204 protein-coding genes, 1 tRNA gene, 1 other RNA gene, 5 pseudogenes and 1 riboswitch (2 of these 212 cut by a window edge) are annotated in these 229,572 nt (G+C 69.2%); of the genes and pseudogenes, 105 read left to right on the forward strand and 106 right to left on the reverse strand.

From position 1 onward, the window contains the following. The 8 genes from C8250_RS15275 to C8250_RS15310 form a co-directional block, all read left to right on the forward strand. Positions 1-9, forward strand: the 3' end of a protein-coding gene (locus C8250_RS15275; RefSeq protein WP_138357625.1) for an SCO6880 family protein. 1,461 nt of this gene lie to the left of the window's left edge; the window shows 9 of its 1,470 coding nt (coding positions 1,462-1,470); its start codon lies beyond the left edge, outside the window; it ends in the stop codon at positions 7-9. Positions 10-43: 34 nt separating this feature from the next. Further along, complete coding sequence (locus C8250_RS15280) at positions 44-496, forward strand: DUF6238 family protein (protein ID WP_138357626.1); 453 nt, start codon at positions 44-46, stop codon at positions 494-496. Between the two features lie 27 nt (positions 497-523). Then, positions 524-2,026: an ATP-binding protein gene (locus C8250_RS15285; protein ID WP_138357627.1), complete on the forward strand. Its 1,503-nt coding sequence runs from the start codon at positions 524-526 to the stop codon at positions 2,024-2,026. A 203-nt stretch (positions 2,027-2,229) separates the two neighbouring features. Next, positions 2,230-3,261: a hypothetical protein gene (locus tag C8250_RS43530; protein ID WP_239150221.1), complete on the forward strand. Its 1,032-nt coding sequence runs from the start codon at positions 2,230-2,232 to the stop codon at positions 3,259-3,261. 342 nt (positions 3,262-3,603) lie between these two features. Continuing rightward, positions 3,604-4,368, forward strand: coding sequence for a hypothetical protein (locus C8250_RS15295; RefSeq protein ID WP_138357628.1), 765 nt, complete (start codon positions 3,604-3,606; stop codon positions 4,366-4,368). A 28-nt stretch (positions 4,369-4,396) separates the two neighbouring features. After that, entirely contained in the window at positions 4,397-4,561 is a 165-nt protein-coding gene (locus C8250_RS15300) for a hypothetical protein (protein WP_187144851.1), read from the forward strand. A 24-nt stretch (positions 4,562-4,585) separates the two neighbouring features. Further along, positions 4,586-4,888, forward strand: coding sequence for a hypothetical protein (locus tag C8250_RS15305; RefSeq protein WP_239150219.1), 303 nt, complete (start codon positions 4,586-4,588; stop codon positions 4,886-4,888). Further along, positions 4,872-5,357 carry a hypothetical protein gene (locus C8250_RS15310; protein ID WP_239150217.1) on the forward strand — a complete coding sequence of 162 codons (486 nt, stop codon included), beginning with the start codon at positions 4,872-4,874 and terminating at the stop codon, positions 5,355-5,357. The genes C8250_RS15305 and C8250_RS15310 overlap by 17 nt, the downstream gene beginning before the upstream one ends. A gap of 28 nt (positions 5,358-5,385) precedes the next feature. Here C8250_RS15310 and C8250_RS15315 read toward each other — a convergent pair whose 3' ends face one another. Both C8250_RS15315 and C8250_RS15320 read right to left on the reverse strand, forming a co-directional pair. Further along, positions 5,386-5,889, reverse strand: a complete 504-nt coding sequence (locus C8250_RS15315; RefSeq protein ID WP_138357630.1) for a hypothetical protein — start codon at positions 5,887-5,889, stop codon at positions 5,386-5,388. A gap of 4 nt (positions 5,890-5,893) precedes the next feature. Further along, positions 5,894-7,138 carry a site-specific integrase gene (locus tag C8250_RS15320; RefSeq protein WP_244809150.1) on the reverse strand — a complete coding sequence of 415 codons (1,245 nt, stop codon included), beginning with the start codon at positions 7,136-7,138 and terminating at the stop codon, positions 5,894-5,896. 599 nt (positions 7,139-7,737) lie between these two features. On the opposite strand from C8250_RS15320, the gene C8250_RS15325 reads away from it, so the two are divergent. Next, positions 7,738-8,931: an IS110 family transposase gene (locus C8250_RS15325; protein WP_138357632.1), complete on the forward strand. Its 1,194-nt coding sequence runs from the start codon at positions 7,738-7,740 to the stop codon at positions 8,929-8,931. 245 nt (positions 8,932-9,176) lie between these two features. Further along, positions 9,177-9,659 (forward strand): hypothetical protein, encoded by a 483-nt coding sequence (locus tag C8250_RS15330; protein WP_138357633.1) that lies wholly within the window; start codon positions 9,177-9,179, stop codon positions 9,657-9,659. 208 nt (positions 9,660-9,867) lie between these two features. On the opposite strand, the gene C8250_RS15335 is transcribed toward C8250_RS15330, so the two are convergent. Genes C8250_RS15335 through C8250_RS15345 form a run of 3 tightly spaced genes read right to left on the reverse strand, consistent with a single transcriptional unit; the run spans position 9,868 to position 11,971 of the window. Then, entirely contained in the window at positions 9,868-10,467 is a 600-nt protein-coding gene (locus C8250_RS15335) for a TniQ family protein (protein WP_244809151.1), read from the reverse strand. Then, on the reverse strand, positions 10,464-11,519 hold the full coding sequence (locus C8250_RS15340; RefSeq protein ID WP_138357634.1) for an AAA family ATPase: 1,056 nt from the start codon (positions 11,517-11,519) through the stop codon (positions 10,464-10,466). The genes C8250_RS15335 and C8250_RS15340 overlap by 4 nt, the downstream gene beginning before the upstream one ends. Beyond that, on the reverse strand, positions 11,516-11,971 hold the full coding sequence (locus C8250_RS15345) for a hypothetical protein (RefSeq protein ID WP_187144852.1): 456 nt from the start codon (positions 11,969-11,971) through the stop codon (positions 11,516-11,518). The genes C8250_RS15340 and C8250_RS15345 overlap by 4 nt, the downstream gene beginning before the upstream one ends. A 63-nt stretch (positions 11,972-12,034) precedes the next feature. Between C8250_RS15345 and C8250_RS15350 the strand changes: the two genes are divergently transcribed. The 3 genes from C8250_RS15350 (at position 12,035) to C8250_RS15360 (ending at position 14,670) form a co-directional block, all read left to right on the forward strand. Beyond that, positions 12,035-12,406 carry a hypothetical protein gene (locus C8250_RS15350; protein WP_138359601.1) on the forward strand — a complete coding sequence of 124 codons (372 nt, stop codon included), beginning with the start codon at positions 12,035-12,037 and terminating at the stop codon, positions 12,404-12,406. A 121-nt stretch (positions 12,407-12,527) separates the two neighbouring features. Next, entirely contained in the window at positions 12,528-13,064 is a 537-nt protein-coding gene (locus C8250_RS15355) for a hypothetical protein (protein WP_138359603.1), read from the forward strand. A 73-nt stretch (positions 13,065-13,137) separates the two neighbouring features. Continuing rightward, positions 13,138-14,670 carry an ISKra4 family transposase gene (locus C8250_RS15360; RefSeq protein ID WP_138359605.1) on the forward strand — a complete coding sequence of 511 codons (1,533 nt, stop codon included), beginning with the start codon at positions 13,138-13,140 and terminating at the stop codon, positions 14,668-14,670. Here C8250_RS15360 and C8250_RS15365 read toward each other — a convergent pair. From C8250_RS15365 to C8250_RS15395, 7 genes are all read right to left on the reverse strand, one after another. Then, complete coding sequence (locus C8250_RS15365) at positions 14,582-15,793, reverse strand: DDE-type integrase/transposase/recombinase (RefSeq protein WP_187144853.1); 1,212 nt, start codon at positions 15,791-15,793, stop codon at positions 14,582-14,584. The two genes, C8250_RS15360 and C8250_RS15365, sit on opposite strands and share 89 nt — an antisense overlap. A gap of 134 nt (positions 15,794-15,927) precedes the next feature. After that, positions 15,928-16,296: a VOC family protein gene (locus tag C8250_RS15370; RefSeq protein WP_138359591.1), complete on the reverse strand. Its 369-nt coding sequence runs from the start codon at positions 16,294-16,296 to the stop codon at positions 15,928-15,930. A gap of 82 nt (positions 16,297-16,378) precedes the next feature. Further along, positions 16,379-17,149, reverse strand: coding sequence for an IS21-like element helper ATPase IstB (gene istB / locus C8250_RS15375; RefSeq protein ID WP_138359593.1), 771 nt, complete (start codon positions 17,147-17,149; stop codon positions 16,379-16,381). Further along, the gene (gene istA / locus C8250_RS15380) at positions 17,146-18,600 is read right to left on the reverse strand and encodes an IS21 family transposase (RefSeq protein ID WP_164299683.1); all 1,455 of its coding nucleotides are present in this window, start codon (positions 18,598-18,600) and stop codon (positions 17,146-17,148) included. Before istA ends, istB begins: the two co-directional genes overlap by 4 nt. A gap of 29 nt (positions 18,601-18,629) precedes the next feature. Then, positions 18,630-19,127 carry a hypothetical protein gene (locus C8250_RS15385; protein ID WP_187144854.1) on the reverse strand — a complete coding sequence of 166 codons (498 nt, stop codon included), beginning with the start codon at positions 19,125-19,127 and terminating at the stop codon, positions 18,630-18,632. Then, positions 19,124-19,882 (reverse strand): TnsA-like heteromeric transposase endonuclease subunit, encoded by a 759-nt coding sequence (locus tag C8250_RS15390; protein ID WP_187144855.1) that lies wholly within the window; start codon positions 19,880-19,882, stop codon positions 19,124-19,126. The genes C8250_RS15385 and C8250_RS15390 overlap by 4 nt, the downstream gene beginning before the upstream one ends. Positions 19,883-20,272: 390 nt before the next feature. Next, a complete protein-coding gene (locus tag C8250_RS15395; protein ID WP_138356424.1) occupies positions 20,273-20,464 on the reverse strand; it encodes a hypothetical protein in 192 nt (63 codons plus the stop codon). A 281-nt stretch (positions 20,465-20,745) separates the two neighbouring features. Between C8250_RS15395 and rpsC the strand changes: the two are divergent. From rpsC to C8250_RS15485, 20 genes and pseudogenes are all read left to right on the forward strand, one after another. After that, a pseudogene (gene rpsC, locus C8250_RS15400) lies at positions 20,746-21,501 on the forward strand (30S ribosomal protein S3); the annotation flags it as partial. Between the two features lie 659 nt (positions 21,502-22,160). After that, positions 22,161-23,294 carry a CHAT domain-containing protein gene (locus tag C8250_RS15405; protein WP_138356423.1) on the forward strand — a complete coding sequence of 378 codons (1,134 nt, stop codon included), beginning with the start codon at positions 22,161-22,163 and terminating at the stop codon, positions 23,292-23,294. A gap of 2,147 nt (positions 23,295-25,441) precedes the next feature. Beyond that, the gene (locus C8250_RS15410; RefSeq protein WP_138356421.1) at positions 25,442-26,191 is read left to right on the forward strand and encodes a hypothetical protein; all 750 of its coding nucleotides are present in this window, start codon (positions 25,442-25,444) and stop codon (positions 26,189-26,191) included. Between the two features lie 6 nt (positions 26,192-26,197). Then, positions 26,198-27,478 (forward strand): MFS transporter, encoded by a 1,281-nt coding sequence (locus C8250_RS15415; RefSeq protein ID WP_239150474.1) that lies wholly within the window; start codon positions 26,198-26,200, stop codon positions 27,476-27,478. Between the two features lie 73 nt (positions 27,479-27,551). Then, positions 27,552-28,781, forward strand: coding sequence for an ATP-grasp domain-containing protein (locus C8250_RS15420; RefSeq protein WP_138356420.1), 1,230 nt, complete (start codon positions 27,552-27,554; stop codon positions 28,779-28,781). Between the two features lie 161 nt (positions 28,782-28,942). Further along, positions 28,943-30,730, forward strand: a complete 1,788-nt coding sequence (locus C8250_RS15425; protein ID WP_164297197.1) for a type IV secretory system conjugative DNA transfer family protein — start codon at positions 28,943-28,945, stop codon at positions 30,728-30,730. Then, positions 30,727-31,650: a hypothetical protein gene (locus C8250_RS15430; protein ID WP_239150473.1), complete on the forward strand. Its 924-nt coding sequence runs from the start codon at positions 30,727-30,729 to the stop codon at positions 31,648-31,650. Before C8250_RS15425 ends, C8250_RS15430 begins: the two co-directional genes overlap by 4 nt. 34 nt (positions 31,651-31,684) lie before the next feature. Beyond that, on the forward strand, positions 31,685-31,921 hold the full coding sequence (locus C8250_RS15435) for a hypothetical protein (protein ID WP_138356419.1): 237 nt from the start codon (positions 31,685-31,687) through the stop codon (positions 31,919-31,921). Next, the gene (locus C8250_RS15440) at positions 31,918-33,108 is read left to right on the forward strand and encodes a DnaB-like helicase N-terminal domain-containing protein (protein WP_138356418.1); all 1,191 of its coding nucleotides are present in this window, start codon (positions 31,918-31,920) and stop codon (positions 33,106-33,108) included. The genes C8250_RS15435 and C8250_RS15440 overlap by 4 nt, the downstream gene beginning before the upstream one ends. Then, positions 33,105-33,695, forward strand: coding sequence for a hypothetical protein (locus C8250_RS42960; protein ID WP_164297195.1), 591 nt, complete (start codon positions 33,105-33,107; stop codon positions 33,693-33,695). Before C8250_RS15440 ends, C8250_RS42960 begins: the two co-directional genes overlap by 4 nt. Positions 33,696-33,777: 82 nt before the next feature. Continuing rightward, positions 33,778-33,873: pseudogene (locus tag C8250_RS44470) on the forward strand (DNA methyltransferase); the annotation flags it as partial. A 118-nt stretch (positions 33,874-33,991) separates the two neighbouring features. Next, entirely contained in the window at positions 33,992-34,894 is a 903-nt protein-coding gene (locus C8250_RS15445) for a DNA cytosine methyltransferase (RefSeq protein ID WP_138356428.1), read from the forward strand. Between the two features lie 154 nt (positions 34,895-35,048). Continuing rightward, positions 35,049-35,654, forward strand: coding sequence for a DUF4913 domain-containing protein (locus C8250_RS15450; RefSeq protein WP_138356417.1), 606 nt, complete (start codon positions 35,049-35,051; stop codon positions 35,652-35,654). Beyond that, positions 35,651-36,406 carry a glycosyl hydrolase gene (locus tag C8250_RS15455; protein WP_138356416.1) on the forward strand — a complete coding sequence of 252 codons (756 nt, stop codon included), beginning with the start codon at positions 35,651-35,653 and terminating at the stop codon, positions 36,404-36,406. Before C8250_RS15450 ends, C8250_RS15455 begins: the two co-directional genes overlap by 4 nt. Then, positions 36,403-36,891, forward strand: coding sequence for a hypothetical protein (locus C8250_RS15460; RefSeq protein WP_138356415.1), 489 nt, complete (start codon positions 36,403-36,405; stop codon positions 36,889-36,891). The genes C8250_RS15455 and C8250_RS15460 overlap by 4 nt, the downstream gene beginning before the upstream one ends. Next, complete coding sequence (locus tag C8250_RS15465) at positions 36,888-37,556, forward strand: hypothetical protein (protein WP_138356414.1); 669 nt, start codon at positions 36,888-36,890, stop codon at positions 37,554-37,556. Before C8250_RS15460 ends, C8250_RS15465 begins: the two co-directional genes overlap by 4 nt. Next, positions 37,553-38,371 carry a hypothetical protein gene (locus C8250_RS15470; protein ID WP_138356413.1) on the forward strand — a complete coding sequence of 273 codons (819 nt, stop codon included), beginning with the start codon at positions 37,553-37,555 and terminating at the stop codon, positions 38,369-38,371. The genes C8250_RS15465 and C8250_RS15470 overlap by 4 nt, the downstream gene beginning before the upstream one ends. Positions 38,372-38,572: 201 nt before the next feature. Further along, positions 38,573-39,430: a DUF317 domain-containing protein gene (locus C8250_RS15475; RefSeq protein WP_138356412.1), complete on the forward strand. Its 858-nt coding sequence runs from the start codon at positions 38,573-38,575 to the stop codon at positions 39,428-39,430. 22 nt (positions 39,431-39,452) lie between these two features. After that, a complete protein-coding gene (locus C8250_RS15480) occupies positions 39,453-40,316 on the forward strand; it encodes a DUF317 domain-containing protein (RefSeq protein WP_138356411.1) in 864 nt (287 codons plus the stop codon). A gap of 33 nt (positions 40,317-40,349) precedes the next feature. Beyond that, positions 40,350-40,838, forward strand: a complete 489-nt coding sequence (locus C8250_RS15485; RefSeq protein WP_138356410.1) for a hypothetical protein — start codon at positions 40,350-40,352, stop codon at positions 40,836-40,838. A 4-nt stretch (positions 40,839-40,842) separates the two neighbouring features. Here the strand turns inward: C8250_RS15485 and C8250_RS15490 are convergent, their stop codons facing one another. Then, complete coding sequence (locus C8250_RS15490) at positions 40,843-41,115, reverse strand: hypothetical protein (protein ID WP_138356409.1); 273 nt, start codon at positions 41,113-41,115, stop codon at positions 40,843-40,845. Positions 41,116-41,324: 209 nt separating this feature from the next. On the opposite strand from C8250_RS15490, the gene C8250_RS15495 reads away from it, so the two are divergent. The 5 genes from C8250_RS15495 (at position 41,325) to C8250_RS15515 (ending at position 43,245) form a co-directional block, all read left to right on the forward strand. Next, positions 41,325-41,672: a DUF317 domain-containing protein gene (locus tag C8250_RS15495; protein WP_138356408.1), complete on the forward strand. Its 348-nt coding sequence runs from the start codon at positions 41,325-41,327 to the stop codon at positions 41,670-41,672. Positions 41,673-41,687: 15 nt separating this feature from the next. Beyond that, on the forward strand, positions 41,688-41,951 hold the full coding sequence (locus C8250_RS15500; protein WP_138356407.1) for a hypothetical protein: 264 nt from the start codon (positions 41,688-41,690) through the stop codon (positions 41,949-41,951). A 43-nt stretch (positions 41,952-41,994) separates the two neighbouring features. After that, on the forward strand, positions 41,995-42,207 hold the full coding sequence (locus tag C8250_RS15505; RefSeq protein ID WP_138356406.1) for a hypothetical protein: 213 nt from the start codon (positions 41,995-41,997) through the stop codon (positions 42,205-42,207). An 88-nt stretch (positions 42,208-42,295) separates the two neighbouring features. Continuing rightward, positions 42,296-42,625: an esterase gene (locus tag C8250_RS15510; protein WP_138356405.1), complete on the forward strand. Its 330-nt coding sequence runs from the start codon at positions 42,296-42,298 to the stop codon at positions 42,623-42,625. A 389-nt stretch (positions 42,626-43,014) separates the two neighbouring features. After that, positions 43,015-43,245, forward strand: a complete 231-nt coding sequence (locus tag C8250_RS15515) for a hypothetical protein (RefSeq protein ID WP_138356404.1) — start codon at positions 43,015-43,017, stop codon at positions 43,243-43,245. A gap of 262 nt (positions 43,246-43,507) precedes the next feature. On the opposite strand, the gene C8250_RS15520 is transcribed toward C8250_RS15515, so the two are convergent. The 9 genes from C8250_RS15520 to C8250_RS15560 form a co-directional block, all read right to left on the reverse strand. Next, entirely contained in the window at positions 43,508-44,632 is a 1,125-nt protein-coding gene (locus C8250_RS15520; protein ID WP_138356403.1) for a hypothetical protein, read from the reverse strand. Positions 44,633-45,300: 668 nt separating this feature from the next. Continuing rightward, on the reverse strand, positions 45,301-47,055 hold the full coding sequence (locus C8250_RS15525) for a mobilization protein (protein ID WP_138356401.1): 1,755 nt from the start codon (positions 47,053-47,055) through the stop codon (positions 45,301-45,303). Beyond that, positions 47,052-47,483, reverse strand: a complete 432-nt coding sequence (locus C8250_RS15530) for a MobC family plasmid mobilization relaxosome protein (RefSeq protein ID WP_244809152.1) — start codon at positions 47,481-47,483, stop codon at positions 47,052-47,054. The genes C8250_RS15525 and C8250_RS15530 overlap by 4 nt, the downstream gene beginning before the upstream one ends. A gap of 179 nt (positions 47,484-47,662) precedes the next feature. Further along, the gene (locus tag C8250_RS15535; RefSeq protein WP_138356399.1) at positions 47,663-47,887 is read right to left on the reverse strand and encodes a hypothetical protein; all 225 of its coding nucleotides are present in this window, start codon (positions 47,885-47,887) and stop codon (positions 47,663-47,665) included. A 104-nt stretch (positions 47,888-47,991) separates the two neighbouring features. Next, positions 47,992-49,041: a DUF2637 domain-containing protein gene (locus tag C8250_RS15540; RefSeq protein ID WP_138356398.1), complete on the reverse strand. Its 1,050-nt coding sequence runs from the start codon at positions 49,039-49,041 to the stop codon at positions 47,992-47,994. Further along, on the reverse strand, positions 49,038-49,604 hold the full coding sequence (locus tag C8250_RS15545) for a WhiB family transcriptional regulator (protein WP_138356397.1): 567 nt from the start codon (positions 49,602-49,604) through the stop codon (positions 49,038-49,040). The genes C8250_RS15540 and C8250_RS15545 overlap by 4 nt, the downstream gene beginning before the upstream one ends. A 127-nt stretch (positions 49,605-49,731) precedes the next feature. Continuing rightward, positions 49,732-50,424 carry an ATP-binding protein gene (locus C8250_RS15550; protein WP_138356396.1) on the reverse strand — a complete coding sequence of 231 codons (693 nt, stop codon included), beginning with the start codon at positions 50,422-50,424 and terminating at the stop codon, positions 49,732-49,734. Further along, the gene (locus C8250_RS15555) at positions 50,424-51,443 is read right to left on the reverse strand and encodes a hypothetical protein (protein ID WP_138356395.1); all 1,020 of its coding nucleotides are present in this window, start codon (positions 51,441-51,443) and stop codon (positions 50,424-50,426) included. Before C8250_RS15555 ends, C8250_RS15550 begins: the two co-directional genes overlap by 1 nt. Before the next feature lies 1 nt (position 51,444). Further along, positions 51,445-51,678 carry a transcriptional regulator gene (locus C8250_RS15560; protein ID WP_343241790.1) on the reverse strand — a complete coding sequence of 78 codons (234 nt, stop codon included), beginning with the start codon at positions 51,676-51,678 and terminating at the stop codon, positions 51,445-51,447. Positions 51,679-52,191: 513 nt separating this feature from the next. On the opposite strand from C8250_RS15560, the gene C8250_RS15565 reads away from it, so the two are divergent. The 4 genes from C8250_RS15565 to C8250_RS15580 all read left to right on the forward strand — a co-directional run bounded on the left by C8250_RS15565 (position 52,192) and on the right by C8250_RS15580 (position 55,609). Continuing rightward, a complete protein-coding gene (locus C8250_RS15565) occupies positions 52,192-52,644 on the forward strand; it encodes a helix-turn-helix domain-containing protein (RefSeq protein ID WP_138356393.1) in 453 nt (150 codons plus the stop codon). A gap of 552 nt (positions 52,645-53,196) precedes the next feature. Further along, positions 53,197-53,721 (forward strand): ParH-like protein, encoded by a 525-nt coding sequence (locus tag C8250_RS15570; protein ID WP_138356392.1) that lies wholly within the window; start codon positions 53,197-53,199, stop codon positions 53,719-53,721. Next, on the forward strand, positions 53,718-54,974 hold the full coding sequence (locus tag C8250_RS15575; RefSeq protein WP_138356391.1) for an MAB_1171c family putative transporter: 1,257 nt from the start codon (positions 53,718-53,720) through the stop codon (positions 54,972-54,974). The genes C8250_RS15570 and C8250_RS15575 overlap by 4 nt, the downstream gene beginning before the upstream one ends. After that, positions 54,971-55,609 (forward strand): phosphoesterase PA-phosphatase, encoded by a 639-nt coding sequence (locus C8250_RS15580; RefSeq protein WP_138356390.1) that lies wholly within the window; start codon positions 54,971-54,973, stop codon positions 55,607-55,609. Before C8250_RS15575 ends, C8250_RS15580 begins: the two co-directional genes overlap by 4 nt. 157 nt (positions 55,610-55,766) lie before the next feature. On the opposite strand, the gene C8250_RS15585 is transcribed toward C8250_RS15580, so the two are convergent. The 10 genes from C8250_RS15585 to C8250_RS15630 form a co-directional block, all read right to left on the reverse strand. Continuing rightward, positions 55,767-56,210 (reverse strand): NUDIX domain-containing protein, encoded by a 444-nt coding sequence (locus C8250_RS15585; protein ID WP_138356389.1) that lies wholly within the window; start codon positions 56,208-56,210, stop codon positions 55,767-55,769. A gap of 231 nt (positions 56,211-56,441) precedes the next feature. Next, positions 56,442-58,418: an ABC transporter ATP-binding protein gene (locus C8250_RS15590; protein WP_244809154.1), complete on the reverse strand. Its 1,977-nt coding sequence runs from the start codon at positions 58,416-58,418 to the stop codon at positions 56,442-56,444. Next, a complete protein-coding gene (locus C8250_RS15595) occupies positions 58,415-58,897 on the reverse strand; it encodes an NUDIX domain-containing protein (RefSeq protein ID WP_138356388.1) in 483 nt (160 codons plus the stop codon). The genes C8250_RS15590 and C8250_RS15595 overlap by 4 nt, the downstream gene beginning before the upstream one ends. Before the next feature lie 348 nt (positions 58,898-59,245). Then, positions 59,246-60,037, reverse strand: coding sequence for an aldo/keto reductase (locus C8250_RS15600; protein WP_138356387.1), 792 nt, complete (start codon positions 60,035-60,037; stop codon positions 59,246-59,248). Further along, complete coding sequence (locus tag C8250_RS15605; RefSeq protein WP_138356386.1) at positions 60,034-60,633, reverse strand: AAA family ATPase; 600 nt, start codon at positions 60,631-60,633, stop codon at positions 60,034-60,036. Before C8250_RS15605 ends, C8250_RS15600 begins: the two co-directional genes overlap by 4 nt. Further along, on the reverse strand, positions 60,627-61,241 hold the full coding sequence (locus tag C8250_RS15610) for a 3'-5' exonuclease (protein WP_138356385.1): 615 nt from the start codon (positions 61,239-61,241) through the stop codon (positions 60,627-60,629). Before C8250_RS15610 ends, C8250_RS15605 begins: the two co-directional genes overlap by 7 nt. Continuing rightward, positions 61,238-62,422, reverse strand: coding sequence for a radical SAM protein (locus C8250_RS15615; protein ID WP_138356384.1), 1,185 nt, complete (start codon positions 62,420-62,422; stop codon positions 61,238-61,240). Before C8250_RS15615 ends, C8250_RS15610 begins: the two co-directional genes overlap by 4 nt. 363 nt (positions 62,423-62,785) lie before the next feature. After that, a complete protein-coding gene (locus tag C8250_RS15620; protein WP_187144856.1) occupies positions 62,786-63,589 on the reverse strand; it encodes a Scr1 family TA system antitoxin-like transcriptional regulator in 804 nt (267 codons plus the stop codon). A gap of 401 nt (positions 63,590-63,990) precedes the next feature. Continuing rightward, positions 63,991-64,584, reverse strand: coding sequence for a hypothetical protein (locus C8250_RS15625; RefSeq protein WP_138356382.1), 594 nt, complete (start codon positions 64,582-64,584; stop codon positions 63,991-63,993). Then, on the reverse strand, positions 64,581-65,072 hold the full coding sequence (locus C8250_RS15630) for an ATP-binding protein (protein ID WP_164297188.1): 492 nt from the start codon (positions 65,070-65,072) through the stop codon (positions 64,581-64,583). Before C8250_RS15630 ends, C8250_RS15625 begins: the two co-directional genes overlap by 4 nt. A gap of 570 nt (positions 65,073-65,642) precedes the next feature. Here C8250_RS15630 and C8250_RS15635 point away from each other — a divergent pair. Continuing rightward, a complete protein-coding gene (locus C8250_RS15635) occupies positions 65,643-66,665 on the forward strand; it encodes a DNA-binding protein (RefSeq protein ID WP_239150469.1) in 1,023 nt (340 codons plus the stop codon). Between the two features lie 6 nt (positions 66,666-66,671). Here C8250_RS15635 and C8250_RS15640 read toward each other — a convergent pair whose 3' ends face one another. The 6 genes from C8250_RS15640 to C8250_RS15665 form a co-directional block, all read right to left on the reverse strand. Next, the gene (locus C8250_RS15640; RefSeq protein ID WP_138356379.1) at positions 66,672-67,688 is read right to left on the reverse strand and encodes an NAD-dependent epimerase/dehydratase family protein; all 1,017 of its coding nucleotides are present in this window, start codon (positions 67,686-67,688) and stop codon (positions 66,672-66,674) included. A gap of 207 nt (positions 67,689-67,895) precedes the next feature. Then, the gene (locus C8250_RS15645) at positions 67,896-69,143 is read right to left on the reverse strand and encodes a hypothetical protein (protein WP_244809156.1); all 1,248 of its coding nucleotides are present in this window, start codon (positions 69,141-69,143) and stop codon (positions 67,896-67,898) included. A gap of 41 nt (positions 69,144-69,184) precedes the next feature. Next, positions 69,185-69,430 (reverse strand): hypothetical protein, encoded by a 246-nt coding sequence (locus tag C8250_RS15650; RefSeq protein WP_138356378.1) that lies wholly within the window; start codon positions 69,428-69,430, stop codon positions 69,185-69,187. A gap of 1,088 nt (positions 69,431-70,518) precedes the next feature. Then, positions 70,519-73,596, reverse strand: a complete 3,078-nt coding sequence (locus tag C8250_RS15655; protein WP_138356377.1) for an HsdR family type I site-specific deoxyribonuclease — start codon at positions 73,594-73,596, stop codon at positions 70,519-70,521. A gap of 3 nt (positions 73,597-73,599) precedes the next feature. After that, a complete protein-coding gene (locus C8250_RS15660; RefSeq protein WP_239150466.1) occupies positions 73,600-74,886 on the reverse strand; it encodes a restriction endonuclease subunit S in 1,287 nt (428 codons plus the stop codon). Next, positions 74,879-76,429, reverse strand: a complete 1,551-nt coding sequence (locus C8250_RS15665; RefSeq protein WP_138356376.1) for a type I restriction-modification system subunit M — start codon at positions 76,427-76,429, stop codon at positions 74,879-74,881. Before C8250_RS15665 ends, C8250_RS15660 begins: the two co-directional genes overlap by 8 nt. Positions 76,430-76,989: 560 nt before the next feature. Between C8250_RS15665 and C8250_RS15670 the strand changes: the two genes are divergently transcribed. The 4 genes from C8250_RS15670 to C8250_RS15685 all read left to right on the forward strand — a co-directional run bounded on the left by C8250_RS15670 (position 76,990) and on the right by C8250_RS15685 (position 85,883). Beyond that, positions 76,990-78,225 (forward strand): helix-turn-helix transcriptional regulator, encoded by a 1,236-nt coding sequence (locus C8250_RS15670; protein ID WP_164297184.1) that lies wholly within the window; start codon positions 76,990-76,992, stop codon positions 78,223-78,225. A 64-nt stretch (positions 78,226-78,289) separates the two neighbouring features. Then, a complete protein-coding gene (locus C8250_RS15675; RefSeq protein WP_138356374.1) occupies positions 78,290-79,561 on the forward strand; it encodes a hypothetical protein in 1,272 nt (423 codons plus the stop codon). Continuing rightward, complete coding sequence (locus C8250_RS15680) at positions 79,558-82,881, forward strand: hypothetical protein (protein ID WP_164297182.1); 3,324 nt, start codon at positions 79,558-79,560, stop codon at positions 82,879-82,881. Before C8250_RS15675 ends, C8250_RS15680 begins: the two co-directional genes overlap by 4 nt. Positions 82,882-82,913: 32 nt before the next feature. After that, on the forward strand, positions 82,914-85,883 hold the full coding sequence (locus C8250_RS15685; protein WP_187144857.1) for an RNaseH domain-containing protein: 2,970 nt from the start codon (positions 82,914-82,916) through the stop codon (positions 85,881-85,883). A 443-nt stretch (positions 85,884-86,326) separates the two neighbouring features. Here the strand turns inward: C8250_RS15685 and C8250_RS15690 are convergent, their stop codons facing one another. Beyond that, positions 86,327-87,067 carry a tyrosine-type recombinase/integrase gene (locus C8250_RS15690; protein ID WP_138356372.1) on the reverse strand — a complete coding sequence of 247 codons (741 nt, stop codon included), beginning with the start codon at positions 87,065-87,067 and terminating at the stop codon, positions 86,327-86,329. 54 nt (positions 87,068-87,121) lie between these two features. Here C8250_RS15690 and C8250_RS15695 point away from each other — a divergent pair, with 54 nt between their 5' ends. Further along, positions 87,122-87,262 (forward strand): hypothetical protein, encoded by a 141-nt coding sequence (locus C8250_RS15695; protein WP_187144858.1) that lies wholly within the window; start codon positions 87,122-87,124, stop codon positions 87,260-87,262. Positions 87,263-87,344: 82 nt separating this feature from the next. Beyond that, entirely contained in the window at positions 87,345-88,052 is a 708-nt protein-coding gene (locus C8250_RS15700; protein ID WP_138356371.1) for a restriction endonuclease, read from the forward strand. 113 nt (positions 88,053-88,165) lie between these two features. Here the strand turns inward: C8250_RS15700 and aspS are convergent, their stop codons facing one another. The 6 genes from aspS to C8250_RS15730 form a co-directional block, all read right to left on the reverse strand. Next, on the reverse strand, positions 88,166-89,482 hold the full coding sequence (aspS, locus tag C8250_RS15705; RefSeq protein WP_138356370.1) for an aspartate--tRNA(Asn) ligase: 1,317 nt from the start codon (positions 89,480-89,482) through the stop codon (positions 88,166-88,168). 920 nt (positions 89,483-90,402) lie between these two features. Then, positions 90,403-91,767: a group II intron reverse transcriptase/maturase gene (ltrA, locus tag C8250_RS15710; protein WP_138359627.1), complete on the reverse strand. Its 1,365-nt coding sequence runs from the start codon at positions 91,765-91,767 to the stop codon at positions 90,403-90,405. 591 nt (positions 91,768-92,358) lie between these two features. After that, complete coding sequence (locus C8250_RS15715; protein ID WP_138359647.1) at positions 92,359-93,804, reverse strand: NF041680 family putative transposase; 1,446 nt, start codon at positions 93,802-93,804, stop codon at positions 92,359-92,361. 344 nt (positions 93,805-94,148) lie between these two features. Continuing rightward, positions 94,149-95,510 (reverse strand): IS30 family transposase, encoded by a 1,362-nt coding sequence (locus C8250_RS15720; protein ID WP_203218467.1) that lies wholly within the window; start codon positions 95,508-95,510, stop codon positions 94,149-94,151. 87 nt (positions 95,511-95,597) lie between these two features. After that, positions 95,598-96,227, reverse strand: a complete 630-nt coding sequence (locus C8250_RS15725) for an IS3 family transposase (RefSeq protein ID WP_138357836.1) — start codon at positions 96,225-96,227, stop codon at positions 95,598-95,600. Continuing rightward, on the reverse strand, positions 96,224-96,532 hold the full coding sequence (locus tag C8250_RS15730; protein WP_164296745.1) for a transposase: 309 nt from the start codon (positions 96,530-96,532) through the stop codon (positions 96,224-96,226). The genes C8250_RS15725 and C8250_RS15730 overlap by 4 nt, the downstream gene beginning before the upstream one ends. A 184-nt stretch (positions 96,533-96,716) precedes the next feature. On the opposite strand from C8250_RS15730, the gene C8250_RS15735 reads away from it, so the two are divergent. Then, complete coding sequence (locus C8250_RS15735) at positions 96,717-97,418, forward strand: hypothetical protein (RefSeq protein ID WP_138357838.1); 702 nt, start codon at positions 96,717-96,719, stop codon at positions 97,416-97,418. A gap of 168 nt (positions 97,419-97,586) precedes the next feature. On the opposite strand, the gene C8250_RS15740 is transcribed toward C8250_RS15735, so the two are convergent. Then, positions 97,587-98,081 (reverse strand): DUF4265 domain-containing protein, encoded by a 495-nt coding sequence (locus tag C8250_RS15740; protein ID WP_138357839.1) that lies wholly within the window; start codon positions 98,079-98,081, stop codon positions 97,587-97,589. A 193-nt stretch (positions 98,082-98,274) separates the two neighbouring features. After that, positions 98,275-105,126, reverse strand: a complete 6,852-nt coding sequence (locus tag C8250_RS15745) for a polymorphic toxin-type HINT domain-containing protein (protein ID WP_138357840.1) — start codon at positions 105,124-105,126, stop codon at positions 98,275-98,277. A 432-nt stretch (positions 105,127-105,558) separates the two neighbouring features. Between C8250_RS15745 and C8250_RS15750 the strand changes: the two genes are divergently transcribed. Next, positions 105,559-110,019: an FG-GAP-like repeat-containing protein gene (locus C8250_RS15750; protein WP_138357841.1), complete on the forward strand. Its 4,461-nt coding sequence runs from the start codon at positions 105,559-105,561 to the stop codon at positions 110,017-110,019. A gap of 477 nt (positions 110,020-110,496) precedes the next feature. On the opposite strand, the gene rnpB is transcribed toward C8250_RS15750, so the two are convergent. Both rnpB and C8250_RS15760 read right to left on the reverse strand, forming a co-directional pair. Further along, an RNA gene (gene rnpB, locus C8250_RS15755) (RNase P RNA component class A) lies at positions 110,497-110,902 on the reverse strand. A gap of 18 nt (positions 110,903-110,920) precedes the next feature. Continuing rightward, positions 110,921-112,414, reverse strand: a complete 1,494-nt coding sequence (locus tag C8250_RS15760) for an RNB domain-containing ribonuclease (RefSeq protein ID WP_138357842.1) — start codon at positions 112,412-112,414, stop codon at positions 110,921-110,923. 67 nt (positions 112,415-112,481) lie between these two features. Here C8250_RS15760 and yaaA point away from each other — a divergent pair, with 67 nt between their 5' ends. Then, positions 112,482-113,270, forward strand: a complete 789-nt coding sequence (gene yaaA, locus C8250_RS15765; protein ID WP_138357843.1) for a peroxide stress protein YaaA — start codon at positions 112,482-112,484, stop codon at positions 113,268-113,270. Between the two features lie 83 nt (positions 113,271-113,353). Beyond that, positions 113,354-113,980, forward strand: coding sequence for a bifunctional 4-hydroxy-2-oxoglutarate aldolase/2-dehydro-3-deoxy-phosphogluconate aldolase (gene eda / locus C8250_RS15770; protein ID WP_187144859.1), 627 nt, complete (start codon positions 113,354-113,356; stop codon positions 113,978-113,980). 94 nt (positions 113,981-114,074) lie between these two features. Here the strand turns inward: eda and C8250_RS15775 are convergent, their stop codons facing one another. Genes C8250_RS15775 through C8250_RS15785 form a run of 3 tightly spaced genes read right to left on the reverse strand, consistent with a single transcriptional unit; the run spans position 114,075 to position 116,997 of the window. Further along, the gene (locus C8250_RS15775) at positions 114,075-115,310 is read right to left on the reverse strand and encodes a bifunctional RNase H/acid phosphatase (protein WP_138357845.1); all 1,236 of its coding nucleotides are present in this window, start codon (positions 115,308-115,310) and stop codon (positions 114,075-114,077) included. Beyond that, complete coding sequence (locus C8250_RS15780) at positions 115,310-116,053, reverse strand: C4-type zinc ribbon domain-containing protein (protein WP_138357857.1); 744 nt, start codon at positions 116,051-116,053, stop codon at positions 115,310-115,312. Before C8250_RS15780 ends, C8250_RS15775 begins: the two co-directional genes overlap by 1 nt. After that, positions 116,050-116,997, reverse strand: a complete 948-nt coding sequence (locus C8250_RS15785; protein ID WP_138357846.1) for a Nif3-like dinuclear metal center hexameric protein — start codon at positions 116,995-116,997, stop codon at positions 116,050-116,052. Before C8250_RS15785 ends, C8250_RS15780 begins: the two co-directional genes overlap by 4 nt. Positions 116,998-117,334: 337 nt before the next feature. Here C8250_RS15785 and C8250_RS15790 point away from each other — a divergent pair, with 337 nt between their 5' ends. Then, positions 117,335-118,564, forward strand: a complete 1,230-nt coding sequence (locus tag C8250_RS15790) for a hypothetical protein (RefSeq protein ID WP_138357847.1) — start codon at positions 117,335-117,337, stop codon at positions 118,562-118,564. A gap of 164 nt (positions 118,565-118,728) precedes the next feature. After that, positions 118,729-118,863, forward strand: coding sequence for a hypothetical protein (locus C8250_RS44475; RefSeq protein WP_269287941.1), 135 nt, complete (start codon positions 118,729-118,731; stop codon positions 118,861-118,863). 114 nt (positions 118,864-118,977) lie between these two features. On the opposite strand, the gene C8250_RS15795 is transcribed toward C8250_RS44475, so the two are convergent. The 3 genes from C8250_RS15795 to C8250_RS15805 all read right to left on the reverse strand — a co-directional run bounded on the left by C8250_RS15795 (position 118,978) and on the right by C8250_RS15805 (position 121,977). Further along, positions 118,978-119,925: a 3-oxoacyl-ACP reductase gene (locus tag C8250_RS15795; RefSeq protein ID WP_138357848.1), complete on the reverse strand. Its 948-nt coding sequence runs from the start codon at positions 119,923-119,925 to the stop codon at positions 118,978-118,980. Between the two features lie 49 nt (positions 119,926-119,974). Continuing rightward, the gene (locus C8250_RS15800) at positions 119,975-121,051 is read right to left on the reverse strand and encodes a Zn-dependent alcohol dehydrogenase (RefSeq protein WP_138357849.1); all 1,077 of its coding nucleotides are present in this window, start codon (positions 121,049-121,051) and stop codon (positions 119,975-119,977) included. Positions 121,052-121,122: 71 nt separating this feature from the next. Continuing rightward, a complete protein-coding gene (locus tag C8250_RS15805; RefSeq protein WP_138357850.1) occupies positions 121,123-121,977 on the reverse strand; it encodes a MaoC/PaaZ C-terminal domain-containing protein in 855 nt (284 codons plus the stop codon). A gap of 334 nt (positions 121,978-122,311) precedes the next feature. On the opposite strand from C8250_RS15805, the pseudogene C8250_RS15810 reads away from it, so the two are divergent. The 3 genes and pseudogenes from C8250_RS15810 to C8250_RS15820 all read left to right on the forward strand — a co-directional run. Beyond that, a pseudogene (locus C8250_RS15810) lies at positions 122,312-122,515 on the forward strand (ATP-binding cassette domain-containing protein); the annotation flags it as partial. 179 nt (positions 122,516-122,694) lie between these two features. Then, the gene (locus tag C8250_RS15815) at positions 122,695-123,813 is read left to right on the forward strand and encodes a sensor histidine kinase (RefSeq protein ID WP_232485472.1); all 1,119 of its coding nucleotides are present in this window, start codon (positions 122,695-122,697) and stop codon (positions 123,811-123,813) included. Next, on the forward strand, positions 123,810-124,424 hold the full coding sequence (locus C8250_RS15820) for a response regulator transcription factor (protein ID WP_138357852.1): 615 nt from the start codon (positions 123,810-123,812) through the stop codon (positions 124,422-124,424). Before C8250_RS15815 ends, C8250_RS15820 begins: the two co-directional genes overlap by 4 nt. A 15-nt stretch (positions 124,425-124,439) precedes the next feature. Here C8250_RS15820 and C8250_RS15825 read toward each other — a convergent pair whose 3' ends face one another. From C8250_RS15825 to C8250_RS15840, 4 genes are all read right to left on the reverse strand, one after another. Then, entirely contained in the window at positions 124,440-125,882 is a 1,443-nt protein-coding gene (locus tag C8250_RS15825) for an MFS transporter (protein WP_138357853.1), read from the reverse strand. Positions 125,883-125,963: 81 nt separating this feature from the next. Then, entirely contained in the window at positions 125,964-126,914 is a 951-nt protein-coding gene (locus tag C8250_RS15830) for a hydrolase (RefSeq protein ID WP_138357854.1), read from the reverse strand. A 196-nt stretch (positions 126,915-127,110) separates the two neighbouring features. After that, entirely contained in the window at positions 127,111-128,313 is a 1,203-nt protein-coding gene (locus C8250_RS15835; protein ID WP_138357855.1) for a lipid-transfer protein, read from the reverse strand. A 34-nt stretch (positions 128,314-128,347) separates the two neighbouring features. Continuing rightward, complete coding sequence (locus C8250_RS15840) at positions 128,348-130,474, reverse strand: acyl-CoA dehydrogenase (protein WP_138357856.1); 2,127 nt, start codon at positions 130,472-130,474, stop codon at positions 128,348-128,350. 617 nt (positions 130,475-131,091) lie between these two features. On the opposite strand from C8250_RS15840, the gene C8250_RS15845 reads away from it, so the two are divergent. The 4 genes from C8250_RS15845 (at position 131,092) to C8250_RS15860 (ending at position 135,082) form a co-directional block, all read left to right on the forward strand. After that, entirely contained in the window at positions 131,092-131,739 is a 648-nt protein-coding gene (locus C8250_RS15845; RefSeq protein ID WP_187144860.1) for a class I SAM-dependent methyltransferase, read from the forward strand. Positions 131,740-131,806: 67 nt separating this feature from the next. Then, complete coding sequence (locus tag C8250_RS15850) at positions 131,807-132,808, forward strand: N-acetylmuramoyl-L-alanine amidase (RefSeq protein ID WP_307811509.1); 1,002 nt, start codon at positions 131,807-131,809, stop codon at positions 132,806-132,808. 176 nt (positions 132,809-132,984) lie between these two features. Continuing rightward, complete coding sequence (locus tag C8250_RS15855; RefSeq protein WP_138357674.1) at positions 132,985-133,902, forward strand: DUF5336 domain-containing protein; 918 nt, start codon at positions 132,985-132,987, stop codon at positions 133,900-133,902. Between the two features lie 169 nt (positions 133,903-134,071). Beyond that, entirely contained in the window at positions 134,072-135,082 is a 1,011-nt protein-coding gene (locus tag C8250_RS15860) for an LLM class F420-dependent oxidoreductase (RefSeq protein ID WP_138357675.1), read from the forward strand. A gap of 6 nt (positions 135,083-135,088) precedes the next feature. Here the strand turns inward: C8250_RS15860 and C8250_RS15865 are convergent, their stop codons facing one another. Then, a complete protein-coding gene (locus C8250_RS15865) occupies positions 135,089-135,634 on the reverse strand; it encodes a hypothetical protein (protein WP_138357676.1) in 546 nt (181 codons plus the stop codon). A gap of 117 nt (positions 135,635-135,751) precedes the next feature. Continuing rightward, complete coding sequence (locus C8250_RS15870; protein ID WP_138357677.1) at positions 135,752-136,531, reverse strand: maleylpyruvate isomerase family mycothiol-dependent enzyme; 780 nt, start codon at positions 136,529-136,531, stop codon at positions 135,752-135,754. Positions 136,532-136,614: 83 nt separating this feature from the next. On the opposite strand from C8250_RS15870, the gene C8250_RS15875 reads away from it, so the two are divergent. Then, positions 136,615-136,902 (forward strand): hypothetical protein, encoded by a 288-nt coding sequence (locus C8250_RS15875; RefSeq protein WP_138357678.1) that lies wholly within the window; start codon positions 136,615-136,617, stop codon positions 136,900-136,902. A 94-nt stretch (positions 136,903-136,996) separates the two neighbouring features. On the opposite strand, the gene C8250_RS15880 is transcribed toward C8250_RS15875, so the two are convergent. From C8250_RS15880 to C8250_RS15890, 3 genes are read right to left on the reverse strand one after another with little or no spacing between them, the layout of a single operon-like run. After that, a complete protein-coding gene (locus C8250_RS15880) occupies positions 136,997-138,106 on the reverse strand; it encodes a prenyltransferase (protein WP_138357679.1) in 1,110 nt (369 codons plus the stop codon). After that, positions 138,103-138,846 carry a class I SAM-dependent methyltransferase gene (locus C8250_RS15885; protein ID WP_138357680.1) on the reverse strand — a complete coding sequence of 248 codons (744 nt, stop codon included), beginning with the start codon at positions 138,844-138,846 and terminating at the stop codon, positions 138,103-138,105. The genes C8250_RS15880 and C8250_RS15885 overlap by 4 nt, the downstream gene beginning before the upstream one ends. Beyond that, positions 138,840-140,129 (reverse strand): glycosyltransferase family 4 protein, encoded by a 1,290-nt coding sequence (locus C8250_RS15890; protein ID WP_138357681.1) that lies wholly within the window; start codon positions 140,127-140,129, stop codon positions 138,840-138,842. Before C8250_RS15890 ends, C8250_RS15885 begins: the two co-directional genes overlap by 7 nt. Before the next feature lie 234 nt (positions 140,130-140,363). Between C8250_RS15890 and C8250_RS15895 the strand changes: the two genes are divergently transcribed. Beyond that, entirely contained in the window at positions 140,364-140,987 is a 624-nt protein-coding gene (locus C8250_RS15895; protein WP_138357682.1) for a TetR family transcriptional regulator, read from the forward strand. Positions 140,988-141,265: 278 nt separating this feature from the next. Continuing rightward, entirely contained in the window at positions 141,266-141,841 is a 576-nt protein-coding gene (locus C8250_RS15900) for a response regulator transcription factor (protein WP_164296714.1), read from the forward strand. A 270-nt stretch (positions 141,842-142,111) separates the two neighbouring features. Here C8250_RS15900 and C8250_RS44840 read toward each other — a convergent pair. The 3 genes and pseudogenes from C8250_RS44840 to C8250_RS15915 form a co-directional block, all read right to left on the reverse strand. Beyond that, positions 142,112-143,170: pseudogene (locus C8250_RS44840) on the reverse strand (ABC transporter ATP-binding protein); the annotation flags it as partial. Positions 143,171-143,926: 756 nt separating this feature from the next. Then, positions 143,927-144,160, reverse strand: a complete 234-nt coding sequence (locus C8250_RS15910; RefSeq protein ID WP_138357684.1) for a ferredoxin — start codon at positions 144,158-144,160, stop codon at positions 143,927-143,929. Further along, positions 144,160-145,644: an aldehyde dehydrogenase gene (locus C8250_RS15915; protein ID WP_138357685.1), complete on the reverse strand. Its 1,485-nt coding sequence runs from the start codon at positions 145,642-145,644 to the stop codon at positions 144,160-144,162. The genes C8250_RS15910 and C8250_RS15915 overlap by 1 nt, the downstream gene beginning before the upstream one ends. 102 nt (positions 145,645-145,746) lie before the next feature. On the opposite strand from C8250_RS15915, the gene C8250_RS15920 reads away from it, so the two are divergent. From C8250_RS15920 to C8250_RS15945, 6 genes are all read left to right on the forward strand, one after another. Beyond that, entirely contained in the window at positions 145,747-146,763 is a 1,017-nt protein-coding gene (locus C8250_RS15920) for an MBL fold metallo-hydrolase (RefSeq protein ID WP_138357686.1), read from the forward strand. Between the two features lie 65 nt (positions 146,764-146,828). Beyond that, positions 146,829-146,956: riboswitch (cobalamin riboswitch) on the forward strand. A 303-nt stretch (positions 146,957-147,259) separates the two neighbouring features. Next, the gene (locus tag C8250_RS15925; protein ID WP_138357687.1) at positions 147,260-148,465 is read left to right on the forward strand and encodes a prenyltransferase/squalene oxidase repeat-containing protein; all 1,206 of its coding nucleotides are present in this window, start codon (positions 147,260-147,262) and stop codon (positions 148,463-148,465) included. Beyond that, entirely contained in the window at positions 148,465-149,154 is a 690-nt protein-coding gene (locus C8250_RS15930) for an SCO2322 family protein (protein ID WP_138357688.1), read from the forward strand. Before C8250_RS15925 ends, C8250_RS15930 begins: the two co-directional genes overlap by 1 nt. After that, positions 149,151-150,371 (forward strand): CbiQ family ECF transporter T component, encoded by a 1,221-nt coding sequence (locus C8250_RS15935; protein ID WP_138357689.1) that lies wholly within the window; start codon positions 149,151-149,153, stop codon positions 150,369-150,371. The genes C8250_RS15930 and C8250_RS15935 overlap by 4 nt, the downstream gene beginning before the upstream one ends. After that, a complete protein-coding gene (locus C8250_RS15940) occupies positions 150,368-151,984 on the forward strand; it encodes an ABC transporter ATP-binding protein (RefSeq protein ID WP_138357690.1) in 1,617 nt (538 codons plus the stop codon). The genes C8250_RS15935 and C8250_RS15940 overlap by 4 nt, the downstream gene beginning before the upstream one ends. Then, on the forward strand, positions 151,981-152,847 hold the full coding sequence (locus C8250_RS15945; protein ID WP_138357691.1) for an ECF transporter S component: 867 nt from the start codon (positions 151,981-151,983) through the stop codon (positions 152,845-152,847). Before C8250_RS15940 ends, C8250_RS15945 begins: the two co-directional genes overlap by 4 nt. A gap of 47 nt (positions 152,848-152,894) precedes the next feature. Here the strand turns inward: C8250_RS15945 and C8250_RS15950 are convergent, their stop codons facing one another. Further along, complete coding sequence (locus C8250_RS15950) at positions 152,895-154,064, reverse strand: steroid 3-ketoacyl-CoA thiolase (RefSeq protein WP_138357692.1); 1,170 nt, start codon at positions 154,062-154,064, stop codon at positions 152,895-152,897. A gap of 228 nt (positions 154,065-154,292) precedes the next feature. On the opposite strand from C8250_RS15950, the gene C8250_RS15955 reads away from it, so the two are divergent. Both C8250_RS15955 and C8250_RS15960 read left to right on the forward strand, forming a co-directional pair. Beyond that, positions 154,293-155,528 carry a cytochrome P450 gene (locus C8250_RS15955; RefSeq protein ID WP_138357693.1) on the forward strand — a complete coding sequence of 412 codons (1,236 nt, stop codon included), beginning with the start codon at positions 154,293-154,295 and terminating at the stop codon, positions 155,526-155,528. Between the two features lie 30 nt (positions 155,529-155,558). After that, positions 155,559-155,900, forward strand: coding sequence for an antibiotic biosynthesis monooxygenase (locus C8250_RS15960; RefSeq protein ID WP_138357694.1), 342 nt, complete (start codon positions 155,559-155,561; stop codon positions 155,898-155,900). A gap of 70 nt (positions 155,901-155,970) precedes the next feature. Here C8250_RS15960 and C8250_RS15965 read toward each other — a convergent pair whose 3' ends face one another. The 6 genes from C8250_RS15965 to C8250_RS15990 all read right to left on the reverse strand — a co-directional run bounded on the left by C8250_RS15965 (position 155,971) and on the right by C8250_RS15990 (position 162,441). Further along, the gene (locus C8250_RS15965; protein WP_244809158.1) at positions 155,971-157,155 is read right to left on the reverse strand and encodes a protein-L-isoaspartate(D-aspartate) O-methyltransferase; all 1,185 of its coding nucleotides are present in this window, start codon (positions 157,153-157,155) and stop codon (positions 155,971-155,973) included. Then, positions 157,152-157,295 (reverse strand): hypothetical protein, encoded by a 144-nt coding sequence (locus C8250_RS15970; RefSeq protein WP_187144861.1) that lies wholly within the window; start codon positions 157,293-157,295, stop codon positions 157,152-157,154. The genes C8250_RS15965 and C8250_RS15970 overlap by 4 nt, the downstream gene beginning before the upstream one ends. Before the next feature lie 186 nt (positions 157,296-157,481). Further along, the gene (locus tag C8250_RS15975) at positions 157,482-158,717 is read right to left on the reverse strand and encodes a helix-turn-helix transcriptional regulator (protein ID WP_138357695.1); all 1,236 of its coding nucleotides are present in this window, start codon (positions 158,715-158,717) and stop codon (positions 157,482-157,484) included. A gap of 155 nt (positions 158,718-158,872) precedes the next feature. After that, positions 158,873-159,460, reverse strand: a complete 588-nt coding sequence (locus tag C8250_RS15980; RefSeq protein ID WP_138357696.1) for a hypothetical protein — start codon at positions 159,458-159,460, stop codon at positions 158,873-158,875. 111 nt (positions 159,461-159,571) lie between these two features. Next, the gene (locus C8250_RS15985; RefSeq protein WP_138357697.1) at positions 159,572-160,231 is read right to left on the reverse strand and encodes a hypothetical protein; all 660 of its coding nucleotides are present in this window, start codon (positions 160,229-160,231) and stop codon (positions 159,572-159,574) included. A gap of 158 nt (positions 160,232-160,389) precedes the next feature. Then, positions 160,390-162,441 (reverse strand): MFS transporter, encoded by a 2,052-nt coding sequence (locus C8250_RS15990; protein ID WP_138357698.1) that lies wholly within the window; start codon positions 162,439-162,441, stop codon positions 160,390-160,392. 211 nt (positions 162,442-162,652) lie between these two features. On the opposite strand from C8250_RS15990, the gene C8250_RS15995 reads away from it, so the two are divergent. From C8250_RS15995 to C8250_RS16005, 3 genes are all read left to right on the forward strand, one after another. Then, the gene (locus C8250_RS15995) at positions 162,653-163,654 is read left to right on the forward strand and encodes a peptidoglycan-binding domain-containing protein (protein ID WP_138357699.1); all 1,002 of its coding nucleotides are present in this window, start codon (positions 162,653-162,655) and stop codon (positions 163,652-163,654) included. Positions 163,655-163,682: 28 nt separating this feature from the next. Further along, positions 163,683-164,243 (forward strand): hypothetical protein, encoded by a 561-nt coding sequence (locus tag C8250_RS16000; RefSeq protein WP_138357707.1) that lies wholly within the window; start codon positions 163,683-163,685, stop codon positions 164,241-164,243. Between the two features lie 143 nt (positions 164,244-164,386). Further along, positions 164,387-165,049, forward strand: coding sequence for an HAD-IA family hydrolase (locus tag C8250_RS16005; RefSeq protein ID WP_138357700.1), 663 nt, complete (start codon positions 164,387-164,389; stop codon positions 165,047-165,049). A 19-nt stretch (positions 165,050-165,068) separates the two neighbouring features. Here C8250_RS16005 and C8250_RS16010 read toward each other — a convergent pair whose 3' ends face one another. Together C8250_RS16010 and C8250_RS16015 are read right to left on the reverse strand one after the other, a co-directional pair. Continuing rightward, on the reverse strand, positions 165,069-165,650 hold the full coding sequence (locus tag C8250_RS16010; RefSeq protein WP_138357701.1) for a TMEM165/GDT1 family protein: 582 nt from the start codon (positions 165,648-165,650) through the stop codon (positions 165,069-165,071). A 202-nt stretch (positions 165,651-165,852) separates the two neighbouring features. Further along, positions 165,853-166,605 (reverse strand): ABC transporter permease, encoded by a 753-nt coding sequence (locus C8250_RS16015; RefSeq protein WP_232485469.1) that lies wholly within the window; start codon positions 166,603-166,605, stop codon positions 165,853-165,855. Positions 166,606-167,081: 476 nt separating this feature from the next. Here C8250_RS16015 and C8250_RS16020 point away from each other — a divergent pair, with 476 nt between their 5' ends. The 4 genes from C8250_RS16020 (at position 167,082) to C8250_RS16035 (ending at position 172,343) form a co-directional block, all read left to right on the forward strand. Continuing rightward, on the forward strand, positions 167,082-167,732 hold the full coding sequence (locus C8250_RS16020; protein ID WP_138357708.1) for an HNH endonuclease family protein: 651 nt from the start codon (positions 167,082-167,084) through the stop codon (positions 167,730-167,732). A 72-nt stretch (positions 167,733-167,804) separates the two neighbouring features. Next, entirely contained in the window at positions 167,805-169,412 is a 1,608-nt protein-coding gene (locus tag C8250_RS16025; protein WP_138357703.1) for an alkaline phosphatase D family protein, read from the forward strand. A 231-nt stretch (positions 169,413-169,643) separates the two neighbouring features. Beyond that, positions 169,644-170,252: a VTT domain-containing protein gene (locus tag C8250_RS16030; protein ID WP_187144862.1), complete on the forward strand. Its 609-nt coding sequence runs from the start codon at positions 169,644-169,646 to the stop codon at positions 170,250-170,252. Positions 170,253-170,909: 657 nt separating this feature from the next. Further along, entirely contained in the window at positions 170,910-172,343 is a 1,434-nt protein-coding gene (locus C8250_RS16035; RefSeq protein WP_187144863.1) for a family 2B encapsulin nanocompartment shell protein, read from the forward strand. Between the two features lie 80 nt (positions 172,344-172,423). Here the strand turns inward: C8250_RS16035 and C8250_RS16040 are convergent, their stop codons facing one another. From C8250_RS16040 to C8250_RS16050, 3 genes are all read right to left on the reverse strand, one after another. Further along, on the reverse strand, positions 172,424-173,185 hold the full coding sequence (locus C8250_RS16040) for a DUF4239 domain-containing protein (protein WP_138359651.1): 762 nt from the start codon (positions 173,183-173,185) through the stop codon (positions 172,424-172,426). A 914-nt stretch (positions 173,186-174,099) separates the two neighbouring features. Continuing rightward, positions 174,100-175,221: an aminopeptidase P family protein gene (locus C8250_RS16045; protein WP_138356792.1), complete on the reverse strand. Its 1,122-nt coding sequence runs from the start codon at positions 175,219-175,221 to the stop codon at positions 174,100-174,102. A 167-nt stretch (positions 175,222-175,388) separates the two neighbouring features. Next, positions 175,389-175,460: transfer RNA gene (locus tag C8250_RS16050), tRNA-Val, on the reverse strand. 189 nt (positions 175,461-175,649) lie between these two features. Between C8250_RS16050 and C8250_RS16055 the strand changes: the two genes are divergently transcribed. The 3 genes from C8250_RS16055 (at position 175,650) to C8250_RS16065 (ending at position 178,893) form a co-directional block, all read left to right on the forward strand. Further along, positions 175,650-176,891: a hypothetical protein gene (locus C8250_RS16055; protein WP_138356791.1), complete on the forward strand. Its 1,242-nt coding sequence runs from the start codon at positions 175,650-175,652 to the stop codon at positions 176,889-176,891. A gap of 42 nt (positions 176,892-176,933) precedes the next feature. Continuing rightward, positions 176,934-177,152, forward strand: coding sequence for a zinc ribbon domain-containing protein (locus C8250_RS16060; RefSeq protein ID WP_138356790.1), 219 nt, complete (start codon positions 176,934-176,936; stop codon positions 177,150-177,152). Positions 177,153-177,276: 124 nt separating this feature from the next. Beyond that, positions 177,277-178,893, forward strand: a complete 1,617-nt coding sequence (locus C8250_RS16065) for a TauD/TfdA family dioxygenase (protein ID WP_244809161.1) — start codon at positions 177,277-177,279, stop codon at positions 178,891-178,893. A gap of 63 nt (positions 178,894-178,956) precedes the next feature. Here C8250_RS16065 and C8250_RS16070 read toward each other — a convergent pair whose 3' ends face one another. Beyond that, positions 178,957-180,900, reverse strand: coding sequence for a phospholipase C, phosphocholine-specific (locus tag C8250_RS16070; RefSeq protein ID WP_244809163.1), 1,944 nt, complete (start codon positions 180,898-180,900; stop codon positions 178,957-178,959). Between the two features lie 103 nt (positions 180,901-181,003). Continuing rightward, positions 181,004-181,732 (reverse strand): GntR family transcriptional regulator, encoded by a 729-nt coding sequence (locus C8250_RS16075; RefSeq protein ID WP_138356798.1) that lies wholly within the window; start codon positions 181,730-181,732, stop codon positions 181,004-181,006. A gap of 277 nt (positions 181,733-182,009) precedes the next feature. On the opposite strand from C8250_RS16075, the gene C8250_RS16080 reads away from it, so the two are divergent. The 6 genes from C8250_RS16080 to C8250_RS16105 are packed head-to-tail and all read left to right on the forward strand — an operon-like array spanning position 182,010 to position 187,294. After that, the gene (locus C8250_RS16080; RefSeq protein WP_138356788.1) at positions 182,010-183,173 is read left to right on the forward strand and encodes an ABC transporter substrate-binding protein; all 1,164 of its coding nucleotides are present in this window, start codon (positions 182,010-182,012) and stop codon (positions 183,171-183,173) included. Beyond that, complete coding sequence (locus C8250_RS16085) at positions 183,173-184,027, forward strand: ABC transporter permease subunit (RefSeq protein WP_138356787.1); 855 nt, start codon at positions 183,173-183,175, stop codon at positions 184,025-184,027. Before C8250_RS16080 ends, C8250_RS16085 begins: the two co-directional genes overlap by 1 nt. Further along, a complete protein-coding gene (locus C8250_RS16090) occupies positions 184,015-184,899 on the forward strand; it encodes an ABC transporter permease subunit (RefSeq protein ID WP_138356786.1) in 885 nt (294 codons plus the stop codon). Before C8250_RS16085 ends, C8250_RS16090 begins: the two co-directional genes overlap by 13 nt. Further along, positions 184,896-185,999, forward strand: coding sequence for an ABC transporter ATP-binding protein (locus C8250_RS16095; protein WP_138356785.1), 1,104 nt, complete (start codon positions 184,896-184,898; stop codon positions 185,997-185,999). The genes C8250_RS16090 and C8250_RS16095 overlap by 4 nt, the downstream gene beginning before the upstream one ends. Then, entirely contained in the window at positions 185,996-186,697 is a 702-nt protein-coding gene (locus tag C8250_RS16100; RefSeq protein ID WP_307811581.1) for an HAD family phosphatase, read from the forward strand. The genes C8250_RS16095 and C8250_RS16100 overlap by 4 nt, the downstream gene beginning before the upstream one ends. A 54-nt stretch (positions 186,698-186,751) precedes the next feature. Continuing rightward, positions 186,752-187,294, forward strand: coding sequence for a DUF4383 domain-containing protein (locus C8250_RS16105; protein WP_138356784.1), 543 nt, complete (start codon positions 186,752-186,754; stop codon positions 187,292-187,294). Positions 187,295-187,487: 193 nt separating this feature from the next. Here the strand turns inward: C8250_RS16105 and C8250_RS16110 are convergent, their stop codons facing one another. Beyond that, entirely contained in the window at positions 187,488-188,147 is a 660-nt protein-coding gene (locus C8250_RS16110; protein WP_138356783.1) for an O-methyltransferase, read from the reverse strand. 35 nt (positions 188,148-188,182) lie between these two features. Between C8250_RS16110 and C8250_RS16115 the strand changes: the two genes are divergently transcribed. Then, on the forward strand, positions 188,183-188,809 hold the full coding sequence (locus tag C8250_RS16115; RefSeq protein WP_198359016.1) for a nucleoside/nucleotide kinase family protein: 627 nt from the start codon (positions 188,183-188,185) through the stop codon (positions 188,807-188,809). Between the two features lie 25 nt (positions 188,810-188,834). On the opposite strand, the gene C8250_RS16120 is transcribed toward C8250_RS16115, so the two are convergent. From C8250_RS16120 to C8250_RS16130, 3 genes are read right to left on the reverse strand one after another with little or no spacing between them, the layout of a single operon-like run. After that, positions 188,835-189,680: an HAD family hydrolase gene (locus tag C8250_RS16120; RefSeq protein ID WP_138356781.1), complete on the reverse strand. Its 846-nt coding sequence runs from the start codon at positions 189,678-189,680 to the stop codon at positions 188,835-188,837. Further along, positions 189,677-192,097 carry a phosphoribosyltransferase gene (locus C8250_RS16125; RefSeq protein WP_138356780.1) on the reverse strand — a complete coding sequence of 807 codons (2,421 nt, stop codon included), beginning with the start codon at positions 192,095-192,097 and terminating at the stop codon, positions 189,677-189,679. Before C8250_RS16125 ends, C8250_RS16120 begins: the two co-directional genes overlap by 4 nt. A gap of 44 nt (positions 192,098-192,141) precedes the next feature. Continuing rightward, the gene (locus C8250_RS16130) at positions 192,142-193,308 is read right to left on the reverse strand and encodes an HpcH/HpaI aldolase/citrate lyase family protein (protein WP_138356779.1); all 1,167 of its coding nucleotides are present in this window, start codon (positions 193,306-193,308) and stop codon (positions 192,142-192,144) included. 177 nt (positions 193,309-193,485) lie between these two features. Here C8250_RS16130 and C8250_RS16135 point away from each other — a divergent pair, with 177 nt between their 5' ends. After that, positions 193,486-194,328 (forward strand): TerD family protein, encoded by an 843-nt coding sequence (locus C8250_RS16135; RefSeq protein ID WP_138356778.1) that lies wholly within the window; start codon positions 193,486-193,488, stop codon positions 194,326-194,328. Positions 194,329-194,395: 67 nt separating this feature from the next. On the opposite strand, the gene C8250_RS16140 is transcribed toward C8250_RS16135, so the two are convergent. The 6 genes from C8250_RS16140 to C8250_RS16165 form a co-directional block, all read right to left on the reverse strand. Further along, entirely contained in the window at positions 194,396-195,130 is a 735-nt protein-coding gene (locus C8250_RS16140; RefSeq protein WP_138356777.1) for a Tellurium resistance, read from the reverse strand. An 88-nt stretch (positions 195,131-195,218) separates the two neighbouring features. Further along, entirely contained in the window at positions 195,219-196,361 is a 1,143-nt protein-coding gene (locus tag C8250_RS16145; protein ID WP_138356776.1) for a DUF475 domain-containing protein, read from the reverse strand. A 49-nt stretch (positions 196,362-196,410) separates the two neighbouring features. Then, a complete protein-coding gene (locus tag C8250_RS16150) occupies positions 196,411-196,986 on the reverse strand; it encodes a TerD family protein (RefSeq protein WP_138356775.1) in 576 nt (191 codons plus the stop codon). An 85-nt stretch (positions 196,987-197,071) separates the two neighbouring features. After that, a complete protein-coding gene (locus C8250_RS16155; RefSeq protein WP_138356774.1) occupies positions 197,072-197,647 on the reverse strand; it encodes a TerD family protein in 576 nt (191 codons plus the stop codon). Positions 197,648-197,745: 98 nt separating this feature from the next. Beyond that, positions 197,746-198,204: a peroxiredoxin gene (locus C8250_RS16160; protein ID WP_138356773.1), complete on the reverse strand. Its 459-nt coding sequence runs from the start codon at positions 198,202-198,204 to the stop codon at positions 197,746-197,748. A 124-nt stretch (positions 198,205-198,328) separates the two neighbouring features. Beyond that, positions 198,329-198,769 carry a DUF3052 domain-containing protein gene (locus C8250_RS16165; protein WP_138356772.1) on the reverse strand — a complete coding sequence of 147 codons (441 nt, stop codon included), beginning with the start codon at positions 198,767-198,769 and terminating at the stop codon, positions 198,329-198,331. A 381-nt stretch (positions 198,770-199,150) separates the two neighbouring features. Here C8250_RS16165 and aceE point away from each other — a divergent pair, with 381 nt between their 5' ends. After that, positions 199,151-201,883 carry a pyruvate dehydrogenase (acetyl-transferring), homodimeric type gene (gene aceE / locus C8250_RS16170; protein WP_138356771.1) on the forward strand — a complete coding sequence of 911 codons (2,733 nt, stop codon included), beginning with the start codon at positions 199,151-199,153 and terminating at the stop codon, positions 201,881-201,883. Between the two features lie 96 nt (positions 201,884-201,979). Here the strand turns inward: aceE and C8250_RS16175 are convergent, their stop codons facing one another. Then, positions 201,980-202,237 (reverse strand): small hydrophobic protein, encoded by a 258-nt coding sequence (locus C8250_RS16175; RefSeq protein ID WP_138356770.1) that lies wholly within the window; start codon positions 202,235-202,237, stop codon positions 201,980-201,982. 64 nt (positions 202,238-202,301) lie between these two features. Beyond that, the gene (locus C8250_RS16180) at positions 202,302-202,661 is read right to left on the reverse strand and encodes a peptidase inhibitor family I36 protein (RefSeq protein WP_138356769.1); all 360 of its coding nucleotides are present in this window, start codon (positions 202,659-202,661) and stop codon (positions 202,302-202,304) included. A 295-nt stretch (positions 202,662-202,956) separates the two neighbouring features. Here C8250_RS16180 and C8250_RS16185 point away from each other — a divergent pair, with 295 nt between their 5' ends. Together C8250_RS16185 and C8250_RS16190 are read left to right on the forward strand one after the other, a co-directional pair. Then, positions 202,957-204,162: an alpha/beta hydrolase gene (locus tag C8250_RS16185; RefSeq protein WP_244809164.1), complete on the forward strand. Its 1,206-nt coding sequence runs from the start codon at positions 202,957-202,959 to the stop codon at positions 204,160-204,162. Positions 204,163-204,269: 107 nt separating this feature from the next. Further along, positions 204,270-204,995 (forward strand): DUF4429 domain-containing protein, encoded by a 726-nt coding sequence (locus tag C8250_RS16190; RefSeq protein ID WP_138356768.1) that lies wholly within the window; start codon positions 204,270-204,272, stop codon positions 204,993-204,995. Here the strand turns inward: C8250_RS16190 and C8250_RS16195 are convergent. Next, positions 204,973-205,977: an aldo/keto reductase gene (locus C8250_RS16195; protein WP_232486049.1), complete on the reverse strand. Its 1,005-nt coding sequence runs from the start codon at positions 205,975-205,977 to the stop codon at positions 204,973-204,975. The genes C8250_RS16190 and C8250_RS16195 overlap by 23 nt on opposite strands. Positions 205,978-206,030: 53 nt before the next feature. After that, on the reverse strand, positions 206,031-206,507 hold the full coding sequence (locus C8250_RS16200) for a MerR family transcriptional regulator (protein WP_138356766.1): 477 nt from the start codon (positions 206,505-206,507) through the stop codon (positions 206,031-206,033). Positions 206,508-206,585: 78 nt separating this feature from the next. Here C8250_RS16200 and C8250_RS16205 point away from each other — a divergent pair, with 78 nt between their 5' ends. Continuing rightward, positions 206,586-207,401 (forward strand): serine hydrolase domain-containing protein, encoded by an 816-nt coding sequence (locus C8250_RS16205; protein WP_138356765.1) that lies wholly within the window; start codon positions 206,586-206,588, stop codon positions 207,399-207,401. Between the two features lie 47 nt (positions 207,402-207,448). Here C8250_RS16205 and C8250_RS16210 read toward each other — a convergent pair whose 3' ends face one another. Continuing rightward, a complete protein-coding gene (locus C8250_RS16210) occupies positions 207,449-208,108 on the reverse strand; it encodes a pirin family protein (protein ID WP_138356764.1) in 660 nt (219 codons plus the stop codon). A 71-nt stretch (positions 208,109-208,179) separates the two neighbouring features. Between C8250_RS16210 and C8250_RS16215 the strand changes: the two genes are divergently transcribed. From C8250_RS16215 to C8250_RS16235, 5 genes are all read left to right on the forward strand, one after another. Beyond that, the gene (locus tag C8250_RS16215) at positions 208,180-209,376 is read left to right on the forward strand and encodes a helix-turn-helix domain-containing protein (protein ID WP_138356763.1); all 1,197 of its coding nucleotides are present in this window, start codon (positions 208,180-208,182) and stop codon (positions 209,374-209,376) included. 89 nt (positions 209,377-209,465) lie between these two features. Further along, the gene (locus C8250_RS16220; RefSeq protein WP_138356762.1) at positions 209,466-210,461 is read left to right on the forward strand and encodes an ACP S-malonyltransferase; all 996 of its coding nucleotides are present in this window, start codon (positions 209,466-209,468) and stop codon (positions 210,459-210,461) included. Next, a complete protein-coding gene (locus tag C8250_RS16225; protein WP_138356761.1) occupies positions 210,458-211,471 on the forward strand; it encodes a ketoacyl-ACP synthase III in 1,014 nt (337 codons plus the stop codon). The genes C8250_RS16220 and C8250_RS16225 overlap by 4 nt, the downstream gene beginning before the upstream one ends. A gap of 68 nt (positions 211,472-211,539) precedes the next feature. Next, positions 211,540-211,788: an acyl carrier protein gene (locus tag C8250_RS16230; RefSeq protein ID WP_138356760.1), complete on the forward strand. Its 249-nt coding sequence runs from the start codon at positions 211,540-211,542 to the stop codon at positions 211,786-211,788. A 59-nt stretch (positions 211,789-211,847) separates the two neighbouring features. Further along, positions 211,848-213,110, forward strand: a complete 1,263-nt coding sequence (locus C8250_RS16235; RefSeq protein ID WP_138356759.1) for a beta-ketoacyl-[acyl-carrier-protein] synthase family protein — start codon at positions 211,848-211,850, stop codon at positions 213,108-213,110. A 94-nt stretch (positions 213,111-213,204) separates the two neighbouring features. On the opposite strand, the pseudogene C8250_RS16240 reads toward C8250_RS16235, so the two are convergent. The 3 genes and pseudogenes from C8250_RS16240 to C8250_RS16250 all read right to left on the reverse strand — a co-directional run. Next, positions 213,205-213,606, reverse strand: a pseudogene (locus tag C8250_RS16240) (3-oxoacyl-[acyl-carrier-protein] synthase III C-terminal domain-containing protein); the annotation flags it as partial. 68 nt (positions 213,607-213,674) lie between these two features. Then, entirely contained in the window at positions 213,675-214,550 is an 876-nt protein-coding gene (locus tag C8250_RS16245; RefSeq protein WP_138356758.1) for an NAD(P)-dependent oxidoreductase, read from the reverse strand. A gap of 63 nt (positions 214,551-214,613) precedes the next feature. After that, a complete protein-coding gene (locus C8250_RS16250) occupies positions 214,614-215,108 on the reverse strand; it encodes a DUF3145 domain-containing protein (protein ID WP_138356757.1) in 495 nt (164 codons plus the stop codon). Positions 215,109-215,367: 259 nt separating this feature from the next. Between C8250_RS16250 and C8250_RS16255 the strand changes: the two genes are divergently transcribed. After that, on the forward strand, positions 215,368-216,249 hold the full coding sequence (locus tag C8250_RS16255) for an SGNH/GDSL hydrolase family protein (protein ID WP_138356756.1): 882 nt from the start codon (positions 215,368-215,370) through the stop codon (positions 216,247-216,249). A 79-nt stretch (positions 216,250-216,328) separates the two neighbouring features. Continuing rightward, positions 216,329-217,813: an MFS transporter gene (locus C8250_RS16260; protein WP_138356755.1), complete on the forward strand. Its 1,485-nt coding sequence runs from the start codon at positions 216,329-216,331 to the stop codon at positions 217,811-217,813. 87 nt (positions 217,814-217,900) lie between these two features. Here C8250_RS16260 and C8250_RS16265 read toward each other — a convergent pair whose 3' ends face one another. The 3 genes from C8250_RS16265 to C8250_RS16275 form a co-directional block, all read right to left on the reverse strand. Then, positions 217,901-218,656 carry a class I SAM-dependent methyltransferase gene (locus tag C8250_RS16265; protein ID WP_187144865.1) on the reverse strand — a complete coding sequence of 252 codons (756 nt, stop codon included), beginning with the start codon at positions 218,654-218,656 and terminating at the stop codon, positions 217,901-217,903. An 83-nt stretch (positions 218,657-218,739) separates the two neighbouring features. Continuing rightward, a complete protein-coding gene (locus tag C8250_RS16270) occupies positions 218,740-219,570 on the reverse strand; it encodes an EI24 domain-containing protein (protein WP_138356753.1) in 831 nt (276 codons plus the stop codon). Between the two features lie 299 nt (positions 219,571-219,869). After that, a complete protein-coding gene (locus C8250_RS16275) occupies positions 219,870-222,356 on the reverse strand; it encodes a glycoside hydrolase family 3 C-terminal domain-containing protein (protein ID WP_138356752.1) in 2,487 nt (828 codons plus the stop codon). Positions 222,357-222,502: 146 nt separating this feature from the next. Here C8250_RS16275 and C8250_RS16280 point away from each other — a divergent pair, with 146 nt between their 5' ends. Continuing rightward, positions 222,503-223,075 carry a TetR/AcrR family transcriptional regulator gene (locus C8250_RS16280; RefSeq protein WP_138356751.1) on the forward strand — a complete coding sequence of 191 codons (573 nt, stop codon included), beginning with the start codon at positions 222,503-222,505 and terminating at the stop codon, positions 223,073-223,075. Positions 223,076-223,127: 52 nt separating this feature from the next. On the opposite strand, the gene C8250_RS16285 is transcribed toward C8250_RS16280, so the two are convergent. Together C8250_RS16285 and C8250_RS16290 are read right to left on the reverse strand one after the other, a co-directional pair. Beyond that, positions 223,128-223,556 carry an organic hydroperoxide resistance protein gene (locus tag C8250_RS16285; RefSeq protein WP_138356750.1) on the reverse strand — a complete coding sequence of 143 codons (429 nt, stop codon included), beginning with the start codon at positions 223,554-223,556 and terminating at the stop codon, positions 223,128-223,130. A gap of 80 nt (positions 223,557-223,636) precedes the next feature. Then, a complete protein-coding gene (locus C8250_RS16290) occupies positions 223,637-224,653 on the reverse strand; it encodes an NADP-dependent oxidoreductase (RefSeq protein WP_138356795.1) in 1,017 nt (338 codons plus the stop codon). A gap of 104 nt (positions 224,654-224,757) precedes the next feature. On the opposite strand from C8250_RS16290, the gene C8250_RS16295 reads away from it, so the two are divergent. After that, entirely contained in the window at positions 224,758-225,186 is a 429-nt protein-coding gene (locus C8250_RS16295; protein ID WP_138356749.1) for a MarR family transcriptional regulator, read from the forward strand. A gap of 54 nt (positions 225,187-225,240) precedes the next feature. Further along, complete coding sequence (locus C8250_RS16300; RefSeq protein WP_164294036.1) at positions 225,241-225,744, forward strand: hypothetical protein; 504 nt, start codon at positions 225,241-225,243, stop codon at positions 225,742-225,744. Positions 225,745-225,963: 219 nt separating this feature from the next. Here the strand turns inward: C8250_RS16300 and C8250_RS16305 are convergent, their stop codons facing one another. Together C8250_RS16305 and C8250_RS16310 are read right to left on the reverse strand one after the other, a co-directional pair. Next, positions 225,964-227,883, reverse strand: coding sequence for an ABC transporter ATP-binding protein (locus tag C8250_RS16305; protein WP_138356794.1), 1,920 nt, complete (start codon positions 227,881-227,883; stop codon positions 225,964-225,966). A 41-nt stretch (positions 227,884-227,924) separates the two neighbouring features. Further along, positions 227,925-229,572: the 3' portion of an ABC transporter ATP-binding protein gene (locus C8250_RS16310; RefSeq protein WP_138356747.1), read on the reverse strand. 86 nt of this gene lie beyond the right edge of the window; 1,648 of the gene's 1,734 nt are visible here — the last part of the coding sequence; the start codon falls outside the window, past its right edge — the gene reads right to left on this strand; it ends in the stop codon at positions 227,925-227,927.

Below are 229,572 nucleotides of genomic sequence, written 5' to 3' on the forward strand. Positions count from 1 at the left end.
GCCGCCTAACACCGGCCGCCACCCCGTTTCGAAAGGGCACCCCATGTCCCGCACCGTCACCCCCCTCGCGCAGGACTTCGTGCCCTTCGCCACCGCCGCCCTCGACTTCCACCGCGCACTCAACGTCCCCGGCGGTCCGCTGGTCACCACCCGTGCCGAACTGGACACCTTGCACGCCCACCTCATCTCCCTGCACGGCTTGTTCGACGCCCATACCGCCCGCACCGGGCAACTCGTCCCAATCGAAGGCAACCAGCTGCGGGTTGCCCGAATCCGGATCTGGCAGGCCGCCGAACACGTCCACACCGCCTACCACGCGGCTCCCCGTCCCGAATCAAGGGAGATCCCCGACCGCGAAGCATGCCGGGCACGGGTGCCAGAAGGCGCTCCGGAACTGACCATCTGCCAGCGCCACCAGCGCACCGCACACCTGGTCCGCCGCCACACCACCCCGACGGACCTGCAGGCGCCGTTCACCGGCCTCGTCCGCTACTGACCCCGCCACCCCACCGGAGAAACCTTCATGCCCAGGACCCGCGCCAGCGCCTCACACCTGTTCGTCCCCCGCAAGACCTCGCGCGCCGAGCAGCGAGCCGCTCGTGCCGGTTTCGCCACCGCCCGCCGCCAAGCCCGCCTCGCTGAAACCCCGGCCATGCGCCGGGACCAGGAGACCTTCGATCCGGACCTGCGGCCCACCTACCCCATATCCGGACGTCCCGGGCCCGCCTCGGCGCGTGGTGGCAAGCTCGCCCTGTCTGCCCACCGGATGACCACCGCCACCGTCTCCGGCGCCTATCCGTTCCTCGCCGAGGGCGGCCTGGGCGCGGACGGCATCTACATCGGCCGTGACGTCCACGCCGAGGCCGCCTTCTGCTACGACCCGTTCTCCCTCTACAGCAGCGGGCGCATCGAAGGGTTCACCAACCCCAACGCGGTGCTCGCCGGAATCATCGGTATGGGCAAGTCAGCGCTGGCCAAGTCCATTGCGATGCGGGCGATTGCACACGGCTACCGGGTCTACGTGCCCTGCGACCCCAAGGGTGAATGGACTGCCGTCGCGCATGCACTCGGCGGTTACACCATCGCTCTGGGCCCCGGACTACCTGGCCGCCTCAACCCTTTGGACGCCCCGGCCCGCCCTGCCTCGGTGAAGGAAGAGGACTGGTCGACCGAGATCCGCAAGCGACGCCTTCTGCTCCTGGCCGGCCTCGCCCGCACCGTCCTCAAGCGGGACCTGCTGCCGATGGAACACACCGCCCTCGACCTGGCCCTGGACGTAGTCGTCACCGACGCCGCCTCACGCGGCACCGTGCCACTGCTCGGCGACATCGCCCACATCCTCGGCTCCCCGCAGCGCCTGGACCGGGCCCTCGGCGACCACACCGGGCGCATCGGTCCCGCAGCTCAGGACCTCGCGCACGCTGTTCGACGCCTGGTCCACGGCGACCTGTCCGGCATGTTCGATGCCCCCAGCACCGTGGCCTTCGACCCGACCACCCCGATGTTGTCCATCGACCTGTCTCGCCTTGGCGGCTCGGGCGACGACACCGCGCTGGTCCTGGCCATGACGTGCGCCAGCGCCTGGATGGAATCCGCGCTCTCCGATCCCGACGGGGGCAGGCGCTGGGTGATCTACGACGAAGCCTGGCGCGTCATGCGCCACGTCGGACTGCTGGAGCGCATGCAGTCCCAGTGGAAACTCTCGCGCGGCCTGGGCATCGCCAACCTGATGGTGATCCACCGCCTGTCCGACCTGCTCTCCGCAGGCAACGCCGGCTCACGCGGCCGAGTGCTGGCCGAAGGTCTACTCGCCGACTGCTCCACCCGGATCATCTACCGCCAGGAACCCGACCAACTCACCGCCGCAGCCTCCCTACTCGGCCTGACTGGCGTCGAAACCCAAGCGGTCTCTGGCCTCACCAAGGGTCGGGGACTGTGGAAGGTCGCAGGTCGGAGCTTCATCACGCAGCACATCCTCCATCCGGCCGAACGTCAACTGTTCGACACCGATGCCCGGATGCGATGAAAGCCCGGGGGTTCGCTCCAGTCCCCGTTCCGGCGCGCTCCGGAGAGCTGCGGCTGTTCGAAACACCGATGTCCCCCTGCATCCAGCGGGACCCGCCCGCCAAGAGCCCAAGTGTGCCCGCGCCTCCCCATCACCTCGTGAGCAAGTCCACGTCCTACTCCGCCCGAGCGTCGGCGGCAATTCTGAAACAGGAGTACACCCACATGCCCCACCCGCACGCCCACCCCAACCTCGTTCGCTTCGCAGCCCAGATCGCCTCCCGCCTGCCAGGCACGTGGGCCGCCACCGCCCACCGCCCGGGTCCCGGCCCCGCCTGGGCGGACCCGTTCCACGAGGTATGGGATGACCAAACGCTGGAATGGGCCACCTCCGAGTACCGGCCCCATCGGGCCGCCGTCATGACCAGGGGCAGCGATCGTCTGCTCGTCACTACTCATCCGCAACGGGGGGCCAAGTTCATCGTCGGGGCGCTGGCCCCTGCAGGACTGGGCAAGGACTCCGTCGGCGACGCGGACGCGCCGAGGGCCATCGTGGTCGGCGCCGACCCAGTGCGGGCCGCGACCGATACTGCACGCCGCTTCCTGCCCCGCTACGAACAGGCGGTGTGGCCGGTACGGATCCGGGCATTGTCCGCCGCAGCCGACGGCATCCAGCAGGCAACGGCCCGCTGGGATGCGATCTCGGATTCCTTCTGCGACCAGGACGGCTGGCCCGTCGACGAAACCGGCTACACCGACGGCAAGGTGGCACGCGACGCTGCTGCTTGGGAACACGTCGAGACGTTTCTCTCGCACGGCCCCGCCGTACTCGCCAGCGTCCAGGCTGCAGCGACCGCGGCCGACTACCTCGACGGCCCGATCAGCGCCGATCTTCGGCACCTGCGAGGTGTCGGAGCCCATCTCGAAGGGGCAGCCCAGCTCCAGCGCGATTGGCAGGAGACCACGACGCAGCTCACCGCCTCGCTGCCCTGGGTGCAGGAGATCTACCAGAACCGGGCGCGGGAGCTGCGCAACGCCGAGGGCTGGAATCACGCCGACGAACTGGGGGGCAGCGGACTGGCCCTGGTCCGAGTCGCCCAGCACCTGACCGGAGGCACTGGCAGCCAACCCGCCGGATCTGAACTGCGGATGCAGGCGGCCCTGGCGCGCTCCACAGCCGCGCTCCACACCGCATCGCCTAGCGCACCGGCCACGCCGGGACCGTCGCGTCCCGGTGCCGCGCTCCGCTCGCGCTGACGCCCGGCTATCACCAATGTCCGGCCGGACCAAACCGCGTCACCGCCGCATCCTCGACACACCCCACCCGCCCCAGACCGAGGTGAGCGACACCTGCCAGATCCTCCATGCATCCGTCCCCGGACCGCGCGAGCCCAACGCAGTGCAGCAGGCCGCTTGCGCGACCTCGCCTGTTCGCACCGACCGGATACCTCCCAATCGATCCGCTCCACCGGCCGTTCCCCGTCCGCTCCCGCGCGCTAACCGTGCCCACCTCTGGAGTTCCCGCGATGACCCGCACCCGCAGAACCCCGTCCGTCCCCGCCCCCCTCCTCGTCTCGCTCCCTTCCGGATGGACCTGCCATGCCCGCCTCCGATCACGACCTGCTGCCCGACATCGCCATCGGCCACCACCCTGACTTCGGCATCGTCGCCAGCAACCCCAAGCAACTGGCCGCCAGCGCATGGATGCTGAACGGCTTCGACTTCCACCCCGTCCCCAACGAGCCCGCCCTGTATGCGCTCGCCGACCAGCAACGAGACGGGCCGGGACGGGCGACCCGGGCCGTCGCGATCCTGCGCAAGGCCGGCTACCAGGTCGAAGCAGATGCCGCGTACGACCCCGAGCCGTCCGCCGACGCACCTCCCGCTCGTGACCGCACCCAGCGCGCGGAGCCCGACGTGGCGTTCGCCGAACACCCCCAGCTCGGCATCGTCGCCGCCACCGCCGACAGCACCACCCGAGGCGGTCCACTCCTCGAAGCGCATGGCTGGCAGCACGACCAGCGCCTGGACATCTACACCCTGCCGCGGGAAACAGACCGCGGCGCGGCGTTGGGCGCAGTGGCACGGGCCACGGCGGCCATGAACCGGGCCGACCTGCGGGTGGCCGTACACACGCGCCTCGCCCAGGACATTGCCGCACACCGCCCACCGGCCGCCCCAGCGCGCCAAGACCGCGCCCAGAGCAGTACGGGTCGCAGGTTTCCCATCATGAACGCCGCCGCGCTCGCCGCCAGCCCCGCCCGCGCAGGGCTCCCCGGCAAAGCCCCAGTCCCCACTCCGACAGCCTCCACCCCCGCAGCCGGCGCTCCAGATCCGCGCATCGCCTTCTCCCGCAACCGCTGACCCACAGACCCCGTAAGGAGCAGTACCCATGGCCGTCAAGACGACCTGGCAGATCACCCATTCCTGCGGGCACGAGGCGGAACGCGACCTGTCCGACCGGGCCGCAGATCGCCGGGCCGGCTTCGCCGAATGGCTCGCCAAGCAGGAATGCTCTGTTAACTGCACCATCCCCGCTTCGTTAGTCACGGCGTAATAGGCCGCGATCAAGGAGCAAGTGATGGATGTACGTGCTGAGTTACTGGAGGGCCGACGGACGATCCCTCGCCTCGGACGAGTGGTGGAGGTCAACCGGGCACATCCGCCGTACGCGATGCTCGATGCGGCGGGAGCCGAAGTGGAGCCAGTCACCGCGTTCCTGCGGGACCTGGCGCTTGGTGATTCCAGCCCGCTGACCTGCCGCAGCTACGGGTACGGAATGCTGCGGTGGTTCCGCCTGCTTCTCTGCACTTGGCAAGTCGAGTTCCTTCGCGTTGTGGATGGCGCAGGTGTGCGACGATCGCGCAATGTTGCGCAGCCTTGAGATCAGTGCGGTTCTGTCGGGACTGGAGGAGGTTCATCGTGATCGCTTGTTCTGGGAGCGCACGATCGAGCTGAGTTTGGATTGCTTTGTCTGCGAGCGCGTGGGCCGGACGACCGTGCTGAAGTGGGGGGCCGAGCGGGCTGTCTGCACGAGCGGCCGAGATGAGCACCACTTCGCGGCAGCACGGATCGCTGCGTTTGATGTGACGAGCCAGGATGACCGGCTCGTATTGAAGTCCGTGGTGGACTTCTGGTGGGCGCCGTTCCAGGATGCCAAGCGAGGTGGGCAGGCGACGCCGTTGAGTTCCTGGGTTCGCCTGCACTACGGCTGCTATTGCCCACACAAGGAAGCATCGAGCAAGGGTTCGATCCAGACGAACGTGCGGCGTCCCGGGTCCGTGTATTGCGGCGAGTGCGAGACGGTGATCGCAGCCGATGCAGAAGCTCCGTCGATTCGGCTGCTGGTGTGAGTCCTTGGTAACGCTTCTCTGCGCCAAGTCAGGTGGTGTGCTCGTCAGGGCTTGACCCGTTCGTGGGCGAGAGCCAGTCGTCTGTGTCGCGGTGGCGGCCGAGTCCGACCGCGTCGAACTCGTCGACGTGATTGCCCTTGGCGGCGCCGAGTCGCCGCAGCGCCTGAGAGATCGGGGTGCCAGTCGTCGGCGAGGGCTCCCCTTCGGCCAGGCTCAATGGTCCGAGAACTATCGTCCCCCCATCCCAAACCTGCGTGCTCTGGGTCCCCGCCCCGCCGAAGTACTCGGCCTCGATGTAGGCCACCGGTCCTGTCTGCGAGCACGAGGTAAGCAGGCGATCAAAGCCGGCTGGAGCTTTCCGGAACCCGTCGAGTTTGGGTGTTCCGGCGACCGCGACCGCATCGGACAGGGCGTCGGTCATCGGCAGGAGCCAGAGGTGTTGGCCGAGAGGAACGATGCACGCCTCTGTCATGGAGCCGGCCAGCTCGCGGAGCACGGATTCGGTGGCGATGACCGCCTGCAGGCAATACATCCCCTCATTCTCGCCTGGCGGCTGATCGCGGTGCGATGCCGGGTATGCCGAGGTCGACCGGTGCGACCCTGGCGAGCCGACGGGTCTGGTCTCGCTTCTGGCGCAGGAAGGACAGGGTGAGGTCGATCCCTTCGATCTCGCCGAGCCATCCCTCTGCTTCGGCCCGGGCCCGGCGGCCCAGAAGGTCGGCTTCGATCTCGTCAAGGCGGGGCAGCATCTTCGGGTTTATGTTGATCATGGGACATCTCAGGCAGGCGTGCTCGTGTTGACAAGGTGTCGAGTAGGGGCGGGCGCATCCTCCCAGCTCAACTTTGCGCTGATCGAAGTGCTCCTCGAAGCCGAGCCATTCGGGGTCGGTGACCGGCCGGTACTCGTCGGTTGGCCTGGCCTGGCGACGCCGGTCGAGGAATCCCTGGTAGTGCCGGACGACGTCCTCGTTGAACACGGCGACGTAACCGCGAGTCGTTTGAAGATTCAAATGTCCGAGCAGGGCTGCTCCGATGTGGATCGGGAGCCCGCTGTTGACAAGTTCCGTTGCCAGGAGCCGGCGAAAATCGTGCGGGGTGAAGCTGGTGGCAAGGAAGCCGGGGTGCTGTTCGGCGAGCTCGGCGCAGTGGCGCTTCAGCATGTTCACCACGGTGGTATCCGACATGACCTCGTGCTTGGTGCCGATCTTGCGTTGGAACAAGAACGGCATGGGCGGGCTGCTCTGTCGTTCCTTCGGGTCGTAGCGGGGCAACAGTGGGATGGTTCGGCTGCCGGTGGTGTGGCGGCGGACGATGGCCGCGATGACGGCGAACAACTCGGCGGACATGGGGATGACGCGTTCCCGGTCGCTCTTTGAGGGAGCGATGACGAGCAAGGCGATCACCTCGCCGTTGGGTCGTTGGTACTGCCGGATGCTGAGGTGGGTGAGTTCCAGGGCCTCCTCTATACGGACACCTGAGTGCCGTAGGACCTCAACGATTGCCCACTCCCAGAATGCGGCGTCCTCAGCATGCGTGACGTTGATGTACTTGCCGCTCTCCAGGTCGATGACCCGTACGTTCGCCAGCCCTCCGAGCCGGACGCGGCGCTCGTCGACCCGGCTCCACAGGCGCTGATAGGTGCGGCCCTCCAGCATGACGGTCTGTCCGCCGGTTGCGTCTGCGGCCCGGGCAAGGAGGTCACGGAGGTGGCCGTACCGGTCCTCCAGGTGTTCCACGAGGGTGTTCAGCAGCGGTTGCCGTTGCCGGGTGCGGTCGTCCATGCGTTCCTTGACGCGTCGTTTGCGGATCCCGTAACCGCGGACCTCAGCGTCGGAGACCGGACATGGTGCCACCCAGATCGCCCATTGCTCAGGTTCCGCCGCCGCCCACGCCTGCAGGTCGGCGTAGAAGGCGCGGACTGCCCGAAGGATGGGGTCGACGTCGCGCTGCCCGTTGCCGTCCATGCGGATCGCGACGCGCTCGCGCCATCGCTGGTAGAGCTCGCCGTCGATGCGTAGGCGTCAGTCTGCGGGACGGCCGGTCGGGGGGACAAGGGGGCGACGCGAGCGGGAGAGCGGCGGCGGCCAGGTGCCGCCCATGCCGCTCGCCGCGCCCGCCCCTGATGGATTCTGAGCAGACCGCTCAACCCTCCCTACGTTGTCTTGCGGGAGACCGGGTGAGCCCTTCGTATGGTTCATCCACCCAGGGACGTCGGGTGTGGCTTTCAACCTTCTGCCACTCGTGGCTGGCATCGATTGGCCGCCCGACGTCCCACGACGACTCGGCTGCCAATTAGGAATTGCGAACGATCGCTCCGTAGGGAATCGACAGCGAGGTCGTCCGTCGGGAGGCACCAGCACCCACCGCACGGAGGCACCACATGGCCGCGATCTGGGCCGGCATCGACGCAGGCAAGACTCACCACCACTGCGTTGCGATCGACGAGAGCGGCCGTCGGCTGCTGTCCCGACGCGTCGCGAACGACGAAACTGAACTCCTCGAACTCCTCGCCGACGTCCAGGCCCTGGGGGACGAGACGACCTGGGGCATCGACCTGGCCGACGGCGGAGCCGCCCTCGCCATCGCGCTCCTCCTCAACCACGACCAGCCGGTCCTCTACATCTCCGGCCGGGCCATCCACCGGGCGTCCGAGGGCTACCGCGGCGAAGGCAAGACCGACGCCAAGGACGCAGCCGTCATCGCCGACCAGGCCCGTATCCGCCGCGACCTGCATCCCTTGCGAACTGGCGACGAGACCGTCACCGACCTGAAGATCCTCACCGGTCGGCGAATGGACCTGGTCGCCGACCGCACCCGCACCGTCAACCGGCTCCGCGCTCAACTCACCGCCATTTTCCCCGGCCTGGAGCGCACGCTCGACCTCACAAACACCGGCCCGCTTGTCTTGCTGACCGGCTACCAAACGCCGGCTGCCCTCCGCCGGATCGGCCGCAAGAGGCTGGAGACGTGGCTGCGCAACCGCCGTGTCATCCGCGCCGACCAGCTGGCCGAGACCGCCTTACAGGCCGCCGAGCGCCAGCACACCAGCCTGCCGGGCGAGAGGTTGACGGCCCGGATGGTGCACACGATGGCGGCGGAAGTGATGGGCCTCAATCAGCAGGTCGCCGAGGTCGACAAGCTCATCGAGGCCCGGTTTCGCGAGCACCACCACTTCGAAGTGATCACCAGCATGCCGGGCCTGGGCATCATCCTCGGTGCGGAGTTCCTGGCCGCCACCGGCGGCGACATGGCGATCTTCGGCACTCCCGACCGGCTCGCCGGCTTCGGCGGCGTCGCCCCGGCACCACGGGACTCCGGCAAGATCAGCGGCAACCTGCGCCGGCCCCAGCGATACAACCGCAGACTCCAACGCGTTTTCTACACCTCTGCCTTGTTCAGCATCCGTCACAGCGAAGAGTCGCGCCGGTTCTACGATCGCAAACGAGCCGAAGGCAAGCGACATACCCAGGCTGTCCTCGCCCTCGCACGTCGCCGCGTCAACGTCATCTGGGCTCTGTTGCGCGACGGGCGGTGCTACTGTCCCGTCTGTCCCGTCTCATTCACCACGTCATGAGAATGCTCTGTGAGCTGGGTGTTGACAGGTCTGACTGAGATTCCGTTCCCTGGGTGACGTGCCGAGACGCGGAGCGCTTGTCGGGCGACGCTGGCAGTCTCACCGATCACGGCTGATGTCGTGGCGCTGAGCTGTGGTTCGTCAGCTTGGCTGAGACGCCGAAGAGGCGGTTCTCGCTGGACCTGACTGTTTCTTGGGGCGCGGCCTCGGTGCCTGGCGGCCTCGCTGCGTGGAATCCTGGGTTGATGAGGTTGATCGGTAGCGACGGGCACGGTGTCGAGCTGGGTGTTGTGGGCTACCAGTTCCCCGATGCGGTTGACCCGCGCCAGCGGCAGAGCTGGCTGGTCGTCGAGGGGTCTGCCCACTGTCCGCGGGGGACATGGTCGTTCCGCTGGCAGGCGTTGACCGCGGACGACGCCGTCGAGTTGGGGCGGTGGCTCGGTCGGGCGGCGACCCAACCCTCCGGTGTTGGACGCGACGGCAGCGGCCGGTTGGACTTCACCGAGCCCAACTTGGCCTTCGCCTTCACCTGGATCGATGCGGGTCTGCTCGAACTGCGCGTCAGCCTGGACTTGGAGTTCTCGCCTCCCTGGCGACGCCAGGCCCGGTCGGGCGAGCCGTTCGTGGTCACGTGCCGGCTGACGGCCGAGTCAGTGTCGACGGCGGCGACTGAGTGGGCGGCCGAGATCAAGCCCTATCCGCCTGTAGGTGGCGCCAACGCGTACTGATGCCGGGCGGCAGGTCCTGGGCCGCGACAGCCAGACGCTGGGCAATCTCGGCCTGAAGACCGTGATGTCCGCGCCAGTGAGGTGAGGCGAACAGGCTGGTCAGGGCAATGGTCTCGGGGTAGGTGGCGAGCTCGATGCGGTCTTCGTCGGGACGATGGGGATCTCCGTAGGGGTCCTCCGGCAGGGTGTCCAAGCGGCGGGTCCAGCGCTAATGCAGTGTTGATGGGTCGGCCTCCCGGAACCACTGGGCTGTGATCTTGCGGGCGTGGAGGTAGTCCACGGCGATGAAGGAGTCCCTGCTGCGGCCGACCAGCCGTCGGTGCCGAAGGTCGGTGGACGTGATCTCGGGGAGCGTGGACAGGTCGTGTTGGTTGCCCCCGAGGAGCCAGAGCCGGTGCCGGTGGCAGACACCTTCATGGGGGCCAGTGGTGCGGACCACGAGTCCATGGACGCTGCGATGGGCCATGCAGAGGCGGCAGGCCGGGCGGCATCGCGGTTCGGCCAGTTCCTCAACGGTCAGAGGTGGTCGGCGCTGTCCGGGTTCCCGAACTGCGGCCAGCACGGGCATCGCGTGGACCAGGGCCGGGATGCTTCTCCCGGTCAGCGTCGCCAGTCGGGGCAGGGCGGCGGGGGTCCAGTTGCCGACGCGGTTGTCGTCGCGCCGGTGGCGACGGTTGGGGCCGATCAGGAACGAGAGGTGGCCGACAGTAAGGTGGTTGGCGTCGGCGAGGCGGTTGAGGTAGGAGCCGATCGTCTCGCGGTGGACGGGCGGCAGCGTGACGGGCAGGGTCCGCAGGTGGCTGGTCACGCGGTCCTTCTCGCTTCGCGGGAGCGGCGTTGGCGGGCGCGCGGGAGGTTCTGCTGTTCGGCGCTCTCGTCGAGGTCGACGGCTTCCAGGCCGGTGCGGGTGATCTTCTCGGTGCCGTCCAGGATGGCGTCCAGGGCGGCCTCGCGGACCAGGTGGGACAGGCTGCCGATCATGCCTGCGGTTCGGTCGTGCAGGTAGGGGGCGAGTCGCAGGAGGGTGCCCGGGCGGTGCGCGTGCAGCCGCAGTGCGTTCTCCAAGGTGGCGACCAGGGCCTGCCAGGCCGACTGCTCCTGCGGGGTCTTGTGGCGGAAGGAACTGGTGGGGATGAGGCTGTATCGGCTGGCGATCTGCCCGCCGCGCCGCCCGGCGAACAGACCGGTGCCCTCGATATCCACCCCGGCCAGTACGAACGTCGCGGGGATGCGCTCGGACAGGTACTTGATCTGGTCCGACGCCTCGGCGCCGATCCGGGTCTGGATGTCGAGATTGTGCAGCTCGTCGATGAGGACAAGCCGGCAGGCCAGAGTGCAGGCCAGGTCGCAGACCTTGTTGGTGACCTCGACCTGGCTGAACCGGGACGGCAGCGGGAGCCCGATGAACCGGGCGAACTCGATGGCGAGCATCTTGGGCGTGGCGGCCGGCGGGACGGTGACGTAGAGGACCGGCAGTGCCCGGGGCGAGAGGGCGCCGCGGCGGCGGGTCAACTGCTCGTAGTTCTTGCCCAGCTGGGTGATGGCGGTGGTCTTGCCGGTGCCCGCGGGGCCGGAGACGATCAGCCCGCGCCGGGCCGAGTGCTGGTGCCGGTTGAGCAGGATGCGTTTGCGTCCGGTGGCGGCGACGTGGCGGATGGTCGGCGTTGAGACGATCACCAGCTGGGCGTGGTAGTCCTCCCTGGCCGCGTCGTAGTCCGCGCGCTCGGCCTCGGTCAGCCGCTGCAGGGCGGCGGGCGGCATCACGAGCGGCGGCGTGGGCGCCTCGTTGACGAAGGCGGCCCAGCCCTCCTTGGTCGTCAGCGGATGGTCGACCTCCTGCGGCTCCGGCGGGTGCGTCATGCGCGGCTCCCTTCGGTGAAGGCGTCGAACACCCCGAACGGGACGACCTCGCCCAGGACCGCCTCCGGCACCGGGTCGGCGTCGAGGTCGGGCTCCGGCGGTGCTTCGATGCCCGGTCGGGTGGGCAGGGCGGTGGCCGCGCGGGTGCGGGCGGCGACCTTGCGGTCCGGTCCGGTTCCGGCGCGGGTCAGCAGGTCCTCGACCACGGCCGCGATGGCCTGTTCGTCGGTGTCGTCGGCGCCGCGGGTGGCCAGCAGGGAGCGGGCGTGGCGCCAGGTGAAGTCCGCGAACGGTGCGGAGACGGTGCCCAGCCGGGTCCACGGGATAGTGATCCATCCGCCCGCCCTGCTGTCGCGGACCCAGACGTGGGACAGGTCGTAGGGGTCGTAGTGGACTTCCCAGAGGTCGCTCTTGAGCGGGACGCCGGAGGGCTGGCGGCGGTATGGCCCCAACTCTCGGCAGTCGTAGGTGGGTGCGGATCCTTTCGAGGGAGGGCCCCGATACAGTGGACCTTCGTGAAATACGCTGAAGAGGCAGGCCGGATCTGGCGGACCTACGTCCCCAAGCGGGGGCAGGCGGACACCGTTCAGGGTGAACTGATTCGAGCCGTGGAGAAGCTGCGCGACGAGGCCGTTCGCAACGGCAACATCAACTGGGACGACAGCTTCGAGCGGCTGGTGCTCTTCCTCCAGCGCACTTTGAGCGACTCGCAGGTGTTCGATACCTCCGCATCGCAGGAGATCGCTGACGATCTAACCCTCATCAGCGATCCCGGCGTACCCGCCGACGACGGGCCGTTCGATCGTCTGACCGACTGCCTTGTGGTCTGGTGCAGAGAGCATCCCGATCCAGTCGCTCGTTCGCACGACCCGGACCTGCGCCGGTAGCCGCTCAGGTCCCGGATGAACTCAGCTCTTCTGCAGGGTGTCAGCCCGCGAAGTTGTGCGTTGATCTGTTGTGAGGAGACGTCTTCTTCTACCGTTTTGGGCGGGAGCGAGGAGACGCCCGATGAGTTCGCTGCTCGAGGAACTGCACCGACGGGAGGCTGCGGCCCGGTCGGAAGTGGACGAACTCCGTCGAGAAATGGCGGAGTTGCACGAACGACTGGCCCAGGCCGAGGGGCGGCTGTCCCGGCTGGAGATCACCCGGGAGACGGTCGGCGAGATCCTCGACGAGACCGGTGCGGATCCGCCGGCCGCTGGACACAAGAGGGAAACGGACGCTGAACCGGATGCGGCGCCGGAGGTTTCCCGGTTCGGGGACGGTTCGCCGATCGGGGTGCAGATGGTGCCGCCCTGGCGCCAGGGCCTTGGAGTGTCAGTGCTACCAGGGGCCTACCAAGATCTTGTGGAGGTTCTCGCCGATGCCAAAGGACCGTTGCGGGCGATGCAGGTGGCCGAGGCGGCAGGGCTGAGTGTGGACCGGTCGAAGGTTGAGGGGCTGCGGTCGAAGCTGAAGAGGCTGGTGGAACGGGACTGGCTGACCGAGGACGGGCCGGGACGTTTCACCCTGCCCGAGCGGCAGTCGGACGGAGCGGAATCGTGAAGCCGTAGCGCGGGCGGGCTCTTCTCCCTAGGTTCGAAGGTGCCAACCAAATCGCCCTCGGAAGAAGAGCCCGATGGGACCGTACGACACGCCCTCGACACCTGACCCCTTTGACCGCGCGACTGATTTCTTCACCGCCCTGGTTGCCGACCTCACCGCCCCGGCGGCCGGCGGGCTGACCCACGATGAACTGGAAGAACTTCTCGACGCGCGCGGCCGGGAGATCCTGCGCCAACTGCTGCAGGACCACCTGGACCTGCGCGCCCTGCGTGAAGAGAGAGCTGTCCGGTCCCAACCCCACCCGCGCATCGGGGCCGACCAGCTCCCGCGCCCGCGGGTGGAATACGGCCACCGGCGGGCCCTGGCCACGCTGTTCGGCACGGTGACGGTGCGCCGGTGCACCTGGCGGGCACCGGGCATGAGCAACTACCACCCGGCCGACGTGACCCTGTCACTTCCCAAGAACCGACACAGCCATGGGCTGGTGCGGCTGGCCGCGCTCGAGGCCGCGCGGGGTTCCTTCGACGCCGCGAGCGCGGCGATCGCCCGCCGGTGCGGGCCGGTGATCGGCAAACGGCAGATCGGACAGGCCGTCGTCACCGCGGCCCGGGACATCGACGCCTTCTACGCCCAGCGGATCTGCCTGCCGTCGACCGCCTCCACGCTGCTGGTGATCTCGGTGGACGGCAAGGGGATCGTCATGCGCCCGGACGCCTTGCGGGCCGCGACCGCCAAAGCCGCAGCCGCTCGCGGCACGGGCCGTTTCCGCACCCGGCTGGCCTCGGGCGAAAAGCCGGCCCGTAAGCGGATGGCCACGCTGGCCTGCGTCTACGACTGCGAACCGGCTCCGCGCCGTCCGCACGATGTGATCGCCCCGCCCGGCGGCCGAGGCGGGGACCGGGTACTGCGGCCCGGGCCGAAGGCGAAAGGCAAATGGCTGGACGGGTCGGTCGCCGACACCCCGGCCAGCGTCATCGCCCGGGCTTTCGAACAGGCCGAATCCCGGGATCCGGGGCACCGCAGGCCGTGGGTGGTGCTGGTCGACGGTGCCCCGCACCAACTGGAGCTGATCCAGGCCGAAGCCGCCCGCCGCAGGGCGACGGTCCATATCGTCATCGACATTGTGCACGTCCTGGAGTATTTGTGGTCGGCCGCGTGGTCCTTCCACGACAGCGGGGATCCGGCGGCCGAGGACTGGGTCTCGGTACAGGCCCTGGCCGTACTCGTCGGCGACGCCCGCCGGGTCGCCACAACGATCGAAACCCGGGCAGACAAGGCCGGGTTAACCGTCGATCAGCGGCGCGGCGCTGACTCCTGCATTCGCTATCTGACCAGCAAGGCCAAGTTCTTGCACTACGACCGGGCGCTGGCGGCGGGCTGGCCGATCGCGTCCGGAGTGATCGAGGGGGCGTGCCGACATCTCATCGCCGACCGGCTCGACATCTCCGGGGCCCGCTGGGGCCTGGACGGCGCCGAGGCCGTCCTCAAACTCCGCGCCGTGTTCAGCAACGGCGACTTCAACACCTACTGGCCGTTCCACATAGCCCGCGAACACGAACGGGTTCATCAGAACCCTCAGCAGGACAAATACGTGCTCGGTGCCTGACCCACCCCTTCACTCGAAAGGATCCACACCCGTCGTAGGTGCGGTAGTCCATCACGATGCCGTAGTCGTTGATCTTCCGCCATTCCACCGGCAGCAGTTCGATGTAGTCGTCGCCGGTCAGGCAGACCGGTAGGTGACCTGCGCGGGTCACCAGCAGCGCGTAGACCTCATTCGGCGACAGGGCCTTGTTCGGCAGGAACGGGCTGCGCAGGCCGTCGTGAGGCCGGCTCTGCCAGCAGGCGACCAACCATTCCTCGAACAGCTCGGACAGTTCCCGCAGGGTCCAGACGGCTTCGACGTCCCGGCCGCGTTGAGTGACGTTGGAGCCGACGTAGCCGGCGACGTGCTGGCAGAACAGGGTGTTGATCGAGGAGAACGTCCGCTCGACGATGCCCTTGTCGGTCGGGGTTGCCGGCCGGGCGGGCTGGACCGAGATGCCCAGGGTGCGGCAGGCAGCGGTGAAGGTGTCGGAGACGAACACCTTGCCGTGGTCGATCACGATGGTGTCCGGGACGATGACGGGCTTGGCGGCGGCGTGCTCCAGGCGGGCGTCGATGCTCATCAGCCGCGCGTGCGGGATCAGCGACGCGGACATCCGCAGGGCATCCGCCCACCCGGGCCGCATCGGCTCCGGGACCAGTGTCCGCGCCAGAAGCAGGGCCGCGTCGACCGCCTTGGTCCCGGCCGGCCGCAGGACTGCCGCGCAGATGGTCCGCGAGGCGACATCGACCGCGATACTCAGTTCAACCCGCCCGGTAACCCCGTCGTCCAGCACCGCCAGCACGTCCAGCGGGGTCGTGTCGATCTGAACGATCTCCCCAGGGCGGACGGCCATCGTCGGGGTGAACGGCTCTTGCGGACGCCGGCCCTGGGACCTGCGGGTGGTCGCCGCCCCGAACGAGTGCTTGCCCTCGTCGAGTTCCTTGATCAGGCGGTAGAACGTCGCCCGCGACGGGATCTCGACCACCCCCTGGCCATAGCGCTCGGCCACGAGCCGCTCGACCTGGCGCATCACCCGGCTGCGGGTGCCCGTCGACAGGTTCTCCTGCGCGGCCAGGACCTCGGCCACGACCGCGACCAGCCGTTCATCGGCATGACCTCCGGGCTGCCGGGACCCGCGCATGACCCGGCGGTCCACCAGCCCCCAGACCCCCTGCTCACGCCACAGACCCCGCAGCTGTCGGCGTACTACCTAACCTCCCCAACCGCGTACGGATGAACGTCCCCAGCTATGTCGTGTGCGGGAGCACGGCTGCGTCAGCCCCTGACGATGCAGAAGGGATGCCCGGCCGGATCAGTGAGGACCCGCCACCTGTCCTCATGCGGCTGGTGATGAGCCTTGCCTGCTCCCAGCTCCAGCAACCGAGCCTCCGCCTCGTCCAGGTCCGCGACGTCGAAGCAAAGGTGAAATTGTTGGGGAACGGCCTGATCAGGCCAGCTCGGCGCCCGGTAGTCGTCGACCCGTTGAAAGCCTATGAGGAGTCCATCCTCACGGTTGAGACCGGCAAAGTCAGCGTCCGACTTCGGGTGCGGCTCAAGGCCGGTGGCCTGTTGATAGAACACCGCCAGAGCCAGTGGATCAGGGCAATCTAGTGTTATCGCGCTCAACTTCATCTTCAAGGGCATGGCATCTCCGAGCTGATCAGCAGACTTTCCTGATGCCACCCTAAAAGGGGCCGCCCCGCCGGCCGGTTCGCGACGTGGCCTGTCAGGCCACGTCTGTGTCCCGCTCGATGGCCTTGAGTCGGTTCTTGAGCCGGTAGCTGGGGCCGTTGATGGAGATCACGTCGCAATGGTGCAGGAGGCGGTCGAGGATGGCGGTGGCCAGGACCTCGTCACCGAACACCTGTCCCCATTCGCTGAAGGTCTTGTTCGAGGTCAGGATGATCGAGCCCTTTTCATACCGCTTGGAGATGACCTGGAAGACCAGGTTGGCTTCTCCGCGTTCGAGGATCTCGTAGCCCACCTCGTCGACTACGAGGACACCCGGCCGTAGGTAGGTGCCGAGCTTGTTGGCCAGGCGGCCGGCGGCTTCGGCGGCTTTGAGGTTGCGGACCATGTCGTCGAGGCTGGTGAAGTAGACCGAGTAGCCGGCCCGGCAAGCCGCGACCGCGAGAGCGACGGCGATGTGTGTTTTACCCACCCCCGGCGGGCCCAGGAGAGCCGCGTTGGCCTTGGCCTCGACGAACGAGAGCGTGGCGAGGTCCTTGACCTTGCGCGGGTCGAGGTCGGGCTGGAACGAGAAGTCGTACTCATCGAGCGTCTTGTGGTGCGGCAGCCGGGAGAGTCGCAGACCCTGCCGGAACCGGCGGTCGTCGCGGACAGCCAGCTCCTCGGAGAGGACCAGGTCGAGGAAGTCGAGATAGCCCATCTTCGCCTCGTCCGCCCGGCGGGTGAACTCGTTGATGGTTTCCGCGAGGTGGGGCAGGCCGAGCTTGCCGGCCGTGGTGCGGATACGGTTGCCGGTCAGCTCGCTCAAGAGGATTCCTTCGTCGCTCGATGGGTGGTGAAGGGACGGGTGCCAGTCAGCTCGTCATAGACCGACAACGGTCGGCGCCCGACCTCGATCCGGGTGGCCGCGGCCCGGTTCAGCAGGGCCTGCAGCGGGCCGGTCTCCTCGCCCCGCGGCCGCTCTTGCCGAGGCTGGATGGGGATGTCGCCGGTGGTGGTCCGACGGTTCTTACCGGTGGGCAGACCGTCCCAGTGCGACTCATCGACGACACGGGCACCGCGGCCGATCGCCCGGGGGTGGGCGGCAAGCAGCGTGCTGCCATGGATGTCAGCAAGGGTGCCATGCAGCATGACCTGGGACTTCGTGGCTCGGACCTCGACCAGCTGACGAGCACGGACTCGCCGGGCCGGCACGGAGTAGAGGTTCCCGTCGAAGGCGACCAGGCAGTCCTTGCCGACGTGCCGCAGCTGCCGCTCGGCCACCAAGTACGGAACCGACGGCAGCGGCTTGAGCGCCGCGTGATCTCTCGCCGCCCGCTCCGCGATGACCTCCCGGTGCGTCTTGTGGATCTGGGCCCGCCGCAGCGGCACCCACGCGGTGAACGCGGCGTCCATCTCCTCGACGGAGGAGAACGACCGGCCGGACAGAACGTGATCGCGGACGATCAGAACTTGCCGCTCGACCCGGCCCTTGCCCTGCGGCCGGTAGGCGGCCAGCACGTCGATGTCGAAGTCGTAGTGGCCGGCGAAGCCGACCGCTTCCGGATGCAGCGGGACCGCCTCACCAGGAGCAACGTGGCGGCGGACGACGGTCTTGGTCCGGTCGTAGACGATCGTCATCGGAGCCCCGCCGAAGTGGGCGAAGGCCCGGCGGTGGCAGTCGAAGAAGGTCTGCAGGTCCTGGCTCGTGGTGAAGCAGCAGAACGGGTCCCGCGAATACGACAACGTCATATGGAAGGAGTAGACCTTCGCGATGCCCATGTGAGCGAGGATCTTGCCCTCATCACCCCAGTCAACCTGGGCCTGGGCCCCCGGAATCACCTCGAACCGGCGGTGCATCCCCGCCAGTTCCTTGGGCGTGATGCCGAGTTCCTCGGCGATTCTGGGCCGGGAGGTCTGGACGTAGAGCTTGACTCGCTGGTAGTTGCCAGTGAAGCCGTACTCCTGGGCCAACCGCTCATGAATGACCGCGGCCTTCATCAGGACCTCGGCCCGAAGCATCGAGTCGATCAATGGCCCGAACTCGTCGATCACCCTCGCCCGCGACCGCCCACTCGGCGACCGCCGCGGAGGCGTCGCCGGACCCGGCGCCGACAGGTACTTACGGACCGTTTTGCGGTCCAGCCCGGTCTCCCTGGCGATCTCCGACAGGCTCATCGCCCCGGACTCCAGCAGGCCCCGAAAGCGCCGGAGCTCCAGCCAACGCTGCGGATCCAAGACCACTGCCAGCCCCCTCCGCCGCCCGAATCGACCAAGCATCAGAGTGCCGAGCAGCATGTCTCACCGCATCAGCAACTGTCCCTTTTCATCCGTACGAGGCTGGGGACGTTCACGTGTACCCCGACACGCAGCCGGAACAGCGTCCGGTCCGAGACCGGTGTGCCCGACACCGCCAGTTCCTCGGCCTTGGCGACCATGCGCTCGCTGAGCTTGCGCCACTTCGGGTCGTACTCCGGGCGAGGACTGGACCCCGGCGGCGCGTCCGGCAGCAGACCGGTCTCCACCTCGATCAGATGGCGCTCGAAGAACTTCGCCCGCCGCAGCGCAGGCTCAGGAACGGTGTCCAACAGTCCGAACGGCGGCAGCCCCGGGGCCCCTGGCTGGGAGTCCAGCAACGCGAACCCCTCGGAGACCATCAGATGGGAGAACAGGACCAGGCTCGCGGCCCCGTGATCGTCGACGAGGCGGACCAAGGTCCCCGCCAGACCGACGACGGAATGAACCCTGTCCCCGAACCTCACCCGGTCCCCGACGCTCAGCACTCCGCGCGGCAATAGCCCACTCATCGCCCGTACCTCCGGTCGACCAACGTCAGATCACCCAGCGGACGGGACAGGTCCGCCCCCAGCACCCCGGACCACAACAGGTGGAACACCACCGGCAGCACCTCGATCGGGTCCCCGACCGTCGCGGCCTGGACCATCAAGGGCGCCGGAACCGCGAACGCCGACCGCACCGCGGCGACCGTCCCGTCCGCCGCCGCGTGCCGCGGATGCCGGTAACCGGCCAGCCAGCGCAGATTCGCCACCCGGACCGGATCAAGCGACCCGACGAGGCGATAGGCCCAGCCCACCGCCTCACACACCCGCCGCATCACCGAGAACGCCACCGCGGAGCGATCGTCGACCCGGTCGACCGGACGGCAGTCGATCACCAGCCCCGTCCCGTCTACGGCCCGCGCGAAGTAGTCCGGCGCGTGCGACCGTCCCCGCCGAGTCGTCTCATCGCGCCAGTACAGCCAGAACGGCTGCGAAGCGAACCCGGTCACCTGCGGGTCGAAGTCGAGCAGCATCGCGTGGTCCCGCTCCAGCCACGACTCGAACCCCACATGACGGCCCGTCGTCGCCGACCAGTACAACCCCGGGAAGTGGCGCTGGCCCCGGTACGACGGAAAATCTCGCACCGGTGGCACGTCCTCGAACGCGATCCCCACCGCGTCCCTCAACGGCCGCCGTACCTCGGTCCCGACTTCCACCCAGGCCACATCGAAGCCCGCCACCTCCAGCAGGGCCTCATCGGAAAGCGCACGCGTCGTGTCCATGGGGACGACCATCACGGGTCCGGTGAGACCGGCCAGATCAGATGAGACTCAATCCACCCTGAAAGGTGAAAACCGGGCACGGCATGCCACACGCGCCGCGAATCGGCCGACTACCACCTGAGACGAGTGAGACACCACCAGGTCCAGTGAGACCGGACAGCTACGAGCTCACGCCGCCGACAGCCCTCGCGGCTTGACAGAGCGCATTAGGAATCGATGAGAACGGTCAAGATTCACTGAGACAGAACAAGGTCATGGCAGAACTTCCACCACAACGTGCTGCCCTGTTGGCAAGGGGAATCCCCTGTCCTGTCGCAGCGCATCTGGCAGATAGTGGCTCGCTGACCTGCGAGGGGCCAAGTGGCCTGAGAACGCTGATGGTCGGTGTTCTCAAACGATCTGGCTTTCGCGGCTGGCGAGCATCGGCGGCGAGTGGACCTCCAGTGGGCTCTGGCGGTGGGGTAGGTCGTCGAGCACGGCGTCACCATCGGTCAGAGGTGTTGCCGCCCGACCACCTGTTGTTCGCCACTCACGCACGCGAAAGCGGCGGACGCTGATGCCGGGGATTCCGGTGAAGGTCATGTCACATGCAACTCGCCGCACCGTTCAGATTCCGGAGCATCAGGTTCCCTTGCCAACTCTCGCAGAGGGGGCCAGGGGCGGGGCGCTGGAACCGGGTCGCACCGCCCTTGTTCGGATTGCCGTCTCTGTCTCGCCGGGCGTGGTGAGGCGTTCCGAAGGACAATGGTTATTGAGCTTCACAGTGGGCGACCGAGCGACCGTGGCGCATTGCGACGATCCTCCCTGACAGTGAGCAGAAGCCACAAGACCGTGATCGTCGCCTCCACGAAGGAGATCCGGTAGTGGGCCAGAAGGTTAACCCGCATGGGTTCCGGCTCGGCATCACCACGGACTTCAAGTCCCGGTGGTACGCCGACAAGCTGTACAAGGACTACGTCGGTGAAGACGTCGCCATCCGTCGGATGATGACGATGACGTCCGGCATGGAGCGCGCCGGCATCTCGAAGGTTGAGATCGAGCGCACCCGTGACCGAGTCCGCGTCGACATCCACACCGCGCGTCCGGGTATCGTCATCGGCCGCCGCGGCGCCGAGGCCGACCGTATTCGTGGCGACCTGGAGAAGCTGACCAAGAAGCAGGTCCAGCTCAACATCCTCGAGGTCAAGAACCCCGAGCTCGACGCCCAGCTGGTGGCCCAGGCGGTCGCCGAGCAGCTATCCTCCCGCGTCTCCTTCCGTCGCGCCATGCGTAAGAGCATGCAGTCGACGATGAAGGCCGGCGCCAAGGGCATCAAGATCCAGTGCAGTGGCCGCCTCGGCGGCGCCGAGATGTCCCGCTCGGCGTTCTACCACGAGGGCCGTGTGCCCCTGCACACGCTCCGCGCGAACGTCGACTACGGCTTCTTCGAGGCCAAGACGACCTTCGGCCGTATCGGTGTGAAGGTCTGGATCTACAAGGGCGACGTCAAAAACATCGCCGAGGTCCGCGCCGAGAACGCTGCTGCCCGCGCCAGTAACCGTCCGGCCCGTGGTGGCGGCGGCGCCGACCGCCCGGCCCGTGGCGGCGAACGTGGCGGTCGCGGTCGCAAGCCGGTACAACGCGAGACCCGTTTGCCAGCCCATGCGGGCGCGCGAACGCAAAGCAGCGGCGCAACTGAGGGCCCCTCAACCAGTCGCGGGTCCGACGGCCATCGCCGTCCAGCGCTCACCGAGTCGTCCGCAGCGCACGCGGAAACACTGCAAGAGACTCAGAGTGTGCACGCGCCTGATCCCACAGAGATTCCCAGGTGTGTGGCGAAAGTGATCTCCTTGGACGATGAGTCGCTGTTGGGAGAATCTGTACGGTTCCACTTTCACCTTCTTGTACCAGAAGGGCACCCCTGGGCTGGCGATAACGGCCCAGGTAGGTTGCTGCTGGTCGCATCCTCTCGAAATATTGGCAACATTTACCCCGCGGCGCTCTTTTATGATGCCGCTCCCTCCGGAGCTGCCGCCGAATTCACGTTCATTACCCAGCAAGCAGGCAGACACTGTTTGCGATTCACGGTGTACGAGCGTGAATTTGGTGTTGTGCTTCAAGAGGTTGAGGCGACATTCACGGTGAAAGCAACGGATTGAAATGATGGAGAGTGGCCGTCATGTCACGTGAAATTCCTCCGGAAGTTCCCCAGGATCCGAGCAGTGGCTTCACCAGTCTACCCGGCCCCTCATACGCCCACCCTGACATAGTAGTCAACATTACCGCCGGGGCTGGCCCCATGAACATCATGATGTTTGGCCCGAAGGTCCCTCCCTTGAAATCTGGCATACACCAGGCCCAATTGAAGAATTCTGGCACAGTAATTCACCGCAAAGCAAATCGCTTGCGCAAAATCTGGAAAGACCGGTTCTTGAATCATGAGCAATACGAAGACGGCATACCGGTGGAGGTTACCCCGTTCCAGAAATCAGTGGACCTCACGGACTACCCCGAAGACAAGTTGCTCACCGTAATCAAAGAACTCGCCGATGAAGGTAGCTATCTGCTGAAACAGCTCCTTGACGGGGACGATCCACGGTTGCCTATTCTCCGCCGGGATCTAATAGAAGCATTGCAGGATGAAAATCTGCGCGTCAGATTCAACTCCGATGTCTACCTACCGTGGCCGATGATGGCACTGGATGCCCTTCCAGGGGAAGCCGACGACCATTTTGCGCGGTTTCTCGGATACCGGCATCAGATCGACCAGACGGCCGACTGCTATCCAGGCGTAGCATCAGCGCTTATTGCCCACGCCCAGGCAGTCACAAGTCTAAATGTAGACACGCTGCTTAATACGGTCGATGGGGCTGCCAAAGTTCGGGAACTACTCGATGCTACGGATCTGACGGAGCGCACTCAAAGCAATGAATTGATCAGTGCTTTGCAGTCGCCCAATGTCGACGAAGACCTAATGTATTTTTGGTGCCACGGGAGTTTTGAAGGCGCACCGCAGCCTCACCTTGTAATCCGGCTCACCGATTCTATGGGAATCGACGGTGAATTGGTTAATAGGTTGCGGACCGAGGCCCGTACCCAGGGACAACAAGGGACCTTTCGTCCTTTCGTGATACTTAATGCTTGCTTTGCGGGCCTGGTTGCGGATTCAGTGGAATTTGAGCATATCGGTGGAGTGCTCATACGGAGCGGTGCGGAAGGTGTTCTCGGTCCCCAAATTGAAATTCCGAAACTCTTCGGTGCCCATTATGCCCTTGAGTTCATTAAGGCATATTTGGCCGGTTCGTCCACAGCGGGAGGGATCACCCGGGAGCTCGCCCGACACTTCGCTAAAACTTACCGAAATCCCCTGGCGTTGACCTACTCTCTGCACTGTGGGCTGGATAGTCGATTGGCGCTGAGCGCTGGGAAGTAAGGATCTAGTCATGGAGAAAGGTGCTCCGGTAGCGATAGTCGACTTGAATGAGCGTGGCATGCTGCTAAGCGATCAGGGCGGTCAGCCGGTTCCCGGAAATCGCGTTCCGGAATACCTTGCCCGCAGCCTCCCAATCCCTCATTGGGCGACGGACATCTACGTGCATGTCCACGGATGGCAAACTCTCCCTGATGCGGCAACGCGGCAGGCTCAGTTGCTACTGGGCCGGGCGCTGCAGCAGCGAGCGGTACGCCCGGACTATTACTTGAATTTGTCGCGGGACGGCTTTCGGCCGTGGCTCGTGTCGGTCCGCTGGCCTTCCTCTAGCCGTTCCTCGCTGTCTGGATACCGGCGCATACGGGATCGAGCTCATGAGATGGGGGCAGAGGGGCATGGGCAGGCCGCGTACGTTATCAGTCATCTACTCGGCTACCTGGATAAGAACCGTACTTCACCCGGTTCGCACCTGCTTAAGAACCGCTTCGGACAGTTCTTGCACTTGTGCGGTCATTCTTTCGGTGGCCGGTTTCTATGCGAGGCTGTTCAGTGGGCTGCCGGCCAGAAAACGGCTGATTTGCTCAGTTGGAGCGCGGGAACCGACCCGCAACGGCCTTTTACCGTGGATAGCCTGCTTGTTTTCCAGATGGCTTCGCCGCGTGACGCGCTCGAAACCTTGTTCCCAGCTCTTCTCCCGAGGCGTGAGCGTGACCACTGGGCCCCGCTAAGCGGACCCATCGTGCTCACGTACTCACGACATGACCGCGCGACCGGTATCTGGCATCGGCAGGCTGAGGGCAGTGTAGGAATCGGGTACGCAGGTGCCAGGCGCGCTCCAACCCATGTACACAGCATCCAATTGCTGCCGCTGGATCGCGCCTATGTAATGGACGATCTCGACCATCGGGTAGTAAACGTGGACGCCAGTTGGCTATTTCGACGGGGGCGTTTGAGCTTCGCCGGAGCTCACTCGGACATCAATTACCCAGAGTCAGCGCATCTACTCCTTAGCTTGGCGGAGTTGTCGCGCTGAGCGTATGCCAGCAACAGCTGGCTCCTCGCTGGAGCGCAGGCAGGAGCACCTAGACTAAGATGCGTCCCGCACGTACACGATTGGGGCTTTCGCTGTATGGCAGATCGTCCGCCTATTCCCGCAGAACTTGAGCGTCGACTCATGATTGAGGCCGGTCACCGCTGTGCCATTCCGACATGCCGAGCGATCGGACCACTCCAGTTCGAGCACATCAACGACTGGGCCAGGACTCAGAAGCACGAGTTCGAAAATCATTTGAGACGGGACACCTGTGTCAGCGAACCAGGCGAGGGCATGAGGGCGCTGAGGGTGCTCCCTCAATCGGTCAGGGCTCTTTGGGTCTGACCGCAATTTGGCCGAGCCCCCGGCTTGCTCGATGCGGGTCCCGGTCCTTGCAGGTGGGTAAAGCCCTGGAGCCGCCCGTCCCTGGCCCCGGCGGCGTTCTGGGCTCTGCCCTCGCCTGGCCCCTGTCGGCGCGGCTGGGCCGCCGCCGAAGCTGCGACCGCCCTTCCCGAGGCTTCAGCCTTCCCAGAACTCCGTCACGGACCTCGACCCTGGAGAACCTGGATCCCCGGCGATGGGGCGCCACTGCCATCCATCGCTGCAGCGTCTGCGACCATCCGATCGCACAGGTCGGACTCCATCAGGTGTGGATCTCGCTACGCGTGGCCACCGATGTGCTTCCTTTACTGGTAAGCGCCTGCTCGTCGGTGTGTGTCGCCGAACTGCCCGACGGTGCGGGAAGGGCTACATCCCCACACCACACACAGGCAGCCGAGTCAATCAGCCGGCGTCCGACTGGGACTGACCAGCCGACGTGACCGCCAACACCGCGCCCCATCTCACGTGATCGTTTGCCAACCAACTAAGTCGTGGCAGGTCAGCGCGACCCAGACGACTAACTTCACTGTCAAAGGACACCGCAGGCGAAGCCTCGGCCTGCGGGACCGGTCCGGCGGTTGGTCAATCTGACCTTGCATCTTCGGCGGGCACGTCTGGCCACGCCTCGTACCCGCCGGGCTTCTAGCAGGCAATTCCGGTCGGGCCAAATCGCGGAATCTCCGGATCCTCTGTGTCAGCCCGATCGCCGGGCCACCAAGGTCCCACGGAGTCCCTTGTGCCTGCCCCGTTCATCACTATCGCCATCGAGCCCAGTGGCAGCGTCTCCGCCAAGGGGGCCACCGATGATCTGTCTGCCACGCTCCTCAAGCACGCGGGATTTCATCAGATCAAGGACTGGTACGGCCGCCGTCATCGTCTGCCGACCACTACCCCCCAAGCGGACCGCTCCGCCATCGCCTCCCACGCAGCGGAGATGCTCCGGGCTGCCCGCTACAGCGTCGACCTTGACCCGGATCTCGACACCAGCCGATTGGCCACCCTCACCGATCCTCACGGGATTCGGGTGGCCGGCGGCCAGGTCCTGCGACTGACCGACCGGATCAAGGGCGCGGCAAACCCCGCTGTGGCCGCTCACGCCATCGACCATCTCCTTGACCCCACTGACGGCGTCCTGATCCGGCTCCATGAGGCATTCGAAGCCGCCGCTGAGACGATCACCGATCTCGACGAGGACGCCTTCGAGCTGGCAGACCGCTTCACGCTCGCCTGCGAGCACCTCACCGCAGCCGTCGAAGAGCTAGACGGTGCCCCCGCTCAGGTGTGTGCCCTCGCCGGTGCCTCCCCGTTGCATGGCGGCAGCTACCAGGAGCAGACCGCCACTTACTACGCGACGGCCTTCACCAGTGCGGCCCGCGCCATCTCGCCCGCCGCCGCCCAGGCACCGGCGCCCCTCGATCAGACTTCGGGCAGCGTGTCGGCCATGACCGCGACCCCTGTCTCCGGCTCCCGTCCGCGGGTCAGGTGATCGCTGATGTTCTCGATGCTCACCTCCCGTACGTCGTCGGCCGCCAACGTGTCACGTATCTATCTCATGCGGGCCACCGACGCCCTGGCCAGCGCGACGGCCACCTATGCCATCCCGCTTCTGGTCCTGATCACTACCGGGTCCACCGCTCTGACCGGCCTCGCGTTCCTGCTGGAATGGACACCCCGGCTGGCCGCCTTCACCTTCGCCGGATCCCTGGTCGACCGCTACGGTGCCGGCCGCGTCCTCCGCACAGCCAACTTCGTCCGCGCCACGCTCGTCGCCCTGACTGGCGCGGTCTTGGTGGCTCTACCTGTCGCCGGAATGGCAACCACGTGTGTGGTTCTGGGGTTCGGTGCCGCGTCCGGCTTGCTGACGGAGGTCTCCTACGTGGCGGTGGAAACCCTCGGTGCCGACGCCAGCCGTCACCTGGGCTCAGACGCCCATCGCGTCCAGGCCGTACAGACTGGCATTGATCAAGGCGCGATGCTCGTCGGTCCGCTCCTGGGTGGCCTGTTGCTCCTGATCAGCCCCAGCGCACTACTGGCCGTCGTCGCAGTGCTGGCCCTGACCGCAGCCGCAACCGCACGAGACGACGAGCCTCAAGCAGATCACCACCCAGAACCCAGCAGCCTGCTGATCGGCTGGCAGACCTTGCGCCGAACCCCCGCACTGGTCTGGCTGATCGGAGGCCTGGCCTCGTCGAACCTGGCCTTCGGTGTTCTGCAGGCAGCCGCCCCGATCACGGTCATCCACCAGTTCCACCACTCCCCCGCCGCCGTCGGCGCGATCTGGAGCGCGGCAGCCGTCGCCTCCCTGCTCGCCGTGTGGGCCGCCCGCCGGGCCATCGACCGATGGCACGTGTGGCCGGTGGGCGCGATAGCGGCCGCCGTGTCCACCGCAGCCTGCCTGGCCATCGCGCTGGCTCCGGGCTTTCGCGCCTACATCGCGGCGGTAGCTGTACTGATGGCTGCCGAGGGTGCGTTGACCGTGGTCCTGCGGACGCTGCGCAGCCGCCTCATTCCGGCGAGGGCGTTCGGCTCCGCCCTGTCGGTGACGATCGTCCTGGTGCTTCTGCCGCTGCCCATGGCCGGAGTCCTGGTCGCGGCCGTACCCAGCGGAAGCCTTCCGCACCTGCTGCTGGTGTGCGCTGTGCTGCAGGGCATCGTGCTCGGCGCGTGTTTCACCGGTCTACGCCGACACCGCGCTGCCTGCGACCTTTCGCACGCCCAAGCTCCCGCGCCGCGTACCAGCGGATCCATCGCGCCCACGGCCACCACTTCTTGAGAGCCGCGCCCACCAACGGCTTCCGCTCGACTTGTCCGCTTCTCCCCACCCTGTTTCTTCTTGGAGCCTTCCTATGTCCCGATCGACCCGTCCGGTTCTGATCATCGTCGGCGGAACTGACCCTGTCTTCCGGCGCTATTGCGTCGAACAGGCCGCTGCCGCGTACCCGATCGTGCTGATCGATGCCAAGCCCCCGACCTGGGCACGGGGCCTGATCGTCGACTACGAGGTCGCCGATATTCGGGATCCTGCCGCCGTGACCGCTGCCGGTCTGGCGCTCACAGAGCGCCACGCCATCGCCGGGGCTGTCACCTGGGACGAATACGCCCTGGTCCCGACCGCAGCACTCGCCAATCGTCTCGGGGTGCCCGGCAACACCGTGGCATCGATGAACGCCTGTCGGGACAAGGCGACCAGCCGCCGGCTCTTCGCGGAGCACGGCGTCCCGTCCGCGGTATCGACCCGCGTCGGCAGCCTGGCCCAGGCGACGACCGCCGCGCAGCTCACGGGCTTCCCCGTGGTCCTCAAGCCGGCCTCGCACGCGGGAAGCATCGGCGTGATCCGCGTCGACCAGCCCGAAGAGCTCCCTGATGCCTGGAAGTTCGCCTTTACGGGGGCCAGTGAGCAAGGACCGGAAGGCAGCGGCGTGCTCGTTGAGGAGTACCTGGACGGCCCTGAAATATCCGTGGAGTGCGTCACCCAGAACGGTCTCAGCACGGCGGTTGCCGTCACTCGCAAGGAGGTGGGCTTCGCACCGTACTTCGAGGAGGTCGGCCACACCGTAACCGCCGACGACCCGCTGCTGCATGAGGCGGCGCCCATCGCCGCTCAGGCGATACGCGCCCTGGGAATCACCGACGGCGTGCAGCACGTGGAGATGCGCCTCACCGCCAGCGGTCCACGGATCATCGAGGTCAACGCCCGGATCGGCGGCGACCTGATCGGCAAACTGGTCGGCCTCACCACCGGCCTCGGCCTGCCTCGTATCGCCGCCGACATCGCCTGCGGAAACGCTCCCGATCTCGACCCTACGGCACACGGCACCGCCGCGATCCAGGTTCTGTATCCCCCGGCCAGCGGCACTCTCACCGCTCGCCACCTGCGGATCGACCCGGACCAGAACGCGTGGCTGCACCAGGTGGCCTGGCTGCGTGAGGTCGGGGACCAGGTTGCTCTGCCGCCGGACGGCGATGTCGACAGCGCACGGATCGGCCTTTTCATCGTCACCGCCAACAGCCCCTCCGCCGCCCACAAGCGGCTCGCGTCCCTCACCGCGGGGCTGATCTTGGCGGTCGCACCGTGATCCGAACACTGCCTCCAGCACCCTCTCCGACCTGGTTGCCGCGCACCCGATGATCCCCACCGCCGACCACCTGCCCGAACAGGAGCTGCCCCGATGACCAGCAGAAGAGCGCCCCGCGCCCCGCCTCCCCCGCACGCCTGCGCTCACTCCCTGGACGAATCATGCCCGCACCGCGTACCAGCGCGCCCTCGACCACCACCGGGTCCGACGCGCTTCTCTACCTCCTCTTCGGCATCCTCGGCATCGCCATCGCCTTCGGCTCCCTGGCCTGGCTGACCGGCAACCTCACCAACACCCTGGTCGGTGTCGGCCCATGGACGCCATTCAAGTCCACCGACGCACTGCTTCATCCCGCTGCGCTATGGCCGCACTTGAGCCCCACCGCACTCCTGGTCGGCGTCCGGATCGTCCCCGGCCTGTTGTCCGTCGGCATCGCCATCGTCGGCCTGGTCCTGTGGATGCGGCTGCGGGGCGGCGCGAAGAACGGTCTCGCCCGGAAGGGCGACCTTGCCCCGCTGCTGGACAAGGAGATCACCGCCAAGGCCCGGAGCCTGCGGCCGAGTCTGGCCGATCTCAAGGAGAACGAGGTCGCCCCGGCCGACCGCGGGATTCTCGTCGGCACGCTCTCCCCCGGCCGCGCCGAGGTCCGCGCCTCTTGGGAGGACGTGATCGTCGCGATCATGGCCCCACGCTCCGGGAAAACCTCCGGACTGGCGATTCCCGCGATCCTCGCGGCTCCCGGTCCGGTGCTGCTGACCTCGAACAAGGCGGCGAACGACGCGTTCACCGCGACGGTCGACGCCCGCGCCGAGGTCGGCACGATCTGGACGCTCGACCCGCAACAGATCGCTCACTGCCCGCGCGAGATGTGGTGGGACATCCTGGCCGACGCCCGCGACCTGGCCGGGGCGAAACGTTTGGCGGGGCATTTCGTCGCGGCCAGCGTGGACGAGTCGAACGGCTCCGATTTCTGGTCCACCGCGGCGAGCAACACGCTCGGTGCGCTGTTCCTGGCTGCCGCCAGCCACCGCCGCCCGATCACCGACGTCCTGGCCTGGCTCGCCTCGCCTGCGGATCGCACCCCGGTCGACCTGCTCACCGATGCCGGTCACGACGCTGTCGCCGCCCAACTTCAGGGCACCGTCAGCGGGGCGACGGAGACCCGGGACGGCATCTATGAGACCGCGCGGCAATACGCGAGCTGCCTGCTCGATGCGGACGTCGCCGCCTGGGTCACCCCGGCAAAGCACCTGCCCGAGTTCCAGCCGTTCGTGTTCGCCACCTCCCGCGACACGCTGTACCTGCTCAGCAAGGACGGCGGCGGCTCGGCCTCGGCGATCATCGCGGCGGCGGCCGATGCGGTGATGCGCGCGGCCGTCGTCGTCGCCGAGCGCTCCGGCGGGCGGCTCGACCCGCCCGCCCTGTGCGTCCTGGACGAGGCTGCCAACGTCTGCAAGATCTCCGATCTGCCCGACCTGTACAGCCACCTGGGCTCGCGAGGCGTGATCCCGATGACGATTCTGCAGTCCTACCGGCAGGGCCAGCGGTGCTGGGGCGAGGCCGGCATGGACGCCCTGTGGTCCGCCGCCACCATCAAGATCATCGGCAGTGGCATCGACGACGCGGACTTCGCCGACCGCCTCAGTAGGCAGGTCGGTGACCATGATGTGCAGACCACGTCTGTGTCGACCAGCGAGAGCGGGAAGTCCACCTCGGTGAGCATGCGTACCGAGCGGATCCTGCCGCCGGACGCGATTCGTGCGCTGCCCAAGGGGAAGGCGCTGCTGCTCGCCACCGGTATCCGGGTGGCCATGCTCGACCTGCGGCCCTGGTACAAGGAGCCTTCCGCCAAGACAGTCGGCCCGGCTTCGGCCCGTGCGACCAAGGCCATCACCGCGCGTGCTCTCGCCAAGCCCCCTGGCAGCGACGACTTCGGGCTGTCGGCATGAGCGCCCCGACGTTGAAGGTCCTGTCGCTGGGAGCCGGTGTCCAGTCGACGTGTCTGCTGCTCATGGCGGCCGAAGGGCACCTGCCCGGCCTGAATGTGGCGATCTTCGCAGACACCGGGTGGGAGCCTCGCGCGGTCTACGAGCACCTCGACCGCATCGAGCGGGAGATCGCCGAGCCCGCCGGGATCCCCATCCTGCGGGTGACTTCGGGCAACATCCGCTCCGACGCGCTCGACCCGGCGAAACGGTTCGCCAGCATGCCCCTGCACATCCTCAATCCATCGGGGACGGAGGGGATGTCGAGGCGCCAGTGCACGGGGCAGTACAAGGTCCGCCCGATCAAGGAGAAGGTCCGAGCCCTGCTTGGCCATCCGCACCCGCAGCGTGTTCCAGCGGGGGTGTTCGTCGAGCAGTGGATCGGCATCTCGGTCGATGAGTTCCACCGGGCCAAGGACGCGGACGTCGCCTACATGAAGAACCGATTCCCGCTGATCGAGGAGGGTTTCTCCCGTTCAGACTGCCTGCGGCTGCTGCGCTCGCGCGGTTTTGGATCAACGCCAAAAAGTGCATGCCTGGGATGTCCCTACCACGGCAACTCGCAGTGGCGGGCGCTGAGGGACAGCTCGCCGCAGGAGTGGGCGGACGCCGTGGACTTCGATGCAGCGATCCGCGCAGGCAACGCGCGGGCGACCGCCGAGGGCAATCCGCTGCTGGGTCAGGCGTATCTGCACCGCTCCCGGCGCCCGCTCGACGAGGCGCCGATCGACCGGGTCACCGCCCACGAGTGGTCGGGCCGGCAGGGCGACATCTTCGACGCAGTCGCGGACGCGGAACTGGAGAACGGGGAGTTGGACGGCTGTTCACCTTGGTCCTGCCGCTCCGGCGCCCCGATGACCGACGGCCCCGACCTCGCGGCGTGAACTCCCGAGCCCTCCCTTTCCTTCAGGAGTCTGTATGTCACCGAACACCTCGTCCCTGTTGGGCACCCGCTCCGCTCGCCTGGCCGGTTCGTCTGTCGTGCGGCGCGGGGACCAGTGGTGGCTGGTCTCCGGCAGCGGCTCCGTCCTCTCAACTGACGTGGCCTTCACCCGTGAGCTGGACCGATTCGCCGCCGCGATGACAGCCGCCGACCAGGCGGTCGCTGCACTGTGCCCCCAGAAGCGCGAACCCCGGCGCCGGGGCCGACGATGAAGCCATTTCTGCAGGCCGAGCAGGCGGTCCTCGGGGCCATCCTGCTTGACCCGGGCCAGCTGCCCTCCCTCACTTGGCTCGATCCCGCCCACTTCTACCGTCCTGCACACCGGGCGCTGTTCGCCGCGATGCGCAAGCTCCACGCCGACGGCCAACTCACCGTCACCGCTGAGGAGGAAGTGGCAGTGGAGTGGGTGACCGGCGCGGTCGCTGAGGCCAGTCGGTACGTCCGCGGACTCAGCGCCGGGTACGCCCACACACTGATCGCGGCGTGTCCGCGTTCTGGGCACGCCGCGGTGTACGGGCGCATGGTGCTGGAGGGCGCAATCCACCGCACCGTGACCGAGCACGCCGTCCGCCTGCACCAGGCCGCACGCGCGGACGCGTTGCAAGGCCGGGTCGACGGCGCGCTGCACCATGCGGACGTGCTGGCCGACGTCCTCACCGACCTCGCCCGCCGCTGGGGAACCGAACCCCGACCCCTGGCACCCGCCGGGTCTCCGGAGACAATGACCCAGCCCGCCTCGGCCGCTACCGAGCAAGCACTCCAGGACGAGCAGTTCCTCCTCTCAGTGCTGGTGAATCAGCCCCCCGCTATGGGCAACGTCATCGGCTGGCTACGGCCCACCGACTTCGCCGGGCACGGACACGGCCAGCTCTACCGCTGTCTTGGCGCTCTGCACCATCGCGGCGAACCCATCGACCACCTCACCGTGCTGTGGGAGGCCCAACGGCGCGGCCATCTGGCCGAAGGCACACTCACCGACGAGCAGCTGCGCAACATCTGCAACGGGTTCGGCGCGGGATCGGCCGAGTACCTCGGCGAGCAGACCCTGCGGTCCTCGCTGACCCGGACGGCTGCCGCCTCCGCCAGCGCAATCAGGGCCTTGGCCCAAGACGAGGCACTGGCGCCAGGCCGGCTCATCAACCACGCCCTGCACGCCCTGGGCCCACTCGACGAGGTCCGGGCCCGCTGGCGAACCGCCACCGGCGAGCCCGCTGCTCCGCAACCGGCGACGGGAGGCCCTCCGACCGCTGCTCGGATCGACGCGGCCCTGGCTCGAAGCCAACCGCGCCTCCCGGCCCGGCCAGACGCCGCCATGCAATCCCCCCGTGCCCAGCCTCCGACCCGCACCCCTACCGCAGTCAGTCCTGACCACCCGCACCCTCAACGGAGCCACCCGTGATCATCGATCCTGCCGACGACGCCACCACACTGACCGCCCTGGCCGCAGCGTGCGACACCGTACGAGCCCAACTGCCGTTGGACGGGCCCCCTTACCAAGATCTTGATCTCGTCACGGTCTCCCGCCAGCTCTCCAGCCTTGGTGACCTGGTGACCCACCTCAGCGACGAAGTCCTCTTCCGCTCGGTGCAGCCCGGTCCCAGCAGCTCGCAACGGCACCGGGCCATTGGCGCCTTCGCCAGCGCCCTTGATCCCCTCGGCCGAGCCATCAGCGCACTCGGCTGCGTCTACCCGCAGATCGCCTTCCGCGACGAGACGTCCGGATGGCTGGATTCACCCAACCTGCGCGATGCCCTGCGCTCCGCCGACACGGTCATCGAGGAGAACCTCGACACCGCCTCCGAGGCACTCCGCGAGACCGCCGACGGCCTCAACGCCGCGAGCACCTACCTGCGAGTCGACACGCATCGCGTGCAAGTCGCCCTGCACCGCAGCACAGCCCGAAGCCGCGCCACAGCCCCAACCCCGCCCCCGATCTTCGGCACCGAACTGCCAGCAGCGTCCTATACCCGCCGACAGGGGCGCTGACGTGGGCGTCCTGCGCGGCGGTCCGCTGATCGGCAGCCTGTGCTCGGGGTACGGCGGTCTGGACCTCGGTGTCCAGGCCGCCGTGGGGGGCCGGACGGCCTGGCATGCAGAGATCAACCCCGATGCCTCCCGCATCCTGGCCCGGCACTGGCCCGATGTGCCCAACCTCGGCGACATCACCGCCATCAACTGGGACCTGGTCCCACGGGTGTGCGTCCTGACGGCGGGTTTCCCCTGTCAGAGACGTCTCGGTCGCCGGCCGTCGGGCCGGACTCAACGCCCACACCCGCTCAGGGCTGTGGCTGCACGTCGCGCGTGCGGTCGAAGGCCTCCGCCCCTGCCTGGTGGTGATCGAGAATGTCCGCGGCCTCCTCACCTCGCCCGCCGGTACCCCTGGCGACGTGGAATTCTGCCCGTGGTGTCTGGGAGACGCCGCAGGCCAGCCTCCTTTGCGAGCACTCGGTGCCGTACTCGGCTCCCTGGCCGACCTCCGGTACGACGCGCGCTGGCTCGTGCTTCGCGCCTCCGACGTCGGAGCACCGCACCGCCGCGAGCGGGCCTTCCTCGCCGCCTGGCCCGCAGACGGCTCTGTTCAAGACCCCGACGAGCAACATCGGCACCAACGGCGGTTCGCAGCACCCGACCAAGCGCAAGCAGGGCGGGCACGGCCCGAACCTGGCCGACGAGGTGGAGTGGCTGCTGCTGCCGACCCCGAAGGCATCGGACGGGATCAAGGGCTCGCCAAACCAGCGCCACGGCAACGGCGACCTGACCCTCCCTTCCGCCGCAGCCTCCCTGCTCCCCACCCCGAAGACGCGCAGCACGGGCAGCTCTGGACACCGCCCAACCACGAACAGGAGCGCGACCCTGACCTCAGTGCCCCTGCCTCTCTGGGAGGAGGCAGTGCCGAAGGACGGGCAAGGGACAGGCAGTGGGGACCGTACTCCGCCGCCATCACCCGATGGGAGACCCGCACCCGCCCCGCGCCGGCGCCCACCGACGCGGCGGGTCGACTACGCGCGGACTTCGTGGAGTGGATGCAGGGCCTTCCGGCGGGCTGGGTGACCCACACCCCCGGGCTGGGCCGCCCCGCCCAACTGACCGCTCTCGGCAACGGCGTCGTTCCGCAACAGGCGACCCGGGCTCTCCAGTTGCTGGCGGCACCGTTCCCCCGCTGCCCACGGTGCAGCGCGCCATAACGGCTTCTACCGCCGATTCCCGGTCTCACCAAATCCCGGAATCTCCGGATCCTCATTCCCACGCCAACCCCCTCCCTCACTGGAGTCCCGCCGTGACCTGCAGAAGAACACCAAGAGCCCCGCCATACCCATTCCCCCAGCCTTTGGAAGCGCCATGCCAGAGCCCACCCAGGCCGCCCCCGAACCCGAACCCTTCCGCGCTCCCGAACCGTTCCGGGTGCCCGACGAAGACCTCGACGACCTCGCCTCCGTCCTGGCCAAGACCATGACTGAGGTCCGTCGGCACGGCGTCATCCTCGACCGACTGGATGCCGAAGCCAGCGCCCCCGCACCCACCGCCGACCTCCCGGCCGTAGCCAACGCCCCCACCGCCCACGCTCCCACCTCGGTGTTCATCCTGGCTCTGGGCGGGGAGGCACACGCCGTCGAACTGGCGGCGCTCAGCAACTGGGTGAACCACCTGCTACTGCCGGTCTACGGGCGAGAGATCAGCACCTCCCGCCCTTGGTGCGAGCAGTGGCACGAACACATTGAGGCCGTCGCTCGGCTGCACGCACTGTGGCTCGCCTGGCAGCAGCTCACCGACGCCGAGGCCGGCCTGTCCGGCCCCTCGACGTGGCATCGCGACCACCTCGACCAGGCCCTGGCCCATCTACGGGCCCCCGACGGGCCGTTCGCTGCCTGCACCACCAGCCCGACCCGACCCAACCACCGGCTGCTGTCCACCCCGGCGCCCCAGCTGGAAGAGGCCACCGCATGAAAAGGGACACCGATTTCGGCCTCGCTGCCTTCTACCCTGCCGACTCCGAGTCCGCACGCGGCAGGACCCACATCCGGGCGTCCGACCTGACCGTGCTCGCCGAGCACCACACGGACGGCACCCGTTCGCAGAGTTTTCTCGTGGCCCACGACGGTTCGGTGACGTGGGGGGTGCCCGGAGAACCGCAGCTCGTCGCGATCAAGATCGAGCGGGACCTCGACGAGCGGATGTACACCTTCGAGACCGCCAGCCACGCCTGCATCCCCTTCGCGCAGAACTGGCTGATCGAACGTGGCTGCCCGCCTGCTTCGATCGCGCAGGGCGATGGCTTCCTGGCACCCGCCGATGACCTCACCATTCGTGTCGAGGAGCAGATCCGTGCCTCGGCAGACCGCTACGAGCTCCTCGACTCCCAGTGCTGGGACGACCCTTGTGAGTCGTGGACTCTGGTCCGCGATTCCAGCGCGGCCCAGGCGCCGATCCGGGTCTTCCTCGATACGGGGGATCTGGTCACCACCACCTACACGATGCGCGAAGGCGCGTTCCCCGACGAGCACGCCGCCCGGGACTGGCTCGATGAGCGCGACGGGCCGCTGCCGGACCCGCCCGAATACCACGGCGACGCGGCGGCCCTGCGCGCTGGTGCCGCGCTCTCTCGCTCCACCGGACCCGTTATGGACCCGCAGGCCGGCCTCGCCACCCGCAGCAGGCCGACCGCAGGTCCGCGTCCGGCTCCTGGCAGGTCGTTGTGAGCCGCGCCCGCCTCGCGTTCGCCGCGCATCCCGACGCCATCGCCGACCTGCGGGAGCTGCCCGATGCGATCCGGGACCAGGCGCTCCTGCACCTGCAGGATCTGGTCCACGGGGAGCGGGTCGCCAAGCGCCTGGAAGGCCGCCTCGACGGCTTCCACAAGGTCTACCTCGGCACCGGAACCGTCCTGGCCACCCATCGGCTGGTGGTCCAGTTCCGCCCCGCTCCCCCCGACTCCGTCCACGTCCGCGAGGTGTACCTGGTCGCGGCCGGGGCCCGCAAGGACTACGCGGTCTACCGCACCGCCCAGTTCCGCACCGGCCTCGCGCAGAACGACGAGACCTCTCCGACGGTCCAGGCCCGCGTTCACGCTGCCCGCTCCCGATCCCCCCACCCGGACGCGCTCACCTCCCGGACCGCGCCCGCGATCCCTGCTGCAGTCAGCACGCCTGCTCCCACCGACTCCCGAAAGGCAATCCTGCGATGACCGACGTCCACACCCCCGTGGCCCGTACCGAGCTGGCCGGCCTGCTCACCGAGGCCGCGCGCAGCGTCTCCGGAATTCTGCTGACCGAGTACCCCACCCCTCCCAGTCGCTCCTACCTCCACCCCGTCCTGGGAATGCTGTCTGCCGGCCCCCAGGTGGTCGGCGAGCTGACCGACCGGCTCGAAGGGTTCCTCGCTGAACCCCTGCCCGCCAGCAGCGCCGGTCTGTTCGCGCTGGCTTCCTACGCCTCCGCACTGGGCTGGCTGACAGAATCCCTCGCCGAGCTGACCGCCAGCGTCGACCAGATCTGCACCGAGGTCGGCCTCCCCACCACTCCACCGGACCCTGCGCTCCCCGCCCTTCCACCGCAGGAGCGGCACGGCGACGCCTTCGACTTCGGTTTCAGCGCGCTGGAGCTGGCGGCCATCCGAACCGCCGCAGACGAGGCCGGGCTGCCATCCGAGGAGTACGTCCAGGTGCTGTCCAAGTCGCTCATGGCCGCCGCCCGCATCACCGATGCCTGCCTGGAGATCGCCAGCGGCCTGGATCAGGACGCCCAGTACGTGCTGGGCGAAGCCACCAACCATGCCTGGATCGAGGAGGAGCCCGACAGCCTCCCCACCTTGGTCCGCTCCCTACTCGCCCGCATGGGGGCGGTCACATGAACCCCCACGACCCCTCCGAAAAGCCCGGCGCGCATCTCGTCGCCGAGACGTTCGGGGTCGAAGACCCCTGGGCCCTGAGCGATGGCCATCCGCTGTGCGACCCGCTCGATGTCGTCGGCAGGATGGTCGCCGAAGCCGCCCGCAACGTCGACCAGTTGCACGCAGAACTGACCCAGGCGGCGCGGTCCGCGATCGAACTTCTCAAACCGCTCGCACGGGGCGAAGGCGCCGATATGCGCGGCTGGGACGGCCTTTTGCGCACCAGGGGCCCCCAGATCGAACTGCTCGTCGCCCGTCGGGGAGCAGCTTACGAACACCTCCGCCTCGCCCTGTCCACCTACCAGCGCCTGCTGCCCGAGCCGAACGCAGCCCTGCAAGCACCGGCGCGGGGTCAGGAGCACGCCACGAAGCAGAAGCAGGGCCGGGACGACGACTGGACCCTTGAGGGAGGTCGCCAGCTCGCGGCTCTTGAGGCGGTCGAGGCGGGCGGCCTGCGGTTCCACCAGAGCCCGATCTACGGCGACATCTGGCTCGGTGACGGGAGTGGCAGGCGACCGAAGGTCCTGGTCGAAACGACCGAACGGCTGCTCGCAGACGGACTGCTGGCCAAGGACACCAGTACGTCGTCGTATCGCCCCGGGCAACTCCTGTCCCTCACGGCACAGGGTGAGGCGGCCCTCCAGGAAGGGCGGTCAGCCGCGCCGCGCGTATCCGCCGCCCTCAGCCGCAGCCACCCCGGAGCAGCCCCCTGGGCCAGTGATCCTGCGTCATCTGGCCCCGTCGGCCCCGACGCGAAGCCCTCCCGCACGCGATGACCTCGAACGAAGGAAGGCCCATGACCACCACAACCGCGGGTGCCGGCTGCGATCACCGCCCACCTCGACCCCGCTCGCGGCCGGTGAGCGGCATGGCTACCCAGGACAGATCCGCACCCCCTCCCCCGTCCTCTCCGGGCCCGCGCGCTGACGACGACGCGCGGGCCCGCTCCCCACCGCCTCCTCCAGGAGTTGTTCCCCATGTCCACAGCCGCGTCCGTTCCGGGCGGTCTCGCGCCCGACAACGTTCTGCGGGCCTGCCCCGTCTACCTCGCCGGTCCCGGGAACACCGCCCAGATCTACGACACCTTGTCCGAGCACCGTTGGGCCACAGCAGCCACCGACAGCGGCCGAATGTTCACCAGCCCACGCCAGCACGCCCAGCTAGCCCGCCTACCCGAGGGCAGCTATGGCGGATGGAAGGCCGTGGAGTACCGCGAGCCGTTCGGCATGCCGCTCTGGTCAGCAACCTTCAGCCGCAATACCCCAGCCGAGATCACTGCCGCCTTCGCTACCGCCCTCGCCAAGGGACTGCCCAGTCGTCATAGGGACTTCCTGTCCGGCGGCACCCACTACCAGTCCCCGAACAGCCCCGCCCGCGTGCTGGCCGTCCGTGGATGGGAGACCACAGACACCCCCCGGCACCTGTACCAGCACTCTCCGGACGAACACGCGGCGTTCGTCCTGCGCAAGAACCACCTCGACGCATACGCCGAGCTCGAAGGAGCCGAACCTGCCCAGTGGGCGATGTACGGCGGCCTCGACCAGGCAAACCCTGAGAGCTGGCAGGCCAGCTTCACCAGCGCCACCCCCCTACACCTGGTGCGGGCAGCCGTAGTCGCCCTCACCAGCGCAGAACCGGTCGAACGCACCAGGGGTGAGATCCCCGAACGGCACCTGCCGTACGTCGATGTCCAACCCGTCGACGAGGAACCCGACCCGCGCCGGTCAGCCGCCCTAGCTCGCACCCCGAACGCCTCAGGGCCCCGTACGGCCGATCTCTCAGCATCGGCCGCCGCCGCGAGTCTGCCCCTGCCCGCACCGTCACGCCGCCACTGACCACGTCCTTTACGGAGATGTCATGTCCGATCAGCAGGACTCCGAGCGGTGGCGCGAGTACCACATCACCCCCCGCTACCTCGCCGGATCGACGTTCACTGGTGATCCCGCCCTGCGGCCCCTGCTCGACCTGGGTTGGAAGCTGAATCACGATGATCTGGGCAACGTGTATGTCAACGCCCCGGACCAAACCGTCCGCCTGAGTTACCTGCCCGAAGGCGATGATGACGCCCTGTGGAAGATCACGGCGTTCTCCGATCCCTTCGCGATGCCGCGCTGGTTGGTCACCTACCAGGACAGCACCCCGACCGAGATCGTCGCCGGGTTCACCACCGCCCTCGCCGCCGCCTACACCGAGGGGCCCGACGCCTACCTCTACTACGGCAACAGCACGCTGGCCGCGCTCGATGTCGGCACACCTCTGGCAGCGGCAGGCTGGAGCCACCATTTCGGCACGACCGACGTCTCCTTCCGCTCCCCGGACGGCTTGGCCGAGGTGCACCTACGCCGCAGCCAACTCGACCACACAGCCGAGATGACCGGTCACCAAGAGCGGTGGCTCACCTTGGTTGGTCCGCGCGGCGCCACCCAGTGGTACGCCACCGCCTCCTCTTTCACCCCAGAGGGTCTGGTGGCCGCGATGAATACCGCGCTGACCGACCCCGCCCCGGTCATCCGCTACGGAGACGATCTGCGCTGTCTTCCCCCTCAGGCCACCGCGACGGCGATCAAGCCTCCGGTGCCGACTCCTTTGGACGTCCGACGCGCCCAAGCCGCCAACGCCCGCTCCACCACAGCTCCCCCAACTGCCGGCGCGCGCGCCGCTAGCCCCGCTTTCTACGTACCCAGCACTCCCTCGGGCTCGCGTCCGGGGCACCGCCGCTGACCACACTTTCCCCTACCTCTGGAGCAGCTAGCCATGTCCGCCACTGCCCTCGACCAGGCCGACGCGGTGATCGAGAAAGCTTGGGACCACCCCATCGCCGAGTTGGAATCCCTCGCCGTGCATCGCCCCGTGCAGGATCCGCTCTTGCGCGCGGTGATGCGCATCCGCTCGTCGCTCGTCATCTCGGACAACGCCGTCGCCGTCCAGCAGGACCGACTGCATGCCCTCACCCGGCCCGGTCAGGTGCCGGCCTTCTACGACCTGGGGCGGATCACCAGCTCGGCGGTGGACCTGCGGGTCGCCCAAGCCGAATGCCGCACCGGCCTGCAGGCGATCAGCCATGTGATCGACGCCCGAGAATCCGTCGAGACCGCGGACCGAGCACCGGCGGCCCGGCTGGCCCAGGCCGCCGTCGCCCGCTCCACGCACGCACCGCACGCCTTGAGCCAACCCCCCGCGCACGAAGCCCCGTCAGCCGTTGCCGGCCCACCACCCGTCGCCCCGGCTGTACCTCACCGATAGCTGGTCAGGCGCTGTCCTCGTCACATCGGGGATCCAGAACCCGCGAGCCCGCCGCACGAGCCAGCTCCTCCACCGTCATCTCCACACGCCGACCATCCGCCGCCCGGATCTCCACCGCCGTGTCTCCATCAGGCCCGGCATCAGCGACTGCCGTAGTGCGCACCGCCCACTGGCCGTCGCACACCATCGCGATGTCCCCGACCGTCCACGCCCGCCCGGTGCTGCGGATCTTGCGCTCCAGCGCGGCCCCGTCCCAGTGTCTGCCCGGTTCCCTCACGCCTGCCCCCTTTAGCTTTCTACGGTCCTACGCCGCAGCTCCATAACGACAACCGGCCGCACCGATCCATTCCCTTCTCCCGGCCTCCGGCGGGCAGTTCGCCCACGGCAGACACCCGCCCCCGGCAATGGAGTACGTACTTCGGCACACCGCATGCCAACGTACGGGTGTTGGGAAAAACCGCAGGTCAACGAAGGGGTCATCCACTCGTGAACGCCACCAGAACCCTCCTGCCCGCCGTCGTACCTTCTGCCGCCGAAGGCCGTGCATGGCTGTCCAGCGACGGCTGCGCCGACGCCGTTCTCGACCTGCTCGAAGGACTCGGCTGGACCGTCGTCCGCGCCCCGGACGGCAACGTGTACTGCACCAGCCTGGACACCCGGGTCTACGTCGCCTGGCTTCCCGAAGACCGCGCCGCATGGGAGCGCGGCGTTATCTGGCAGATCCAGGTCCTGGCCACCGACGGCGACCCCTGGGTCCAGGAGTTCAGCTCGACCACGCCCTCCGAATGCGTCGCCGCGTTCCTCGCCGCCCTCATCGCCCACGCCGCCCTCTGACCGAAGGAGACGCCCGTGCAGCATCGCGCCCCGCTCACCAGCCACCACGCCGACGGCTCTCTCTGCCCAGCCGAGCACAAGCACACCACCTCCGGAAAGCCGCTCCACCTCGGCTGCCCCGGCCGCGCCAACACGCAAGCCATCTGCTCCTGCGGCAACTGGCAGATGAAGGACGCCGGTAAGGGGTACGTCAACGAATCCCGCAGGCGGCACCTGGCCACCCACCCCAAGGCGGGTCCGAAAGTACTCCGCGATCTCCTCCGCCTCGACACACCCTGACGCCCCACCCCGAAACCCTTTCCCCCCTTCACCGGAGGTTCCTGTGCCCCAGTACCTGACCGTCGGCCATCTGCTCCGCCAGCTCCAGGACCTCGACCCCGCCCTGCTGGTCCGCCTCGCCGTCAACCCCGATTGGCCCTTCACCCACTACCTCGGCACCGAAGTCATCGTCCGCGACGGCGTCGCGTTCATAGCCGAGGACGGCCAAGAGGACTACCTGCCCTCGACCGTCCGCGATGCCCTCGCCTGGACCTGACCTCACCCCACCCACCCGGAGGCCCTGCATTCCGAACCGCTCCCGATCTTCCGCAACCCTCCCCCTGCACAGCGTCGCGCTGCGGCCCATGCCGGACAGTGCAGGAGGCGCGCTCGTCCAGCGCATCTCCGACCGCCCTGATGGACCACTCGATGTCTGCTGGCTCCCGGCCCCCGCTCCCCGACTCCCCCTCGGCCGCATCCGCCTGTACTGGGAGCCCGCGTCCCGCACCGGCTGGAACATCACCGCCCGCCTGGGCCTGGCCACCACCGAGGTCCACCTCGCCTGCTGGCCCTCCGCACCCGACGACTGGCCCCGCCTGATCCGCCCCACCCTCTACGAGGTGGCGGGCCTGTGTGCCGCCCTCGCCATCGCCACCTCTGCCATCGACCTGTCCAACCATCTCGCCGACCGCTGACGCCCCGCAAAAGGCCGCCCCACACCGATCCTGGATTCAGGTGTTCGGCAGGGGCGGCCTTGCCGCATGCCCGCCGAGCAGGCGGCTGCGTGCGCTCATCACCATCCGCACCTGGAGGAGACCCGGGCCGACGGCCAGCGCTTATGGGGTTACCCGGAGATCGCCGCGCACCTGGGATCAGCGTTCAAGCTGCCCACAGCCGCAAGAGCCGGGGCAGCCTAGCCGAAGCCGACGACACCACCGTGCCGGACCGCCCCAGATGGAGACCTGCCAGCCTGCACAACTGGACGCCCCTCGGCCGGTTTCCACAGCGACCTCCACGCCTCCAGATAATGGGCCCGTACGGCGTCCTGCTGCCCGCCGAATCGCGCTGCCCCTAGGCTCGATCCATGACCAATTCGCCGATGCCGTCCCCACCGTTTCCTTCCCCCGACGAGGCCGTACTGCGCGTGCTCGTAGCCAACGCCATCGCCTCGGTCGAGAACGGCGAGGCCAATTGGCGCGAGGCCGTCCTCCACGCGGCTGTTCATGGCTGGTACGAGGGCCACATTCAGGGCGAGGATGAGTGCCCCGGCTGCGACTTCCGCGGAGATCTCCCCAAGCGCAGCCAGCGCGGCTGACGCATAGCGAGAAGCGCCACCGATGTGCAGGTGGCGCTCCTCTTCAGTTCGCGATGCGCCCGGAGCCTGTGGGGCTGGGAGCTACGTCCCCTGCCTCATACCGGCGGAGAGTACTTATTCCGAGAGCGTCGTATTGGTCCGGCGGCCAGCGTGCCGGTGCCAGCCAGCCGTTCTCCCGGGCGGAGCACGGCGGGGTGCCGTTGCGTCAGCGGCGCGGTGAGCCGCACCTTCTGCGAGGCTTGTGTCTGCCGCCGGGGACGGCTCAAAGGTGGTCGAAGTACGAGTTGCTGCAGTCGCTGCACAGCGAGAAGCCATCCACCTCGTTAACCGGAGTGCCGCAACGGTCGCACGTGCCGAGGTGGCCAAACTGGGTGCCGCACTGGAAGCACAGGTGTGGGACCGTTTCGCCGGCTGCTGTATCAACCTCTGCCACGAGGGCGTTCTGATCGCACTCCGGGCACACGGTGACCAGGTCGTCGCCGCCGTCCTTGAAGTGCACGTGCAGGCTGATGTCCTGCACGTTCTCGATGTAGAGCCGGGCTGCGTCCCCACCGTCGTTCCAGACGGTCTCGCAGAACCGGCACTGTGGCTCACCGTCGAAGACGAGGGCGTCCTTCAGGCACTGCGGGCATCGGACCGTTTCGCTCCGTGCGGGCTCCAGCTCCGCCTCGATCCGCTTCCAGCGGATCTCCAGGAGGCGTTTGATGGAGGTCAGTCCGGCCTTGACGTCGGCCATCTCCCTGTCCAGGGCTTCACGCTCCCTAGGCGGAAGCGAAGGCCGCAGGTGCTCGGAGATGAACGTCAGAAGGAAGTCGAGGACGTTGGCCGCCAGCTTCTCCACCGCCGGAGCGTGGACGGTCAGCCCGTAGTGCTGGAGGGCGTTTCGCCAGCGGCCCAGCTGCTCCAGATCGGCCGCGCTCTTCTTTGGCAGCGCGAGCCCGGCGAGGTTCGTCAAGCGGTCGTGAGCATCGAGCGGACCACAGCTTTTGAAGTCGCCCTTCTCGAAGACGGCCCGCTTCGCGCCCTCCGGCTTTTCGAAGACGAACGACCAATGTTCACGCTGCAGCCGCGCCTTCAATAGCACTTCGGTGGCCGAGTGGAGGTGGACGATGGCGTACTTCAGGTCACGAGGACTTGGCTCGTCCGCCAGATGATCGGTGACACTCAAGAGATAGTCGACGCCGTTTTCGATGGGCGTGTACGCGAGCTTCGCCGGCTCGCGCACCTCCCGAACGCTGGCCTCCGCAGCCGAATCGGCCTCGACCCGGCGGCCCAGCCCACGAGCGGGCGCCGACTCGGCCGTTGCAGGCGCGGACGAGACCGGGAGGGCCGCGGGGGACAACGGGTCACTGCCCGGTCCGAGGGCGGCCTGCTTCTCTGCGGTCATATCGGTCCTGAATCTCCGGCGATGCGAGGGATCACAAGGCTATCGGTCCGCCATGGTGAGGGGTCCGCCTCGGAGTCGATCCCATCAGAGAACCGCAGATCGGCAACCTGTGTCGGCCACGCCAAATGTTGGATCCGATGCAACACCGCCAGTTATTCGAGGTATGCGCCGGAGAATGCGCCGTCGAATCCGAGGGCCACCATCGCCTCTTCGAGGCTGGGGTAACTCGTCAAGTGCGGCCCGGTGAGCATGGCGTCGAAGTCGGCACGGGTAATCTCGGGCTCAAGCCACTGGTTGCTGCAGCGGCATCGAACCCAGACGTGGCGGCTCTGATTGATCAGGAGCCAGTCCCGGCGTGCCCTACAGGCCCTACAGACAACGGGGATGCCCCGCATCGCCAGTTCACGCGAATAGCCGGCGCACCGGACGGCCCCCGGTCCGCTGGGCGGCTGTGCCTCGTACTGCAACTGCAACAGCGGATCACTGTCGGCTGGGCAGGCCGGAAGCGCAGCGCAGTCCGGCTCGACACGTCGGTCGGTTGTTCTGGGCATGCGCGTCATCTCCCGTTCAAGGTCATTCTCCTCATCCGTAACAGCTGGTGAGATCGGCTGTCCATGGGTTTCGGCTAGCCCGACAGGCTGCGGCTTGAGCCTGTCGGGCTACCTGGGTCACCGGCGCAGTGGCCGATTGTTCGGGTCCGTTCCTGAAGTCCGCGGAGCTGCCGGAGGAGCGATGCGCCCTTCGGACCGGCCGGGCGCAGACTGGTTACGACCGGAAGCAATCCGCGGGTTGCGGGCAATTGCGCCGGGATGGGCGGGGAGCTGGGCGAGGCGGCGCAGACGCCAGACCAGGACGTCGTTCACGTCGTCTGCGGTGTCGAGTTCGCGCTGACCGATGGCTTGCTGGAGCAGCGCCTTGGGATCGTGGCCTGCTTGTTCGGCTTGGGCGAGGGTGGCGACCAATGCGTCCTGGGCCGCTTCGGTGTCGGCACCGCCTGCTGGTGCGGGGAGGGCTGCGCGGATGGTGGCTTGGTGCTTGCGGCGTTCGCCCCCTGGCAGGGCCCGGCCGTGGTCGCGCAGGGCCTGCATCGGTGCGGTGGCTGCTTGGCGGTAGGCGGCTCGTAGGTGTTCGGCGGTCTGTCGGGAGGCGGCTGCTTGCTGGGCGTGGCCGTGGGCGGAGTGCCAGCGGGCGGCTGCGAGGGCGACCAGGACGAGGGTTGAAAGGAGCATGGCGGTGGTGCCGCCGTCTTCGCCTCGGCCGAGTGCGCTGCCGGCCTGGATGATGCCCCGCGCCGCCGAGCGCATCGCGCGGGTGTCGGCGTTCTCGGCGCGGACGTGGCTGCGGGTGGCGCGTTCGAAGGAGCGGGCAGCAGCCGACAGTTCGGCTCGCGTAGCCGCCGGAGAGGTCTGGGCAACCGCGTCGAGGAGTTCACCGACACCGACGAGCTGAACTGCGGCTTCGTCGTCCCCACCATCCAAGACGATCGCGGCACGCTCGGCTATCCCCGTGGCGGTGCGTCGTCCCCGGGCGGGCGGTGACCAATCCGGCCGACCAGCGCCTGCCTCGGGCACCGCATCGTCGTCGAGGGTTCCGCTGGCGAGGCGGCGGCGGATACGGGGCAGGGACAGGTCTGGAGCCAGGGTGGAGCCCGCGAACCAGACCGGCTCGCGGTCGCGATTGCGATCGCCCGGCAGCGCCACGGTGTAGCCGAGCACATCACCCGAGGGAGCATGGCGAAGCTTCACGCGTAGGCCGCCCTCGCGGAGCCGGATGAAGAATTCTTCTTCAGTGGCTGCTCCGGCGACCGCTTGGCGGACTCCTTCGCGCAGGGTCTCGCGGGGAGTCTCGTTACGGCCCATGCGCTCGGCCTTGAAACGCTCCTGACTGGTGGGCCGCTTCGCGGCGGTGCCGTCCCCCGGGTTGAGCTGCCGCAGCCCGTACTCCTTTTCTATAAGGCGGGCCTCGGCCTGCACTTTGCGTCTGTCGAACTTCAGGTCTGCGCGGCGGCCGTCCTGGCGGACGAGGGTTGCGGCGATGTGGATGTGGTCCTCGGCATGCCGGACGGCGACCCAGCGGCAGGCGGTGCTGTCGCCGATGGGGGCGATACCGGTGGCCTGGACCATACGTCGGGCGATGGCCGCCCAGTCGGCGTCATTGAGGTGGCGGTCGCCGGGGGCGGCGCGTACCGAGCAGTGCCAGAACGTAGTGGCGGGTGCCCGGTCACCGAGGGCCTTGACCGGTTGATCGAGCTGGCCTGCCAGCTGGGCGATGGTGTGGTGGGGATTGCGGCCGGGGTCGGGCGCGTAGTCGTTCCAGGAAGCAACGACGTGCTGGTCCGTGTGCTCGTTGTGTTCGCCTCGTCCGAACAGATAGCGGATCAGGCCGTAAGTGCCACCGGTGCCGAGGCGGATCTTGGGAATCACCGGCGGACCAGCCAGGTCACCGCTTCGTCCACGGTCGTGATCGCGTGGTCGACACGGTGCAGAAGCTGCTGGAGGTCGGCGGCGGGTTGACCGCCGGCGTTGAGGTAGTGCGCGATCTGGTTCAGATTATTGCCAGTGGCGGCGAGCTGGCGGTTGGACTCCATGAGTTCCTGGACCCCGCGCCGGTAGTCGGCGATGGCGGCGGTGGGGTTGTTGCTGGCGGCGGTAGCCAGGACCGCGGCGGCGGCGTAGCCACCGGGTTCGAGGTCGGTGGCTTCGGCGGCGGCTCGGACGGCAGTCCATTCGCTGTCGCTGAAGCGTGGGCAGACGCGGTTCAGGCGCGGCGCACTCTGACGCAGTCGACGGCGGCGCGGCGCGACTGTCGCGGCGGCGGTTGGCGTCGTGTCGTTCCCCTGTGTCGTCGGCACCCCTGGGCCGACTTCCCGTTCGGCGGCAGGCCCCCCTGGGTCTGCCGCCGAACGGGAAGCCCGCGCTCCCTTGGGGGCGCGGGCGGGGTAAGGATCCCTTACCCCACAACTTGCTCCGCCAGGAGCCGTCTTGAGGTCACGCACTGGTTCGGGTGTGGTGGCTGCCGGATCGTTGCTGGTCATCGGCTCGACTCCGTGTCCTGCTGGTGTTCGTCGCGAAGGACGTCCTCGATCCAGTCCATGGCCAGGACCGGGTGGTGCAGGGTCCAGGGGCGGCTGTGCTGGCGTCGTTGCACGCTCCAGCTGCCGTCCGCCATGGCTACGGCGTGGTGGAGGTGACCGCGCCGCTGCAGCACGGTCAGCCAGGAGTCCACCTCGGCCAGGGTTGCGGGTTTCGTGCGCATGGCAGTGCTCTCCGGTTCGTCTCGGGAGGTGGTGGTGCGCGTGTCCGGGGTCGGGTGACCGAGCCGAGGCGTTCGGCGCGGTCACCCGGCCCTGTGCTGCGCGGTCAGTTCCGGGAGGAGGTGACCGGCTGTCCGTGCTGCTCGCGGAGCTGGACCATCAGGGCGGTCAGCGTGTCGCTGGACAGCGGAATCTGCTGGCCTCGGATCGCCTGGGCAACCACCTTGCGGGTCAGCTTGTCCTCGGCCCTGACCGCTGACCGGGCGATAGCCAGCAGCTCCTCGGTGTCCGGGTCAGGCCGCCGGTCACCGGTCAGCTGTGTACCCGGGTCAGTGACCGGCGGCGCTGTGACCGGCCGGTCGGTCACTGGCGGGGGGCTGACCCGGTGACCGGTGACCGGGTCGGTGCCGACCGGTCGGTCACTGACCGCCGCAATACTGTCCGGCTGTCCGGCCAGGTCAGCGGCCTTTGGCTCCCTTGCGGCGTGCCCGCTGTCCGGGCGAGTGCTGTCTCGCCGGTCACTTCCCCCGGTCAGTGACCGGGTGTCCGAGTGGCTCGTGTCCATGGACAGGCGAGGGCGGTCGGTCAGGGCGCTGACCGGCACGGTGGCGCTGACCTGACCGGGCTGGGACTGCGGTTGACCGGTCCGGTCGGTTCGAGTGACCGCGATGCGCTCGGGCTGACCGGCGTCATCCTGGTCACTTCGGTCACTTTCTTTGACCGGCCCTCGGGCGATGAGGATGTAGAGGTGTACCGCTCCGGCCAGGGCGAGCGGGGCAATGGTGGACAGCACCGCCACGACCGTGTCGCCGAGCCGCAGTCCGGTGGCCGAGGTGTTCTCTTCGTTGAGCCGGACGGCGTGCAGGGCGTTGGCCCAGATACTGGCGGCGGTGGCTGTGCCGAAGAGTGTCCACACGTAGAGCCGGGCGCGAAGGGGCGCGTCGCGCAGGACCAACAGGGCGCGGATGCCGTAGGCGATGAAGCCGTCGATCACGAGGGGGAAGAGGTAGGTGAGGAAACCGCGGACGTGGATGGCGACGGCCATCTGCTGCAGGGCATCGTAGGACAGGGCGCATCCCGCACCGCCGAGGGCGATGACGACCGCGCGGTCCCACCCGGTGATGTGCGCCGTATGCGGCGCGTTCGCGAAGTTCACGCTGCCGTGCCGAAGTCGTCGCGGCCCAGCTGCACGCCGTCGTTCTCTGGGGGCGGCGTGGTCTTCGTGGCCTGCGCCAGGTCGCGATTGCGCAGGGCGCGGCGGGCCTCGCGGTACAGCCTCTGGGCGTGGTCCTCGCTGATCTTCAGGAGCCAGGCCAGGCGCTGTTCGGTGAGCCCGTGGCGGTAGGCGGCGCGGATCACTGCGCGGCGCTCGGCCTTGGTGAGGTGGATGTCGCGTCCGGCGACGGTGGCGTTGACTCGGCTGTAGTCGAGGCGTTCGGCTAGCTTGTCGTGCTGCGGCTTGCGCTCTTCCTCGGTCAGCCCGCCCCGGATGCCGTCGATGTCGCCGCCTTCGAGCGCGGCGTCCAAGCAGGTGCGGCGGACCGGGCACTGCCCGCACAGGGCCTTGGCGGTGATGATCTTGTCGGTCTCGTCGGGTTCGGGGAAGAAGAGTTCAGGGTCCACCGGGTTGTACTCGGTGTTCTGGCAGACAGCTTCGTCCTGCCAGCGTTGGTCGCCGAGCGAGCGGTGGTGGGCAGGGCTGATCATCGTGTTGGTCATGCGGGCTTGGCTCCGATCGCTCTCCGCGCGCAGGGGCGTCGGCGGAGGGGTGCGTGGGTCGGGAGATGGCGGGGCGGCGCGCTGGGGGCGCGGCCCGGCAGGGCAGGGCAGGGCAGCCTGCGGCAGGTCAGGCTGCAGGGCGTTGGCGTCTGCGGTCGACCGGCTCGAACTCGACCCGGGTGGTCATCTGCGCAAGCCGGGAGGTGACCCGGTCGCCGAGATAGGCGCGCAGGTCGCCGATGCGCAGGTTGGTGGTGATCAGCGTCGGCAGCAGGTGGTTGTACCGGCGGTTAATCAGCCGGTAGGTGATCTCCTCGGTCCAGTCACTGGCTTTCGCCGCGCCGAGGTCGTCGATGATCAGCAGCGGGCACCGGCTGACGGCCGCCAGCTCCCGCTCGCTGTCCACCCCGGCCCGAGGGCGGAGATCGGCGTACAGGTCGGCGGCGGTGGTCGCGCGCCAGCGCACCCCGATGCCGGCCTCGACCAGGTGGCGCACCGCCCCGTACGCCTGGTGCGTCTTGCCCGCACCCACCACCCCAGCCATCAGCAGGCTCGGCCCGGTGGCTACCTGGCGCCTGGCTCCTGTGCTCGGCGCGATGGCCTGCCTGGCAACGTCCCGGGCCCAGGCCAGGACCTGGGAGTGGTCGGCCTCCGCGCCCCGGTAGCGCGGCGGCATCCCCGCCGACAGGGCGTCCAGGGCCGAGTACGGCGCGGGTTCCTCGGCGGGTGCGGCGGCCGGATCGATGCCCCGGGCGGCCAGGATCCGCAGGAGCCGGTCGAAGGTGTTCTGGCCGACGGGCTGGGGGTCGCGGTCGCGCATCACAGCTCCTCGGCGTAGGCGGCGGCAGCGTCGACCGGGTTGGTCCACGCGGTGTGAGCGGGCACGTTAGGCCGGAATCCCGGTCGCGCCAAACCAGCCGCCCCGGGGTTCATCGAGTCGTTGACCAGGCTCGGCAGGCGGCTGGGGTGGCCCTGGATCTCGCCGAAGCGCTTCAGCCCGGCGCGGATGTGCTCCGGGGCGATGCCCTCGCCGAGGAGCTTCTTGGCGATCCGCCCGAGGTGTCCGATCACGTCGCCTGGCGGTCGCTCCTGGCACGCGGCGACATATTCGCCGACCAGGTCGCCAGCCGAGACGCTGGCGTCGGGCGCTGTGCGCCCCGTAGGGAAGAAAGATCCAGGATCCAAGATCCTAGATCCAGGCGTCGAGGGTTCGCGGACGATTCGGGGAGGCTTCGGAGAGGCTTCCCTGAATGCGCTCTGACCTGCGGCTTTCTGATTGATGTGGCGAGGGCTAGCGGCGGCGTCTGGAGGACTGTCGTGCTGGGCTGCAGGGAGCCCGCTGCTGGTGACCGCAGGCGTCGGTGCAGGCGGAGCGGGCAGATCGAGGGTTCGGGGAAGGCTCTCCGAAGGCTCCACGAAGCTTCGAGGAGGGGTCAGCGACTGCTCGACGGTCTTGGTACAGGCGCGCTGGCAGGGGCCGCAGCGATCGGCGGCGTGGTGGTCAGTGCAGGCAGGGAAACGGGACTGGCTTGGCTTGTCGATCTTCTGGTGCTCGAACCAGCCGACGATGTGCAGGTAGCGCTTGCCGTCGCAGCCGGTGTACCGGCAGATGAGCCCGGCATCGGCGAGCTGCTGGAGATCGTCCTCGACGTGAACTGCTGTGCGTTCGGCGCGCAGTGGCCATAGGACTCCGGCGATGATCGCGGCGTTGTCTCGGTGGCGGCCGTGGTCATCGGCCTGGGTGAACAGGCCGATGAAGGTCAGCACTGCGGCGACGGAGCACTCGGCGCACTTCTCGTTGGTGAACAGGTCGGGTTTGACGGTCCGGATACGCGCCATGTCAGCGGCCCCGCCCTGCGGTGCTCAGCGAGGCAGTGGCCAGATCGAGGGTGTGCGGGATGTCCCAGTCCGCGTCTGGCCACACCCGCAGGACCCACCGGGCTGCGACCTTGGCCATCGTGCGGCTGAGTTCCATCGGCCGTCCGCCTTCGTCGCACGCCTGGGCGTGGGCCTGTGGCCAGGCCATCTGCGGGTCGCGGAGGTTCACGCGGATGAAGGCCGCTCCCGGGATCATGTCGGCGAGCTGTAGCGCCAGGCGACGCTGGCGATCAGTGGTCCGGGGGCAGGCAGGGATTCCGTCTGGCACGGCAGGCATGCGATACTCCGTTGCTTGTAGGAGCGCGGTGCGGCTGTCCTCGTGCAAAAAGTCCAGGCGCCCGCGTGAGGTGTGAATCGGTGTCCTTCGGGATGTCGGCCCGGCGTCCAGGAGTTGGTAGCTCCCGGGCGCCGGACTCCCTCGCCCCGGCAGCCGTCATGGCCTGCGTGAGCGCCTCGCCCTCCCTTCCTGGCCCGTTCGGCGGCCGGTGATCTGCTTGCGCGGGGACCAGAACCATACGAGGACGCAGGCTTCGAGTCCAGATCAATCCGCATACCCTGACCAGGCAATTAACACTTTCGTGTCTGCGAATGTGGATCAACGTACACCAGAGTGTCCAAGCGCCGTCAACTGCAGTGCGCACGCACTGGCGATCCGGACGCCCCCGTCACACTGAAGTGTTAGGCTCGGCCACACGACACGGAGGTAGGCATGGCGGATGGACGGCGGCGCACCGTCGCGCAGAAGCTGGACCATCTGTTCAGAACGGTCCACCCGGCATCGCGCGGCCCGTACGCAAACGGAGAAGTCGCCGAGGCGATCCAGCGAGCATCAACAGGGGACAGTAAGGGGCTATCCGCGAGCGCTATCCAACAGCTGCGCACCGGCGCCAAGAAGAACCCAACGATGGCAACAGTCAAGGCTCTTGCTGATTTCTTCGGCGTGCCGCCGGCCTACTTCTTCGACGACGACGTCGAAGCTACGAGCAATGCGGAGCTCGATCTCCTGACCGCGATGCGCGACGCCGACGTGAAGTCGGTCGCACTTCGCGTCTCGGGACTGTCGCCACAAGGTCTGCGCCAGATCAAGGGCATCATTGATCACGTTCGCCAGATCGAGGGACTTCCCGACAACGCCATTGAAGACGAACGCCACCAGCCCTAGAGGCCGTGTCCAGGCGTGGCAATGGAAGTGTCGCGCACGGGGAATCCCGCGCCGATAGCGACACCCCAAACTCGGCAGCGGGGACAGCACCCGCAGGGCCCGAGCCCCTCGAGTATCCGAGGACGACGAGGCTTCAGGCGAAAATTGGCTGGGCGTGACGGAGATCACGCACCGATTCACCTTTGATTGAATACTGGATGATCGCAACTCCCAAACGGATCAGCAGAGTTGACAGGCACCGCCGATTACTCTAAGTAATTAGAAGTGCGCCTTCCGTTATGCTTCTGGCATACTCCGTTCCATGTTCGCCGGTGAACGACCCGGCAGAACTTCGCTCGTTGGAACCTAGGGGACCCGTGTCGCATTCAACATCCGCCGGAGGATCTAAGGCCGGACCGACCGTCCCGTGCCCGCTGGCAGCCGGCACACCGACCAATAGCCGGTTGCTAAATACCCGTTAGCCGGGATCGGCCAGAACAGCAGCCAGGGCGGCGAGGGTTCGCCGCATTCAGGTTCGGCGCGTGAGAACGCTATGAGCACGACGGTGACGGCATGAAGCAAGGCTCGAAGTTTCCGAAGAGGCTCCGCATCCCTGAGATACCGGATCCATTCGATGTCCACGAGATGTTCCAGCGGATCAGCAGGCAGCGTGGACGTCCCATCCATCTGCTCTCACGGCAGTTGCCGCCGGGGAGCCCTTGCGGTCTTTGGATCTCGACTGGCTCAGCGGACTACATGCTGTACGAGCAGGCGACGAGCCCAGCGCACCAGGACCACATCTTGCTCCATGAGTTGGGCCATCTCCTCCACGACCACGGCGTGGGGCAGCCCCTGAGCACGGACGTGGCGCGCACCCTCATGCCCAGTCTCAAGCCGGAACTGGTCCAACGTGTTCTGGGACGCACACGCTATTCAGACACCGAGGAGAACGAAGCCGAGACCTTCGCCTCGGTGATCCTCACGCAAGTCAGCCTCCGGTCGCCGGAACCGCAGGGCATCGTTCCACCCGAGGCGGCTGACGTCATCCGCCGCCTCGAAAACACCCTCCAAAGCCCCAACCACCGCAGGGCCAAATGATCACTGACGTTCACGACATCGCCTACCCTGTCGCTGCCCTCGTCAGCTCGGCAGCCCTTGCCTACAAACTGCTCGACCTGCGCAAGGCCCCCGACAACCCGGTCTTGCGCTCGCTCTGCGCGACCCTGGCCTGCGCGGCTCTCGGATTCGTAGCGGCCACCCCCGCCATCTACCTTCCCGTCAGCACAGCCCTCGGACTGGACAATCTCGGCAAATTGGTCGTCCACGGTTCGCTGATCGCCTTCAGCGTCTGCGTGCAGCGCATGCTGATCATGTGGAACGACCCTCCCGAGATAGCCCTCCCAAGAGCGCGTCGCCGCGTCATCGCCGGCGTTGTCGTGCTCCTGGCCATGGTCGTGCTGCTGACTCTGGCGCCAGTCCATGACAGCACCGCCGAGCACTTCGCCGAGACCTACGCAACTACGCCCTTCATCGCCGAGTACCTGTTGCTATACGTAACAGCCGTTGGCATAGGACTCGCCGAAATCGCCCGGCTCTGCTGGCGCTTCGCGAAAGTTGCGGGGCGCCCCTGGCTCGTCCGTGGCCTGCACCTCACTGCGGTCGGCGCCGCCATCACCCTCGGGTACTGCGTCACGAAAGGCATCTACGTTGCCTGCCGCAACGTCGATATCCGCCTCGACCTCTTGGCCGACTCCTCCTCGGCCTTTGCGGCCGTCGGCGGTGCCCTAGTCTCCCTTGGACTCGTCCTGCCGGCCCTTGGCCCCCGGCTATCTGCCACAGCACGCTGGTTCGGGCACCTTCGCGCCTATCACCAGCTCTTCCCACTGTGGCTCGCCGTCTACGAGGCTATGCCCGACATCGCTCTGGACCCGCCGAAGCATCCCAAAATTGCCCGCTGGCGCCTGAACAGGCTGCACTACCGCCTGTACCGGCTCGTGATCGAAATCCGAGACGGCCGCCATGCACTGCGCGAACACCTGGTCTCCGATATCGCGGACGGCGCACGCAGCCTCGCAGCCAACGCGGGCGCCACTGGCGAACAACAGCAGGCCGCCGCTGAAGCGGCAATGCTCCGCGCTGCTCTCACCGCAGTGGGCCAGGTCACGGAGAGCGCTTCGACTGACGATCTACTCGAACAACAGGCGCCCATCGGTGGGAGCGACCACGTGGGTGAGCTGGCCTGGTTCGTTCAGGTCGCCCGCGCCTTCAACCATCCTCCTGCCGAGGCCGCAGCTCCCGTTCCGCACCGACCTCTTACGGCGGCGTCCAAGGCGATGGAGAAGCAGCGGTGACCACGACGACCAGCCCGCCTTGCACTGCCGGCCAGCCGCAACGCACCGCCGGGCCACTCGGACTTCGCCTGGCCACTGTCCTGAGCGAGGTCTTCGCTCCCTTGGTCCAGGTCCTGGTGCAATCGACCCTCGTCCTGTGGCAGCCCTGGCCAGGCGCCAGCACACTGGGCTGGTGGCTGCTCGCAGTCACCTTCGGGAGTGCGGTGCCGATGTTCTTCCTCATCTACGGCATGCGCAAAGGCTCATGGCTCGACCACCACGTGCCCCAGCGTGAGCACCGTATCCTCCCCATGATCGCCATCCTCGCCTCTCTCCTGCTCGGCCTCGGCACTCTCTCCCTGTCCGGGGCTCCCCGCGCTCTCTGCGCTCTCTTCGCATGGCTGGCGATTCAGCTCGCCGTGCTTACCCTGATCACGCGGTGGTGGAAGATCTCCGTACACACCTCCGTTGCCACCACAACGGTGGTCGTGGCCGCCCTGGTAGGCGGTCCGTTCATGCTGGCCGCATTCGCGCCCATCGCCCCGCTCACCGTGTGGACACGCACCCACCTGCGCGCCCATACGCTGGGGCAAGCAGTGACCGGAGTCCTGGTCGGCGCAGCCGTTAGCGCCGTGGCGCTTGCGCTCCTTGCCTGACAGGCCGCCGGGCTCGGAATCTGTCGTCAGCGGTAACTCCGGTCAGGGGCGCACAATCATCGCGTCGTAGAGTGGGGATTCGGGGGCTCACTCGATCTGGCGGTGTCCCGGATCGTCAAGTCGTCGCGATCGTGGCCACTCGGCGCCGGCGGTATAGCTACGCCCAGCCGTGCTCTGTCAGGCTTCCGTCGTCCTTCAGGTAGCCGAGGAGACCTTCCTTCGGGTATTCGATAATGTCTTCGGGCAGTTCGTGGACGCTGAACCACTCCAGGCCGAGGCACTTTGCCGGTTCCCGGTTGACGGGCTCGCCGCTCCACTCGGTAGCCACGAAGAAGAACCCGATTCGCTCCACGTCGTCGCTTTGCTGGTGGTGCACGACATGGACCATGCGAAGGTGATGCGGTTCGACCGAGACACCGGTTTCTTCCAGCAGCTCACGCGTGGCCCCGGCGCTCAGGGATTCGCCCCGGTCGAGCTTGCCCGACGGCATGTGCCATCGACCGTAGCCGTAGGGGCCGCCGCGCTGGGAGAACAGCAGCTTGTCGCCGTCACGGAGGATGACGTGAGTGTCGATGACGGGTTGTGCGGGTGCCGGATTCATGGTCCCTAGGGGGTTGTGGGGTTCGGTGAGATTGACGACGGTATCGAGGGATCGGGCACCGCGTCGGCGATTGTGGACGCGACGTCCGATGGGGTGACGTGGGTGGTGTCGAGAACCAACACGTTCACGTTTCTGGCCTTGAGGGTCTGGGCTGCTTCGCCGTAGAGGTCGATTTCCCGGCGGGGTGCGGCGGGGTCGGATGCCGGTTGGAACCCTGCCGCGTGGACCGCATCACGGGGCCTGCCGGGGAAGTCTTGACGCCATGCTGCTGTCCGTTTGGTATTGGCGTGCTTGGAGAAGAAACATGCGCCGGAAGAGTCCGGGCCCGTCGCTGTCTTCGGCCATGAGCGAGGTGAAGGTGCCGGCTTCGGCGAGGCGGCCGTGGTCCAGGACATAGATTCGGTCGGCGCCGATCACCGAGTTCAGCCGGTGCGTGATGAGGATGATGGTCTGTCCGTCGGCGGCGAGGTTGCGGATCTGCTCGAAGGCGGCGACCTCGGCGGCAGGATCCAGGGCGCTGGTTGGTTCGTCGCAGATCAGCAGGTCGGCGCGTCGGAAGAAGGCACGAGCCAGGGCTACGCGCTGCCATTGGCCTCCGGAGATCTCCACGCCACCGTGGTAGCCGCGTTCGATGAGGGTGTCCCAGCCGCGCGGCAGGTCTTCCAGGACCACGCCGAGGTCGGCGTACGCGGCGGCGTCCTCGCGGCGGGTGGCATCCTGGCGTGCGGTGGGGCGGCCGATGAAGACGTTGGCGGCCAGGGTGAACGGCCAGCGCATGAAGTCTTGCAGGACCAGCGCGCACCGGTCGAAGAGCTGGTCGCGGTCCAGCTCCTGGGTGCTGATGCCGTCGAACAAGATGCGGCCCTTGGTCGGTCGGTAGAGCCCGACCAGCGCCTTGGCCAAGGTGGTCTTGCCCGAGCCGTTCTCCCCTACGAGGGCGATGACTTGGCCGCGATGGATGGTCAGGCTCACGTCGTCCAGCGCGGGGGTCTCGCGGCCGGGGTAGGTGAAGGTCACGCCGTCGAACTCGACGAGCTCCGGACTGGCGGTGACAGGGATGCCGCCCGTGGGGATGGCCCGTCGGGCCGCCTCCTCCCGGGCGCGCACCAGATCGTTGAAGAACAGCGCTTGTTCGTAGAGCTGGTGGACGTTGGTGACCAGGCGGCGCAGGCCGCTGGTGCCGTTGCGGATGGCCAGGACGGCGGTTGCTGCCGAGGCCAGCGGCATGTGGCCGCTGGTGAGCAGCCAGGCCAGGACCAAGTACGTCACAGCGGAGGTGAGCCCGGAGATCGCGGAGGTCAGCAGTTCGGTGCCGGCCGCTTCCCGGGCCAGGCGTGTCTGTTCCTCCTCACCCTCCATGGACATCGTCTTGTACTGGTCCAGGAGGAAGGGCCCGGCAGCGTGCACGCGCATTTCCGGCGAAGCGGTCTGGGAGATCATCAGGCGTCGTAGCGTCATCTGCTGGCGGACGTGCTCGATCCAGACCTGCACGGAGGCGTAGTCGCGGCGGGCCGCACGAATGGTCCCCCACGCTTTGGGGAGCACCACGGCCAGCAGCAAGGGCACCAAGATCGGATGCAGCACTGCCAGGACACCACCGGAGGCGGCCAACGCCATCACCCCCTCACCGATGCCCAGGCTGTGGGTGATCAGACGGCGCGCGGCCATCGTGCCGTGCTGCCCGGAGTCGACCAGCGCGTGGAATTCCGGGTCTTCGATGGTCTCCATCTCCACCCGGATGATCCGCGCGAGCATGCTGACCGCGGCGTGCCGCTCGACCTTCGGCTCCAAGCGCCCACCGGCCGCCTGGGCGACGGCTTGCAGCACCGCAGCCAGCGCGCTGGCCGTCGCCATCCACAGCAGCGAGGGGAACGCGGCGCGCACCTTGTCACCGGTCGGGCCTCCGGCGAACAGCCCCAGCAGGACTCGGTTGGCGGCCAGCAGCCCGAAAGCGCCTGCGGCACCCTGGCCGAGTTGCGCGACGACGACGGCAACCAGCGCGACGCGGTCGACCGCCCACGCCATCGCGGCGGTCTGCCCGATCATGCGCGGCAGTTGCCGGAGCACCGAGAGGAACGTCACGTTCAACCTGGCACCCTCGTGGGTGGTCCACCCCCAGTCGCCCCGTAACCGGCCGCCGAACAGAAGCTGCTCGGTGGCCGAGTGCGGCACGTGAGAGGAGGTCTTGGAGCGGTGAAAGAGCTTCACACCCGGCCCCCGGCCTGTCGCCTGGCTGCCGGGGCGGTGTCCCAGCCGATCGCGGTGAAGGTTCGGCCGGCGCGGACTGCCTCGAGCGCGGTGCGGGTGTAGTCGACCAGCGGCTCGGGCAAGGCGTCGAGTGGGTGCCACTCCCAGCCGGCGCACTTGTCCGGCTCCTTCGTAGCGATCACCCCGGTATGGGCGAGGACCCGGAAGAACATCTGCAGTCGGTCACGGCCGTCGTCCCCGTCGAGCTGGTGGACCACGTGCGCCAGGTCAAGGCCGGACTCGGCGTCGATGACCACCCCGGCTTCCTCGTATGCCTCCCGGGCCGCCCCCGCTGTCACCGACTCGCCGGGCTCCAGATGCCCCGCTGGAACGTGATAGGCGCCTTGCGCATACGAGGTGTTCAATCGCCTGCCCAGCAGCACCTGGCCGTCATTTTCGAACAGCAAGTGGATGCCGACGGCTTTCACAAGGGGGTGCACGACGCCTCCTGATTTCGGACGAGTGCTCTAAAAACGAGCCCTTCAGCGGCACGTAACGCCCCCTAAGGGGTCACGTGCCGATCTGATGTTCGATCTTTGACGTAAATCCCTGGCGGGACTGGGCAACCCACCCTTAATCGCTGTGCGATTTCACCCGGGCGAGATCGATCCCTTCCGAAGAGGTTTCAAGCCCCCGAGGGCGGAGCCATCCGCACCGAGGCAATCGCGCGCTTCTGGGCCTGGCAAACGATCAGAGGGAGAGGATCAGCCAGCGGTGAGGGCCGGGGCGAGCGCGGTGCTATTCCGGCCCCCGCTCCGTGAGTGGCGCACGGTCGGGTGCGACGTTCGTTAGCCGTGGAGAGCGAAGGGGCGAAGTGATTCGACGAGGTCGCGCAGATGGTCCGGGGCGCTGGTTCCCGGGATAGGGGCGATGTGATCGCCCTGCGACAACAGCCATCGCACTGCTTCGCCTGGGCCGGTCGCTGGGCTGGCGAGTGCGCCAGCGTTCAAGGGCCGATAGGGGACGTACGGGATCTTCTGGACGCGGCAGTAGTCCACCGCGGGATCATCCGGCTCGTCCCGATTGAGAACGTTTTGCACGGCGGCGACCTGGATCTCGGCTGATGCCGCTCGGATCTGCTCCACAGCTACCTTGGACAATCCGATGTGGCCGATCTTCCCTTCCTGTTGGAGCAAGCCCAGTTCTCCGACCTGTTCCGTGAGGGGAACCATGGGGTCGATGCGGTGGAGATAGCACAGCTCCAGACGGCCCGTCGCGAGGCGGCGCAGGCTGGCTTCGACGGCGGCCCGCAGATACTCCGGTCTGCCCAAGGGCACCCACCGGTCGGGCCCGGGGCGCACCATGCCGACCTTCGTGGCGATCAGCAGGTGCGGCGGGTAGGGGCGCAGGGCGCGGCGGATGAGTTCCTCGACGGTGTGCGGTCCGTAGGAGTCGGCGGTGTCGATGTGGCTGATGCCGTGGACGCCGACGGCTTCGCGGAGCACGCGGATTGCGGCGTCCGCGTCGCGGGGCGGCCCCCAGGTGCCGGCGCCGGTCAGGCGCATGGTGCCCAGCCCGACGCGGGAGACGCGTTTCCCCGCGAGCCTGATCGCTCCCCCGGGCGGGTTCTGGCGGCTCATGCGGCGGCTGTCAGGTTGCGCGCGGCCGCCAAGACCGCGGTGCGGGCCTGGTCGTGGCACGCGTCGGTGTTGGCGACCACCAGATGCGGCGTGCCGGTGGTGGCGAGTAGCTGGTGGAGGTGTTGGTCGACGCTGGTGCGGAAATTCAGATCGCGGTCGCGGTGGTTGCCCAGCGGAACCGTGGGATCGAGGGCGGTGGCCAGCAGCAGGGTATAGCCGGCCGAGTGGGTGGCTACCAGTGAGGTCAACAGGTCGCGGTTGGCGTCGTCGAGGTGCTCCTGGCGCTGTTGCAGTCCTGCGAGGAAGTAGGCCAGGGGATCGAAGGCGCTGCGGTCGACCAGGACCACGTCGGCTGTGAGAGTGGCTTCGAGTTCCGCGCACATGCCCGCTGCGATCAGCCACTGGGTGGTGGTTGCGGTCTGGTCCCGCATCTTGGGGAAGCCGAGTTCGGCGGCCTTCTTGGCGAGGCTGCCGTGGGTGCGGGCGACGGTGAAGCCTTGAGCTCGCACCTCCATCTCCAGCCGTTTGAGCAGGGTGGTCTTGCCGGTCGAGTGGGTGCCGGAGACAGCGATGCGTATGGGCGATGCGGCTACCACAGGTGTTCCTCCTGATAGGCGGGCGGTGCGGGCTGATGGCCCGGCATATTGTCGGGGACGGCGATGGCGGTCAGCTCGTCCCAGGTGTCGTGGTGGGCGGCGAGGTCGAGCAGGAGCAGGCCGGTGGCGTGCGCGTCGTATCCGGCGCGGTGGCGCTGGCCGGGGATGTCGGCCACGGGCAGGTGCAGGTACTCGATGAGGGGGTCGAGGCCGTGCTTTCCGGCTTCGGGGTAGGTCTTGCGGGCCAGCCGCAGGGTGTCGATGACTCCGGCCGGCTGCCATCCGGGCAGGAGCCGGGTGAGGGCGTTGTACTCCACCGATGCGTTGTGGGCGACGATCCAGGCGCCGTCCAGGGCCCCCCGGATCTCGTCGGCGATCTCTGGCCAGGCGGGCTTGCCGGCCAGGGATTCGTTGGTGATGCCGTGGATGCGGACGATGTGCGCCGGGATCGGGGCCGGCGGGCGGATCAGCCACTCGCGTCGCTGGTCAGCGTGCACGGTGCCGTTGGTGATCGGGAGGAGAGCAACCTCGACGAGGTCCGGGGGCTGGGAGCCGTTGCCTTCGACGTCGATGACGAGCAGCGGTGCGGGCCAGGAGTGTGGGTTCACGGGGTGGCTTTCTGCGGCCAGCCGATGTCCGCTCGGCCGTGCCGTCGGGGGTGGTGGGGGTGGCGGCGGTCGTGGACCTGGTAGCCGTGCCCGTGCTGGAGGAAGTAACGCGGGTGCTCGTCCAGGCCCTCGACCAGAATCGCCCGGTCGGTGATCTCAACGGGGCCAATCGCGCCCAGGGCACGCGCTTGTTGGGTGATCTCGTTCAGGTCCGGGGCCTGCCAGGTGTCCTTGCACAGTTGGAGTTGGGCCAGGGGGCAGATGTCGCACAGTTCGCGGATGCCGTAGTGCCCGTTGTAGTCCGCCAGACCGTGGACGGAGGCGACCGCGCAGGAGGTTTTACGGAACAGCTGCCCCCATGGGGCGTGGGTGTCGGTGGGCTGGTGGAAGGCGGCCAGGATCCTTGCTTCGGATCCTTCGGGCATGATCTTGCGGCGGGCGGTGTCCTCGTAGGGCTCGGGCAGGCCCTGTTCGCGGTAGTAGGCGGCCATCTCGTCGCGGAAGAACAGCCCGGTGTAGACGGTGGCGTGGGCGTGCTCGGCCAGATCCCGCGCGTAGGCGATATCAGCGTATGAGTCGTTGAGACCGGGCACGATCGGGCGCCAGTACAGAATCGTGCGGTAGTTCTGGGCGTGGGCGTATAAGGTGCGCAGACTGTCGGCGGCGATCTTCGAGTCAACGGGCTCGATGCCCGCGTGCTGGATGTTCGAGTGGGTCACTAGCACCGTCAGTTTGATGTTGCGGAACGTGTTGAGGATCGCGCAGTCCGCCTTTTCGACCCGCCAGCGGGTGATGACCAGGACGTGATTGGTCAGGCCCCGCTCGTCAAGCAGCCGCAGGGTGTTGAACGTGTGCTGCTTGACGACCGGCAACATCGGATCGGTCGCCTTGTTGAACAGCTGCAACGGCGTGATGTGCGGGCGGAAGTACGGGTGGGCGACGAGGGCCTGGACGGCTTCGGTGTCGCTCATGAGCGCGCGTGGTGCCTTCATGCCGAAGTTGGCGTACAGGTGCCGTACGCAATACCCGCACTCCAGGGGGCAGCCCACCACGTGATTCAGCGATAGGCCGCTCTTGCGGTACTCGACCGGGTCGGCCAGGTCTGGCTTGAGGTCCGCCCGTTGCGTGTCGGAGAGCAGCGGCAGCGGGCGCCGTTTCGGTGAGGCGTCAGCGTGCGTCATGGCATCGTCCTTCGTCTGGGTCTGGTGCTCGGGACGGTGGATGTTCGCCCGAGCCGGTCAGAAGGGTCTGGCACCGGGCCCGCCCAGGGATCCATCAGCGGGGGAGCCGGGGTTCTCCTGCAGGCGGGACCGGCGATCTGGGGTTCTGCGGCTCTCGGGGCGCCGCAGGCGAAGGGTGGTTGCGGCACATGTGCGAGCTGGTTCTCGAAGGCGATCAGGCGCTGCAGCAACGGCTCCGTCGGCGTTGCAGGGCGCCGCCGCGCCACCGCGTTGGCCGCCATGTGGAGGGCCAGACGCAGCAGGAGGCAGCTCATGATGCCGTCCGGGCTCGGGGCGGGCGGCCATACAGGACAGCGACGGGGTTCATCGGGTGCTCTCCCACTGGAAGGCGCGCTGGGCGGCGTCGAGCAGGTCCAGACTGCGGGCGGCGGTGTGAGCCCCGTCGGCAGCGGGCTCCAGATACTGGCGGCAGCACCGGGCTGCGTCGTCGCCGGTGGAGTACACCGCGGCGAAGGACTCCTCGATGAGGAGCGCCTGTCCGTGGAGTTCCAGCATCGACAGGGGTGCGGAAGGTCCGAGAACCGCTGCCTCGTAGGGCACGATCAAGATCTCTGCATCGCCTCGTTGGGCGACACTCAGCAGGTGGGCGAGCTGTTGAGCCATCGTGGCCGGCCCGCCGTATGCCAGCGTGAGGACGCGCTGATCGAGGTAGACGGTGACGTGCTTGCCGTGGCCGACAGGCAAGGCGCGCTGGGTTGCTGCGATGCGGGAGGCGCGGAGCGGGCGCTGCGGAAGGGCCCTTTGATACGCCAGCGCGTAAGCAGAGGTCTGGAAGATGCCCGGCACCGCATGGGTGCATATACGGAGGCTGCCGGCGGCCTGTTCGCATGCGCGGAGCCGGGCCACCCACCCAGGCCCCGCATCTCGGCATCCGTCCCAACTGCACGCGTCAGCAGTCTCCAGCAGCCGCCGTGTGCCGTCCCGTTCCGGCGGTGGACAGACGGTCCGGTACACATCCAGCAGGTCCTTCAGTTCGTCGTCGCGGAGCGGGGGAAGGCCGGCTTCGATGCGGTTCAGTCGGTTTCCGGACATCCCGATCCTGCTGGCTGCCTGCGCCAGGCCGAGGTTCTTGGACCGGCGCAGGCTTTCCAGGTAGGCGCCGATCACAAGGCCCACGGCTGCCGGGGTCCTGTCGACGCGCTTCGCGAGGAGGCTGGACACCGGACGTGCTCCTACCTGGTCCAGGCGTGGAGCGGAGGAACGCCGGCTCTCGTGTGGCTGGCCCATGGTGGTTCGTACTCCTCGGAGGCTCGCGGTCGATGCGCTGGGTCCCTGTGGTGTTCGGTTCGGCGGAAGTGGAGCCGCACCCCCTGGCAGGTCAGGGGACACTGCCAGGGGGCGCGGCAGTTCAGGGGCCTTACGAGAAGGGGCGGGGTAGGCCGACCAGAAGCCAGAGCGCTGGTGCGGGCAGCAGGAGCGTGATCGTCACTGCGGTTCGGTTCCGTTTGAGGGCGGCGGCGCGGCGCTCGATGAACCGGCGGATCGGGGTGTTCCGGTGACGGGACATGTCATTGCCCGTTCGGTAAATCGGCCGTGGCGACCGCCGGTGTGCTGGGGAGGCAGTCCAGGAGCTGTGTCGTCTCCTGTGCCAGGGCGTGCACGTAGCGCTCCGGTGTGACCGAGGCGCCGACCTGGTTCATCTCCTGCAGGCGGTCGGCGGCCTGGATCACCACCGCCTCCAGAGCCAGAGGGGTGCCGCCCCATTGGCCCAAGGTGGCGGCCAGTTTCATGCTGTGACTGCGCAGAAGCAGGATCAGCAGGCGAACCTCTTCGGCATCCAGGGGTGTGGCGCGGGGGACGAGGACGCACTCCAGCTCCGTGTTTCCGTCCAGCAGGAGCAGGTCTGGTGGCCGTGCTGCGCTGGCCAGATCGTTCGCGTGGACGACGCTGGTGCTTCCGGAGCCGGGCGCTTCGGCATCGCACGCGCCGGCGGCCTGGCCGAAGCTTGGGTCGGCGGCCTGCCATTTGTACATCCCCGCCAGCAGTCGCTTGAGCTCTTCGACGTTCAGGTGTTGTTCCGCCTCTGGAACCGGGCTCCGCTTCGTGGCGAGGGAGGCCCCGGGGCGCCGCGGGCTCTGGTCGGCGATCAGGGGCGTGGTCACTGGTCGCCGCCCTCAACCGCGATGGCGCACCGCATGTGCAGACCATCCGTGCTGATCCCCCAGCGATCGGCCAGAGCCTCCACGAGCAACATGCCTCGCCCGGATTCACAATCGTCATCCGGCTCCAAGACCACCGCACGGCAAGGGCTACCGTCGCTGACGTCCATCCGGATCTCGTGCGCGTCCTCGAAATACCAAAGGGCGAAGACGATTCCTCCGCCATCGCCGTGCTCAATCGTGTTGGTGACAATCTCGGAGATCAACAGCTCCACCCTGCTCTGCAGGAACCGCAAGTCCCAGAGCCGCAGATGCGCGGCTCCCAACCGCCGCACATGACCAACCCAGCGTTCCTCGCGTGGGAATGAGACCAGCGCCCCCCACGGAGTCGCCTCGTCCATCGCAATGTCTACCTGGCCGATAGATGAGGCCGCGCTCCAGGCGCCGGTGCCCAGGACCGAGACGTCCGGCCGTGTCGTTGCCTCGATCATCAGTTCCACCTTCCACATCGCCCGGTCCGCACGAAGCGGTTCTTCGGTGGCGATCAGCGTGCAGCCCTTTCGGGGCGCATCGCCATGTCGCCGCAGGTGTCATCTGGGTGCCATTCGAGTGGCAAAGGTGGCACGCGGGTAGCGTCGAAGTGGCTTGTGTGGAATCGGTCTTGCCAGGCTTCCGCTTGGCGGTATCCCCTTCATGCAAGGGAAGTCGCGCGAGCAGGTTGATGGTGCTCGACGATCGAACAGCTGGAGGCCGATGTGGGTGACGCACCGAGGACCCTGTTGAAGGTCTTGGTGGATCAAAAGCAGTGGCGGTACACAGATTTCGCCACCAGGTTCCGCAGCACGGCGGATCGGATCTTGACCAAGGGATCCGCCAAAAATCCGACGATCAGCGAGTCACAATTCCGGCGCTGGACAGCTGGCAAAATCGCAGGACTACCAGGCCCGGACACTTGCCGTGTCCTGGAAGCCCTATTCGGAGTCGACGCCTCCGCCCTGTTTGCGCTACCCCCCTCCACAGAAGGACTTGCACCCGCGTTCCACCTGGAAGACGAGATCGACATGACCGCTCGTGACGTGCAGAACGAGGCCGGAGCCGCGGCAGCGGCCTCCATTTCCGATACCACCCTCGACCAACTACGCGAGGACGTAGCCAAGCTCGCCGGCCAGTACAACAGCCACTCGGCGTTCGAGGTCTTCCGGAAGGCGCGGGAGCTGCGCGAGGCGGCGGAACACCTGCGCGACCGGACTCAGGTACCCGCTCAGCAACAGGAGTTGCTGCTTGTGGCTGGCCAGGCATGCGCCCTCCTCTCCTCCGCCGCCTTTGACCTGGGGTTCCTCGACGGGGCTACGCGACTTGCGCGTTCGGCCGCTTTGTACGGAGAAACCGCCCGGTTCGATCCACTGCGCGCGTTCGCCGGTGGTGCCCTCGCCTATATCGCCTACTTCTCCGGTCAACCCGCTCAAGCGGCCCGGCTCGCCCGCCGGGCCCAGAGTTTCCGTGGACTTGGCGCAGTCGCCCACCGCCGTCTCTCGGCGATCGAAGCCCGCGCGTACGGGCACCTCCGCGATGTCCCCGCAGCGCAGCGGGCCCTGGACGCCTCGGTTGAAGATGGCCAGGGCGCCACCGACCTCCTACACGACGACATCGGCGGCGAATTCGGCTTCAGCCTGGAACGCCTGGCGATGTCCAATGGCTCCACTTGCCTGCTGCTCGGCGACGGCGAACAGGCTGAGACAGCGGCCCAAAGGGCTTTGGAACTCGCCGCCAGCAAGCCCGCACGACACCGCTCGGCTCCAATCGTCGGGGGAGCCTCAGCCGACCTGGCATCGGCGCGTCTCCTGCGCGGCGACCTCGACGGTGCGGCAGCAGCCCTTGAGGCAGTCTGGGCAGTTCCGAGGGACCAACGCGTGACCGGTCTACTCGTCCGCACCGCGCGAGTCCGGCTTGGACTGACGGGAGACCGGTACCGTACGGCTCCACTGGCGGCCGAATTGGGCGAGCGGATCGAGGATTTCGCGCGGCAGTCGACCCAGCTTCAACTCGGCGTTGGTGCGCTCCCGATCGCTGCGTTGGAAGGCTGATCCGTCTCAGCGAAGCGACGCCAGGATTCTTGACTCCTTGTCCGGGTCGATCCCGTGCTCCGCCCATCTCGGATGGTTGACGGGACGTCCTGCAGCCTGGATCCAGGTCCAGGTCTCCGCGACCGTCTCGCTGACCGGCCGGCAGCGCAGACCGCTCGCAACGGCACGAGAGGAATCCACTGCCCACACCCCGCCGTGGGTACGCCACAGCGGCAGTTCAGTCCACTGCTTCACTTCGTACTGAACAAGAAGTTCCGGCTGCGCCCAAACCAGCGTCCCGTGGCTCTCGGTAACCGCCATGCAAGCTTGCAGGAAGCCTTCGAAGGTGATGCCCTCGGGGTGAGTGACGTTGTAGGCGCCGCCGTTTGACGCTGCCGCCTGATCCAATGCGAACCGTGCCACATCGCGGACATCCACGGGCTGCATGTGGCGCTCTGGCGGTGCCGGGGCGAGAACGCGACCACCACACCGGGCACGGTTCAACCACCAGGGCAATCGACCGACATACTCCCCCGGCCCGAGAATCACTCCGGGCCGCAGCAGCACCGCCTGGTCGCCGAACGTCTCCACCACGGCGCGCTCGCCGCCGGCCTTCTGAAATCCGTACTTGGTGGGCGAGCCGTCCGCACCGGTGTACCCGAAAGTTTCGTCCGCGTCAGCCGGGCAGTCCAGGAGCGCGGAGTCTTCCCTGAGCGGACGATGGGGCCACCCGGCGTAAACCGACACTGTGGACAGGTGGACCCAGCGCGCGGCTCGCCCAGCGAGGGCGCGGGTCGCGACGAGCACATCCTGTGGAGGGAGATCTGAACTGGAAGTGTCGATCACGGCATCCCAGTCGCCTTGCCTGGCAAGCCTGGAGAGATCCTCGGGAAACGCCCTGTCACCGCGCACTGCCGTGACCCCCGGCACATCCACGCCGGAGCGCCCCCGATTGAACGTCGTCACCGCCCAGCCGCGGGCGAGAGCCTGCTCCACCACGCACTTCCCCAAGAACCACGTACCACCCAACACCAGAAGCCTCATGGCATCAGATCCTCTCGCGAGTCGGCCGCGACCGTGTCCAGACCAGTCCACTGTGAGGCCGGAGCCGCCGACAGCGCGGACGAAGGCGGTGCCGTGCCTCCGCCACGGCGCAGGCTGGCTCGGAACGGCCCATAACTAATGGACTCCTTCCCGTTTCGGCGGCCATCGCACCGCCCGTGAGCGCGGTCGAACAAGCACGCATCACCCTCAACCACGCCATTCCGGTCTGTGGGAGCTCCATTCCTTGAGGTGCGGTTCAAGCTCCTCCGACGTGGGTTCACGCGTGCGGGGCATGCCTGGAAGTTCGCTCAAGGGATCCATCGACCTTGCATATGCTCTTGCCCATTCCAACCACCGTCGCGCTGAGTCCAGTGCCGACGCGTCCGCCGTGCCATCCAGTTCCTGAATGCGGTGTTCCAGCGCTGTGCAGTACGCGTTGAGGGCAGCCGCTTCTTGCCACCCCCAGACCTCTTCACGCAGCACCTGGGCAAGTTGCTTGCGAACAGCTTCTTCCTTTGCCACGTCCAAAGCCGCCTGCCACCGAACCTCGCGTTCTGCCCTGCCTCGCTCTTCATCCTGCTGACGCTGGATGTCCTCCGCAGTTCGCGCCTCGATCTCTCCAAGGATCACGCCCAGAGCCTCTTCAAGTGTCCTGCTCTTCCGATCCCGCCAGCGACCGGGCCTGTCGGTCAGACCGCGGGCAAGCTCTACAACGAGACGAGCGGACCGCTCCGGGTTCGTCGACTCCGGGAACTCCTGCCTGACAGAGACGGTGTATGCGAATGCGTCGACCGCAATGTCTACTCCGCCCTCACGCATGGAGTAGGACGACCGTGCCTTCCGGACCTCATACCCTCGCCGCACCGCCTCTGCCGCAAGACCTTGTAGCAGCAGAAGCGACCTGCGGCGCAGTGCAGACGGCATCACCAGCCGGCTCTCGTCATCTTTGAGCGCAGCCACCACCGGATGCAGATGGCCCAACCGTGCGGGGACTGGAATCAGCTTTCCGGCCGCCTTCGGCCGTTGGTTCCGCGCATTGGGATGAGGGCCCTCCGCAAGGAACAGCTCCAGCCCCGGCCCGCCATAGGGGACCTTCTCGATGCGTTTGCCCGCCGGCTCCAGGCCGTGGTGCTTCGCGTAATTTACGACGCGTCGCCACTCCGCGACCTCATCGTCGTCCGGATCAGCGATCCGGAAGCGCCCCTCGGCAACGAGCCGCTCGATCAGTTCCTGTGCCTTCGCCCGCCGGGCACGTGCGACGGGTCGCTCGCTATAGGGCGACCGAGGCTTGGCAGGCTCCGTCGGCTCACCACCGTCGCCAACCGCAGAGTCGTCGTCAATCACCAGGAGGCAACGATCCCTCATCGCAGCGGCCGAATGCCAGCTAATCGCCACCAAGGTTCGAGCGGCCTCGTCGACTTTCGGGCATCCCGCGCTGCGCTTCGAATGGAGCACCGGGGCGACCGTCCATCAGTGGCCCTACCCGCAGCCCTCACTCAGCAGTCGTAGCTCTTGAGCGTCTTCGAGGCACCGGTGGCCGACTTCAGGTAGTCGTTCTCGGACTTCAGGTAGTCGTTCTCCGCCGTCGACTCCGCCAACTGCACGACCAGTCCCGCAGCCATGGACAGAAGCCCCTCGTGCTTCGTCTGGCACTCCTCGTGCTCTTCCTGAAGCCCCTTGTACTTCCAGGCGAGGACCCCGATGGTCGTGGCGGCCAGAACGCTGGCGCCGACCTTAGCCACGACCCTGGCTTTGCCGAACTTACCTTCGGCTGGCTCGGCACCGCCCTTGCCGATGCAAATGTGGCCCGTCTGGTGCGAGTGCTGTTGAGCCTCGCCGAGATGGTCGCTCTGATACGAGCACGATCCGCATTGGTATCGGGTCATCAGTCCCTCTCCTCCAGGGAGATGAGCTTGCCACAGGTCACGTGCCTCCGGTGGCCACTTGGTCATCCTCCGTACACCCACCGACGCTGAGGGAAGGATGCGCACCTACGCGGGCGTGCGCGACCGCTGGGGTGGGCTATGCCGTCAACGCTCCCCGGACGGCCCATGGTGCGCCGCGGGTAGTCGTTCAGGTCCCTGACCAGGCGGGATTCGTCGGTTCAAGGCCGAGGAGGTCGAGGAGATGGGGCTGGACGCCAGCGCTGATGACGACGACGGGCGGGTCGGGAGCGCCGACGACGCGTAGCGCAGGCCAGAGAGATCATCCGTACGAGCCAAGGGTCTGCGTCGCTCGGTCGTGACCGTTCACCGCCGGTGGCGTCAGGGTACTTTCTCATCACCAGTCGACCGGCCGAAGCCCGTGGTCCGGGCCTCGCCCCGCTGATACAACGTCTTCGTCCCCGTCCTACACGGACAGGGACGAAGGATGATCACGTGTGACGGGGAGCGAGGTTCCCATCCGCTCCCATGCTCGGAGGACGGCCTTATGCGTATCCGGTTGCAGGTGGGCATAGCACTGAGTGGTCTGGAAGCTCTCGTGGCCGAGGAGGTGCAGGACCTCGTAGAGGGAGACTCACTTCTGGACGAGCCGCGAGGCGCATGTGTGCCGCATGGAATGAGGCGGGTAGTGCGGGGGGGAGTTGCTGTTCCCCGTCATCGTCGAAGTAGTAGGCGCCGTCGACGGCCGGCCACCAGGTCTGCCGTCGCCAGGTGCCGTCGTCATTGGGGCGTTGCCAGCTGCATCGTCGCAGGCGGTGAGACGCCGGGAACAGAGCAGGCGCCTTCTACGCGCCCGCCTCATTCTGAGAAACAGTGCTTCTCCCAGCCTGCAGCCCCCTGCACTATGAGCCCGGCAACCGGCACGGCTGCCGGGTCTCATCGCACTGTCAGTCGACGAGGTAGTGGGCTTCGACGTAGGCGACGGTGGAGCCGTACGGTTCGCCCACCGGCTTCAACATGTACCGGCGGAAGACTGCGGCGGTGGCACGGCGGACGCCGCGGTTGCGAGCCTCAGCGTTGTCCCATGACTGGGCAAGGGTGCGCTTGACTACCTGGTCGATCTCTTGGGCCAGGTTTTGCTCCGTGACGGTGAGACCGGGCGGCGCGTGGTCGTGGATGATCCGTGACAGGACACCCACGTGGTCGTCGTCCAGTACCACGGCTTCGTCGGGGTGCTTCTCGGCATTCACGATGGCACGGGCGACCCGGAGTGCTTCGGCCAGGAACTCTAGGGCGTCCTGTGCGTTCTGGATGATCCGATCTCGCAGCTGCCTGATCCGCTCTGCCAGGGCGGTGTACTTCGCGGACCCCGGTTCGACGCCTTTCTCGAGGGCAGCCTTGATGTGGTCCAGGATCTCTGCCGCAGACGGCGGCCTCTTGTCCTCGCTGTCGTCCTTGTCGGGCTTGGGACGGACGAGGGCCAGCAACTCCTTGAGGATCGTGATGCCCTGGGCATCCAGGACGAGGGCTTCTTCCTGGGAGGCAGCTACCGAGAATGAGTGGACGTGGGCGTTGATTATCTCCAGGACCATCGGCCCCAGCTCGCCCAGTCGCTCCTTCCTTTCCTCGTCGGAAGACTTCTTGAACAGGGTCGTGTATGCAGAACCGAAGAGCCCGAACCCGTCCTGGTACTTGGCGACCCGCTTGTCCGTGTTGATGAGTGGGTACAGGCGGGCCAGAAGCCGGTAGCTCGTACTGAAGACCTCGGCGGCGTCAGGGTTGGCGTCCAGGAAACTGTTGATGACACGTACGGATTCGTATCCGTGTGCCGTGAGATCGAGGCCGTCCACGTCTGCGAGGAGGTCTTCGATGCAGGCGAAGGTGGTGCGGAACTCGGCGACCAGGTCGGTCAGGTCGGTAACGAACCCACCGCCCTTGCCGGCGGACCCTTCCGAGGTGGGGTCGACGACGGCACGCTGGACCTCTTCGGCCAGGCTGATGTAGTCCACGACTACGCCGGTGGTCTTCACGAATCCGGCCGGGGACACCCAAGTGCGGTTCGGGCGGGTGATTGTCTGGAACAGGTTGTGAGCCTTTAGCGGCTTGTCCAGGTAGAGGACGCCCTCGTTGGGAGCATCGAACCCAGTCATCAGCTTGGCCGTCACGACCAGGAAGCACAGCGGGTCATTCGGGGTGAGGAATCGCCGCTTCTGATCCTCCTCGTCGACCTCCGAGAGCCGGTACGGCCGCATGGCCGCTTCCTCGGTCTTGGCGTCCGAGACGTGGATATTCACCTCTGCGGCGATCCGATCGTGCTTGCCGACCTCGGCGAGTACCTGCGACGCCTCGAAGCCGGCCAGCAGCTCGTTGATCTTGTTCGTGTATGCCACGGCCAGCTCACGGTTGTAGGCGACGACCTGCGCCTTGAGGCCGTTGCGATAGGTACCGGCCAGATAGTGGTCCACGATGTCCTGGCAGACCGTGTGGATGCGTTCAGGGTTGGCGAACACTGAGGTGAGGCGCCCGAACTTGCGGGACAAGGTTTCACGGTCAGGGTCGTCGAGGTCGAATTCGTCGGCGAACTGGTCGAATTCCGCCTGTAGTGCCCGGTCGTTCATCTCGAAGGTGACCGGGTGCGGGTCCAGCATGACCGGGACGGTTGCCTCGTCTTGCAGAGACCGGGAAACCGAATACCGGTGCAGCACCCTGTTCGGGTCGGTCTCCTCGCCAAATAGGGCGAAGGTGTTGGTTGCGAGGTTCCTGATGGGTGTGCCGGTCATGCCGAAGAACTTCGCGTGCGGCAATGCTGCGCGCATCTGCCCGGCCAGGGACTCTTCTTCGGATGACTGGGTGCGGTGTGCCTCATCGACCAGCACGATGATGTTGCGGCGGGTCGACAGGTTCTTGCCGGCGTCGGCGAACTTGTGGACGGTCGTGGAGATGACGCCGCGCACATCGTCAGCCAGCAGAGAACGCAACTTCGCGCTGGTGGAGGGCTGGTGGAAGTAGGCGTCGCCCATCGCGGAGGTGAATACCCCGGAGGTTTGCCGCACGAGCTGGGTTCGGTCCGAGAGCAAGATGATCGTGGGCGACTCGGTGCGGGTGTCTGCCAGCAACAGTGAAGCAGCGAACACCATCAGGAGCGTCTTGCCGCTGCCTTGGTGGTGCCAGACCAGACCCTTCTTGCCGTCGGCCAGGACCCGCCTGTGGATCAGATGGGCGGCCTCCATCTGTGGGTAGCGGGGCAGGTACTTCTTGTCCGCCCCGCCTCCAGAGGTGTCGAAGAGAGCGAAGTTGGCGAGCATGTCCAGGACGGTGGCCGGGTTGAGCAGCAGCTCGACGGAGCGCTGTACGTCGGCCTGCCCGGCCAGGTTCTCGTCGTCGTCAGTGGATCGGAACGGCTGCCACAGGTTTAAGGGCGCACCAGCGGCACCGAACCGCAGCTTCAGTCCGTCGGAGGCGACAGCGAAGACATTGGGGGTGAAGAACCACGGATATTCGGTGGCGTACACGTCGTTGATCTCGCGTGCGGCGTCGGCCCACCCTGACTTAGAGGTCGGTGACTTCACCTCTACGACAACGAGGGGCAGGCCATTGGCCCAGTACACGAGATCAAACCGGCGGGGGGTCTTCCCTGGGATGGTGATAGTCACTTCATCCGACACGACCAGGGTGTTGGCGGTCGGGTGCTCGAAATCGATGACCTTCAAGGCGTGCCACACGCCGTCGGAGCCCCGGAACTCCTTGTGCCCGCGCAGCAGCTCCAGCACCTGCTCATTGGCTCGCACCAGCCCGCCGTCGACGGCGTTGACCATGGCGGTGATCCCCTCAACAACGGCGTCCACGTCGAACCCGTCGATCACCTCAGGGTTGAGCCGGACGATGGCGTCCCGCAGCTGGCCAGCGAGCACCGTTTGTGTCGTCTCACGCGGCAGCGACCTGCCCGCTTTGAAGCTCCATCCCATTGGGAGGGACCACTGGATCATGGAGTTCTGGAACTCGCGCTCCCGTATGCCCTTTGCCACGGCTCAGACCCCCAAGTAGGCAGACTCAATCTCGATGGTGCGGTTCAGTAGCCCCGCTAGCAGCCCAGCCCGGGCCGCACGGAGGCGCGCAGCCTCCGCGCGGGTCGCCGCGACGACCTCGCTCATCGAGTCGAGCTCTGTCGCGATGCGCTCCTGGTCGGCGACGCTCGGCAGCCGCACTAGCATCTGGACCGCCCGTCTAGACCCGATGTGCTTGATGTTAGTTCCGCCAGCGACGTCACGGAATTGACCGGACTCGTACGCCCACAGGCACCAGTGCTTGACGAACGCCGGAATGCTGACGCCTTGGATGGCGCGATAGCGAAGCAGTGTGTTCTGGAAGCAGACCGGAGCGGAGATCTCGTCCCGCCACATGGCTGGCATTCCCACTGCGGTCTCGCTCGCGCTCCCCTCGGAGACGAGGACGTCCCCGTAGCGGAGCGCGAAAGTCTCGCGCTCGCTCGGGTTGAAGTCCATCTCAAGTACATCGGAAAGGTCGAGGGTTCCATAGCCGACATTGGCAGACCGTAGGTATGAAGTCATGTTCGGGCCGGTGGCACGTTGTGGTGAGCGCTGGCGCCCCATCGTGATGCTAAAAGCTTCGTCCGCGCGGACTTCATCGGCTGAACCGTCGGTCATCGAGTCGGCGCGGAGGCGGCGAAGCACGTCTCGAAGCGCACCCGCCTCCGTATCGAGTGCGGTGACCTGGGCATCCACTGCATCAAGCGTGTCGACGATCCGCGCTTGTACCTCGCGGGGTGGGATCGGAAGTTGGATCTGCAAGAGTTGCTCTGGGTTGAGGCGCTTGCGCCGTTGAACTGTCCCGCTCACTCGGTTCTTCATCTCTGCCCACAGTTGTGGTGAGCGGCAGACGTGCCTCATCCAGTCGGGCATCAGTTCTGGACCAAGCGTGAACGTCGGGAATTCGTTGCTGACGACGAATCCGTCGAACTCGACAGGTACTACGGTGATCGGTCCTTCCCACGCGGTCAGTTTCCGCATCACGACCTGGTCAACGTGCAGCACGTTCATTGCTGCGTACTCCGTATCTCCGCCGTCGAGTTCGCCTTTATCGATAACCCCCTTTCCTGCATTCAGGACCCCTGCCAGGCGATACGCAGTTGCAGGCTTCATCGGTGTGCGCTGGATGTCGAGGCGCATAACCTCCCCGAGCGGACGAAGCGGATAGCCCTCATTCATCGAAGCCCTCGATCCCTGCGGCGGAACGGCTACCTCGCGACGCAGAGGAGATTCCAGGTCACCGAGGGTGATCTGCTGCCAGTCATTCATCGAAGCCCTCGATCCCTGCGGCAGAGAGGACCGCGAGCATGTGCTGCTCGGTCTTTTGGCGCTCTGCCCGGGCGATGTTGTAGGCGTCGATGAGGGTGCCGAGGTCCTCCTGCTCGGCGGCGGCCTGCTTGATGTAGCGGCCGATGTTGAGGTCGTAACCGTTCGCCACGATCTCTGTGGTGGGGACAAACCGCGCAGAGAGGCCAGCCGCTCCGTCGCTGTCGGAATACGAGTGATAAGCGGTCACGACGTCGGTGATGTCTACGTCAGTGAGTACGTTGCGGTTCTTAGCTTTGGTGAACCGTGCGGAAGCGTCAATGAACAGCACGCCGTCCTTCCGCTCCGGAGTCTTGGTGCCGGGGGCGCGGAATACGAGGATGCAGGTCGGAATCGTCGTGCTGTAAAAGAGGTTCGCGGGCAGTCCGATCACGGCTTCCAGGAGGTCGTAGTCCAGGATGCGCTGGCGGATGGCTGCCTCCTGACCCACTCGGAAGAGGACGCCGTGCGGCAGGACGACGCCGACGCGGCCCGTCTTCGGATCCATGCTGGCGATCATGTGCTGCACGAATGCCCAGTCGGCCGACGACTGTGGGGCGACCCCTCCGATAGCGCGGGGGTCGTTGGTCCAGGGCCGCCACTTCAGGCTGTAGGGCGGATTGGCGACAATCACGTCGAATTGTTTGACGGACCCGTCAGGCTTCTTGAAGCGCGGGTCCTTCAAGGTGTCGCCGACCTCGACCTTGAACTCGGTCAGGTTGTGCATGAAGAGGTTCATGCGGGCCACACCTGCGGTATCCGTTACCGCCTCTTGCCCGTTCAGGCTGAGTGTGTACCCCCGCCCGCCGTGGGCCTTCAGAAGGTTCGCGGCGGCAATGAGCATGCCGCCTGACCCGCAGGTCGGGTCGTACACCGACTCATGGTTCTTGGGGCCCAGCAGTTCGATGATCAGCTCGACGACCTCGCGCGGCGTGAAGAACTGGCCGGCACGGGTACCGGACCCGTCCGAGAACCGCTTGAGCAGGTATTCGTACGCTCCACCGAGCACGTCGTGGGACATGTTGCCCTCGTGCATCTTCGGAGTGCGGTTCATCGCCCGCATGACCGACGCCAGCACCTCCCCCGGCAGCACCGCTTCGGAGGTCCAGGTCATGGACCCGAACAGACGGGAGAACTTGTCAGGATTGGCCGACTCGATGGCGTGGAGAGAAGCGCGAACCCGCTGGCCGAGGCCGTGCTGGGCGACGGTGGCGAGGATGGATGACCAAGAGGCACGGCTCTCGGCGACAGTACCAGGGAAGATGAACGGGATCTTGAACGTCTGGTAGTTGCTGTACTCGACCTCGTCGGCTTCCTCGGCTGATAGGTCGAGGCCCTCGTTCTCCTTGAGGAAGGTCTGGTGAGTGTGCTCCCAGGTATCCGACAGATACTTCCAGAACATCAATGGGAAGACGACCGAGGAGTACTGCGCTTCGGGCATCGCCACACGCAGCTCGTCGGCGGCGTCCCACAACCGGTTCTCGATCTCCTGCTGGGTCACTGCCATCAGGCGGGGGTGTCCTTGCTCGTCACAGGTGGCGACCCGAAGGTCGTGGTGTTCCTATCAGTCAGCCCAGCACGGGGATGCCGGCGCGCACCAGCGGACATGCCGCGATGTGGACATGTGCGGGGCGTGGCATCCCTCTGCGGACGACCCGCCAACGATATCCCTCCCCAGAACCACGAAATACGGCAATCGCGCCGCCCAATAGGCGACGCCCCGAGGGACTGATGGAGACGGCGCCACAGCGACGCCGTGGGCCTGACCGTCCGATGGCGCGGACGCGTCGGCGACCGCCCCTTATACGACGTCTGACGCCCCCACCCTCTAGTGGTCGACAGGCCACCCCTTCAATCGCCCGCCCGGCAGGTACATGACGCGGCCTCGATGCGCTCCTGGAGGACGGCGCTGTCTACACCCTCGCTTCTGGCGACTCGATCCCGGGACACGATCATGCTGCTCTCTGGGCTACAGGCCTGCCTCCGCACTCACTTGTCACCTCCACACTGACAGCTACCCGGCGCGGAACAGTTGCCATGAAGTCTTCACTGAGGTTCCCTGCGAGTATGCCGAGGCATCTGCTAGCCATTGAGCACACCAAGATCAGGAGGCTGCGCGAGCAGGCTGGTCTCACCCTGCAGGAGCTTGCTGATCTTGTGGGGGTCACGTACCGCGTGGTCGTGTACTGGGAGGAAGGCAGGTATGTGCCTGAAGCCAGGAACGTGCGGCGGCTCGCCGATGCTCTGGGCTGCGCCACCGCCGACCTCACGGGCACGCCCAGCGGGTCCGAGACGCTGGTTGACCTCCGCTATGCCGCTGGTCTCACCGCAGAAGAGATCGCCACCCGCCTTCGCGCGACTACCGTCGGCCGTGATCTGTTCGTGGACGCACATAAAGTCCGCAGCCTGGAGCGCGGCCGTCACGTGTCCGGCTGGAACTGGAGGGAGCCGGCGCACACGGGTCGGCTCGTGCAGCAGCTGGCGACCGTCTACGAAGTGCCGGTCCGCATGGTGATGGACGCCTGGATGCGTACACGGCCCGCTGATGATCCCCCGCGTCTGCCCGAGCGGGAGCGGCCCGGTCCGCCGGCGTCAGCGGTCGACGGCTGGGAGGCACTGAATGAACGGCAGAGGGTCTATCTGGGGGAAATCCTGCGCGACGACCAGATGACTGAAACGGAGATGTGGATGCGCCGACAGAACCAGGCCAGGGTTCCGCCGGCCAAGCAGTGGCGGAAGTTGCCGTTCGCTCTCGACGCACCCAGCGAAGTAGTCGGCCACACGCGCCTTCAACAGCGGCTGCGGAGCGCTGACGTCCACGATCAAGGGGCCGGGGCCACCCTCCACTCCCTAGAGCGGCTGGGACTGATCAGAGTGACCAAGGACCGCGTAGAGGTTCCGGGAATCGGCGAGGTGGACCGGACCCTCGTGGAGATTACGCGTCGCGGCCGTGCATGCGCCCGCGCCGGGCTGGGACAGCCCGCGGAGTCGGCGCCTCCCGCGCATCTGCTGTCTGAATGGTTGTGGGGCGTTCTGCTCCGTGTCGCCGGGGCCGGACCGGAAGGTCTCCACGAGAGCGAGCTGACGGGCAAGTCCCTGTTCTACTTGGCTGTCGGCTATCGGCCGAAGCGCCAGGCGCGTCCCAGCAGAGGCTTCATCGAACTACGTCCCCGGATGGCACCGGGCGATACACACGTCCTCGAATACCGGTGGCACACCACCGCTCTCGGGCAGCAGCACATTGCCTCCTACCTGCACGTCTACACGGAGATGTACCCAGCTGCGGCGCCTCCGCCTCAATGATCATTTAGGCGGTCCGAGGCCATTCCGGGAGCATTGTCAGACCCGTGCTCTACCGTCGTCTCCCGTGACGACCCATGTCGATGATGACGGCCTGATGTTCTCGCATTTCGAGGCGTTCCGCCTGATCAACTTCACCTTCATCAAAGCCTGTCAGACGATCACCACCCCGGACCTGAGCCCGAGGGACCGGGCCGAGAAGCTGATGCGGTACCACGGGATCTTGCTCGCCGCGTACGGCCCCGGCGTGCCGCTGTCGTTCGGCGAGTTCCGCCGAAGGCTGCGCGGCCCCATCGAGGGCCTGCTCCCGCCGTGGCTGGACCGGTCCGGCTTCGGCGATCTCGACTTTCCCGTTGTCGACGCCGAGGGCTGCGTCACCGGGAGCGCCTTCGATCTGCAGTGGGAGACCTCCCAGCTGCACCGGATTTTGAAGCGGCTTCGGCGGATCGGCCGGATGCGGTTCACCGAGGAGCAGCTTCAGGACGAGATCGATCAGGATCAGATGTACGAGATCCTCAAGGGCCGTGGTGACGCCCAGTACGTCAAGGACCGCACCACCCTGGTGGAATGCCCGGCCGGCACTCCTGCAGAGCTGAACAAGCGCGGCCTGCCTCTCAACGCGATCGGCTTCTACGAGCCGATCCCCTACCACGCCGTCTACCGCACCTGGTGGTTTCCCTGCACGGTGTGCGAGTGGCCCATGAAGATCAGCAAGCGGATGAGTGCGGGCCGCGAGTACTACCGGGTCGCCTGCCTGTACGGCCGTCACGCCGATACCGGTGCCAGCTTCATGTTCCGGCCCACGTCCGGAGACGCGCCGCAGCTGCATCCGGACAGTCCCGACACACCGGCTCCGCACGAGGCAGCGCTCGCCCTGGGCACCACCGGTGCCGTGCCGGAGGCGAAGCCGGTTGAGGGGCATCTGGCCCTCAAGCGGGGCGTGTGGCGCTACACCTGCGTGCCCGGCCTGCACGAGCTGCGTCTGCACGCCGTTCTGCGGGAGCGGCTGGCCGCCGCAATGGCAAATGTAAACGAGGCCGTCAGGCTCTGGCCGATGAGCGATGCCTACGACCATCGCATCGAGGTCAAGGGCCCTGACGGGAGCACGCACGTCTTCACAGTGGATGTGAAGGACTACACGCACGGCCGTGTCCTGGCCGAGAGCCTGCACCGCAACGAGGGCGACAAGGGCGGCGCCGAATGGCTCGTCGTTCCCGACCACCGGGCCGACCAGCTCCCCCTGCTGACTGTGACCTGCCACAAGTACGGAATGAAGGCCGCGACCATGACCGACTTCGCCAAGATGGTCTGCCGGAGCGCCGGGGTGGTGTGGACATGAGCCAGATGACTGTCAGGGACGCCTTCGTCCGAGCCGCGCTGGCCCTGGCCGCCCATTACTTCCCGCAGCAGGATGACGACGGCAAGCCGCTGGCCTCTTTCCGTCACGCGGCGTTCTTCGCCAGCTGCAAACCCCAGGCATGGGAGAGGTGGCATGAGCTGAGCAGTGAGGAACGACTGCTCGTGGCCGAGGTGATGAAGCTCAGCAACCCCGACCTCGCCGACGAGAAGCGGTTCGCCTCCGCCGCGCGGATCCTCTTGGGCGCCATGGACAGCGCCGACGAGGAGGACGAGGAAACCACCCTCCGGCTATTCACCCTGGCCGGTGATCCTCTCACCGCCACCGCGGCCTACCCCCTGTTGGGAGGGGATTACCTCGGCTACGCCAAGAGCCTTCTCGCGCCCTACCGGCGGCCGAGCAGCCGGCGCAAGCCCCACGAGTTCGCAGCGCCGGGCCAGACGTACGAGACGAGTGAACGCACCGAGGGAAACGAGATCGTCCACGGGCGCGTGACCATCCCCCGCTTTCCCGATTTCACTCAGCCCCTCGGCCACGACACGCTTCCCTCCATCACCACCCGGCCCAACGTCGGCACGGTCCCGGTCTACGTCCAAGATCTCAAGGACATCGCACAGCTCCTGGACACCCAATACGAGGACACAGAGGCTGGCCCTTGGTTGCACAAGGTGCTGACGGGCCTGCTCGACCGGGTCAAGGCCCGCGACACCGACACCGTCAACGTGCTGGACCTCCTGGCCGGCCGGACCCAGATCTTCCACGCGCCAACCGGAACCGGTAAGTCCGTGCTGGTCCGTCTCCTGGGCTCGTGGGCCGCGCTCAACGACTACCGCATCACCCTCCTCGTCCCTGATGTGAAGGCCACGCTCGCCTCCGTCTGGGACATCAGCCACGACCTCGAGATCCTGCACGAGGCGGGCAAGACCGAGCACCTGGCGACGTGCGCTCCGCTGATGTCGCCCTTTTCACGGCACGAGCGGGCCCTCAAGCACGCGGCCCTCGTCAAGGAGGACCCCGACGCCCCCGGGGAATGGGGCAAGCGAGGCCGCCGTGACGTCGACCACCTCGCCTATGGATGCGCACAGCAGCACTGGCTCGACTCCGCCGGCGTCTACCGCCCCGGCAAGGAGAACTGCCTGAGCCTGCGCGGCGGCGGAGAGACGCTGGCCTGCCCCTGGATCCCGACCTGCGGCAAATTCACCCCCGCTTACCAGGCCGCTGACGCCACGGTGATCGTCACCAACCACCACAACTTCATCCAGGGCACCATGCGGGTGGGCATCCAGATCGACGGCCGCCCGGTCCGGTCCGTCACCGTCCGCGAGTTCGTGCTCCGCGCCAGCGATCTCGTCATCATCGACGAGATCGACGCCTTCCAGGCCGTCGCCGTGGACCGCTGCGCCACCACGGTCGACCTGCACTCCCGGCGCCCGTGGACCGCAGAACCGCAGGTGATGGACACCGCCGCCAAGCACCTTCCTCTGCGCTTCGAGGACCAGCTCCTCGAACCGGTCAGCCACGTCCGGCTCATGGCCGAGTCCCTGCTAACCGGCCTGTGCACCAAGGCATTCCGCCTCAACCACCACGACGACGCCCGAGTCCCGCGGATGAGGCACGAATACGACTACGAGGGCTGGCGCCTGCCCCACTCCAAGGACCGCGAACTCATCAACCTCCTGTTCCCCGAATACCAGGTCAGCGACGGCCAGCCGCTTCCCGCCGAGGCCCTCCACCGACTCAACGCCCTGGTACCGGCACCCGACCTCGGCGAAGACGACGAGACAGCTCCTACACCCATGCTCTTGGACCCCGAGTGGGAACGAGTGAGCAGCGTCCTCGGAGCCGTCGTGTCCCCGCGCGGCATCAACCAGCGCGATGCGCTCAAACTCAGGCTCCACGAGGCCCTCGCCCCGATGCTCAGCGACGGCCGCACACGCAACCGGGCCATTGACCACCTCCTCATCCGCACGCTGATGAGCGAACTGGACGGGTCGCTCGCCGTTCTGCGCGACACCGCCCAGTCCCTGCGTCACTCCGGGCTGCTCACCGCCAACCGCATCATCGACTCGATGCGCTCCGGCGGCATCGCCGACGTACTTCCGCACGGAACAATCGGAAGGCCCATCAACGGCTACCGGGTCACCGGCATGAAGAACCCGGAGAAGGACGCCAAGCTCTCCACGCAGCACATGGCCGGCGACCCGCACACCTACGTGGCGGAACTCGGCGGACTCGTCTCACTGATCACCGCCGGCGTGGAGCGGCCCATCTTCGGGCTCTCCGCTACGGCCTACTTCCCCCAAGCAGTCAAGGAACATGTCCACGCCCCAGTGATGTGGTGGATGACCGATGCCCAGGAAGAATCCATCCTGGTCGAGTCCTCGGCCGTCACCTACGGCAACGGCCACCGAAAGTCCGGAGAACGCATCCCGATCGCCGGCCAGTTCCCCTCCGACAAGCCCGAAGCCCTGCGCGAAATCGGTGAACGCCTGTACGAGACAAAGCTGTCGAGGAAACTCACGCGCCTGGCCAAATCGGAATCGACCCGCACCCGCGCCCGCGTGATCCTCACCGCCAACAGCTACGAACAGTGCGGCCACATCGCCACCGGAATCGCCAAGGCGAAAGGGCTCTCCCACCGCGTGTGCGTCCTCGTCCGGGAAGAAGACCGCCTCAGCAATGTCCGCCACCTCCCCGACCCGTCACTGGTCCGCCGCATCACCGTCGAAGAGGTCGAGGAATTCCCCCAATTCGGCGACATCCTGATCGCCCCCCTGGCTAACATCGCCAGAGGACTCAACATCGTCGTCAATCTCCGCTCAGCCATCCACTCCATCTACCTGTGCGTGAGGCCCCCGCTGATCATCGACGATCCCACCTGGATGTACGGCAGTGTCAACGCCGCAGGCATCAACTCGTTGCCCGCGTCCGGTGCGTCCGATCCCGTCCAGGCTCTGCAGACGGCTCGCACTGCAGCACGCGATCACTTGGCCACCATTCTGCGTTCCTCTCCGCAGCTGTCGACCATGGACCTCGTCCTCCAGGAACAGATGGTCGCCGGAATGCTGGTGTCCCTCATCCAGCTCGCCGGCCGAGCCCGACGCGGCGGTACCAACATGGAACTGCACTTCGTGGACTACGCCTTCCACGACGAGACATGGAGCTCCGACCTGGCCAGCATCATCGAACGCATGGCCAGCCGATGGCTGCCGGAAGAACGCCGGCAGATGGCCGAACTATACGGCGAAGCGGTCAACGCCTTCCTGACCTACGCAGGCGTCGACCTCGCCCTCTCCGCATAGCCCAGCGCTTCTTCCCGAAAGAGATCACAGCATTGAGCGACACCACCGCGACTCTTCCGAGCACCCTCACCCTGCGCTGCACCCCCGAACTCGTCCAGGGCCAGAAGGTGTACGTACGGATCTTCCCACGCAGCGTGCGGGATGAATGGGAGAAGCTGAAAGGCGACGGCGACGGCGAGCAGAAAAGCCAGCAGCATCCGGACGAGAAGAAGAACCTGCCGTACTCAACCGCCCTGACCTACCTGAAGTTCAAGACCGGCGGGTACGTCCACCTCGACCGGTACCTCAACTTCCTGGTCTCTCTGGAGAAGATCGACGACGAGACCCTGCGCCACGTCTTCCGGTGCGTCATCGGCTACAGCAAGGGGCTGAACACCGACCAGGCCGTCCTCCTCGACGTACCGCCGGTGGCCGAAGCCATCGCGAAAACACCCGAGCAAGAGTTCGAGATGACGAAATTCCTCAAACCCCGGTCGGGCAGGCAGCCGAAGTGCCCCGACTGGATGTACATCGCCGTGCCCTGGGTGATCTCCAAGAAGCTCGCCAAGGAGAAGTTCACCATCTACGATCTCGTCCCGATCACGCAGAAGGTCGCCGACAAGGAGAAGGACGGCTCCCCCAAGCTCGACGCCAACGGTGAACAGGTCTACAAGAACCGCACGATCGGCTGGAAGGCCAACTCGAACAAAAGGGAAGTCACCTACGTCCCCGACAGCAGGGGCGGCCTCATCGCCTGGGACCGTCCCTTCGGACGCAAGTACAACCTCCGTGACGACGCAACCGAGGTCAACGAAGCCACCAAGGGCCAGTACGCGATGTCCCGGCTCTCGGTGGCCATGAAGACCGAGCCCAACATCGTCCACCCCGTAATCTTCCTGGACGCCCACGTCACCCGCGTCCAGAGCAACATGGTCTATGCCCGGTCCACGCACATCTACCAGGGCAACGACGATCTGCCGATTCTCCACACCGAACTAGTACGCAACGGCAGCGTCCGAGCAGTCAACCAGCGCGCCCTGGAATTGCTCGCACGCGACGAGATGGACCTCAGCGTCCTGCAAGCGCTGAACACGCGCGTCACCGAAGAGCGGGCCCTACTGGAGAAGGCCGCCGAAGAGAGGGCATTCCCCTCGTTCATCACCCCTGATCCCGGTGTCATCCGCCCGCTCATGCCGCAGAACGACAACTTCGCTGTCGGCACGGGACCCGGCACCCTCCACCTGCGGCTCCTGGCCGAACACGTCTCCAAGGTGCTGGGCGAGAAGGCCACCTGGGTCGACTTCACGGTGGAACCGATGACCTTCGAGCCGCGCCCCACGGACAAACAGAAGATGGTCCCGCAGGAGCGCGCAGCCCGCATCGAAGCCGGCGAACTCCTGCACAGCATCGGCTTCCCTCCGCCCGAAGAGGTCGCTGCCTCCGTGAAGGCCCAGGGTTTCGTGCACTTGCGGATCGTATGCCTGTGGTATCGCTGGAACACCCGCCTGCGCATGATCAACGCGCTGTCCCTGGCCTTCCCGGACAGCCCGCCCATCGGCGATCCGAAACCAGGCGAGGAGATCTTCCTCGCTCCCGGCATCAGCGTGGTGTTCCGGCAGGCCGAGCGCTTCCTGTCACACGGCGACGACATCAACAGGACCGTCGAGTTCAAACCCTTCGAAGACGACTTCGCCGACAGTGAGTCGCAGGTGATGGTTGGCGTCTGGTGTGAGACCGAGATCCCGGCCCTGAAGAAGAAGGACGGAGAGAAGCGACTCGCCTTCCTTCTGCGCAAGGAACGCTATGACGGGAAGTTCCAAGTCCGCCGCTTCCTGGCCAAGAAGAATTTCGTCTGCCAGTTCACCAAGGGGATGAAACCCGGATCCTTCGGCAACCCCGCAACAGAAATCAGTCCTCCGAAGCCGGGGAAAGACCACGCCGCTTACATGGCGCTCCTCGATTTGTACCGCTCACTCGGGATCATCGACCAGCGCCTCGCGCGGGCCATCGCGAAGGACAAGAAGAGTCACGAGGCCGGGAACCTCGTCTACTGCGGGATCCACGCCCGCCGGCAGGCCAAGACCGCCGACGGCAGGCACACCAAACGCATCATCGTTGTCACCGCCCTGTTCCCGCCGGAAGAGGAGGGCGGCGCCTGGACGATGCGCGCATGGACGCCCCACATCGGGGCCTGGGTGCCCTATCGGGAAGCAATCGCTGCCTTCCACGCCAATGACTACGCACTTCACGTCGACGGCAAGGGCGAGACGGACAAGGAACGCTGGGCAGAAGCTGCAGCACACGTCGAAGACGCCCTTTCCAGCCTCGTACGCGACGAGCTGGAACCCGGCATGGGCTACGTCGTCATGGTCGACGGGCACGCCTGCCGACGGATGTGGACGGGCCTGCACAACGAGAATCAGAGCTACCAGGAAGAGGACATCACCGATCCGCGTACCTGGCTGCCAGGGCACGGCAAGGGCAAAAACGCACCCCGCAAGAAGCCGAGCGCGGTCATCCGGATGAACGTCGCCCCCAACGAGGTGCCCCAGTACGTTCCCGTCCCACGCGAAAGCGATCCCGAAACCGAGAAGGAATCCATCCTGTTCGCATCGGCCAAACTACACCGCGCCGACGTCGACTTCGGAAATCCCTTCTGGATCCTGTTCAACGTCCCACGCAACTACCAGGCCAAGGGCGGAGACCTGGGCAAGACCATCACTCGCTGGGACGCCGACCCGGGCAAGGGCGGCGAGGACGGCGAGCGGGAGACAAACGAACTCAAGTCACCATGGTGGGCTGTCACGGCGACCGAGATCTACCCAGTTGGGGTGGCCGACGAGGTCGACCGGGCAATGCTCGCCCGGGCGACCGCCCGCTTGTGTCACCAGACCATCGCCTGGTCCGACCGCTCCCGCTACCCCGTCCCCTTGCACGCAGCCAAACAGCTCGACCTCGACCACCCCCAGTACCGGCGGTCGGCGCCGCCCGAGGAGCAGGGAGACGAAGCCGCCGACGAATAGCCGCGAAACACGCAGACCGCGATGCCGCGAAGGGCCGACCTGTCTTCCTGGCCGCTGACGTGGCGTTGAGCGGCCTGCCTTTCCGTCTGACACGAGCACAGGTGGGCCAGCCTCTGGCTCACCTGCGACTCACCGATGGGGAGCTAACCGCCAAGGATCCCCGCTGCAACGTGGCGGGCTCCGGGGACTTTTCGGGGACTTTTTGGTCTGTCTGGGGGACTTTCCGGGGACTTTTCGCCGTCTAAAGAGGCAAGCCCCTGAAAGACCGGAAAGGGCCTCCGACGCAGGTCAGAGGCCCTTTCCGGTGCAAAGCCGCTGGTGGCGGCGGACGAGTCGGCCTGTACGCCGGGTTCTCCTGAACATGACAATGATCACGTTGGGGCCTGCGGGTTTACGTGGCCGAACGATCGGTTGTGCCCTTTTGGGACTTTTCCCTGGGAGATTCAGTAGAGATCGGTGAACCACGCCTCGAGCGCAGATAGTCCGCGTGCGCCGGATTGCGGCATGAAGTGGGTGTAGGACCGCAGCGTGAAGGCCGGGTCGGAGTGGCCGAGCCACCTCGCCAACGACACGATCGACTCTCCCGCCCCGAGGATGACCGAGGCGTAGGTGTGGCGCAGGATGTGGAAGCCGTGCTCTCGGCTCGGCTCCCAGATACGAGTGGCCTTCTGCCCCAACGGTGGTCGAGGAAGGTGCGCTATCACTCCGGCTTTGGCCAGGGCCGGCTTCCACGTCAGGGTGTTCCAGGTGCTGCTGTTGATCGCACCGCCCCTGGTCGTCGTGGCCAGGAGGGGGACCGTTACGGTGCGTCGCTTCTCGCGCGGCAGGTCCGGCTCCTCCGGATCAAGCCACGGCAGCGTGACCAGGACGGACTCCAGTCGCTCCTGGTGTGAGTGCAGCCGCATGGCAAGTGCCGCGGCCAGGGGAACGTCGCGCTCCTTGCCGCCCTTCGGCGGCCCGAAGTACAACTGCGACCGGTACTGCAGGATCTGCCGCTCGACGTGTACCGAGTCGCCACGCACATCGACCGGGCTGAAGGCGAACGTCTCTCCCTGCCGCAGCCCGCAGCCGAGACCGAGGTCGAGCATCACCCGGTAGCGCTCCGGTAGCCCCTTGCGGACGGCATCGACGCGGCACTGCTCCCAGGAGCGCGCTCTGCGCTCGGGCCTCTTGGGCGGCTTGATGGTGCTGCTCCCTTTGCAGGGGTTCCGATAGAGGCGCTTGCAGCGCGCTCGCGCTTGCCCGTCTCCCTACTCGGCCGCTTCGGCGGCTTGTGCCACCAGGGCTGCTACGCGGCACGGGAGATCGCTCTGCGCAGACACTGGGATGAGCACCCCGAGCAGGCATGGCTGACCGACCTGCGGAACACCCGCTACTGATCATGGCTGGAAACGCCGCCTTGGCAGTACCGCCCCGCACTCCCACACTGCCCAGCAGTTCACCAACGGGGAGGGGAACTCCATGCCCAAACGAAAGGGACGCCGTTCCAAGGCGCAGTGGCGACGCGAACTGCGTCAGCGAGCAGCTGTGGTATCGGGCGGAGTCGCAGTGGTGCTCTTCGCTCTCTGGCAGGTCCCCTGGATCGTGCTGGGGGTCGGAGTCGCCGGCGGTGTGGGTGCGGTGTGCTGGTGCGGGTGGCGGGCGCATCGGCGCGAGCGGGCCGGTGATCAGGTGTGGCGAGAGCAGAACCGCCGGATGGAGCTGGAACGGTCCATGGTTGCTATCGACGCCATGAGCTGGCAGGACTTCGAGCACTACGTGGCGGAGCTGTGCCGCCGTGACGGCTGCACCGACGTCTTCGTGAGCGGCGGCTCAGGGGATCTGGCGGCCGACGTCATCGGCCGCATGCCCGACGGCCGGCGACTGGTCGTACAGGTCAAGCACTACGCGCCCCACCGCTCGGTGCCCAGCGGTGACATGCAGAAGTTCGTCGGCATGGCCTTCGCAGAGCACCACGCGGACGTCGCCCTGTTCGTCGCCACCTGCGCGTACGGCAAGGCCGCCCGGGACCTCGCCGTCAAACACAACATCGTCGCCCTCAACCGTGACCTGTTCGGCTCCTGGAACAGCGGAGCGCCCCTGACCTCCCTCCTGCCGTTGAGTGGGACCGGCGGCGGGCCGCCACGCGGGCAAAGGGCGCCTCGGAAACGGCAACAGGGCACGGCGTAGGTGCTGCCCAGCTCCTCGCCAGGAGCCGGCCTGATTCCCCGTGCGCTTGGGGTGCTGCAACCTGATCGCAGCACCCCAAGCGCCCGGCCCTATCGGGACGGGGCACAACCGCCTTACGGGGTCAGCCGGTTCGGCCCGCGGAACAGGAAGGTGGCTTCGCGGATCGAGTCGAGCCCGAGCATGACCATCAGCACCCGGCCGAGACCCATACCGAGGCCGCCGTGTGGCGGGCAGCCGTACCGAAACGCGTTCAGGTAGTCCTGCAACGGCTCGGTGCCCATGCCCTTCTCCGCAGCCTGCTTGAGCAGCACGTCATAGCGGTGCTCGCGCTGAGCCCCGGTGGTGACCTCCAGGCCCTTCCACAGCAGGTCGAAGCTGAGCGTCAGGCCCGGCTGGTCGGCGGGCCGCATGTGGTAGAACGGCCGGATGCCCGTCGGGTAGTGCGTGATGAACACGAACTCATGCCCGGTCTGCTCCTTGATATGGGCGGCGATACCCCGCTCGCCTTCCGAGTCCAGGTCCTCCTTGACGCCCTCGGGGTCCCAGCCCTTGGCGCGCAGGATCTCCTGCGCCTGCGCCATGGTGACCCGCGGGAACGGCGTCTGTGGCACCACCACCTCCACGCCGAGCAATTCCCGGACCGCTTCCCCGTGTACCTCGGCGACCTTGGCGATGGCGTGGGCGAGCATCTGCTCCTCGAAGACCATGACGTCCTCGACGTCCGAGATCCACGCCAGCTCTACGTCCACGCCGGTGAACTCGGTGGCGTGCCGGGAGGTGAAGGACGGCTCGGCGCGGAAGACCGGGCCGATCTCGAAGACGCGGTCGATGCCGGCGGCGATCGCCATCTGCTTGAAGAACTGCGGCGACTGCGCCAGGTAGGCGGAACGGTCGAAGTAGCCGAGCTTGAACACCTCAGCCCCGGACTCCGACGCGGTACCCATGAGCTTCGGGGTGTGCATCTCGGTGCAGCCCTGGCCGTACGCGAACTCGCGCATCCCCTGCTCCAGGGTGGTCTGCACGGCGAACAGCAGCTGCGCGGCAGGGCGCCTGCGGACATCCAGGAAGCGCCAGTCCAGGCGCTGTTCCAGACCGGTGTGCTCGTCGATCGGCAGCGGTGCCTCGGCTCGGTTCAGGATCTCGAAGGACTCGGGGACGATCTCCAGGCCGCCGAGCTTGACCACCGGGTTGTCCACCACACGGCCGACGATCCGGACGGCGGACTCGGTGGTGCAATGTTCAAGCCGGGATTCCAGCTCGCTGTTGTCGCGCTTATGGGTCACCTGGGCAGTGCCGGTGTGGTCCCGCACGAGAACGAATTGCATCTTGCGCTGCAGGCGGAGAGTGTTCACCCAGCCTGAGATCGAAACGGTTTGGCCGACATATTGTCGCAGGTCGCAGACCAGTACGCGGCTTGTCGTGTGGATCATCGCAGCCCTCCGGGGGCGTCGTCATGATCCCTTGGGAGCGCGGGCGAGAAGGGTACTCGCGGTGCCACCACGCCTTTGCCGCCACCAGACAGCGGCGGCCTCATTCCTACCCGATGACGGGGGTCAACCGGCGGGGCATTGGGCCCGAGGGCCTCTTCTCCCCGCGCTCAGGAGGGTCTTCACCAAGGGGCGCGAGGCTGCCTTCTCAGCTACCGGCAGCTCTCTCGACTCGCGTGGTCCCTCGGCTACTCGTCTCCTTCGACGCGTTACACAAGAGGATAGGGGTGCTGACGCATGGGTCGCAACGAATAAGATCCGCCCAGCGCCGCAGCAAAATCCTCTTTTCGGAGGATCCTTGGCGCAGGGGATTCGCCAGTTGCCGTCCGAGATGCCGATAGAGCTTCGCTCTGGTGAGGCTGCCTTGAGGCTTGTCAATATGTCAGTGCCTCGGAACTGTCCTCGGCGGCCCGGTCCACAGGCGTCGACTCGTTGGGCTACGTCCCGGCCTTACCTGCGGGCAGCACTGGGGCGCTGTCCGGGTCTTTGATCAGCACGATCGCCCGCCGATCCTGCACAGCGATGATCCGTCCGATGCGACGGCCAGCGCGTTCCTGTCGGATCGCAGGGAGGTTCTGAAACTGCGTGGCGGATCTCCTTGAGGTTCCCCCGCTGTGCGGGAGCGGTTGACTAGCTGGTCAGAGCGGGTCGACTGGGTTTCAGGTTCGCTTGTTCGGCCGTCGCCTGTTCGGTGTAGTGCTTCTCCTCGAATTCGATGGGGCTGAGGTAGCCGAGGCGTTTTTGGATGCGGCGGGGGGTTGTAGTAGGGTCGGGGACTGGCGCGGTGGCTGACGCTCCGTTTCCAGTCCCCGCCGCTTCAAACCGTGCATGCAGTTCTCCCGCACACGGCTTTCCGACATCGTTCACCGGCTGGCATGCGCCGTCGCCCTGCGCACATTTCCGGTAAGACGGTAGACACCGAGCCGAGTGATCCACCCGTACGTAAATCGGGTGGCCCAGTTCCTGCCCGCGAGTCTGTGTTTCGCGCTGGCGAAAATCGCCAGCCGCTCGTGGACGTAGCCATCAACTACGTTGAACTTCCGCCCGGAGTTCCCGTTGCGGAAGTACGCAGCCCAGCCCCGCAGCACGGGGTTGAGATCGGCTACCACAGCGGATACTGGCCGTTCAGTCTTCGAACGAGCGGTCGCCGCGCGGACTTTGTCCCGCAGCACCCGCATCGCTCTGGCCGAAGGCCAGCGTTGCAAGTAGTACTTGCCCCGCCATTTCCACGACTCCATCTTCCGGTGGTGGAAGCCAAGGAAATCGAAGCCCTGTCCGCCTCCGGTGAGGCAGATGATGCCGGTCTTCTCCGGGTGCAAGCGCATCCCGAGCTGTTCCAGCACTCGCGCCGCCAATTCACGGGCCTGTTCAGCCCGTTGTGCGGTCGGCGACAGGACCACGAAATCATCGCAGTACCTCACCAGTGTCCCCAGCCGGCGGCCTTCGCTCTGCCACGCCTCATCGAGAACGTGCAGCGCGATATTCGCCAGCAACGGGGAAATCGGTGAGCCCTGTGGGGTTCCTGCCCCGGTCGGGGATGTCACCCCGCCCTCCAGAACTCCCATCCACAGCCAGGCCCGGATCAGCTTCAGCATCGACCGGTCCACCACACGCCGTGCCACCTGGGCCATCAGCGCCTCATGGTCGATCGTGCCGAAGCAGTCCCGGATGTCGGCCTCGAACACCCACTCCCGCCGCTGGTTCGCCGCGACGCGCACGGCTTCGCACGCGTCGATCGCGGACCGTTTCGGCCGAAATCCGTAGCTCGCCTCGGTGAACTGGGCTTCGAATACTGGTTCCAGGACCAGTTTCGCGGCCGTCATCACCACCCGGTCCGCCACGGTGGGGATCGAAAGCGGCCGGAGCTCGCCCGGCCGCCCCGGTTTGGGAATCTGGACCCGTCGCAGCACCGACGGACGATACGTATGCGTCCGTAGTCTCTGCGAAAGGTCCTGGAGGAATGCATCCACCCCCGAGGCTTCCACCGCCTCGACGGTCATGCCGTCCACACCGGGGGCTCCTCGGTTTGCGCACACACCGGCCCATGCCCGCCTGAGAACGTCCATGCGGTGGACATGGCCATACAGGGTATGAAACCGGCGTTCGGGTTCTTGCTTGGCACAGCGGTAAAGCGTCCGCTGCAGGGTTCGGACCTTGTCCAGAGAACGACGGCCCGGTCCTGCGGCGCCTTCCTCCCGGCGGATGGAACTAGCCGAAACGGCACTCATCCGAGTCCCTCCATGTTCGCGAATCGCATCGATGAAGCAGGGGCCCTTCGCTCCCAGCGGGTTGTGTTGTCCCGCCGATCATCACTACTACGACCCCCTCCGACTGCCTCTCGGCAACCCTCCATTTCCCGGTTCTGCCGGTTATAGGAAGGTCACGCTTCCCGGGCCGCAAACCCGGGGCCGAGGAGGCTCTCTCCAGTTCCCAGGACAACCTTCCGACCATTCCACGCCCCTTACGCCGGGAGGTTCTTCGGCGACCGCTCCAGGTCCGAGATCGCCTTCCGTGGCCTTCGCCAAACAAGCACAGGCTCGGCTCCTCCTTGGCCCGCCCATGGGCGGGGGTTAAATGACGACGCTGCAGGCTTCACTTCATGTTGCGGACTGGTCGGTTGCACGCCCCCGGAGGGCGCTTGTCACTCCACTTCGACGCCACCATTTCGGGTGACGCCGGGAGTCAGCTACCGGGGACCCTGGCGTCTCCCCGGACCGGACTTTCACCGGCTGGCTATCCTGAGCTTGACGTCCGGTTACATCACCCTCATCCCTTCTGAGCTGCGATGACGCCCGGACTGCTGGACGTACGCTTGAAATTTAACCTTTGTGGCCTTTAAGGCGATTGCGTTCAGTGATGCTCTCGGGGCGTCTGGTCGTTTTGCCCACATCGTGGCGGGTGGCGGGATGGCGGTTCTTCGAGCCGACTGGACGGCCTGGCCCGGGTGTTGAGGGTTTCGGTGCACGGGCAGGACTGTGCAGGTGCGGGCGGAGGTTGCGAAATCCCCGGCGGACGCGGGCCGGGGTGAGCCGGGCGGGCTCCGTTCGCTTCTCCCACGGGCGACGAAGGTCGGCGGCGGCTTCGCGGAGGAGCCTGAGCTGGGTGTGGGCCGCGATCACGAGCCACGTCCAGCGGTCCGCAGCCTCGGGGGTGCGGAGCTTGGGGCGGGTCCAGCCGAACGTCTGCTTGATCATGCGGAAGGTGTGCTCGATGTCGAAGCGGCGGAGGAATGCCTGCCAGCGCAGATCGACGTCCTCACCGGTCATGCCGGTCTTCGAGGACCACAGCCAGACCGGCTGCGGGTCCTGGCCGCTGGGCAGTCTGTCGACCGCCAGGCGGATCTGGGTGCCCTCGATGATGGGGAGCTCACCGGTGTGGTCGATCCATGCACAGCGGGTGGTCAGATGTGGATGGAGACGGTCGAAGGCCACAGCCCGAGCGGTGCCGTAGCGGTCGGTGACCTGCATGGTTTCCACGTCCGGGGCGCCCCAGGTGTCCGGATCGGCGAAGCGGAACACTCCTCCGTGCCGGGTCGGGCGGCCGGCCCGGCGGGTGCGGGGCGGCGGCGGGCGTCGCATGACACGGTCGGAACGCATCCGGCCCAGAACCTCGACAGGCAGACCCGCGAGGAGGTGGGCCAGGCGCGGGGCGTCGTAGCCGGCGTCGAGGACGATCAGGACGTCCGGATCACCGGGCTCCCACTGGCCTGCGTCGATCAGGTCGGTGACCACGCGGCGGACCTGGGCCGCGGTGACCTCGGCGACGTCGTCGTCGGGGCCGAGCCGCCTCGCGTCCAGGAGTTGGCACCAGGAGGTGCGGCCGGTCTCCAAGGCGGCCACGAACGAGTACGGCCAGCCGGGCACGAGCTGGTCGCTGGAGCGCCCGCTGCGTCCGTAGACGTGGCAGAACAGCCGGTCCGGGCTGCACGGGGCGTCGGGCCGCAGCCAGTGGGTCACGTCGACCGCGAGGACGATCCGGTTGTCGGCGGCCTTGGGCTGCGGCAGCATCGCCAGAGCGTGCCGCAACCCGTCCACGTCGATACGCCCGCAGTTCAGCGCGTCGTACAACGCGCCGTGCCCGCGCCGGTGTTCGGCCAGCAGCGTCAGGTCAACCGGCGAGGTCACCGGTCCGTTCTCGCAGAGCATCGCGTCCGTGAGCTCGAACAGAGTGTCACCACGCCGGGTCAGGGACGCGTAGAAGTCCTCCCGGAAGTGTGACGTGAAGTCGAGTGCCTCGTGCCAAGCATTGTGATGCAGCAGACTCACCCCTGCGGCCTTCGTATGAGTGCGGTTCGGTGACAGAACGCATGCTCATGCGGAGGCCGTCCGCCTGTCCGGTAAAGGCCCAGGTGAGTGATGGTGTCCTACTCGATGTTCGAGTCCGGACCATAAATAACAAGTTGTAGAAGCCGTCGATGTACTCGAAGAGGGCGAGGTTCGCCTCGGCACGTGTGGCGAAGACGCGGCCACGGACGCGCTCGGTCTTGATCAGCATCCACAGGTTCTCGGCGAGGGCGTTGTCATACGAGTCCCCGACCGAGCCCATGGACGCTTGGATTCCCGCTCTGACCAGGCGCGTTGTGAGCTTGATGGCCGTGTATTGGGCGAGTTCAACCGGTCGATGCAACACCGGGTTGTTGAAGCGAGCGTAGTTGCTCTTCGAAGACTTCGGCGGGTGTCTTCCAGCCGAGGATCTTGCGGGGGCGATTGTTGAGTGCGTATGCGACGGCTTCGAGGTCTTCGGCGGACCACCGAGACAGGTCTGTGCCTTTAGGAAAGTACTGTCGCAGCAGCCCGTTGGTGTTTTCGTTCGTCGGTCGCTGCCAGGGCGAGTGTGGGTCGGCGAAGAACACCCGCGTACCGCTTTCCATGGCGAACTGGGCATGACCGGAGAGCTCTTTGCCGCGGTCCCAGGTAAGGGACTTGCGTAGTTGCTCGGGCAACTGGGTCATCGACTCCATCAGTGCCGCGTTCATCGCGACGGCCCCGTATCCGCCGAGCGACGGCCCGTTCTTCACGTACGGTTCCTTGCCCCAGCCGTCCAGCCGCGGCAGATGGACCAGGAGCGTGGACCTGCTGCTGCGCTCGACGAGCGTGCCGATCGCGGACCTACCCGTCCCAATGATCAGGTCGCCCTCCCAATGGCCAGGGACAGCGCGGTCGTCGGCCTCCGCGGGGCGCTCGCTCAGAACGACGTCGGCGGTGACGTGGCCCTGGGGCTTGTTTCGGGACCGCGCTCTTGGCTCTCGCAACGCACGGCCCGTGCGCAGACACGTGACCAGCTCGCGCCTGAGCGCGCCTCGGCCCTCGATGAACAGGGACTGGTAGATCGCCTCGTGGCTGATGCGCATAGACTTATCATCAGGGAAATCGACCCGCAGCCGGCGTGCGATCTGCTCCGGGCTCCATGCCGTTGACCACCGCCTGTCCTGACGATGGGGTTTGTTCAAGCCCTTCCACGGCGGTGTAGCAGGACCTGGAACGACCGCGCCGCCGGGTCGGCGTATTTCACCGGCGAGTCGCTCCTGCACGTACTCACGCAAACGGCCGTTGTCCACGAGCTTCGCCGTCTTCGGACGCTTCGCGGCCTGCTGCGCCTTCCACTGGGCCACCACGGCGCGGTAAACCGGCTTGCCGCTCCTGGTCGCGGCGTTGCGACGCAGTTCGCGAGAGATCGTTCCCGGGTCGCGCCCGAGTGTGCGGGCGATCTCACGCACGCTCTTGTCCTGAGCCTTGAGCAGTGCGATCTCCTCGCGTTCAGTGAACGACAGGTAGCGGCCCGAGGGCTCGTCCAGACTCAGCGGCGTCATCCCGCCAGCGTGTCGGAACCATCGAATCCCGACCGGTGCCGACACCCCGACCCCCTCGGCGGCCTGGACAGAGGTGATCCCTGATGCGATCAGGCGCCAGAACTCTCGTTGCACAGCACGCGATGGCTCAGGCCGGCCCGGCGAGCGCATCGGCGGCCGCATCGCCCTGTCCGCGGCCCACTGCCGCCGCGCACCAGACGGCTCCTGCCGCATCCGATTCCTTGGCGGTCCCATCGCACACCTCCATGATCAGAGGTGTTGCGACGACCAGTTGAATCCGCCTTGACAGCCGTGATCGGCATGATGGATGAGTTTGCCGGGCTCGACTTCACGGCTGGCGAGGGCGTACTCCAGTGAGGACAGGACCAGGTCGGCGTCCGCGCGGGCGGAAGTTTCCCAGGCCACCACCCGCCGGGAGAAGGCGTCCCGGATCGCCGACAGCCACAACGGCCCCTCGTCCGTTGCGATCATGGTGAGGTCGGTGACCCACAGCCGGTTCGGGCCCTCGGCGGTGAAGTCGCGGTTGACGAGATCCGGGGCGAGGGCGGCCGCGGGGTCGCGGCGGGTGAAGCCCTTGCCATGACGGCGGGGGCTGATGCCGTGCAGGCCGGCCTCACGCATCAGCCGCTCGACCCGCTTGCGGCCGACCGCCTCGCCCTCGCGCTTCAGGACGGCGTGGACCCGCGGGGATCCGTAGATTGCGCCGGACTCCGTATGGATCTCCTTGATCCGCCCGGTCAGCCCGGCATCGCGGCGGCGCCGTTCGCACGGCTCCCGCTCGGCCAGGCGCCAGCGGTAGTAGGTGGAGGAGGCGATGGACAACTCCCGCAGGACAGCCTCGACCCCCAGATGCGGATGCTCATCGAGCAGTCCAGTCACCTGGGCCGGGTCGGGTCGAGCTGTGCCGCGAAAAAAGCCGAGGCCGTCCGCAGAACCTCGTTCGCCTGCTTGAGCTGCACGTTCTCCTTGCGCAGAGCCGCCAGTTCCTCGCGCTCGGCCGTGGTCAGCACATCACCACGCTCGCCGGCGTCGGCCTCGGCCTGGCGGATCCAGTTTCGCAGGGCCTCGTGATGCACACCGAGATCCTCGGCCATACGACGGATCACGGGCTTCGGCTCGGCAGTCCGATACATCCGGACCGCACGCTCACGCAACTCCGGCGGGTATTTCCTCGGGGCAGGCATCGTCTGGGCTCCTCTCATGAGACCCATCTGACCCGCTGTCACCTCTCCCCGCATCTCGGGGGAACCTCAGACGCCGTGGTAGCCACCCACCAGCGTGCCGCCTGCGATGCCCGGCAGGGCATGCGAGGAGGCCTGACTGAGGTTGTTCAGTCTCAATCGGCGGTACATACGCTTGAATGGGACTATGACTGTCTACGATGTGACCCACAGACTGCCAGAGATGGCCATCGTTCGGGACCTCTCCCGGGCGATGGCAATGTTGGATGCCATCCTGAGCCCAGACTGGGAATCCCGATACTACTCTTTCGATACCCACTGGTCGCCCACGGAGGAGATGGCCTCAATGCGCGATGGGTCTGGAAATGATTACTCCGTCGTTTTCTCAAGCGCTGGGGCGTACGCCCGCGGCTTTGATCACGAGTCGCCGATGAGTCCCTACAAATTCTCTCCCATGGCGCCGTGGCCCGGCCTGCTCGACGAAGTTCCCGAGGCATTCCGCACGTGCCTAACGGATCTGGCTTTCAGCCTGCCAGACGGAACACACCGGGCGACAACCTGTTTCTGGCGAGAGCATTCCGACACCGAATGGAAGGCGGGGGCCGTAGACTTTCCGCAGCGGGCCGGGGGGGACGCAGATGGTGCGAATTGGCTGTTCTCTTTGCTGGTAGATGGCAGACCCGAGGCGTACCAACAGTTCGCGGAAGACTACTACGAGGCACCGGTGAACCTTGATACCGTGTGCCATTTCTACAACCTGCGACCGATGTCGCAGAGCATTGTCACATCACTAAATGCCGAAGTGAGCCTAAAAGAACTCGCAAACGACATCATTCAGATCGGGTACCCTATGCCGCCCGAACCGGCAAGTACTACGATATGCGAATGATCTAGCTACCTTTCGGACTGGATCCAGCAAGGCGAGGATCGCTGCCTGCACGGGGCCTCGGTATTTGGCACCGTGGTTCCGGATCACATTTCGGACACAAAACTCGGCCTCCGCCTAGCCCAATTTCAAGCCGCCGTATACGCCGAAAGGTCTCAATGGCCGAGCAGGTCAGCGGGGCGCCAAATTATGCCATGCCTCACCGACGCAAGATTCCTCGTAATCCCACCATTCAAGATCAAATCCCTGAATGAGGAGACCTTTTACTGCCATAGCGTCAGCGGACAGGGGAATGGTCAATGCAACCATTCCAAACTTCTCAATCCCTTCCCCGTAAACATCCAGCGGGGAGAATTTTTCAAGCACGGCCTGCAAGCTTCCGGCCAGAGGGCCCGACTGAAACGGGATTACGCGAACGGTGCAATTCCCAGACCATGAGATCTTTTCCACTGCACGAAGCTCATCATTGGGGTCGGTGGTCGTCCGCACGATATCACCGAGCGATATGTCCTGAACGAACCAGGGCGCGCTCTCAATTCGAACGAGATTGGGACTCAAGCGAATGGCCCACAAACGCTCGCTCCCCACGGGAGGCCATTCGTCGTTCTGTTCGAGCTGGTAAGTCACCTGAACGCGACCACTAGGTTGATCTTGAGGCGTCATCATAGGAGCAGTATGCCCTCCCCTGAGGGTTCATGCCCAGCTGCGCCGCCCACTCTTGAGCCCCCGGCTGTCGGTTCATCACTCGTTGCACGCCACGGACATGGAGTCCAAGCCATGCGAGTCGCGACACTCGGTTCTGTCTGGCGCCAAAGTGGGGCCAGACAGAACTTCGATAGTGTGGCTGCCGGATCCTGCGCTAGTACAGTGGCCCCTTTGGTGTGTTGGACCAAGTTTCATTGCAGGTGTAACAAACAGCCCTGCCGTTCCACGGAGACCCGGGGCCTCCAAGACTCTGCGGCCATATGTGGTCGACGCGCACCTCTAGGCGGTTCACGCCGCCTCCGGTTCTGGATTGCGCGGCAGGCACCAACCCCGCGCGGCAGTCATCACAGAGCAATCTGCCCCCGTTGTCCGCCCTATTCTTCGCAATCACTTCCCTCTTACCCTTGGGGGTAAAAGGTTTATATGCCCGGGACATGTCAGCCGACAGGTCTGTTGCTACTCCATTGGAATTTACAGCGAACCGGGGCGCCGTGGTGCAGTCATTATGGACGAGGACTGGCGTGTTGCCCGCGAACACGTAATAGGTGTGGAGGTCTGCGATGGTGAGGTTGTATGTGCGTGCGTGCTTGGCGAAGTGACGTACTGCTAGTACGGAGACGGTCCGGCCTTCGTCCGTTCGCAGGGTCATACCAGGCTGTAGATCGCCAGCCTCGATCCACGTGGCGGCCGAGGCCACCCAGAAGCGGTGGCCGTCGGTTGCGACGAGGGATTTCGGTCCGCCTGTGGTGGCGATGGTGAGATCGGCGAACTTTTTGTCGCCCTCAGTGGTGATGGTTGCGGTTACGGCTCGCTGGCTCGTCTTGCCGGTCTCGGGGTCTGTGGCGAGAACGGTTTCACCGATTTTGATGTCTTCGATGTTCTTGCGGGTGCCGTCGGCCATCAGTACGCCGGTTCCCGCAAGGAAGCATTCGCCAAGGACGCGGAAGAACGGCTGGGCTTCTTCTGCTACCCGAACATATGGGCCGAACGCCGGGATCGCCGAGACACCCGCTGCCCCGACATCGGATCCCGTCTCGTAGTTTTGCGAGTTCACGCCGATGCCGCGGTCGGCCATTTCCTTCCTGTAGGCATCAGCTCCGCATTCAACTTCACCGAAAAGTTTGAAGAGTTGACATCCGGCCTCGACGGTACTAATAACCCCCTGTCCCAACCCCGCGACAAAGTCCTTATCATTACCTCGGGGCTGCGTCGTCCATTTCTTCTTGCAACCCGCTTTGCTGCAGTGGGTGACAGTCCAACGCCCTTGGCCCGCACTATCTCCGCTGCCACTACCGCCAGCGGAGCCGCTACCAGACCCCCCTTGGGCCCCAGGGTCTCCGGTTCGATCGCAGTCATTCTTGGAGCAGTAGTTGACGTTGTCGTCGTATTGCGGGTCTCCTGGAGCGGGGCCGTTTCCGCCGTTCTGTCCTGCTCCTGGGGCATTGCAATCGCCGCGCATGCAGATCATGCCGGAGGGGTCGCTATTGGAGACGGGGTTGTTGTTGGCGTAGGTGTAGCCGTTGATCTGTTGCGGATCGGCTAGGTCCATGAGGGGGTCGACGCTGATGAAGCGGCCGATGTTGGGGTCGTATTCGCGGGCGCCGAGGTGCGTGAGTCCGGTATCGGCATCCTTGGTACCGCCGACGAAACTCTTGTCCCCGGTCCATCCGGTGGGCGCGGCGCCCCGGGGCGCGCCGAAGATGGTGGTTTTGCGGCGCGTGATCGCCTGGGTGGTGGCGTCGATCTGGGTCGTCGCGGTGCCGTTCGGGTCGGCGAGCAGGAACGTGATCTTCCCTGCGGTGCGCATGGCGACGGTTTGGCCGGCGAGGTCGTAGTAGCGGGTGCCGACCTTGGTGCCGTTGGGCTTGAGGAGAAGTTCGTTGCCACCGGGCAGGTACAGGGTGGTCCCTGTGGAGTCCTTGCGGAGCAGTCGTTGGCCAGCGGTGTCGTAGGTGTAACTGGTGCTGATGGTGCCCTGAACAACCTTTTCGAGGTGACCCTCGGAGTCCCAGGTCAGGTCCTGTTGAGCAGTGGTGCCCGCTTTGCGAGTCTTGGTGTTACCAGCGAGGTCGTAGGTGTAGGTCTCGACGTCGGTGCTGCCGATGCTGACGCCGGGCAGGTTGTGCTTACCGGTAGGAGGCGTCTTGTACGTGCGAGTGGCGTCGTTGGCGGGACCTGCAGGGGTCTTGTGCTGGGTTTCAGTGGTGCGGTTTCCGAGCGCGTCGTAGGCGTAGGACGTCCAATAGGTGTCCGGTCCGCCGACAGTGGCGGAGGAGGTGCCGCTGGGGGTGGCCGCGCATTTGTCGGTGCCGGTCCAGGCCTGCGTGATACGGCGCAGGGCATCCATGGTGAAGCACTGGGTGTCGGTGCTGGCGGTGGTGCCCTGGCCACTGGTGGTGGCAGTGGAGGTGATGTTGCCGGCTGGGTCGTAGGTGTAGTGGGTGGCGTCGATGCGCGCTGGGGCCAGGTCCCGGTCGGTGGTCTGGTCGGTCAGGGCGCCGGTGTGGTCGTCGTAGGTGCTCGTGGTGTGGATCTTCTTGCCGAAGCCGCCGAAGTCCTTGATGGAGGGGCGGCCATAGGCGTCGTAAACGGTATTGGAGACCAAGGAGTCATCGCCGTCACCAGCGCGCAGGGTGACGGGCAGACTCGCGTGATAGCTGTAGGCCGTGAGGACGTCCTCCTCGGGCAGCCCGCCCAGAGCCGGCTGGGAGGTCGTCTTGAGCTGACCGGTGGGATAATACTCGGTCGACCAGGCATAGGTGGCGGCCAGTCCCTCGGCCCCGGGCACCGACGGGACGGTGACAGTGGACTCGGTCGGCTCGTATCGCTCGTTGTACGCGGTGATGGCGCTGGTGTACGCGGCGGTGCCGACATAGCGGGTGGACGTGGCGGGCTGGCCGATACCCCCGGTCGCGGTGTCGTATGTCCAGGCCGACAAGGTGTTGGTGCCCTGCTTGAATGCGGTCCTGCGGCCGAGCGCGTCGTAGTCGGTGTGCAACGTGATGCCACGGGCGTCGGTGACGTCAGTGACCCGGTCACCCTGGTCGTAGGTGGTGAGCGAGGTGCCCTTGTCCGGGTCGCTGGTTTGGGTCTGTCGTCCGCGGACGTCGTAGGTGTATGTCCAGGTCGCGTTCGACGCGTCCTTCACCTGGGCGAGCTGGCCGTGGTCGTTGTAGGTGTATGTGGTGGTCTGCCATGTGGTGCGCGCCGCGTCGGTGTACTGCTTGACCGTGCGGGCGCGGCCCAGGGCGTCGACGACGGTCGTGGTGGCGGTGAGGCCCTTCGGGGGCACCACAGTGGTGGTATCGCCGGTATAGCTGGTGGTTGTGCGCTTGGTCTCGACACCGAACCGGCGCGCAATCGCCGCCGTGACGCGTCCTGCGCCGTCGTAGACGGTGTCGGCGGAGGACGGGTACTTGAGCTCCTCTCCGGTGACCAGGGCCGCTTCAGGGCTTCCGGCGGCGAAATAGGTGCCGGAAGAGCGCCAGGCCAATCCGCGGGTGTCGTAGAACGTTTCGGTCACCGTGCGCCCAGAATCGTCCGCGGCCGGTGCCTGAGTCTGGACCGGGCGTAGCAGGCCGTCGGATATGGCATACGACGTCTGGTAAATGTCCGCGTTATGCGTCAGGGAGCTGGTGGTGACGACGATGGGCCCGTTGTTGCGGACGAGGTAGTCGAATTTGTAGCTCGGTGCTGTGGGGTAGTCACTGGCAGAGCGGCCGGGGGCCCAGATCTGGGTCGTGCGGCCCAGTGGGTCGTAGGTGGTGCTCGTAACGCGCGAGTTGGCGTCCGTCATGGACGTAGCCTGGTTGCGCAGGGGGTCGACCACGGTGACGGTTTTGAAGCCGAGCGGGTTGGTGACCACGATCTGCGTTGCTACTTCACCTGTGGCGGGCGAGTAACTGGAAGTTGTTTTCTTGCCGTAGGCGTCGGTGGCAACCAGTGCTCGGCCGTAGATGTCGTAACACAGTTCATCCTGCTTTGTTCCGCAGGCGCTGGGGACGCCGCTGGAGGTTTCGTAGTTATCGCCCTTGCCGTTGATCTGCTCGGACTTGACCACGTCACCCTTGGACGGTGCGTCTCCCCATGTGGTCGCGCTGTCGTAGTAGGTCCGGGCGTCGTGGAGCAGGTCCTGGGGCAGTGTCACCGGTGTGCCGCAGGTCTTAGCGACCGTTTGGGTGCGGGAGACCTTGTTCAGCAGCCAAGTGCTGGTGTTGCGGGCGTAGGTCGTGGTGGTGCATGACTCGTCACCGGTGACGGCGGTGTCACCGGTAAGGGACAGGGTGGTGACCATGCCGTAGGCGTCGAACTCACGGTGTGAGGAGGTGGCGCGAGTGCCGGTGGCGATGATGGTGCGGGTTTGTTCGTCCGCGATACCGGTGTGGTAAGCGTCGAGGTCCGGTAGGCCCGGGCGGAGGCGGGTGGCGGTCTTGACCGAGCGCCAGGGTGTGTTCGAGGTGGCGGCGATGAGTTTGGTGGTGTCGTCGCCGTTGTAGGTGGCGGTCTCGCGGACCATGCCGGCGAACTGTTCGCGGTCGGTGACCGTGGCACCCGAGGAGTCGGCGACAGCCGCGCCGTCGATGCCGCGGAAGTAGCGGGCTTCGGTCAGGGTTTTGGGGTCCTGGTCGGTGCCGGTGCGGGTCTGGACGCGCCCGTACCCGCGGGCGATGGAGTAGGTGCGGTCGTCAGCCTTGGTGAACTCGTCCGTGGACTTCGCCCAGGCGGCGCCGTCGGGGTATGCGTAGGTTGTCTCTTTGTCCGGGGTGGTGGCGAGGTTGTCACCTTCCAGGACTTTGGTGACGACGTAGGAGTTGAACCAGTCCTGCTTGGCTGTTTCGCCCTCGTACGCCCATTTCACCGGGTAGCAGCGCGTGGTGTTGGTGGCGTCGGCCGGTGGCAGGCTGGAGACGGTGCAGCCGGGGTCGGAGTAGTACACCCCGATGGTGCCGCCGGTCTCAGTAGTGACCTGCGACATCCGCAATCGGACGAACGGGGCCAGGCCGTCACCGAGTTTGTCGACCCGGTTGTCGTGCTGCTCGCCGCTGAACGTCACCAGCGGCAGGGGTATGTTGCCGCCGGCCAGGCCGGTGCGGAGGATGGAGTTGAGCCACATCGGGGTGGAGATGCCGTCCCCGGCCGGCGGGAAGGTCTGCGCCAGTGCCCAGGAGTCGACGTCCTTGTAGGCGCCGCCGGTCAGGACCTGGGTGGTGATGGTCTTCAGGCGCTTGCGGGACCAGAAGGTCGGGGAGTACTGGTCCTTGCACTCCGCGCCGTCCTTGCAGTACTGGTCGAACGGTACGTCTTTCCAGTTCTTGGCATTCGTCTCGTCGAATGTGTCGCAGCCGGATTCGCAGCGTTCGTCGACGGCGAAGGTGACCTTGCCCATGGCCTTGCCGGAGTAGACGGCATCGCTGCGCAGGCCGTAGTCGATGTGATCCAGGTACCCGGCACGGTCATAACCGGTGGCCGTTGCCTTGCCGGTGCTCTCCGAAACGTTGAGACCGTAGTTGTTGGTCTCCTGCTTCCAGTAGTACGCCATCGCGTTGTTGTGGGTGTCCACGACGTAGTCCAGCTGCCAGCGCCAGGCCTGGTCGCAGTGTGCGGCGGCGAACGAGGCGTTGTAGCACGGTTCACCCGGCTGGTTGCCGAAGACCGGCACCGTCAGCGTCGAGTTGGTCTCCGGGGTGGAGCCGTCCTTCCAGCCTGGCAGCCGGTTCAGGCCGAAGAAGTACTGGGTGCCGTCGGTCGTGGTGACTTTCCAGTGCTCGCCATCGTTGTCGCCGTTGCCGGTGACGGTGGTGGCGTTGGTCAGTTTTTCGATCTTCTCGCCGGAGTCTTCGGCCGCGTGCCAGCCCTTGCCCGACTGGTAGACCAGCTCGGTGTTCTTCCCGCCCAGCGACAAGGTGGCGTTGCTGGTGGAGTAGCACAGGTCACCGACCTTGGTGGTGTTGGTGCCGCCGGTCTGGTCGTCGTTGCAGCTCTTGTAGCGGCGCTCGATGAAGCCCGGCTCGTAGGCCCAGCCGTCGCCCAGCCAGCCCGCCTGGCTGTTGGAGGCAGCGGTCTTACCGTCAACAGCTTGTGAGGAGTAACCCAGTGACACTGACGGCTGCAAGCTGCCCGGCACCGACGGCACGCCGATCGGGTAGGACCAGGTGAACGCTCCGCTGGAGCCACCCTGACTCCATGACCCGGACGGCTGCAGGGACGTGGCCTTGTAGTCGCCTGAGGAACCCGAGGCGCCAGCCGTCAGAGCCAGTACCGTCGCGCTGGTCGGTGCAACGGCGCGCGCGGCGGCCGCGGTCGTCTGCGGTGCGGCGTCGACCTGGGCGGTCAGCGTGTCGGACTTGGTGTTGTTGTGGGAGTCCACTGGGCGGGTGAGACGGCATGTGGGCTTGTCTGGCGTGGTCAGCGCGCAGGCGGGCATCTGCACCAGATGGAGGCGTGCGGCCCAGTCACCGCCGTAGGCCCCGCGAAAGGCCGTGTAGTCGACCTGGACCTGGACCGGCACCGGGGTGGTGGCGTTGTCGGCGCGGACGACGGACAGCAAGACACCGTCGACGCCGACGGTGCGTGCCACCGCGCGGTCAGCGACGGTCACCTTGACCTTCGTCGGCTCCGCGGAACCTGCGCGAGTGCCGGTTGCTACGGGGGCGATCGTGACGGGGAGAGCGCCGGCGCGCTGGGGCGACCGTGCGACCAGTGACGGGGCAGCAGACTTGGTCCGTGCCGGCGAGGGGATCGCCGTCAGGTCAACCTCGGCGCTCCCAGCAGCAGGCCACACCACCTTCGACGTGGCCTGGTCCGACCGTGCGGCCGCAGCGTCCTTGCGCGGCTTGTTGCCACCAGTAGCGACCGAAGTGACCGGGACCGCCACCGGTTTCTTAGGAACTGGGAACCCGCCCGCAGGGGCAATACCCGGGGCCGCGATCGAAGCGGCGGGCAATGCCCCCACCAACGCGGAAACGGCCAGTGATACCGCCAGCCCGCGCACGCCGAACCTGCCCATGCCCCACCCCTTGCACAATTCAAGAATGACCGGCGAAGAGTAACAGAGAATAGGAACGCCCATTTATCTCGACTTCCAGAACAACGGTGCGTCCCGTATGCCCGCTTTGAAGGTCCTTTATTCTTCCTTTATCTTCGCCGAGTCAGACATGTCAACCCTTGCCCAGCACAACCTTCCAGGTCAGAGAGGCACTGGAGGGGCGTGGACGCTCCATTTTGCTCTGGTTTAGACGATTTTAAACCAGCCAATTGTACTATGCATCCACCTTCGCCCGAAGTTCATTGGCGGGGTCAAACTAAATGTTTCTCGTTGACATGGCGGCTATAGAGTCGCCGCAGCAATTCATGCCATCAAGGGGACTATGTAATGTTCATATCAAGTCAGGGCAGACCGTCGAGACGTTGGCCTCATTCGCGGGCGGTTGCCCTCGTGGTGGCCGGTAGCTTCGGACTGACCGGGGCCCTGGTGCCGGTCACAGCAGCTGCCGTGCCGCAGACGGCCGGAGTCGTCGATCCGGTTGCTGCTGGGGCAATCTCTGCGGAGGATCAGGCGCTGCAGCAGGCGCAGGCCACTCATGCGCAGGTTGAGGTGGTCTCCGCGCGCACCGAGGAGTCCGATCAGTGGGCGAATCCTGATGGCACGTTCTCGACCATCACCCATGGTTCGCCGGTGCGGCTGTGGCGTGATGGTGCGTGGGTGGACACGGATCCGAAGCTGGTGTTCGCGGCCGATGGCCGGGTAGTGCCGAAGGTGTCGACGGTCGCGGCGATCTTCTCCGGCGGGGGCACCGTGCCGCTGGTGTCGACGGTCAAGGACGGGCGCACGCTGAGCCTTTCGTGGCCGACCGCGCTGCCGAAGCCGACGCTGGTCGACAACATAGCGACCTACCCCGAGGTACTGCCCGGCGTCGACCTTCGGCTCAAGGCCGAAGTCGAGGGCTTCTCGCAGGTCCTGGTGGTCAAGACACCCGAGGCCGCGAAGAACCCGGCCCTGGCCACTTTGAACTACAAGATCGACACCACGGGTCTGAGTGTGGCGGCCGATGCCGCCACCGGCACCGTGACCGCTGTCGACTCCGCCGGGCAGACCCTGTTCAGTAGCCCCGCGGCGGCCATGTGGGACTCCACCTCCGTCACCAGCCAGGCTCCCGCAGCCCAGGGCCTGCGGGCTGCCGCGCAGGCCGAGACGGCCCCCTGGGATCTCTTCGAGCCGGCACCGGGCGCGAAGGACGCGCTGATGCCCACCACCATCACCGGTGGCACCCTCAACATCACCCCCGACCAGCCGCTGCTCACAGCCGCCGACACGCAGTACCCGGTCTACATCGACCCCCAGTTCACCCGGGCCTGGGGCAAACTCAACGACTGGACCCGGATCTACAACCGGCGACCCAAGAACTCCTACTGGAACGCCAACGACGTCGCCCGTGTCGGCCACGAGAGCGACACCAACGGCACGTCCGCATCGTTCTTCGCCATGGAGACCTCCGGCCTCAAGGGTGCCGGTGTGATCGCATCGACGTTCCGGATCAAAAACACGTGGTCCTGGTCGTGCACGAAGACACCTGTGGAACTATGGCAGGTCGACGGCATCTCCAAGAACACCACGTGGGAGAACCCTCCCACGAAGAAGGGCGGCAGCCCGCAGTTCACCGTCACCGACGCCAAGGGCTGGGGCACCGGCTGCCCTGCGGACAACCTTGAGTTCAACGCCACCCGCGCGGTGCTCGACGCCTCCGGCCGCGGGGAGGACGTCACCTTGGGCCTGTACGCGCCGAGTCTGACCGACACATTCCAGTGGAAGAAGTTCGACCCCAAGACCGCGACCTTGGAGACGAAGTACAACCACCCGCCCAAGTTGCCTACCAAGCTCGACACCAACCCGCACCGCCCGTGCACCGGCGGTGCTGACATCGGTGACACCCGCATCAGCCTGCTCGCCTACGTCGATGACGAGGACGCCGGAAACCTCACCACCACCTTCCAGATCTTCGCCGCCGGCGCCAGCACGCCACTGGCGACGAACACCAAGTCAGCGCTCAAGCACAACACCGTCACCTGGAGCGTCCCCGACACCACCTTGATCAGCGGTTCCTACGAGTGGCAGGTGAAAAGCACCGACCAGCAAGGCGCCTCCTCACCCTGGACGGCCAAGTGCAAGTTCACCGTCGACCGCAAGCGTCCGGCCAGCCCTCCCGCCGTGTCCTCGACCCAATTCCCCAGCGGTGACGCCGGCTGGCCCTACGCCACCACCCAACAGGCCCGGTCCGCAGGCTCCTTGACCCTGGGCGCCAGCGGTGTGAAGGACGTGCTCGAGTACAACTGGTGGACCGACTGGGAGCCGCAGGTGCGCCAGGAGCACGTGGCCCCCGGCGCTGACGCCACGGGCTTGAGCTTCACACCCCCCAGCTACGGGCCCCACCTCATCTACGCGTTCAGCCTCGACGGAGCCGGCAACCGCTCCGACACCGCCACGTACCTCTTCTATGCCAACGCCAATCCCGACGGCAAGGACAGCCCCAACGACCTCAACGGCGATGGCAAGAACGACATTTGGAGCGCCGACGGCAACGGCACATTGTTGTCCTCCTTCGGTCAGGGCAATGGCCAGTTCTCCAACACTGTCTCCGGCGGCCGCACCTTCGCCAGTGACAGCCAGGTGGCCTCGCGCGGCGACTGGGGCGATGACGGTTACAACGACCTGGTCAGCCTGGAAGTCGACCAGAACAGTTCCGCCACGCCCAAGCCGAAAGTCATGTGGCTGACACCCAACAGCGGACTGGGCGTGGCCGTCGAAGAGGGGGTCGACGGCGGACGCCAGCAACTCACCGTTTCCTCCAAGCCCCAAACCAACAGCCACTGGGCTCAGGCCGATCAGATCGCCACGCCCGGCGACATCACTGCAGACCTCCGCCCTGACCTGCTGGTCAAGGAATCCGGCATCCTGTGGGCCTACACCGGCAGCACCGGATCCCTCAAGAAGTCCCCGGTGCCGCTCGGCAGCGCCGACTGGAACGGCTACACCGTCATAACCCCCGGCGACGTCAACGGCGACAATCTTCCCGACCTGTTGCTGCGCAAGGACGACAACGGCGACATCCTGGCGATCTACGGCACCGCCCTCGACGACGGGCAGGCCTCCACCACGCCCCGCCTCGATACCGCCAGCTGGAGCGTCAGCAAGGCCAAAGTCCTCATCAAGGCCCTGGCCACCAAGGACGCCTACCCGCTGATCAGTTCCTCCGGTGACACCAACGGTGACGGCGTCACCGACCTGTGGGCCCGCAAGGCCGGCAAAGAGGGCGGCTCCCTGGACGCCTGGCCCGGCACACCCAGCGCCCCCGGTAGCAAGATCCTGGGATCGTTCGGCACCGTCACCGTCATCGACGGCGTCACCGGTGGCGTCCGCCTGCCCGCCGGCACCATGCTCAACAACGGTCAGTCCCTCAGCGCGCACTCCTCCAAGCTCGCCCTGAACGACGGCATCCTGACCATCACCACCAACACCAACCCGGCCAGGACCATCTGGTCGGCCGGCAAGCCCGGCCACCCCGACGCCAAGGCTCTGGTCGACAGCGACGGCAACCTCGCCATCTGCGCCCCCGCCGGAACCATCGCAGAGCGCAACGACTGCCAGAACGACACCACCGGCGCCGCAGGCAAACGCCTGTGGTCCACCCACGTCCAAGGCCCCACCACCGCCAACCCCAACGCCCCAACCCCCACCCCCAACGGCTACGCCCTCCTGCAAAACCGCGGGACCCTGGCCGTCTACAACGCCAAAAGCCAGTCCCTGTGGTCCAGCGGCACCAACGTCCGCCACGACTACAACAGTGACGGCCGCAGCGACATGGGCGCCCTGTACAGCCACCCCGACGGCAGCTACGAGCTCTACTCCTTCAACGCCAACGCCGACGGCACCTTCGCCGCCCCCTTCAAGGGCTACACCGCACCCCCCGGCAGCGCCTGGGCAGCCAACATGAAGTACGCCACCGGCGACTACAACGGCGACGGCATCGGCGACGTCGCCATCCTCTACGGCTACAGCAACGGCAGCGTGCGGCTGTTCACCGCCACCGGCAGAGCCGACGGCACCTTCACCACCCCCACCGCCTCCTGGTACCGACCCGCCGGCAGCTGGTGGTTCAACCAGATGTACCTGCAATCCGGTGATTTCAACGGCGACGGACGCGACGACCTGGCCGTCTGGTACGACTACACCGACGGCCACGACACCCTGTTCACCTTCACCGCTACCCCCGCCGGCGGCTTCAACGAACCCTTCCCCTCCTGGACCCGTCCAGCCGGCAACTGGGAGATCAAGCAGGCAAAGTTCGCCATCGGCGACTACAACGGCGACGGACGCGACGACCTAGCCGTCTTCTACGGCTACGGCGACATGAACACCGTCAAACTGCACACCTTCCTCGCCAACCCCACCGGCGGCTTCGACTACACCACCACCTCCTGGACCAGCACCACCTGGGGATCGTGGAACCAAGCCCACATCCAAGCCGGCGACTTCAACGGCGACGGCACCGACGACATCGCCGCCTGGTACGACTACTCCGACGGCCACGACAGCCTCAACACCTTCGTCAGCCTCGGCACCACCACCGGCACCTTCCAGACCCCCTACTCCGCCTGGTCCAGCGCAGCGGGCAACTTCTACTACGCGTCCATGCCCCAAATGGTCGCCGGCGACTACAACGGCGACGGACGCGACGACCTCGGCGTCATGTACGGCTATGGCACCGGCTACTCCCGCATGCTCACCTGGATCGCCAAAAGCGACAACAGCGGCACCTTCAACGCCATGACCCCCAGCACCTGGACCTCAGTCACCGGCACCTGGACCAACAACGACGTCCACTTCTTCAACACCCACAGCTAGCAATTAACCGCAGCCACAGAGGCTGGTGGGCCACCGCAACCGCGGTGGCCCACCAGCCTCTCCTTTCATGCCGCGCCACCCGTGCTCTGGCGCCAGGACTTCAGCCATAGCCCAACGGCACCCCGGGCAGGGACCGTCCAAAAACAAGACACTCCCGATCCGGGGAAGCGGAACGCGCTCTTGCGTCACGACTACGACTACCACTGATCTGCTGTCAAGTACCGGCGTCATGGCAGGCGTCCGGCCAGGAAGATAGCTCGGTCCGGGGCCCCGAGGCAGCCCAGATGCTGGTGCACCGGGTTCTGGTCAGCGACAGTCAAACAAGATCATTCTCAGGGACTTTTCAGGGACTTTCAGCTCTGCCCGAGGGACTTTTGAGGGACTTTTTGCCGCCTAAGGTGGCAAGGTGCTGAAAGATCAGAAAGGGCCTCCGACGCAGGTCAGAGGCCCTTCAGAGGGCAAAGCCCCAGCTAGCGGCGGACGAGTCGGCCTGTACGCCGGGTTCTGTCTCCCGTGGTCCTTGCGGGCCATGGGGAGGCGGCCATCCATCTGGGACCGGCGTTGCCGCCGGCCTCGTGCGGTCTACCCGCGGACTCGGGCGGGCAGCCCTCAGTCGTCCACGCAGAGCTGCCTTGCGGCGGCCCATTCTTGACCTTGCTCCAGGTGTGGTTTACCTAGCCGTCCAGGTCACCCTGGACGCTGGTGGTCTCTTACACCACCGTTTCACCCTTACCGGGGGCCTTGCGGCTCCCGGCGGTCTGTTTTCTGTGGCACTGGCACGCGGGTCACCCCGGGTGGGCGTTACCCACCACCTTGCCCTGTGGAGCCCGGACGTTCCTCGGAAGGATCACAAGGATCCCGCCGCGACCGCCCGGCCGGCTCGTCCGCCGTGCCGCCCATCCTAGTCGACGTGTCCGCAGAGCTGGGCCGGGGCGAAGAGGACGGTTGACGTGGCCGGGTCGGCCTCGGTGAGGCGGACTCGCAGGTGGTGGCCGAGGGGGAGGCGGGGGGCGGAGGGTGGTGACTGGATGCGGGCCACGACGGCGGGGTCGTCGAGGTGGATGGTGCCGGTGCCGGGCGCGCGGTCGTCGAGGTCGATGACGAAGGCGTCGAAGACCTCGCCGATGCGGTCCTTGAGGAGGGCGGCCTCGATCAGGTCGACGCATTCGCGTTCGGCGCGGTTGGCGTGCTGCGTGCCCTCGGCCATTTCCTTGGGGAGGCCGGGGAGGGCGGCGCGGACCCAGTCCGGAGGCTGCTCGCCCGCGACGGCGGCGAGGCAGAGTTCGCCGGCGTAGCGGTCGACGAGGCGGCGCAGCGGTGCCGTGCAGTGGGTGTACGGGGCGGCGACGGCGGCGTGTTCTGCGTGCTCGGGGGCGGCGCCGTCGAAGACCGTGTAGCCGGCGCCGCGCAGCAGGGAGGTGCACTCCTGCAGGAAGGCGGCGTGGTGGGGGCGCCGGGGGTCGAGGGAGCGGATGACGTCGGCGTACGGGGTGCCGGCCGGCCAGTCGACCTGGAGGGCCTCGGCGACGCGTCCGAGCCGGTCGGCGGCGCTCTGGGGGGCGGCGGGGAGCGTACGGAGGATGCCCGTGCCGGCCCGGATCATGAGGTCGGCGGCGGCCATGCCGGTGAGCAGGGAGATCTGGGCGTTCCAGCCGTCGGCGGGCAGCGGGGCGCGGTATTCGAGTACGTAGCCGTCGCCGTCGGGACGCTGCTCGATCTCCTGCTCGGGGACGTTGAGGGAGATGCCGCCGCGGTCCCGTTCGAGCCCCTCCCGGAGCAGCCCGATCTCCTTGAGGAGGGCGACGGGTTCCTCCGCGGTGCCGTCGTCGATGGAGCGCTGGACGCCCGCGTAGTCGAGCATGGCGCGGCTGCGGACCCGGGCCCGGCGGACGTCGGTGGCGGTGACCTGGCCCGTCGCGTCGAGGTCGATCCGCCACAGCAGGGCGGGGCGGTCCTGGCCGGGGAGCAGGCTGGCGGCGCCCTCGCTGAGGATCTGCGGGTGGAGGGGGACGCGCTCGTCGGGGAAGTAGAGGGTCGTGACGCGGCGGTGCGCCTCGGCGTCGAGCGCGCCGCCGGGCGTCACGAAGGCCGCGACATCGGCGATGGCGTAGTGCACCCGGTATCCCCCGGCCGGGGCCCCGGTGCCGGTCCCCGTCCCACGGGCCAGGTGCATGGCCTGGTCGAGATCCGTGGACGTCGGCGGATCGATCGTGAAGAGCGGGATGCCGGTGGCGTCCAGCTCCGGCATCCGGGGATGGTCGGCTGCCTGCCGGGCCTCGGCGAGCACGGCGGCCGGGAACTCCTCCGGCACCTCGAGCCGGACGCGCAGCGCACGCAGCGCGTCGCGCAGCAGGGTTCCGTCGGCGGCCGGGACGAGCAGGTGGCGGCGGGGCATGAAGTGAGCGTATGACGGGCCGTAGGCTGCTCCCGGTTCGTGTTGGTCCGTCCGAGGGAGAACTGCTGTGCTCGTCCTGCTTCCGCCGTCCGAGGGCAAGGCCACCGTGGGTGCCGGTCCCGCCGTCGACCTGGCGTCGCTCTCGCTCCCCGGGCTGACCGGAACGCGGTCGACGGTGCTGGCGGAGCTGGTGGAGCTGTGCTCGGGCGATGAGGAGAAGGCGGCCGAGGTGCTCGGGCTGAGCCCGGGGCTGCGCGGCGAGGTCGCCAAGGACGCGGGACTGCTCACCGCGCCGACACTGCCGGCCGGGGAGCTGTACACCGGTGTGCTCTACGACGCACTGGGGCTCGCGACGCTCAGCCCTGCCGCCCGCAAGCGTGCGAAGGACTCCCTCCTGGTGTTCTCCGGGCTGTGGGGCGCGGTGCGGATCACCGACCGGATCCCGTCGTACCGCTGCTCGATGGGGGTGAAGCTGCCCGCGCTGGGCGCGCTCGGCGCGTACTGGCGGGAGCCGATGGCCGGCGTCGTTCCGGAGGCGGCCGGCGACGGCCTGGTGCTGGATCTGCGCTCCTCGGCGTACGCGAACGCGTGGAAGCCGAAGCCGCGCAGCGAGCCGGCGGCGCGCACGGCCACCGTGCGGGTGCTGCAGGTGACGGTCGTCGACGGCGTCGAGAAGCGGTCCGTGGTGAGCCACTTCAACAAGGCCACGAAGGGCCGGCTGGTGCGCGCTCTCCTGGAGTCGGGCGCGAAGCCGAAGACGCCGGCGAAGCTCGCCGCGACGCTGCGGGACCTGGGCTTCGTGATCGAGGAGCAGGCACCGGGGAAGCTCGACGTGCTGGTGACCGAGATCCACTGAGCCCGCGGCGGAACCCCGGCACGGGGCACTTCTATTGCATCCTGTGCAACGCTCGTTGCGCAGGATGCCGGGCCGCAGGCAGGATGACGGGCATGACTTCCGTCCTCGACCTCGCCCCCGTCGTCCCCGTCGTCGTCCTGGAGGACGCCGCCGACGCCGTGCCGCTGGCCCGCGCCCTCGTCGCGGGCGGGCTGCCCGCGATCGAGGTCACCCTGCGGACGGCCGCCGCGCTGGACGCCATCGCCGCCATCGCGCGCGAGGTCCCGGACGCGGTCGTGGGCGCGGGGACGGTGCTGGCGCCCGAGCACGTCGGCGCCGCGGTCGCCGCCGGGGCCCGCTTCCTGGTCAGCCCGGGGTGGACCGACCGGCTGCTGGAGGCGATGCGTGCCTCGGGGCTGCCGTTCCTGCCCGGCGTCTCGACGACGTCGGAAGTGGTCGCGCTGCTGGAACGCGGCATAACGGAGATGAAGTTCTTCCCGGCCGAGGCCGCCGGCGGCACCGCGTATCTGACGTCGCTCGCCTCACCGCTGCCGCTCGCGCGGTTCTGCCCCACCGGCGGAATCGACGCGGCCGCCGCGCCGCGCTATCTGGCGCTCCCCAACGTCGGCTGCGTCGGCGGCACCTGGATGCTGCCCGCCGAGGCGCTCCGCGCCAAGGACTGGGGTCGCGTCGAGGCCCTCGCACGCGAAGCCGCCGCCCTGCGCGGCTGAACCCCGGAGGGCCGGACGCGCCGGACGGCGGCAAGGCAGGGCAGGCAACGTAGGACTCATGGCACCGGCTGCGCACCGGACCGGACCCCGCGGACTACCTCAGGTGCGACGTGTCGTTCAGCAGGCGCAGCGAGGCGTTGCCGTCGGCGTAGTACGCCACCTCCGACACGGACGCCGCCGAGAGCTCCATGCGGAACAGGGACTCGGGCGGCGCGCCCAGCGCGAGCCGGACCAGCGTCTTGACCGGGGTGACATGCGTGACGAGCAGCACCGTCTTCCCGGCGTAGCGCGCGAGGAGCTTGTCGCGGGACAGCGACACGCGGCGGGCGACCGCCGCGAAGCTCTCCCCGCCCGGCGGGGCGGTCTTGGCCGATGCCAGCCAATCGTCCAGTTCGGCCGGATACCGCTCCCGCACCTCCCCGAAGGTGAGCCCCTCGAAGACCCCGAAGTCGGTCTCGCGCAGGCCCTCGTCGATCCGTACCTCGAGGCCGAGGCGGCTCGCGACGGCTTCCGCGGTCTGCCGGCAGCGGGCCAGCGGTGAGCTGACGATCGCCTGCACGGTGCCCCGGGCCGCGAACGAGATCGCGGCCTGCTGGGCCTGCCGGCGGCCCGCCTCCGACAGGTCGGGGTCGGTGCCGCCGCTGCCCGAGAACCGCTTCTCGGGCGTGAGCGCGGTCTCGCCGTGCCGGAGCAGGACGAAGGTGGTGGGCGTCCCGAGATCGGCGGCGGCCAACCAGCCCACGGTCGGAGCGGTCTCCGGCAGCGCGTCCTGAACCGACCCCTGAGCCGAAGCCCCGGCCGAACCCGAACCAGACCCGTGCGCCGACCCCGGATCCGACCCCTGGGCCGAGATCCCGACGCCGCCGCCCAGCCCGAGTTCGCTGCGCACGATGGGCGCCCCGGGCTCCCACTGCCGGCCCTTCCTGCCCGCGTCCATCGCCTCGTTCGCGAGCCGGTCCGCGTGCTTGTTCTTCTCGCGCGGGATCCACTCGTACGTCACCTGGCCGGCCGGCAGCACGGACTTGGCCTCGGCGGCGAGCGGGCGCATGTCCGGGTGCTTGATCTTCCAGCGCCCTGACATCTGCTCGACGACGAGCTTGGAGTCCATCCGGACCCGGACCGAGGCCTCGGGATCCAGGGCCTTGGCGGCCCGCAGCCCCGCGATCAGACCCCGGTACTCGGCGACGTTGTTCGTGGCGTGGCCGATGTACTCGGCGGCCTCGGCGAGCGTCTCACCGGTGGCCGGGTCGAGGACCACGGCGCCGTAGCCCGCGGGGCCCGGGTTGCCCCGGGACCCGCCGTCGGCCTCGACGACGAAACCACGAGCCATCAGAGGCCGGAGTCCGCGGTGCGGACCAGGATGCGCATGCAGTTCTCGCAGCGGACGACGGTGTCGGCGGGAGCCGCCCGCACCTCGCCCAGTTCGGTGATGTTGAGCTCCAGACGGCAGCCCTCGCAGCGCTTCTGGTAGAGCCGGGCGGCGCCGACGCCACCCTGCTGGGAGCGCAGCTTGTCGTAGAGCTTCAGGAGGTCGGCCGGCACGGCGCCGGCGACGATCTCGCGCTCCTTGACCGCCTTGGAGCCCTCGGCGTCGAGCTCCTTGAGCGCGGCGGACCTGCGAGTCTCGGCCTCAACGGCCTTGGCCTGCACGGACTCCAGCCGGAGGGAGAGCTCCTTGACCCGCTCCTGCATGGTCTCGCGGCGCTCCATGACCTCCAGGACGACGTCCTCGAGGTCGCTCTGCCGCTTGGCGAGCGAGACGATCTCGCGCTGCAGGTTCTCCAGGTCCTTCGGGGAGGCCGCCGCGCCGGAGTCGAGCCGCTGCTGGTCGCGGGCGGCGCGCTGGCGCACCTGGTCCACGTCCTGCTCGGACTTGGTCTGCTCGCGGGCGGTGTCGCTCTCCTCGGTCTGCGCGGCGACGAGCAGGTCGCGCAGCTGGGTGAGGTCGGCGTTCAGACGGTCGAGCTCGGCGTGCTCGGGAAGGTGGTGCCGCTTGTGGTCCAGCTGCTGGATACGCGAGTCGAGCGCCTGGACTTCGAGGAGGCGGATCTGGTCGGCGGGGGCGGCGTTCAGCGGGGGGCTCCTGGGTGAGACTGCGGGCGCGAGGCGCTCGTTGGAAGGATGGCTTCGGGCGACTGGCGGGAAGAGCGGGTGGAAGAGGTGCTGGACAGAGCTTCCGGGGCCGGGGCGTGGGCCGTCCACGGGTCGGTGACCTGGTGCGACACATACGTCCGCAGGGCCCAGCCGTGCCGGTCCGAGATCTCGTCGAGCTGGCCCGCGGCCTGCTCGCACCACGGCCACTCGGTTGCCCAGTGTGCGGCATCGACCAGCGCGGGCCTACCGTCCGAGAGAAGTCCCTGCTGCTGGGCCTCGGAGGCCGGGTGGTGGCGGAGGTCCGCGGTGAGGTAGACGTCGACGCCCGCCGCGCGGACGTCGCCGAAGAGGCCGTCGCCCGAGCCGCCGCAGACCGCGACGGTACGGACCAGCTGCTCCGGGTCCCCGGCCACGCGCAGCCCGGCCGCGGTGCGCGGCAGACCGCGGGCGGCCCGGGCGGCGAATTCGGCCAGCGTGAGCGGGATGTCCAGCTCGCCGATCCGGCCGAGGCCGCGGCGGCCGGACGGATCGGTCGCGTCCGGTACGAGGGGCCCGGTGATCCGCAGCCCGACGGCGCCGGCGAGGGCGTCGGAGACTCCGGGGTCGGCGCGGTCGGCGTTGGTGTGCGCGACGTGCAGGGCCACATCGTTCTTGATCAGCGTGTGCACGACCCGGCCCTTGAAGCCGGTGGCCGCGACCGTCGTCGTACCGCGCAGGTACAGCGGATGGTGGGTGACCAGCAGGTCGGCGCCGATCCGGACGGCCTCGTCGGCGACCTCCTGGACGGGGTCGACGGCGAACAGCACCCGCGTGACCTCCGCGTCGGGATCACCACAGACCAGGCCCACGGCATCCCACTCCTCGGCCTGGTGAGGGGGCCAGAGGGTTTCGAGCGCGGCGATGACGTCGGACAGTGAGGGCACGGGAGGAAGGTTACCGCCCTCCCCCGCGCCGACCGGAATCGCGGGCGGCCAGGGGACCGGTACCGGACGAGTACCGGACACGTGCCGGGCAGGTACCGGTCAGGTACCGGACGGGCTGCCGGCTCGTCGCGGACGCGGGTAAGGCGAGCCTTTCCTCTTGCTCCGCTGTGCGACGCCCGCCAAGTCCGGAAGATGTGGTTCCGGTCACGGATCACAACGTGCGTCCGATCCTTGGGCAAACGGAAGAACCGCCACCCTTACGTGTGAACTGCACCGACTCGCGCTGATCGTCCGGAAGTGCGAAAACTAGCGTCGTCCTCCGGAGGTGAACCAACACATGACGGCTTGTGCCATCGAAAAGGCCACGGTGTTGCGGGCGGGGTTCACGATCGCGTCCGACGGCTCGTACGCGGCCTGCCTCACCGAGTCGGGTGAAGGGGGCTGGTACCCCGAGCGCTGGACGCTGGCCGGCCCCGAGCCGTACACCGTCCCGCTGCCCGGCAACCAGCCGGAGGAACCCGGCACCGAAGTGCTGCCGCTGCCCGACGGGCGGGTGCTCATCCGCCGCCGCGTCGCCGACCGCTTCGACCTCGCGCTGCTCTACCCGACGGGGCCTGGCACCGGCGAACTGCCGCTCGGTTCCCTCAAGTCCCTGGAGGGCGAGGAAGTACGGCTGCTGCCGCCGGTCGCCGGAGCGGCCTTCGCGCTCGCCCCCACCGAAGGCGCCACCCAGGTGTGGCTGGTCTGCGGCAGCGGCGGCGGCAACCACAGCGGCGGGCCGCAGCTGCTCGCCACCGTGCGGGGCCGCTGCACCGGCGGCGTCTGGCTGGACCGTGCCGGCCGGATGCTCGCCCTCGACCGCGTCGGCCCGGACGGCGGCCGCACCAAGGCCGTCGCCGTCGATCTGCGGCAGGGCGAGGTGACCCCGCTGCTGCAGATCGCCGAGGACAGCAACGACCGGGTCCTGCTCGCCGAGCCCGACAGCGGGCTGCTCATGCTGCGCAGCGACGCACCCGGCACCGACCGGCTCGGCTGGGGCGTGCTGGGCAGCCGGCGTCCGGTGCGCTTCCCGGAGGCGCTGCGGATGGCCGACACGGTCCTCACGCCGTTCGCCGCGCAGTCCGGTCAGATACTGATGCCGGAGGGGGCGGCGGTGGCGCTGCGCGCCGAGGGGCCGGACGGGGCCGCGCCCGTGGTCTGGCGGCCGGGCGAACGGACGGTGACGTGGCTCACCGCTCCCGAGGGCTGGCTCGCGGGCACCGGGCTGTGGTCGGCGCGCGGCTCCCTGCGGCTGCCGTACGCCTGCGAGCGCTGGCCGTTCGGGCTGAGCGAGTACGAGGCGCCGGCCGCGGCTCCCGTGGCGGCCGTCACGGGTGCCGCACGGGCGGCCGTCACGGGTGCCGCACGGGCGGCCGTCACGGGTGCCGCACGGGCGGCCGTCACGGGTGCCGCACGGGCGGCCGTCGAGGGTGCCGCCACGGTCGACGGGCCTGCGGGGGACGAGCCGAGGCCGATGTCCGTGCTCCCCCTCCAGCAGGCCCCGCTCGACCCGGCGCGGGCACGGTAACCCCGATGATCACCGGACACGGCCGCCGACTACACTCGCCGGGGGCTACGGATCCGGACCCCTCGGGCACCGAGGGTGACCAACGGGCGTACCCACAGGCCGGGTTGGGGATATTCGGCCGCTTCAAGCGCAAACCGGCACGCCATTCATCGGGGAGACGTTCCATGTCCGAATCCACGTCCGACTCCGGCGAGAGTCACGACAACGCCGGGGGTCGGCACCGCGGTACCGCTTCGCCGCACGACAGCGACGGCGACCCGCACGGCCGCCACCGGCGCCCCGCGGGAAGCAAGGACTAGGACTGAAGGACCGGCCGGCTGACGGGACCCCTGGGTCTCGTGGGCCGGCCGGCCCAAGCAGCAGGACTACTCGTGGTCAGGAGTACTCGTGCTCAGGACTACTCGTGCTCAGGGCTACTCGTGCTTGAGGCCCAGCACTTCCGTGGCCGCGAACGTGTGGTTCGGGTCGCGGTCCGCGTAGTACGGGGTCAGCAGGCCGTCGAGTTCGTCGTGGCTGAAGACGTCCTTGGCGGTGTCGAACTTGGCGGCGACGCGGGGGCGGTCGATGACCGCGACCATGCCGCCGTGCACCACGAAGAGCTGGCCGTTGGCGCGCGCGGCCGCGGGTGAGGCGAGGTAGCCGACGAGCGGTGAGACATGCTCGGGGGCGAGCGGGTCGAGACCCTCCTCCACCTCCAGGAAGCCCGCGAAGACGTCCTCCGTCATCCGGGTGCGGGCCCGCGGGCAGATCGCGTTGGCGGTGACTCCGTACTTGCCGAGCGCGAGCGCCGTGGAGGTGGTGAGCCCGACGATGCCGCCCTTGGCGGCGGCGTAGTTGGGCTGCCCGGCCGAGCCGGCGAGGAACGCCTCGGAGGAGGTGTTGACGACCCGGCCGTAGACCGGGCCGCCCGCCGCCTTGGAGCGTTCCCGCCAGTGGACGGCCGCGAAGTGGGTCGTGTTGAAGTGGCCCTTGAGATGGACGTGGATCACCGCGTCCCACTCCGCCTCCGACATGGAGAAGATCATCCGGTCGCGGAGGATGCCCGCGTTGTTGACCAGGATGTCGAGCTTTCCGTAGGTGTCGACGGCGAGCTGGACCAGCCCGCGGGCCTCCTCGAAGTCGGCCACGTCGCCGTGGTGGGCGACGGCCTGCCCGCCCGCCGCGACGATCTCGGCCGCGACCTCCTCCGCCGGGGTGGCGGACGCCGCGCCGGAGCCGTCCCGGCCCGGCTGCCCGAAGTCGTTGACGACGACACTCGCGCCGAGCCGTCCCAACTCCAGGGCCTCGGCGCGCCCGAGGCCGCGCCCGGCCCCGGTGACGATCGCGGCCAGACCCGACAGTTGCTGCCCGTGCACAGACATCCTGGTCCTCTCAGCTACATCTACAGCGACAGGTGCGGGTTCGGACGGATCAGATGGTGATGCAGGTGCGCAGCGCCTCGCCGGTCCGCATCTGGTCGATCGCGTCGTTGATCTCCTCCAGCCGCACCCGGTGGGTGATCAGGCCCTCCAGGTCGATGCGGCCGGCGCGCCAGAGCTTGATGACGCGCTCGTAGGAGCGCAGCACGTCGCCGCCGCCGTAGAGCGACGGCAGGATGCGCTTCTCGTCGAAGAACAGCTCGAACATGTTGATCTGCAGGTTGTCGTCCATGGCGCCCGCACCGACGATGCACAGGGTGCCGCCGCGGCGGGTGTTCTCGTACGCGGTGCGGGCGGTGGCGGACTTGCCGACGACCTCGAAGACGTAGTCGAAGCCCTCGCCCGCGGTGATGCGGTTCTTGGCGTCGGCGAGCCCGCCGGGGGCGATGCCCTCGGTGGCGCCGAACCGCAGGGCCGCCTCGCGCCGGCTCTCGACCGGGTCGATGGCGACGATCTCGGCGGCGCCGAGCGCCCGCGCGCCCTGGATGACGCTGATGCCGACCCCGCCGCAGCCGATGACGGCGACCGAGGAACCGGCCTCCACCTTGGCGGTGTTGATGGCGGCGCCGATGCCGGTGGTGACGCCGCAGCCGATCAGCGCGGCGATCTCGTACGGCACGTCGTCCGGAATCGGGACGGCGCACAACGCGTCGACGACGACCTCCTCGGCGAAGGTGCCGGTGCCGGCGAAGCCGAAGACATCGCCGCCGGGGCGCTTGTAGTTGGGGGTGCCGGCGTTGAGGAAGCCGGCGATGCACAGCTGGGTCTGGCCGCGCTTGCAGGACGCACAGGCGCCGCAGGCCGGCAGCCAGCAGACCAGCACGCGGTCGCCCGCCTTGACGTTGGTGACGCCTTCGCCGACCTCGATGATCTCGCCGGCGCCTTCGTGGCCGGGCACGAACGGCGCGGGCTGCGGCAGCACGCCGCTCATCGCCGAGAGGTCGGAGTGACACAGTCCGGTCGCCCGGATGCGGATCCGCACCTTGCCGGGTCCGAACCCCACCGCCTCGATGTCGTCGACGACTTCGAGCTTGTCCTGGCCTATCTCCTGCTGGATTGCTGCGCGCACGGGGCGGCTCCCTTCGCGAGGTGCGGAATGGTGCGGGGTCCTGCGGGTGGTGCGGTGGTGCGCCGGCGGAGTTACGCGTGTTCGACGACCGTGTCCGCGAGGACCGGTGCGTCGTCCCGGTCGGCCGAGGTCGCCGACACCTGGATGCGGCCGTCCTCGCGCCACATCCGCACGCGCAGCGTCTCGCCGGGGAAGAAGATCCCGGCGAAGCGGGTGGAGTAGGCGCGGACCCGCGCCACATCGCCGTCGAGCATCGTGTCGACGACGGCCTTGAGGACGATCCCGTACGAGCACAGACCGTGCAGGATCGGCTTGTCGAAGCCGGCGACCTTGGCGAACTCGGGGTCCGCGTGCAGCGGGTTCCAGTCGCCGGAAAGCCGGTAGAGCAGCGCCTGGTCCTCGCGGGTGGTGATCTCGGCGGTGCGGTCCGGCTCCCGGCCGGGCGCCTCGGTCCGGACGGTGGGGCCGCGGTCGCCGCCGAAGCCGCCCTCGCCGCGGACGAAGATCTGGGTGTCGGCCGCCCACAACGGCCCCTCGTCGTCGGCGACTTCGGAGCGCAGCACGATGACGGCCGCCTTGCCCTTGTCGTACACAGCGGCGATCCGGCTGGTCTGCACGGCCTCCCCGGTGACCGGGATCGGGCGGTGCAGTTCGATGCGCTGGCCGCCGTGCAGCACGGCGGCGAGGTTCACGTCGATCCCGGGCGCGCTGAGCCCGCCCGCGGCGGCGAGGCTGCCGCCCGCGACGGTCACGAAGCTGGGCAGGACCTGCAGTCTGCTCTCCAGCGTGTAGCGCAGCTCGTCGGGATCGGTGGCGGGCCGGCCCGCGCCCACGCCCAGGTGGTAGAGCAGGACGTCCTTGTGGTCCCAGGCGAGGTCGGTGGTGCGGGGCTCGGCCGCGGTGGCCTTCGCGACGTCGATGGGCATGGTCCGGCTGGCTCCTTCGCCGTGGGGACAGGGACAGGCGCTGACCGGCGCGGGCGGGCGCCGGATACGGGCCGGCGGGCGCCGACGGCGGTGCCCGCGTGTCTTGGAGGACCCCGGCGCGACTGTCCGCACCGTCGGCCGCGCCGGGGTCGATCACGGACTGCTAGAACGTGTTCTAGCAGTGGCTCATGTATAACGCATCGCCCTGGGCCTGTGAATAGCTGACGCACCATCAGATCACACCACCGGTGACATTAGTCCCGGCCGACCCCGTACATTCCCCTCTGCCGAGGTCAGGGGCGCTCTCCGTACCGTCTACGGCATGACGACAACCATGGCGAGCGAGCCCGCGGTGCGGTTCTCCGGGGCGGTCAAGGCCTTCGGCGGCGTCCGCGCCGTGTACGGGATCGACCTGGATATCCGGCGCGGTGAGGCCGTGGCCCTGCTGGGCCGCAACGGGGCCGGGAAATCCACCGCGATCGGCCTGCTGCTGGGGCTGGACGCGCCGGACGCCGGCGAGGTGCGGCTGTTCGGCGGATACGCGGTCCTCTCTTACCGCCGGGGGGCGCGTACCGCATGATGTGGGCTGATCGACGCGGTGCAGGCGGGACGGGGAGTGGAACGGACATGGTCGACATGTGGGGGCGGCGGGCCTTCGGCGGGCGGGGTGACTGCGGTGGGAACGCGCCCCGGGACTTCGGCGAGGAGATCGACCGGATGAAGGGCCCGGACGGCGGGTCGCTCATCCCCTGGCTGCTGATGGCCAGCGGACCCGCCGTCGACGTGGCCACGGGCCAGGTGGCGTTCCCCTGGCTGGCCGGTCCCGGTCTCGCCGCGTTCTGCGTCCTCTACGTCTGCGCCGTCCGCGCCGGTTTCAGCGACCGCTTCAGGGGCGGCCCGGTACCGGTGCGGCTGCTGATCGCCCAGGCCGCCGGCACCCTCGCCCTCACCCTCGGCTACGGGGGCAACTGGCTGCTGCTCTTCCCGCTGCTGTCGCTGGCGTGCGGGGTCAGCGCCCGCGGCCGCCGGCTCGGCATCGTGCTGATCGGACTCAGCGCCTCGGCCGGGATCATCGCGGGGATGGTGCACCACGAGACCTTCTGGAACACCGCCACCCTCTCCTACGGCACCTTCCTGTCCGGCCTGGTCGTCTCGGTGATCCTCACCCTCTTCGACGCCGTCCGCATGCTCAAGGCCACCCGCCAGGAGCTGGCGCGCAGCGCGGTGGCGGAGGAGCGGATGCGCTTCTCCCGCGATCTGCACGATCTGCTCGGGCACACGCTCTCCGTCATCGTGGTCAAGTCCGAGGCCGCCCGCCGGCTCGCGCCGCGCGACATGGACGCCGCGCTCACCCAGGTCGCCGACATCGAGGCGGTCGGCCGGCAGGCCCTCACCGAGATCCGCGAGGCCGTCACCGGCTACCGCGAGGGCAGCCTGGCCACCGAGCTGGACCGGGCCCGGTCCGCGCTGTCCGCCTCCGACATCGAGGTCGTCGTGCTGGAATCCGGGCCGCCGCTGCCCCCGCAGGCCGAGGCCCTGCTGGGCTGGGTGGTCCGCGAGGGCGTCACCAACGTCGTACGGCACAGCGGCGCTTCCTCGTGCGAGATCGAGCTGCGCTCCGCCGGCGGAAGAGCCCGCCTGACGATCACCGACAACGGCTCCGGCGTAAGCTCGGCGACGGCTGCCACCACCACGGCGCACCGCATCGGCACCGGCCTCAAGGGCCTGTCGGAACGGCTCGCCGCGGCCGGCGGCTCCCTGGACTCGGGCCCGGCGCAGCGCCGCGGCTTCCAGGTGACCGCGGAACTGCCCGTCGAGGAGGAAAACGCCGCATGACCGACCCGATCCGGGTACTGCTCGCCGAGGACCAGGGCATGATGCGGGGCGCGCTGGCGCTCCTCCTGGACCTGGAGGACGACATCGAGGTCGTCGCCCAGGTGGCGGCCGGCGACCTGATCGTCGAGGCGGCGCTCGCCGCCCGGCCGGACATCGCGCTGCTCGACATCGAACTCCCCGGCCGCAGCGGCCTCGACGCCGCCGCCGACCTGCGCAAGCAACTGCCGTCCTGCCAGGTGCTGATACTCACCACCTTCGGCCGTCCGGGATATCTGCGCCGCGCGATGGAGGCGGGCGCCGCCGGCTTCCTGGTCAAGGACGGACCGGTCGAGGACCTCGCGGGCGCCATCCGCCGTGTCCTGGCCGGCGAACGCGTCGTCGACCCGGCCCTCGCGGCAGCCGCCCTGAGCGCCGGCCCGAGCCCGCTCACGGCCCGGGAGCAGGATGTGCTCAACGCGGCCGCCGACGGAGCGACCGTCTCCGACATCGCGGGCAAACTCCACCTCTCGGAGTCCACCGTCCGCAACTACCTCTCCTCGGCCATCGGCAAGACCGGCACCCGCAACCGCATGGAGGCCGTCCGCTCGGCCCGCCAGAACGGCTGGCTGTAGCCCCCTCGGTCGTTGTCAGCCGGCGCGGCGGGCACCGGCCGGCAGCAGGACGATCATGAGGGTGCCGACCAGCACCACCCCCGAGGCGACCAGGAACGCCGAGCTGTAACCCGAGGCGAGGGCCTGTTCCGCGGAGTCGCCTGCGGCGGTGCGGGAGCCGGTGTGCGACGCGGCGACGGTCGCGAGGACGGTCAGGCCGAGCGCCCCGCCGAGGGTGCGGGAGGTGTTGAGCAGACCGGAGACCAGGCCCTGGTCGGAGGGGTCGGCGCCGGTGGTGGCCGCGGTCGCGACGGGGGTCAGCAGCAGTCCGCCGCCGAGCGCCATCATGATGCCGGGCGCCAGGATCGTTCCGGCGAACGTGCCGTCGGGCGTCAGCCGGGACTGCCACACCATGCCGCCCGCCATGAGAACGCCGCCCAGCGCGCCGACCGTTCTGACACCCCACCGGCCCATCAGCCGGGGGGCGAGCTTCGAGCCGAGGATGATCGACAGGGTGTGCGGCAGAAAGCACAGCCCGGCGCGCAACGGGCTGTAGTGCAGCACGTTCTGCATGGAGAGGGTCAGGAAGTACCACATCGCGAACGATCCGGCGCTGGTCACCAGCAGCACGGAGTTGGCGGACGAGACCGAGCGGATCCGGAACAGCCCGAGCGGCATCAGCGGTTCCCGGGTCCGCGCCTGCACCGCGAGGAATCCGGCCAGCACCGCCAGTCCGCCGAGCAGCGGTACGAGCGAGTCAGGAGTGGTCCAGCCGTGCGATTCGGTCTGCGCGATGCCGTACGCGAGGGTGGCCATGCCCGCCGTCACGAGCACCGCGCCGGGCACGTCGAGCCGGCGGACGGTGCCGCCGCGGCTCTCCGGCAGCCACAGCACCGCGGCGATCAGCACGAGGACGCCGATCGGCACGTTCACCAGCAACACCCAGCGCCAGGACAGGTAGTTGGTGAGCAGCCCCCCGATCAGCCCGCCCGAGGCGCCGCCGGCCGCGCCGACCGCGCTCCAGGTGCCGATGGCGCGGGTCCTGGCCGGACCGGGTGGGAAGGCGGCGGTGAGAATCGTGAGGGTGGTCGGTGACAGCAGGGCCGCCCCGACGCCCTGCACCGCGCGGGCCGCGATCAGCAGCCACGGTGCGGTGGCGATCCCGCCCGCCAGGCTCGCCACCGCGAACAGCAGCAGCCCGGCGAGGAAGACCCGCTTTCTGCCGAAGAGATCGGCGGCCCGGCCGCCGAGCAGCAGGAATCCCGCGAACGTCAGCGCGTAGGCGTTGATCACCCATTGCAGACCGGCCTCGTGGAGTCCGAGGCCGGTCCGTATGGACGGCAGCGCGACATTCACCACCGAGACGTCCAGCACGACGAGGAACTGCCCGGCGCAGACGGCCGCGAGCACCGCCCAGGCGGGCGCGGCGGCCCGCTGTCGGCGGCTCGACTGCCATTTCCGTTCAGCCAGTTCACTCATGTCGGCCATGGTCCCCTCCCGGCCGCCGTTCGCGCACCGGGTTTGCGCGGCTCAGGCCCGGGGCGGCTGCCGGTCAGCCGGTCAGCTGGCCCGGGAGAGCCACGCGGTGGCGTTCAGGGCCAGGGCCGCGTTGGTGGCGGTGGAGTCGTTCCAGCCGTCGTAGAGGGTGTTGCCGGACTGGCCGGTGCCGTCGTCGATCGGGGAGCTGTCGCCCCAGACCGCGACCCGGCCGCTGCCGAAGGTACTGGTGGCGAAGAAGGCTCCGGTGGTGCCGGTGGGGCTGTAACCGGTGCGCCAGAGCAGGCCCTTGACGGCGGGGTTGTCGGACGGCTTGAGCGTGAAGGTGGTGCCGCTGGCGATCAGGCTCTTGGTCACCTTGCCGAAGGTTCCGTTGAGCACCGGGTTGGCGCTGTCGTTGATCGCCGCCGGGTGGTCGGAGCTGATGCTGAGCTTGTCGACGGAGAAGCCGAACGGGTCGGTGCTGTCGACGGTGTTGTTGGACATCAGATCGTTGATGATCTTGGGCGAGTCGGCACCGTCGTTGTTGCGGTCGGAACCGTTGTGGTCCGAGATCAGGAAGAGCCCGCCACCGTTCTTCACGAAGGTCATCACCGCGGTCTTCTCCGCCGCGGTGAGCAGGATGTTGGGCTCCGGCAGCACGAAGGTGTCGAAGTTCGCCAGGTCCGTCGCGGCGGACGTCCCGTAGGTGATCCTCCCGCCCGACGGCAGCGTCTTGAGGGAGTAGCCACCGGTCTTCTGGAGCGCCACGCCCCAGGACGAGAGGGCGCCGGTCCAGTCCTTGTCGGTCTTGGGCGCGGAGTTCTGGCCCAGCGGGTCGGGCTGGCTGGTGCCGATGATCCAGTCGGCGTTGCCGGCCGTCTCGGCGTGGGCGTTGTCGAACAGGACGCGGTGGGGGGTGGCCGCGTGGGCGCCGTGCGCGGTCGCCGTCTGGACGGCGGTGCCCGCGACGAGGGCGCCGAGAACGGCGAGAGCGCTGGTGATGCGGCGTCGGGAACTGCTGCGTACAAGCATCCGGCGTACCTCCGTGGGGGGTGGGAGAGGTCGTGCGGTCGCCAAGTCTGCGCGCGTAGAACGTCGTGTGGGGAACGACCGGGCAACGCACCATTGAACGGTACATGCCACGATCGCCCCCAACAACGGCCCCACGCGCCCCATCCGCGCATCCGACCGCACCCGCCGACCGCACCCGCGACGGCACCCGGAACGGTCAGCCGGCGGGCCGCCGCAGCAGGGTGACGACCGCGGCGCCGCCCAGCCCGATGTTGTGCGCGAGGCCGGCCCGGGCCCCTTCGACCTGCCGCGGTCCCGCCTCGCCCCGCAGCTGCCAGACCAGTTCGGCGGCCTGGGCCAGCCCGGTGGCGCCGAGCGGATGGCCCTTCGAGATCAGACCGCCGGACGGATTGACGACCCAGCGCCCGCCGTACGTGGTGGCCCCGTCGCCGATGAGCTTGCCGGACTCCCCCTCGCCGCACATGCCGAGCGCCTCGTACGTCAGCAACTCGTTGATGGAGAAGCAGTCATGGAGCTCGATGACGTCGACATCCTCGATCCCCAGCCCGGACTCCTCGTAGACCGCGTGCGCCGCCGCCCGCGACATCGGCTTGCCCACCACATCGATGCACGAGCCCGACGAGAAGCTCTCGCCGGTGTCCGTGGTCATCGCCTGGCCGGCGATCTCCACGGCCCGGTCCTCCAGCCCGTGCTCGCGCACGAAGCGCTCCGAGACCACCACCGCGGCGGCCGCGCCGTCCGAGGTCGGCGAGCACTGCAGCTTGGTCAGCGGGGAGTGGATGGTCCTGGCGGCCAGGATCTCCTCGACGGTGTACACGTCCTGGAACTGGGCGTTGGGGTTGTTCGCCGAGTGCCCGTGGTTCTTCGCGCCGACCCCCGCCAGTTGCTCCGCCGTCGTGCCGTAGCGCTCCATGTGCTCCCGCGCGGCGTTGCCGAAGATCTGGGCGGTCGGCGGGGTCATCTCGAAGCCGTGCTTCGCCGCCATCACCCCGTAGTGCCGGGCGACCGGCGAGGTCGCGAAGTCACCGCCGCTGGAACCGGCACCCAGCGCGCCCTTGGTCATCTTCTCGAAGCCGAGCGCCAGCACGCAGTCGTTGAGACCGCCCGCCACGAACTGCCGGGCCATCATCAGCGCGGTGGAACCCGTGGCGCAGTTGTTGTTGACGTTGTAGACCGGCACCCCGCTGAGCCCCAGCTCGTACACCGCCCGCTGGCCCGCCGTGGACGCCTGGTAGCAGTACCCGACCGGCACCTGTTCCACGAGGTCGTACGGAATCCCGGCGTCGGCAAGGGCCGCGGTCCCCGCCTCCTTCGCCATGTCCCAGTACTGCCAGTCACGGGTCTCGGGCTTCTCGAACTTCGTCATGCCGACGCCGACGACGAAGACCTTGCTGGTCATGCGTTCTCCTTCAGTCACGGGTTCAGTCACGGGTTCAGTCACGGGGGAGGCCGAGGATCCGCTCGGCGACGACATTGAGCTGCACCTGCGTGGTACCGCCCGCGATGGTCAGGCAGCGCGCCATCAGGAATCCGTGCAGGGCGCGTTCGTCCGTGACGCCCTCCGGGCCGAGCAGTTCCAGCGCCAGCTCGGCGATGCGCTGCTGGTGCGGGGTCTGGACGAGCTTGCGCACCGAGGCACCGGCGCCCGGCTCCAGGCCCGAGACCTGCTGCAACGTGGTCCGCAGGCCGATGCAGGCCAGCGCGTGCGCCTCGACGAGCAGCCCGCCGAGCCGGTCGCGCACCACCTCGCCCGCCCCGCCGGCCCGCCCGATCAGCGCCTCGAGACCGGTGTCGAAGGCCACCTGGTCCGCCATGTGCACCCGCTCGTTGCCGAGCGTGTTGCGGGCCACCCGCCAGCCGCCGTCCACCTCCCCGACGACCGCGTCGCCGGGCAGCACGACATCGTCGAAGTACACCTCGTTGAACAACGAGTCGCCGGTGATCTCCTTCAGCGGCCGGATGTCGATACCGGGCGTGTTCTTCATGTCCACCACGAAGTACGTCAGGCCCTTGTGCTTGGGCGCCGCCGGATCCGTCCTGGCCAGCAGGATCCCGAAGTCCGACCACTGGGCGGCCGACGTCCACACCTTCTGCCCGTTGACCTTCCACCGGCCGTCCGGCAGCCGCTCCGCCCGGGTCCGCAGCGACGCCAGGTCGGACCCCGCGCCCGGCTCCGAGAACAGCTGGCACCACAGCGCCTCGCCGCGCAGCGTGCGCGGCACATAGCGGTCCCGCTGCTCCTGGCTGCCGTGCGCGATCAGGGACGGCACCACCCAGGTGGCGATCCCCAGATCGCTCACCTTCACCCCGGCCGCCCGCAGCTCCAGCTGCACCGCCAACTGCTGCACGGGCCCGGCGCCCAGCCCGTACGGCGCCGGCAGATACGGCGCCGCGTACCCGGTGGGAGCCAGCGCCTCGCGCGCCGCGGCCGGATCGAGCCCCGCGGCTGCCGCCACCACCGCCCGCGCCCGCTCCCGGTAGGTCTCCGCCTCCTCGGGCAGATCGAGCCGCAGCTCCCGCCGGACCCCCTCCTCCGCCAGCTCCGCCACCCGCAGCCGGTAGGTGTGCCCCGCCCCGAGCAACTGCCGCACGGCGGTGGCCCGCCGCAGATACAGATGCGCGTCGTGCTCCCAGGTGAAGCCGATGCCGCCCAGGATCTGGATGCAGTCCTTGGCGCAGCCGAAGGCCGCCTCGACCGCGGCGGCCGCCGCCATCGCGGCCGTCAGCGGCAGTACGTCACGCGCCGCGTCCCAGGTCAGCGCCCGCGCCTGCTCGACCCGTACGAGCATCTCCGCACACGCGTGCTTCACCGCCTGGAACTGCCCGATGGGCCGCCCGAACTGCTCACGCACCTTCGCGTACTCGGTGGCCGTACGCAGCGCCCAGCCCGCGATCCCGCACGCCTCGGCGGCGAACAGCACCCGGGCGAGATCCTCCACCGACCCGGGCTCGATCCCCAGCACCCGCTCGGGCGGCACCACCACCCGCCGCGCGACCACCTCGGCGGTGCGCCGCGTCGGATCGGCACCGGGTTTCTCCCGCACGTCCAGCGCCGCGGCGTCCACCGCCATCCACACCGCACCGGCCCGCAGCAGGATCAGCCCGGCCTCCGCCCCGCCGAGCACCGGCGGAGCGGTGCCGTCCAGTACGTACCCGCCGCCCTCCGACGGCTCGGCCGTCATCGACCCCGCGCCCAGCGCGACCGCCGCGATCCTGCTGCCGTCCGCCAGCCCGGGCAGCAGCGCCTTGCCCTCCGCGGCCCGCGCCAGTACGGCTGCCGCCAGCACGGTGGGCAGGAACGGCCCCGGCAGACAGACCGCCCCGAGCTCCTCCAGCACGACCGCCAGATCCAGCAGCCCGCCGCCGCCCCCGCCGAACTCCTCCGGCAGATGCACCCCCGACAACCCCTGCGCGGCCACCTCCCCCCACCACACGGGCGCCCCCGCGCCCGGGCCCACCTCCAGCGCTGCGCGCACGGCTTCGGGGGGAACAGCACGCCCCGCCCACCCGCGGGTGGCTGCCGCCAACTCGTGGTGCTCTTCGGTGATTCCGATGCCCATGCGGACGGATACTAGAACGTGTTCCATTCTGACGGAAGGTCAGAAACGGCTTCGCCTCCGGCGAGGTTCAGCCGGAAGCCCACCCGCGGCACCGTTGCGCCTGCGGCGGGCTTTCGCCCACCCACCCGCCCTCTTGCCTACCGGCAGGGTTGGCACCCCGCGACACCGCTGCGCCTGCGGCGGCCGCGCCGCCTCCGGCGGGGGGGCCGGTACGTCAGCGCCCGCGGCTTTCGCCTGCGCCTGCGGCGGGCTTTCCCCCACCCGCCCGCCCCTTCCGCCTGACCGGCGGGGGGCGCCAGGCGTCGGCAACGAGCAGGCCCTGCGCCTGCGCGCGTTCGCCCCCCCCCCGTCCCCCGCCGGGGGTTCGCGGCCCGCCGATGGGAAGGCAGGGGCAGCCACCCCCGCCGCCTGGACGGGAGGGGGACGGGGCCGCAGGGGAGGGGTTCGAAATGCTGCCGAGCTATTTGTGAGCCGCTGGGGCACCCCCGGCCGAAGGTTGGGGGACCGTAAATATACGATTCCGGACCCCTCCCCCGGAGGACCCGGCCCCCGCACCCCCCAACCCACCTGGCAGGATGCCCGGACGCGACCGAACACCTACCCGAAGGCGGCAGCTCATGGCCCACCCCGACCCCCGCGTCCAAGCCGCCTTCGAGGCCGCCAAGGGGTTCATGCCGCTCGACGAAGGGCTCGCGCTCCACGACGCCGCCACCGACGCCGCCGCGCGCCTCCCCGGGCTGCCCCTCCTCGAAGTGGGGACGTACTGCGGTCGCTCCACCATCCTGCTCGCCGACGCGGCCCGAGCGGCCCGCACCGTGGCCGTCACCGTCGACCACCACCGCGGCAGCGAAGAGCAGCAGCCCGGCTGGGAGTACCACGACAAGGACCTCGTCGACCCCGAGGTCGGCCTGATGGACACCCTGCCGACCTTCCGAAGGACCCTGCACGCGGCCGGCTTCGAGGACGACGTCATCGCCATCGCCGGCCGCTCCCCCCGGGTCGCCGCGACCTGGGGCAAGCCCCTCGCCCTGGTCTTCATCGACGGCGGTCACACCGACGAGCACGCCACCGCGGACTACGAGGGCTGGGCCCCGCACGTGGCGCCGGACGGCGTGCTCGTCGTGCACGACGTGTTCCCGGACCCGGCGGACGGCGGCCAGGCGCCGTACCGGGTGTACCGGCGGGCGCTGGACTCCGGAGCATTCACGGAGGTGTCCGTGACGCGTTCGCTGCGCGTCCTGCGGCGCACCGGCACCGGGATCTGAGACGGAGACGGGGACCCGAAACGGGGATCCGGGACGGCCGCCGCCGGCGGCCGATAGCATCGGAAGCGTGTTCAGCGACGAGTCGAGGATGAGCGGCAGGACCGGCGCCGTGGTCATTTCCGTGGCCGCGTTGGTGCCCACCTGCTTCGCGGGCTGGCTCGTGTACCAGTCGATGCACGGGCCGGGCGGCGACGACGGGGCCCAGCGGGTGCTGCCCCTGCCGTCGACGTCGGCCCTGGCGGACCCGAGCGAGCAGACGGACGGCAAGGCCGGGTCCCCGACGTCGCGGACGTCAGGGACGTCGGGGCAACCGTCGTCGACGGATCCGCAGCGGAAGGCGTTCGGTACGTCCCCCACGAAGGGGACGCCCGCCGCCCCGGCCGCCGCACTCCCGCTCAGCGGGAAGACCGTCGTCATCGACCCGGGGCACAACACGAACAACGTCAACCACACCGCGGACATCAACCGGCTCGTCGATATCGGGACGACTCGCAAGGAATGCGACACGACCGGCACGTCCACCAACAGTGGATACGCCGAAGCATCGTTCAGCCTCGATGTCTCCCGGCGGGTCCGCACCCTGCTCGCCGAGCGCGGGGCGAAGGTGCGGCTGACGCAGGACGGCGACCGGTCGTTCGGACCGTGCATCGACGAGCGGGCGCGGATCGGCAACGAGGCGCACGCGGATGCGGCCGTCTCCGTTCACGGGGACGGCTCGGCGGCGGGGAATCGCGGATTCCATGTGATCACCCCGGCGTCCCTGCACGCGGGGGCCGCCGACACCCGGCCCATCGTGGCGCCGTCCGGTCTGCTCGGTGCGGCACTGAAGTCGCACTTCGCGACCGACACGGGCTCGGCACCCGCGAACTATCTGGCGGACGGCACGGGGCTGATGGCCCGCAGCGATCTGGGCGGGCTCAATCTCTCGACCGTCCCCAAAGTGCTCATCGAGTGCGGCAACATGCGGGACGCGCAGGACGCGGCGAAGTTCACCGATCCGAAGTGGCGGCAGCGTGCGGCGGAGGGCATCGCTGACGGTATTACGGCATTCCTCCAAGGGAAGAGGTGACCAACCGGTAGCCATTCGGCGCCGATTGCGCACCAGTTGCCGCACCCGGCTCACCGCTTGCGGACCACACCCTTACGATAGGGGGCCACTCCCCGCGCCTCGCCCCTGAACTGGCAGAGAGCGCTGCGCGTACCGGCGACAGCGACGAAGACACCGAGACCGACAAAGGACCTTACGTGAACATCCGCTCCCTGTCCCGAGGAGACGGCGCGGTGATCGGAGCAGCGGCGCTGCTGCTGATCGCTTCGTTCCTGCCGTTCTTCTCCTTCGATAGCGCAGGCTCCGACAAGACGGTCAGCACATGGAGCGCGGCACTGTTCCCGCTGCTGCCGACCGTGACCCTCGCCGCGCTGGCGGCCGCGGGCCTGATCGTCGCCGGCCGGGCGATGGTGCCCGCGGGCCGTCAGGTGGTTGGGCTGACCCTGGAGCAGTGGGGCACCGCGCTGGCGGTCTTCGTCGGCTGGTCGGCGCTGTGGTCGGCGTTCTCCACCGTCATCCCGGACCTCGGTGGCGGCGCCAACAACGACGGCGTCAGCAAGGGCGTCGGCGCTTGGCTGACGCTCGTCTTCGGCATCGCGCTCGCGGTCGTCGCCGTGCTGTCGTCCCGCATTCCGGCGCTGCAGGCCCCGCTCATGGGCGCCCCGAAGCAGCCGCAGCCGTACGGTGGCGCGCCCTACGGTGCGCCGCAGCCGGGTCTTGGCCAGCCGGGCATGCCGCAGCCGGGTATGCCGCAGCCGGGTGGCTACGGCTACCCCGGTGCTCCGGCGCCCGACCCGTCGTTCGGCGGACAGCCGCAGCCCCAGCCGCACGCCTTCGGCGGCCAGGCCCCGGCTCCCGCCCCGGCTCCGCAGTCCCAGCAGCCGGCGCAGGGCCAGCCGCCGCAGTCCGGTTCCTCGGACTTCACGGCGTTCTGGTTCGCGGTGCCGGTGCCGCGTCCGCTGTTCGCGGAGGACGGTTCGCCGACGCCGATCGCCGAGCTGGCGCCGGGTACGTGGTACCTGGCGGTGGAGCAGCGGGGTGCGGCGCTGATCGCGCAGACCCAGGACGGCCGGCGTGGCGTGCTGCAGGACACGAGCGGTATTCAGCGCGGCTGACGTTCACGGCTGACGGCAGCATCTGCGGATGCGAGGTGGCCGTCCCTCGTCGTGCTTTGTGAGCCCCCGCCCGGATTCCGGGTGGGGGCTCACGCGTCTTTCGCCGTCCCTGTCCGTGCCGTACAGTCCTGATCTGACGCATCGTCAGATGGGGTGAAGGGGCGGCGCCATGAGGCTCGGGCTGGCACTCGGCTATTGGGGGCGTGGGCCCCGTGCGCGTGATGTGGAACTCGCGCAGGAGGCCGAGCGCCTCGGGTACGACTCCGTGTGGACCGCCGAGGCGTGGGGGTCGGACGCTTTCACTCCGCTGACCTGGATCGCGGCGCACACGTCGCGGATCAAGCTGGGGACGGGCATCGCGCAGATGGCTGCCCGCTCCCCCACCGCCACCGCGATGCACGCGCTCACCCTGGACCATCTCTCCGGTGGCCGGATGATGCTGGGGCTCGGGCTGTCCGGGCCGCAGGTGGTCGAGGGGTGGTACGGGCGGCCGTTCCCGAAGAGCCCGTTGACCGCGACCCGCGAGTACGTGGACGTTCTGCGGCAGGTCTTCCGGCGGGAGGGGCCGGTCGAGCTCGCAGGGCGGTTCCACAGTCATCCGTACTCCGGCGAGGACGGTACGGGGCTCGGCAAGGCGCTCAAGCCGATCACCCATCCGCTCCGGGCCGATCTGCCGATCCTGCTCGGCGCCGAGGGTCCGAAGAACATCGCCCAGACGACCCGCATCGCGGACGGCTGGATGCCGCTGTACTGGTCGCCGATGCGTACCGATGTCTATGAGCTGTCGCTGGCCGAGGCTCCCAAGGACTTCATGGTCGCGCCCCTGGTACGGGCCCAGGTGTGCGACGACGTGGCCGAGGGGCTGCTGCCGGTCAAGGCGATGCTCGGCTTCTACATCGGCGGGATGGGCGCCCAGGCGAAGAACTTCCATGCCGACCTGATGGCCCGGATGGGGTACGAGGAGGAGGCGCGGCACATCCAGCGGCTCTTCCTGGACGGGCGCCGGGAGGAGGCGGTGCTGGCCGTCCCGGATGCCTTCGCCGACGAGATCTCGCTGGTCGGGCCGCGGGAGCGGATCGCGGAGCGGCTGGAGCTGTGGCGGTCGGGGCCGGTCACCGACCTGCTGGTGACCGCGCCCGATCCGGACACGCTGCGTGTGCTCGCCGAGTTGAACAGCTAGCGGAACCTAGCCCCCTAGCTGACCTGCCGACGGGATCTGGTCCTTGACCTCGGCGCCCGCCTGCTTGCCCGCCTCCTTCACCCCGTCGATCGTCTTCTGGAACGTGCTGACCACGTCGTCCGTCGAATCGCCCTTGCGCAGCTTGCTGGGCAGGTCCTTGAGGGCGTCGATGCCGGCGGTCAGCGGGGCCACCAGCTTGGAGAGCGTGGGGTCGCCCTTGGCGTTGTCCGCCGCGGCCTTGAGCCGGTTGTAGGCGAACGCCCCGGCCAGACCCGCCTTGACCAGCGCGAACGTCCGGCCGTCCGCGCCCTTCTTGAACGTCCCGGCGCGGTACGGCTTGATGATCCACTGATAGGTGGCGCCCGCCGCGAGCCCGGCGTTCGCGACGAAGCGGGTCTTGGCGAGCTTCTGCTTCTCGGCCGTGGTCGAGGCCGTCGGGCTGCCGGACACCTCGGTCTTCGCCTTGTCGTTGCACGCGGTCGTCGCGGTGAGGAGCGCGCCGCAGAGCAGCAGCGCGGTCAGCAGGCGGCGCAAGGGGATGCCGTTCGGCACGGTCGACCTCCGAGGACGTACGGGGCACACGTCCTCGCAGGATCACCCGGCCGGCACACCCCCGCCACTCGGGCCGCCGGAACCGCCGCACGGATCATCGGCGGCCGTCCGGGCCGTTCAGAACGCCGTACGGGCCAGCCAGTGGTCCAGCAGCTCGCGGTCGCCGAGCACCTGCACGCGGTCGCTGTCCAGCGGCAGCCGCCGGTAGAAGGCGAGCAGCAGGTCGGTGAGGGGAGCGCGCAGCGCCACGTCGCCCTTGGCGTGCTCGCGCCGCCAGGTGACGGATTCCGGGCCGCGTTCGATCACCCATTCGGCGACCAGTCCGGCCGGGCTGTCGGTGGCGTGCAGGTGCAGGGTCTGTCCGTGGCCGCGCAGTTCCGCGAGCTCCGGGGTCTGCTCGACGGCGAACGGATCGGTGATGATCTCCAGCCACTCGTCGATCGCGTCGGCGGCCAGCTCGGCCGGCGCGTGGTACTCGCTCCAGGTGGCCAGCGCGGCGTCCGCCCGGTGCACCAGGGTCTCCAGGACCATCCGGCGGGCCCAGAAGCCGGCTTGCTGCGGCCGCGCCCAGGTCCAGACCGGCAGTTCGGGGCCGGACTCGCGCAGCGTGGCGGCGAACCGCTCGGCGCCCTCGGCCAGCCAGCTGTCGAGCTTCTCGCCGGCGGGTGCCTCGTAGTCCGGCACCTGGTTCTCGGGGAGGTACTTCTCGGCCCTGGTGCCGACGATCGTCTCCGCCCAGCGGTGCGCCTGGCCGACGTGGGCCGCCAGTTCGTGCAGGGTCCAGCCCGGGCAGGTCGGCACCTTGGCGCCGGGGTCGGAACCGCGGAGTGTGTCACGCAGCCGGGCGGTCTCCTCGACGATCGCCGTGCAGTACGCCTCGTGCTCCAGCCAGGCCATGCGCCGCCATCCCTCGTCTACTTCATATCGAAAGGATTTTCCACCAGCAGTTTCAACCAGCCTAACGGGGCAAGGCGAGGGCTATGTCCAGACGCTACCGAGGCAATCCCGCAGCGGCGATCATTCTGATCGTCGCAGATGTCGCGGCCCTGATCCTGATCCTGTGGATACTCATGTATCTGCTCGACGCCAACAAGGCCAACGACCTGGTCAACTGGATCCACAATTCGGCGAATTGGCTCGCGGGCTGGTCCCTCGACCTGTTCACCATGGATTCGGACAAACTCCGCACCGTGCTGAACTACGGCCTTCCGGCCGTGGTCTACCTGGTCATCGGCCATGCCGTGGCCGGCCGGGTCAATCGGGCCTGATCCGGCAGCACGGAAGAAACCGGCCGAACGGCAGGCCGCCAGGGCCCGGCCACGCCCTGGCGGCAAGGTCTCCTGACAGCACGGCCGTACGGTCCTAGCAGCAGCCCGCGTCGTCCGGAGCCAGGCCGATCGGGAGCCGCTCGCCCCCGAAGACCGCGGTGGTCGCCTCGTCCCCCCCGAGCGCGGCCACCGCGAGCAGCAGTGCGCCGGCCGTCCAGGAAGTACGTTCCTCCGGCCAGACGGCGTCGTCGTCGTAGACGTAGCCCGTCCAGTACATCCCGTCGTCCCCGGTGCGCAGGTGCTGGATGTCGGCGAGGATCTCCACAGCGCGGTCGGACTCGCCCATCGCCCACAGGGCGAGGGCGAGTTCCGCGCTCTCCCCGCCGGTGACCCAGGGCCGGTCCGAGACGCAGCGGACCCCGAGGCCGGGCACCACGAAGGTCTCCCAGAGCGCCTCGATGCGTTCCTTGGCGGCCGGGCCACGCAGCGCGGTACCGAGGACCGGGTAGTACCAGTCCATGGAGAAGCGCCCCTTGTCGAGGAAGCGCTCGGGGTGGTGCAGCACGGCGTGGCCGAGCAGGCCGGTCGCCAGCTCCCAGTCGGGCTGCGGCTCCTCGCGGTAGTCCGCGACGGCCAGCGCGCAGCGCAGCGCCTGGTAGATCGAGGACGAGCCGGTGAGCAGCGCCTCTTCGGGGAAGCCGCCGTCGTCGTCGCGCTTCCAGGCGATCTGGCCGCCGGGCAGCTGGAGCGCGAGCACGAACTCCACGGCGGCGTAGAGGGTCGGCCACAGCCGTTCCAGGAAGGCGTCGTCGCCCGTGGACAGGTAGTGGTGCCAGATGCCCACGGCCACGTACGCGACGAAGTTGGTCTCGCGGGTCCGGTCGAGGGGCTCGCCCGGCGCGACGGCCGCGTCCGCGCCGGGTACGTCTCCGGCGTACGAGTAGGACGCGTACCAGGAGCCGTCGGTGTTCTGCCGGTCGGCGAGCCAGCGGTACGCGGCCTCGGCGCGGCCGTGTTCGCCCGCCGCGTCCAGAGCCATGGCCGCCTCGACGTGGTCCCACGGGTCGAGGTGCCCGCCGGTGAACCACGGTATGGCGCCGTCGGCCCGCTGGATCGCGGAGATGCCGGCCACGGTCAGTTCGGCCTGCTCGGCGGTGAGGACTCCGGGCAGGACGAGGTGTTCGGTGCGCCCCGGACTCGTCACGCGTCCACCCGCGCATCCAGCACGGGGGTGTGCGGCTTGGTGGCGTAGGCCACGAAGCTCTTGCCGATCAGCGGGTTGAGGGCCTGCTCGGCGACCTTGGTGGCCAGCGGCTTCTTCATGATGTCCCAGACCAGGAGCTTGTGGTACAGCTTCACCGGCAGGGCCTTGTCGTTGTCGACGCCGACGGCGCACTTGATCCACCAGTACGGGGAGTGCAGTCCGTGTGCGTGGTGGGTGCCGTAGGGCTGGAGGCCGGCCTCGCGCATCTTGCCGAGCAGTTCGTCGCCCCGGTAGATGCGGATGTGGCCGCCCTCGACCTCGTGGTAGGCGTCGGAGAGCGCCCAGCAGATCTTCTCCGGGCCGAAGCGCGGCACCGTGATCGCTATCCGGCCGCCGGGCCGCAGCACCCGCACCATCTCGGCGAGTACGCCCTTGTCGTCCGGGATGTGCTCCATGACCTCGGAGATGATCACGACGTCGAAGCTGTCGTCGGGGAACGGCAGTTGGAGCGCGTCACCCTCCATCGCGACGGCGGACGCGCCGGCCGGGGCCTCGCCCTCCGCCTTCATCGCCGCGAACCACTTGGCGACCTCGCGGATCTCGTCGCCGTTGCGGTCCAGGGCGACGACATTGGCGCCGCGCCGGTAGCACTCGAAGGCGTGCCTTCCGGCGCCGCAGCCCAGGTCGAGGACCCGGTCGCCAGGGGCGAGCGGGAAACGGGAGAAGTCGACGGTCAGCACGGAGCCTCTGCTTTCGTCCGGTGGGTCGGGGCGGGGGCGGCGGACTGGGCGGCGATCGCCGCTCGGTAGTGCTCGGCCGTGCCGATGGCGGCCTGTTCCCAGGTGAAGCGGCTGAGGACGCGCTGCCGGCCGGCCACGCCGAGGCGGCGCCGGAGGTCCGCGTCCCCGAGCAGCCGGCCCAGGGCGGTGGCGAGCGCGCCGGCGTCACCGGGCGGTACGGCGAGACAGGTCTCGCCGTCGGTCCCGGCGACCTCGGGGATCGCGCCTCCGGTGGTGGCGACCAGCGGGGTGCCGGTGGCCATCGCCTCGGCGGCGGGCAGCGAGAAGCCTTCGTAGAGCGAGGGAACGCAGGCGACCTCGGCACCGCGGATGAGGTCGACGAGTTCGGCGTCGGTGATGCCCTTGACGAAGTCGATGGCGCCTTCGAGGCCGAACCGGGTGATGGCGGCGGCGACCGGCCCGTCCTCGGCGCGCTTGCCGACGACGACGAGATGCGCGTCGGGTCGCTCCGCGCGGAGCTTGGCGAGCGCTTCGACGAGGTGGACCAGGCCCTTCAGCGGCACATCGGCGCTGGAGGTGGTGACGATGCGGCCGGGGATCTCGGGCACCGAGGCGTCCGGCGAGAAGAGCCGGGTGTCGGCGCCGATGTGGACGACGTGGACGCGGTCCTCCCGCACCCCCAGGTCCTCCACGATCTCGGCGCGGGAGGAGCCGGAGACGGTCAGCACGGACGGCAGCCGGCGCGCGACGCGCTTCTGCATCTGGGTGAAGCCGTACCAGCGGCGCACCGACAGCCGGCGCTTCCAGTCGGGCGCCGCGGCCAGGTCCAGCCGCCGGTCGACGGTGATCGGGTGGTGGATCGTGGTGACCAGCGGGGTGCCGAGCCCGAGCAGCCCGTAGCCGAGCGTCTGGTTGTCGTGGATCACGTCGAACTCGCCGCGCCGGGCCGCCAGGTGGCGCCGGGCGCGCAGCGAGAACGTCAGCGGCTCGGGGAAGCCACCGGTCCACATCGTGCCGACCTCGACCGCGTCGATCCAGTCGCGGTACTCGCCGAGCCGGGGATTGCGGAACGGGTCCGGCTGCCGGTACAGGTCCAGGCTGGGCAGCTCGGTGAGGGTCACTCCGGCACCGACGGCGTCGAGCACCGGATAGGGCTGGGCGCCGATCACCTCGACGGTGTGGCCGAGCCGGGCGAGCTCACGGGAGAGATGGCGTACGTAGACGCCCTGGCCCCCGCAGAAGGGGTTCCCCTTGTAGGTGAGCAGCGCGATCCGTAGTGGCATGGCCTCAACGGTCACTCCCGGCCCCCTTCTCACTCACTTCCGCCGGAGCGTAACCGGTCGCGCTAATCTAGAACAAGTTTCAGACTCGAACGTTCAGAACCGAATCTACCGGCAGCGGCACGGCCCCGAATGAGGCGGACCAGGTGATTCGCACCACGACATCTGTCCTGCCATCATGCAACGCAGTGCCACGGTGACCGCGGATTACGGATGGAATGTCACGGAATGGGACATATGACAACAGAACCCAAGCCGCCGACTCCGTCGTCGCCCCTGCTGACCGAACGTCAGGAGGCGCGCCGCCGTCGCATCCTGCACGCCAGCGCGCAGCTCGCCTGCCGCGGCGGTTTCGACGCGGTGCAGATGCGTGAGGTCGCCGAGAACTCGGGCGTCGCGCTCGGCACGCTCTACCGCTACTTCCCGTCCAAGATCCATCTGCTGGTCGCCACCATGCAGGACCAGCTCGGCCAGATGCACGAGACGCTGCGCAAGCGTCCGCCGGTCACCGCCGAGCCGGCCGACCGGGTCGCCGAGACGCTGATGCGCGCCTTCCGCGCGATGCAGCGCGAACCGCATCTGGCCGACGCGATGGTGCGCGCCCTGACGTTCGCCGACCGTTCCGTGAGCCCCGAGGTCGACACCGTCTCCCGGCTCACCACCGCGATCATCCTGGACGCGATGGGCCTGGACGGCCCGCCCACCGCCGACCAGCTCTCCGCGGTCCGGGTGATCGAGCACACCTGGCACTCGGCCCTGGTGACCTGGCTCTCCGGCCGCGCCTCCATCGCGCAGGTGAAGATAGACATCGAAACCGTGTGCCGGCTGATCGACCTGACGGCGCCGGAGCGGCGCGGCTGAAAAAGGCGCCTCAGGAACGGCACGCCCGGGACCTGGCGATACCGGCCGGTGGGATGTGCCGGAGGCACCCCCAGGTGGCCCCTGTCGCACGCACATTCCCAGCGTGCGGGGGGCACATGGGCGCACGGAATGCGCCTCCGTGCATCTCCTTGGCCGGATTGCGGGGCCATCCCTGACGACTTCGCGGGTACGAATGGGGTTGCTCGCACGGTCCGGTCCACGGGGTTCTCGAAGGGGCAAATGTGATCCGGGTTTTACTAGTACATGACACATGGCTGATGCGATCCGCGCTCGCGGCGCTGCTGGGCAGGGAACACGACATCGAGGTGGTGGCCACGCCATGGCGCAACGCACCGAGACGCGCTCGGTCGTTACGGCCTCAAGTGTGTGTGGTCGACGTCGAGTGTCCTGGTGCCGAACACGGCAACGTGGCCCAACTGACGGAGTTACAGGACTACGCGGTCGGCCAGGAATGTGCCCTGCTCGTCCTGGCCACCGCGAGCCGCCCGGGTCTGCTGCGCCGCGCGTCGCAGGCGCGTGCGCTGGGGTTCGTCAACAAGGACGCACCGCCGGAGGAACTGGTCCGTGGGATCAGGAGAGTCGCTACGGGGGAACGTTTCGTCGACAATTCGCTCGCTTTTGATTTCCTGCAGGCCGCCGACATTCCGCTGACCCCCCGCGAGTTGAGCGTGCTGTCACTCGCCGCCGAGGGCGCGTCCATCGGCGAGATCGCCCGCGTCCTGCACCTGTGCAACGGCACCGTGCGCAACTACATGGCCGCGATCACCCGCAAGACGGGCGCCCGGAACCGGGTCGACGCCATACGAATATCCCGGGTGGCCGGCTGGCTCTGACCAGTTCCCGACCAGGTCCCGGTAGAGCGCGGACCGCTCCAGGAGCTCCTCGTGGCCGCCGCAGACCGTATGCGTGCCGTCCATGACCAGCACCTGGTCCGCGCGCCGCGCCGAGCTGATGCGGTGCGCGATCACGATCAGCGCTCCGCCGCCGGGGCGGAGCGCGAAGGCCCGTTCCGCACGGGCCTCCGCCGCCGGGTCGAGATAGCAGGTCGCCTCGTCCAGCAGCACCAGCGGCGCGGGCGACAGATACGCGCGGGTCAGCGCCAGCAGCTGCCGCTCCCCCTGGGACAACGTGCCCGGCTCGGCGATGCCGTCCAACCCGCCCATCCGGTCCAGCAGTTCCGACATCCCGACGGCCCCGGCCGCCGCGCACAGCCGGCTGTCGGGGACCGGCTCGGGACCCGGGCACAGGTAGGACAGGTTGTCGCGGACGCTTCCGGCGAAGACGTACGCCTCCTGCGGGATCAGCACCCGCATCCCCGGCAGTTCGGTGGCCGGCTGCTCCCGCAGCGGCCGGCCACCGAGTTCCACCACACCCGCACCCGGGTGCAGCAGCCCCCCGATGAGCCCCGCGAGGGTCGACTTGCCGATCCCGCTCGGCCCGACGACCGCCAGATGGCAGCCGCGCGGCACCACGAGGTCCAGCTCCCGGACCACCGGCTCGGCCAGTTCCCCGTAGGCGAAGGTGACACCGCGCAACTCCACGGCGGGGGCGGTGGGTACATCCGTGGGGGCAGGCACGGGCGCATCCCCGACGGGCGCTCCGTCCTCCGGGTCCGGTGCGGCGGTCTGCGGTACCAGGCGGCCGAGGACGACGACGAAGCGCGAGCCGGCCGTGCCCAGCCCCTGGGTCAGGGCCTGCAGTGCGGGCAGCAGCGACTGGGTGAGGTAGGCGAGGGCGCCGACCAGCGCGCCCGCGGTCACCCCTCTGCCCAGCAGCCACGGCGCCGAGGCGAGCAGCAGGACGACGGGGAGCCGGCCGCCGACGCCCAGGGCCAGCGCGCGCAGCACTCCCCAGCGGGCGAGGACCCGTGACGCGCGGAATTCGGTGTCGCCCCGCTGCGCGGCCTCCGCCGTCATCCGCTCCTCCGCGCCGCAGGCGGCGATGTCGCGGAGTCCGGCGGCCATCGCGCCCAGGCTCTCGGCCACGTCCTCGTTCGCGGTGAGGAAGGCCGCCTGGCGGCGGTTCATCGGCCGGAGCGTCAGGCAGAAGAGCCCGAGCCCCACGAACAGCGGCGGTACGACGACGAGCAGCAGGACGGGTGCCAGCGAGAGCAGCCCGATGAGGGCGCCCGCGACGGTGAACAGGAACGACCGCGACACCATCACCAGACCGGCGAACGTGTCGCGGGCGATCTCGACCTGTTGGGTCAGCCGCGAGACGACCGCGGTGTCCGCGCCGTGCGGGTCGCGTACGGCGTCGTCCAGGCCGCGGGCCACCACCCGCCGCACCAGGCCGTCGCGCAGCGGTTCCACCAGGGCCGCGACCGCGCGGTAGACCCGGCCGGTCCCGAACGCGCCCGCCGCCACGGCCAGCGCGGCCAGCCCCGCGTACTTGGAGTTGCGCAGGTGCAGGGAGTAGGGGCCGGGTACGAACTTGAACGGTATGCCGCGCGGGACGCAGTGGTCCCAGACCTTCGCGATGGTCTTCTCGGCGTTTTCCAGACACGCGGAGACGTGGATCTTCCACCCCTGCGGGGGCGATCCGGGTCTGGGGACGCCGGTGCCGTCCACCGGCGTGAAGTGCAGCCAGTCACCGGAGCGTCCGGTGCGCCAGCCCTCGGGAACCGGGCGCTGGGCCGGCTCGTAGAGCGACGCACCGGATCCCTTGTCGGGACCGGAGCCCGTGGACAAGCGGTCCGGGGTCCCTTAGAAATACCTGTCGACTAGGCAGAAGACCTCGTACCGCTTGTCCATGACCTCCCCCTCCGGCCTCGAGGTGCTGAGATTTTCACGTGGCCGAAACGGGGAACAGTCGCGTCCGTAACGAAACACCCGTGCAGAACGCATATGTGCGTAATGCACGGGTGCGCAGCCGCAGGTCAGGAGGTGTCCCTGACCTGCGGCGGGACAGCTGTTCCGTTACTCCTCGGGCGGGAAGACCGGCTCGCCGGTGGCGAGCAGGGTGAGCGTGATCGCCTCCACCGGGCACCCTTCGGCCGCCGCCAGCACCTGTTCCGAGGCGTCGGACTCGGCGGCGGCGGGGTGGGACTGCCGGGCGCCGTCGAGGGTGAAGCCGTCCGGGGCCGCGTTGACGCACATGCCGGAGCCGATGCAGACCGTGCGGTCCACCTCGATGTGCCAGCGGTCGCCCATCAGCCCTCCGCCCCCGCCGTACCGGCCGGCGCCTGGTATCCGGCCGGCAGGTGGATCATCTTGTGCTCCAGGTACTCGCCGAAGCCCTCGGGGCCGAACTCCCGGCCCACGCCGGAGTTCTTGTAGCCGCCGAACGGGCCGAGCATGTCGAGGCTGAAGGTGTTCACCGAGTACGTGCCGGTGCGGACCTGGCGGGCGATGTCGATGCCGTGCTCGACGTCGGCGGTCCAGACGCTGCCGGACAGCCCGAAGTCGGAGTCGTTGGCGATCCGCAGCGCCTCGGCCTCGTCGTCGTACGGGAGCAGACAGATGACCGGGCCGAAGATCTCCTCGCGGGCGATCCGCATGGAGTTGCTGACATCGCCGAAGAGCGTCGGCTCCACGTACCAGCCGGTGTCAAGACCGGCCGGCCGGCCGCCGCCGGTCAGGACCTTCGCGCCCTCCTCCTGACCGATCTTGATGTAGTCGAACGAGCGCTGCTGCTGGCGCTTGGCGACCAGCGGGCCGACCTCGGTGGCCGGGTCGAGCGGGTCGCCGACGACCAGCGCGGAGGCGGCCGCCGCGAAGCGCTCGGCGATCTCGTCGTAGCGGGAGCGCGGCGCCAGGATCCGGGTCTGGGCCACGCACGCCTGGCCGTTGTTCATCCAGGCGGCCGAGGTGATGCCGGGGACGGCGGTGTCCAGGTCCACGTCCGGGAGGATGACGGCGGCGGACTTGCCGCCCAGTTCCAGCGTGACGCGGGTGAGGTTGCGGGACGCGACCTCCATCACCCGCCGGCCGGCCCCGACCGAGCCGGTGAACGAGACCTTGTCGACGCCGGGGTGGCCGACCAGGTACTCGCTGACCTCGCGGTCGGCCGCCACGACGGACAGCACGCCGTCGGGCAGCCCGGCCTCCTTGGTGATCTCGGCCAGCACATACGCGTCGAGCGGGGTCTCCGGCGACGGCTTCAGCACGACGGTGCAGCCGGTGAGCAGCGCGGGCGCGAGCTTGGCGGCGGCGGTGAACTGCGGGACGTTCCACGGCACCACGGCCGCGACGACCCCGACGGGCTCACGGCGGACCAGGATCGGGCCGAGGACGCCGGTGCGGTGCTCCTCGTAGGGGAAGTCGCGGGCGACGGTGATCGCCGCGTCCCACACCATCATCGCGCCGAGCGACTGGGCGAGGATGCTCCACGAGTAGGGGGAGCCGTTCTCCGAGCTGATGAGACGGCCTATCTCGTCGTACCGGACGGCGATGGCGTCCTTGATGCGGGTGACGACGGCGATCCGCTCGTCGAGGGTCATCCGCGGCCACGGACCCTCGTCGAACGCCTTGCGGGCCGTGGCGACCGCGCGGTCCACGTCGGCGCGGGAGGCGTGCGGCACCCGCCCGATGACCTGCTCGGTGTGCGGGGAGATGACCTCGATGGTCCCGCTGCCGAGCGGGTCCACCAACTCCCCGCCGATGAACAGCTGTCCGTGTTCGATGAGGTCGGTCATTACTGGTGCCTCCTGCGGGTCGGCCCATACCTGACGCTGTTTCAGAACTGATACCAGTTCTAGTTATAGTGGGCAATGACTTCGTCGGCGAGAGGGGACCAGATGGTGCGCGTGACCGACCACGGCGGAGGGGTCTGGAGCATCCCGGTCCCGATCCCCGACAACCCCCTCGGCCACACGCTCGTCCATCTCCTGGACACCGACCGCGGTCCCGTACTGATCGACACCGGCTGGGACGATCCGGACTCGTACGCCGCGCTGGAGGCCGGGCTCGTCGAGGCGGGCACCTCCGTCGCCGAGGTGCACGGTGTCCTGATCACCCACCACCACCCCGACCACCACGGGCTGTCCGCGCAGGTCCGCGAGGTGTCCGGCGCCTGGATCGCGATGCACTCCGCCGACGCGGACGTGGTGCGCCGCACCCGGTCCGCCGAGCCGGCCCGCTGGCTGACCTTCATGACGGCCAAACTCACCGCCGCCGGCGCCCCCGAGGAGCACATCGCCCCGCTGCGCGCCGCCCGCGAATCGGGGCGGATGAGCACCCTGCCGGGGCTGCGGCCCGCGCTCCCGGACCGCGACATCGAACCCGGCGAGCTCGTGGACCTCGCCGGCCGGCGGCTGCGCGCCATCTGGACGCCCGGCCACACCCCCGGGCACGTCTGCCTGTTCCTGGAGGAGAGCCGGCGGCTGTTCTCCGGTGACCATCTGCTGCCGGGGATCTCCCCGCACATCGGGCTGTACGAGGACCCCGACGACGAGGTCGAGACCGATCCGCTCGGCGACTACCTGGCGAGCCTGGAGCGCATCGGCCGGCTGAACCCCGACGAGGTGCTGCCCGCCCACCAGTACGCGTTCAAGGACGCGGCCGGCCGGGTGCGGGAGCTGCTCGACCACCACGAGGAGCGGCTCGCCGGGCTGGCGGCGCTGATCAGTGACGCACCGCGCACCCCCTGGCAGCTCGCCGAGGTGATGGAGTGGAACCGCCCCTGGGAGCAGATCCCGTTCGGCTCCCGCAACATCGCCGTCTCCGAGGCCGAGGCCCATCTGCGGCGGCTGGTGAAGGCCGGCCGCGCCGAGGCCGTGCCCGGCTCCGACCCGGTCACCTACCAGGCGGTCTGACAGCACGGGCGGCCGGGGCGCGGGCGGGCCGGGACCGGGAGCGGCACCCGCAGGGCATACGATGTTCGGGACAATTCCATCCACGTCCGAGCGGGGGAAGCCGGCGCGAATCCGGCACTGACCCGCAACCGTGAGCCGTCCCCCAGGGCAGGGGCGGCGAGTCGGAGTACCCGCGCGGACGGGAGCGGCTCCCGGTCCGGCAGATGCGGCGACGTATCGGCGGCGACCGGCACCGTCGAGGTAGCGACCTGGGGAGACATAGGGAGCGGATCAGCGAGCGGCGTCATGCGGCTGCGCATCCAAGGCGGAGGAGGAAGGCGACGCGGAGCGTCGTCGACCGACGACAACGCCGGAGGCGCGGCCGCCGGGCGTCGCGAGCCCGCTCCCTATGTCTCCCCAGGTCGCAAGGAGCCGGAGCCCGGTGCCCCGCGCAGTGCGCGGGCTCGCAGCGGTGCGCCCGGCCACGCACCCGCTCAGCGAAAGGCATCAACCCCTCATGAACCTCCGTCGCAGCGCCGCCGCGCTCGCCGCCGCCACCGTGCTCGGTATGGCCGCGGTGCCCGCAGCCTCCGCCGACACCCCGCTGCCGCCGGGTCTCTACGGCACCGGGGACCCGACGTACGACGGGGTGTGGCGGCAGTCGTACGCGCTGCTGGCGCTGGACACCGCCGGGGTGCGGCCGGCCGACAGCGCTGTCACCTGGCTGACCGGTCAGCAGTGCGCGGACGGCGGCTTCCCGTCGTACCGGGCCGACCCGGCGAAGGCCTGCGACGCCAAGACGGAGGACACCAACGCGACGGGCATCGCCGTGCAGGCGCTCACCGCGCTGGGCGGCAAGGACGCCGTGGTGAAGAAGGCCACCGACTGGCTGACCTCGGTGCGCAACAAGGACGGCGGCTGGTCGTACAACCCCGGCGGCGCCTCCGACCCGGACTCCACGGCTGTCGTGATCGGCGCGCTGGCGGCCGTCAAGCAGGACGTGAAGGCGTCGCAGGACAGCCTCAAGGCCTTCCAGTTCGGCTGTGACGCCAAGGCCGCCGACCGCGGCGCCTTCGGCTACCCGATGAACGGCAAGCTCACCGTGAACGCCAAGGCCACCGCCGACGCGGTGCGCGGCGCCCGCGGTGCGGGCTTCGTCGTCACCGCGCCGACCGCGAACACGGCCGCGAAGGCCCCGGACTGTGCGTCGCCGGACGCCTTCAAGACGCTCGACGCGGCCGGTTCGGCCTCGGCCGGCGCCGCGTACCTGACCGCGCAGCTCACCGCGGGCGGCGCGCACCTGACCGCCGTCACCCCGGGCGCGGACAAGCCGACGCCGGACTACGGCACCACCGCCGACGCCGTGGTCGCGCTGGCCGCGGGCGGCAACCTCGACACCGCGAAGACGTCGTACGACTGGCTCGCGAAGAACTCCGCCGTCTGGTCGAAGGGCAACCCCGCCGCCCTCTCCCAGCTGGTCCTCGCCGCCCACGCGACGGGCAACGACCCGCGCAGCGCCGGCGGCGCGGACCTCGTCCAGCAGCTGACCAACCTCGGCCCGAAGCCGGCCGCCGCGGCGAGCGCGAGCCCGTCGCCGTCCGACAAGACCGAGAAGAAGGACGGCAAGTCCTCCTCCGCCACCTGGTGGATCGTCGGGGTCTTCTTCGTCGCCAGCATCGGCGTCGGCTTCCTCGTCAGCGGCCGCAAGAAGAAGCAGGGCTGATGCCGCGCCCCCGGCTGCGGGTCCTCGCCGTCCTGCTGGCGCTCGGCGCGCTGCTCGCCGTCTCCGCCCTGCCCGCACAGGCCGCCGCGTACCGCTACTGGTCGTTCTGGCAGCGTTCAGGCGACACCTGGACGTACGCGCAGACCGGTCCCGCGCTGGACCGGCCCGCCGACGGGTCCGTGGAGGGCTGGCGCTTCGCGGCCAGCGCCGAGGCCCAGGACTCCTCGAAGCCGCGTGACGTCCCCGGCGCCACGTCGTTCGCCGCGATCTGCACGGGCACCCCGCCCAAGGGCGGCACCAAGCGCATCGCCCTCGTGCTGGACTTCGGCACCGCCGCCGACGCGGGCGGCGGTGCGGCACCGCCCGCGCCCCGTACCGCGTGCGCCCAGGTCCCGGGCGACGCGACGGGCGCCGACGCGCTCGCCGCCGTCGCCAAACCGCTGCGCTACAACTCCGCGGGCATGGTGTGCGCCATCGCCGGCTACCCGAAGACGGGCTGCGGGGAGCCGGTGGCCGACGGCTCGGGCGGCTCCGGCACGGCATCGGCGTCGAAGACACCCGCGCCACAGGCGTCGGGCGATGGCGGCGGTGACGGCGGGGGTCCCTCGGTCGGTGTGTTCGCCGGCATCGCCGCCGTCCTCGCCCTCGGCGGGGCGGCCCTCTGGCAGGCCCGCCGCCGGCGCGGATGAACACCGGGCTACGCCGGAACACCGCCGGCCGCGGGGCCGCCGTCGCCACCCGGTCGACCGCGCTGCACGCCGGGGCGTGGTGGTTGTGGGCGCTGGGGCTGGCGACGGCGGCGTCCAGGACCACCAATCCGCTGCTGCTCCTGCTGCTGGTCGCGGTCGCGGGCTATGTGGTCGCCGCCCGCCGCACGGACGCGCCCTGGGCGAAGTCCTACGGGGCGTTCCTGAAGCTGGGCCTGGTGGTGCTGGCGATCCGGCTGGGCTTCGCGGTCCTGCTCGGCTCGCCGATCCCGGGGACCTACGTGCTCTTCCGGCTGCCCGAGGTCCCGCTGCCCGACTGGGCGCGGGGGGTCAGGCTGGGCGGGAAGGTGACCGCGGAGGGTCTGCTGTTCGCGCTGTACGACGGCATGAAGCTGGCCACCCTGCTGGTCTGCGTGGGCGCGGCGAACGCGCTCGCCAACCCGGCCCGGCTGCTCAAGTCGCTGCCGGGCGCGCTGTACGAGGCGGGTGTCGCGGTCGTCGTGGCGATGACCTTCGCTCCGAACCTCGTCACCGATGTGCAGCGGCTGCGCGCCGCCCGCCGGCTGCGGGGCCGCGACGACCGCGGGGTGCGGGCGCTGCTGCAGGTCGGACTGCCGGTTCTGGAAGGGGCGCTGGAACGGTCGGTGGCGCTGGCCGCCGCGATGGACGCGCGCGGCTACGGCCGGTCCGCCGACGTGCCGGCCGGGATACGCCGGACGACGGCCGCGCTGACGCTGGGCGGGCTGCTCGGCGTGTGCGCGGGGACGTACGCGCTGCTGTCCGCGTCCGGCGCCGGGTACGGCGTGCCCGTGCTGCTGCTCGGGCTGGTCTCGGCGCTGGCGGGGCTGCGGCTCGGCGGCCGGCGGTCGATCCGCAGCCGCTACCGGCCCGACCGGTGGGGCGCGCGGGCCTGGCTGGTCTCGGGCTCCGGGATCGCGGTGGCGGCGCTGATGATCTATGCGGCCTCGCACGATCCGCTGGCGCTGGCCCCGCCGACGATCCCGCTCACCGCACCCACGCTGCCCCTGTGGCCCGCGCTCTCGATCCTGATCGGGCTGCTGCCGGCGTTCGTCGCACCGCCCCCGGCGCTGCCCCGGCCCACCCCGGTGTCCCCCGCCCCGCAGGTCGTCCCGGCCCCGCGCGTGATCCCGACCCGGCGCGTCATCCCGAAGCCGAACTCGAAGGAGGACCGCACGTGATCCGCTTCGAGCAGGTGTCCGTCCGGTACGACAACGCCGCAGAGCCCGCCGTCGCCGGAGTGGACCTCACCGTCCCCGAGGGCGAACTGTGCCTGCTCGTCGGGCCGTCCGGAGTCGGTAAGTCGACTCTGCTGGGCGCGGTGTCCGGTCTGGTGCCGCACTTCACCGGCGGGGTCCTGTCCGGCCGGGTCACGGTGGCGGGCCGTGACACCCGGACGCACAAGCCGCGCGAACTCGCCGATGTCGTCGGCACCGTCGGCCAGGATCCGCTGTCGCACTTCGTCACCGACACCGTCGAGGACGAACTCGCCTACGGCATGGAGTCGCTGGGCCTGGCGCCCGCCACCATGCGCCGCCGCGTCGAGGAGACCCTCGACCTGCTGGGCCTGGCCGAACTGCGGGACCGGCCGATCGCCACGCTCTCCGGCGGCCAGCAGCAGCGCGTCGCCATCGGCTCGGTGCTCACCGTCCACCCCAAGGTGCTGGTGCTGGACGAGCCGACGTCCGCGCTGGACCCCGGCGCGGCCGAGGAGGTGCTGGCCGTGCTGCAGCGGCTGGTCCATGACCTGGGGACGACGGTGCTGATGGCGGAGCACCGGCTGGAGCGCGTCGTGCAGTACGCGGACCAGGTGATCCTGCTGCCCGCCCCCGGCGCCGCCCCGCTGCAGGGCGCGCCCGCCGACATCATGGCGCTCTCCCCCGTCCACCCGCCGGTGGTGGCGCTGGGCCGCCTCGCGGGCTGGTCGCCGCTGCCGCTGTCGGTACGCGACGCGCGCCGGAAGGCCGGACCGCTGCGTGAGCGGCTGGCGGACCGTACTCCCCCGGCCGCGCCCGTGCTGCCGGCCGCGGCCGCACCGGTGGCGGTGCTCGACCGGCTCTCCGTCCGCCGGGGCAGGACCGAGGCGCTGCGCCAGGTGTCGCTGACCGTCCGGCCGGGCGAGACCGTCGCGCTGATGGGCCGCAACGGAGCGGGCAAGTCGACACTGCTGTCCACGCTCGTGGGCCTGCACACCGCCGCCTCCGGCACGGTGACCGTCGGCGGCCTGGTCCCGTCCAGAACGAAGCCGGGCGAGCTGATCCGGCAGGTGGGCCTGGTACCGCAGGAGCCGCGGGACCTGCTCTACGCGGACACCGTGGCCGGCGAGTGCGCGGCCGCCGACCAGGACGCGCACGCCGCGCCCGGCACCTGCCGCGCGCTGGTCACCGCACTCCTGCCGGGCGTCCTCGACGAGACCCATCCCCGTGATCTCTCCGAGGGCCAGCGGCTGGCACTGGCGCTGTCCGTCGTCCTGGCCGCCCGGCCGCCGCTGCTGCTGCTCGACGAGCCGACCCGCGGCCTCGACTACGCCGCCAAGGGCCGGCTGATCGCGCTCCTGCGGGCACTGGCGGCCGACGGCCATGCGATCGTACTGGCCACGCACGACGTCGAACTGGCCGCCGAACTCGCCCACCGGGTGGTGATCCTGGCCGACGGCGAGGTGGTCGCGGACGGCCCGACCGCCGAGGTCGTGGTCTCCTCCCCCGCCTTCGCCCCCCAGGTCTCCAAGATCCTCGCGCCGCTCCCCTGGCTGACGGTCCCGCAGGTCGCGCTGGCCCTGGAGGAGTCGTCATGACGCCTCCCGGAACGCCTCCCGAAACGTCTCCCGGGCCGCGACCGCGCGCCGACCGCCAGGTACGTCCCATCCGGCTCGGTCCGCGCTCCGTCGTCGCGCTGGCCCTGATCTCCGCGATCGGCATCGCCCTGTTCGGCTGGCCGCTGCTCGCCGACCCCGGCACCGGGCTCGCCCACAGCAAGGACGCCCCCTGGCTGTTCGCCGCGCTGCTGCCGATGCTGATCGCCGTGGTGATCGCGACGATCGCGGACGGCGGGATGGACGCCAAGTCGATCGCCATGCTCGGCGTACTGGCCGCCGTCGGGGCCGCCCTGCGCCCGCTGGGCGCCGGCACGGCCGGCATCGAGCCGATGTTCTTCCTGATGGTGCTGTCGGGACGGGTGCTCGGCCCCGGATTCGGCTTCGTACTGGGAGCCGTGTCGATGTTCGCCTCCGCGCTGCTCACCGGCGGCGTCGGACCGTGGATGCCGTTCCAGATGCTCTCGATGGGCTGGGTCGCCATGGGCGCGGGCCTGCTGCCCCGCCCCGACACGCTGCGCGGCCGCGGCGAGCTCGCGATGCTCGCGGCGTACGGCGTCTTCTCGTCGATCTTCTACGGCACGGTCATGAATCTGCAGGGCTGGGTGACCATCGGAGGGCTCTCCTCCGGGATCTCCTACGTCGGCGGCGACCCGGTCCTCGACAACCTCAGCCGTTTCGTCGCGTACTGCCTCGCCACCTCGCTCGGCTGGGACCTCCCACGCGCCGCCGTCACCGCAATCCTCACGCTCACCCTCGGCGCGACGATCCTCAAGGCGCTACGCCGAGCCACGCGCCGCGCCGCGTTCGAGGTGCCGACCAGTTTTCAAGCGCCGGACGGCTGATGCAGCCGTCCGGCGCTTGAGGACCGGGGCCCGGGGCGGAGCCCCGGCTACAGCCGCTGGATGATCGTGCCCGTCGCCAGCGCACCGCCCGCGCACATCGTGATCAGCGCGAACTCCTTGTCCGTGCGCTCCAGCTCGTGCAACGCCGTCACGATCAGCCGCGCCCCCGTCGACCCCACCGGATGACCGAGGGCTATCGCGCCGCCGTTGACGTTGACCTTCTCCAGGTCCTGGTCGAAGACCTGCGCCCAGGACAGCACGACGGACGCGAACGCCTCGTTGATCTCGATGAGGTCGATGTCCTTGAGCGTCATCCCGGCCTTGCCGAGCACCGCGCGGGTCGCGTCGACCGGGCCGTCCAGGTGGTAGTGCGGGTCGGAGCCGACGAGTGCCTGGGCGACGATCCGGGCGCGGGGGCGGAGCTTGAGCGCCCGCGCCATGCGCTTGGAGGCCCACATGACGGCCGCGGCGCCGTCGGAGATCTGCGAGGAGTTGCCCGCGGTGTGCACGGCGGTCGGCATGACCGGCTTCAGCTTGGCCAGGCCCTCCATGGTGGTGTCCCGCATGCCCTGGTCGCGGTCGACCAGCCGCCACATGCCCTGACCGGCCTGCTGCTCCTCCTCGTTGGTGGGGACCTGCACCGCGAACGTCTCGCGCTTGTACCGCTCCTCCGCCCAGGCCCGGGCGGCCCGCTCCTGCGAGATGAGGCCGAGCCGGTCGACGTCCTCCCGGGTCAGCCCGCGCCGCCGGGCGATCCGCTCGGCGGCCTCGAACTGGTTGGGCAGATCGACGTTCCACTCGTCGGGGAACGGTTTGCCCGGCCCGTGCTTGGAACCGCTGCCGAGCGGCACCCGGGACATCGCCTCCACCCCGCAGCCAATGCCGATGTCGATCACTCCGGCGGCCACCATGTTCGCGACCATGTGGTTGGCCTGTTGCGAGGAACCGCACTGACAGTCCACGGTGGTCGCGGCGGTCTCGTACGGAAGTCCCATGGCGAGCCAGGCGTTGCGTGCGGGGTTCATCGACTGCTCGCCGGCGTGGGTGACGGTGCCGCCGACGACCTGTTCGACGGCGTCCGGCTGGATCCCGGTCCTGCCGAGCAGTTCGCGGTACGTCTCACCCAGCAGGTAGGCGGGGTGCAGATTGGCGAGCGCGCCTCCGCGCTTGCCGATGGGCGTGCGTACAGCTTCGACGATGACGGGTTCAGCGGCCATGAATCTCGTCCTCTCCTCGACCGGTCGGCGTCCCGGCGCCTCCGGCAGAACTAGAACGCGTACTAGTTCTGTCTGCAGTCTTATTACCCATGGAGCGCGGCGCGCAAGACTCGTGCACAAGCCTCCATGGGCCCGCACCCAATCCACACGGTCATTCCCCTTGCCACTTGTAGAACTGGTTACTACCTTCGAGCCATATCTGATGGACCGTCAGACATGGAGTGGCCGATGCCCTGCCCAGCGCTTCCCGAAGGCTTCGACTTCACAGACCCGGACGTGTACGAGCAGCGGGTACCGCTCCCCGAACTCGCGCAGCTGCGGCAGACCGCCCCCGTGTGGTGGAACGAACAGCCCCTCAATGCCGCCGGGTTCGAGGACGAGGGGTACTGGGTCGTCACCCGGCACGCCGACGTCAAAGAGGTCTCGCTCAACCCCGACGTCTACTCGTCGTTCCTCAACACCGCGGTCATCCGCTTCAACGAGCACATCACCCGCGAACAGATCGAGATGCAGCGGCTGATCATGCTCAACATGGATCCGCCCGAGCTGACCCGCGTCCGGCAGATCGTCCAGCGGGGCTTCACTCCGCGCGCGATCCGCCAGATGGAACAGACCCTCCGCGACCGCGCCCACCGCATCGTCGCCGAGGCGCGCGGCCGGCGGACGGGCAACTTCGTCACCGAGGTCGCGTCCGAACTCCCGCTGCAGGCCATCGCCGAGCTGATCGGCATCCCGCAGGACGACCGAACCAAGATCTTCGACTGGTCGAACAAGATGATCGCCTACGACGACCCCGAGCTGGCCATCACCGAGGAGGTGGGCGCCGAGTCGGCCATGGAGCTGATCTCGTACGCCATGAACCTCGCCGCCGCCCGCAAGGAGTGTCCGGTCAAGGACATCGTCAGCCAACTCGTCGCAGCCGAGGACGAAGGCAACCTCAGCACGGACGAGTTCGGCTTCTTCGTCCTCGTGCTGTCCGTCGCCGGGAACGAGACGACGCGCAACGCCATCACCCACGGCATGCACGCCTTCCTCACCCATCCCGAGCAGTGGGAGCTCTACAAGGAGACGCGGCCGAGCACCGCCGCCGAGGAGATCGTCCGCTGGGCGACCCCCGTCACGTCCTTCCAGCGCACCGCCACCCGGGACACCGTGCTGGGCGGCCAGGAGATCAAGAAGGGCCAGCGCGTCGGCATGTTCTACGCCTCCGCCAACCACGACCCCGAGGTCTTCGACCACCCCGAGCGCTTCGACATCACCCGCGAACCCAATCTGCACCTGGGGTTCGGCGGCGGCGGCCCGCACTACTGCATGGGCAAGAACCTGGCGATCATGGAGATCGACCTCATGTTCAACGCCATCGCCGACGCGATGCCCGACATCAAGCTGGTCGGAGACCCCCGCCGGCTGCGCTCCGCCTGGATCAACGGCGTCAAGGAGATGCAGGTCAGCTACGAGGGCTGAGCCGGCCGGCGCATACGGCAGGATGAGGTCATGAGCATCGTGAAGATCAATGCCCTGACCGTTTCGGCGGAGATGCGCGAGACGCTGGAGAAGCGGTTCGCGGCGCGTGCCGGCTCCGTCGAGAACTCCGACGGCTTCGAGTGGTTCGAGCTGCTGCGCCCGGTCGAAGGCACCGACCAGTACCTCGTGTACACGCGCTGGCGCAGCGAGGAGGACTTCAAGAACTGGATGTCCACCTCGATGCGCGGTCCGGGCGCGCACGGCGGTGGTGCGGGCACGGGCGAGGGCGGAGCCGAGCGGCCCAAACCGGCCGCTTCGGACTCCGCCCTGTGGTCGTTCGAGGTCGTCCAGCAGACGGCTCCCAAGAGCTGACCACGCGTTTCCCGGCCGCCCTCCCCGGCCTTGACGGCTGGGGAGCGTCCTTCGTTCCGCCGGCCGAGCGTCAGTCCCTCGGCCGTACCAACTGCGAGGGGTCGTCGAGCCAGGCGCTCTCGCCCTCCTGCGTGACGGTGAGCCCGAACCGTGTGTGCTCAGGGCCGCCCTGCGCCACCCACCACCGGTATGCCGCTTCCGTTTCGTCCCACAGCCGGCGCGGACCCGACTGCCAGACGCGCGCCTCTTTCTCCGCGTCCCGGAACATGACGCACGCCCAGGATCTGTCGCTCAGCCCGTAGAACCAGACGGGCCGCGCGCCGTCACGTTTGTCGGCCACGGCCTGCGAGCAGTCGGGCACGCGAAGGCCGAGGGCGAACCGGGCGGCGGTGTATCGACCGGTGACGAACTCGGCTTCAGTGATCGTCGTACTGGACGTGTCGGCGTCATTCATCGAGCCCGTGGCGAGGTAGTCGTCGTGGTCAGGGCGGGACAACCGCTGAGCTCGGAGCTTCATGAATTCCACGGGGCGCGTGAAGTTCCCCATCGCCTTGCCGTCCTTCACCACCAGACGGACCACGGCATCCGCGTTGGAGAAGTGCGTCCCCCACGGGGCGACGACGAGTCCGCCCGGACGGGTCTGCTCGATCCAGGCACCAGGAATCTCCCGGAGTCCGACGGTAGCCAGAATGCGGTCGTACGGGCCCCGCTCCGCGCATCCGGCGAACCCATCGCCCATGACCACCACCGGGTACAGACCTGCTGCGCACAGCCGTTCACGGGCACGTGCGGACACGACGCGGTCCACCTCGATCGTGGTGACGTTCTCACCGCGAAGACGGTGCGTCAGTGCACCGGCCGTCTCGCCCGTGCCGGTGCCCACGTCGAGCGCCTTCATGCCCGCGTCCAGGTCCAGGTCCAGGAGCATCTCGTAGACGACAGAGGGCATGGACGAGGAACTGGTGGATACATCGCCTGGCGCCGTGCCGGTGTGCTTCCCGTCATCCCACTGGGTCACGATGGGAATGTCGCTGTCCGCCGCGGCGTACCAGGTGCCGGGGTCCGTTCTGCGGTCCACGCAGACGCTGGTCCCCCGCTCCATGTCGAACGGCCACATCAGATCCGGCAGGAACGCGGCCCGGTCCACCGCCGCGAAGGTCGGCGCCCAGTCCGACGTCATCGATTGCGTCTCCAGGAGGACGCGCCCCAGCTCCTTGCGGCTGGGGCGCTCCACCTGCGCGGAGTTGAGCGTCACCTCTTGTGCTTCCCATCGCCGGGCGGGGTTCCCCCGTCAGGGCTGGGCGGGTCCTTCGGCGGGGTCCAGGGGGTACCCGGGTGCTTGTCCTTGTCATCGTCCCCGCCCCAGGTGGGGGCGGTGGCCCACAGACTCGTCATGCGTCGCTCCTTCGTTCGCTCTGCCGGTGCAAATGCTCCAGCCCCTTGGCCAGTTCGCTGATTCCGCTTCCGGCCTGCTGGTCCTGCGCCGCGAGTACGAAGTTATGGCTACACAGAGAGATGCAACAGACACGTAGCGTGGTGCTTCTCCGGCGGATCGACGGGAAGTGCCACACCGCGTAGTAGTTACCCGGTTACGCCCAGGTGAGCGGCCATGTCCCGCATGTCTGTGGTCAGCGTCCGCTTTCGGTGCGACAGGATGTCCTCCATGATGTACCGCGCCATGGACTGATGCTTCAACCACTCCGGCGAGCTGCGGAGGATCGCGTTGAGCTCATCCATCGCGTCCTGATGTGATCCCAGCTTCGCGTGGGCCCTCGCGACGTCGAGTCGGTGTCGGTCCCAGTTGTTCGCACTCGGCCGGCCGAACCGCTTCAGCGCCTTTGCTCCCACGGGGCCTTCGTCAGCCCGGCGGAGCACCCCTCGGGCGTCCCCGATCAGGGAGAGGTCCTCAATCGCCTTCGCCTCGGCGGTCACCGGCCCGAAGGTGGTCCAATGCTCCCGGAAGTCGACGTGCTCGACATCCAGCGCGCTCGCAGCTGTCGCGGTCATGCGCCGCGCTTCCTTGGCCACATCCGGGCGGTTGTTGCGCATCGCGGCCGAGGCGACGCGCTGGAGCAGCTCACCCCACACCGCCAACTCACCTGGTGTCGCACTGGAGATCCGCGGTTCGATCTCCTCAGCCGTGACGGTCGCCAAGCGCTCGGCTTCGTCGAACCGGTCCTGGCGCAGGAGCAGCCAGCCCATGCCTACGACGCCTGTAGCGGCAATCAGCGTCTGTCCGGCCTCCCTGGCGTCCCGGATGCCCTGGGAGAGTGCGTGATAGGCCATGTCGTACCGCCGTACCTGCGTCAGGTACTTGCCGGCGAGCAGGAAGGAGCTCGCGCGCAGGACGATGGCCCGCCGGCGGGCCTCCTCGTCCTCGGCGAGCACGACCGCGGCCTCGGCGGAACGCAGGATGGCGGGCAGTTTCTTGGCAACCGAGTCATAGCGGTCCGCCTGGTAAAGGCTGTGCGAGTCGTCGATGTCTCGCTGGATGGTCGCGGGGTTGGGGGTCTGATCAGGTGCGGTGAGCACTTCCGACAGCCCGATGGGCGGCATGAGCGCTCGGCGCAGCTCCATCAGCTTCGGGCCGTCGCCCGGGTTCGCACGAACAGGCTCCGGCGACCCGGTGGCGAAGAGGCTGGACGTAGTGGTGCCCAGCGCCCTCGCGAGCAGGTGAATGGTCTCGACCTGGACGTTGCCGCCCTGCTCGACCTTGCGCACCACACCCACCGACAGACCGGCCGCTTCGCCGAGTTGCTCCTGGCTCATGCCCGTCCGGCGGCGATGGGTGCGCACGTTCTCTCGCAGCGATGACATCGAATCACCTCCCGTTCAGCGTACGCCGCTTGACCGAAGGCGAAGAGCCCCTCCGGGGTGATCCGGAGGGGCTCCAAGGGTGAAGCCCGCGGCAAACGAGGCCCCGCGTCCCAGCTGCTCTCGCAGCTGTGCGCCCGGCTGCCCGGTCGGCCGCTTCAGATGCTGAGGAGCTGCTGCGTCAGATCGCGGTAGTGCGTCAGCGCCACGCGCAGTTCCTCCGTGTCGGCCTTGGCGTCGTCGTTCTGCCAGGTCGACCGGAGGGTCCTGCGGCGCTCCGCGAGCTTCTCGGTGAGCTGCCGGGCGACCTGCTCGAGGACGGCGTCGGCCTCCTCGACGGACTTGCGCGGCTCGTCCACGAACGCGCCCATCGCATGCTGCAACCGCTCCTCCAGCCCGTCACCGGCGCCCGCGGGCCCGCTGTGGCGGGCGCTGTGGGTCTCGGTGGTGCGGAGTCCGGCGCCCTCGCCTGCGCGGGCGGCGTCGCTCGTGCGCGTCGCGTCGCTGGTGCGCGAGGCGTCGGTCGTACGCGGGGCCTCGGTCGTACGGGTGGGTTCGGTCGTACGCGTGGGTTCGGTTACCCGCTTGGCCTCGCTCGTACGGGGGGCCTCGCTCGTGCGTGCCGCGGTGGCCTCGTCCTTGCGCGGATCGGCCATGCGCGGCGGGCGCGGCGGCTCGTCGGGGCTCTGGGCGGGGTTCCGGTCGGGTACGGCGCTCTCGCGGGTCTGGTCCTGGCCTTCGTTCATCGTCCCTGCACTCCTGACACTTCGTTGATGACTCACGACTCATGGCTCATGGCTCATGGCAGGGGCTGACGGCCCCGGTCCTGCGGTGCGGTGGATACCGGCGGTGGTCCGTCAGTTCTGCCGGCGGCCGAGCACTCCGAGGCGCGATCCGCTGCCGTGCGGCTTCACCGCGGCCGGCTCGTCGGGGCGGTCGGGGTCCGCGTCGCGGTTCGACGGCGCGCGGTTCGTGTCGGCCCGGACGAGCTCCTCGAACATCGCGCGGGCCCGGACGAGCGCCTCCCGCATCTCCTCGGTGGAGGTGCCGTCGTCGCCGCCCCGCCGCCCGGCGATCTCATGGGCGTCGCGGTAGCCCTGCAGATGACGGGCGTGGTGCACGGACAGCGCGTCGAAGTGCTCGCCGGACTTCGCGTCCGGGAAGCCGCGGTCGCGGACCAGGTCCCCGATCAGCGTGTCGGCCTCGCCGAGCGCCTTCGCGGGCGAGTCGATGAAGTGCTCCTGCACGGCGGCCCAGCGGGCCGTGTACTCCTCGCGGGCCTGCGTCGGCAGCGGACGGGTGGTGATGTCCCCGTGCCGGCTCAGCCGTTCGGAGAGCTCCTTCTCGGTGGCCTTGGTGTCGCCGTCATGGCGGCGCAGGACCCGGTCGTACTCGGGCCCGAAGCGGCGGTGCAGGCTCCTGCCGCCCATCCCTCCCGGCCGGAGCAGCACGGTCGTGAGAGCGGCGGCCAGAACGATGACGACCACGACGATGGCGATGATCACGCCAGTGGACATGGGAATGCCTCCCGTTTCTGCGGGTCTTCTACGGGTCGACGGACAGGGTGTGCTTCGTTGCCGGCTCATCGATCGGCTTGCCCGAAAGCGGGTGCCCAAACGTCGAACACCCGCCCGGCGAGGGCCGGGCGGGCGTCGGGGCCCGGGGGCCGGGAGCGTCAGGCCGTGGCGCCGCCGGTCGCCGGGCGCCCCTTCTCCAGGCGGTCGGTGTCGCCGCCGCACAGGTCGCCGCTGAGCTTCGTCAACAGCGCCGCGAGCTCCGCGTGCCGCTCCGGGTCCCAGTCGCCGAGCAGCTCGCCGAGGACGGTCCGCCGGGCCACGCCGAGTTGCGCGGCCATCGCCCGGCCGCTGTCGGTGAGGACCAGCGGATTGCCGTCCCGCACGGCCAGTCCGCGGGTCTCGACCTCCACGGCCGCCTCCTCGATGACGTCGGCGGGCACGGTGGTGCGCCGGGCCAGCTCCACCGGGTCGGTCTCGCCGCCCTTGGCCATCCGCAACAGCAGCCAGCTGGACGCCGGATGGATGTCGAGGTCGGCCAGCTTGGTGATCCGCACATACAGGTCGCGGCGCGCCTCCCGGCTGCCGAGCACCGACAGCCCGCGGGCGATCTCCTCGATCGAGGACCGTTCCACCGGGTTGGTGCCCAGGGTCTCGCTGGCGTCCGGCACCGTCACGGAACCGCGCAGCGGCTGTTCCTTGAGGAACCAGGCCAGCACGAACGCGATCAGGGTGACCGGCACCGCCCACAGGAACACGGTGGTGATCGACTCGGAGTACGCGTGCACCACCGGCCCGTGGATCGCGGCCGGCAGGGACTCCACGGCGCGCGGGTCGGAGGAGATCAGCGACGGGTCGAAGCCGGGCGGCAGCGGCGTGTTCGCGACCAGGACCTCGATCTTGCTGTTGAGCTGGTTGGCGAAGACCGTGCCGAAGATCGAGACGCCGAAGGAGGCGCCGATGGAACGGAAGAACGTCGCGCCGGAGGTGGCGGCGCCCAGGTCCTCGTAGCCGACGGAGTTCTGCACGGCCAGGATCAGCACCTGCATGACCAGGCCCAGGCCGAGGCCGAAGATCAGGAAGTACAGGCTCATCACCCAGGTGCTGGTGAACTCGTCGAGCTGGTGCAGCAGCAGGAGGCCGATGGCCGTGATCCCGGTGCCGAGGATCGGGAAGATCTTGTAGTGACCGGTGCGGCTGACGATCTGCCCGGAGCCGGTGGAGGACACCAGCAGGCCGATCACCATCGGGATCATGTGCACACCGGACAGCGTCGGTGAGAAGCCGTGGACGACCTGCAGGAACGTCGGCAGGTACGTCATCGCGCCGAACATCGCGAAGCCGATGACGAAGGAGATCACCGAGACGAGCCAGAAGGTGCGGATCCGGAACAGCCGCAGCGGCAGCACCGGTTCCACCGCACGGCGCTCGACGACGATGAACACGGCCACCAGGACCAGGCCGAGCACCGTCAGCCCGATGATCTTCGGCGAGCTCCAGGGCCAGGTCGTGCCGCCGAGCGAGGTCACCAGCACCAGGCTGGTCGCGGCGGCGGCGACCAGCGCCATGCCCAGATAGTCGATGCGGTGCGTGGTGCGGCGTACCGGGATGTGCAGCACGGCCGCGATGACGGCCAGCGCGACGACGCCGATCGGCAGGTTGATGTAGAACACCCAGCGCCAGGAGAGCTGCTCGGTGAACACCCCGCCCAGCAGCGGCCCGAGGACGCTGCTCGCGCCGAACACCGCACCGAACACGCCCTGGTAGCGGCCCCGCTCGCGGGGCGGCACGATGTCGCCGACGATCGCCATCGACAGCACCATCAGACCGCCGCCGCCCAGGCCCTGGAGGGCGCGGAAGGCGATCAGCTGCGGCATGTTCTGCGAGATACCGCACAGCGCGGAGCCGATCAGGAAGATCACGATGACGGTCTGGAAGAGTTTCTTCCGGCCGTACATGTCGCCGAGCTTGCCCCATAGCGGGGTGGCGGCCGTCGAGGCGAGCAGATACGCGGTGACGACCCAGGACAGGTGCTCGATCCCGCCCAGGTCACTGACGATGGTCGGCAGGGCGGTGGACACGATCGTCTGGTCCAGCGCGGCCAGCAGCATGCCGAGGGCGAGGGCGCTGATCGCGATGCGCACCGATCGCCGGTCCTGGATCTCGCCGGGGGCGGTCGGCGGTCCGGTCGGGGCCGTGGTCTCCTGCGCCATGCCGTGCTCCTCGCGTCGCGCCGCTTGATCGCGAATCAATATTCACACTATTCGCTCCGGTTTCGCGCTCTATGGACCCCCGGTCGTGCTGGACAGACCTGGGCACGGCATGCCCGCGGCGGCATAATCACTGCGTCTTGAGGTATCCGAGGACCGTTTGTGGGAGGGGAGCCCAGTGGCGCCGGAGGGGGAAGAGGGACCGGAGCCGGGTGTGGCCACGGCCGCGGCCCGGTCGGCCGAACGGCAGATCGCGCTCGCGGCGACGGAAGGCTTCCACCCGCTGCGCGTTCGGCCATACGTGGCGGAGCCGGGCACCGGGCCCGCCGAGTCGACGGTCAAGCCGCTGATCGGGACGGCCGCGTACCGCCCGGCCGCCACCGACGTGGGGATGTTCCCGGCCACCTACGACGGCTTCGAATACCCGGCGGACGATGCTCTCGCATACCCGGCCGAGGACGGTCCCGGACATCCGGCAGACCTGTCCGCTGCGGGCCCCCATGAGTCAGGGCTGCTGCTGGACCGCACCGGCCACTCCGACTGGAGCGACGCCGAGGGCCCGGGTCAGCACCGTGGCGGCCGGCGCCGCCGCCCCCGCCGCCGCAGACGGGGCCTGGTCGTCGCGGCTGCCACCGTGGCCGCCACGGCGATGGCCGCCGGCGCGGTCGCCGTCGCCAACCAGCTGCTGAGCACGCCCGACCGGCCGGAGCGGGCCCTGCCCGACAACAGCAGCAGCGTCCCCGACGTCGTCCTGCCCACCAGCGACGCGATGGCCGCCGTGGCACCGACCGCCGCCCATGGGAAGGCGCCCACGGCCTCGCCGACGGCGACCCACCGTGCCCCGTCCACCCCGGTGACGACTCCACCGGCCACCGTCGCCCCGGTGTCGGCGACCCCGTCCGCGCCCCCTTCCCCGGTGGGCGACCCGGTGGTGCCCGGCCCCGACGCGACCCCGAGCAGCACTCCCGCTCCCACGAACCACCCGACGCTCGCGACGCCGGCGCTGCACATGGGTGACACCGGCACCCAGGTCAGGGACCTCCAGCAGCGGCTGCGCCGCGCCTACGTCTACATGGGCAGCGCGGACGGCGTCTTCGACACGGGGGTCAGGGACGCCGTCGCGACGTTCCAGTTCTGGATGGGGATCACCAGCGATCCCGAGGGTGTCTACGGCCCGGCGACCCGGACCGCGCTGGAGGGGCAGACCTCCTGGTAGCCGCGTCTGCGAGGATCGTGGCGTGGCGATGGAGGAATTCGGGCCCGGTCAGTTCCAACTCGTCCTGCTGCGGCGGATGGCGGACCACCGGCCCGAGCTGGTCGAGGAGGCGCTCCGTACGCTCGGCGCGTCCCGCGCGGAGCTGCGGGAGGCGAACCGCCGCTGGCAGGCGCGGCTGCACGGGCGGCACTCCCCGGGCGGTGAACGCCGCTACCGTGCCGTGCTCGGGCCGCCCGAGAGCACGATCGTCCGCCGGATCGGGGATCTGAGCTGCGAGGCCCTGCTGTGGCCCGTACCGCTCTGGCCCGAGCTGCGCTTCGAGGTGCTGTGCGCGCCCGGCGGCGGCGCGGTGTGGAACGAGTGGCTCATCCGCGCCCCGGGCGCCCCGGCCCCGGTCCTGGAGAGTCCCGACGACCTCGTCCCGTGGTCCTGCACCGTCGACGAGGTCGCCCGTGCCTTCCGGCCCGCGACACCCTTGGAAGGCAGCGCCCCCACCCGCTGGCGGCTCGCCTTCGGCGATCCCTCGGCCGGCACCCGCCGCATCGCCCACTTCACCTGGGGCCTGCTCCAGTACGTCGAGGAGGCGTAGGCCATCGTTCCGGGCCTCCAGCGGCAAGGAACGGGGGCCGCTGGCCAACCGGGGCCTTGTTTTGTATCGTAGAGAAACAAAGTGGCTCCGCCCGTTTCCCCTGACCGGCGGGCGGGGCCACTGAGTACTTCTAAGGAGTCCGTATGCCGTCCACGCCGTCCGTCCTGACCGCCCGAGCGCTGCTCCTCGACATGGACGGCACCCTGGTGAACTCCGACGCCGTGGTCGAGCGCTGCTGGCGCCGCTGGGCCGAGGCGCAGGGACTGGACGCGCAGGCGGTGCTGCAGGTCGTGCACGGACGGCAGGGCCACGCCACCATGGCGGTGCTGCTGCCGGACCGCCCGATGGCGGAGAACCTCGCCGACAACCGGCGGATGCTCGCCGAGGAGACCGCCGACCTCGACGGTGTCGTGCCCGTCCCGGGCGCGCCCGCCTTCCTGGCGTCGCTCGCCGGCCGGCCGCACGCCCTGGTGACGTCCGCCGACGAGGCACTGGCCCGCGCGAGGATGGGCGCCGCCGCGCTGCCGATGCCGGAGGTCATGGTGACCGCGGAGCGGGTGAGCGCGAGCAAGCCGGACCCGGAGGGCTTCCTGAAGGGCGCCGCGGAGCTGGGCTTCGCCCCCGAGGACTGCATCGTGTTCGAGGACGCCGAGGTCGGCATCGCCGCGGCGAAGGCCGCCGGGATGCGCGTCATCGGCGTGGGCCCGCGCGCCGCCGTCCACGCGCCCACCGCGCACGTCGACTCGCTGGAGCAGGTGCGGGTGGAGGCCACCGCGGACGGCGGCCTCCTGGTCCACATCGGCTGAGCGCCGCCCACCCGTCCCGCTAGCCCGCGATCGCCTCGTAGAGGCTGAACACGGCGAGCAGCACCATCACGGCGGCGGCGACCTTCGTGATCAGCGCCAGCGGCACCCGCTTCATCAGCAGCCGCCCACCGAAGATCCCCAGCCCGGCGACCGCCCACAGCGCGAGAACGGCGCCGAGGCCGACGGCCACCGGATCGTCGTAGCGGGCGGCGAGGTTGGCGGTCATGATCTGCGTCAGATCGCCGAACTCGGCGACCAGGATGAGCATGAAGCCGGTGCCCGCGACCTTCCAGAAGCTCTGGTCGGCGGGTTCGCGGACGCCCTCCTCGTCATCGTCCTTCTTGAACAGCAGCATGGCCGCGCCCGCAAGGAAGAGCAGGCCGACGACGCCCTGCACCCAGCGGTGCGGGAGCAGGGTCAGTACGCTGCCCGCCGCGATGGCCAGGCCGACATGGACGACGAAGGCGGCGGCGACACCGCAGAAGACGTACGAGGCGCGGTAGCGGGTGCCGAGCATGAGGCCGGCGAGCGCGGTCTTGTCGGGCAGTTCTGCCAGGAAGACGACGCCGAAGACGATGGCGGCGACGGTGAAGCTGAACACGGGGCGGGATCCTCATCGGTCGGGCTGCCGCACCGAGAGCGCCGGGAAAAGGGGTCGCTTCGGCTCGACAGCGTCCATGGAAAACGCTGCGGCCGAAGGTCTCGCTGGCCCGGTGGGAAACCCACCGTGCCTCCGGGCGCCGGCTCAGGATCTGAGCAGTATGTCGACGGTCCGGCGAAGAGCTACTCCCCTTCTGCGCCACCTATTCTACGCGACGGGTCAGCCGGCCCCTGGCCACCAGCTCCAGGACCGACGAGACCGCGACCGCCTGCACCACCAGCAGCGCGACCAGCACGAAGAGCTGAACGGCCCCCGCCATCACGGGTGATGCCCCGCCGAGCAGCATGCCGACGAAGGCCCCCGGCAGCGTGACCAGTCCCACAGTCCGCGTCTGGTCGAGCCCCGGCACCAGCGCGCCGGACGCGGCGGGCCTGGCGATCTCCAGCCGGGCGTCCCGGTCCTCGAAGCCCAGCGCCATGGCGGCCTCGACCTCGCCGTTCCGGCTGTGCAGTTCCTCCAGCGCGCGGCGCCCGCCGAGGACCGTCGCGGTGAGCGCGCCCCCGATGAGAATGCCCGCGACGGGGATCAGCGCGATGCCGTCGAGTGGCACGAGGCCGGTCAGCACCAGGAGCGCGACGACCGGCAGCGCGCTCACCCCGATGGGCACGGCCGCCCACCGCCAGCTGCGGTCGTCGGTGATGCGGCGGCCCGCCGTCCACACCGCGACCGCGTACATGACGCCGACGAAGGCGAGCAGCGCCGGCAGATAGCGGACGACCCAGCCGATGAGCAGCGAGACGACCGCGAGCTGCAGCGCGGCGCGCAGCCCCGCGACGGCGATCCCGCGTGCGTAGTTCTCCCGCTCGTCCGCGAGATGGGCGTACGCGGCGACCCCGGTGGCCACCACGAGCAGGACGGCCAGCACGACGCCGAGGGTGCGGTCGACGGGCAGCAGTGAGGTGGCGGCGGCGGACGTCAGGGCCGGGAGAGTGGCGCCGGCCGCGGTACCGGCGGAGGACGTGGTGGCGGCGGACACGACGGCGAGCACGGGGTCACTGTAGGCGGGTACGACGGGAACCCAACGGAACTGACGGTGCGCCACCCCTCGACATGACGTGCCCATGTCGCCAACCTGTAACCTGCCGCACCTCGGCAGGCAATCCGGACCCGGCACGCTTACCCGGGCCCGTCACCCTGGCCGGGCCGGGGAGTGTCGTCAAAGTTGCGTCGTCCGCCCGCTAGGGCGGGGCCGGCGGGGTCTGGTGCGTGCGATCGCAAGGCGGAGGAGGGAGTCCGTGCGGAGCATCGGCGACCGAGGACAACGCCGCGAGCGTGCGTGCCAGGCCCCGCCGGCCAGACGGGACTGCGACGACACGACCTAGGACACGCCCGCAACCACCCTCACCCCCACAGGGAGTTCGCATGTCCCGGATACGCAATGTCTACGCGCGTCGACGCGTGAGCGTGCTCACCGCGTTCGCCGCCATCGCCGCGGCACTCGGTCTGCTCGTCGCCCCCACCACCGCCCAGGCCGCACCCCCCACGCCGCCGAGCGCCGCGACCGCCCGCACCGAACTGGCCGCACTCACCGTGCAGGCCGAGGGATCGTCCACCGGCTACAGCCGCGACAAGTTCCCGCACTGGATCACCCAGAGCGGCGCCTGCAACACCCGGGAGGTCGTCCTCAAGCGCGACGGGACGGGCGTCGTCCAGGACTCCTCCTGTGCCGCCGTCAGCGGCACCTGGCACTCCCCCTACGACGGCGCCACCTGGACCGCCGCCTCCGACGTCGACATCGACCACATGGTCCCGCTCGCCCAGGCCTGGCGCTCCGGCGCCGCCGGCTGGACCACCGCCCAGCGGCAGGCGTTCGCCAACGACCTGACCCACTCCCAGCTGCTCGCCGTCACCGACAACGTCAACCAGGCCAAGGGCGACAAGGACCCGGCCCAGTGGCTGCCGCCGCTGGCCTCGTACCACTGCACCTACGCCCGTATGTGGGTCTGGGTGAAGTACTCGTACTCCCTGACCGTCGACTCGGCGGAGAAGAGCGCCCTGACCTCCATCCTCAACGGCTGCTGACGGCCTGACGCACAACTCCCGCCTCCCCTCCGTCGTCCGTAGTCTTGGGCGACGGAGGGGAGGCCGGTCACCTTGGCTGAGCTGCGTTTGGGTCCACTGCTGCGGTACGTGGGCGAGGACAGCGCGACCGTCTGGATCGAGGCGGACCGCCCGTGCGAGGCGGTCGTCGCCTGCGAAGGGGACGGCGGCGGGACCGCCAGGACCTGGCAGGTCGCCGGGCACCACTACGCGCTGGTGACCGTCACCGGGCTGCGTCCCGGCGCCGGGACGCCGTACGCCGTGCACCTCGACGGCCGACAGGTGTGGCCGCTGCCCGGCTCCCCGTTCCCGCCCAGCACCATCCATACCGCCGCGGGCGGCAGCGCCCCGCTGCGGGTGGCCTTCGGCTCCTGCCGCTGGGCGGCGCCCGCGCACCACACCCGCGACCCGGTCGGCCCCGACGCCCTCGACTCCCTCGCCCAGGAGATCGTGCGGGACGGCGCCGCCCGCCCGGACGTGCTGCTCCTGCTGGGTGACCAGGTCTACGCGGACGAGACCTCGGCGGCCACCCGCCGCTGGCTCGCCCGCCGCCGCGACCTCTCCGATCCGCCCTGGGACCAGGTCGCGGACTACGAGGAGTACACCCACCTCTACTACGAATCCTGGCTCGACCCCGAGGTGCGCTGGCTGCTGTCCACCGTCCCCAGCTGCATGATCTTCGACGACCACGATGTGATCGACGACTGGAACACCTCGGAGGCGTGGCTCGGACAGATCCGCGGCACACCCTGGTGGCAGGAGCGCATCCTCGGCGGCCTGATGTCGTACTGGGTCCATCAGCACCTGGGCAACCTCTCCCCCGCCGAGCTGGCCGCCGACGAGCTGTTCGCCACGGTGCGCGCCGCCGCCGACGGCACCGAGGCCGTCCGGGCCTTCGCCGCCCGCGCCGACGCCGACGCCGCTTCGGTGCGCTGGAGTTACCGGCGCGACTTCGGACGCGTCCGGCTGCTGATGGTGGACTCCCGGGCCGCCCGCGTCCTGGAGGAGGACCGGCGCTCGATGCTCGACGACGGCGAGTGGCGGTGGGTGCGCGAACAGGCGCTGTCCGACGGCTCGTTCGACCATCTCCTGGTCGGCAGCTCGCTGCCCTGGCTGCTGCCGCACGCCGTGCACGCCGCCGAGGAGTGGGACGCGGCGCTCTGCCGGGGGGTGCGCGGCCCGCGGTGGGCGGAGCGCGGCGAGAAGCTGCGGCAGGCGGCCGACCTGGAGCACTGGGCGGCGTTCCGCACCTCCTTCGACGCGCTCGCCGGCCTCTTCGCCGAGGTGGGCAGCGGGCCGCGGGCGCCCGCGACCATCTGCGTCCTGTCCGGCGATGTGCACCACGCGTACATCGCCGAGGCGCACTGGCCGCGCCCGGTGGGCAGCCGCGTCCTCCAGCTCACCTGCTCGCCGATCCACAACAGCGTCCCCGCGGCGATACGGCTGGGCTTCCGCGTCGGCTGGAGCCGGCCGGGCCGCTGGATCGGCCGCGCCCTCGCCCGGCACGGCCGGCTCCCCGCGTCCGTCATCCGCTGGACGCGCCTGGGCGGCCCCTGGTTCGGCAACCAGCTGATGACCCTGACCCTGCGCGGCCGCCTGCTCGACCTCCGGGTGGCCGGTCCGAAGGGCTCGTTCGAGCCGTCGACACACCGGCGGACATGAGCGGTGCGATCCGTCGTCCGCCGGCGCGCGGCCGGGCGGCGGCGCACACCGCCATCAGCTGGTTCTCCGCCCGCCCCGCAAGCGGTGTCCGGGATATTCCCCACACCGTGTCTACAACATCACGTACCCCTCGCCGGTGCCGGCCACCCCCTCTGGCGTACGCTGTACGGCTGGGAGCGGATGTAGATCCGCCCATACGCCAACAGGCAATATGTCGGACGGGGAGGCACGGTGCTCGAGGGTCTGGGCTCCTTGTTCGACTGGCCATGGATCTACGTACTCGTCGCGCTGTCCGTGCTGCTCGATGTGTTCGTGCCGATCCTGCCCAGCGGGGTGCTGGTGATAAGCGCGGCGACCGCGGGCACCACCGGTGCGGGCGGCGACATGCTCGACGTGGTCGCGCTCCTGGTGTGCGCCGCGATCGCCTCCTGCCTCGGCGACATCGCCGCCTACCGGCTGGCCTGGCGCGGCGGTGACTGGTTCGACCGCCGCATGGCACAGTCCCGCAGGCTCTCCACCGCCCAGGAACGACTGGGAGAGGTGCTGACCAGGGGCGGTGGCTCGCTCGTCGTGCTCGCCCGCTTCGCACCGGCCGGCCGCTCCGTGGTCAGCCTCGGCGCGGGCGTGGCGCACCGCCGGCCCAAGGAGTTCCTGCCCTGGTCGGCCGTGGCCGGTGTGGCCTGGGCGACGTACAGCGTGGGTCTGGGCTACCTCGGCGGTGAGTGGCTGGGCGCGAGCTGGCTCGGCACCTTCATGTCGCTGGTCGCCCTGGTGGGCACCGGCGCGCTGGCCGCGTATGTCTTCCGCCGCGGACGCCGGACCGCGATGGCCGCGGCCTGACCACCGTGCCGCTGGCGATCCCCCCGCAGCCCGCTGCCGCCACCGACCGCGGCGCGGTCGTCGAACGCTGTAGGGCCTACCCCCGCCCCCGCACCACCCCCTGCCCGGCACATCGCGCAGCCCCTGACTTCCGGGGCCCGCCCTGCGCGAGCGCGCGCCGCCCCCCCATAAGCCGCCTGGTGATGCTCGACCACCCCGCGGCCGTCGCCGAGGCGATCACGTCCGCGGACACGTACGCGAACAAGTAAGGGAACGGAAAAATATCCGAGGTGCGGGGCCGGCCGGGGTCGGTCCGGCAGCACGGACGCCAGGCATCAGTTCGATGCTCGGCGGGAAATTACGCGGCGGACCTGCTAGGCCGCCGAATCCGTCAAAGAAGTGCGGAAATGACGCCCTTCCGGACCCATTCCGATCATCTCCGTGCTCACCCAGACAGAATCGGAACACCGCCCCGGCAAGGGCCAGTTGGCCGCCGCAAAGGCCGCCCGCACCATAACTTGTCATATGCGGACACTGTCCCCATCGGTCATATGTTCCCATTCCCCGACTCTGGCGTTTTTACGATTCATTCTCACTCGATTCAGCGATACCCAGCGCGAAGGGTGACGAAAAAGAATGAGGCCGCATACCCCACCCCCTAATGCGAAGGACATACGCATGTCGGTTGATGCGGGCCAGGCCGCCGCTCTCAGCACCCCGGGCGCCCCGGACAACAACTCGGCGCACACCAGCCTTGATACGGCTGCTGCCCGGAATCTGGCGACCACCACCAAGTCCGCACCTCAGATGGCGGGAATCTCCTCCCGCTGGCTGCTGCGCATGCTGCCCTGGGTAGAAGTCACGGCCGGCACCTACCGGGTCAACCGCCGGCTGACCTACTCCGTCGGCGACGGCAAGGTGACCTTCGTCAAGACCGGATCCCAGGTACGGGTCGTCCCCGCCGAACTCGGCGAACTCGCCCTGCTGCGCTCCTTCGAGGACACCGCGGTCCTCACCGCGCTCGCCGACCGCTTCACCCAGCGCGAGTTCGCCCCCGGCGAGCTCCTGGCCGAAGCCGGCCAGCCCGTCGACACCCTGTTCCTCCTCGCCCACGGCAAGGTCGAAAAGCTCAGCGAGGGCGAATTCGGCGAGCAGAATCGTCTCGGCGTCCTCGCCGACGGCGCCCACTTCGGCGAACAGGGCCTGCTCGACCCGGAAACACCCTGGGACTTCACCGCCCGCGCCGCGACCACCACCACCGTGCTGGCACTGTCCCGACAGGACTTCCAGACCCTCGCCGACCAGTCCCCCGCCCTGCGCGCCCACCTCGAGGCCTACCGCGCCATCCCCCGCCAACGCGTCAACAAGCGCGGCGAGGCCGCCATCGAACTGGCCTCCGGCCACAAGGGCGAAGCGGACCTGCCGAGCACGTTCGTCGACTACGAAGTCGCACCCCGCGAGTATGAGCTGAGCGTCGCCCAGACCGTACTGCGCGTCCACAGCCGCGTCGCAGACCTCTACAACGAACCGATGAACCAGATCGAGCAGCAGCTCAAACTCACCATCGAAGCCCTGCGCGAACGCCAGGAACACGAACTCATCAACAACCGCGAGTTCGGACTGCTGCACGCGGCCGACTACGACCAGCGGATCCAGCCGCACGCCGGCCCCCCGCTCCCCGACGACCTCGACGAACTCATCAGCCGCCGCCGCGGCACCCGCTTCCTGCTCGCCCACCCCCGCACCATCGCCGCCATCGGCCGCGAATGGACCCGCAAGGGGCTGTACCCGAGCTCGGTCGAGGTCAGCGGCAGCACCGTCCCCGCCTGGCGCGGTGTGCCGATTCTGAGCTGCAACAAGATCCCGATCAGTGAGGCCCGCACCAGCTCGATCATCGCGGTGCGTACCGGGGAGGACAACCAGGGCGTCATCGGCCTGCGCCAGACCGGCATCCCGGACGAGTACGAGCCCGGGCTGAACGTGCGGTTCATGGGGCTGAGCGAGAAGGCCATCATCAGCTACCTCGTCAGCGCCTACTACTCCGCCGCGGTGCTCGTCCCGGACGCCCTCGGCGTCCTGGAGAACGTCAACATCGCCAACTGGCGCGACTAGAACGGCGAGCGGAAGGGCGGTGGCCCGGGGATCCCTCCCCGGGCCACCGCCCTTCCGTCGTGCGCCCCGCTCCGGCTCCGCTACTTCAGTGCCGGGAACAGGTCCAGGAACACATCGGGGGCGACCGCGATGCCCCGGCCGAAGGGCGCGTCGAGGTCCCAGATCAGGAACAGCAGGAACGCGATGAGCGCGCTGAACAGGCCCGCCAGCAGCAGCTCCCGGCCCGAGCGGCGGATCTGCAGCGTGAAGATCAGCCCCACCGTCACCAGGGCGCCCGCGATGAGGCCGAACCACACCATCCCGGGCATCGTCGCGCCCGCGTTCTGGCCCCGCGCGGTACGCGCCTCGTCGGCCACCGCGACCTGGTCCACCACCGGCTGGTAGGCCTGGGCGTCCAGGTCCCCCTTGGGCGCGTAGTCCGTCACGTCGCGGCGCACCGCCGACAGCAGTTCCGTCCCCTTCGGGGAGAGGGTGCCGTGGTCGGCCATGTACGGCCACTCCTTGTGGACCACGTACGAGACGTACGCGTCGACGTCCGCCCGGATCCGGTCCCGCACCTCGGGCGGATACACCTGCACGCGCGTGCTGATCTCGTGCAGGGCCTGCGCCTCACGCATCACGTCGTCCTGCGCCGCACCCTGGCCCTCCCACACTCCGGCGATCGCCAGGCCCAGGACGATCGCGTAGATCACCCCGATCATCATCGTCATGTACTCGATGACGTCGGGCGTCTCGGTGGGGTCGTCGTCCACCGGGACGCGCCGCTGTCTGAGCACCACGACGGTGATGACGACCACGCAGGCCGCGGCCATCGCGATCACCAGAGCAATCCACTGCGACATGACGAACTCCTAGCTGACGTAACTGACAGCGGGTCTACGGGTCACCGGTCGTCGGAACGACGTCAACGGGCCCTGCGGTACACGTGCGAGCCCGGCCGGAGCACGGCCGCCGCGAGCAGTCCCGGCACCGTCGTGAGCAGCATCGTCATCATCAGCGGCCGCCGTTGGTGCTTGGGGGGCGCCGGGGCCGCGGCAGGGGCTTTACCAGTGGACGGCCGGGCGCGGAGGCGGGGCGTGCCGCGGCGACGGGGTCGGCGCGGGGGGTGACGACGGGCTCCGGACTGCTGCTCGGCTCCGGGGGGTAGGCGAGGGCTCGACGCGCGGCGGCGGGGTAACCCGCGGGGGCGGGACGACCACGCGGTGCGTCGGCCTGGGCGCCGGGGTCGGCCTGGGCACGGGCGTCGGAACGGGCGTGGGGGTGGGACTGGGGGTCGGTGTGGGGGTGGGAGTCGGCGTCGGAGTCGGAGTCGGTTCAGGACACGACGGATGGCCCCCGTGCCAGTGCCAGTAGCAGTGGCAGTGGTGCCAACCCCAGTGCCAGTATCCGTGGCCGTGGCCGTGGCCGTGGCCGTGGCCGTGGCCGTGGCCGTGCCCGTCCTCGACGCCGTCCTCGACGCCGGGCCCGTGTCCATGGCTGTCGGGAGCCTGGACGCAGACGTGCACCGAGCCGTGCTCCACCTGGACCGTGACCGGCCCCGGACAGTCCTCGCCGGCGACCGCGACCGGTACCAGCAACCCCGAACCGCACAGGGTGGTCCCCGCCGCCACCACTGCTCCTCGCAGGGCGGCCCTTCCCCACCGATTACTCACAGGACAGATCTTGAGGCCGCGCGAACCGCGACCAGGCCCCAGTTCGAACCTGTACCCCCGAACGAATCAACGCAAGGTCGTTAAACCTCGCACCAGTTCGAATATCAGCCGACAAGGCGCATCTCGTGGGGGGTGCCGTTGAGCCGCCGACCGCCCTCCTCGGTGCATGTCACGATGTCCTCGATCCGGACCCCGAAGCGCCCCGGCAGATAGATGCCGGGCTCGATCGAGAAGCACATTCCCGGCACGATCGGCCGCTCCTCGCCCTCCACCATGTAGGGCGGCTCGTGCGTCGTCACACCGATGCCGTGGCCGACCCGGTGGATGAAGTATTCGCCGTACCCCGCGTCCGTGATGACCTTGCGGGCCACCCGGTCGATCTCCTGGCAGGCGATACCGGGCCGGACCGCCTCGAAGGCCGTCTGCTGGGCCTCGCGCACGATGTCGTGCACCTTCCGCTCCTCGTCCGAGGGCTCGCCGACGTGCACCGTGCGCGTGGTGTCGGAGCCGTAGCCGTCCTTCAGGCCGCCGAAGTCCAGCACCACCATGTCGCCCTCGGCGATGGTCCGCTCCCCCGCCTCGTGATGCGGGTTGGCGCCGTTCGGCCCGGAGCCCACGACGGTGAAGTCGACCTGGCTGTGCCCGTACGAGATCAGCAGATCCGCGAGGTCGCCCGCCACCTCGGTCTCCCGGCGGCCCGCGAACCGCACCTTCAGGATGTCCCCGTACGCGGCGTCCGCCGCCGCTCCGGCCGCCGCCAGCCGCGCCAGCTCGTGCTCGTCCTTGACCGCCCGCAGCATCGGCAGCACATCGGTCAGCGACGCGTACGCCGTACCGGGCAGCGTCCGCTGGAAGCCCAGCAGGTGCATCGCCCACGCCGAATCGGAGATCCCGTAACGCCCCTCGGGCCGCAGCAGACTGATCGCCGCGTTGTAGGGGTCCTGCCCGTCGATCCAGTCCGTCAGCAGGACCGCCCCCGCGCCCTCCGCCGTCTCGGCGTCCGGCCGCTCCAGGACCGGCACCAGCATCTGCGGCTCCTCGCCGGCGGACAGCACGAGCATCGTCAGCCGCTCGGTGATCGCCGTCGGCTGGTACCCGCACAGATAGACCAGGTCCGGGCCGGGGGTCACGACCACACCGGCCAGCCCCGCCGCGGCCGCCGCCTCCGCGGCCCGTGCCATCCGGGCCGCGTAGTCCTCCCGCGTGAACGGCTGGATACCCGCCATGACTCCTCCTGAAGCCGCCGGCCACCGGCGGACGCCGGACCGTACGGCTTCCAGCCTCAGGGCTCCCGACCTGGTGCGCGACCGGGGGCGGGCCCGCGGCACCGGCCCCGGGAACGCCGGGAGCCCCCGGCCATGGCTGGCCGGGGGCTCCCGGATGGATCGAGCGGTGGGCGTGGACGGGTTCGAACCGCCGACCAGCGCCGTGTAAAGGCGCTGCTCTACCACTGAGCTACACGCCCTCGGAACGTGAAGTGACAGATTACATCGCCGAACCCCGTGCTCCCCAACCGGATACCAAGGGCGGGTAAAGCATGGCCCGGCGTTCGGTCACGTGTCCGTGCAACCGCCCCGGGCCGTGTATTCGTCTTGGTCAGGTGGGAGACTGGAGCCGACAGACACCAGCGGCGGACCTGCGGGAGAGAGTCACTGTGACGACGGCACGCTCGTGGTGGCGGCGCGGCGACAATCTGCGCGCTGATGCCCAGGCCGCGAAGGACGCCGCCTCCCAGGCCTTCTACGAGCTGGACACCGCCCAACGGGACCTGGACCTGTCGATAGAGACCATCAGCGCCGTCGACAACTCGCCGGCCGCGCAGCGCGCGCTGGCCGGGTTCCGGGCGCTCGGCGAGCAGATCGACCAGGTCAGCGGGGCATACATCGCCACCGTCGACGCCCATGACCTGGACCGTGACGAGCTGGACACGGCGACCGCCACCCGGGCCCGCAACGAGCTGACGAAGGCGAAGGACGACCTCGACCGGGCCAAGGCGGACCTGGAGCGGTTCGCCGCGAGCCTCGCGCCGCTGCTGGGGAAGGCCGAGACGCAGCTGGCCCGGCTGGCGCCGGCGGTGGAGCGGGCGCGGCAGGGGTTGTTGGCGGCGAGCAACGCGCTGGACGCGGTGCGGGCCGCCGGGCTGAAGGGCGACGAGCTGGCCTCGCGGCTGGCGGCGCTCTCGCCGGAGCTCACGAAGCTGAACCAGGGGGCCGGGACGCACGGCGTGCCGGAGACGCTGGCGCGCGCGGAGGACGTGCAGCGCCGTGCGGAGGCGATCCGGGCGGAGGCGTCGCGGCTTCCTGAGCAGGCGAAGGAGATCGACAAGCGGCTGGTCAGCCTGCGCACCCGCGTCGAGGCGCTGGCCACCCGGGCCGGCGGCGTCGAGCCGGTCCTCAGTGAGCTGCGGCGGCGTTTCTCGCTGGCGTGCTGGCAGGACCTGCAGCAGGTGCCGGCGCAGGCGGAGACCGCCGTGGCGCAGGCGAGCGCCAAGCTCGCGGAGGCCGCCAAGGCGCGCGACGAGCAGCGCTGGGCCGACGCGACGTCCCGGCTGAGCACGGTCCGGGCGCTGCTGGACGACGTGGACGGGTCGGTGTCCGCGGCCGGTGACCGGCTGCGCCGGCTGAACGAGGTCAGCAAGGATCCGAAGGCCGAGGTCGAGAGGACCCGGTTCGCCATCCGGGACGCGCAGCGGCTGGCGATGCAGGGCCGGACGACGCCCGAGCCCCGGCATGCCCGGCCGCTGGACGACGCGGTGGCGCGGCTGGACCGGGCGCTCGCCGCGCTGGAAGGGCGGCATCCGGACTACTGGGCCTTCCTGACGGAGACGGCGGCGGTGCGGGAGACCGTGAACCGGGTCGTCGCGAACATCCGTGAGGACCGGGCGCAGGGGCGCTGACGCTCCGCGGGGCGGTCGGCCGGCGGGGCTATTCTTCGTCGCATGCCCCGATACGAGTTTCGCTGCCGGTCCTGCGGTACCACTTTCGAGCTGAACCGGCCGATGGCCGAGTCCTCCGACCCCGCGAGCTGCCCCGAGGGGCATGACGACACGGTGAAGTTGCTGTCGGCCGTCGCCGTGGGCGGCAGCGCCACCGCTCCCGCGTCGGGTGGCGGTGGTGGCGGTGGCGGTGGGTGCTGCGGAGGCGGCTGCTGCAGCTGACGCTCCGCGCCGTCCCGCGTCGGGACCCGGTGTTCATCCTCGCGACATGTGGCCGTCCGTCGGTCCTCATGACCGCGTGCGAGGTTCCCTTCTAAAGTTGGCTAGACAACTTATGGAGGACCGTATGGACCTGACCCGTCTCCCGGCGGCCTGGCTGCGGGACAACTGCCGCTGCGCCCAGTGCCGCGATCCGCGCAACGGCCAGAAGCTCTTCCAGATCACCGATCTGCCAACGGACTTGGCGGTCGGCGAGGTGCGGGCCGGTGAGCTCGCGTTCGAGGTGGAGTGGCTCCCCGACGGCCACCGGTCCGTCTACGGGACGGAGTGGCTCGCCTCGGCCGACCCCGACCCCGGCGACGGCAGCGGGGACAGCGGCGACGGCCGTACCGAGGCCGGCAAGCAGCTGTGGTGCGCCGCCGATCTGGACGGGCGGCTGCCCGAGGCCGGCTGGGAGGCGTATCTCGCCGACCCGGCCGAGCGGATACGGGTGCTGGAGTCCGTCCAGCGGCTCGGCTTCGCCCTGCTGCGGGACGTGCCCCGCACCGAGCGGCAGGTGCTGGCCGTCGCCGGGACGTTCGGCCATGTCCGCGAGACGAACTACGGCACGCTGTTCGACGTGCGCGTCGAGGCGGACCCGAACAACCTCGCCTTCACCGGCGCGGCGATCACCCCGCACACCGACAACCCGTACCGCGACCCCGTACCGACCCTGCAGCTGCTGCACTGTCTGACGAACGCCGCCGTCGGCGGCGACTCGGGGCTGGTCGACGGCTTCGCCGCCGCCGCGCTGCTGCGCACCGAGGACCCGGCCGCGTTCGAGGTGCTGACCCGCACCCTGGTGCCCTTCCGCTTCGACGACGCCCGCACCGCGCTGCGCGCCGACCGGCCGCTGATCGACGTGGACCCGCTCGGGCGGATCCGTGAGGTCCGCTTCAACAACCGCTCCATCGGGACGCTGCGGCTGTCGCGGGAGGCGCTGGACTCCTTCTACCGCGCCTACCGGGCCTTCGGCGAGCTGCTGGTGCGCGCGGAGCTGCGGCTGGACTTCCGGCTGGCTCCCGGCGACTGTCTCGTCTTCGACAACACCCGTCTGCTGCACGCCCGTACCGCGTTCGCCGAGAGCGGTGAGCGTCATCTGCAGGGCTGCTACGCCGACCTCGACGGGCTCGCGAGCACGCTCGCCGTGCTGCGCCGGGAGCGGCCGCTCGACGAGCTGGCCGCCCTCTTCGACGGCGCGGGCGCCGAGCAGTACCTGGGCGAGGACGTCACCCAGGCCCAGCACATGCTGCAGGCCGCTTCCCTCGCGGAGGCCGCGGGCGCCGCGCCCGCTCTCGTCGCCGCGGCGCTGCTGCACGACGTGGGTCACTTCCACGGGGCGGTGACCGGCGCGGACCTGATGGCCGGGACCGACAACCGTCACAGCCACACGGGCGCGGAGTGGCTGGCGCGGTGGTTCGGACCTGAGGTGACGGAGCCGGTGCGGCTGCACGTCGCCGCCAAGCGGTATCTGTGCGCGGTGGAGCCGGAGTACTTCGGGCGGCTGTCCGAGGCCTCGGTCCACACGCTGCGGGTCCAGGGCGGGCCGATGTCGCAGAGCGAGGTACGTGACTTCGAGGCGGAGGCCTTCGGCGCCGAGGCGGTGCGGCTGCGCCGGTGGGACGAGGGCGCCAAGGACGTACGGGTGGCGGCGGCCGCGGACTTCGCCCACTACCGGCCGCTGCTGGCAAGCCTGTTGCGGTAGGACCGCACGACCGGAGGGGGTCCGCCGAAGACTCGGGCGGACCCCCTCGGCATCAGCCGTGACCTACGGCTGCAGCCGTCCCGCGAAGCGGCGCTCGAAGCCGTCGCCGGTGTCCGCCGTCACCGTGAAGTCGTAGCGGCGTGCGGTGGCGGACGGGACGACCGCGGTCGCCGAGGCACCGGGCGCGACCGTCACCTGGTGGCCCGGGAAGGTGAACACCGCGGGCTTTCCACCCGCGTTGGTGAGCTTGAGGTGGACGCCGTCCGGCGCCTCGACCGCCGAGACCTCCGGGTGCGCCTTCGCCGGGTTGGTCCAGGTGCGGGCGTCGCCCTTGTAGCCGCGCAGGAATCCGTCCGGGCCATGGGTGTCGATGTCGTACGGGCCGCCGCTGACGGCCTGGGCGCTGAAGTAGTCCGTGATGCTGCCGCCCACGGGCAGCGTGTAGCGCCAGGCGCCGAACTTGCGGTGGTTGACGGTGTACATCGACAGGCCGGCGCCGAGGGAGCCGAGGTTGTCCACGGTGATCCAGATCAGGCCCTTGGCGGTGTCGGTCCGCGAGGACGAGCCGAAGCGGTAGCCGGTGGGCAGCGCCGGGCGGTCGCCCGGCTCCACCTCGGGGAAGTGCTGGACCACCGGCGGGAAGAGCGGCGGGAGCACCTTCTTGTGCTGCTCGGCCAGGTCCGCCAGGAGCTTCTTGGTGTCGGGCAGGGCGGGGAACGTCGTGGTGGACGTCCGGAAGTCGAACGCCGACATCAGGTCGCCGCAGACGGTGCGGCGCCAGGCGGAGATGTTGGGCTCGCGCACCCCCGTCCAGTTCTCCAGGAACCGCAGGACCGACGTGTGGTCGAAGACCTCGGAGTTGATGCGGCCGCCGCGGCTCCAGGGCGATATGACGATCATCGGGACGCGCGGGCCGAGCCCGATGGGCGCGCCGTTGATGAACTCGTCCGGGGTGCCGGCGGGGGCGGCCGGCGGGATGACGTGGTCGAAGAAGCCGTCGTTCTCGTCGTAGTTGAGCAGGACGACGGTCTTGGCCCAGACCTCGGGGTGGGCGGCGAGCGCCTCCAGCACGTAGGAGGAGGTGAAGTCGGCGCCCTGGGCCGGCGGGTGGTTGGGGTGCTCCGACTGGTCGGTGGGGGCCACCACCCAGCTGACGGCGGGCAGTTTTCCGTTGGCCACGTCCTGGGCGAAGTCGTCCGCACCGCGCTTGACCATGCCGTTCACGTAGAGCGGGGAGTCCTTGGAGGCGTTCTGGTACTGCCTGAACCAGGCCAGGGCGTTGTCGTCGTAGTTGTCCTCCTGCTGGTAGACCTTCCAGGAGATGCCCGCTGCCTGCAGCCGCTCCGGATAGGTCGTCCAGGTGTAGCCCTTCTCGCTGTTGTCGACGACCGGGCCGCCGGCGGTGCCGCGCGGGTCGACCGTCCCGGACCACAGGTAGAGGCGGTTGGGGTTGGTGGACGCCATGGTGGAACAGAAGTACTGGTCACAGAGGGTGAAGGCATCGGCGAGCGCGTACTGGAAGGGGATGTCCTGGCGCCGGTAGTAGCCCATCGTGTACCAGGACTTGGCGGGGATCCAGTTGTTGTACTGGCCGTTGGCCCAGGCGCTGTGGGTGCCGTCCCAGGAGTGGTCCAGGTCGAAGATCCGCTGGGCGTCGGAGGTGGTGGTGTCCAGGTGCCAGGGCAGCAGGCTGGTGCCGCCGACGGAGCCGAGCAGCCGCTGGTGCAGCACGTCGGAGCCGTTCGGGAAGCGGAGCAGCGAGCTGTCGCCGTAGCCGCGGGCGCCGCTCAGGGTGCCGAAGTAGTGGTCGAAGGAGCGGTTCTCCTGCATCAGGACCACGACGTGTTCGACATCGTCCAGCGTGCCCTGTCGTGCGGGCTCGGCCAGCGCCTGCTGCAGGCCGGCGGGCAGGACGCCGGTGCCGATGGCCGCGCCGGTGGCGACGGCCGAACCGAGCAGCGTGCGGCGGGACATGCCGGTTCCGGGCAGGCGGGAGAGGGCGGACACGGTGCCTCCTGGTCAGAGAGGTGCGGGGGTTACTCGCGGTTACTGGCGAGTAGGATGATGACAGTCGCACATGAACAGGGGAAGACCGGAGACAGACGTTTCGTCAGATTCCCGTGCGACGGGACAGTGAGGTGACCGCCGTCGAGTTGTGGACGGTGAAGGCCACCGTTCCCGGCAAGTAGCGGTCCTGCGACCACTCCACCGGGGAACCCGCCGGATCGGTGGTGCGGCGCCGCTCACGCAGCAGCGGATCGCCCACCAGGCAGCCGAGCAGCCGGGCGTCGTCGGCGTCGGCGAGGGCCAGGTCGATGGTGTGGTGGGCGTCGGTGAACAGCACGCCCTGCTCCTGGAGCGGCACGGTGTGCGAGACCGCGTGCGGGTCCAGCGCCTCGACGAGGGCGCCTATGTGCTCGGGGTAGACGGTGCGCTCCACCATCACCGGGACGCCGGACAGGGTGCGGACCCGCAGCACGCGGTAGACCTCGGCGTCCGGTTCCAGCCGGAGTTGTTCACGTTCGACCTCGTCGGCGGGACTGCGGATGATCTCCACCACCCGGCCGCCGGGCTCCTCGCCGATGGAGCGGGCCCAGCGGGTGAAGCTGAGCAGCTCGCCGAAGCTCTGCACCCGGGCGGTGCCCAGCACGACGCGGCGGGTGCCGCGCCTGGAGGTGACCAGCCCGTCGGCCCGCAGTACGGCCAGGGCCTGGCGCACGGTGCCGCGCGAGACGCCGTAGCGGGTGGCGAGTTCGCCCTCGGCCGGCAGTCGGCCGCCGGACCCGTAGGCGCCGTCGGCGATGGCCTGCCGGAGGTCGGCGGCCACCTTCCGGTACATCGTCTGCCGGCCGTCCGCCACGCTGCTCCCCCACGTCGATCACTGCTCCGGCGACCGAGCCTAGATCCTGTCCGCCGGATCACCCACGGACGGCCCACCGACGGACCGCACTCCGACCCTAACCGCCGAATCAACCGCCGATTCCGGGGCAACCGCGTCATTCCCGCGGCCGACACCGGAACGCAGTGGCGCGTTCATCCGCCGGACACTGGACTGCGGCGTACTGAGGTCGTCATTGTTCGAGTTGTACAGCCAACCCTGGCTATCTCCCGTCCCCATGGAGAGTCTCGTGATTCTGCCCCGCCCCCGGGCCGCCGGCCTCGCAGGTGTCCTCGCCATAGCTGCGCTCGGCCTCAGTGCCTGCGGCGCCGCACCCACCGAGAGCACGGCGGCCGACGGCAAGAAGAGTGCCGCCACCGCCACCTCCGCCGCCGAGTTCGGCGGGATGGACGCCCTGGTCGCCGCCGCGAAGAAGGAGGGCAAGCTCAACGCGATCGCCCTGCCGCGCGACTGGGCCAACTACGGCGCGCTCATCGACGGCTTCAGCAAGAAGTACGGCATCAAGGTCGAGGTCGAGAACCCCGACGCCTCCAGCCAGATCGAGATCTCCGCGATCAGCACCCGCAAGGGCCAGGACCGCGCCCCCGACGTCGTCGACCTCGGCAGCGCCTTCGCGCTGAGCGGCGCCTCGCAGGGCCTGTTCGCCTCGTACAAGGTCGCGGACTACGAGAAGATCCCGGCGGCGCAGAAGGACGCACAGGCGCGCTGGTACTACGACTACGGCGGCTACGTCTCGATCGGCTGCGACGCCAAGCGCGTCAAGGAGTGCCCCTCGACCTTCGCGGACCTCCTCAAGCCGCAGTACAAGGGCCAGGTGGCGCTGAACGGCAACCCGACGAAGTCCGGTTCGGCCTTCGGCGGCGTCTACGCGGCGGCCATCGCCAACAAGGGCTCGTTCGACAACATCCAGCCCGGTCTGGACTTCTTCGGGCAGCTGAAGAAGTCGGGCAACTACAACCCGGTGGAGTCCACCCCGGCGACCGTCCAGAAGGGCGAGACGCCGATCAGCATCGACTGGGACTACCTCAACGCGGGTTACACCGACGAGTTCAAGACGAAGAACGTGGACTGGAAGGTCTCCATCCCCAGCGACGGCGTCTACGCCCAGTACTACGCGCAGGCCGTGAACAAGGACGCGCCGCACCCGGCCGCCGCCCGCCTGTGGGAGGAGTACCTGTACAGCGCCGAGGGCCAGAACCTGTGGCTCAAGGGCTACGCCCGTCCCGTGCTGATGGACGCCCTCAAGCAGGCCGGCACGCTCGACGCCGCTGCCGCCGCCAAGCTGCCGGCCGTCGCCGGCACCCCGGCCTTCCCGACGCCCGCGCAGGTGGACGCGGCCAAGAAGACCGTCACCCAGGGCTGGGCCAAGGCCGTCGCCTGATGACCCTGAGGACCAAGGCGCCGGCCGGCATGCTGGCGGCGCTGCCACTCGTGCTGTTCATGCTGGTGGCGTTCGGCCTGCCCGCCGTCGCCATGCTGACCGGTGCCTTCAGTACGTCGAGTGACGCGCCCGGCGGCGCGCAGTGGACGACGGCGAACCTCACGGACTCCGTGCAGGGCGCCTACCTCACCGGGCTGGTCAGCAGCGTCAAGCTGTCGGCGCTGTCCGCACTGCTCGCCGCCGTGCTCGGACTCCCCCTCGCGCAGGCCGTGGTGACCTCGCGTCACCGCGCCCTGCGCGAGGGTGTCCTCGCGGCGTCCGGCGTGCTCGCCAACTTCGGCGGGGTACCGCTCGCCTTCGCCTTCATCGCCACCCTCGGCAACGCGGGCGTCCTCACCGAGCACCTGGGCCTGACCGGTGCCGGCTGGAGCCTGTACACGTTCTGGGGCCTGGTCATCGTCTACCTCTACTTCCTGCTGCCGCTGATGGTCCTGGCCATCACCCCGGCGCTGGAGGGCCTGCGCACGCAGTGGCGCGAGGCCGCGCAGAACAACGGCGCCACCGGCTTCCAGTACTGGCGGTACGTCGCGCTGCCGGTGCTGGCCCCGTCCCTGCTCGGCGGCTACGTGCTGCTCTTCGGCAGCGCCTTCGCCGCCTACGCCACGGCCGCCGCGCTGGGCAGCGGCTCGGTGCCGCTGATCACCGTGCAGATCGCCGACGCGCTGTCCGGCAACGTCCTGGTCGGCCAGGGCAACATCGCGCTCGCGCTCAGCCTGGACATGGTCGTGGTCGCCGGGCTCGTCATGGCGGTCTACGTCCCCCTCCAGCGAAGGAGCGCACGATGGCTCGACTGACCCGCAAGCCGCTGTGGCGCGGCGCCGTCGGCCTGCTGGCCGGCCTGTACTTCCTGGTCCCGGTGGCCGCCTCGGTGATCTTCACCGTGGACGTCCCGGGCCAGGGCTTCACCCTGGACGCGTACAGCGGCATCGTCAGCGCGGACGGCTTCACCGACAGCCTGCTGCTCACCCTGGAGCTGGCCGCCGCGACCATCGTCCTGGTGATGGTGCTGCTGGTCCCGGCGCTCGTCGCGGTGCGCCTCGGCGCTCCCCGGCTGCGGCCGGTCCTGGAGATCATCTGCTCGCTGCCGCTGGTGGTCCCGTCGGTGGCGCTGGTCTCCGGCTACAGCAGCGTGCTGCGCTGGGGCCCGGAACACCTGTCGCGCACCCCGCTGTTCCAGACGTTCACCGCCGTGCAGGACAAGCGGTTCCCGTTCGTCCTGGTCCTCGCCTACACGGTGATGGCGCTGCCGCTCGCCTACCGGGCGCTGGACTCCGGGCTGCGCGCGGTCGACGTCCGCGTCCTGGTGGAGGCCGCGCGCAGCTGCGGCGCGAGCGCTCCGCGGGCCGTCCTGCAGGTGGTGCTGCCCAACCTGCGCGGCGCGCTGCTGAACGCGTCCTTCCTCACCCTCGCGCTGGTTCTCGGCGAGTACACCGTCGGCGCCCTGCTCGGGTACCAGCCGTTCGCGGTGTGGATCGTCAACACCGGAGGCAACCAGGCGCAGTTGTCGGTGGCCGTCTCGGTGCTGAGCCTGGTGGTCACCTGGATGCTGCTGCTGGTGTTCGCCGCCCTGGGCCGGCCCCGCGACCGGTCCCGTTCCCTGTCCCGCTCCCGCCGGGCCGGCCGCGACGCGGCCGCTCCCGCACCCATCGCACAGGAGGTGGCATGACCGCCGCCACGGCTTCCACCAAGGCCACCACGTCCGCCCCGGACCCCGCGGACTCCTCGACGGCCACCACCGTCGAGTTCCGCGCGCTCAGCAAGTCGTTCGGCGCCACCGTGGCGCTCGACGGCCTGGACCTGACCGCCCGTCCCGGTGAGCTGCTCGCGCTGCTCGGCCCGTCCGGCTGCGGCAAGACCACCGCGCTGCGGATGCTGGCCGGCTTCGAACGTCCCGACTCCGGCCAGGTCCTGGTCGACGGCCAGGACATCAGCGGGGTGCCCGCGCACCGCCGCGACGCCGGGATGGTCTTCCAGTCGTACAGCCTCTTCCCGCACCTGACGGCCGCCGACAACGTCGCGTTCGGCCTGAAGATGCGGCGGACCGGCGCCGCCGAGCGCCGGAAGCGCGCCCATGAACTGCTGGAGCTGGTCGGGCTGCCGCAGCACGCCGACCGCTTCCCGCACCAGCTCTCCGGCGGCCAGCAGCAGCGCGTGGCGCTCGCCCGCGCGCTGGCGCTGCGGCCCAAGGTGCTGCTGCTGGACGAACCGCTGTCCGCGCTGGACGCCAAGGTCCGGGTGACGCTGCGCGAGGAGATCAGGCGGCTGCAGCAGGAGCTGCGGATCACCACCGTCTTCGTCACGCACGACCAGGAGGAGGCGCTGTCGACGGCCGACCGGGTCGCGGTGATGCGCGACGGCCGGCTGGAGCAGGTCGCGGCCCCCGCCGAGCTGTACGACACGCCCGCGACGGCGTTCGTCGCCGAGTTCGTCGGCACCATGAACCGGCTGCCGGGCGTCATGGCGGACGGTGACGTGGAGGTGCTCGGACAGCGGCTGCCGGTGCGCGGCGCCGCCCCGGCGCAGGGCCCGGTGGACGTCCTGGTCCGGCCGGAGGCCCTGGAGGCCACCGCCGACGGCGAGGGCCGCTCCCGGGTGCTCACCGCCGCCTTCCACGGCTCGGTCACCCGTCTCACCCTGTCGCTGCCGGACGGCGCGACGGTCAAAGCGGACGTGCCCAGCCACCGCGCGGCCACCCTGCCGGCCGGCGCGACCGTCACCGTGACCCTCCCGCAGCGCCCCGTGCTCGTCGACGGACCCACCGCGTGACGCTTCAGGCGGTGCTCTTCGACATGGACGGCACGCTGGTCGACACCGAGGGGGTGTGGTGGGACACGGTCGCCGAGACCGCGTCGGCGCTCGGCTACACGCTGACCGACGCGGACGTCCCCGACGTGCTGGGCCGGTCCGTCGACCACACCACCGGCCATCTGCTCACGGCCACCGGGACCGCCCGCACCCGTGAGCACCTGGCGGCGGAGCTGGACGCCCGCTTCGCCGAGCTGGTGGCCCGCGAGGTACGGCCGCGCCCCGGTGCGACCGTGCTGCTGGCCCGGCTGCGCGCGGAGGGGGTGACGACGGCGCTGGTGTCCGCCTCGCCGCGGCGCGTCGTGGAGCTGGTGCTCGACGTGCTCGGCCGGGAGAACTTCGCGGTCTCCGTCACCGCCGACGACACCCCCCGCACCAAGCCCGCTCCGGACCCGTATCTGGCCGCCGCCCGGCTGCTCGGCGCCGATCCGGCCCGCTGCGTCGCCGTGGAGGACACCCCCACCGGGGTGGCCTCCGCCGAGGCCGCGGGGTGCCAGGTGCTGGCCGTGCCGTCCGTCGTGCCGATCCTGCCCGCACCGGGCCGGACGGTGCTGCGCAGCCTGGAGCAGGCGGGGCCCGCGCTGCTGCGCTCCCTCGTCGCGGACCGGGCGGCAGCCGGCGGAACAGTTGATGAAGAGGCCCGCCGGGAGGATGCTTGAGTTAAGTGGGGCATGTGGTTCCGCTTGCCCCCGCTTCCGCCAAGGAGGCCGCTCATGGTCATACGACTCGACGAGCATCTGCCCGCTGATCACCGGCTGAGCCAGGTCTACCGCGTCGGCGCGGGCCTCACGGGGCTGGTGCTGCTGGTCTTCGGCATCCTGGGGCTACTGAACCAGGTCCCGTTCCTGGACACCCACGGTGACACGGTGGCTGGACTCAACACCAACGGCACGCTGAGTGTCCTGTCGATCGCCGTCGGACTGCTGCTCTTCGCGGGCATGGTCATCGGCGGGAACATCGCCTCGAACCTGAACATGGTCCTCGGGACCCTGTTCATCCTCAGCGGCTTCGTGAATCTCGCCCTGCTGGACAGCAGCCACAACTTCCTGGCGTTCGAGATGCCCAACGTGATCTTCAGCTTCGTCGTCGGCATCATGCTCCTCATGTTCGGCATGTACGGCCGCGTCACCGGCGGCCTCCCGCACGACAACCCGTACTGGCGACAGCGCCACCCCGAAGCGGCGGCGCGCGAGGCGGCGGCACGAGCGGCTGCGGCCGCCCGCCGGACCCCGCCTCGCGGGCTGCCTCAGCATTAGGGCCTGTCCGGCGGATCAGGGGCGGTCCAGGCGTCGTCTGGTGCGGTAGATCGCAAGGCGCCGGAATGCCCGCATACGCTTTTGTATGTGGGTGTTTCGGCAACGCCGCGAGCTGCCGTGCCAGGCGGCGAAGGGGCCGCCCCTGATCCGCCGGACAGGCCCTGGCACCGGTCGCCGGAACGCCCGGGAGGAGCTACCGCCTGCGGGCGATGGTGAGGCCGTCCGCGACGGTGAGCAGTACGTCGTCCATCCGGTCGTCCGAGCGCACCCGGTCGTTGAAGGCGCGGATGGCCGCCGCGGGGCCCTCGACGGCCGGATCGGCGACCGCACCGTGGAAGAGCGTGTTGTCGGCGACGATCAGGCCGCCGGGGTTCATCCGCGGCACCAGCTCCTCCCAGTACGCGACGTAACTGACCTTGTCCGCGTCGAGGAAGACGAAGTCGATCCACGGCCCCTCGGGCAGCGCGCGCAGCGTGTCCAGTGCCGGAGCGATCCGCAGGTCGATCCGGTCCGCCACGCCCGCCTTCGCCCAGGCCTCGCGGCCGACGGCCGTCCACTCCTCGGAGACGTCACAGGCGATGAGCTGTCCGTCCGCCGGCATCGCCTGGGCCATCGACAGAGTGGAGAACCCGGTGAACGTGCCGACCTCGACGATGCGGCGGGCCCCGACCAGCCGCACCAGGAAGGCGAGCAGCGGGCCCTGCTCCTCCGCGGTCTGCAGTCCTGAGACATCCGCGAGCCGGGTGTGGGTGAGCTCGACGAGTTCCCGCTGCACCGGGTCCAGCGGCGGGTTGTGCGCGAGTACATATGCGTACAGCTCGGGGGTGAGCTGCGGATTCTTCGTCTCGTACAAGGCTTCTCCTCGGATGGACGCTTAAGGTGACGGGCATGCTCGTCGATGACGCCATCGCCCTTGTGCCCAGCATTCCAGGCCGCAGGGCCCTGCTGGGGATGGCGGGCGCGCCCGCCGCGGGCAAGTCCACCCTCGCCCGCCGGCTGGTCGGCGGGGTCAACGCGCGGCTCGGCGCGGACATGGCGGCGTACGTCCCGATGGACGGTTTCCATCTGTCCAACGCCCAGTTGGCACGGCTGGGCCGGGCCGGCCGCAAGGGCGCGCCCGACACCTTCGACGTCGACGGCTACGTCCAGCTGCTGCGCCGGCTGCGCTCCAGCCATGAACGCCCCGTCTACGTCCCCGAGTTCGACCGCCGGCTGGAGGAGCCGATCGCCGCGGGCCTGGTCGTCCTCCCGCAGGTGCGGCTGATCGTCACGGAGGGGAACTACCTGGCCGACGACGGGCCGGGCTGGGAGGCGGTACGCGATCTGCTCGACGAACTGTGGTTCGTCGACGCCCCGCAGGCGGTACGCGAGCGCCGGCTGCTGCGCCGCCACATCCGCGGCGGGCGCAGCGAACCCGAGGCGCACGCCTTCATAGCGTCCAGCGAGCGCCCCAACGCGGACCGGGTCGAGGCCGCCCGCGCCAACTGCAACCGGGTGGTCACCACCAGGGAGTGACCAACGGCCTACGCCGAGAGCGGTGTCAGGCGGCCGCGGCACCGTCCTCCGCGCCGGCCGCGACCTGCGCGAGCATCCGCCGCAGGATCTCCTCGCCCGCAGCGACACCCACCGTGGCGAGCGGCGTCACATGCGGCGCCCGCCAGCCGCTGTCCGCCAGTTCGCCGTGCCCCGGCTGCCAGCCGGCGTCGGCGGCCATCAGCAGATCGGCGTCCAGAAGGGAGTCGCCCGCGGCCAGCACCTGGTCGGCACCGGTCCGCCGGACGACCTCCTCGAGCGCCGCGCTCTTGCGCAGCGGCTTGGGGACCGTGTAGATCTTCCGGCCCTGCAGCGACACCGTCCAGCCGCGGCTGTCGGCCCACTCGGTGAGGTCCTTCACGAAGTTCTCGGGCAGCAGCGACCGCTCCACCACGAGATACGCGAACAGGTCCTCGGCCACCCGCTCCTTGCGCAGCCACGCCGGGTCCGTCACCCGCGCCAGATGCGCGCGCACCTCGGCCAGCGGCACCGAACCGTCCGCGAGGCGGCGGCGCATCTCGGCGTTCCAGTCCTGGTCGGTGCGGCCGTCGACCAGCAGATGGCCGCCGTTCGCGCAGATCGCGAATCGCGGTACCGGGCCCGGCAGACTGATCCGCCGGTACTGCTTGCGCGTCCGGGTGGTGGCCGGCACGAACTCCGCCTCGGCGGCCAGCCGCTGCACCAGCGCGGCGGCCGTCTCCGTCAGGAACGACAGCGGCTTCGCCTCGTGCACCTCGACGCAGAGCAGCCGCGGCGCCTGCTCGTCGGGCATGCCGAGCGCGAGCGCGGCCGAGGAGTAGATCAGCGTCCGGTCCAGGTCGCTGGCGGCGAGGGTACGGAATCCGGCGCTCATCGGGCGACCGCCTTGCCGTCGGTACCGGTGGCGCCTCTGGTGAACCGCGGGTGGATCAGGCCGACACACGAGTACGGCAGCCCGTCCACCTCCTCCACCGGCACCCCGCGCTGCTCGGCGAGCAGCCGGACGTGGTCCAGGTCCGCGCCGGCGCCGCGCTGCGCCAGGATCTTCCACGGGACGCGGCGCAGCAGCACCCGCGTCGTCTCGCCGACACCGGGCTTGACGAGGTTCACGTCCCCGATGCCGTACTCCTCGCTGATCCGCTCGACGGCGGCCCAGCCCTCCCAGGTGGGGCTGCGGTCCTGCGACCGCAGTGCCTTCACGTCCTCGGCGACCGCGTCGGCGACGTCGTCGAAGCGGGCCGTCACCGTGTCCAGGAAGAGCCCGGAGACATCCGCGCCGGCCAGCTCCTGGTAGAACTTCCCGCCGTGGAACTCGTCGGGCCCGATCAGGTCCGCGCGCAGCACGGTGCGCGAGATGAGCCCGGAGACGGTGGAGTTGAGGCAGGCGGAGGGGATGAGGAAGTCGTCACGGGTGCCGTAGGTGCCCACGCAGCCGCCCGGGTCCGCGAGCACCGCGATGTCCGGGTCGAAGTTCCCGAACGGCTTGACGGCCTCGGCCAGTTCCCGGGTGATCGCGCCCTTGCCGGTCCAGCCGTCGACGAAGACGACCTGCTCCGGGTCGTGGTGCTCGGCCAGCCAGCGCAGCGCGGTGGTGTCGATGCCCCGGCCGCGCACGATCGACACGGCGTAGTGCGGCAGGTCCAGGCCGTGCGCGTGCCGCGCCCAGCGGCGCATCAGCACCCCGACCGGGGTGCCGGCGCGCGCCAGCGAGACGAGTACGGCGTCCGGGCCGCGCTCGGCGAGCACCAGCTCGGTGACGGTGCCCACCGCCCGCGCGATCCGGTCGGCCGAGGTGTCCAGCGCGGCGCGGAACAGCGCCTGGTACGCCTCGCTCGGCTGGTACTCCACCGGCAGCGACTCCGCGTAGTGCGCCCCACCGCTCTGGATCGCCTCCTCGCGCTCCTCGGTCGGCGCCTCCAGCTCGACGTCCGACAGGTCCTTCAGCAACCACCCGACCTCGTCCGCCGCGTACGACGAGAACGCCGGACCGCGCAGGGGGGAGGGAAGCGTGGGGGTCTGGGCCATCTGCTGAACCTGTCCGTTCGGTTGGTACGCGGGCACGACCGCGAGCAGTACCTGCCCGGTGTGAGCCGCGAGATGCGCGAGCAGCCCGTCGGGCGCGTGCAGCGCCGGGGTGTCCCCCGCCGAGTCCACGACGGCGACGATCACGTCGAAGCCGCCGCCCGCGACGTTGTAGGCGTAGCGCGGGCCGGGCCCGTCGGAGGGGTCGTCGTGCGCGGGGAAGACGATCCGGCTGCGGATCGCATAGCCGGGGTCGTCCACGGCCAGCACGGGCGAGCGGGTGGTGGTGGAGAACCGGACCTCGGCACCGGTCCCGTCCTGGATCTCCTGGGCGAGCCGCAGCGGCGCGTACATCAGCTCCTCGTTGCCGAGGACGAGGATGCGGCGCGGGTCCTGCGCCGGGAGCGCCAGGCGGACCGCCTCGGCCATCGACGGCAGCGCCGCCTCCAGCCGCTCCCGGTCCGCGGGCGTGAAGCCGTGCCGTCCACCGTCCGGCAGCCCTTGGGGCCAGCCGAGGTCCACCCGGACCGCCTCGTACGCCGTCGCGGGCGCGGGCGGCGGGGTGACGCTCGCCCTGACGAGCGCCTGGCCGCGTTCCCGCACGCCCTCCGGCAGCCGGACCGTGCCGGACGCCAGCGACAGCAGGTCGATGCGCGCGCCGAGCCCGGCCGCGAACTCCGTCAGCCGCTCCCGGTCCGCGTCCGACCGCATGTCGACGAGCGCGACGACCACGTAGTGGGCGCGCGGGTGGCGGGCGTGCAGGTCCCTGATCGTGTTGAGGACGGTCTGACCGGTCGAGAACTCGTCGTCGACCAGCACCAGCGGCCCGTCCCCGGTCAGCAGCCCTGGATCCGCCGGCAGCAGCAGATGACCGGTCGCGTGGCTGTGCTCCTCCTCGAAGCCGCCGGCCGCCGCGACCCCGGCGACCAAGCGCCGCGTCGAGTGCAGATACGGCGCGAGGGCGACCCCGTCGGCCACCGCGTGCCCCAGGCCCGTCGCGGTCTCCGCGTAGCCGAGCACGACGGACCGCGCGGCCTCCTCGTCACCGAGCAGCTCCCGCACCCGGCGGCCGAGGCCGTACCCGGCGGTGTGGACGTCGAAGGGGTGCTGGGGAACGTGCTTGCCCAGCACGTTCGACACCAGCAGGTGCGCGCGCTTCGGGTTGTCCCGCAGCGCGAGCCCGAGCAGCTCGCTCAGCCCCTCCCCTTCGAGGGCGATGTCCAGCCGGTCGGCGACCCACTGGCCGGACCATGTCGGTGTTGCTGCCATGCGGTGGTTCTCACTTCTGTGCGGCAAAACAAACGCGGCGTTGATCAGGACGGCAGACAGGCCGCGAGCAGTTCCACGAAGCCGATGTCGGCGCGGGCCACCCCGAAGATCTCGGCGCGGCGCATGGTGCGCTCGGCCCAGGCCCGGTGCGGCTTCACCTCGTTCATCTTGTTCGTGTACGAGGAGCGCAGGACCCCGCCGCCGGTGCGGTCCTCGTGGAGGATGTCGGCGGCGTCGCTGTACTCCTCGTGCGTGACCACGTTCAGCGCGTGCACGGGGAACACATGGGTGGGGTGGATGCAGGTCTTGCCCTGCAGGCCGTTGGCCCGGTCCAGCTCGATCTCGCGGAGCAGCCCGTCCATGTCGTGCTCGATGAGCGCGGTGCGCAGGTCCTCCGCCTCCGGGGTGAAGGGGCTGCGGCGCAGCTGCGGCTTGAACATCCGCTCGTGGTGCCGGAAGTACTCCCACACCGGCCCGGTCACGGTGAACCCGGTCCCGTCGGCCCGGCCGAAGACATTGACGACGTCGGCGATCACCGAGGCGACGATCTGGACGTCGTACGCCGTCATCGCGGGCGCCCTGCGCAGCGCGTACGAGGAGCAGAAGTCCGTCACGCCCAGCCGCAGCGCCAGCACGCGGTCCCGGTACTTGTCGACCGTGCGGTAGATCCCGGAGAGCGTCTCGACGCGGCTCTCCAGGTGCATCAGCTGCGGGGACTCCAGGACCGGCATGGCGAAGAGCCGGTGGCCGCAGGCGGACTCCGCGACGGCCAGCGCCTCCATGAAGGGGACGCCGCTCTCCTCGGTGAACTTCGGCAGTACGAATCCGGACAGCAGTCGCACGGTGTCACCGAGCCGTTGCACCAGGTCGACGATCTGCGCCGGGGTCCGGACCCGGATGAACAGCAGCGGAGGGTCGCCGGCGCCCTGCCGCCGGTCGAGCTCGGCGAACTGCCGGACCAGATTGGCCTCGGCGTCGACGACCTCGCGGTCGTCTATCGAGTCCTCCAGGCACAGCACCATGGACACGACACCGTGCGCGGCCTGCTTCAGTACGTCGTCGGCCAGGTGCGGCCGGGTCGCCGGGCTGTAGAGGGTCGCGCCCAGGGCGACGGAGAGCGTGTTGGCGGAAGAGTCCGCGGTGAATTCCTGCGGCTCGCGGTGGAACAGGTCGTTCCGTACGTCCGTCGCAAGGTGTCCGAAGTGGCGCATATGCCCCCTTTTATGCATGGCTGACCGAATAGCATCTGGCGGATTATCGTACGTGCGGTCACACGACTGACGTTCCCCCCGTGCGTGAAAATCAGGTAACCCCCGCACGTCCGTCGTATGACCGCTCACGGCGCGTCCAGTCCCCTGCGTTGTGGCCCGCGCACCCGGGAAGGCAGGATGACCGCCATGACGCACGCGATGGTGAAGGGCTCGAACATCCCCCTGGACGTCCTGGGGATCAGGGCGGTGCTGCGCTGGAGCCCCGGCGCCGGTGTCCCCGACGTCGACGCCTCGGCCCTGCTGCTGGGCGCGGACGGCCGGGTCCGCTCCGATGCGGACTTCGTCTTCTACAACGAGCCGAGGCATCCGTCAGGGCTCGCCCGGCACCTGCCCAAGAAGCGGGTCGCCGAGGGTCTCACCGACACCGTCGAGGTGGATCTGACGTCGCTGGACGCCTCCGTGGCCCGCGTCGTCATCGCCGCGTCCGCCGACGGCGGCTCCTTCGGGCAGGTCCCCGACCTGCACGTTCTGCTCTTCGACACCGGTGCGGCCGCCGGCTCCGCCCCGCTGGCCACCTTCGACGTCACCCCCGACACCGGCGACGAGACCGCGCTGATCTGCGGCGAGCTGTACCGCCGCGACACCACGTGGAAGTTCCGCGCGCTCGGCCAGGGCTACGCGACCGGCCTCGTCGGCCTCGCCACCGAATTCGGCATCGCCGTCGATGACGAGGCGGAATCCGGCGCGGACCCCGGCTCCGGCCCCGCCGCGGGCTCCCGCGGGCCCGTGCACGCGCCGCCCGCCGTCCCGGAGCCCGAGGCCACCTCCGCGTACGGCTACCCGCTCCCGGAGCCCGCTCCCGGCCACGTACCGGCCCAGCCCGCCTACGGGTACCCCCAGCCGCCGCAGCAGCGCCCCCAGCCCGCCGCACCGGCCTACGGTTACCCGCAGCCGGTGGCGGCCTCCCCCGGCTTCGTGCTGCCTCCCCAGGGCCCCCAGTTCCAGACCGGCCGCCGCTAGACGCCGCCCGGGGGCCGGGGCCGGCCCTGGCACCGGCCCGGGACGGCGTCCTGCCATCGGCGGGCCGTCACACCTTGGTCTTGTAGCCCCGGCCCCACTGCAGGCCCCAGCCGTACAGCCGGTCTATCTCGGCCTGGAACCCGTAGACGTACTTCACCTCGCGCCGCACCATCAGCTCACCCTTGCGGTTCTCGATCAGCACCACCGCACAGGACCGCGCCTGCGGCTCGCGCTCGCTCAGCGGGATCTCGATCCGCGGACCCGAGCTGGGGAAGAGCGTGACCATGGCGTGGGTGCGGTCGAAGGCGGGTGTGCCGTCGTAGATGTAGACGAACACCAGCAGCCGGACGAACTCGTCCCGCTTGTCGAAGTTGATGTAGATCGTCTCGCCCGAGGTGCCGCCGAACCGGTCGTCGCCGCTGAGCTTGACGTACGGCGGCTCGTTCAGGTCGCCCAGGAAGTTGCCGAGCGGCTGGACGACGCCCTTCGTCCCGTCGGCGAGCTCGTACATGCACGCCAGGTCCAGGTCGACATTGACCATCGCCGGCCCCGCCGCCTGCACGATCTCCGGCTTGAACAGGTTCATCCGGCGGCTGAACAGCCCGCCGCCGCCCTGTTTGTTCCACCCGCCGGTGTCCGAAGTGCGCATTTCCCAGGAAAGGTTGATCCGCAGGTTGCCGACGGCCGCGCCCTGTTTGCTCAGCGACACCATGGGGTGCCGCTTCGTGAGCTCCACGGTGTGCGCGTTGGCGACGTCGAACTGCGTCGCGCCACTGGGCCGCAGGAACTTCCACCAGGCCATGACTACCCCTCCCCTGAACGGACACCGCCCCCCGCCGGATCGGCGGGGGGCGGGACTTCTCGCTCCGGGGTTCAGACTGTCAGAGCTGTCAGACCCCGGATGAGACTTCCGCCGTATCGTTCGACCCCTCTGAGTTTTCCCCGATCCGCCGGTTTCGCACCACCGAGGACCAGTAGGAAGCAGCGATCAACACGACGCCGACGAGGCCGGTGATGACCTCGTTGATCTCGTACTTGATCGTGACGAGGAGGATGACCGCCAGCGCGCCGATCGCGTAGTGCGCGCCGTGCTCCAGGTACACGTAGTCGTCCAGGGTGCCCTTGCGGACCAGGTACACGGTCAGCGACCGGATGTACATGGCGCCGATACCGAGGCCGAGCGCCATCTCGAAGATGTCGTTGGTGATGGCGAACGCGCCGATGACACCGTCGAACGAGAACGACGCGTCGATGACTTCGAGGTACAGGAACATGAAGAACGCGGCCTTGCCGGCCAGCCCGACGACGGCCGCGGTGCTGCCCTTCTTGGCACCCGCCTCGGCCTCCTCGTCCGCGTCGTCCTCCGCCTCCTCCAGCTGGTCCTCGAAGTAGCCGGAGATCCCGCCGACGACCAGATACGTGATGAGCCCGGCGATCCCGGACAGCAGCACCGTCGCGGCCTTGTCGATCGTCCCGTCCCCGCCGTGCACCGGAACACTGGTGGCGACCGTGGTCGCGGCGACGAGCAGCACGACCATGGCGATCACGACGGAGAGCATGTCCAGCTTGCCGAGCTTGCCCAGCGGCTTCTCCAGCCAGCCGAGCCACCGGATGTCCCGCTCCTCGAAAATGAAGTCGAGGAAGATCATGAGCAGGAACATCCCGCCGAACGCCGCGATCGACGGGTGCGCGCCGGTGACCAGCGCCTCGTAGCGGTCGGGGTCGTTGATCGCGACGTCGACCGCCTCGACCGGGCTGAGCTTGGCGGTGATGGAGACGATGACGACCGGGAACACCAGCCGCATACCGAAGACGGCGATCAGGATGCCGACGGTGAGGAACATCTTCTGCCAGAAGGCGTTCATCTTCCGGAGGATCCCGGCGTTGATCACCGCGTTGTCGAATGACAGGGAGATCTCCAGGACCGAGAGGATCGCGACCACCGCGAGCCCCTCCCACCCCCAGAGGTACCCAGCCAAGGCCAGGCCGGCGGCAGTGATGCCGAACGACCAGCCAAATGTCTTGAGGAGCACGGGCTACCCAGTCCTTCTCTACGAGAGATCCCCCGCGCAGGGCGCGGCTTTACGAAACGTTGACCCCGAAGTCTAGGGCGATGCCTCGCAGTCCTGACGCGTACCCCTGGCCTACTGCACGGAATTTCCACTCGCCGTTGTAGCGGTACAGCTCGCCGAAGATCATTGCGGTCTCGCTGGACGCGTCCTCGGAGAGGTCGTAGCGGGCCAACTCGGCCTGGTCGAACTGGTTGACGACGCGGATGTAGGCGTTGCTGACCTGGCCGAAGGTCTGGCCGCGGCTGTCGGCCTCGTGGATGGAAACGGGGAAGACGACCTTGTCGACGCGCTCGGGAACCTTGGTGAGGTCGACGAGGATCTCCTCGTCGTCCCCTTCGCCCTCGCCGGTGAGGTTGTCACCGGTGTGCTCGACGGATCCCTCGGGGCTCTTGAGGTTGTTGTAGAAGACGAAGTGTTCGTCGCTGAGTACCCGGCCGTTGGCGCACAGCAGGGCGCTGGCGTCGAGGTCGAACGGCGCTCCTGTGGTGGAGCGCGCGTCCCAACCGAGGCCGATCATCACCTGGGTGAGATTCGGTGCGGCCTTGCTGAGGGAGACATTGCCCCCCTTGGCGAGCGTGACGCCCATGGTTTTCGCTTCCTCCCCGTGCGTGCTGAGGTCGGTACGTGCACGGCGCCGCACGCCCTGCCGGGTGTGCGGCGCCGCGAGGGGTTCAGACGTTGACGCCGAAGTCCTGCGCGATGCCGCGCAGTCCGGAGGCGTAGCCCTGGCCGATGGCGCGGAACTTCCACTCCGCGCCGTTGCGGTAGAGCTCACCGAAGACCATGGCGGTCTCGGTGGAGGCGTCCTCGGTGAGGTCGTAGCGCGCCAGTTCGTTGTTGTCGGCCTGGTTCACGACGCGGATGTACGCGTTGCGGACCTGGCCGAAGCTCTGCTGACGGCTCTCGGCCTCGTAGATCGAGACCGGGAAGACGATCTTGGCGACATCGGCCGGGACTCCGGCCAGGTTCACCTTGATGACCTCGTCGTCGCCGTCGCCCGAGCCGGTGAGGTTGTCACCGAGGTGCTCGACCGAGCCGTCCGGGCTCTTGAGGTTGTTGAAGAAGACAAAGTGCGCGTCGGAGATGACCTTGCCCTCGGGGCTGGCCAGCAGTGCGCTGGCGTCCAGGTCGAAATCGGCGCCGGTGGTGGTCCTGGCGTCCCATCCCAGAGCGACGATGACCGCCGTGAGATTCGGGGCCTCCTTCGTCAGTGAGACGTTGCCACCCTTGCTGAGGCTGACTCCCACGAGTCCTCCATACGGTCATGGGGTATCAGGCAGTACCCTCGCCCCCGTCGTGCGGTACACAGATCAACGCGTTGAGCTTAGTGAGCGGTTCCCGTCGGCTACAGGTCTTCGAGAGCCTTTGCGTAGTCATTGAGGTCCCGGGCGTCCGGAAGGCCGTTGACGACGGTCCAGCGGACGAGGCCGTCCTTGTCGATGACGAAGGTGCCGCGGACCGCGCAGCCCTTTTCCTCGTCGAAGACGCCGTAGGCGCGCGAGGCGTCCCCGTGCGGCCAGAAGTCGGAGAGCAGCGGGTATCCCAGGCCCTCCTGCTCGGCGAAGACGCGCAGCGAGAACGGGGCGTCGCAGGAGACGGCGAGGAGCTGGACGTCGTCGTTCTGGAACGTCGGCAGTTCGTCGCGCAGGGCGCAGAGCTCACCGGTGCAGACGCCGGTGAAGGCGTACGGGTAGAAGAGCAGCACGACGTTCTTCTCGCCGCGGAAGTCGGAGAGCCGCACGGTCTGGCCGTGCTGGTTCTTCAGCTCGAAGTCCGGGGCCTTGCTGCCGACCTCGATCGCCATGCGGGCACATCCTCGTCTCGGTACCGGAAAGGTCACGGACAGTCTGTCACTGCCGTCCGGAGCCGAACGCACCGCGCCCCCGGCGACCGAGGTCGACGGGGGCGCGGAGCAGGGTCCGGTAGAGCTACCGCTTTGCGGCCCGGGCCGTCTTCGGAGTGACCAGGCGGCTGCCCGACCAGTCCTTGGCGGCGTTGACTGTGCTGGTTTGGGCCAGACCTGCGGTCTGGGCTGCTTCGCCGATCTCGCTTGGCTCGACGTGGCCCTCACGGCCGGTCTTCGGGGTCATCAGCCAGATCGGGGCGCCGTCGTCGATCGTCGACGTGGCGTCGACCAAGGTGTCGGTGAGGTCGCCGTCGTCCTCCCTGAACCACAGCAGGACGGCGTCGGGCACGTCGTCGTAGTCCTCATCGGCGAGCTCTTCGCCCGTGAGCTCCTCGATACCTTCTCGGAGCTCCTGGTCGCAGTCGTCGTCGTACCCGAGTTCCTGGACCACCTGTCCGGGTTCGAATCCAAGCCGGCTAGCCGGGTTGGTCCGGTCCTCCGCGTGGTCCGCGGTCGCGCTCACGCTTTGCCTCCTGTCATGGGGGGAAACTCCCCGCGCCTGTGCGGGGTTATTGGCGGTAGTCCACACGGACGCGGCGGATCGCGCAAGTACCCGGCCGCCGAGACCGCCTAAACGGTGACGTGTCACCGCAACCCGCACGTCCAATCGTGACGCAGATCACGCCGGTTTGCCGGGGTTGTGCACGAATGAAGTCTGGGGTCGGTCGTACGTCCGAGTGGGCGTAGAGTTCTGATTTGGCCTCTCGTAGGCCTGCTTCGCTGCGCACCTCTCCGTCTCACGGAGTGGCAGTTACCGCTCAGTAGAGATGACGTTTCTGGCGACGCGGTACACGATGGAGGCGGCGCGACCCAGCAGAGCAAGACCTAGTAGCGAAGGAACAGCGTGGCTTCCGGATCCGATCGCAACCCGATCATCATTGGCGGCCTTCCCAGCCAGGTCCCGGACTTTGATCCCGAGGAAACGGCGGAATGGCTCGACTCGCTCGACGCGGCTATCGACGAACGCGGCCGTGAGCGTGCCCGCTACCTCATGCTCCGCCTCATCGAGCGCGCCCGCGAGAAGCGTGTCGCGGTGCCCGAGATGCGCAGCACGGACTACATCAACACCATCGCGACCAAGGACGAGCCGTTCTTCCCCGGCAACGAGGAGATCGAGCGGAAGGTCCTGAACGCGACCCGCTGGAATGCGGCGGTCATGGTGTCGCGCGCACAGCGCCCGGGTATCGGCGTCGGCGGCCACATCGCCACCTTCGCCTCCTCCGCCTCCCTCTACGACGTGGGCTTCAACCACTTCTTCCGGGGCAAGGACGAGGGCGACGGCGGCGACCAGATCTTCTTCCAGGGCCACGCCTCCCCGGGTATCTACGCCCGCGCCTTCCTTCTGGACCGGCTCTCCGAGCAGCAGCTCGACGCGTTCCGCCAGGAGAAGTCGAAGGCCCCGTACGGCCTGTCCAGCTACCCGCACCCCCGGCTCATGCCGGACTTCTGGGAGTTCCCGACCGTCTCGATGGGCCTCGGCCCGCTCGGCGCGATCTACCAGGCGCGGATGAACCGCTACATGGAGGCGCGCGGCATCGCCGACACCTCCAAGTCGCACGTATGGGCGTACCTCGGCGACGGGGAGATGGACGAGCCGGAGTCGCTCGGCCAGCTGTCGATCGCCGCCCGTGAGGGTCTGGACAACCTGACCTTCGTCGTGAACTGCAACCTGCAGCGCCTCGACGGGCCGGTGCGCGGCAACGGCAAGATCATCCAGGAGCTGGAGTCGCAGTTCCGCGGCGCCGGCTGGAACGTCATCAAGCTGGTCTGGGACCGCAGCTGGGACCCGCTGCTCGCCCAGGACCGCGACGGCATCCTGGTCAACAAGATGAACACCACGCCGGACGGACAGTTCCAGACGTACGCCACCGAGACCGGCGGCTACATCCGTGAGCACTTCTTCGGTGACGACCAGCGGCTGCGCAAGATGGTCGAAGGCATGACCGACGAGCAGATCCTGCACCTCGGCCGTGGTGGTCACGACCACAAGAAGGTCTACGCGGCGTACGCGGCGGCCAAGGCCCACAAGGGCCAGCCGACGGTGATCCTCGCCCAGACCATCAAGGGCTGGACGCTCGGTCCGAACTTCGAGGGCCGCAACGCGACCCACCAGATGAAGAAGCTCACGACCGAGGACCTCAAGCGCTTCCGCGACCGGTTGCACATCCCGATCACGGACAAGCAGCTCGACGAGGGCTACCCGCCGTACTACCACCCGGGTCGCGACTCCGAAGAGATCCAGTACATGCACGACCACCGCAAGGCGTGCGGTGGCTATGTGCCGACCCGTGTGGTGCGCGCGAAGCCGCTGCCGCTGCCGGACGAGAAGGCGTACGCGCCGGCCAAGAAGGGCTCCGGTCAGCAGTCGATCGCCACCACCATGGCGTTCGTCCGCATCCTCAAGGAGCTCATGCGGGACAAGGAGATCGGCAAGCGTTTCGTGCTGATCGCCCCGGACGAGTACCGCACCTTCGGTATGGACGCGTTCTTCCCGTCGGCGAAGATCTACAACCCGCTGGGCCAGCAGTACGAGGCGGTCGACCGCGATCTGCTTCTCGCGTACAAGGAGTCGCCGACCGGCCAGATGCTGCACGACGGCATCTCCGAGGCGGGCTGTACGGCCTCGCTGATCGCGGCGGGCTCGGCCTACGCCACGCACGGCGAGCCGCTGATCCCGGTCTACGTCTTCTACTCGATGTTCGGGTTCCAGCGCACCGGTGACCAGTTCTGGCAGATGGCGGACCAGCTGGCGCGTGGTTTCGTGCTCGGCGCGACCGCGGGCCGGACCACCCTTACGGGTGAAGGCCTGCAGCACGCGGACGGCCATTCGCAGCTGCTCGCCTCGACCAACCCGGCCGTCGTCGCGTACGACCCGGCGTTCGGCTTCGAGATCGCGCACATCGTGCAGGACGGTCTGAAGAGGATGTACGGCGAGAACGCCGAGGACGTCTTCTACTACCTGACCGTCTACAACGAGCCGATCCAGCACCCGGCCGAGCCGGCCGATGTGGACGCCGAAGGCATCCTCAAGGGCCTGTACCGGTACGCGGAGGGCACCGAGGGCACCGTTCCGGCGCAGATCCTGGCGTCGGGTGTGGCGGTTCCGTGGGCCGTCGAGGCGCAGCGGATCCTCGCGGCGGACTGGGGCGTCAAGGCGGACGTCTGGTCGGCCACCTCGTGGAACGAGCTGCGTCGTGACGCCATCGCGGTGGAGGAGCACAATCTGCTCCACCCCGAGGAGGAGCAGCGCGTCCCGTACATCACGAGCAAGCTCGCCGGTGTGCAGGGCCCGTTCGTGGCGGTCTCGGACTGGATGCGCGCGGTGCCGGACCAGATCTCGCGCTGGGTGCCGGGCACGTACCAGTCGCTGGGTGCCGACGGGTTCGGTTTCGCCGACACCCGTGGCGCGGCCCGTCGCTTCTTCCACATCGACGCCCAGTCGATCGTCCTGGCGGTGCTCACCGAGCTCGCCCGTGACGGCAAGGTCGACCGTTCGGTGCTCAAGCAGGCCGTGGACCGCTACCAGCTGCTCGACGTCTCGGCGGCCGACCCCGGCGCCGCGGGCGGCGACGCCTGAGATAGCCCCGAGGCGGTACGTCTCACGTTTCGAACGCCGGGCCCGCACCACTTTCCGTGGTGCGGGCCCGGCGTTTTCGTTCGGCTTCCGGACCGGCTACTGCGCCAGCCAGAGGACGGCGACGACGGTGTCGAAGGCGCCGAGGACGACGGCGACGACCGCGGGGATCGACTTCGCGCCACGCCAGCTGCGGCCCATGGCGAGCCAGCCGAAGATGATCGCGAGGGGTCCGAGGACGATCCCCAGGACGAAGAAGCCGACGACGGCGCAGACGGCGCCGACGACGGCGATCGTTCCGATGTCGGACCGGCTGCGGGAACGCATACGGGTACGGGTGCGGGTTCGGGTGGCCATCGTCCCTCCGTAAGGTTTCGGGGCTCGCCGTTCGTGTTCCCCGCCCCCGGCCGCCCATGCGGTGTCAGTTCTCCCAGACCTTGAACGCCCGGACGGTGTAACGGGATTCGGGCACCCAGGTACCCGTCGGATAGGTGTCGAACTCGGCCTCGGTGGCGCACTCCGCGCTCTGGTAGGTGGTGACCGGCCGGCCGATCCGGTTGACGAAGGAGCGGGCGGGGGTGCCCGCGGGGAGCGGCACGCAGTTGTCGATGCCGGTGTCGGCGAGTTCATGGGCCTGCCGGGCGCTGCTGTAGCCGGCCTTGCCCCACAGGCACAGCTGGCCCGGATCGCAGGCCCCGGAGGACGCGGCGGAGGCCGGGGCGAGGGCGGTGACGGGCAGCAGCGCGGCGGCCAGGGCGGCGGCGGTGAGGATCGTGTTCATGCGGCTCAGGCTGGTGCGGCCGGCGCGGCGCCCACAAGAGCGGCCGGACACGTTCCCCCTGATAGGGGGATTGCGCACGGCCCGCCCCACCGGTAACGGCCGCCCCAGTCGCTTGGCCCGTACAGTCACTTTCGAAACGTGACTTGAGTCACCCTTGGCTCAGGCATGGCCCTGCGTCTTCTACGCTGGCGGAGATACCGCAAACCTCCGAGGGGCCACCACACCCCCCGCGCACCTTCTGCCGACGGACCGGGCCGGCGTGCGCGTCCGGGACGATTTCGCGAGGCAATACTGAGTGACCCCATTCGATGAGCGCTTCAATGCAACGTCCATCCGGGCCCTGCTGGCCCTGGCCGTCATCTTCGTCATGCTCGCGACCACCGGCTGGACCGCCATCCGGCCGCACAAGGGCGCCGAGGATCCGCGGGCGGCGGCACTGGTGTCGTGGCTGCACGGCTCGGTGGCCGGGCACAAGCTGCCCAGCGCCTCGGCCGGTGCCGACTCGATAGCGCACTTCTTCGCGACGCTGACCGCGGGCCAGACCCGGCAGCTCGCCAACCGCTACCCGCTCGTCGTCGGCAACCTGGACGGCGCGCCGGTGAGCGTGCGCTATCTCGCCAACCGGGTGGCGCTCGCCCAGACGCGCGTCACGGAGATCGCCCGCTCGCACAGCTCGCTGCTCACACCGGCAGGCCGCAAGGACGCGGACAAGCGCGCCCACCGCTACGCCTCGCTGCTGAGCGACGGCCGGCAGATCCTCGCCTTCGACCCGACCGGAGCCGGCCGGGCCGCCGAGGTCTTCGGTGATCTCGGTACCGCCGACCGGGTGGCCGTGGTCGTGCCGGGTGTGGACACCGACATCAGCACGTTCGAACGCACCGCGAAGTCGTACGCGGCCCCGGTCGGCATGGCGCGCGCCCTGTACTCGGCCGAACGCGCCCAGGACCCGTCCGCGCACACCGCGGTGATCGCCTGGGCGAACTACACGACGCCGTCGGGTGTCGGTCTCGACGCCTCCACCGGCGAGCTGGCGGAGAACGGCGCGGTCCGGCTGAACTCGCTGGTCGAGGCGCTGCCGTCCACCGCGCGCATCTCGCTGTTCTGCCACTCGTACGGCTCGGTGCTCTGCGGTGTGGCCGCTCCTGGCCTGCCGTCGGAGAAGATCTCCGACATCACCGTCTTCGGCAGCCCCGGGATGCGGGTGAGCCGCGCCGCGCAGCTGCACACTTCCGCCAATGTGTGGGCCGCCCGCGATCCGAGCGACTGGATCGGCGAGGTGCCGCACCTGGAGATCGCCGGCCTCGGGCATGGCGCCGACCCGGTCTCGGCGTCCTTCGGGGCCCGTGTGGTCGGTACCGAGGGCGCACTGGGGCACCCCGGCTACTTCGCTCCCGACACCGAGAGCCTGGCGAACTTCACCGACATCGCCCTCGGCCAGTACGGCGCGGTGCAGTGTGCGCCGAACCGCGAGGACTGCGCGTCGGGCCTCGGCCAGGGCTGAGCCGGAGTCGCAGGGGTGGTTCCGGGCCTGGCGCCCGGAACCACCCCACGCGCGTTTTTGCGGCCGGTTCGGCAGTTGATCCCACATTCGGCCCTACGATGAGCCACATGGGTGACGTTTTGGCCGGATCCAACGCCGTGTGGGAGTTCGACACGGATGCCGTGGTCATCCGGTACGAGCGCGGGGTGCGCAATTCGAAGCTGCTCCAGACGCTCGGCGAGCGCCGGATCCCGTACGCCGCGCTGACCGGCGTCGAGCTCGTTCCCGGCAAGCGCGGCACGGTCGTGCTGCGCGCCCTGCCCCGGCCTGGCGCCGATCCCCTGATGGAAGCGGCGGGCGGGCAGCTGAAGGACTCCGCGGACCCCTACCGGCTGGTGCTGCCGGCCGACCGCGAGACCCTCGCCGAGTACTACACGGACGAGCTACGGGTCGCGGTCTCCGACAACGACACCGGCGAACCGGCCGACCGCTTCCTGGTCGCCGCGCCCACCGGGCCGCAGTCGTTCAAGGCGTACGACGCCAGGGCCGCCTTCGACGGCCGCGCGGTGTCCTTCCGCTGGTTCTGGACGGGCGCCTCGACCGCCAAGTGGAAGGCCGGCGACCAGCACTTCCCGGTCGCCGGCCTGAGCGGGGTCGACTGGCGCTCCCCCGAGCTGCTGCACGGCTATCTGCGGCTGCGGCCGAACGACGACACCGAACACCCCGGCGACCCCGACCAGAACCCGGCCGCGGTGGTCTTCGGGCTCGGCTACGGGCAGGTCCATGAATCGCTGCCGTTCGCCGCGTCCGTGCTGGCCGCCGTGCAGACGGCTACTCGCGCGCGGCGGAAGTAGAGCTCATGTCCGGGTAGCGGTCGCCCGCGACGTGCTCGGCGATCGGTTCCAGCCACTCCAGCTCGATCCGGTCGAGAGTGATCCGGGTCGCCCCGGTGTTCTCCAGCACGCGGCTGACCTTGCGGGTGCCCGGGATCGGCACCACCGTCAGCTGGTGCACCTGGGCCCGCTGCTGCACCCAGGCGAGCGCGATCTGGCCGAGCGTCGCCCCGTGCGCCTTGGCGGCCTTGCGGACCGGGTCCAGCAGATCCGCGTTCCGCTTGGCGTTCTCACCGGTGAACCGGGGCTGGTGCTGCCGGTAGTCGCCACCGCTCAGATCCGTCGTGGCGTCCAGGAACGAGCCGGTCAGGAAGCCCCGGCCCAGCGGTGAGTACGGCACGAAGGCCACGCCCAGCTCGGCGGCGGCCGGTACCGCGCTGCGTTCCACATCCCGGCTGAACAGCGACCACTCGGACTGCAGCGCGGCGATCGGGTGCACGGCGTGCGCCTCGCGCAGCTCCGCGCCCGTCACCTCGGACAGACCCAGGTACCGGACCTTGCCCTCCGCGACCAGCTCGGCCATCGCGCCGACGGACTCCGCGAACGGGACGCCCGGGTCACGGCGGTGCATGTAGTAGAGGTCGATGACGTCCGTGCCCAGCCGGCGCAGGCTGCCCTCGACGGCCTGCCGGATGTACGCCCGGTCGTTGCGGACGCCGCGGTACGTCGCGTCGTCCGCCCTGCGCTCTATGGCGAACTTGGTCGCCAGCGTGATCCCGTCCCGGTGCGCCTTCACGAACGGGGCGAGGAACTCCTCGTTCGCCCCCGAGCCGTAGGCGTCGGCGGTGTCGAAGAGCGTGACGCCCGCCTCGAGGGCCGCTTCCAGCGTCGCCCGCGCCGCGTCCACGTCGGTCTCGCCGTAGAACTCGCTCATGCCCATGCAGCCCAGGCCCTGGACGCCGACCAGCGGTCCGTCCGTGCCCAGCCGTACGGTGTCGATCATTTCCGTGCCGGCTTCCGTGCCGTTCTCGGTGCTCGCGTTGTCGCTCATCAGGGTCAGACCCTCTCCGGCGCCCGCTGGGCGCCCCCATACATGTCGATCTTGTAGTCCAGTACCGCGAGGGTGTCCTGCAGCTCGGCGATCCGCCGGTGCACGTCCTCACGGTGCGCCACGAGCAGCTCCTGCCGCGCGGCGAAGGTCTGCTCGCCCTCGCGCACCATCTCCGCGTACCTGACCATGTCCGCGACCGGCATCCCGGTCAGCCGGAGCTTGCCGACGAAGGCCAGCCAATGCAGATCGCGGTTGGTGTAGCGGCGCTGCCCGGTGTGGGAGCGGTCGACGTGCGGCATCAGTCCGATCCGCTCGTACCAGCGCAGGGTGTGCGCGCTCAGCCCGGTCACCGTGACCACTTCGCTGATCGTGTACTGGTCCTGCCCGTCGGGCCGCAGAATCGAGGCCTGGTCGTCACAGCTGGCGATCCGGCCGGCCCTGGTCCTCGCCACCTTCGTCACAGCCACCTGCGTTACGGTCATGCCCCTACGCTACGGACTTGGAGTGCACTCGAAGCAAGCGCCTCAGGAGATCTTTTCCGGCCGCGTTACGCTCGCCCCATGGAGAGCTTGCGTGAGATCCGGAACTGGCCCGTCCCCACGGCGGCCGCGGCCGTCGTCCGCCGGGACGGCACGGTGGCCGGGACCCACGGCCCGGTCGGTGAGCCGTTCCGGCTCGCGTCCGTCACCAAGCCGCTGACGGCCTACGCGGCGCTGGTCGCCTGCGAGGAGGGTGTCTTCGAGCTCGACGACCCGGCGGGCCCCGAGGGCTCGACGGTGCGCCATCTGCTCTCCCACACCTCGGGGCTGGCCTTCGACCAGCACCGCGTCATGGCGCCGCCCGGTGACCGCCGGCTCTACTCCAACGCCGGGTTCGAGGTGCTCGCCGACCACATCGCCAAGGCCACCGGCATCCCGTTCCCCGAGTACCTGCGCCAAGCCGTCCTGGAGCCGCTGGGGATGACCGCCACCACGCTGCCCGGCTCGGCCGCCGCCGACGGTGTCTCCACCGTCGAGGACCTCGTCCGCTTCGCCGCCGAACTGCAGGCGCCGCGCATCCTGCACCCGTCGACCCTCGACGAGGCGACGTCCGTCGTCTTCCCCGGCCTCAAGGGCGTGCTGCCCGGCTACGGCCACCAGAACCCCAACGACTGGGGGCTCGGCTTCGAGATCCGGGACTCCAAGACCCCGCACTGGACCGGCTCCGCCTCCAGCCCGCGCACCTTCGGGCACTTCGGCCAGACCGGGACCTTCCTGTGGGTCGACCCGGACGCGGGCGCCGCGTGCGTCTGCCTCACCGACCGCGCCTGGGGCGAATGGGCGGTCCCGCTGTGGCCGGCGCTGACGGACGCGGTCCTCGCGGAGCTGCGGGCCTAGGGCGTGTCGCGAAAGTCCCGCCTGGCCCACGACGCCTGGCACGCGCCCTAGTCCGCCGGGTCGCGCGGCACCGGACGCATCTCCCAGACGAGGTACTCCACCGGGCCCGCCGCCGCCTGCACCAGAAGCCCCTCCTCATCGGTGATGCGCGCCGCGTCGCCCGCTTCGAGGGTCTCGTCGGCCAGCCGGACGCTGCCGCGCACCACGTGCACGTAGACGAAGGGCGCGGCCGGCAGTTCGCCCGGGCCGCGGCCGACGGACAGTGCCGCGTGCGGCTGCCGGAGCGGGACGAAGGGCGTGCCGTGTTCGACGCCGTAGCGCGGGCCGCCGCCGAACACCGCGGGCTCCAGCCACATCTGAAGGAACCTCAGCGGGCTCTCCCCGGCGTTGCGTTCGACGTGGCGGACGCCGTCGCCGGCGCTGAGCAGCTGTGCCTCGCCGGCCCGCACCACGGTCTCGTGGCCCGCGGAGTCCCGGTGCCCCAGCTCGCCCTCGATCACCCACGTCACGATCTCGACTCCCCCGTGCGGGTGCTCCGCGAAGCCGGCGCCGGGCGCCAGCCGCTCCTCGTTGCACGCCATCAGCGGCCCGAAGCGCAGGTTGCCGGGGTCGTAGTGGGAGCCGAACGAGAACGCGTGGAGGGTCTCGATCCCCGCGGCGGGATCACCCCCGGCGTACCGCTGCGCACCGCGCCGAACGTCGATCATTCCGCCACCGTACAAGCGACCGGCGCGCACCCCGGCGCCGTGCGCCCCCGGGGATAAGGCAGTCTTGTCCCGTGCCCGACACTCCGCAGCCCCCGAAAAAGCCCGTCCGCGCTGAGCACGCCGCGACGCTGCGCCGACTGGAGAAGTCGTCCGGCCGGCTCGCGGCGAACGCCATCGCCCGGATGGATGAGCAGCTGCCGTGGTACCGGGCGATGCCACCGGAGAACCGGTCCTGGATCGGGCTGGTGGCGCAGGCGGGCATCGCGGCGTTCACCGAGTGGTTCCGGCATCCCGAGGCGCCGCAGGCGATCAGCACGGATGTGTTCGGGACCGCGCCCAGGGAGCTGACCCGGGCGATCTCGCTGCGGCAGACCGTGGAGATGGTGCGCACCACCATCGAGGTGATGGAAGCGGCCATCGACGAGGTGGCGGCGCCCGGTGACGAGTCCGTGCTGCGCGAGGCGCTGCTGGTCTACGCCCGGGAGATCGCGTTCGCCACCGCCCAGGTGTACGCGCAGGCGGCCGAGGCCCGGGGCGCGTGGGACGCGCGCCTGGAGTCGCTGGTCGTCAACGCGGTGCTGTCCGGTGAGGCGGACGAGGGGGTGCTGTCGCGCGCGGCGGCGCTGGGCTGGAGTTCGCCCGACAAGATCGTGGTGGTGCTCGGGACCGCGCCGAACGGCGACAGCGAGCTGACGGTGGAGGCCATCAGGCGGGCCGCTCGGCACGCGAAGCTGCAGGTGCTCACCGGGGTGCTCGGTGAGCGGCTGGTGGTGATCGCGGGCGGTGAGGGCGAGCCGCTCAAGGTCGCGAAATCACTGATCGCCCCGTTCGCGGCGGGCCCCGTGGTGGCCGGACCGGTCGTCGGGGACCTGCTGTCCGCCACCCGTTCCGCACAGGCCGCCGCCGCCGGTCTCAAGGCGTGCGCCGCCTGGCCGGACGCGCCCCGGCCGGTCGTCTCGGACGACCTGCTGCCCGAGCGTGCGATGGCCGGCGACCGTTACGCGCGTGAACAGCTGGTGGAGGAGATCTACAGACCGCTGGAGGAAGCGGGCTCCGCGCTCCTCGAAACGCTGAGTGTCTACCTCGAACAGGCCTCGTCGCTCGAAGGGGCCGCGCGGATGTTGTTCGTTCACCCAAACACCGTCCGCTACCGGCTGCGACGTGTGACGGATGTCACCGGATGGTCGCCCTCCGACGTACGTTCGGCGTTCACGCTGCGCATCGCCCTCATCCTGGGACGACTGTCCGCCGCCGATCAATCACCCTGAGTTTTTGTTGGACACCAACAAATCGTCCAGCAGTTCTTCGTCCCTGTCCCCACGGGCGGTGAGACCCGCCCGCGAGAGAGAGTGTGTACGTGCTCGTACTCGTCGCTCCCGGCCAGGGTGCCCAGACGCCCGGCTTCCTGACTCCTTGGCTCGACCTTCCCGGCGTCGCCGACCGCCTTCACTGGTGGTCCGCGGTGGCGGGGCTCGACCTTGTCCACTACGGCACGAAGGCCGACGCGGACGAGATCCGCGACACCGCCGTGGCCCAGCCGCTGCTGGTGGCCGCAGGACTGGTCTCGGCCCTGTCGCTGTTCCCGCACCCGGCCGACGGCCGGCGCGCGGTCGGCGCGGTCGCCGGACACAGCGTCGGTGAGATCACCGCCGCCGCCGGTGCCGGGGTGATCACCGCGGAATCGGCGATGGCCCTGGTGCGACAGCGCGGACTGGCCATGGCCAAGGCCGCGGCCGTCACCACCACCGGCATGTCCGCGGTGCTCGGCGGCGACCCCGAAGAGGTCCTCGCCCACCTGGAGAAGCTCGGCCTGACCCCGGCGAACATCAACGGCGGCGGACAGATCGTCGCCGCCGGTACCGCGGAGCAGCTGGCCGCGCTCGCCGAGGACAAGCCCGAGAAGGCCCGCGTCATCGCCCTGAAGGTGGCCGGCGCGTTCCACACCCACCACATGGCTCCCGCGGTGTCCGCGCTGGAGGCCCTCGTGCCCGGTGTGACCGTGCACGATCCGGGTATCCGCTATGTGTCGAACGCCGACGGCCAGGTCGTCGGCAGTGGCGACGAGATCGTCCGCCGGCTGGTCCAGCAGGTCTCCAACCCGGTCCGCTGGGACCTGTGCATGGAGACGTTCAAGGAGCTCGGCGTCACCGCCATCATCGAGATGGCGCCGGCCGGCACGCTGGTCGGCCTGGCCAAGCGCGCGCTGCCGGGCGTCAAGACGCTGGCCCTGAAGACCCCGGACGACATCGACGCGGCTCGCGCGATCGTCGCCGAGCACGGCGACCCGGACGCCGGCGGCGCGTCCCTGCCGCTCATCCATCCCGCGGCCGAAGAGGAGTCACCCCAGACATGACGGCGAAGATCCAGCCCAGCCAGGGTGCCCCGTACGCGCGGATTCGCGGGGTCGGCGGCTACCGGCCGACCCGGGTGGTCCCCAACGAGGTGATCCTGGAGACGATCGACTCCAGCGACGAGTGGATCCGCTCCCGCTCCGGCATCTCCACGCGCCACTGGGCGAACGAGTCGGAGACCGTCGCCGAGATGTCGATCGAGGCCTCGGGCAAGGCGCTCGCGGACGCGGGTCTGTCGGCCGAGGACATCGGCGCGGTGATCGTCGCGACCGTCTCGCACTTCAAGCAGACCCCGGCCATCGCGACCGAGATCGCGTTCCGGCTCGGCGCGGGCAAGGCCGCCGCGTTCGACATCTCCGCGGCCTGCGCCGGCTTCGCCTACGGGCTGACGCTCGCCAAGGGCATGGTCACCGACGGCAGCGCCAAGAACGTGCTGGTGATCGGGGTCGAGCGGCTGAGCGACCTGACCGACCTGACCGACCGGGCGACCGCCTTCCTCTTCGGCGACGGCGCCGGCGCGGTCGTGGTCGGCCCGTCCGACGTGCCCGCCATCGGCCCCTCGATCTGGGGCTCGGAGGGCGACAAGTCCGATGTGATCGCCCAGACCGACTCGTGGGAGGTCTTCCGCGCCGGCGGCCAGCCGGAGACGGGGAAGTTCCCGGCGCTGCGCCAGGAGGGCCAGACGGTCTTCCGCTGGGCGGTCTTCGAGATGGCCAAGGTGGCCCAGCAGGCGCTGGACGCCGCCGGGATCACCGCGGAACAGCTCGATGTGTTCATCCCGCACCAGGCGAACATGCGCATCATCGACTCGATGATCAAGGCACTGAAGCTGCCGGAGCATGTCGCGATCGCCCGCGACATCGCGACCACCGGCAACACCTCGTCGGCCTCCATCCCGCTGGCGATGGAGCGGCTGCTGGCCACCGGCCAGGCCAAGAGCGGCGACACCGCCCTGCTCATCGGCTTCGGGGCGGGTCTCGTGTACGCCGCAACTGTGGTTACTCTCCCCTAGTCACAACCCCTTCGCGGCGCCGCAGTCCCGCACGCCGCACTCCCCCGCAACACATAAGGAGCGCCGTAATGGCCGCCACCCAGGCAGAGATCCTCGAAGGCCTCGCCGAGATCGTCAACGAGATCGCCGGCATCCCGGTCGAGGACGTCCAGACGGAGAAGTCCTTCACCGACGACCTGGACGTCGACTCCCTGTCCATGGTCGAGGTCGTCGTGGCCGCTGAAGAGCGTTTCGAGACCAAGATCCCGGACGACGCCGTCAAGGACCTGAAGACCGTCGGCGACGCCGTCGACTACATCCTCAAGAACCAGGCCTGACATACCCCCTGGGACGACGTGTCTGTCGCCCGCCCTTCTATACGTGGAGAGACATTCCTGTGAACTCGACCAATCGCACCGTGGTCGTCACCGGTATCGGCGCAACCACACCGCTGGGTGGCGACAGCGCGTCGACCTGGGAAGGCCTGGTCGCCGGACGTTCCGGTATCAGCGCCCTGGAGCAGGACTGGGCAGCTGAGCTGCCGGTCCGCATCGCCGGTCAGATCGCCGTCGAACCGTCGGAGATCCTGCCGCGCCCGCTGCTGCGCAAGCTGGACCGCTCGGCGCAGTTCGCGGTGATCGCGGCCCGTGAGGCGTGGGCCGACGCGGGCTTCACCGCCAAGGCCGGCGAGGACTCCTCGATCGACCCGGACCGGCTCGGCACCGTCGTCGCCTCCGGCATCGGTGGCGTCACGACGCTGCTGGGCCAGTACGACGTGCTCAAGGAGCAGGGCGTCCGCAAGGTCTCCCCGCACACCGTTCCCATGCTCATGCCGAACAGCCCGTCCGCCAACGTCGGCCTCGAGGTCAACGCGCGGGCCGGCGTTCACTCGTTGGTGAGCGCGTGCGCCTCCGGCGCGGAAGCGGTCGGCTACGCCATCGAGATGATCCGCACCGGCCGCGCCGATGTGGTCGTCGCGGGCGGCACCGAGGCGGCCATCCACCCGCTGCCGATCGTCGCCTTCGCCAACATGATGGCGATGTCGAAGAACAACGACGACCCGCACGGCGCTTCGCGCCCGTACGACAAGGGCCGTGACGGCTTCGTCCTCGGTGAGGGCGCGGGCGTCATCGTCCTGGAGTCGGCCGAGCACGCCGCGCAGCGCGGCGCCAAGGTCTACTGCGAGGCGCTGGGCCAGGGCCTGTCCGCGGACAGCCACCACATCGCCCAGCCCGAGCCGACCGGCCGCGGCATCTCCGCCGCGCTGGAGCACCTGATCGCCTCCACCGGTCTGAACACCTCCGAGATCATGCACCTGAACGCGCACGCCACCTCGACCCCGCAGGGTGACGTCGCCGAGGTCAAGGCGCTCGCCAAGGTGCTGGGCCACGAGCTGGACCACATCGCGATCTCCGCCACGAAGTCGATGACCGGGCACCTGCTCGGCGGCGCGGGCGGCATCGAGTCCGTCGCCACCGTGCTCGCGCTCCACAACCGCCTCGCCCCGCCGACGATCAACATTGTCGAGCTGGACGACGAGGTCGACGCGAAGCTGGTCTCCACCGAGGCGAAGCCGCTGCCGGAGGGACCGGTCATCGCCCTCAACAACTCGTTCGGCTTCGGCGGTCACAACGTCGTCCTGGCGTTCCGCACCGTCTGACAGCCACAGCGCCGAAACGGCCTGTTCCCCGGTCCGCCGACCGGGGAACAGGCCGTTCTCGCGTCAGGCGCCCGTTCACGGGCAGGCGACGTCCTTACGGGCAGGCCACGACCTGAGCGGCCCAGGAGAGACCGCCGCCGAAGCCCAGCAGCAGCACCGGGGCGCCCCGCGGGATCGTGCGGTCCTCGACGAGCTTGGAGAGCGCCAGCGGGATCGAGGCGGCGGACGTGTTGCCCGAGACCGTGACATCGCGGGCCACGACGGCCTGCGGGGCATCCAGTTGGCGCACCAGCGAGTCGATGATCCGCAGGTTCGCCTGGTGGGTGACGATACCGCCCAGGTCCGCGGGGGTGAGGCCGGCGCGGCGGCAGGCCTCGACGGCGACGGGTGCCAACTCGGTGGTGGCCCAGCGGAAGACGGTCTGGCCGTTCTGCCGGAAGCGCGGCTGCCAGTCGTCCTGGAGGCGGACGGCGTCCCCGCGGGCGGGGTCGGAGCCGCCGCGCCCGCCGCGCGGTGGCGCGGCTGCTGGACGGACCCGCCGCGAACTGAGCGAGGTACCGGCCGCTACGTGTCGAAGCTCGCGAAGTACGAGGCCGCCATGTCCTCGCCGCCGTGCCCCTGGCCGGCCGCGCGGCTGAAGCGCTCCGCGCCCGCCGCGGCCACGTCCAGCTGGACGCCGTGCGCCTCGCCGGCGGCGACGATGAGCCGGGCGTCCTTCAGCGCGCCGTCGACCGTGAAGTTCGGTGCGAAGTCACCACTGAGCATCGCCTCGGCCTTCAGACGCAGATACGGCAGGTCGAGCGGGCCGCCGTCGAGCGCCTCGAAGAAGTGCCGGGGGTCCACGTCCAGGCCCTTGGCCAGGGCCATCGCCTCGGCCGCGCCGTTGGTGACCGCCAGCACCCAGCTGTTGAGAACCAGCTTGAGGCTGCTGGCCGCTCCCTTCCCGCCGTCGTCGCCCAGCCACAGGACCTTGCGCCCGACGGCGTCGAAGACCCGGCCCGCCACCGGCCGGGCGGCTTCCGGGCCGGCCGCCAGCACCGTCAATTGACCCGCTTCCGCGGCCGACCGGGTGCCGAGCACGGGCGCGTCGACGAAGTGCGCGCCACGCTCGCGGGCCAGGGCCGCCAGCGGTGCCAGCGCGTCGGGCCCCACGGTGCACATCTGGGCCCACACCACACCCTCGCGCAGCCCGGGGGACGCCTCCCGCATCGTCCGGAGCACGGACGGGCCGTCGAGCAGCATGGTGACGACGGCGTCCGCGCCGCGGACCGCCTCGACCGGGTCGCCGGTGATGTGCACTCCGGCGGCGGCCAGCGGCTCGGCGCGGGCGAGGGTGCGGTTCCAGGCGCGCACTTCGAGCCCGGCGGCGGCGAGGTTGCGCGCCATGCCCGCGCCCATGAGGCCGGTGCCGAGCACCGCTACGGAAAGTGTGTCGTCCATACCGGCACGTTAGACCCCGCGACGGGACCTACGGCAAGGGCGCGGGCGGAACGTGAGGGGGCGTCACACGACCTGGTGCAGCCAGCGCACCGGTGCGCCCTCGCCCGCGTACCGGAACGGTTCGAGCTCGTCGTCCCACGGTTTGCCGAGCAGCCTGCCGACCTCGGTCTCCAGATCCGCCTCACCGGTGCGGGCCCGCTGGAGCGCGGCGCGGAGCCGGTCCTCGGGGATGAGGATGTCGCCGTGCATGCCCGTGACGGCGTGGAAGATGCCGAGTTCGGGGGTGCAGCTGTATCTCTCCCCTTCGGCGGCCGGGCAGGGTTCGGCCGTGACTTCGAAGCGCAGCAGGTGCCAGCCGCGCAGGGCGGACGCCAGCTTCGAGGCCGTACCGGGCTCCCCCTGCCAGGAGAACTCGGCCCGCCAGGTGCCCGGTGAGACGGGCTGGCGGATCCAGTCGAGGCTTACGCGCACGCCGAGGACGCCCGCGACAGCCCATTCGACGTGCGGGCACAGCGCGCGCGGTGCGGAGTGAACGTACAGAACTCCACGTGTCGTCACCGGTACCTCCAGTGTGGGACGAGGTTCGCCTTCCCCAGCGGCCTCACGCCCGAACCGGCTGCTTCCGGGGCAACATTAGATATTCTGCACCATTGATAACAAACAGGACAAGAGTGAACTCCTGCCAACTGGGCTTCGGTAAACCTCCCGCCGGTTCTCCTGGGCTGTCAGGGAAAAGCTACCGTGCGGCGTCTCCAGAGGAGTGACGTACCGTCGGGCTCGGACCAGATGTCACCCACTCGTCGGAGGGGATCACCGGATGCGACCGTTCCTGCGAGGCTGCGTGGCCGCTGCCGCCGCCTCCCTGTTGCTGGCCGGATGCTCCGGAGGGGGACCCGCACCGGACGAGAAGCCGGCCGCCCCGGTCAGCCGCAAACCTGTTCCCCGGCCCACCCCCACGTGGAACGCGCACCCCGCGTCGATCGCCGCGCTGGGCGATTCCATCACCCGTGGCTTCGACGCCTGTTCCCTGCTGGCGGACTGCCCCGAGGTCTCCTGGGTCACCGGCACCCGCAGCCAAGTGGACAGCATCGCCGGGCGGGTACTGACCGCCACCGGCATCGCCGCCAACAGCTGGAACCTCGCCAAGAGCGGCGCCCGGATGTCGGATCTGCCGGACCAGGCGGTGGCGGCCGCCGCGAAGAAACCGTCACTGGTGACGGTCCTGATGGGCTCCAACGACGCCTGCCGGGACTCCGTCGACGACATGACACCGGTGGCCGACTTCCGCGCCGACTTCACCCGGGCGATGACCGGGCTGCACAGCGCCCTGCCGAAGTCCCAGGTGTTCGTGGCGAGCATTCCCGACCTCAAGCGGCTGTGGGAGGTGGGCAAGGAGAACCCGCTCGGCAAGCAGATCTGGAAGCTCGGCATCTGCCCCTCGATGCTGCGCGACGCGGACTCGGTGAGCGAGAGCGCGCAGAGCCGGCGGGACGCGGTCCGGGCGCGCGTGGTGGCGTACAACTCGGTCCTCAAGGAGGTCTGCGCGAAGTACCAGCACTGCCGCTACGACGGCGGCGCGGTCTTCGACTACCGCTTCACGTCGGACGAGTTGAGCAGCTGGGACTGGTTCCACCCCAACGCCCAGGGCCAGGCGCAGCTCGCCCGGATCCTCTACACGGCGGCGTTCGCGAAGCCGTGAAACAGCTGCTTCCGACCCCTTCAACTCCCCTGTTCCTTGCGGACAGAAGCTGACCGCAAGGGTCCGTAACGTACTGCTCATGGACACGAAGAACGCACTTCACCGGTACCGCTGGCTCGGGTACACCGCCGTCATCGCGGCGAGCGTCATGGACCTGCTGGACTCGACCGTCGCCAATGTCGCGGCGCCCGCGATCCGCACCGGACTTGGCGGCTCGTACGCCGACCTCCAGTGGATCGCGGCGGGCTACACCCTCGCCATGGCGGTCGCGCTCCTCACCGGCGGACGACTGGGCGACATGTACGGCCGCAAGCGGGTCCTGCTGGCCGGGATCGCCGGGTTCACCGTCACCTCGATGATGTGCGCGGCGGCGCAGTCCCCGGAGATGCTGATCGTGGCGCGGATCGCGCAGGGAGTGTGCGGCGCGGTGATGCTGCCGCAGGGCTTCGGGCTGACCCGGGACCTGTTCCCCGCCTCCGAGATGAAGAAGGCGTGGGGGATCTTCGGTCCGCTGATGGGGCTGTCCGCGGTGATGGGCCCGATCATCGCCGGCGTGCTGATCCACGCCGACCTGTTCGGTACCGGCTGGCGCATGATCTTCGGCATCAACCTGCCGATCGGCGCGTTCGCGTTCGTGATGGGCTGGAAGTACCTGCCGGACGTGGCCCCGACCGCCCGCGGCGCGCGGCTGGACCTCCCCGGGGTGCTGCTCGCCGGAACCGGCGCCTTCCTGCTGGTCTTCCCGCTGGTGCAGGGCCGTGAACTGGGCTGGCCCACCTGGGTGCTGGTGATGCTCGTCGCCTCGCTGCCGGTCCTGGCCGTCTTCGCCCGCTACCAGGTGCTGCGCAAGCGCTCGGGCCGTACGCCGCTGGTGGAGCCCAGCGTCTTCACCAAGCGGGCCTACGTCTCCGGGGTCGCGTTCGCCATCGCCTTCACCGCGTCCATGGGCGGCATGATCCTCACCCTCGGCATCTTCCTGCAGCTCGGCCTCGGTTACACGGCCCTGCACTCCAGCCTGACCACGGCGCCCTGGGCGCTGGGCGCGCTCTTCGGCTCCGCCTTCGGCGGCATCATGATGGCCCGCCTCGGCCGCCGGATCCTGCACCTCGGCCTGCTCCTGATGGGCGGCGGACTGCTCGCCCTCCACGGCGTCTTCCAGTGGGCCGGCGCGGACATCACGGACTGGGACTTCGCCGCCCCGCTGCTGGTCGGCGGCGCCGGGATGGGCATGATCTTCGTGCCGCTCTTCGACATCATCCTCAACGGCGTCGACGGCCACGAGATCGGCTCCGCCTCGGGCACCCTGCAGGCGCTCCAGCAGCTCGGCATGACGCTCGGCTTCGCCGTCCTGGGCACCGTCTTCTTCAACATCCTCAGCGACGCCCGGCCCGGTCCCGCCGGCCATATCGACGCCGCGCTGGACGCCGCGGGGACGACGGCGCTGTGCACGGTGGGACTGATCGCGCTGGCCTTCGTGCTCGGCTTCTTCCTCCCGAAGACGGTCCGCTCCGCGGAGGAAGCGGAAGCGGACGTCACGGCCGACCGGGAACTCGCCCTCGTCTGAGAAGCGCCCTCGAACGCCGGACAGGCTGGTGTCCTCAAGCGCCGGACGGGCTGGAATTTCCAGCCCGTCCGGCGCTTGAGGACGTTCTCAACCTGCCTTGCGCGCCAGGAAGAACATGCTCGGCCCGAACGACACCTTCGCCAGGGGCGACTGGAGGGCGCCCTCGGCGCGGGCCAGGGCCTGGTGGGGCACGAACTTCTTGAGCTTGCTGCTGCGCAGGTTGGAGACGGACAGCGTCCGCTCCACCGTCAGACCCGCCGCCGCGAGCTGCTCGGCGACCTTGCGCGGGTGGTGGTTGACGAAGGGGATCGAGTCCCGTTCGCGGTTCTCGGCGGAGCGGATGTCGACCGGCTCGGTGGGGATGCGTTGCCGGCGGGCGGCGTAGCGGACCCGGTTGGCGGCGTGCGCGAGGTTGGCGCTCTCGATGACGGCGATGCCGCCCGGCCGCAGCAGCCGGGCGATCTCGGACAGGGCGGGCACCGGGTCGGGCAGATGGTGCATGACGCGGATCATCGTGACGAGATCCACGCTGGCCTCGTCCATGCCGAGCCGGCCCGCGCTCATCAGCCGCATCGCGACGTTGGTCTCACCGGCGAGGAACTCCTCGGCGTCCGAAAGCTGCTTCCTGCTCGAGTCGACGAGCGTGACGTGATCGGCGAACTCCCGCAGTACGGGGACGAGACGGCCGTAGCCGCCGCCGACGTCGGCCGCGTGGCCGAACCGCCGGCCGTCCAGGAGCGAGCGGAGCGCTGCGACCTCGGCATCGTGCTCGTAGCTCCGGTCCTGCCAGTACGTGCGGTAGCTGTGTTCGTTCTCGTCGTACTGGTTCGTGCGCTCCGGCATGAACGTCCCCTCCCATGTCACTGCGGACTTCCGCATGGACCGGGTTCCCCCCCATGTCGATGCGGTCTCTCGCATGGACATATCTAGGAGGCCGGAACGGTTCCCGTCGCGTCGTCATGGTGTTCGTCATTTTCCTCGTCGGGCACCGGATCCGGGTCGGCCGCCGGATCGGGGTCGGGTGCCGGGACGAGTTCGCGCACCAGCAGTGCGGCGCCCGCGACGGCGCCCGGCATCGCGAAGACGGCGATGACCGGCACCAGGAACAGGAGGACCAGCGGCACGCCGAAGCCGAGCGCCAGCGGGAGCCGGCCGCGCAGCAGTCGCAGCCGGGTCCGCAGCGGGACGGAGCGGCGCCGCATGGCGACCGAGGTGAGCTCGGTGGTCAGGAAGAAGCCGGAGACGCAGATGCCCACGACGGGGACGACGGTCTGGCCGACCACCGGGATGAAGCCGCAGGCGAAGAGCAGCAGTCCGAAGGCCGCCACCCGCGCCAGCACGGACAGGCTGTCCCGTACCGAGGTGAGGATCTCGCGCCAGAGCGGGATGTCGGGCTTGGGCGGTGCGCCGCCCTCCATCTCCTCGACGCGTTCCGAGAGCGACTCGTAGAACGGGTCGCCGATCAGCAGCGCCACGGCGGTGAAGGTCGCCATCGCCAGCAGCAGGCCGCCGCTGAAGACGATGACGGTCAGCGTCCAGCGCAGCAGCGACCGGAAGGGGGTGTCCCAGCCGTCCGCGAACGGCGTCGCCCAGGACGACAGGTCGTCCGCCCAGAAGCCGAGGGCGACGAGCGCCGCGATGTAGAGGACCAGGGCGATCAGGCCGGGCAGCAGCCCGAATCCCCACCACCTCCGGTGCCGCGCCACCCAGCGCTGGCCTTCCAGGAAGTACTTCAGACCGGTCGTGAGATCACGCATGGGCGTCACCCTAACGACCAGGGCCCGTCCGGCGGATCAGGGGCGGTCCAGGCGTCGTCCGGTGCGGTGGATCGCAAGGCGCCGGAATGCCCGCATACGCTTTCGTATGTGCGCGTTTTGGCAACGCCGCGAGCTGCCGTGCCAGGCGGCGAAGGGGCCGTTCATGATCCGCCGGCCAGGCCCTGGGTCGGACGGCCCGGCCGGGGAGGGCCGGAAAGGGGCGGGGCGCGTCAGGGCGCCCCGCCCCGGTCATGGGGTTCCCGTCCGGTCCGGCCGGTCCGGCACGGGCTTCGCGGGTGTTACGGAAGGTCGAGCGGGGCGCTCACCCGGAGGTCGGCGAGCGAGCGGCCGGCCTCGACCTCGTAGTGCCCGGGGACCAGCAGCCAGCCGCCGTCCGCCTCGTCCCACACCTCGGCGGCCCGGCGCGGCAGTTCGACGACGACCTCGGCGCTCTCCCCCGGTCCTGCCTGAACGGAGGCGAAGCCGGCCAGCCAGCGGGCCGGCCGCTCGACCGCGTCGGCGGCGGGGGCCAGATAGACCTGGACGACTTCCCGTCCGGGGCGCGAACCGGTGTTGCGGACGCGGACGGTGAGCGTGCCCAGCGCCTCGCCCTCGCCCTCGCCGCGCTCGAACTCCGCCGACTCGTAGGCCCAGTCGGTGTATCCGAGGCCGTGGCCGAAGGCGTACGCGGGGGTGGCGCCGGCCTTCTCCCAGGCGCGGTAGCCGATGAAGACGCCCTCGTCGTAGGAGAGCGTGCCGTCCTGCGGGGTGACCTGGGTGACGGGTACGTCCGCCAGGGCGACCGGCCAGGTCGTGGGCAGCCGGCCGCCCGGCTCCTCGGCGCCGAGCAGGACGTCGGCGAGCGCGGCGCCCGCCTCCTGGCCGGGGAACCAGCCGAGCAGCACCGCGGCGACGTCCTCGCGCCACGGCATCTCCACCGGGGAGCCGGAGTTGACGATGACGACGGTGCGCGGGTTCACCGCGGCGACGCGGGCGACGAGCTCGTCCTGGCGGCCGGGCAGCCGCAGATCGGTGCGGTCGAAGCCCTCGCTCTCGACGCGCTCGGTGGTCGCGACGACAACGATCGCGGTATCGGCGGCGGCGGCCGCCGCGACGGCGTCCTCGATCAGCTGGTCGGGGTCGCGCTCCGGCTCTCCGTGCACGAAGGAGAAGCCGATCGCCTGGATCGGGGCGTCGGCGAACTTCGCGACGGTGTAGGTGAGGCTGACGTCGACGGTCTCGCCCTCGGTCAGTTCCACCGTGCCGCGCGGCACCGGGGATCCGAAGAACGCCTCGAACGGGTCGGCGTGGTCGGCGGACTGCTCGCCGTCGAAGAGCACGGTCCCGGCGACGACGAGCCGGAAGCCGCCGAGGCCGCGGGTGCCGAAGGCGTGCGCACCGCTCTCGCGGGGGGTGAAGGTGCCGGTGGCCTCGACGGTGGTGACCTCGTCGTAGCTGACGCCCTCCGGCATGTCGCCGAGCCACTGCACCATGCCGTTGGGCATCCGCTCGGAGCCGAGCTCCCGGCCCTCGGCGTCGCGGGCGACGGCGCGCAGCGTGAAGCCCCTGTCGGCGACGGAGAGTTCGTCGCTGGGGTCGGCGCCGACCGCGTAGCTCAGCGCGAAGCCCTCGGGCAGCGCGGCGCGCAGGCCGTCGAGCGGGGAGACGATGTGGTCGGGGAAGACCTGCGCGGAGCCGCCGCCGAGCACCCGGGCGTCGCGGGCCGCGGCGCCGATCAGGGCGATGCCGCGGACGGCCGAGGCGTCGACGGGCAGCGCGCGGCCGCCGCCGGCCACGGTCTCGTTGCGCACCAGGACGAAGGCGCGGCGGGCGATCTCGCGGGCCAGCGCCTCGCCGTCGATCCCGGCCGGCCGGTCCGCCTCGGCGACGGCGGCCGGGACACCGTCCAGGATGCCGACGCGGGCGGCGAGCCGCAGCACGTTGCGGACGGCCGCGTCGACCACCGGCTCCTCGACGCTCCCGCCCCGGACGGCGGCGGCCAGCGCCTCGCCGTAGACGGTGCGCGGGCCGGGCATGGCCACGTCCAGGCCGCCGTTGACGGCGCCGACGGTGTCGCGGGCGGCCATCCAGTCCGAGACGATGTAGCCGTCGAAGCCCCATTCGCCGCGCAGCACCACGTTCTGCAGGTAGTGGTGCTCGCTCATCGTGGTGCCGTTGACGCCGTTGTAGGCGCACATGATGCCCCACGGGTGGGCGTTCTTGACGATGGCCTCGAACGGCGCCAGGTACAGCTCGCGCAGCGCGCGGGTACCGACCACGTTGTCGACGGTGAAGCGCTCGGTCTCGGCGTCGTTGGCCACGAAGTGCTTGACGGTGGTGCCGACGCCGCCCGCCTGGACGCCCGCCACGTAGCCGGTGCCGATCTCCCCGGTGAGGTACGGGTCCTCGGAGTACGCCTCGAAGTGCCGTCCGCCGAGCGGGGAGCGGTGCAGGTTCACCGTCGGCGCCAGCAGGACGTGCACGCCCTTGCGGCGGGCCTCCTGGGCGAGGAGGTTGCCGGCCCTGCGGGCCAGCTCCGGGTCCCAGGTCGCGGCGAGCGCGGTCGGGCTGGGGAGCGCGATCGACGGGTCGTCGGCGGTCCAGCGCACCCCGCGCACCCCGATCGGGCCGTCGGACATCACCAGCGAACCGAGGCCGATCTCCGGCAGCGCGGGCAGCGTCCACATGTCCTGGCCGGACAGCAGCCGTGCCTTCGCGTCCAGGTCCAGCTTGCCCAGCGCGGCCTCGACCGCGTCCTCGATGGCCGTGCGCCCGGTGTCCGTCATCGTCTGCTCCCTCTGTCCCTCGGTGTCGTCCCGCGCCCATCCTCACCTCACCCACCTGTAGATCGGTAGGGTAAGTTACAGATACGTTACTTAAATCTTTCACCGATCAGGTTCGATTAGGCTCACGGCCGAACGAAGGGGGCACGGTGTCCAGAACGACCGGAGACCGGCGGGCGGAGATCATCCAGGCCGCGGTGGAAGTGATCGCCGAACGCGGCTACCGGGGGGCCTCCCTCGGCGCGGTGGCCGAGCGGGTGGGACTGACCCAGCAGGGGCTGCTGCACTACTTCCCGACGAAGGAGGCGCTCCTGGTCGCGGTGCTGGCGGCGCGCGACCAGTGGGACGTGGCCTCCACGGCGCTGCACGGCACGACATGGCCGCTGGAGATGCTGACGTCCCTGGTCGAGTACAACGCGACCCGGCCCGGCATCGTGCAGACCTTCACGGTCCTCGCGGGCGACAGCGTCACCGAGGACCATCCGGCCCGCCCCTACTTCGAGGAGCGCTACCGCTGGGTGCGCGAGGGCGCGGCCGACATGCTGCGCGCGGAGTTCGGCGACCGGCTGCCGGGCGGCCTCACCCCGGGGCGGGCGGCTCCGCTGCTCGTCGCCGTCATGGACGGCCTGCAGGTGCAGTGGCTGCTGGATCCGGAGGCGGTGGACATGGCGGCGGCGTTCCGCGACTTCGTCGCCCTGCTGGGCGGTACCGGAAACACGTAAGGGCCGCACCCCTGGGGGTGCGGCCCTCACCCGGCCGATGGCCGAGCGGTGATCAGACGACGGTCAGCACCACGTCGACGTTGCCGCGCGTCGCGTTGGAGTACGGGCACACCTGGTGCGCCTTCTCCACGAGCGACTGGGCGGTGGCCGCGTCCACGTTCGGGATCGACACCGCGAGCTCGACCTTGAGGCCGAAGCCGCCGGCCGGGGTCTTGCCGAGGCCGACCTTGGCGGTTACCCGGGAGCCGGATATGTCCGCCTTCTCCTGGCGGGCCACCACACCGAGGGCACCCTGGAAGCAGGCGCTGTAACCGGCGGCGAAGAGCTGCTCCGGGTTGGTGCCGGCACCGTTGCCGCCCAGTTCCTTCGGCGGGTTGACGACGACGTCGAGCTTGCCGTCGTCGGTGGCGACCCGGCCGTCACGGCCGTTCTCGGCCGTGGCGACGGCGGTGTACAGGACGTCTACGGACTGGATGGTCATGAAAAGAACCCCTCCTGGTTGGTGCACTCACGTGCATCGCCGCGACTCGCGCCCACGATCGCAACAATTTGTTGAAGAGCTTACTCCGGCAGGGTGACGATCATCTTGCCGGTGTTGTCGCCCCGCAGTACGCCGAGGAAAGCTTCGAAGTTGTTCTCGATGCCCTCGACGACCGTCTCGCGGTAGTGCAGCTTGCCGTCCCGGATCCAGCCGCCGACCTCCTGCACGAACTGCCCCTGCAGCGCCGCGTGGTCGCCCACGAGCATGCCCTGCAGCCGCAGCCGCTTGCCGATGATCTGCGCCAGGTTGCGCGGCCCGCCCGAGGCCTCGGTGTCGTTGTACTGGGCGATGGCGCCGCACAGCACGGCACGGCCGCGCAGGTTGAACGAGCTGATCGCGGCTTCCAGGTGCTCGCCGCCGACGTTGTCGAAGTAGACGTCGATCCCGTCGGGGGCGGCCTTCTTCAACTGCTCGGCCACCGGGCCGTTCTTGTAGTTGAAAGCGGCGTCGAAGCCGTACTCCTCGACGAGGAGCTTGACCTTCTCGTCCGAGCCGGCGCTGCCGATCACCCGGGAGGCGCCCTTGAGCTTCGCGATCTGGCCCACCTGGCTGCCGACCGCACCGGCCGCGCCCGAGACGAAGACCACGTCGCCCTCGGTGAACGAGGCGACCTCCAGCAGTCCCGCGTACGCGGTCAGGCCCGGCATGCCGAGCGCGCCGAGGTAGGCGCTGAGCGGCGCCGCTGCCGGGTCGACCTTCACAGCGTGCGCCGCGTCGAGGACCGCGTACTCGCGCCAGCCGAGCCAGTGCAGCACGTGGTCGCCGACCGCGAACCCGTCGGCGTTGGAAGCGGTGACACGGCCGACCGCGCCGCCCGCCATCGGCTCGTTCAGGGCGTACGGCGGCGAGTACGACTTCACGTCGTTCATCCGGCCGCGCATGTACGGGTCCACCGACAGGTGCAGGTTGCGGACGACGATCTGGCCGGGGCCCGGCTCCGCCGTCTCGACCTCGCGCAGGGCGACGTCATCAGTGGTCGGCCACCCGTGGGGGCGGGCTACCAGGTGCCATTCACGGCTCTTCGGCATGAGGGGGATGCCTCCGTCCGCCATAGCTTGACTATGGCAAAGATTGATTTCCTCAAATAACGATGGACCTTGATGTTTGAGGTTGTCAAGTAACCGGGAGTACGCTGTGGCACATGTCCCCCACGCCTCAACGTACCGACCCCCTGACCCTCGAAGTGGTCGACCTGATCGCCACGGTCGTGGCGCGCTACCACGAGGAGTACGAGGAGGCCGCCGCGAACCACCAGCTCACCGGTGCGCAGGCCCGCGTCCTGGCGCTCCTGTCCCGTGAGCCGCTGCCCATGCGGCACATCGCCCAGCAGCTGAAGTGCGAGCCGTCCAACATCACCGGGATCGTCGACCGGCTGGAGGCGCGCGGGCTCGCCGAGCGCCGGCCCGACCCGGCCGACCGCCGCATCAAGCTGGCCGCCGCCACCGACGAGGGCCATGAGACGGCGGCCCGGCTGCGTGGCGCGCTGCACTTCGCCCGGGCGCCGCTCGCCGGGCTGTCCGAGGCGGAGCGCACCTCACTGCGCGATCTGCTCAAGCGCATGCTGACCTGACCTGACGGCCGGCCCGCGGGACCGAACCGCTACTCGCACCACCACAGGACGGGCTTGCAGGTCGGGCTGTGCGTGGGGTGCGGGGTCCGGGTCGGCGAGGGCGAGCCCGAGGCCGTAGGCGACGTCGGCGGCCGGCTGGTCGGCGATGCCGGCCGGGTCGGCGTCCTGGAGCCCGACGGGGTCGCGGACGGCGAGCCCGACGGGGTGCCGGAGGTGCTCGCGGTGGTGGCCGGCTTCGAGTGCGTCGGCCGGGCCGTGGTGTGCCGCGGGGCCGGGCTGGACGCGCCGGCCTGCGGGACGGAGTCCCCGGCGGGCGCCTGCGACGGGCCGGTGTCCGCTTCCGGGCCGCTCGCGAAGGTCCCCGACGACAGTGCCGCGGCCGTGCAGACGACGACCACGAGGCCGACGCCGACTCCCGTCAGCAGCCGCCTCCTGCCGCGCCGCCGCGCCCGGCTCGGTGCCCGGCGCCGGGCGGCCCGGCCGCCCGAATGGTCCGGTTCCGGCGGGGCGGCCGGTGTCCCCGACACCGGCACGGGGTCCACGGGGATGACGAGCTGATCCACGGGCGTGCCGCACCCGGGGCACGACAGGGCGCCGTTGAGGTGCCGACGGCACGAGTAGCAGTAGTCCATTGTGGTTGGGACGCTATGCGGCCCGTAGGTCACGGGTGAACGCGAACGTGTGAAACTTCTGGGAAGATCGCGGCCCCGCACGGGCGTTGCCGGACAATCCGGTCCCCTCCGGCGCCGGTCGTGCGGCGCCGGAAGGGATCCCGGATCAGTCGACCTCCGCCACCGCCTGCGCGAACTGCGCCGCGTACAGCCGTGCGTAGGCACCCTCGGCGGCCAGCAGTTCACTGTGCGTGCCCTGCTCGACGATCGCGCCGGACTCCATCACCAGGATCACGTCCGCGTCGCGGATCGTGGACAGCCGGTGGGCGATGACGAAGCTGGTCCTGCCGTGCGCCAGGGTCGCCATGGCGCGCTGGATCAGCACCTCGGTACGGGTGTCGACGGAGCTGGTCGCCTCGTCGAGGACGAGGATCACCGGATCGGACAGGAACGCCCGCGCGATGGTGATGAGCTGCTTCTCGCCCGCGCTGACCCCCGAGCCCTCGTCGTCGATCACCGTGTCGTAGCCGTCCGGGAGGGTGCGGATGAAGCGGTCGGCGTGCGCCGCGCGCGCCGCCTCCTCGATCTGCTCCTGGGTACGGCCCTCGGAGCCGTAGGCGATGTTCTCCGCGATGGTGCCGCCGAACAGCCAGGTGTCCTGCAGCACCATGCCGATGCCGGAGCGCAGGTCCTCGCGGGACATCTCGGCGATGTCCACGCCGTCCAGGGTGATCCGGCCCGCGGTCACCTCGTAGAACCGCATCAGCAGGTTGACCAGCGTGGTCTTGCCCGCGCCGGTCGGACCGACGATCGCGACGGTGTGGCCGGGCTCGACGCTCAGCGACAGGTCCTCGATCAGCGGCTTGTCCGGCTCGTACCGGAACGCCACCCCTTCCAGGGCGACGCGGCCGAGCAGTTCCCTGGGCCGGGCGGCGTTCGCCGGGTCCGCGTCCTGCTCGGGGGCGTCCAGCAGCTCGAAGACCCGCTCGGCCGAAGCGACCCCGGACTGCACCAGGTTGGACATGCTCGCCACCTGGGTGAGCGGCTGGCTGAACTGCCGGGAGTACTGGATGAACGCCTGGACGTCGCCGATGGACAGCGCGCCGGTCGCGACCCGCAGCCCGCCGACGACCGCCACCAGCACGTAGTTGATGTTCCCGATGAACATCATCGCGGGCTGGATGATCCCGCTGATGAACTGCGCCTTGAAGCCCGTCCGGTAGAGCATCTCGTTCTGCACCCTGAAGGCCTCGGCGGACTCGTCCTGCCGCCCGAAGACCTTCACCAGCGAGTGGCCGGTGTACATCTCCTCGATGTGCGCGTTGAGCTTGCCGGTGGTCTTCCACTGCTGGACGAACTGCGGCTGCGCGCGCTTGCCGACCGCGGTGGCCACGACCACCGACACCGGCACCGTCACCAGCGCGACCAGGGCCAGCAGCGGCGAGATCCAGAACATCATCACCAGCACGCCGACGATCGTGAGCAGCGAGTTCACGATCTGGCCCATGGTCTGCTGCAGGGTCTGCGCGATGTTGTCGATGTCGTTGGTGGCCCGGCTGAGCACCTCACCGCGCGGCTGCTGGTCGAAGTACGACAGCGGCAGCCGCGACAGCTTCGCCTCGATGTCCTCGCGCAGCCGGTAGACGGTGCGCTGGATGATGCCGGTGGCGGTCCGCATCTGTACGAGGCTGAACAGCCCGGCGGCCAGGTAGATCCCCAGGACGGTCAGCAGCACGCTGCCCACCGCCTCGAAGTCGATGCCCTGGCCGGGGGTGAAGTCCACCGCGGAGAGCAGATCGGCGACCTGGCCCTCGCCGTGCTGGCGCATGGCCTCGATCGCCTGCGCCTTGGTGGTGCCGGCCTTGAACTGACCGCCGATCACGCCCGCGAAGATCAGGTCGGTGGCGTGGCCGAGGATCTTGGGGCCCAGCACGGAGAGCGTCACGCTCGCGGTGCCCAGCGCCAGCACCAGGTAGAGGAAGAGCCGGTCCGGACGCATCAGACGGATCAGCCGCCGGAACGAGCCCTTGAAGTCCATCGACCGCTCGACCGGCCCGCCGCCCATGAAGCGCGCGGGCCCGGCCATCGGCGCGGGGCCGCGGCGGGGCGCCGCTTTCGCCGGGGTGGTCATGCTGCCTCCTGCTCAGTGAGCTGGGAGAGCACGATCTCCCGGTAGGTCGGGTTCTCCGACATGAGTTCGCTGTGCGTTCCGGTGCCCACCACCTGGCCCTCGTCGAGGACGATGATGCGGTCGGCGTCCCGGATGGTGCTCACCCGCTGCGCGACGATCACCACGGTGGCCTCGGCGGTCTCCCGGCCGAGCGCCGAGCGCAGGGCCGCGTCCGTCGCGTAGTCGAGCGCGGAGAAGGAGTCGTCGAAGAGGTAGATCTCGGGCCGGCGCACCAGCACCCGCGCGATGGCGAGCCGCTGCCGCTGACCGCCGGAGACGTTCGTGCCGCCCTGCGCGATCGGGGCGTCCAGGCCGCCTTCGAGTTCCTCCACGAAGCCGCGGGCCTGCGCGACCTCCAGCGCGTGCCACAGCTCCTCGTCGGTCGCGTCGGGCTTGCCGTAGCGCAGGTTGGTCGCGACGGTCCCGGAGAACAGGTACGGCTTCTGCGGTACGAGGCCGACGGTCTCGGCGAGCAGCGCGGGGGCCAGGTCCCGGACGGAGGCCCCGTCGACGAGCACGTCGCCGCCGGTCGCGTCGTAGAGCCGTGGGACGAGCCCCAGCAGGGTGCTCTTGCCGCTGCCCGTCGACCCGATCACCGCGGTGGTCTCCCCCGGTCTGGCGACCAGGTCGACCCCGCGCAACACCGCCGCCTCGGCACCCGGATAGCTGAAGTCCGCGCCGCGCAGCTCCAGATGGCCGTGCCGGAGCAGCTTCGTGATGGGTGCGACCGGCGGAACGACGCTCGACTCGGTCGCCAGGACCTCCTCGATGCGCTCCGCGCAGACCTCGGCGCGCGGCACCATCATGAACATGAAGGTGGCCATCATCACGGACATCAGGATCTGCATCAGATAGCTGAGGAACGCGGTCAGCGCGCCGATCTGCATGCCGCCGCTCGCGATCCGGTGTGCGCCGAACCACATCACCGCGACGCTGGAGACGTTCACGACCGTCATGACGACGGGGAACATCAGTGCCATCAGCCGGCCGGTCTGCAGCGACACGTCCGTCAGCTCGTCGTTCGCGCCGGCGAAGCGCTTCTTCTCGTAGTCGTCCTTCACGAACGCCCGGATCACCCGGATGCCGGTGATCTGCTCACGCAGTACACGGTTCACCGTGTCGACGCGCACCTGCATGGTGCGGAACAGCGGCCGCATCCGGCGGACGATCAGCCCGATGAGGATGCCGAGCACCGGCACCACGGCCAGCAGCAGCGAGGACAGCGGTACGTCCTGGCCGAGCGCCATGATGATGCCGCCGACGCACATGATCGGCGCCGACACCATCAGGGTGAACGTCATCAGCACCAGCATCTGGACCTGCTGGACGTCATTGGTGGTGCGGGTGATCAGCGACGGGGCGCCGAACTGCCCCACCTCGCGGGCGGAGAAGCTCTGCACCCGGTCGAAGATCGAGGCCCGGATGTCCCGGCCGACGGCCATGGCCGTCCTGGCGCCGAAGAACACGGCGCCGACCGCGCACACCACCTGGAGCACGGTGACCGCGATCATGATGCCGCCGAGCCGCAGGATGTATCCGGTGTCGCCCTTGACGACACCGTTGTCAATGATGTCGGCGTTGAGCGTGGGGAGGTACAGCGTGGCG

The sequence above is a fragment of the Streptomyces sp. So13.3 genome, assembly GCF_005860785.2.
Classification (GTDB): Bacteria; Actinomycetota; Actinomycetes; order Streptomycetales; family Streptomycetaceae; genus Actinacidiphila; species Actinacidiphila fildesensis.

Bases quoted from the DNA above. Each gene is read 5' to 3' on its own strand.
- C8250_RS15280 (WP_138357626.1), top strand. From the start codon at position 44: ATGTCCCGCACCGTCACCCCCCTCGCGCAGGACTTCGTGCCCTTCGCC.
- C8250_RS15285 (WP_138357627.1), top strand. From the start codon at position 524: ATGCCCAGGACCCGCGCCAGCGCCTCACACCTGTTCGTCCCCCGCAAG.
- C8250_RS43530 (WP_239150221.1), top strand. From the start codon at position 2,230: ATGCCCCACCCGCACGCCCACCCCAACCTCGTTCGCTTCGCAGCCCAG.
- C8250_RS15295 (WP_138357628.1), top strand. From the start codon at position 3,604: ATGCCCGCCTCCGATCACGACCTGCTGCCCGACATCGCCATCGGCCAC.
- C8250_RS15300 (WP_187144851.1), top strand. From the start codon at position 4,397: ATGGCCGTCAAGACGACCTGGCAGATCACCCATTCCTGCGGGCACGAG.
- C8250_RS15305 (WP_239150219.1), top strand. From the start codon at position 4,586: ATGGATGTACGTGCTGAGTTACTGGAGGGCCGACGGACGATCCCTCGC.
- C8250_RS15310 (WP_239150217.1), top strand. From the start codon at position 4,872: ATGTTGCGCAGCCTTGAGATCAGTGCGGTTCTGTCGGGACTGGAGGAG.
- C8250_RS15315 (WP_138357630.1), bottom strand. From the start codon at position 5,889: ATGTATTGCCTGCAGGCGGTCATCGCCACCGAATCCGTGCTCCGCGAG.
- C8250_RS15320 (WP_244809150.1), bottom strand. From the start codon at position 7,138: ATGGACGACCGCACCCGGCAACGGCAACCGCTGCTGAACACCCTCGTG.
- C8250_RS15325 (WP_138357632.1), top strand. From the start codon at position 7,738: ATGGCCGCGATCTGGGCCGGCATCGACGCAGGCAAGACTCACCACCAC.
- C8250_RS15330 (WP_138357633.1), top strand. From the start codon at position 9,177: ATGAGGTTGATCGGTAGCGACGGGCACGGTGTCGAGCTGGGTGTTGTG.
- C8250_RS15340 (WP_138357634.1), bottom strand. From the start codon at position 11,519: ATGACGCACCCGCCGGAGCCGCAGGAGGTCGACCATCCGCTGACGACC.
- C8250_RS15355 (WP_138359603.1), top strand. From the start codon at position 12,528: ATGAGTTCGCTGCTCGAGGAACTGCACCGACGGGAGGCTGCGGCCCGG.
- C8250_RS15360 (WP_138359605.1), top strand. From the start codon at position 13,138: ATGGGACCGTACGACACGCCCTCGACACCTGACCCCTTTGACCGCGCG.
- C8250_RS15365 (WP_187144853.1), bottom strand. From the start codon at position 15,793: ATGCGCGGGTCCCGGCAGCCCGGAGGTCATGCCGATGAACGGCTGGTC.
- C8250_RS15370 (WP_138359591.1), bottom strand. From the start codon at position 16,296: ATGCCCTTGAAGATGAAGTTGAGCGCGATAACACTAGATTGCCCTGAT.
- istA (WP_164299683.1), bottom strand. From the start codon at position 18,600: ATGCTTGGTCGATTCGGGCGGCGGAGGGGGCTGGCAGTGGTCTTGGAT.
- C8250_RS15385 (WP_187144854.1), bottom strand. From the start codon at position 19,127: ATGAGTGGGCTATTGCCGCGCGGAGTGCTGAGCGTCGGGGACCGGGTG.
- C8250_RS15390 (WP_187144855.1), bottom strand. From the start codon at position 19,882: ATGGACACGACGCGTGCGCTTTCCGATGAGGCCCTGCTGGAGGTGGCG.
- C8250_RS15395 (WP_138356424.1), bottom strand. From the start codon at position 20,464: ATGACCTTCACCGGAATCCCCGGCATCAGCGTCCGCCGCTTTCGCGTG.
- C8250_RS15405 (WP_138356423.1), top strand. From the start codon at position 22,161: ATGAACATCATGATGTTTGGCCCGAAGGTCCCTCCCTTGAAATCTGGC.
- C8250_RS15415 (WP_239150474.1), top strand. From the start codon at position 26,198: ATGTTCTCGATGCTCACCTCCCGTACGTCGTCGGCCGCCAACGTGTCA.
- C8250_RS15420 (WP_138356420.1), top strand. From the start codon at position 27,552: ATGTCCCGATCGACCCGTCCGGTTCTGATCATCGTCGGCGGAACTGAC.
- C8250_RS15425 (WP_164297197.1), top strand. From the start codon at position 28,943: ATGCCCGCACCGCGTACCAGCGCGCCCTCGACCACCACCGGGTCCGAC.
- C8250_RS15430 (WP_239150473.1), top strand. From the start codon at position 30,727: ATGAGCGCCCCGACGTTGAAGGTCCTGTCGCTGGGAGCCGGTGTCCAG.
- C8250_RS15435 (WP_138356419.1), top strand. From the start codon at position 31,685: ATGTCACCGAACACCTCGTCCCTGTTGGGCACCCGCTCCGCTCGCCTG.
- C8250_RS15440 (WP_138356418.1), top strand. From the start codon at position 31,918: ATGAAGCCATTTCTGCAGGCCGAGCAGGCGGTCCTCGGGGCCATCCTG.
- C8250_RS15450 (WP_138356417.1), top strand. From the start codon at position 35,049: ATGCCAGAGCCCACCCAGGCCGCCCCCGAACCCGAACCCTTCCGCGCT.
- C8250_RS15455 (WP_138356416.1), top strand. From the start codon at position 35,651: ATGAAAAGGGACACCGATTTCGGCCTCGCTGCCTTCTACCCTGCCGAC.
- C8250_RS15465 (WP_138356414.1), top strand. From the start codon at position 36,888: ATGACCGACGTCCACACCCCCGTGGCCCGTACCGAGCTGGCCGGCCTG.
- C8250_RS15470 (WP_138356413.1), top strand. From the start codon at position 37,553: ATGAACCCCCACGACCCCTCCGAAAAGCCCGGCGCGCATCTCGTCGCC.
- C8250_RS15475 (WP_138356412.1), top strand. From the start codon at position 38,573: ATGTCCACAGCCGCGTCCGTTCCGGGCGGTCTCGCGCCCGACAACGTT.
- C8250_RS15480 (WP_138356411.1), top strand. From the start codon at position 39,453: ATGTCCGATCAGCAGGACTCCGAGCGGTGGCGCGAGTACCACATCACC.
- C8250_RS15485 (WP_138356410.1), top strand. From the start codon at position 40,350: ATGTCCGCCACTGCCCTCGACCAGGCCGACGCGGTGATCGAGAAAGCT.
- C8250_RS15510 (WP_138356405.1), top strand. From the start codon at position 42,296: ATGCCGGACAGTGCAGGAGGCGCGCTCGTCCAGCGCATCTCCGACCGC.
- C8250_RS15515 (WP_138356404.1), top strand. From the start codon at position 43,015: ATGACCAATTCGCCGATGCCGTCCCCACCGTTTCCTTCCCCCGACGAG.
- C8250_RS15520 (WP_138356403.1), bottom strand. From the start codon at position 44,632: ATGACCGCAGAGAAGCAGGCCGCCCTCGGACCGGGCAGTGACCCGTTG.
- C8250_RS15535 (WP_138356399.1), bottom strand. From the start codon at position 47,887: ATGCGCACGAAACCCGCAACCCTGGCCGAGGTGGACTCCTGGCTGACC.
- C8250_RS15545 (WP_138356397.1), bottom strand. From the start codon at position 49,604: ATGACCAACACGATGATCAGCCCTGCCCACCACCGCTCGCTCGGCGAC.
- C8250_RS15550 (WP_138356396.1), bottom strand. From the start codon at position 50,424: ATGCGCGACCGCGACCCCCAGCCCGTCGGCCAGAACACCTTCGACCGG.
- C8250_RS15555 (WP_138356395.1), bottom strand. From the start codon at position 51,443: ATGGCGCGTATCCGGACCGTCAAACCCGACCTGTTCACCAACGAGAAG.
- C8250_RS15560 (WP_343241790.1), bottom strand. From the start codon at position 51,678: ATGATCCCGGGAGCGGCCTTCATCCGCGTGAACCTCCGCGACCCGCAG.
- C8250_RS15565 (WP_138356393.1), top strand. From the start codon at position 52,192: ATGGCGGATGGACGGCGGCGCACCGTCGCGCAGAAGCTGGACCATCTG.
- C8250_RS15570 (WP_138356392.1), top strand. From the start codon at position 53,197: ATGAAGCAAGGCTCGAAGTTTCCGAAGAGGCTCCGCATCCCTGAGATA.
- C8250_RS15575 (WP_138356391.1), top strand. From the start codon at position 53,718: ATGATCACTGACGTTCACGACATCGCCTACCCTGTCGCTGCCCTCGTC.
- C8250_RS15585 (WP_138356389.1), bottom strand. From the start codon at position 56,210: ATGAATCCGGCACCCGCACAACCCGTCATCGACACTCACGTCATCCTC.
- C8250_RS15600 (WP_138356387.1), bottom strand. From the start codon at position 60,037: ATGAGCCGCCAGAACCCGCCCGGGGGAGCGATCAGGCTCGCGGGGAAA.
- C8250_RS15615 (WP_138356384.1), bottom strand. From the start codon at position 62,422: ATGACGCACGCTGACGCCTCACCGAAACGGCGCCCGCTGCCGCTGCTC.
- C8250_RS15630 (WP_164297188.1), bottom strand. From the start codon at position 65,072: ATGATCGAGGCAACGACACGGCCGGACGTCTCGGTCCTGGGCACCGGC.
- C8250_RS15635 (WP_239150469.1), top strand. From the start codon at position 65,643: ATGACCGCTCGTGACGTGCAGAACGAGGCCGGAGCCGCGGCAGCGGCC.
- C8250_RS15640 (WP_138356379.1), bottom strand. From the start codon at position 67,688: ATGAGGCTTCTGGTGTTGGGTGGTACGTGGTTCTTGGGGAAGTGCGTG.
- C8250_RS15660 (WP_239150466.1), bottom strand. From the start codon at position 74,886: ATGAATGACTGGCAGCAGATCACCCTCGGTGACCTGGAATCTCCTCTG.
- C8250_RS15665 (WP_138356376.1), bottom strand. From the start codon at position 76,429: ATGGCAGTGACCCAGCAGGAGATCGAGAACCGGTTGTGGGACGCCGCC.
- C8250_RS15670 (WP_164297184.1), top strand. From the start codon at position 76,990: ATGCCGAGGCATCTGCTAGCCATTGAGCACACCAAGATCAGGAGGCTG.
- C8250_RS15680 (WP_164297182.1), top strand. From the start codon at position 79,558: ATGAGCCAGATGACTGTCAGGGACGCCTTCGTCCGAGCCGCGCTGGCC.
- C8250_RS15700 (WP_138356371.1), top strand. From the start codon at position 87,345: ATGCCCAAACGAAAGGGACGCCGTTCCAAGGCGCAGTGGCGACGCGAA.
- aspS (WP_138356370.1), bottom strand. From the start codon at position 89,482: ATGATCCACACGACAAGCCGCGTACTGGTCTGCGACCTGCGACAATAT.
- ltrA (WP_138359627.1), bottom strand. From the start codon at position 91,767: ATGAGTGCCGTTTCGGCTAGTTCCATCCGCCGGGAGGAAGGCGCCGCA.
- C8250_RS15720 (WP_203218467.1), bottom strand. From the start codon at position 95,510: ATGCGGCCGCCGATGCGCTCGCCGGGCCGGCCTGAGCCATCGCGTGCT.
- C8250_RS15730 (WP_164296745.1), bottom strand. From the start codon at position 96,532: ATGCCTGCCCCGAGGAAATACCCGCCGGAGTTGCGTGAGCGTGCGGTC.
- C8250_RS15735 (WP_138357838.1), top strand. From the start codon at position 96,717: ATGACTGTCTACGATGTGACCCACAGACTGCCAGAGATGGCCATCGTT.
- C8250_RS15740 (WP_138357839.1), bottom strand. From the start codon at position 98,081: ATGATGACGCCTCAAGATCAACCTAGTGGTCGCGTTCAGGTGACTTAC.
- C8250_RS15745 (WP_138357840.1), bottom strand. From the start codon at position 105,126: ATGGGCAGGTTCGGCGTGCGCGGGCTGGCGGTATCACTGGCCGTTTCC.
- C8250_RS15760 (WP_138357842.1), bottom strand. From the start codon at position 112,414: ATGCCCCGCCGCCACCTGCTCGTCCCGGCCGCCGACGGAACCCTGCTG.
- eda (WP_187144859.1), top strand. From the start codon at position 113,354: ATGACGGGCATGACTTCCGTCCTCGACCTCGCCCCCGTCGTCCCCGTC.
- C8250_RS15775 (WP_138357845.1), bottom strand. From the start codon at position 115,310: ATGGCTCGTGGTTTCGTCGTCGAGGCCGACGGCGGGTCCCGGGGCAAC.
- C8250_RS15790 (WP_138357847.1), top strand. From the start codon at position 117,335: ATGACGGCTTGTGCCATCGAAAAGGCCACGGTGTTGCGGGCGGGGTTC.
- C8250_RS44475 (WP_269287941.1), top strand. From the start codon at position 118,729: ATGTCCGAATCCACGTCCGACTCCGGCGAGAGTCACGACAACGCCGGG.
- C8250_RS15795 (WP_138357848.1), bottom strand. From the start codon at position 119,925: ATGTCTGTGCACGGGCAGCAACTGTCGGGTCTGGCCGCGATCGTCACC.
- C8250_RS15805 (WP_138357850.1), bottom strand. From the start codon at position 121,977: ATGCCCATCGACGTCGCGAAGGCCACCGCGGCCGAGCCCCGCACCACC.
- C8250_RS15815 (WP_232485472.1), top strand. From the start codon at position 122,695: ATGAAGGGCCCGGACGGCGGGTCGCTCATCCCCTGGCTGCTGATGGCC.
- C8250_RS15820 (WP_138357852.1), top strand. From the start codon at position 123,810: ATGACCGACCCGATCCGGGTACTGCTCGCCGAGGACCAGGGCATGATG.
- C8250_RS15825 (WP_138357853.1), bottom strand. From the start codon at position 125,882: ATGAGTGAACTGGCTGAACGGAAATGGCAGTCGAGCCGCCGACAGCGG.
- C8250_RS15830 (WP_138357854.1), bottom strand. From the start codon at position 126,914: ATGCTTGTACGCAGCAGTTCCCGACGCCGCATCACCAGCGCTCTCGCC.
- C8250_RS15835 (WP_138357855.1), bottom strand. From the start codon at position 128,313: ATGACCAGCAAGGTCTTCGTCGTCGGCGTCGGCATGACGAAGTTCGAG.
- C8250_RS15840 (WP_138357856.1), bottom strand. From the start codon at position 130,474: ATGGGCATCGGAATCACCGAAGAGCACCACGAGTTGGCGGCAGCCACC.
- C8250_RS15845 (WP_187144860.1), top strand. From the start codon at position 131,092: ATGGCCCACCCCGACCCCCGCGTCCAAGCCGCCTTCGAGGCCGCCAAG.
- C8250_RS15860 (WP_138357675.1), top strand. From the start codon at position 134,072: ATGAGGCTCGGGCTGGCACTCGGCTATTGGGGGCGTGGGCCCCGTGCG.
- C8250_RS15870 (WP_138357677.1), bottom strand. From the start codon at position 136,531: ATGGCCTGGCTGGAGCACGAGGCGTACTGCACGGCGATCGTCGAGGAG.
- C8250_RS15875 (WP_138357678.1), top strand. From the start codon at position 136,615: ATGTCCAGACGCTACCGAGGCAATCCCGCAGCGGCGATCATTCTGATC.
- C8250_RS15890 (WP_138357681.1), bottom strand. From the start codon at position 140,129: ATGCCACTACGGATCGCGCTGCTCACCTACAAGGGGAACCCCTTCTGC.
- C8250_RS15895 (WP_138357682.1), top strand. From the start codon at position 140,364: ATGACAACAGAACCCAAGCCGCCGACTCCGTCGTCGCCCCTGCTGACC.
- C8250_RS15900 (WP_164296714.1), top strand. From the start codon at position 141,266: ATGCGATCCGCGCTCGCGGCGCTGCTGGGCAGGGAACACGACATCGAG.
- C8250_RS15910 (WP_138357684.1), bottom strand. From the start codon at position 144,160: ATGGGCGACCGCTGGCACATCGAGGTGGACCGCACGGTCTGCATCGGC.
- C8250_RS15915 (WP_138357685.1), bottom strand. From the start codon at position 145,644: ATGACCGACCTCATCGAACACGGACAGCTGTTCATCGGCGGGGAGTTG.
- C8250_RS15920 (WP_138357686.1), top strand. From the start codon at position 145,747: ATGGTGCGCGTGACCGACCACGGCGGAGGGGTCTGGAGCATCCCGGTC.
- C8250_RS15925 (WP_138357687.1), top strand. From the start codon at position 147,260: ATGAACCTCCGTCGCAGCGCCGCCGCGCTCGCCGCCGCCACCGTGCTC.
- C8250_RS15930 (WP_138357688.1), top strand. From the start codon at position 148,465: ATGCCGCGCCCCCGGCTGCGGGTCCTCGCCGTCCTGCTGGCGCTCGGC.
- C8250_RS15935 (WP_138357689.1), top strand. From the start codon at position 149,151: ATGAACACCGGGCTACGCCGGAACACCGCCGGCCGCGGGGCCGCCGTC.
- C8250_RS15945 (WP_138357691.1), top strand. From the start codon at position 151,981: ATGACGCCTCCCGGAACGCCTCCCGAAACGTCTCCCGGGCCGCGACCG.
- C8250_RS15950 (WP_138357692.1), bottom strand. From the start codon at position 154,064: ATGGCCGCTGAACCCGTCATCGTCGAAGCTGTACGCACGCCCATCGGC.
- C8250_RS15955 (WP_138357693.1), top strand. From the start codon at position 154,293: ATGCCCTGCCCAGCGCTTCCCGAAGGCTTCGACTTCACAGACCCGGAC.
- C8250_RS15960 (WP_138357694.1), top strand. From the start codon at position 155,559: ATGAGCATCGTGAAGATCAATGCCCTGACCGTTTCGGCGGAGATGCGC.
- C8250_RS15970 (WP_187144861.1), bottom strand. From the start codon at position 157,295: ATGACGAGTCTGTGGGCCACCGCCCCCACCTGGGGCGGGGACGATGAC.
- C8250_RS15975 (WP_138357695.1), bottom strand. From the start codon at position 158,717: ATGTCATCGCTGCGAGAGAACGTGCGCACCCATCGCCGCCGGACGGGC.
- C8250_RS15980 (WP_138357696.1), bottom strand. From the start codon at position 159,460: ATGAACGAAGGCCAGGACCAGACCCGCGAGAGCGCCGTACCCGACCGG.
- C8250_RS15985 (WP_138357697.1), bottom strand. From the start codon at position 160,231: ATGTCCACTGGCGTGATCATCGCCATCGTCGTGGTCGTCATCGTTCTG.
- C8250_RS15990 (WP_138357698.1), bottom strand. From the start codon at position 162,441: ATGGCGCAGGAGACCACGGCCCCGACCGGACCGCCGACCGCCCCCGGC.
- C8250_RS16000 (WP_138357707.1), top strand. From the start codon at position 163,683: ATGGAGGAATTCGGGCCCGGTCAGTTCCAACTCGTCCTGCTGCGGCGG.
- C8250_RS16005 (WP_138357700.1), top strand. From the start codon at position 164,387: ATGCCGTCCACGCCGTCCGTCCTGACCGCCCGAGCGCTGCTCCTCGAC.
- C8250_RS16035 (WP_187144863.1), top strand. From the start codon at position 170,910: ATGTCGGTTGATGCGGGCCAGGCCGCCGCTCTCAGCACCCCGGGCGCC.
- C8250_RS16040 (WP_138359651.1), bottom strand. From the start codon at position 173,185: ATGTCGCAGTGGATTGCTCTGGTGATCGCGATGGCCGCGGCCTGCGTG.
- C8250_RS16045 (WP_138356792.1), bottom strand. From the start codon at position 175,221: ATGGCGGGTATCCAGCCGTTCACGCGGGAGGACTACGCGGCCCGGATG.
- C8250_RS16060 (WP_138356790.1), top strand. From the start codon at position 176,934: ATGCCCCGATACGAGTTTCGCTGCCGGTCCTGCGGTACCACTTTCGAG.
- C8250_RS16065 (WP_244809161.1), top strand. From the start codon at position 177,277: ATGGACCTGACCCGTCTCCCGGCGGCCTGGCTGCGGGACAACTGCCGC.
- C8250_RS16075 (WP_138356798.1), bottom strand. From the start codon at position 181,732: ATGTACCGGAAGGTGGCCGCCGACCTCCGGCAGGCCATCGCCGACGGC.
- C8250_RS16080 (WP_138356788.1), top strand. From the start codon at position 182,010: ATGGAGAGTCTCGTGATTCTGCCCCGCCCCCGGGCCGCCGGCCTCGCA.
- C8250_RS16085 (WP_138356787.1), top strand. From the start codon at position 183,173: ATGACCCTGAGGACCAAGGCGCCGGCCGGCATGCTGGCGGCGCTGCCA.
- C8250_RS16090 (WP_138356786.1), top strand. From the start codon at position 184,015: ATGGCTCGACTGACCCGCAAGCCGCTGTGGCGCGGCGCCGTCGGCCTG.
- C8250_RS16095 (WP_138356785.1), top strand. From the start codon at position 184,896: ATGACCGCCGCCACGGCTTCCACCAAGGCCACCACGTCCGCCCCGGAC.
- C8250_RS16105 (WP_138356784.1), top strand. From the start codon at position 186,752: ATGGTCATACGACTCGACGAGCATCTGCCCGCTGATCACCGGCTGAGC.
- C8250_RS16115 (WP_198359016.1), top strand. From the start codon at position 188,183: ATGCTCGTCGATGACGCCATCGCCCTTGTGCCCAGCATTCCAGGCCGC.
- C8250_RS16120 (WP_138356781.1), bottom strand. From the start codon at position 189,680: ATGAGCGCCGGATTCCGTACCCTCGCCGCCAGCGACCTGGACCGGACG.
- C8250_RS16125 (WP_138356780.1), bottom strand. From the start codon at position 192,097: ATGGCAGCAACACCGACATGGTCCGGCCAGTGGGTCGCCGACCGGCTG.
- C8250_RS16130 (WP_138356779.1), bottom strand. From the start codon at position 193,308: ATGCGCCACTTCGGACACCTTGCGACGGACGTACGGAACGACCTGTTC.
- C8250_RS16135 (WP_138356778.1), top strand. From the start codon at position 193,486: ATGACCGCCATGACGCACGCGATGGTGAAGGGCTCGAACATCCCCCTG.
- C8250_RS16140 (WP_138356777.1), bottom strand. From the start codon at position 195,130: ATGGCCTGGTGGAAGTTCCTGCGGCCCAGTGGCGCGACGCAGTTCGAC.
- C8250_RS16150 (WP_138356775.1), bottom strand. From the start codon at position 196,986: ATGGGCGTCACGCTCGCCAAGGGGGGCAATGTCTCCCTCAGCAAGGCC.
- C8250_RS16160 (WP_138356773.1), bottom strand. From the start codon at position 198,204: ATGGCGATCGAGGTCGGCAGCAAGGCCCCGGACTTCGAGCTGAAGAAC.
- C8250_RS16175 (WP_138356770.1), bottom strand. From the start codon at position 202,237: ATGGCCACCCGAACCCGCACCCGTACCCGTATGCGTTCCCGCAGCCGG.
- C8250_RS16180 (WP_138356769.1), bottom strand. From the start codon at position 202,661: ATGAACACGATCCTCACCGCCGCCGCCCTGGCCGCCGCGCTGCTGCCC.
- C8250_RS16190 (WP_138356768.1), top strand. From the start codon at position 204,270: ATGGGTGACGTTTTGGCCGGATCCAACGCCGTGTGGGAGTTCGACACG.
- C8250_RS16195 (WP_232486049.1), bottom strand. From the start codon at position 205,977: ATGATCGACACCGTACGGCTGGGCACGGACGGACCGCTGGTCGGCGTC.
- C8250_RS16200 (WP_138356766.1), bottom strand. From the start codon at position 206,507: ATGACCGTAACGCAGGTGGCTGTGACGAAGGTGGCGAGGACCAGGGCC.
- C8250_RS16205 (WP_138356765.1), top strand. From the start codon at position 206,586: ATGGAGAGCTTGCGTGAGATCCGGAACTGGCCCGTCCCCACGGCGGCC.
- C8250_RS16210 (WP_138356764.1), bottom strand. From the start codon at position 208,108: ATGATCGACGTTCGGCGCGGTGCGCAGCGGTACGCCGGGGGTGATCCC.
- C8250_RS16225 (WP_138356761.1), top strand. From the start codon at position 210,458: ATGACGGCGAAGATCCAGCCCAGCCAGGGTGCCCCGTACGCGCGGATT.
- C8250_RS16230 (WP_138356760.1), top strand. From the start codon at position 211,540: ATGGCCGCCACCCAGGCAGAGATCCTCGAAGGCCTCGCCGAGATCGTC.
- C8250_RS16245 (WP_138356758.1), bottom strand. From the start codon at position 214,550: ATGGACGACACACTTTCCGTAGCGGTGCTCGGCACCGGCCTCATGGGC.
- C8250_RS16255 (WP_138356756.1), top strand. From the start codon at position 215,368: ATGCGACCGTTCCTGCGAGGCTGCGTGGCCGCTGCCGCCGCCTCCCTG.
- C8250_RS16260 (WP_138356755.1), top strand. From the start codon at position 216,329: ATGGACACGAAGAACGCACTTCACCGGTACCGCTGGCTCGGGTACACC.
- C8250_RS16265 (WP_187144865.1), bottom strand. From the start codon at position 218,656: ATGCCGGAGCGCACGAACCAGTACGACGAGAACGAACACAGCTACCGC.
- C8250_RS16270 (WP_138356753.1), bottom strand. From the start codon at position 219,570: ATGCGTGATCTCACGACCGGTCTGAAGTACTTCCTGGAAGGCCAGCGC.
- C8250_RS16275 (WP_138356752.1), bottom strand. From the start codon at position 222,356: ATGACGGACACCGGGCGCACGGCCATCGAGGACGCGGTCGAGGCCGCG.
- C8250_RS16285 (WP_138356750.1), bottom strand. From the start codon at position 223,556: ATGACCATCCAGTCCGTAGACGTCCTGTACACCGCCGTCGCCACGGCC.
- C8250_RS16295 (WP_138356749.1), top strand. From the start codon at position 224,758: ATGTCCCCCACGCCTCAACGTACCGACCCCCTGACCCTCGAAGTGGTC.
- C8250_RS16305 (WP_138356794.1), bottom strand. From the start codon at position 227,883: ATGGCCGGGCCCGCGCGCTTCATGGGCGGCGGGCCGGTCGAGCGGTCG.